At 69.3% G+C, this 224,408-nt stretch carries 213 protein-coding genes and 14 pseudogenes (1 of these 227 running past the window's edge); 119 read left to right on the forward strand and 108 right to left on the reverse strand.

What is annotated here, in order from left to right:
- Positions 1-100: 100 nt before the first annotated feature.
- The 5 genes and pseudogenes from KSF81_RS32555 to KSF81_RS26795 all read left to right on the forward strand — a co-directional run.
- Positions 101-211: pseudogene (locus KSF81_RS32555) on the forward strand (ATP-binding protein); the annotation flags it as partial.
- Between the two features lie 44 nt (positions 212-255).
- Positions 256-1,029 (forward strand): hypothetical protein, encoded by a 774-nt coding sequence (locus KSF81_RS26780; RefSeq protein WP_217381941.1) that lies wholly within the window; start codon positions 256-258, stop codon positions 1,027-1,029.
- A gap of 422 nt (positions 1,030-1,451) precedes the next feature.
- On the forward strand, positions 1,452-1,922 hold the full coding sequence (gene sdhC / locus KSF81_RS26785) for a succinate dehydrogenase, cytochrome b556 subunit (RefSeq protein ID WP_309139767.1): 471 nt from the start codon (positions 1,452-1,454) through the stop codon (positions 1,920-1,922).
- Positions 1,922-2,338, forward strand: a complete 417-nt coding sequence (gene sdhD / locus KSF81_RS26790) for a succinate dehydrogenase, hydrophobic membrane anchor protein (protein WP_217382120.1) — start codon at positions 1,922-1,924, stop codon at positions 2,336-2,338. Before sdhC ends, sdhD begins: the two co-directional genes overlap by 1 nt.
- A 75-nt stretch (positions 2,339-2,413) precedes the next feature.
- Positions 2,414-3,196, forward strand: a complete 783-nt coding sequence (locus KSF81_RS26795; RefSeq protein ID WP_217381942.1) for a succinate dehydrogenase iron-sulfur subunit — start codon at positions 2,414-2,416, stop codon at positions 3,194-3,196.
- Here the strand turns inward: KSF81_RS26795 and KSF81_RS26800 are convergent.
- From KSF81_RS26800 to KSF81_RS26820, 5 genes are read right to left on the reverse strand one after another with little or no spacing between them, the layout of a single operon-like run.
- The gene (locus KSF81_RS26800; RefSeq protein WP_217381943.1) at positions 3,187-3,564 is read right to left on the reverse strand and encodes a hypothetical protein; all 378 of its coding nucleotides are present in this window, start codon (positions 3,562-3,564) and stop codon (positions 3,187-3,189) included. The genes KSF81_RS26795 and KSF81_RS26800 overlap by 10 nt on opposite strands.
- Positions 3,565-3,614: 50 nt before the next feature.
- Complete coding sequence (locus KSF81_RS26805) at positions 3,615-3,890, reverse strand: DUF1971 domain-containing protein (RefSeq protein ID WP_217381944.1); 276 nt, start codon at positions 3,888-3,890, stop codon at positions 3,615-3,617.
- Between the two features lie 12 nt (positions 3,891-3,902).
- On the reverse strand, positions 3,903-4,409 hold the full coding sequence (locus KSF81_RS26810) for a CBS domain-containing protein (RefSeq protein WP_217381945.1): 507 nt from the start codon (positions 4,407-4,409) through the stop codon (positions 3,903-3,905).
- The gene (locus KSF81_RS26815) at positions 4,406-4,621 is read right to left on the reverse strand and encodes a DUF2945 domain-containing protein (protein WP_217381946.1); all 216 of its coding nucleotides are present in this window, start codon (positions 4,619-4,621) and stop codon (positions 4,406-4,408) included. Before KSF81_RS26815 ends, KSF81_RS26810 begins: the two co-directional genes overlap by 4 nt.
- 25 nt (positions 4,622-4,646) lie before the next feature.
- Positions 4,647-6,383: a molybdopterin-dependent oxidoreductase gene (locus tag KSF81_RS26820; protein ID WP_217381947.1), complete on the reverse strand. Its 1,737-nt coding sequence runs from the start codon at positions 6,381-6,383 to the stop codon at positions 4,647-4,649.
- Positions 6,384-6,661: 278 nt separating this feature from the next.
- On the opposite strand from KSF81_RS26820, the pseudogene KSF81_RS26825 reads away from it, so the two are divergent.
- Both KSF81_RS26825 and KSF81_RS26830 read left to right on the forward strand, forming a co-directional pair.
- Positions 6,662-7,124: pseudogene (locus tag KSF81_RS26825) on the forward strand (recombinase family protein).
- Positions 7,125-7,155: 31 nt separating this feature from the next.
- Positions 7,156-10,150 (forward strand): annotated as a pseudogene (locus tag KSF81_RS26830) (Tn3 family transposase).
- Positions 10,151-10,280: 130 nt separating this feature from the next.
- On the opposite strand, the gene KSF81_RS26835 reads toward KSF81_RS26830, so the two are convergent.
- Complete coding sequence (locus KSF81_RS26835) at positions 10,281-12,122, reverse strand: response regulator (RefSeq protein WP_217381948.1); 1,842 nt, start codon at positions 12,120-12,122, stop codon at positions 10,281-10,283.
- 506 nt (positions 12,123-12,628) lie between these two features.
- A complete protein-coding gene (locus tag KSF81_RS31700) occupies positions 12,629-12,778 on the reverse strand; it encodes a GMC oxidoreductase (protein WP_254454300.1) in 150 nt (49 codons plus the stop codon).
- A 199-nt stretch (positions 12,779-12,977) separates the two neighbouring features.
- Here KSF81_RS31700 and KSF81_RS26845 point away from each other — a divergent pair, with 199 nt between their 5' ends.
- The 6 genes from KSF81_RS26845 to KSF81_RS26870 all read left to right on the forward strand — a co-directional run bounded on the left by KSF81_RS26845 (position 12,978) and on the right by KSF81_RS26870 (position 16,374).
- Positions 12,978-13,277 carry a hypothetical protein gene (locus KSF81_RS26845; RefSeq protein WP_217381950.1) on the forward strand — a complete coding sequence of 100 codons (300 nt, stop codon included), beginning with the start codon at positions 12,978-12,980 and terminating at the stop codon, positions 13,275-13,277.
- The gene (locus tag KSF81_RS26850) at positions 13,274-13,531 is read left to right on the forward strand and encodes a DUF4258 domain-containing protein (RefSeq protein ID WP_217381951.1); all 258 of its coding nucleotides are present in this window, start codon (positions 13,274-13,276) and stop codon (positions 13,529-13,531) included. Before KSF81_RS26845 ends, KSF81_RS26850 begins: the two co-directional genes overlap by 4 nt.
- A complete protein-coding gene (locus tag KSF81_RS26855) occupies positions 13,528-13,749 on the forward strand; it encodes a DUF2283 domain-containing protein (protein ID WP_217381952.1) in 222 nt (73 codons plus the stop codon). Before KSF81_RS26850 ends, KSF81_RS26855 begins: the two co-directional genes overlap by 4 nt.
- Before the next feature lie 172 nt (positions 13,750-13,921).
- Positions 13,922-14,362 (forward strand): hypothetical protein, encoded by a 441-nt coding sequence (locus KSF81_RS26860; protein ID WP_217381953.1) that lies wholly within the window; start codon positions 13,922-13,924, stop codon positions 14,360-14,362.
- A 195-nt stretch (positions 14,363-14,557) separates the two neighbouring features.
- Positions 14,558-15,331: a DDE-type integrase/transposase/recombinase gene (locus KSF81_RS31705; protein WP_309139779.1), complete on the forward strand. Its 774-nt coding sequence runs from the start codon at positions 14,558-14,560 to the stop codon at positions 15,329-15,331.
- Positions 15,328-16,374 (forward strand): IS110 family transposase, encoded by a 1,047-nt coding sequence (locus tag KSF81_RS26870; protein ID WP_217382121.1) that lies wholly within the window; start codon positions 15,328-15,330, stop codon positions 16,372-16,374. The genes KSF81_RS31705 and KSF81_RS26870 overlap by 4 nt, the downstream gene beginning before the upstream one ends.
- A 314-nt stretch (positions 16,375-16,688) precedes the next feature.
- On the opposite strand, the gene KSF81_RS26875 is transcribed toward KSF81_RS26870, so the two are convergent.
- On the reverse strand, positions 16,689-17,123 hold the full coding sequence (locus KSF81_RS26875) for a DUF2147 domain-containing protein (RefSeq protein WP_217381955.1): 435 nt from the start codon (positions 17,121-17,123) through the stop codon (positions 16,689-16,691).
- 184 nt (positions 17,124-17,307) lie between these two features.
- Here KSF81_RS26875 and KSF81_RS26880 point away from each other — a divergent pair, with 184 nt between their 5' ends.
- The 12 genes and pseudogenes from KSF81_RS26880 to tnpC (KSF81_RS26935) all read left to right on the forward strand — a co-directional run.
- Positions 17,308-17,625 carry a hypothetical protein gene (locus tag KSF81_RS26880; protein WP_217381956.1) on the forward strand — a complete coding sequence of 106 codons (318 nt, stop codon included), beginning with the start codon at positions 17,308-17,310 and terminating at the stop codon, positions 17,623-17,625.
- Positions 17,626-17,927: 302 nt separating this feature from the next.
- Positions 17,928-18,452 (forward strand): hypothetical protein, encoded by a 525-nt coding sequence (locus KSF81_RS26885; protein WP_217381957.1) that lies wholly within the window; start codon positions 17,928-17,930, stop codon positions 18,450-18,452.
- 53 nt (positions 18,453-18,505) lie between these two features.
- On the forward strand, positions 18,506-19,507 hold the full coding sequence (locus KSF81_RS26890) for a fatty acid desaturase (RefSeq protein WP_217381958.1): 1,002 nt from the start codon (positions 18,506-18,508) through the stop codon (positions 19,505-19,507).
- Positions 19,508-20,073: 566 nt separating this feature from the next.
- Positions 20,074-20,577 carry a phasin family protein gene (locus KSF81_RS26895; protein WP_217381959.1) on the forward strand — a complete coding sequence of 168 codons (504 nt, stop codon included), beginning with the start codon at positions 20,074-20,076 and terminating at the stop codon, positions 20,575-20,577.
- 385 nt (positions 20,578-20,962) lie between these two features.
- Positions 20,963-22,192 carry a DUF2382 domain-containing protein gene (locus tag KSF81_RS26900; protein ID WP_217381960.1) on the forward strand — a complete coding sequence of 410 codons (1,230 nt, stop codon included), beginning with the start codon at positions 20,963-20,965 and terminating at the stop codon, positions 22,190-22,192.
- Positions 22,193-22,433: 241 nt separating this feature from the next.
- The gene (locus tag KSF81_RS26905) at positions 22,434-22,646 is read left to right on the forward strand and encodes a hypothetical protein (RefSeq protein ID WP_217381961.1); all 213 of its coding nucleotides are present in this window, start codon (positions 22,434-22,436) and stop codon (positions 22,644-22,646) included.
- A 117-nt stretch (positions 22,647-22,763) separates the two neighbouring features.
- A complete protein-coding gene (locus KSF81_RS26910) occupies positions 22,764-22,955 on the forward strand; it encodes a hypothetical protein (protein WP_217381962.1) in 192 nt (63 codons plus the stop codon).
- Between the two features lie 239 nt (positions 22,956-23,194).
- Positions 23,195-23,671 carry a CsbD family protein gene (locus KSF81_RS31710; RefSeq protein ID WP_217381963.1) on the forward strand — a complete coding sequence of 159 codons (477 nt, stop codon included), beginning with the start codon at positions 23,195-23,197 and terminating at the stop codon, positions 23,669-23,671.
- 11 nt (positions 23,672-23,682) lie between these two features.
- Positions 23,683-24,459, forward strand: a complete 777-nt coding sequence (locus tag KSF81_RS26920; protein ID WP_309139780.1) for a hypothetical protein — start codon at positions 23,683-23,685, stop codon at positions 24,457-24,459.
- Positions 24,460-24,770: 311 nt separating this feature from the next.
- Entirely contained in the window at positions 24,771-25,187 is a 417-nt protein-coding gene (gene tnpA / locus KSF81_RS26925; RefSeq protein WP_217381964.1) for an IS66-like element accessory protein TnpA, read from the forward strand.
- Positions 25,184-25,540, forward strand: a complete 357-nt coding sequence (gene tnpB, locus KSF81_RS26930) for an IS66 family insertion sequence element accessory protein TnpB (protein WP_217381965.1) — start codon at positions 25,184-25,186, stop codon at positions 25,538-25,540. Before tnpA (KSF81_RS26925) ends, tnpB (KSF81_RS26930) begins: the two co-directional genes overlap by 4 nt.
- A gap of 13 nt (positions 25,541-25,553) precedes the next feature.
- Positions 25,554-26,876, forward strand: a pseudogene (gene tnpC, locus KSF81_RS26935) (IS66 family transposase); the annotation flags it as partial.
- Positions 26,877-27,036: 160 nt separating this feature from the next.
- On the opposite strand, the gene KSF81_RS32560 reads toward tnpC (KSF81_RS26935), so the two are convergent.
- The 4 genes from KSF81_RS32560 to istA (KSF81_RS26950) all read right to left on the reverse strand — a co-directional run bounded on the left by KSF81_RS32560 (position 27,037) and on the right by istA (KSF81_RS26950) (position 30,942).
- Positions 27,037-27,216 carry a hypothetical protein gene (locus KSF81_RS32560; protein ID WP_375293385.1) on the reverse strand — a complete coding sequence of 60 codons (180 nt, stop codon included), beginning with the start codon at positions 27,214-27,216 and terminating at the stop codon, positions 27,037-27,039.
- A 27-nt stretch (positions 27,217-27,243) separates the two neighbouring features.
- Positions 27,244-28,317, reverse strand: a complete 1,074-nt coding sequence (gene ltrA / locus KSF81_RS26940; RefSeq protein WP_217382123.1) for a group II intron reverse transcriptase/maturase — start codon at positions 28,315-28,317, stop codon at positions 27,244-27,246.
- A 259-nt stretch (positions 28,318-28,576) separates the two neighbouring features.
- The gene (gene istB / locus KSF81_RS26945; protein WP_217381966.1) at positions 28,577-29,437 is read right to left on the reverse strand and encodes an IS21-like element helper ATPase IstB; all 861 of its coding nucleotides are present in this window, start codon (positions 29,435-29,437) and stop codon (positions 28,577-28,579) included.
- Positions 29,434-30,942, reverse strand: coding sequence for an IS21 family transposase (gene istA / locus KSF81_RS26950; RefSeq protein ID WP_217381967.1), 1,509 nt, complete (start codon positions 30,940-30,942; stop codon positions 29,434-29,436). Before istA (KSF81_RS26950) ends, istB (KSF81_RS26945) begins: the two co-directional genes overlap by 4 nt.
- Before the next feature lie 587 nt (positions 30,943-31,529).
- Between istA (KSF81_RS26950) and KSF81_RS26955 the strand changes: the two are divergent.
- Positions 31,530-31,802 (forward strand): annotated as a pseudogene (locus KSF81_RS26955) (transposase domain-containing protein); the annotation flags it as partial.
- Between the two features lie 97 nt (positions 31,803-31,899).
- Here KSF81_RS26955 and KSF81_RS26960 read toward each other — a convergent pair.
- Complete coding sequence (locus tag KSF81_RS26960) at positions 31,900-32,454, reverse strand: ferritin-like domain-containing protein (protein ID WP_217381968.1); 555 nt, start codon at positions 32,452-32,454, stop codon at positions 31,900-31,902.
- Positions 32,455-32,576: 122 nt separating this feature from the next.
- Here KSF81_RS26960 and tnpA (KSF81_RS26965) point away from each other — a divergent pair, with 122 nt between their 5' ends.
- The 3 genes and pseudogenes from tnpA (KSF81_RS26965) to tnpC (KSF81_RS26975) all read left to right on the forward strand — a co-directional run.
- Positions 32,577-32,963, forward strand: coding sequence for an IS66-like element accessory protein TnpA (gene tnpA, locus KSF81_RS26965; protein WP_217381969.1), 387 nt, complete (start codon positions 32,577-32,579; stop codon positions 32,961-32,963).
- A complete protein-coding gene (gene tnpB / locus KSF81_RS26970; protein ID WP_217381970.1) occupies positions 32,960-33,307 on the forward strand; it encodes an IS66 family insertion sequence element accessory protein TnpB in 348 nt (115 codons plus the stop codon). The genes tnpA (KSF81_RS26965) and tnpB (KSF81_RS26970) overlap by 4 nt, the downstream gene beginning before the upstream one ends.
- A gap of 63 nt (positions 33,308-33,370) precedes the next feature.
- Positions 33,371-34,408: pseudogene (gene tnpC / locus KSF81_RS26975) on the forward strand (IS66 family transposase); the annotation flags it as partial.
- 719 nt (positions 34,409-35,127) lie between these two features.
- Here tnpC (KSF81_RS26975) and KSF81_RS26980 read toward each other — a convergent pair.
- The 5 genes from KSF81_RS26980 to KSF81_RS27000 form a co-directional block, all read right to left on the reverse strand.
- Positions 35,128-35,727, reverse strand: coding sequence for a plasmid pRiA4b ORF-3 family protein (locus tag KSF81_RS26980; protein ID WP_217381971.1), 600 nt, complete (start codon positions 35,725-35,727; stop codon positions 35,128-35,130).
- Positions 35,724-37,313, reverse strand: a complete 1,590-nt coding sequence (tnpC, locus tag KSF81_RS26985) for an IS66 family transposase (protein WP_217381972.1) — start codon at positions 37,311-37,313, stop codon at positions 35,724-35,726. Before tnpC (KSF81_RS26985) ends, KSF81_RS26980 begins: the two co-directional genes overlap by 4 nt.
- 60 nt (positions 37,314-37,373) lie before the next feature.
- Entirely contained in the window at positions 37,374-37,721 is a 348-nt protein-coding gene (gene tnpB, locus KSF81_RS26990) for an IS66 family insertion sequence element accessory protein TnpB (RefSeq protein ID WP_217381973.1), read from the reverse strand.
- A complete protein-coding gene (gene tnpA / locus KSF81_RS26995) occupies positions 37,718-38,116 on the reverse strand; it encodes an IS66-like element accessory protein TnpA (protein WP_217381974.1) in 399 nt (132 codons plus the stop codon). Before tnpA (KSF81_RS26995) ends, tnpB (KSF81_RS26990) begins: the two co-directional genes overlap by 4 nt.
- Positions 38,117-38,204: 88 nt before the next feature.
- Positions 38,205-39,221, reverse strand: a complete 1,017-nt coding sequence (locus tag KSF81_RS27000) for a recombinase family protein (RefSeq protein ID WP_217381975.1) — start codon at positions 39,219-39,221, stop codon at positions 38,205-38,207.
- 352 nt (positions 39,222-39,573) lie between these two features.
- Here KSF81_RS27000 and tnpC (KSF81_RS27005) point away from each other — a divergent pair.
- Together tnpC (KSF81_RS27005) and KSF81_RS27010 are read left to right on the forward strand one after the other, a co-directional pair.
- A pseudogene (gene tnpC / locus KSF81_RS27005) lies at positions 39,574-40,134 on the forward strand (IS66 family transposase); the annotation flags it as partial.
- Positions 40,131-40,730 carry a plasmid pRiA4b ORF-3 family protein gene (locus KSF81_RS27010; protein ID WP_217381976.1) on the forward strand — a complete coding sequence of 200 codons (600 nt, stop codon included), beginning with the start codon at positions 40,131-40,133 and terminating at the stop codon, positions 40,728-40,730. The pseudogene tnpC (KSF81_RS27005) and the gene KSF81_RS27010, both read left to right, overlap by 4 nt.
- Positions 40,731-40,982: 252 nt before the next feature.
- On the opposite strand, the gene KSF81_RS27015 is transcribed toward KSF81_RS27010, so the two are convergent.
- Entirely contained in the window at positions 40,983-42,458 is a 1,476-nt protein-coding gene (locus KSF81_RS27015; RefSeq protein WP_217381977.1) for a cation:proton antiporter, read from the reverse strand.
- Between the two features lie 166 nt (positions 42,459-42,624).
- Between KSF81_RS27015 and KSF81_RS27020 the strand changes: the two genes are divergently transcribed.
- The 4 genes from KSF81_RS27020 to KSF81_RS27035 all read left to right on the forward strand — a co-directional run bounded on the left by KSF81_RS27020 (position 42,625) and on the right by KSF81_RS27035 (position 47,121).
- Positions 42,625-42,861 carry a hypothetical protein gene (locus tag KSF81_RS27020; RefSeq protein ID WP_217381978.1) on the forward strand — a complete coding sequence of 79 codons (237 nt, stop codon included), beginning with the start codon at positions 42,625-42,627 and terminating at the stop codon, positions 42,859-42,861.
- A 403-nt stretch (positions 42,862-43,264) separates the two neighbouring features.
- On the forward strand, positions 43,265-45,148 hold the full coding sequence (locus KSF81_RS27025) for a CheR family methyltransferase (protein WP_309139781.1): 1,884 nt from the start codon (positions 43,265-43,267) through the stop codon (positions 45,146-45,148).
- On the forward strand, positions 45,093-46,760 hold the full coding sequence (locus KSF81_RS27030; RefSeq protein ID WP_217381980.1) for a sensor histidine kinase: 1,668 nt from the start codon (positions 45,093-45,095) through the stop codon (positions 46,758-46,760). The genes KSF81_RS27025 and KSF81_RS27030 overlap by 56 nt, the downstream gene beginning before the upstream one ends.
- Complete coding sequence (locus KSF81_RS27035; protein ID WP_217381981.1) at positions 46,747-47,121, forward strand: hypothetical protein; 375 nt, start codon at positions 46,747-46,749, stop codon at positions 47,119-47,121. Before KSF81_RS27030 ends, KSF81_RS27035 begins: the two co-directional genes overlap by 14 nt.
- An 11-nt stretch (positions 47,122-47,132) precedes the next feature.
- On the opposite strand, the gene KSF81_RS27040 is transcribed toward KSF81_RS27035, so the two are convergent.
- The gene (locus tag KSF81_RS27040) at positions 47,133-47,873 is read right to left on the reverse strand and encodes a chemotaxis protein CheB (RefSeq protein WP_217381982.1); all 741 of its coding nucleotides are present in this window, start codon (positions 47,871-47,873) and stop codon (positions 47,133-47,135) included.
- Positions 47,874-48,020: 147 nt separating this feature from the next.
- Here KSF81_RS27040 and istA (KSF81_RS27045) point away from each other — a divergent pair, with 147 nt between their 5' ends.
- Entirely contained in the window at positions 48,021-49,565 is a 1,545-nt protein-coding gene (gene istA, locus KSF81_RS27045; RefSeq protein WP_217378051.1) for an IS21 family transposase, read from the forward strand.
- 20 nt (positions 49,566-49,585) lie between these two features.
- Positions 49,586-50,359, forward strand: a complete 774-nt coding sequence (gene istB / locus KSF81_RS27050; RefSeq protein WP_217378050.1) for an IS21-like element helper ATPase IstB — start codon at positions 49,586-49,588, stop codon at positions 50,357-50,359.
- A 5-nt stretch (positions 50,360-50,364) separates the two neighbouring features.
- Here the strand turns inward: istB (KSF81_RS27050) and KSF81_RS27055 are convergent, their stop codons facing one another.
- The 3 genes from KSF81_RS27055 to KSF81_RS27065 form a co-directional block, all read right to left on the reverse strand.
- Positions 50,365-50,757, reverse strand: coding sequence for a chemotaxis protein CheB (locus KSF81_RS27055; protein WP_217381983.1), 393 nt, complete (start codon positions 50,755-50,757; stop codon positions 50,365-50,367).
- Between the two features lie 239 nt (positions 50,758-50,996).
- The gene (locus tag KSF81_RS27060) at positions 50,997-52,301 is read right to left on the reverse strand and encodes a PHB depolymerase family esterase (RefSeq protein WP_217381984.1); all 1,305 of its coding nucleotides are present in this window, start codon (positions 52,299-52,301) and stop codon (positions 50,997-50,999) included.
- A gap of 157 nt (positions 52,302-52,458) precedes the next feature.
- Positions 52,459-52,878, reverse strand: coding sequence for a CopG family transcriptional regulator (locus KSF81_RS27065; protein ID WP_217381985.1), 420 nt, complete (start codon positions 52,876-52,878; stop codon positions 52,459-52,461).
- Positions 52,879-53,339: 461 nt separating this feature from the next.
- On the opposite strand from KSF81_RS27065, the gene KSF81_RS27070 reads away from it, so the two are divergent.
- Positions 53,340-54,032 (forward strand): recombinase family protein, encoded by a 693-nt coding sequence (locus KSF81_RS27070; RefSeq protein ID WP_375293382.1) that lies wholly within the window; start codon positions 53,340-53,342, stop codon positions 54,030-54,032.
- Between the two features lie 314 nt (positions 54,033-54,346).
- Here the strand turns inward: KSF81_RS27070 and KSF81_RS27075 are convergent, their stop codons facing one another.
- The 3 genes from KSF81_RS27075 to KSF81_RS27085 are packed head-to-tail and all read right to left on the reverse strand — an operon-like array spanning position 54,347 to position 56,795.
- A complete protein-coding gene (locus KSF81_RS27075; protein WP_217382125.1) occupies positions 54,347-55,393 on the reverse strand; it encodes an IS110 family transposase in 1,047 nt (348 codons plus the stop codon).
- The gene (locus tag KSF81_RS27080) at positions 55,390-56,358 is read right to left on the reverse strand and encodes an IS3 family transposase (protein WP_217381986.1); all 969 of its coding nucleotides are present in this window, start codon (positions 56,356-56,358) and stop codon (positions 55,390-55,392) included. The genes KSF81_RS27075 and KSF81_RS27080 overlap by 4 nt, the downstream gene beginning before the upstream one ends.
- Positions 56,358-56,795 carry a hypothetical protein gene (locus KSF81_RS27085; protein ID WP_217381987.1) on the reverse strand — a complete coding sequence of 146 codons (438 nt, stop codon included), beginning with the start codon at positions 56,793-56,795 and terminating at the stop codon, positions 56,358-56,360. The genes KSF81_RS27080 and KSF81_RS27085 overlap by 1 nt, the downstream gene beginning before the upstream one ends.
- A gap of 105 nt (positions 56,796-56,900) precedes the next feature.
- Between KSF81_RS27085 and KSF81_RS27090 the strand changes: the two genes are divergently transcribed.
- Together KSF81_RS27090 and KSF81_RS27095 are read left to right on the forward strand one after the other, a co-directional pair.
- Positions 56,901-57,413, forward strand: coding sequence for a hypothetical protein (locus tag KSF81_RS27090; RefSeq protein ID WP_217381988.1), 513 nt, complete (start codon positions 56,901-56,903; stop codon positions 57,411-57,413).
- Positions 57,414-57,696: 283 nt separating this feature from the next.
- On the forward strand, positions 57,697-58,098 hold the full coding sequence (locus tag KSF81_RS27095) for a response regulator (RefSeq protein WP_217381989.1): 402 nt from the start codon (positions 57,697-57,699) through the stop codon (positions 58,096-58,098).
- Here the strand turns inward: KSF81_RS27095 and KSF81_RS27100 are convergent.
- Positions 58,076-58,639: a LysR family transcriptional regulator gene (locus KSF81_RS27100; RefSeq protein ID WP_217381990.1), complete on the reverse strand. Its 564-nt coding sequence runs from the start codon at positions 58,637-58,639 to the stop codon at positions 58,076-58,078. The genes KSF81_RS27095 and KSF81_RS27100 overlap by 23 nt on opposite strands.
- Positions 58,640-58,972: 333 nt before the next feature.
- Between KSF81_RS27100 and KSF81_RS27105 the strand changes: the two genes are divergently transcribed.
- Together KSF81_RS27105 and KSF81_RS27110 are read left to right on the forward strand one after the other, a co-directional pair.
- Complete coding sequence (locus KSF81_RS27105; RefSeq protein WP_217381991.1) at positions 58,973-59,797, forward strand: tripartite tricarboxylate transporter substrate binding protein; 825 nt, start codon at positions 58,973-58,975, stop codon at positions 59,795-59,797.
- A gap of 286 nt (positions 59,798-60,083) precedes the next feature.
- A complete protein-coding gene (locus KSF81_RS27110; RefSeq protein ID WP_217381992.1) occupies positions 60,084-61,697 on the forward strand; it encodes a hypothetical protein in 1,614 nt (537 codons plus the stop codon).
- 499 nt (positions 61,698-62,196) lie between these two features.
- Here the strand turns inward: KSF81_RS27110 and KSF81_RS27115 are convergent, their stop codons facing one another.
- On the reverse strand, positions 62,197-63,183 hold the full coding sequence (locus tag KSF81_RS27115) for an MFS transporter (RefSeq protein WP_309139768.1): 987 nt from the start codon (positions 63,181-63,183) through the stop codon (positions 62,197-62,199).
- Between the two features lie 384 nt (positions 63,184-63,567).
- Here KSF81_RS27115 and KSF81_RS27120 point away from each other — a divergent pair, with 384 nt between their 5' ends.
- Positions 63,568-64,293 carry a recombinase family protein gene (locus tag KSF81_RS27120; RefSeq protein ID WP_309139769.1) on the forward strand — a complete coding sequence of 242 codons (726 nt, stop codon included), beginning with the start codon at positions 63,568-63,570 and terminating at the stop codon, positions 64,291-64,293.
- Positions 64,294-64,472: 179 nt separating this feature from the next.
- On the opposite strand, the gene KSF81_RS27125 is transcribed toward KSF81_RS27120, so the two are convergent.
- Both KSF81_RS27125 and KSF81_RS27130 read right to left on the reverse strand, forming a co-directional pair.
- Positions 64,473-64,727 carry a hypothetical protein gene (locus KSF81_RS27125; RefSeq protein ID WP_217381994.1) on the reverse strand — a complete coding sequence of 85 codons (255 nt, stop codon included), beginning with the start codon at positions 64,725-64,727 and terminating at the stop codon, positions 64,473-64,475.
- The gene (locus KSF81_RS27130) at positions 64,712-65,839 is read right to left on the reverse strand and encodes an MFS transporter (protein WP_217381995.1); all 1,128 of its coding nucleotides are present in this window, start codon (positions 65,837-65,839) and stop codon (positions 64,712-64,714) included. The genes KSF81_RS27125 and KSF81_RS27130 overlap by 16 nt, the downstream gene beginning before the upstream one ends.
- 633 nt (positions 65,840-66,472) lie before the next feature.
- Here KSF81_RS27130 and KSF81_RS27135 point away from each other — a divergent pair.
- The 5 genes from KSF81_RS27135 (at position 66,473) to KSF81_RS27155 (ending at position 69,956) form a co-directional block, all read left to right on the forward strand.
- Positions 66,473-67,027, forward strand: a complete 555-nt coding sequence (locus KSF81_RS27135; RefSeq protein WP_217381996.1) for a hypothetical protein — start codon at positions 66,473-66,475, stop codon at positions 67,025-67,027.
- Positions 67,028-67,137: 110 nt separating this feature from the next.
- A complete protein-coding gene (locus tag KSF81_RS27140) occupies positions 67,138-67,533 on the forward strand; it encodes a hypothetical protein (RefSeq protein WP_217381997.1) in 396 nt (131 codons plus the stop codon).
- Between the two features lie 377 nt (positions 67,534-67,910).
- A complete protein-coding gene (locus KSF81_RS27145; protein ID WP_217381998.1) occupies positions 67,911-68,714 on the forward strand; it encodes a TerC family protein in 804 nt (267 codons plus the stop codon).
- A gap of 20 nt (positions 68,715-68,734) precedes the next feature.
- Positions 68,735-68,941, forward strand: a complete 207-nt coding sequence (locus tag KSF81_RS27150; RefSeq protein WP_217381999.1) for a hypothetical protein — start codon at positions 68,735-68,737, stop codon at positions 68,939-68,941.
- 217 nt (positions 68,942-69,158) lie between these two features.
- Positions 69,159-69,956, forward strand: a complete 798-nt coding sequence (locus KSF81_RS27155) for a metallophosphoesterase (protein WP_217382000.1) — start codon at positions 69,159-69,161, stop codon at positions 69,954-69,956.
- 137 nt (positions 69,957-70,093) lie between these two features.
- Here KSF81_RS27155 and KSF81_RS27160 read toward each other — a convergent pair whose 3' ends face one another.
- On the reverse strand, positions 70,094-70,300 hold the full coding sequence (locus KSF81_RS27160; RefSeq protein ID WP_217382001.1) for a hypothetical protein: 207 nt from the start codon (positions 70,298-70,300) through the stop codon (positions 70,094-70,096).
- A gap of 403 nt (positions 70,301-70,703) precedes the next feature.
- On the opposite strand from KSF81_RS27160, the gene istA (KSF81_RS27165) reads away from it, so the two are divergent.
- From istA (KSF81_RS27165) to KSF81_RS27175, 3 genes are all read left to right on the forward strand, one after another.
- Positions 70,704-72,248 (forward strand): IS21 family transposase, encoded by a 1,545-nt coding sequence (gene istA, locus KSF81_RS27165; RefSeq protein WP_217378051.1) that lies wholly within the window; start codon positions 70,704-70,706, stop codon positions 72,246-72,248.
- A gap of 20 nt (positions 72,249-72,268) precedes the next feature.
- Positions 72,269-73,042: an IS21-like element helper ATPase IstB gene (gene istB / locus KSF81_RS27170; protein ID WP_217378050.1), complete on the forward strand. Its 774-nt coding sequence runs from the start codon at positions 72,269-72,271 to the stop codon at positions 73,040-73,042.
- Between the two features lie 309 nt (positions 73,043-73,351).
- Positions 73,352-73,936: a LysE family translocator gene (locus tag KSF81_RS27175; RefSeq protein ID WP_217382002.1), complete on the forward strand. Its 585-nt coding sequence runs from the start codon at positions 73,352-73,354 to the stop codon at positions 73,934-73,936.
- 281 nt (positions 73,937-74,217) lie between these two features.
- Here the strand turns inward: KSF81_RS27175 and KSF81_RS27180 are convergent, their stop codons facing one another.
- Positions 74,218-74,583, reverse strand: a complete 366-nt coding sequence (locus KSF81_RS27180) for a hypothetical protein (RefSeq protein ID WP_217382003.1) — start codon at positions 74,581-74,583, stop codon at positions 74,218-74,220.
- Between the two features lie 781 nt (positions 74,584-75,364).
- On the opposite strand from KSF81_RS27180, the gene KSF81_RS27185 reads away from it, so the two are divergent.
- Positions 75,365-76,432, forward strand: a complete 1,068-nt coding sequence (locus tag KSF81_RS27185; protein ID WP_217382004.1) for a spore photoproduct lyase family protein — start codon at positions 75,365-75,367, stop codon at positions 76,430-76,432.
- 9 nt (positions 76,433-76,441) lie between these two features.
- Here KSF81_RS27185 and KSF81_RS27190 read toward each other — a convergent pair whose 3' ends face one another.
- Together KSF81_RS27190 and KSF81_RS27195 are read right to left on the reverse strand one after the other, a co-directional pair.
- Positions 76,442-77,530, reverse strand: a complete 1,089-nt coding sequence (locus tag KSF81_RS27190; RefSeq protein WP_217382005.1) for an SDR family oxidoreductase — start codon at positions 77,528-77,530, stop codon at positions 76,442-76,444.
- The gene (locus KSF81_RS27195; protein ID WP_309139770.1) at positions 77,496-78,842 is read right to left on the reverse strand and encodes an ISKra4 family transposase; all 1,347 of its coding nucleotides are present in this window, start codon (positions 78,840-78,842) and stop codon (positions 77,496-77,498) included. The genes KSF81_RS27190 and KSF81_RS27195 overlap by 35 nt, the downstream gene beginning before the upstream one ends.
- Before the next feature lie 271 nt (positions 78,843-79,113).
- On the opposite strand from KSF81_RS27195, the gene KSF81_RS27200 reads away from it, so the two are divergent.
- From KSF81_RS27200 to KSF81_RS27210, 3 genes are all read left to right on the forward strand, one after another.
- The gene (locus KSF81_RS27200; RefSeq protein WP_217382006.1) at positions 79,114-79,641 is read left to right on the forward strand and encodes a hypothetical protein; all 528 of its coding nucleotides are present in this window, start codon (positions 79,114-79,116) and stop codon (positions 79,639-79,641) included.
- 124 nt (positions 79,642-79,765) lie between these two features.
- Positions 79,766-80,011 (forward strand): hypothetical protein, encoded by a 246-nt coding sequence (locus tag KSF81_RS27205; RefSeq protein ID WP_217382007.1) that lies wholly within the window; start codon positions 79,766-79,768, stop codon positions 80,009-80,011.
- A gap of 3 nt (positions 80,012-80,014) precedes the next feature.
- Complete coding sequence (locus KSF81_RS27210) at positions 80,015-83,302, forward strand: error-prone DNA polymerase (RefSeq protein WP_217382008.1); 3,288 nt, start codon at positions 80,015-80,017, stop codon at positions 83,300-83,302.
- A gap of 57 nt (positions 83,303-83,359) precedes the next feature.
- On the opposite strand, the gene KSF81_RS27215 is transcribed toward KSF81_RS27210, so the two are convergent.
- The 4 genes from KSF81_RS27215 to KSF81_RS27230 all read right to left on the reverse strand — a co-directional run bounded on the left by KSF81_RS27215 (position 83,360) and on the right by KSF81_RS27230 (position 87,571).
- Positions 83,360-84,919 carry a DNA polymerase Y family protein gene (locus tag KSF81_RS27215; RefSeq protein WP_217382009.1) on the reverse strand — a complete coding sequence of 520 codons (1,560 nt, stop codon included), beginning with the start codon at positions 84,917-84,919 and terminating at the stop codon, positions 83,360-83,362.
- Positions 84,916-85,689, reverse strand: a complete 774-nt coding sequence (locus KSF81_RS27220; protein ID WP_217382010.1) for an ImuA family protein — start codon at positions 85,687-85,689, stop codon at positions 84,916-84,918. Before KSF81_RS27220 ends, KSF81_RS27215 begins: the two co-directional genes overlap by 4 nt.
- A gap of 577 nt (positions 85,690-86,266) precedes the next feature.
- On the reverse strand, positions 86,267-86,842 hold the full coding sequence (locus tag KSF81_RS31075; RefSeq protein WP_309139771.1) for a septal ring lytic transglycosylase RlpA family protein: 576 nt from the start codon (positions 86,840-86,842) through the stop codon (positions 86,267-86,269).
- Between the two features lie 144 nt (positions 86,843-86,986).
- Positions 86,987-87,571, reverse strand: a complete 585-nt coding sequence (locus KSF81_RS27230; RefSeq protein WP_217382129.1) for a sigma-70 family RNA polymerase sigma factor — start codon at positions 87,569-87,571, stop codon at positions 86,987-86,989.
- 436 nt (positions 87,572-88,007) lie between these two features.
- On the opposite strand from KSF81_RS27230, the gene KSF81_RS27235 reads away from it, so the two are divergent.
- Positions 88,008-88,475: a helix-turn-helix domain-containing protein gene (locus KSF81_RS27235; RefSeq protein ID WP_309139772.1), complete on the forward strand. Its 468-nt coding sequence runs from the start codon at positions 88,008-88,010 to the stop codon at positions 88,473-88,475.
- Between the two features lie 92 nt (positions 88,476-88,567).
- Here the strand turns inward: KSF81_RS27235 and KSF81_RS30715 are convergent, their stop codons facing one another.
- Both KSF81_RS30715 and KSF81_RS27245 read right to left on the reverse strand, forming a co-directional pair.
- Positions 88,568-89,368 carry a hypothetical protein gene (locus KSF81_RS30715; protein WP_254454306.1) on the reverse strand — a complete coding sequence of 267 codons (801 nt, stop codon included), beginning with the start codon at positions 89,366-89,368 and terminating at the stop codon, positions 88,568-88,570.
- An 81-nt stretch (positions 89,369-89,449) separates the two neighbouring features.
- The gene (locus KSF81_RS27245) at positions 89,450-90,088 is read right to left on the reverse strand and encodes a hypothetical protein (protein ID WP_217382011.1); all 639 of its coding nucleotides are present in this window, start codon (positions 90,086-90,088) and stop codon (positions 89,450-89,452) included.
- A 426-nt stretch (positions 90,089-90,514) separates the two neighbouring features.
- Here KSF81_RS27245 and KSF81_RS27250 point away from each other — a divergent pair, with 426 nt between their 5' ends.
- Positions 90,515-90,964: a response regulator gene (locus KSF81_RS27250; RefSeq protein ID WP_217382012.1), complete on the forward strand. Its 450-nt coding sequence runs from the start codon at positions 90,515-90,517 to the stop codon at positions 90,962-90,964.
- A gap of 33 nt (positions 90,965-90,997) precedes the next feature.
- Here KSF81_RS27250 and KSF81_RS27255 read toward each other — a convergent pair whose 3' ends face one another.
- Both KSF81_RS27255 and KSF81_RS27260 read right to left on the reverse strand, forming a co-directional pair.
- Positions 90,998-91,204, reverse strand: a complete 207-nt coding sequence (locus KSF81_RS27255) for a hypothetical protein (protein WP_217382013.1) — start codon at positions 91,202-91,204, stop codon at positions 90,998-91,000.
- A gap of 279 nt (positions 91,205-91,483) precedes the next feature.
- On the reverse strand, positions 91,484-92,203 hold the full coding sequence (locus KSF81_RS27260; RefSeq protein ID WP_217382014.1) for a response regulator transcription factor: 720 nt from the start codon (positions 92,201-92,203) through the stop codon (positions 91,484-91,486).
- 381 nt (positions 92,204-92,584) lie between these two features.
- Here KSF81_RS27260 and KSF81_RS27265 point away from each other — a divergent pair, with 381 nt between their 5' ends.
- Together KSF81_RS27265 and KSF81_RS27270 are read left to right on the forward strand one after the other, a co-directional pair.
- Complete coding sequence (locus KSF81_RS27265; RefSeq protein WP_309139773.1) at positions 92,585-92,824, forward strand: hypothetical protein; 240 nt, start codon at positions 92,585-92,587, stop codon at positions 92,822-92,824.
- 307 nt (positions 92,825-93,131) lie between these two features.
- A complete protein-coding gene (locus KSF81_RS27270; protein WP_217382015.1) occupies positions 93,132-93,407 on the forward strand; it encodes a hypothetical protein in 276 nt (91 codons plus the stop codon).
- 123 nt (positions 93,408-93,530) lie between these two features.
- On the opposite strand, the gene KSF81_RS27275 is transcribed toward KSF81_RS27270, so the two are convergent.
- A complete protein-coding gene (locus tag KSF81_RS27275; protein WP_217382016.1) occupies positions 93,531-94,739 on the reverse strand; it encodes an MFS transporter in 1,209 nt (402 codons plus the stop codon).
- 31 nt (positions 94,740-94,770) lie between these two features.
- Positions 94,771-95,172, reverse strand: a complete 402-nt coding sequence (locus KSF81_RS27280; protein WP_305801277.1) for an HU family DNA-binding protein — start codon at positions 95,170-95,172, stop codon at positions 94,771-94,773.
- 275 nt (positions 95,173-95,447) lie between these two features.
- Between KSF81_RS27280 and KSF81_RS27285 the strand changes: the two genes are divergently transcribed.
- Positions 95,448-95,759 (forward strand): hypothetical protein, encoded by a 312-nt coding sequence (locus tag KSF81_RS27285; RefSeq protein WP_217382017.1) that lies wholly within the window; start codon positions 95,448-95,450, stop codon positions 95,757-95,759.
- 21 nt (positions 95,760-95,780) lie between these two features.
- Here the strand turns inward: KSF81_RS27285 and KSF81_RS32565 are convergent, their stop codons facing one another.
- Positions 95,781-96,665, reverse strand: a complete 885-nt coding sequence (locus KSF81_RS32565) for a trypsin-like peptidase domain-containing protein (protein ID WP_375293383.1) — start codon at positions 96,663-96,665, stop codon at positions 95,781-95,783.
- Between the two features lie 8 nt (positions 96,666-96,673).
- Here KSF81_RS32565 and KSF81_RS27300 point away from each other — a divergent pair, with 8 nt between their 5' ends.
- The 10 genes and pseudogenes from KSF81_RS27300 to KSF81_RS27350 all read left to right on the forward strand — a co-directional run bounded on the left by KSF81_RS27300 (position 96,674) and on the right by KSF81_RS27350 (position 108,375).
- Positions 96,674-99,427, forward strand: a complete 2,754-nt coding sequence (locus KSF81_RS27300; RefSeq protein ID WP_217382020.1) for a DEAD/DEAH box helicase — start codon at positions 96,674-96,676, stop codon at positions 99,425-99,427.
- 5 nt (positions 99,428-99,432) lie between these two features.
- A complete protein-coding gene (locus KSF81_RS27305; RefSeq protein WP_217382021.1) occupies positions 99,433-100,503 on the forward strand; it encodes an SWIM zinc finger family protein in 1,071 nt (356 codons plus the stop codon).
- Positions 100,504-100,609: 106 nt separating this feature from the next.
- A complete protein-coding gene (locus KSF81_RS27310; protein ID WP_217382022.1) occupies positions 100,610-101,485 on the forward strand; it encodes an IS5 family transposase in 876 nt (291 codons plus the stop codon).
- Between the two features lie 57 nt (positions 101,486-101,542).
- A pseudogene (locus KSF81_RS30730) lies at positions 101,543-102,623 on the forward strand (ISKra4 family transposase); the annotation flags it as partial.
- 180 nt (positions 102,624-102,803) lie between these two features.
- Positions 102,804-103,823, forward strand: a complete 1,020-nt coding sequence (locus KSF81_RS27325; RefSeq protein WP_217382025.1) for an IS4 family transposase — start codon at positions 102,804-102,806, stop codon at positions 103,821-103,823.
- A 150-nt stretch (positions 103,824-103,973) separates the two neighbouring features.
- Positions 103,974-105,018: pseudogene (locus KSF81_RS27330) on the forward strand (IS110 family transposase).
- A 445-nt stretch (positions 105,019-105,463) separates the two neighbouring features.
- Complete coding sequence (tnpA, locus tag KSF81_RS31080) at positions 105,464-105,862, forward strand: IS66-like element accessory protein TnpA (protein WP_217382026.1); 399 nt, start codon at positions 105,464-105,466, stop codon at positions 105,860-105,862.
- Positions 105,859-106,203, forward strand: coding sequence for an IS66 family insertion sequence element accessory protein TnpB (tnpB, locus tag KSF81_RS27340; RefSeq protein WP_217382027.1), 345 nt, complete (start codon positions 105,859-105,861; stop codon positions 106,201-106,203). Before tnpA (KSF81_RS31080) ends, tnpB (KSF81_RS27340) begins: the two co-directional genes overlap by 4 nt.
- 58 nt (positions 106,204-106,261) lie before the next feature.
- Entirely contained in the window at positions 106,262-107,806 is a 1,545-nt protein-coding gene (gene tnpC / locus KSF81_RS27345) for an IS66 family transposase (RefSeq protein WP_217382028.1), read from the forward strand.
- A complete protein-coding gene (locus KSF81_RS27350; RefSeq protein ID WP_217382029.1) occupies positions 107,803-108,375 on the forward strand; it encodes a YecA family protein in 573 nt (190 codons plus the stop codon). The genes tnpC (KSF81_RS27345) and KSF81_RS27350 overlap by 4 nt, the downstream gene beginning before the upstream one ends.
- A 279-nt stretch (positions 108,376-108,654) precedes the next feature.
- Here KSF81_RS27350 and KSF81_RS27355 read toward each other — a convergent pair whose 3' ends face one another.
- From KSF81_RS27355 to KSF81_RS27370, 4 genes are all read right to left on the reverse strand, one after another.
- A complete protein-coding gene (locus KSF81_RS27355; protein WP_217382030.1) occupies positions 108,655-109,557 on the reverse strand; it encodes a DMT family transporter in 903 nt (300 codons plus the stop codon).
- On the reverse strand, positions 109,554-109,985 hold the full coding sequence (locus tag KSF81_RS27360; protein WP_217382031.1) for a secondary thiamine-phosphate synthase enzyme YjbQ: 432 nt from the start codon (positions 109,983-109,985) through the stop codon (positions 109,554-109,556). Before KSF81_RS27360 ends, KSF81_RS27355 begins: the two co-directional genes overlap by 4 nt.
- 90 nt (positions 109,986-110,075) lie before the next feature.
- Positions 110,076-110,558 (reverse strand): RES family NAD+ phosphorylase, encoded by a 483-nt coding sequence (locus KSF81_RS27365; RefSeq protein WP_217382032.1) that lies wholly within the window; start codon positions 110,556-110,558, stop codon positions 110,076-110,078.
- A gap of 15 nt (positions 110,559-110,573) precedes the next feature.
- Positions 110,574-110,924 (reverse strand): antitoxin Xre/MbcA/ParS toxin-binding domain-containing protein, encoded by a 351-nt coding sequence (locus KSF81_RS27370; protein WP_309139782.1) that lies wholly within the window; start codon positions 110,922-110,924, stop codon positions 110,574-110,576.
- Between KSF81_RS27370 and KSF81_RS31715 the strand changes: the two genes are divergently transcribed.
- Positions 110,865-111,032, forward strand: coding sequence for a hypothetical protein (locus KSF81_RS31715; RefSeq protein ID WP_309139783.1), 168 nt, complete (start codon positions 110,865-110,867; stop codon positions 111,030-111,032). The genes KSF81_RS27370 and KSF81_RS31715 overlap by 60 nt on opposite strands.
- Positions 111,033-111,353: 321 nt before the next feature.
- Here KSF81_RS31715 and KSF81_RS32570 read toward each other — a convergent pair whose 3' ends face one another.
- On the reverse strand, positions 111,354-111,734 hold the full coding sequence (locus KSF81_RS32570) for a hypothetical protein (protein WP_217382137.1): 381 nt from the start codon (positions 111,732-111,734) through the stop codon (positions 111,354-111,356).
- A gap of 43 nt (positions 111,735-111,777) precedes the next feature.
- Positions 111,778-112,749: an IS5 family transposase gene (locus KSF81_RS27380; protein WP_217382033.1), complete on the reverse strand. Its 972-nt coding sequence runs from the start codon at positions 112,747-112,749 to the stop codon at positions 111,778-111,780.
- Positions 112,750-112,818: 69 nt separating this feature from the next.
- Between KSF81_RS27380 and KSF81_RS27385 the strand changes: the two genes are divergently transcribed.
- A complete protein-coding gene (locus KSF81_RS27385; RefSeq protein WP_217382034.1) occupies positions 112,819-113,145 on the forward strand; it encodes a hypothetical protein in 327 nt (108 codons plus the stop codon).
- A gap of 2 nt (positions 113,146-113,147) precedes the next feature.
- Here the strand turns inward: KSF81_RS27385 and KSF81_RS27390 are convergent, their stop codons facing one another.
- A complete protein-coding gene (locus KSF81_RS27390) occupies positions 113,148-113,348 on the reverse strand; it encodes a hypothetical protein (protein ID WP_217382035.1) in 201 nt (66 codons plus the stop codon).
- A gap of 89 nt (positions 113,349-113,437) precedes the next feature.
- On the opposite strand from KSF81_RS27390, the gene KSF81_RS27395 reads away from it, so the two are divergent.
- Positions 113,438-113,731 carry a hypothetical protein gene (locus tag KSF81_RS27395; RefSeq protein WP_217382036.1) on the forward strand — a complete coding sequence of 98 codons (294 nt, stop codon included), beginning with the start codon at positions 113,438-113,440 and terminating at the stop codon, positions 113,729-113,731.
- Positions 113,732-113,901: 170 nt separating this feature from the next.
- Positions 113,902-114,576, forward strand: coding sequence for a hypothetical protein (locus KSF81_RS27400; protein ID WP_217382037.1), 675 nt, complete (start codon positions 113,902-113,904; stop codon positions 114,574-114,576).
- Between the two features lie 95 nt (positions 114,577-114,671).
- Here KSF81_RS27400 and KSF81_RS27405 read toward each other — a convergent pair whose 3' ends face one another.
- Genes KSF81_RS27405 through KSF81_RS27415 form a run of 3 tightly spaced genes read right to left on the reverse strand, consistent with a single transcriptional unit; the run spans position 114,672 to position 117,872 of the window.
- Positions 114,672-116,474, reverse strand: coding sequence for a hypothetical protein (locus tag KSF81_RS27405; RefSeq protein ID WP_217382038.1), 1,803 nt, complete (start codon positions 116,472-116,474; stop codon positions 114,672-114,674).
- 25 nt (positions 116,475-116,499) lie between these two features.
- Positions 116,500-117,291, reverse strand: coding sequence for a hypothetical protein (locus KSF81_RS27410; protein WP_217382039.1), 792 nt, complete (start codon positions 117,289-117,291; stop codon positions 116,500-116,502).
- A 2-nt stretch (positions 117,292-117,293) separates the two neighbouring features.
- A complete protein-coding gene (locus KSF81_RS27415; protein WP_217382040.1) occupies positions 117,294-117,872 on the reverse strand; it encodes a hypothetical protein in 579 nt (192 codons plus the stop codon).
- 468 nt (positions 117,873-118,340) lie between these two features.
- On the opposite strand from KSF81_RS27415, the gene KSF81_RS27420 reads away from it, so the two are divergent.
- The 4 genes from KSF81_RS27420 to KSF81_RS27435 all read left to right on the forward strand — a co-directional run bounded on the left by KSF81_RS27420 (position 118,341) and on the right by KSF81_RS27435 (position 124,533).
- Positions 118,341-118,859, forward strand: coding sequence for a hypothetical protein (locus KSF81_RS27420; protein WP_217382041.1), 519 nt, complete (start codon positions 118,341-118,343; stop codon positions 118,857-118,859).
- 14 nt (positions 118,860-118,873) lie between these two features.
- Positions 118,874-123,331, forward strand: a complete 4,458-nt coding sequence (gene mobF / locus KSF81_RS27425; RefSeq protein ID WP_217382042.1) for a MobF family relaxase — start codon at positions 118,874-118,876, stop codon at positions 123,329-123,331.
- 76 nt (positions 123,332-123,407) lie between these two features.
- Entirely contained in the window at positions 123,408-123,701 is a 294-nt protein-coding gene (locus KSF81_RS27430; RefSeq protein WP_217382043.1) for a hypothetical protein, read from the forward strand.
- 256 nt (positions 123,702-123,957) lie between these two features.
- Entirely contained in the window at positions 123,958-124,533 is a 576-nt protein-coding gene (locus tag KSF81_RS27435) for a hypothetical protein (RefSeq protein WP_217382044.1), read from the forward strand.
- A gap of 286 nt (positions 124,534-124,819) precedes the next feature.
- Here KSF81_RS27435 and KSF81_RS27440 read toward each other — a convergent pair whose 3' ends face one another.
- From KSF81_RS27440 to KSF81_RS27460, 5 genes and pseudogenes are all read right to left on the reverse strand, one after another.
- Entirely contained in the window at positions 124,820-126,955 is a 2,136-nt protein-coding gene (locus tag KSF81_RS27440; RefSeq protein WP_217382045.1) for a DEAD/DEAH box helicase, read from the reverse strand.
- A complete protein-coding gene (gene brxD, locus KSF81_RS27445) occupies positions 126,952-128,268 on the reverse strand; it encodes a BREX system ATP-binding protein BrxD (protein ID WP_217382046.1) in 1,317 nt (438 codons plus the stop codon). The genes KSF81_RS27440 and brxD overlap by 4 nt, the downstream gene beginning before the upstream one ends.
- The gene (locus KSF81_RS27450; RefSeq protein WP_217382047.1) at positions 128,265-128,831 is read right to left on the reverse strand and encodes a hypothetical protein; all 567 of its coding nucleotides are present in this window, start codon (positions 128,829-128,831) and stop codon (positions 128,265-128,267) included. The genes brxD and KSF81_RS27450 overlap by 4 nt, the downstream gene beginning before the upstream one ends.
- A gap of 50 nt (positions 128,832-128,881) precedes the next feature.
- Positions 128,882-130,891, reverse strand: a pseudogene (gene pglZ, locus KSF81_RS32575) (BREX-2 system phosphatase PglZ); the annotation flags it as partial.
- Positions 130,892-130,977: 86 nt separating this feature from the next.
- Positions 130,978-132,903 (reverse strand): hypothetical protein, encoded by a 1,926-nt coding sequence (locus tag KSF81_RS27460; protein ID WP_217382048.1) that lies wholly within the window; start codon positions 132,901-132,903, stop codon positions 130,978-130,980.
- A 784-nt stretch (positions 132,904-133,687) separates the two neighbouring features.
- On the opposite strand from KSF81_RS27460, the gene KSF81_RS27465 reads away from it, so the two are divergent.
- Entirely contained in the window at positions 133,688-134,596 is a 909-nt protein-coding gene (locus KSF81_RS27465) for a hypothetical protein (RefSeq protein WP_217382049.1), read from the forward strand.
- Positions 134,597-134,673: 77 nt separating this feature from the next.
- Here KSF81_RS27465 and KSF81_RS27470 read toward each other — a convergent pair whose 3' ends face one another.
- The 9 genes from KSF81_RS27470 to KSF81_RS27510 form a co-directional block, all read right to left on the reverse strand.
- A complete protein-coding gene (locus tag KSF81_RS27470; RefSeq protein ID WP_217382050.1) occupies positions 134,674-136,152 on the reverse strand; it encodes a DUF7008 domain-containing protein in 1,479 nt (492 codons plus the stop codon).
- A complete protein-coding gene (pglX, locus tag KSF81_RS27475) occupies positions 136,109-138,418 on the reverse strand; it encodes a BREX-2 system adenine-specific DNA-methyltransferase PglX (protein ID WP_217382051.1) in 2,310 nt (769 codons plus the stop codon). The genes KSF81_RS27470 and pglX overlap by 44 nt, the downstream gene beginning before the upstream one ends.
- A 123-nt stretch (positions 138,419-138,541) precedes the next feature.
- The gene (locus KSF81_RS27480) at positions 138,542-138,934 is read right to left on the reverse strand and encodes a HigA family addiction module antitoxin (RefSeq protein ID WP_309139774.1); all 393 of its coding nucleotides are present in this window, start codon (positions 138,932-138,934) and stop codon (positions 138,542-138,544) included.
- An 11-nt stretch (positions 138,935-138,945) separates the two neighbouring features.
- Positions 138,946-139,227, reverse strand: a complete 282-nt coding sequence (locus KSF81_RS27485) for a type II toxin-antitoxin system RelE/ParE family toxin (protein WP_217382052.1) — start codon at positions 139,225-139,227, stop codon at positions 138,946-138,948.
- A gap of 44 nt (positions 139,228-139,271) precedes the next feature.
- Positions 139,272-143,165 (reverse strand): BREX system serine/threonine kinase PglW, encoded by a 3,894-nt coding sequence (gene pglW / locus KSF81_RS27490; RefSeq protein ID WP_375293386.1) that lies wholly within the window; start codon positions 143,163-143,165, stop codon positions 139,272-139,274.
- Positions 143,053-143,439 carry an NERD domain-containing protein gene (locus KSF81_RS32580; protein WP_217382053.1) on the reverse strand — a complete coding sequence of 129 codons (387 nt, stop codon included), beginning with the start codon at positions 143,437-143,439 and terminating at the stop codon, positions 143,053-143,055. Before KSF81_RS32580 ends, pglW begins: the two co-directional genes overlap by 113 nt.
- A gap of 171 nt (positions 143,440-143,610) precedes the next feature.
- Positions 143,611-145,371, reverse strand: coding sequence for an ATP-binding protein (locus KSF81_RS27500; protein WP_217382054.1), 1,761 nt, complete (start codon positions 145,369-145,371; stop codon positions 143,611-143,613).
- 8 nt (positions 145,372-145,379) lie between these two features.
- Positions 145,380-146,456, reverse strand: coding sequence for an SIR2 family protein (locus KSF81_RS27505; protein WP_217382055.1), 1,077 nt, complete (start codon positions 146,454-146,456; stop codon positions 145,380-145,382).
- 199 nt (positions 146,457-146,655) lie between these two features.
- Positions 146,656-146,952: a hypothetical protein gene (locus KSF81_RS27510; protein WP_217382056.1), complete on the reverse strand. Its 297-nt coding sequence runs from the start codon at positions 146,950-146,952 to the stop codon at positions 146,656-146,658.
- An 86-nt stretch (positions 146,953-147,038) separates the two neighbouring features.
- On the opposite strand from KSF81_RS27510, the pseudogene KSF81_RS27515 reads away from it, so the two are divergent.
- From KSF81_RS27515 to KSF81_RS27545, 7 genes and pseudogenes are all read left to right on the forward strand, one after another.
- Positions 147,039-147,957 (forward strand): annotated as a pseudogene (locus tag KSF81_RS27515) (IS5 family transposase); the annotation flags it as partial.
- A 687-nt stretch (positions 147,958-148,644) separates the two neighbouring features.
- A complete protein-coding gene (locus KSF81_RS27520) occupies positions 148,645-151,512 on the forward strand; it encodes a DEAD/DEAH box helicase (RefSeq protein WP_217382057.1) in 2,868 nt (955 codons plus the stop codon).
- Positions 151,509-152,945: a hypothetical protein gene (locus tag KSF81_RS27525; RefSeq protein WP_217382058.1), complete on the forward strand. Its 1,437-nt coding sequence runs from the start codon at positions 151,509-151,511 to the stop codon at positions 152,943-152,945. The genes KSF81_RS27520 and KSF81_RS27525 overlap by 4 nt, the downstream gene beginning before the upstream one ends.
- Before the next feature lie 2 nt (positions 152,946-152,947).
- Positions 152,948-155,170, forward strand: coding sequence for an AAA family ATPase (locus tag KSF81_RS27530; RefSeq protein ID WP_217382059.1), 2,223 nt, complete (start codon positions 152,948-152,950; stop codon positions 155,168-155,170).
- Positions 155,171-155,289: 119 nt separating this feature from the next.
- Complete coding sequence (locus KSF81_RS27535; RefSeq protein ID WP_217382060.1) at positions 155,290-155,829, forward strand: hypothetical protein; 540 nt, start codon at positions 155,290-155,292, stop codon at positions 155,827-155,829.
- Complete coding sequence (locus KSF81_RS27540; RefSeq protein ID WP_217382061.1) at positions 155,789-156,730, forward strand: hypothetical protein; 942 nt, start codon at positions 155,789-155,791, stop codon at positions 156,728-156,730. The genes KSF81_RS27535 and KSF81_RS27540 overlap by 41 nt, the downstream gene beginning before the upstream one ends.
- Positions 156,731-157,264: 534 nt before the next feature.
- A complete protein-coding gene (locus tag KSF81_RS27545) occupies positions 157,265-159,112 on the forward strand; it encodes a hypothetical protein (RefSeq protein ID WP_217382062.1) in 1,848 nt (615 codons plus the stop codon).
- 115 nt (positions 159,113-159,227) lie between these two features.
- Here KSF81_RS27545 and KSF81_RS27550 read toward each other — a convergent pair whose 3' ends face one another.
- From KSF81_RS27550 to KSF81_RS27560, 3 genes are read right to left on the reverse strand one after another with little or no spacing between them, the layout of a single operon-like run.
- Entirely contained in the window at positions 159,228-159,368 is a 141-nt protein-coding gene (locus tag KSF81_RS27550) for a hypothetical protein (protein WP_217382063.1), read from the reverse strand.
- Positions 159,369-159,410: 42 nt separating this feature from the next.
- A complete protein-coding gene (locus KSF81_RS27555; RefSeq protein WP_217382064.1) occupies positions 159,411-160,139 on the reverse strand; it encodes a hypothetical protein in 729 nt (242 codons plus the stop codon).
- Positions 160,136-160,924: a hypothetical protein gene (locus KSF81_RS27560; protein WP_217382065.1), complete on the reverse strand. Its 789-nt coding sequence runs from the start codon at positions 160,922-160,924 to the stop codon at positions 160,136-160,138. The genes KSF81_RS27555 and KSF81_RS27560 overlap by 4 nt, the downstream gene beginning before the upstream one ends.
- Positions 160,925-161,477: 553 nt before the next feature.
- Here KSF81_RS27560 and KSF81_RS27565 point away from each other — a divergent pair.
- Positions 161,478-161,882: a helix-turn-helix domain-containing protein gene (locus KSF81_RS27565; RefSeq protein ID WP_217382066.1), complete on the forward strand. Its 405-nt coding sequence runs from the start codon at positions 161,478-161,480 to the stop codon at positions 161,880-161,882.
- Positions 161,836-163,983: a VIT domain-containing protein gene (locus tag KSF81_RS27570; RefSeq protein WP_217382067.1), complete on the forward strand. Its 2,148-nt coding sequence runs from the start codon at positions 161,836-161,838 to the stop codon at positions 163,981-163,983. The genes KSF81_RS27565 and KSF81_RS27570 overlap by 47 nt, the downstream gene beginning before the upstream one ends.
- Before the next feature lie 511 nt (positions 163,984-164,494).
- On the opposite strand, the gene KSF81_RS27575 is transcribed toward KSF81_RS27570, so the two are convergent.
- The 4 genes from KSF81_RS27575 to KSF81_RS27590 all read right to left on the reverse strand — a co-directional run bounded on the left by KSF81_RS27575 (position 164,495) and on the right by KSF81_RS27590 (position 168,791).
- Positions 164,495-165,466, reverse strand: coding sequence for a glycosyltransferase (locus tag KSF81_RS27575; RefSeq protein WP_217382068.1), 972 nt, complete (start codon positions 165,464-165,466; stop codon positions 164,495-164,497).
- A gap of 115 nt (positions 165,467-165,581) precedes the next feature.
- Complete coding sequence (locus KSF81_RS27580; RefSeq protein WP_217382069.1) at positions 165,582-166,538, reverse strand: glycosyltransferase; 957 nt, start codon at positions 166,536-166,538, stop codon at positions 165,582-165,584.
- 252 nt (positions 166,539-166,790) lie between these two features.
- Entirely contained in the window at positions 166,791-168,032 is a 1,242-nt protein-coding gene (locus tag KSF81_RS27585; protein ID WP_217382070.1) for a hypothetical protein, read from the reverse strand.
- Between the two features lie 105 nt (positions 168,033-168,137).
- Positions 168,138-168,791, reverse strand: coding sequence for a hypothetical protein (locus KSF81_RS27590; protein ID WP_217382071.1), 654 nt, complete (start codon positions 168,789-168,791; stop codon positions 168,138-168,140).
- A gap of 562 nt (positions 168,792-169,353) precedes the next feature.
- Here KSF81_RS27590 and KSF81_RS27595 point away from each other — a divergent pair.
- The 5 genes from KSF81_RS27595 to KSF81_RS27615 all read left to right on the forward strand — a co-directional run bounded on the left by KSF81_RS27595 (position 169,354) and on the right by KSF81_RS27615 (position 173,440).
- The gene (locus KSF81_RS27595) at positions 169,354-169,596 is read left to right on the forward strand and encodes a hypothetical protein (RefSeq protein ID WP_217382072.1); all 243 of its coding nucleotides are present in this window, start codon (positions 169,354-169,356) and stop codon (positions 169,594-169,596) included.
- Entirely contained in the window at positions 169,593-170,123 is a 531-nt protein-coding gene (locus tag KSF81_RS27600) for an aldolase/citrate lyase family protein (RefSeq protein ID WP_309139775.1), read from the forward strand. Before KSF81_RS27595 ends, KSF81_RS27600 begins: the two co-directional genes overlap by 4 nt.
- A gap of 215 nt (positions 170,124-170,338) precedes the next feature.
- Positions 170,339-172,327 carry a PAS domain-containing protein gene (locus KSF81_RS27605; RefSeq protein WP_256444386.1) on the forward strand — a complete coding sequence of 663 codons (1,989 nt, stop codon included), beginning with the start codon at positions 170,339-170,341 and terminating at the stop codon, positions 172,325-172,327.
- Between the two features lie 232 nt (positions 172,328-172,559).
- Entirely contained in the window at positions 172,560-172,901 is a 342-nt protein-coding gene (locus tag KSF81_RS27610) for a hypothetical protein (RefSeq protein WP_217382075.1), read from the forward strand.
- Positions 172,902-173,074: 173 nt separating this feature from the next.
- A complete protein-coding gene (locus tag KSF81_RS27615; protein WP_217382076.1) occupies positions 173,075-173,440 on the forward strand; it encodes a hypothetical protein in 366 nt (121 codons plus the stop codon).
- Positions 173,441-173,460: 20 nt separating this feature from the next.
- Here KSF81_RS27615 and KSF81_RS27620 read toward each other — a convergent pair whose 3' ends face one another.
- A complete protein-coding gene (locus tag KSF81_RS27620) occupies positions 173,461-173,778 on the reverse strand; it encodes a hypothetical protein (protein ID WP_217382077.1) in 318 nt (105 codons plus the stop codon).
- Between the two features lie 644 nt (positions 173,779-174,422).
- On the opposite strand from KSF81_RS27620, the gene KSF81_RS27625 reads away from it, so the two are divergent.
- A complete protein-coding gene (locus KSF81_RS27625; RefSeq protein ID WP_217382078.1) occupies positions 174,423-176,057 on the forward strand; it encodes an AsmA family protein in 1,635 nt (544 codons plus the stop codon).
- Positions 176,058-176,141: 84 nt separating this feature from the next.
- On the opposite strand, the gene KSF81_RS31085 is transcribed toward KSF81_RS27625, so the two are convergent.
- Positions 176,142-176,702, reverse strand: coding sequence for a DDE-type integrase/transposase/recombinase (locus KSF81_RS31085; protein ID WP_217382079.1), 561 nt, complete (start codon positions 176,700-176,702; stop codon positions 176,142-176,144).
- Positions 176,703-176,921: 219 nt separating this feature from the next.
- Between KSF81_RS31085 and KSF81_RS27635 the strand changes: the two genes are divergently transcribed.
- A complete protein-coding gene (locus tag KSF81_RS27635) occupies positions 176,922-178,064 on the forward strand; it encodes an IS4 family transposase (RefSeq protein WP_375293387.1) in 1,143 nt (380 codons plus the stop codon).
- Positions 178,065-178,213: 149 nt separating this feature from the next.
- On the opposite strand, the gene istB (KSF81_RS27640) is transcribed toward KSF81_RS27635, so the two are convergent.
- Together istB (KSF81_RS27640) and istA (KSF81_RS27645) are read right to left on the reverse strand one after the other, a co-directional pair.
- Complete coding sequence (gene istB / locus KSF81_RS27640; RefSeq protein WP_217382081.1) at positions 178,214-178,996, reverse strand: IS21-like element helper ATPase IstB; 783 nt, start codon at positions 178,994-178,996, stop codon at positions 178,214-178,216.
- On the reverse strand, positions 178,993-180,492 hold the full coding sequence (gene istA / locus KSF81_RS27645; RefSeq protein ID WP_217382082.1) for an IS21 family transposase: 1,500 nt from the start codon (positions 180,490-180,492) through the stop codon (positions 178,993-178,995). The genes istB (KSF81_RS27640) and istA (KSF81_RS27645) overlap by 4 nt, the downstream gene beginning before the upstream one ends.
- On the opposite strand from istA (KSF81_RS27645), the gene KSF81_RS32585 reads away from it, so the two are divergent.
- A complete protein-coding gene (locus KSF81_RS32585) occupies positions 180,448-180,981 on the forward strand; it encodes a DDE-type integrase/transposase/recombinase (protein WP_375293384.1) in 534 nt (177 codons plus the stop codon). The genes istA (KSF81_RS27645) and KSF81_RS32585 overlap by 45 nt on opposite strands.
- A 19-nt stretch (positions 180,982-181,000) precedes the next feature.
- Here the strand turns inward: KSF81_RS32585 and KSF81_RS31720 are convergent, their stop codons facing one another.
- The 4 genes from KSF81_RS31720 to KSF81_RS27670 form a co-directional block, all read right to left on the reverse strand.
- Positions 181,001-181,540: a recombinase family protein gene (locus tag KSF81_RS31720; RefSeq protein WP_217382084.1), complete on the reverse strand. Its 540-nt coding sequence runs from the start codon at positions 181,538-181,540 to the stop codon at positions 181,001-181,003.
- Positions 181,541-181,704: 164 nt separating this feature from the next.
- A complete protein-coding gene (locus KSF81_RS27660) occupies positions 181,705-182,112 on the reverse strand; it encodes a transposase (protein ID WP_217382085.1) in 408 nt (135 codons plus the stop codon).
- Complete coding sequence (locus KSF81_RS27665) at positions 182,063-182,743, reverse strand: IS630 family transposase (RefSeq protein ID WP_217382086.1); 681 nt, start codon at positions 182,741-182,743, stop codon at positions 182,063-182,065. The genes KSF81_RS27660 and KSF81_RS27665 overlap by 50 nt, the downstream gene beginning before the upstream one ends.
- Positions 182,744-183,007: 264 nt before the next feature.
- Complete coding sequence (locus tag KSF81_RS27670; protein ID WP_217382087.1) at positions 183,008-184,708, reverse strand: sensor histidine kinase; 1,701 nt, start codon at positions 184,706-184,708, stop codon at positions 183,008-183,010.
- Between the two features lie 80 nt (positions 184,709-184,788).
- Here KSF81_RS27670 and KSF81_RS27675 point away from each other — a divergent pair, with 80 nt between their 5' ends.
- Positions 184,789-185,154 carry a hypothetical protein gene (locus tag KSF81_RS27675; protein ID WP_217382088.1) on the forward strand — a complete coding sequence of 122 codons (366 nt, stop codon included), beginning with the start codon at positions 184,789-184,791 and terminating at the stop codon, positions 185,152-185,154.
- A gap of 283 nt (positions 185,155-185,437) precedes the next feature.
- On the opposite strand, the gene KSF81_RS27680 is transcribed toward KSF81_RS27675, so the two are convergent.
- The 4 genes from KSF81_RS27680 to KSF81_RS27695 all read right to left on the reverse strand — a co-directional run bounded on the left by KSF81_RS27680 (position 185,438) and on the right by KSF81_RS27695 (position 192,014).
- Positions 185,438-186,265 (reverse strand): IS6 family transposase, encoded by an 828-nt coding sequence (locus KSF81_RS27680; protein WP_217382089.1) that lies wholly within the window; start codon positions 186,263-186,265, stop codon positions 185,438-185,440.
- A gap of 937 nt (positions 186,266-187,202) precedes the next feature.
- Entirely contained in the window at positions 187,203-188,411 is a 1,209-nt protein-coding gene (locus KSF81_RS27685) for a DUF2382 domain-containing protein (RefSeq protein WP_217382090.1), read from the reverse strand.
- A 293-nt stretch (positions 188,412-188,704) separates the two neighbouring features.
- Entirely contained in the window at positions 188,705-189,880 is a 1,176-nt protein-coding gene (locus KSF81_RS27690; RefSeq protein WP_217381891.1) for a patatin-like phospholipase family protein, read from the reverse strand.
- A gap of 373 nt (positions 189,881-190,253) precedes the next feature.
- On the reverse strand, positions 190,254-192,014 hold the full coding sequence (locus KSF81_RS27695; RefSeq protein WP_254454356.1) for a transposase: 1,761 nt from the start codon (positions 192,012-192,014) through the stop codon (positions 190,254-190,256).
- Positions 192,015-192,094: 80 nt separating this feature from the next.
- On the opposite strand from KSF81_RS27695, the gene KSF81_RS27700 reads away from it, so the two are divergent.
- Positions 192,095-192,460 carry a hypothetical protein gene (locus tag KSF81_RS27700; protein WP_217382092.1) on the forward strand — a complete coding sequence of 122 codons (366 nt, stop codon included), beginning with the start codon at positions 192,095-192,097 and terminating at the stop codon, positions 192,458-192,460.
- Between the two features lie 82 nt (positions 192,461-192,542).
- Here the strand turns inward: KSF81_RS27700 and KSF81_RS27705 are convergent, their stop codons facing one another.
- From KSF81_RS27705 to KSF81_RS27725, 5 genes are read right to left on the reverse strand one after another with little or no spacing between them, the layout of a single operon-like run.
- The gene (locus KSF81_RS27705; protein ID WP_217382093.1) at positions 192,543-192,920 is read right to left on the reverse strand and encodes a response regulator; all 378 of its coding nucleotides are present in this window, start codon (positions 192,918-192,920) and stop codon (positions 192,543-192,545) included.
- A gap of 5 nt (positions 192,921-192,925) precedes the next feature.
- Positions 192,926-194,470 carry an ATPase domain-containing protein gene (locus KSF81_RS27710; RefSeq protein WP_217382094.1) on the reverse strand — a complete coding sequence of 515 codons (1,545 nt, stop codon included), beginning with the start codon at positions 194,468-194,470 and terminating at the stop codon, positions 192,926-192,928.
- Positions 194,457-194,747: a HAMP domain-containing sensor histidine kinase gene (locus KSF81_RS27715; RefSeq protein ID WP_217382095.1), complete on the reverse strand. Its 291-nt coding sequence runs from the start codon at positions 194,745-194,747 to the stop codon at positions 194,457-194,459. The genes KSF81_RS27710 and KSF81_RS27715 overlap by 14 nt, the downstream gene beginning before the upstream one ends.
- Positions 194,744-195,283, reverse strand: a complete 540-nt coding sequence (locus KSF81_RS31090) for a sensor histidine kinase KdpD (RefSeq protein WP_217382096.1) — start codon at positions 195,281-195,283, stop codon at positions 194,744-194,746. The genes KSF81_RS27715 and KSF81_RS31090 overlap by 4 nt, the downstream gene beginning before the upstream one ends.
- 56 nt (positions 195,284-195,339) lie before the next feature.
- Positions 195,340-195,570 (reverse strand): type II toxin-antitoxin system ParD family antitoxin, encoded by a 231-nt coding sequence (locus KSF81_RS27725; protein WP_217381898.1) that lies wholly within the window; start codon positions 195,568-195,570, stop codon positions 195,340-195,342.
- 1,428 nt (positions 195,571-196,998) lie between these two features.
- Here KSF81_RS27725 and KSF81_RS27730 point away from each other — a divergent pair.
- Positions 196,999-198,003 carry a DUF4118 domain-containing protein gene (locus KSF81_RS27730; RefSeq protein WP_217381900.1) on the forward strand — a complete coding sequence of 335 codons (1,005 nt, stop codon included), beginning with the start codon at positions 196,999-197,001 and terminating at the stop codon, positions 198,001-198,003.
- Between the two features lie 8 nt (positions 198,004-198,011).
- On the opposite strand, the gene KSF81_RS31095 is transcribed toward KSF81_RS27730, so the two are convergent.
- Positions 198,012-198,134: a hypothetical protein gene (locus KSF81_RS31095; protein WP_256444382.1), complete on the reverse strand. Its 123-nt coding sequence runs from the start codon at positions 198,132-198,134 to the stop codon at positions 198,012-198,014.
- 100 nt (positions 198,135-198,234) lie between these two features.
- On the opposite strand from KSF81_RS31095, the gene KSF81_RS27735 reads away from it, so the two are divergent.
- The 3 genes from KSF81_RS27735 (at position 198,235) to KSF81_RS27745 (ending at position 201,630) form a co-directional block, all read left to right on the forward strand.
- Complete coding sequence (locus KSF81_RS27735) at positions 198,235-199,611, forward strand: IS1182 family transposase (protein WP_217381901.1); 1,377 nt, start codon at positions 198,235-198,237, stop codon at positions 199,609-199,611.
- A 249-nt stretch (positions 199,612-199,860) separates the two neighbouring features.
- Entirely contained in the window at positions 199,861-200,850 is a 990-nt protein-coding gene (locus KSF81_RS27740) for a tripartite tricarboxylate transporter substrate binding protein (RefSeq protein ID WP_217381903.1), read from the forward strand.
- A gap of 282 nt (positions 200,851-201,132) precedes the next feature.
- On the forward strand, positions 201,133-201,630 hold the full coding sequence (locus tag KSF81_RS27745) for a DUF488 domain-containing protein (RefSeq protein WP_309139763.1): 498 nt from the start codon (positions 201,133-201,135) through the stop codon (positions 201,628-201,630).
- Between the two features lie 168 nt (positions 201,631-201,798).
- On the opposite strand, the pseudogene KSF81_RS27750 reads toward KSF81_RS27745, so the two are convergent.
- Positions 201,799-202,094 (reverse strand): annotated as a pseudogene (locus KSF81_RS27750) (ATP-binding domain-containing protein); the annotation flags it as partial.
- Between the two features lie 194 nt (positions 202,095-202,288).
- Positions 202,289-202,807: a calcium-binding protein gene (locus KSF81_RS31100; RefSeq protein WP_217382097.1), complete on the reverse strand. Its 519-nt coding sequence runs from the start codon at positions 202,805-202,807 to the stop codon at positions 202,289-202,291.
- Between the two features lie 179 nt (positions 202,808-202,986).
- On the opposite strand from KSF81_RS31100, the gene KSF81_RS27760 reads away from it, so the two are divergent.
- From KSF81_RS27760 to KSF81_RS27770, 3 genes are all read left to right on the forward strand, one after another.
- Positions 202,987-203,814, forward strand: a complete 828-nt coding sequence (locus tag KSF81_RS27760; RefSeq protein ID WP_217381907.1) for an alpha/beta fold hydrolase — start codon at positions 202,987-202,989, stop codon at positions 203,812-203,814.
- A 106-nt stretch (positions 203,815-203,920) separates the two neighbouring features.
- Positions 203,921-204,619, forward strand: coding sequence for a hypothetical protein (locus KSF81_RS27765; protein ID WP_217381909.1), 699 nt, complete (start codon positions 203,921-203,923; stop codon positions 204,617-204,619).
- Between the two features lie 283 nt (positions 204,620-204,902).
- Positions 204,903-205,325 (forward strand): hypothetical protein, encoded by a 423-nt coding sequence (locus tag KSF81_RS27770; protein ID WP_217382098.1) that lies wholly within the window; start codon positions 204,903-204,905, stop codon positions 205,323-205,325.
- Positions 205,326-205,596: 271 nt separating this feature from the next.
- Here the strand turns inward: KSF81_RS27770 and KSF81_RS27775 are convergent, their stop codons facing one another.
- Together KSF81_RS27775 and KSF81_RS30755 are read right to left on the reverse strand one after the other, a co-directional pair.
- Positions 205,597-206,235 carry a hypothetical protein gene (locus KSF81_RS27775; protein WP_217381910.1) on the reverse strand — a complete coding sequence of 213 codons (639 nt, stop codon included), beginning with the start codon at positions 206,233-206,235 and terminating at the stop codon, positions 205,597-205,599.
- A 5-nt stretch (positions 206,236-206,240) separates the two neighbouring features.
- Complete coding sequence (locus KSF81_RS30755) at positions 206,241-206,585, reverse strand: hypothetical protein (RefSeq protein WP_254454313.1); 345 nt, start codon at positions 206,583-206,585, stop codon at positions 206,241-206,243.
- Between the two features lie 19 nt (positions 206,586-206,604).
- Between KSF81_RS30755 and KSF81_RS30760 the strand changes: the two genes are divergently transcribed.
- On the forward strand, positions 206,605-206,982 hold the full coding sequence (locus KSF81_RS30760) for a hypothetical protein (RefSeq protein WP_254454314.1): 378 nt from the start codon (positions 206,605-206,607) through the stop codon (positions 206,980-206,982).
- Between the two features lie 302 nt (positions 206,983-207,284).
- On the opposite strand, the gene KSF81_RS27785 is transcribed toward KSF81_RS30760, so the two are convergent.
- From KSF81_RS27785 to KSF81_RS27800, 4 genes are all read right to left on the reverse strand, one after another.
- Positions 207,285-207,677, reverse strand: a complete 393-nt coding sequence (locus KSF81_RS27785) for a type II toxin-antitoxin system VapC family toxin (RefSeq protein ID WP_217381912.1) — start codon at positions 207,675-207,677, stop codon at positions 207,285-207,287.
- Positions 207,674-207,916 carry a type II toxin-antitoxin system Phd/YefM family antitoxin gene (locus KSF81_RS27790; RefSeq protein WP_217381913.1) on the reverse strand — a complete coding sequence of 81 codons (243 nt, stop codon included), beginning with the start codon at positions 207,914-207,916 and terminating at the stop codon, positions 207,674-207,676. Before KSF81_RS27790 ends, KSF81_RS27785 begins: the two co-directional genes overlap by 4 nt.
- Before the next feature lie 1,014 nt (positions 207,917-208,930).
- Positions 208,931-209,464 carry a TniQ family protein gene (locus KSF81_RS27795; protein WP_309139778.1) on the reverse strand — a complete coding sequence of 178 codons (534 nt, stop codon included), beginning with the start codon at positions 209,462-209,464 and terminating at the stop codon, positions 208,931-208,933.
- Between the two features lie 23 nt (positions 209,465-209,487).
- Positions 209,488-210,351: a TniB family NTP-binding protein gene (locus KSF81_RS27800; RefSeq protein ID WP_256444383.1), complete on the reverse strand. Its 864-nt coding sequence runs from the start codon at positions 210,349-210,351 to the stop codon at positions 209,488-209,490.
- A 102-nt stretch (positions 210,352-210,453) separates the two neighbouring features.
- Between KSF81_RS27800 and istA (KSF81_RS27805) the strand changes: the two genes are divergently transcribed.
- A complete protein-coding gene (istA, locus tag KSF81_RS27805; RefSeq protein WP_375293381.1) occupies positions 210,454-211,995 on the forward strand; it encodes an IS21 family transposase in 1,542 nt (513 codons plus the stop codon).
- Positions 211,996-212,004: 9 nt separating this feature from the next.
- Complete coding sequence (gene istB / locus KSF81_RS27810; RefSeq protein ID WP_217382099.1) at positions 212,005-212,769, forward strand: IS21-like element helper ATPase IstB; 765 nt, start codon at positions 212,005-212,007, stop codon at positions 212,767-212,769.
- A 69-nt stretch (positions 212,770-212,838) separates the two neighbouring features.
- On the opposite strand, the gene KSF81_RS27815 is transcribed toward istB (KSF81_RS27810), so the two are convergent.
- Positions 212,839-213,060 carry a TniB family NTP-binding protein gene (locus KSF81_RS27815; protein WP_217382100.1) on the reverse strand — a complete coding sequence of 74 codons (222 nt, stop codon included), beginning with the start codon at positions 213,058-213,060 and terminating at the stop codon, positions 212,839-212,841.
- A gap of 163 nt (positions 213,061-213,223) precedes the next feature.
- A complete protein-coding gene (locus tag KSF81_RS27820; RefSeq protein ID WP_217381918.1) occupies positions 213,224-214,735 on the reverse strand; it encodes a Mu transposase C-terminal domain-containing protein in 1,512 nt (503 codons plus the stop codon).
- Positions 214,736-215,316: 581 nt separating this feature from the next.
- On the opposite strand from KSF81_RS27820, the gene KSF81_RS27825 reads away from it, so the two are divergent.
- From KSF81_RS27825 to KSF81_RS27850, 6 genes are all read left to right on the forward strand, one after another.
- A complete protein-coding gene (locus KSF81_RS27825) occupies positions 215,317-215,649 on the forward strand; it encodes an MbcA/ParS/Xre antitoxin family protein (RefSeq protein WP_309139765.1) in 333 nt (110 codons plus the stop codon).
- A complete protein-coding gene (locus tag KSF81_RS27830; RefSeq protein ID WP_217381920.1) occupies positions 215,621-216,370 on the forward strand; it encodes an RES family NAD+ phosphorylase in 750 nt (249 codons plus the stop codon). Before KSF81_RS27825 ends, KSF81_RS27830 begins: the two co-directional genes overlap by 29 nt.
- Positions 216,371-216,434: 64 nt before the next feature.
- Positions 216,435-216,737 (forward strand): hypothetical protein, encoded by a 303-nt coding sequence (locus KSF81_RS27835; RefSeq protein WP_217381921.1) that lies wholly within the window; start codon positions 216,435-216,437, stop codon positions 216,735-216,737.
- Entirely contained in the window at positions 216,737-217,351 is a 615-nt protein-coding gene (locus tag KSF81_RS27840) for an ATP-binding protein (protein ID WP_217382101.1), read from the forward strand. The genes KSF81_RS27835 and KSF81_RS27840 overlap by 1 nt, the downstream gene beginning before the upstream one ends.
- Positions 217,299-218,030 (forward strand): ParA family protein, encoded by a 732-nt coding sequence (locus KSF81_RS27845; protein WP_217381923.1) that lies wholly within the window; start codon positions 217,299-217,301, stop codon positions 218,028-218,030. Before KSF81_RS27840 ends, KSF81_RS27845 begins: the two co-directional genes overlap by 53 nt.
- On the forward strand, positions 218,027-218,665 hold the full coding sequence (locus KSF81_RS27850; protein ID WP_217382103.1) for a DUF3102 domain-containing protein: 639 nt from the start codon (positions 218,027-218,029) through the stop codon (positions 218,663-218,665). The genes KSF81_RS27845 and KSF81_RS27850 overlap by 4 nt, the downstream gene beginning before the upstream one ends.
- 271 nt (positions 218,666-218,936) lie before the next feature.
- Here the strand turns inward: KSF81_RS27850 and KSF81_RS27855 are convergent, their stop codons facing one another.
- Entirely contained in the window at positions 218,937-219,254 is a 318-nt protein-coding gene (locus KSF81_RS27855) for a hypothetical protein (protein WP_217382136.1), read from the reverse strand.
- A gap of 168 nt (positions 219,255-219,422) precedes the next feature.
- Here KSF81_RS27855 and KSF81_RS31110 point away from each other — a divergent pair, with 168 nt between their 5' ends.
- Positions 219,423-219,551: a hypothetical protein gene (locus tag KSF81_RS31110; RefSeq protein ID WP_256444384.1), complete on the forward strand. Its 129-nt coding sequence runs from the start codon at positions 219,423-219,425 to the stop codon at positions 219,549-219,551.
- A gap of 144 nt (positions 219,552-219,695) precedes the next feature.
- On the opposite strand, the gene KSF81_RS27860 is transcribed toward KSF81_RS31110, so the two are convergent.
- Complete coding sequence (locus tag KSF81_RS27860) at positions 219,696-220,586, reverse strand: replication protein RepA (RefSeq protein ID WP_254454315.1); 891 nt, start codon at positions 220,584-220,586, stop codon at positions 219,696-219,698.
- A gap of 378 nt (positions 220,587-220,964) precedes the next feature.
- Here KSF81_RS27860 and KSF81_RS27865 point away from each other — a divergent pair, with 378 nt between their 5' ends.
- Both KSF81_RS27865 and KSF81_RS27870 read left to right on the forward strand, forming a co-directional pair.
- Positions 220,965-221,303, forward strand: a complete 339-nt coding sequence (locus KSF81_RS27865; protein WP_217381926.1) for a helix-turn-helix domain-containing protein — start codon at positions 220,965-220,967, stop codon at positions 221,301-221,303.
- Positions 221,304-222,061: 758 nt separating this feature from the next.
- Positions 222,062-222,901, forward strand: a complete 840-nt coding sequence (locus tag KSF81_RS27870; protein ID WP_217381927.1) for an IS6 family transposase — start codon at positions 222,062-222,064, stop codon at positions 222,899-222,901.
- 23 nt (positions 222,902-222,924) lie between these two features.
- Here the strand turns inward: KSF81_RS27870 and KSF81_RS27875 are convergent.
- Positions 222,925-223,877 (reverse strand): annotated as a pseudogene (locus KSF81_RS27875) (IS110 family transposase); the annotation flags it as partial.
- Between the two features lie 40 nt (positions 223,878-223,917).
- Between KSF81_RS27875 and KSF81_RS27880 the strand changes: the two are divergent.
- Together KSF81_RS27880 and KSF81_RS30765 are read left to right on the forward strand one after the other, a co-directional pair.
- Complete coding sequence (locus KSF81_RS27880) at positions 223,918-224,091, forward strand: hypothetical protein (protein ID WP_217381928.1); 174 nt, start codon at positions 223,918-223,920, stop codon at positions 224,089-224,091.
- A 93-nt stretch (positions 224,092-224,184) separates the two neighbouring features.
- Positions 224,185-224,335: pseudogene (locus KSF81_RS30765) on the forward strand (IS256 family transposase); the annotation flags it as partial.
- A 61-nt stretch (positions 224,336-224,396) separates the two neighbouring features.
- On the opposite strand, the gene KSF81_RS27885 reads toward KSF81_RS30765, so the two are convergent.
- Positions 224,397-224,408, reverse strand: partial view of a transposase gene (locus KSF81_RS27885; protein ID WP_217377317.1) — the final stretch only. It continues 540 nt past the right edge of the window; 12 of the gene's 552 nt are visible here — the last part of the coding sequence; its start codon lies off the right edge, out of view; its stop codon occupies positions 224,397-224,399.

Here is a 224,408-nt window from a genome sequence, read left to right on the forward strand (position 1 = left end):
ACTCCAGGCCCCCCCGGGTCACCCAGGAGACCGTAGGTTGGGGGACGGCAGGTGGGCCAAAATCTAGCAGCACGCCTGGGCCAACATTCAGTAGCAAAGCCACAGCCACGTGCTGACCATTCGTGGCGACAGCTACCGCTTGCGGGAGAAGCGGCGGTCCGGGCTACTCAAATCCAACGTCGCACCGGCTCCGGCCGGGTCATCCGAATGACCGGGGTGGCTGGGTTTTCGATGTCGCCGCTGGCTGGGTTCCTGATGTCGTTTGACAGGATGGTCGCGGGCAACCCCGCGGCCCCGGCTGAGGCACTGGCGGCGCTGGCCAGAGACCCCGACGAGTGGGTGCGCCGGACGGTCGCGCGCAACCCCGCTATCTCGGCTGAGGTGTTGGCGGCGCTGGCCAAAGACCCCGCCAAGGAGGTGCGCGGGTCGGTCGCGGGCAACCCCGCGGCCCCGGCCGAGGCACTAGCAGCGCTGGCCAAAGACCCCGCCAAGGAGGTGCGCCGGACGGTCGCGGGCAACCCCGCCATCTCGGCTGAGGCGCTGGTGGCGCTGGCTGGCGACCCCGCCACGGAGGTGCGCCGGACGGTCACGCGCAACCCCGCCATCTCGGCCGAGGCACTAGCAGCGCTGGCCGGCGACCCCGCCACGGAGGTGCGCCGGACGGTCGCGGGCAACCGCGTCACCCCGGCCGAGGTGCTGGCGGCGCTGGCCAAAGACCCCGCCAAGGAGGTGCGCCGGACGGTCGCAGGCAACCCCGCCATCTCGGCCGAGGTGCTGGCGGCGCTGGCCGGCGACCCCGCCACGGAGGTGCGCCGGACGGTCGCGGGCAACCGCGTCACCCCGGCCGAGGTGCTGGCGGCGCTGACCGGCGACCCCGACGGGGGGTGCGCCGGACGGTCGCGGGCAACCCGAACACGTTGCTTGAAGATCTCGAGGTGGAGAAGGTGGCTCGATAGGGCCATGCCCCGAATCCGGACCAAGCCCGGGCGCCCAAAGCGCCGCGTGACATTGCTTGCCAATGCTCGCTGACGTGCCTTGACACGAAAGGCGGAGGAGGCGTTTCGTTACAATAAAGCACCAAACCACCGAGGCCGCAGCGGGCTTGGCCTGGAGGCCCAGGAAGCGGCCATCCGGGCCTTCCTACAGCCCGGCGACCGCCTGCTGGCGACGGTCTACGTCGAGGTCGAGAGCGGCCGGCGCACTGACCGGGCCGGACCTAACGGAATGCGTGGTTCTGTAGCGTAGCGGAACGAAGCGAGAACGCGGCGGTGGCCTGGTGAAGGAAACCCACCACCCCGCCCTGGTGCCGCGTGTGTCACTTTCCGAAGTCCCCTTCAGTGGTATTCGTTGGAGCTACTGAACTCACGAGCTTTCCAAGCGACAGTTCTTCAAGGAAGCGCAGCGGCTCGGCGCGCCGCGTTCCTTGATTGGACCACGGAGGCGAGACACCCGTGAAGGATATCCGTGACACGCTGATGCTGGCGCGCAGGAGCGACGGCACGCTGGTCGCCCGGCCGTTGTCGCCCCATCTGCAAAACTATCGCTGGCCGGTCAGCATGGCGCTGTCAATCGCCCACCGGGCTACCGGCATCGGGTTGTCGGTGGGCGCGCTTCTCGTGACGTGGTGGCTCGCCGCCGCAGCGGTTTCCGACAGCGCCTTCGCTATGGTGCAAGGCTTCCTCGGGTCGGGCTTCGGCGTCTTCCTGCTGATGGGCTGGGCGGCGGCGCTGCTGCTGCACCTATTCCTGGGCATCCGCCACCTAGCATGGGACGCGGGCTGGGGGTTCGGCACACTGGCCCAACAGGAACCTGTGCGCCCAGGCCACGAGAACCGTATCTATCGCATCACCGGCTGGGGTGTCATCGGCGTGACCGTGATCGCCACGCTGATCGTCTGGATCATCGGCTTCGTGGTGTGGTGATGCCAAGCAACCCTGACCTCCCGGATAGAGCCATTCACGTCGATGTCCTGCGCTCTCAGCTCAAGCGCGTGCGCGGCCTCGGCTCGGCCCACTCCGGGTCCGGAACGTGGTGGGCGGAGCGTCTGACCTCGATCGCGCTGGTGCCGCTGACCCTGTGGTTCATCGTCTCGGTCATCAGCCTCGAAGGCGCGACCCGGGCCGACGTGTTTGCCTGGCTGCACGCGCCGGTGCCGCTGGTCCTCATCCTGTGCATGGTCGTCGCCACTTTCTGGCACATGGAGCAGGGGCTGCGCGTGGTCATTGACGACTACGTGCGCAGCGACGTCCTCCGCATCGCGATGCTGCTGCTCAGCCGCGGCGTCTGCATCGTCGCCGCCTTGCTCTGCGTCGTCTCGGCGCTACGCCTGGGGCTTTGACACCGACCGACGAGGTTTCGGTGTTCCGCTGAGGAGATGGTTCACCGAGGCGCCAACACAGGGGCCAATATGCACATGGTCGCTTTCAGACTGCCCGCGAACAGCCGCATCAAGCCAGGCAAGACCTTCGCCGCGCCCGCCGGCACAAGGCGCGTGCGCGCGTTCCGTATCTACCGCTGGAACCCCGACGACGGGACCAGCCCACGCACCGACACCTACGAGGTCGATCTCGACACCTGCGGGCCAATGGTGCTGGACGCTTTGATCACCATCAAGAACGAGGTCGACTCGACGCTCACCTTCCGCCGCTCCTGCCGCGAGGGCATCTGCGGGTCGTGCGCCATGAGCATCAACGGAGTGAACACGCTCGCCTGCCTCAAGCCGATCGAGGAGGTGAAGGGCCCGGTGCGGATCACGCCCTTGCCGCACATGGCGGTGGTGAAGGACCTCGTTCCCGATCTGACGCAGGCCTTTGCCCAGTACCGCGCCATCGAGCCCTGGCTGAAGACCGACACCCCCGCGCCGCCGGACAGGGAACGCCTGCAATCTAAGGAGGAGCGCGCCCGGATCGACGGCCTGTGGGAATGCATCCTGTGCTTCTGCTGCACGGCGGGCTGCCCCAGCTACTGGTGGAACGGCGACCGGTTTCTCGGCCCCGCCATCCTGCTGCAGGCGTACCGCTGGATCGCCGACAGCCGCGACGAGGCGACCGGGGAACGGCTGGAGGCGCTGGAAGACCCGTTCAAGCTGTACCGCTGCCACACGATCATGAACTGCACCGACACCTGCCCGAAGGGGCTGAACCCCGCCAAGGCAATCGGCGCGATCAAGCGGTTGATCGTGGGGCGTCAGGTCTGAACGGGTGGGCGGAAGCGAGAGGTCCGCTCGACAAGATCGACCATGTGGGCTGCCGCGCGCGTCGTCAGCGGGTGTTGGGTGAAGCCCGGCCTCGCGGATATGTAGCGCGCCATCTCGCAGGCCTGTTCGATCTGCCGGTCCGACGCGGTGGCCAGCAGCGAGATCACGAGGTTCTCCAACGCGATGACGCGGACGTGCAGCGCGCCCAACTCGGCGGCGTTGTTGCCGGGCATCGGAACCCGGTCCTCGGCCGCCGTCGGCGCCATCTGCGGACCATCCGGTCCAGCACCCCCTTCGTTGTCCCACCTGGACAGCGCCTGTTGGCGCAGCAGCGAGGCGTCGGGAGGATCGGAGCCTTGGTCGGACATGCGGTCGTCTCCTTCGGACAGCGTTCGGATCGGCTTCCCGCGCAGGGCGGCTACGGAGCGCGATGGAATTCCAGGTAGAAGCGCACCGGTCCGACCGGCTCCACATGATGCCGGACCTCTGGCTCGATCACGCCGGGTCGGCCCGGCTCCAAGGTGCTCTCTGATGGCGGGGTCTCGATGCGGTAGCGCAGCTTGCCTTCGAGGACATGGATCATGGCCCACGCCCCGCCCTTGGTCTCCTGCGCGCGCAGGAGGGCCGGCGGCACCGTGTCCTGCGTGAACACCGGTGTCCGCCGGCTCGGCACGTAGCCTGCCGGGATCGGCATGTCCGCCCCGAATCACTGATACCCGACGTTCATCACGTAATCGCGCAGGAGGGCTTCGTCGTTCTCCGATTCGCCCAGCAGGCTCTGCAGGGCGTCCCGCGCATAGATGATCCCGACCGGCTTCCCGCCCTGGCCGACGACCGGGACGCGCTGCAGGCCGCGCCTTTTCATCACTGACCAGACATCATGCAGCGTGTCGCCGGGCCGGCAGGAAACGACGTCGCGCGTCATGATCGTGTCCACCCTGGCCATGCAGCCACCGCCGATGCAGTGCCCGATCTGCCTGACGATATCGGTCTTCGTGAGCACGCCGACCATGCCTCCGTCGTGGCCGCAAGCAACCACGAGGTCAGTGTGTGGCTTGGACATGAGATCAGCCGCGTCCTTGACCGGGGCTGCGGCGTTGACCGTGGCCAGGCGCTCGCGCGCCCTGGGCAACATCTGCTCGGCGAACATTCCTGCCCTCTCCTTGCTGGAGTAATTCTGTTGCGCTCGATCCGGCAGGATGGCGCGGTTCATTCGTTCATCCGCTTCAGCGCGGCGCCTTTGTGCATGGCGATGTGGTCGGTCTTGTCGCTCTTGATCTCATACTGCGGATCATCTTCGGTCGCATGGTGGGTATACCCTTTGTAATCGGCATCTCTTGTATGCACCTTGATGATTCTACCTCTGACGTGCCCGGCTTCCGAGTTCCAGGTCACATGATCCCCGACCTTGAATCGTTCTGTCATGTCGAGCTGCTCCCACGGCAGGCGGTCATATCGGCATGCGGTAGCCGTAGAACTCATGGTCCTCGTTGTAGCCACCCTGGCCGGCACCGAGGTCGGCGAAGTCGTGCACGAACTCGATGGCTGTGATCCATTTGACCATCTTGAAGCCCAGTTCGTTCTCGCATCTCAGCCGCAACGGCGCTCCGTGCAGCACGCTGACCGGCGCCCCGTTCATCTCGTAAGCAAGGATGGTCAGCTCGTGGCGCATGTTGTGCATCCTGTGCACGTCGTAGTAGCGGCCCCCGTCGGCGCCGTCGGCCAAGGAGTAGAACACGGCGTAGCGGGCATCGGCGGTCGGGCGCACCAGGTCCAGGACATGGCGCATGGGAACGCCGCCCCACTTGGCGACGCCGGACCACCCCTGGATGCAGAAGTGCGTCGTGATCTGCTCCTGCTTTGGCATCGCCTTGAGGTCGGCAAGAGAGAACTCCCGCGGTTGCTCGACCAGCCCGCCGACTCGCAGCCGGTACCGAGCGAAGCCGTCGGCCACTAGGGCATCGAACTCGGCGGAGTGCGGCATCGTGCCGTTCGGCCAGAAGTGCGGCGAGATGTCCTGCTCGGTCAGCTCGGAGGCCGGATCCCACCACTCGGCCAGGCCCTTGATCCAGCCGATCAGGAACGTGCCGATCTCCTGCACCAGCCGCGCGTGCCGGATCGTGAAGGGTGAGGCGCGCCACCACGCCAGCCCCACGACCACCATGGCCAAGGCGAAAGGTAGGAACCCGGCCCAGGAGGGGCTCTCCACGCCGGCGAACATGTGGTTCGTGTTCTGCCGCAGGCCGGTGACGAACACCATGACTCCGTGGGCCAGGATGAACAGCACGAACCAGAAGAACGAGAGGAAGTGGATGGACCGGGCTACCTGCCGGTTCAGCACCCTCCCGCCCCAGCCCAGCCTGTTGGAGATTGCCGGGCTCTGCAGCAGGCCGGTGGCGATGGAGGTGGGAGCGGCGACGAACACCGTGATGAAGTAGCTGAGCTGCTGCAGGCTGTTGTAGCGGGTCCAGCTCTCGTCCACCGGGAAGTTCAGCGACGCATACTGGATCGCCGTCGAGAGCGCGTTGGGCAACACGTCCCAGGTGAGCGGCACCAGCCGGCGCCACTGGTCGGTCGAGAACAGCAGCGCGTAGAAGGCCATTCCGTTGATCGTCCACAGCAGGTTGACCGAGAGATGCCACCAGCGGGCGAGCCCGATCGTGTGGCGCAGGCCCGGAATGCCCAGCCATGTCGGCAGCGTTACAGAGTCGTCCTTGGCGGTCCAGATGCGGTCCTTCGGCACCGGACGCTGGAAGCGGAACCAATCCGTGCCGGGCGTGCAATCCCGCTTCCAGTACAGCCGCGGATGATCGGCCAGGATCTGGATGCCGGCGCGGATGATGAACATCATGAACAGCATGTTCAGGAAGTGCTGCAGCCGCAGCCACCACGGGAAACCGGAATCGACCGACGGCGCCGCCTGGGCGATGCCGGGGTACCGCGTGATGAAGGCGCGGACCTCCGGGTACTCCCGCAAGCTCTGGGCCACGGCGATGGTGAGAACGAGTGCCGTGAACCCGAGCGGCAGCGCCCACAGCACGCTGACCCAACGTCGTCCCACACGGAGACGAGGCACGATACCCTCGCTTGGAGGCAGCCAGTGGCTCAGCAGGATACGGTCGTCCGCCGGGGCGAGGCTCGCCGCGATGGGATCGTGCGGCGGCGTAACGTTAGACGGGTTCTCCATCGACCTTGCCACTCGTGAACCTGGCACGAACGCCACGTCCTGTTTGAGCTACGTCCTGGCCCCGAGCAAGCGTCACAAGCGCCGGGGCCACGGGGAGGAGCCGTCTTCTGAAAGCGACAGCGTGCGGAACCCCGTGTTGCGGGTGTCAGGAAACGGGTGTTTGCCGGCGGGATCGCTGACCGGGGCGCCGGACGCCTGCCGACGGCCGAAATCCTGCGCGACAAACGCTGTCGGAATGACCTACCGTGCGGAAACCCCAGGAAGCGGGTTTTCCGCGCATGCTGGTTGGCTACATGCGGGTCTCCTCCGATGGCGACCGCCAGGTCCTCGATCTCCAGCGCGACGCGCTGCTGGCCGCCGGCGTCGACGCGCGGCACCTGTTCGAGGACCGCGCCAGCGGCAGCCGCGACGACCGTGCTGGCCTCGCCGCGGCGCTCGCCTTCCTGCGGCCCGGCGACTGCCTCGTCGTCTGGAAGCTCGATCGCCTCGGCCGGTCGCTGCCACACCTGCTGACCGTGGTGAACGACCTCAAGGCGCGCGGCGTCGCGTTCCGGTCGCTGACCGAGGTGATGGACACGACTACGCTGCAGGGGGGAGTTGCTGTTCCACGTCTTCGGCGCGCTCGCGCAGTTCGAGCGCTCCCTGACCCAGGAGCGGATCATGGCAGGCCTCGCCGCCGTTTGCCGGACCTTCGGCGTCAAGCGCAGCACCCTGACCGACACGCTGGCGCGCATTGGCTAGTCCGCCGGCGCCGCGGGAGAGGGAGGACGGGGTGGCGCGCCGACAGCAACTGACCGAGGCCCAGATCGCGGCGCTCTACGACCCGCCGGCCGAACCGCGTGACCTCGCGCGCCACTGCACGCTGTCGCCGGAGGACCTTGCGTCAGTTGCGCGCCGGCGGGGCGACCACAGCCGGCTCGGCCACGCGCTGATGCTCCTCTACCTGCGCCACCCCGGTCGCCCGCTACGCGCCGGGGAGGTGCCGCCGGCCGCGCTCGTGGAGTTCGTCGCCGCGCAGGTCGGCGCGGCGTCCGAGGCGCTCGGCGGATACCTCGCCTCGGAGCAGAACCGGCGCCGCCACGCCGCCGAGCTGCAGGAGCGGCTCCGGCTGCGCCCCTTCGGCCCGCGCGCCGCGACGGACCTCGAGGGCTGGCTGCTGCCGCACGCGATAGAGGACGACCGGCTGGCCCACCTGGCCGGGCTGGCGCTGGAGGAATGCCGCCGGCGGCGGGTCGTGATCCCGCCGCCGCGCACGCTGGAGCGGCTCTGCCTGGAGGTCCGGCACCGGGCACGGCGCGAGGTCCACCGCCGCCTGACCGACAGCCTGTCGGCCGAGCAGCGACGCCGGCTGGACGCACTCACGGCGCGCCGGGGGGACACGAGCCAGAGCTGGCTCGCGTGGCTGCGGGGAATGCCGGAGGCCACCAAGCCGTCCGCCATGCTTAACCTGATCGAGCGCCTCCGGCACGTCCGCGCCGTCGGCCTCGACGCGGGGTACGGGCATCGCGTGCACCAGGCGCGCCTCGCCCGGCTCGCCCGCGAGGCCGGGCGCACCACGGTCCAGCACATCGCGGGCTACGAGAGGGGGGCGGCGGCATGCCACCCTCGTCGCGGCCACGCTCGACATCTCGGCGGACCTGACCGACGCGGCGCTCGACCTGTTCGACCGCCTGGTCGGGGCGATGTTCCGCAAGGCCGAGGGCCGTCACGCTCGCGACTTCCAGGCGGACGGCCGCGCCATCAACGACAAGGTGCGCCTCTACGCCCGCGTCGGCGGCGCCCTGCTGGCGGCGCGCGCTGAGGGCCGGGATGCCTTCGCGGCGCTGGAGGGGGTGATCCCCTGGGATCGGTTCCGCACGAGCGTCGAGGAGGCCGAGGCGCTGGCGCGGCCGGAGGAGTTCGACGCCTACCGGGAGCTGGGCGAGCACCACGCCGGCGTCCGGCGATGGGCGCCGGCCTTCCTCGACGCCTTCGAATTCGACGGCGTGCCGGCCGTCGCGCCGCTGCTGCGCGCGGTCGGCATCCTGCGCGAGGCCAATCACGCGGCAACACCTCGCCTGCCCCGCTCCGTCCCGACCTCCTTTGTGCGGGAGCGCTGGGCGCGCCACGTCCTGCCGGGCGGCGCTGCTGCCGACCCGGACCGGCGCTACTACGAGATCTGCGTTCTGGCGGAGCTGCGTGACCGGCTGCGCGCGGGCGACGTCTGGGTGGCGGGCAGCCGGCGCTACCGTTCCTTCGAGGAGCGCCTCGTCTCGCGCGAGGCGCTGCAGGCCATGGAGGCGGACGGCACCCTGCCGGTCGCGGTCGATCCCGACTTCGACCGCTTCATCGCCGCGCGCCGGGACCTCCTCGCCGTGCGGCTCGCCGCCGTCGACACGAAGGCCCGTGGCGGTCTGCTGCCGGAGGTCACGCTCGAGCGCGGTGTGCTCAAAATCGCGCCGGTCGAGCGGTCGACCCCGCCCGAGGCAGAGGCACTGGCCGCGCGGCTCTACGCGATGCTGCCGCGCATGCGGGTTACCGACCTGCTGGCCGAGGTCGCCCGCTGGACGCTCTTCCCGGACCTCTTCACCCACCTCCGCAGCGGCGAGGCCGCGCCCGACCCGCGCGTGCTCATGGCGGTCCTGCTGGCCGACGGGCTGAACCTCGGGCTGACGCGCATGGCGGAGGCCTGCGACGTCGCCAGCCTCGGCCGGCTCGCCTGGACCGCCGACTGGCACGTCCGCGACGAGACCTACGCCCTGGCGCTCCGCCGCCTCGTCGACCGGCAGGGGCGCGAGCCGCTCGCCGCCCACTTCGGCGCCGGCACGGCCTCGTCGTCGGACGGCCAGTTCTTCCGCGCCGGCGGCCCCGGCCGGGACGCGGCCCGCCTCAACGCCCACTACGGCGACGCGCCGGGCGCCAAGTTCTACACCCACCTCTCCGACCGCTACGCCCCATTCCACACGAAGGTCATCGCCGCGACCGCGAGCGAGGCGGTCCACGTCCTCGACGGCCTGCTCTACCACGGGAGCGAGGTCGCCTCCTCGCGCCACCACACCGACGGCGGCGGCGATTCCGAGCACGTCTTCGCGCTGTGCACGCTGCTCGGCTTCGGCTTCGCACCGCGCATCCCCGACCTGAAGCACCGCCGCCTCTACGTCTTCGGCAAGGCCTCCGACCATCCGGCGCTCGAGCCGCTGATCGCCGGGCGCATCAACGTCGCGCTCATCCGCGCCCACTGGCCGGACATCCTGCGCGTCGCCGCCTCCATTCGCACCGGCACGGTGACCGCCTCGCTCATCATGCGCCAGCTCGCCTCCTACCCGCGGCAGAACGGCGTCGCCGCCGCGCTGCGTGAGCTCGGCCGGCTGGAGCGGACGCTGTTCACCCTCGATTGGGTCGAGGATCCCGAGCTGCGCCGGGGCGCGACGCGCGAACTCAACCGCGGCGAGTCCCGCAACAGCCTGGCCCGCGCGGTCTTCCTCCACCGCCTCGGCGAGATCCGCGACCGCACCTACGAGAACCAGCGCCACCGCGCCTCCGGGCTGAACCTGCTCGTCGCCGCCATCATCCTCTGGAACACGCGCTACCTCGGCCGCGCCGTCGCCGCCCTCCGCGAGGTCGAGGACGTGCCTGACCAACTCCTCGCCCACCTTTCCCCGCTCGGCTGGGAGCACGTGAACCTCACGGGCGACTATGTCTGGGCCGCCTCGGACGAGGTGTCGGATACCCGTGACGGATTCCGCCCGCTCCGGCCCGTGACCGACGCCATGCGCCTAGCCGCCTGAGTTCGCGCTTCGTCCCGCTATGCTACACGGCCGCGCAGTTCGTTAGGTCCGGCCGACCGCCCCGAGCTAGAGCACTTCGCCTCGTCCCTCTCAAACGGGCTGTAAGTCAACGGTATTGTCGCTAGGCCCGTCAGACGGTTCGCTCGAGCCGATCCGCTGGCGCGGTGGCGAGCGATGCCGCGACCTGGTCCGCAAGCTGCTGCGCGGTGACAGGCTTGCGCAACAGGGCGAAGGTGCCGTCGACGGCCGCGCCGACGGCGAGCGCGGCCGCATCGCCAGCGTAGCCGGTGACCAGGATCGCGGGCAGGCTGGGGCGACGGCCCTGCGCCGCCCGGATCAGGGCGACCCCGTCCATCCCCGGCATCGCCAGGTCGGTGACGAGGATGTCGAAAGGCGCGCCCCGGTCCAGCAGGTCGAGCGCGGCCGCGCCGTCCCCGCCTTCCGCCACCTCGTATCCCGCCTCCCCGAGCTGGGCCGCTAGTACCTCGCGCACGACCGGCTCGTCGTCCACCAGGAGCACGCGGGGGCGCCGGCCTTGCCCGGCAGGCGGAGGCATCCAGTCCGCCGACGCGGGACCGGGATGATGCCTAGCCTCCTGGTCGGTGACCGGCAGCCAGAGCGACACCATCGTGCCCTGGCCCGGCTCGCTGACGATGGCCAACGCCCCGCCCGACCCCTTGGCGAAGCTCTGCGCCATGGCCAGCCCGAGCCCGGTGCCCTGCCCCTGGGGCTTGGTCGTGAAGAAGGGTTCGGACGCCCGCGCGAGCGTGTCCGCGCTCATTCCCTGGCCGGTGTCGGCGATGGCGAGGTGCACGTATGGGCCGGCCCCCTTGAGGCAGCAGGGGCCGCCTTCGCTCCCTCCCCGGTGCATGCGGGCAGACAGCGTGAGCGTGCCCCCGTCTGGCATGGCGTCGCGCGCGTTGGTGGCCAGGTTGACCAGCACCGTCTCCAGCTGGCCGCGGTCGGCCAGCACAGGCGGCAGGCCGGGCTCCGCCTCCACCTCCACCCGGATCCGGGGCCCGAGCGTGGCCGACAGCACCTCCCGCAACCCGCCCAGGAGCTCGCCGGCATCCAGGGCGGCCGGGCGCAGCTCCTCGCGGCGCGAGAAGGCCAGCAGGCGCCGGGTAACCGAGGCGCCGCGCCGGGCCGCCTCCTCCACCATGCCGGCCAGGCGCTCGACGGCCGCCCTGTCGCCGGCGCGGCGGCGGATCAGGCCGATGCCGCCGGAAACCGCTTGCAGGACGTTGTTGAAGTCGTGCGCGATGCCGCCGGCGAGCTGCCCCACCGCCTCCATCTTCTGGGCGTGGCGGAGGCTCGCCTCCGTGGCGCGGCGCTCCGCCATCTCCGTCCGCAGCTTGGCGTTGCTGACGTCCAGCTCGCGCGTGCGCTCCGCGAGGTCGAGGCGCAGCCGCAGGGTTTCGCCGAAGTACCGGCTCGAGCGCCTGACGGTCACGATGAGCACGACGAGGAACACGCCGATCATGGCGGCCGCGGCGAACCGGCGTCCCGAGCCCTCCAGGGCGAGCCGAATGGCCAGGAGGCCACTGGCGGGGATGATGAAGGCGAGGGCGCTCGGGAGGTGCGCGTAGTGCAGCGCGGCGGCACCGGCGCACATGCCGGCGATCACGAACGCCCAGAACAGCTGGTGGATCTCGGCCTGGGGGAACAGCAGGACCGAGCCCCCGCCCCAGAGCAGCCCGGCGGCGAGCGCGCCGCAGATGCTGGTCGCGGACCAGCGCCGGTGCTGCGCGATCGCTGGTCCGGCGCGGCGGTATGCCCACCAGGCGGCGAGCCGGGCCGCCGCGACGAGCACGGCCGTGCCCAGCCATGCGTAGGCGCCACCGCCCTGCCCGTCTGCCACGAGGACCGCGACCATGAGCGCCGCGTTCGTCATCGTGGCGAGCGCGGCGACCGGGATCTGCTCGAAGGCGGCCCTGACCCGCTCGGTCTGGAGCTCGGCCTCCTTAGTCATGTGACAGCCGTCGGGAGGCTCGGGGCATCCTCTCGATCCGGGTGGTTCACGGAAGCAGGGTAGTTGAGGATCGGGCGAAAGACCACAACCGCCGGGGCGTTGATGCATGGAGGCAGCATAAAGCGACAAAATTCAGGGACATACCGTTGACCTAGGCACTGCATGGAGCGGCTTAGCGGCGCCGGTGGAAGGTGTGGCGCAAGCGGGCGATCCACTGATTGAGGGTGCGCAGCGCGAGGCTATGGCTTTCGGCATAGGCGGTGCACACAGGCCGCATTCGTGCCATGCACGCCCTCCGTCTCTCGCATCATGTCGGCCAGGGTCTGGGCGCCGCGGCGACTTGCGCCGCGGCCGACCGCGCCGCACACCGCGTCTTGCCGGTGCTGGACGAGCTGTAAGATCCTGGTTTCCAAGGGTGCTCTCCTCGTCGAAAGCACCTGGAATAGCCGGAGGAACCTGGCTCCACTCGGTCTTACCGGCTGCCATATGCCGGTGGAAGCCGGAAATCAGACGTTCACGGCGGCTGGCGGGGTGCGGCCACGGATGAGGTCGGCCGCCTTCTCAGCGACCATGATCACCGCGACGTTGATGTTGCCGCCCACGAGGTCGAGCATAACAGACGTGTCAGCCACGCGCAGCCCCTCGGTGCCGCGCACGCGGAGCTCCCGGCGGAGATTATGTAGGCCTCCTCCGCCACTACGGCGAGGATGTGGATGGTCAGCCGGTTTACGGTCGGCGTGGCGGCGGTGATGATTGGCGCCGGCTTGGCGCACCCCTACCATGGGCGCGGCCGGGACGGTTGGTGTGCGCCGGGCGGTGAGCCGCAAGCCCCCAGCAGCCGTAGGAGGTCGCCGTATGACCACCGGCATGCCGGACAAAGCCGCCGCCACCGACCGGCTACGGCGGGCGCTGCTGGCCTTTCAGCACGCCCAAGGACTACTTCTGGCCGCCCACCGACGACTGAAGGAGCTGCCGCCGGCCGAGGTGGAGCAGTTCTGGGCCACCCAGGGCCGCCGCCTCGAAAAGCACCTGCAGGCGACGGCCATGGAGGCAGACGCGGCCTTCAAGGTGTTCTCGGCGGCCGGCCTGGTTGCGGCCCCGGCTGACCGGCACCGCGTTAACCAGGCGCGCCGGCATCTCGCGGAGGGCGGATGATCCGGTATCTGCAGCATGCCCGGGAGGCGATGGTTAGGCGGGGCATCGACCCCACCTGGGTCGAGGCCGCCCTCGCCGCCCCGGACTGGACCGAGCCAGATCCTGGCCATCCCGGGCGCACCTGCTCCTTCCGGGCCACCTCTGAGATAGGAGGCCGTGTGCTGCGGGTTGTTCATTGGCGGGACGGCCCCGATGTCGTGGTGCTCATGGCCCACCCCGACCGCGACGCCGCCAAGAGGAGGCCCAAGGTATGATCACGACCAGTTATGACCCGGAGGCGGATGCCGCCTTCGTCTCCTTCGGCCCGAAGGGAGCGCAGTCTACCGAGACGGTGGAGGTGGCGCCCGGCATCCTGCTCGACTACGACGCCACCGGCCGGGTCATCGGCGTCGAGGTGCTTGACGTGCGGGCCCGCGCCGCAGCGGCCGAGCCCCGCGCCCAGGAGACGGTTGCAGCAGCGCAGCGGCGCTAGGCAGCCGCGACACAGCCCCCGATGCTGGGGTTCCGGTAGCAATGGAACCGGGATGCCAGCCCTCGCCAGTCATGGCCGCCCTCGCCGGAACAGCAGTGCCCGCCATGCCCGGGCGAGTGGCTGAGCTGCACCCGGTTTCCCTGGACACCCATTTGTCCAGGGAGAGACCGGAATGATGAAGCTGAACATGAACGAGATCGATCGTCCTGATGTGGTTGATGGGCCGGTGGTCAGCGAGGGCGGGCGCAGCCCGTCCACGCTGTCCACGGGCCACGCTGCCCCATCGGTGCCAAGCGAGACAAAGCCCGGCCCGCTGGCGCCCGGTCAGCGCTGGAGCGTGGCGCGCAAGCGCGAGGTGGTGCTGCGGCTGCTGCGCGGCGAGCCGGCCGAGTTGCTCTCCCGCGAGCTCGGCCTGCCGATGTTCAAGCTGGAGCAGTGGCGCCAGAAGGCCGAGGCCGCGCTCGACGGCGCTCTCAAGGAGCATGAAGCCGATCCCGCCGACGGCCAGCTCGGCGCCGCCATGCAGCGCATCGGCGAACTCAGCATGGAGGTCGAGCTGCTGCGCGCCAGGCTTGAGCGCCCCGGCCCTTTGGGCCGCCGGAGGTCGCGCTGATGGCCCAGGCGACTTCTCCCGCCAGCGGCCAGCGCTACGGCGTCCAGCGCGTCTGCCAGGCCTGGGGCGTGCCGCGCTCCAGCTTCTACGCCGCCCGCCAGCCGGCGCCGGCCAGCACCTTGCCGCGCCCGCCGGTGCGTCGCGGGCCAAAGCCCGCGATCTCCGACGAGGCGCTGCTCGCCGCCATCTGGCAAGATCTCGCCTGCTCCCCCCTGGACCGGCGAAGGCCACCGCAAGGTTTGGGCCCGCCTGCGCGTGCGCGACGCCATCCGCGTCTCTGCCAAGCGCGTCCTGCGCCTGATGCGCGAGCATGCCCTGCTGTCGCCGCACCGCGCCCGCCAGCGGAACGAGACAGCGCACGACCGCCACATCATCACTAAGGCGCCGAACCTCATGTGGGCCACCGACGCGACCCAGATCACCACCGTCCAGGACGGCAAGGTCTGGCTGTTCGGCGTCGCCGAGCACTGGAACGCCGAGCTCCTCGGCTGGCACGTGACGAAGTCGGGCACCCGCTTCGAAGCCACACAGGCCCTCGGCATGGCCATCCGCCAGCAGTTTGGCCACCTCTCCGCCGACGCCGCCCGAGGCGTCGCACTGCGCCACGACCACGGCAGCAACTTCATGGCCGACCACTTCCAGAAGCAGATCAGGTTCTGGGGCATGGCACCGAGCTACGCCTTCGTCGCAGAACCGGAGACGAACGGCGTCATCGAGCGCCTGTTCCGCACGCTGAAAGAGCAGATCGTGCACGGCCGCATCTTCCAGACCATCGACGAGGTCCGTGACGCCGTCCGCGCCTTCGCCGTCCGCTACAACGCCGAGTGGCTGATCGAAAAGAACGGCCATCGCAGCCCACTCGACATGCGGGCCGCCTGGCTGGACCAGATGGGGTGGACGGCCCCCAATGGCATCGATGTGCCAAGGTGCGGTCGTCTAAACCCGCAGCGAGGGAGCCGTTCGCGATGAGCACTACCATGATTGGCCTCGACATCGCCAAGTCCGTCTTCCAAGTCCACGCCGCAGACGCGATCGGCGAGGTGCAGCTGAGGCGCAAGCTGCGCCGCGACGAGCTGATCCCGTTCTTTGAAGGGCTGCCGCGCTGCACCGTGATCATGGAGGCGTGCGGAGCGGCGCACCACTGGGCCCGCGTGCTGGGCGGCCTCGGGCACGAGGTGAAGCTGATCGCCCCAGAGACGGTCCGGCCGTTCGTCAAGCGCGGCAGGAAGAACGACGCCGCAGACGCGGCGGCGATCTGCGCTGCCGCGTCCCGGCCCGATGTGAGGTTCGTGCCGGCGAAGAGCGTAGAGCAGCAGGGTGTCCTCGCCCTGCATTCGGCGCGCGCCCTGCTCGTCAAGCAGCAGACGATGCTGGCCAATGCCCTCCGTGGCCTGGCGACCGAGTTCGGCTTGGTCGCGCCGCAGGGTATGGGCAGGCTCGAAGAACTCGTGGCGCTGGTGGCGGCGGATGGGACCTTCCCGGAGCAGGCGCGCGGGGCGTTTGCCGGGCTGCTCGAGCAGTGCCGCGCGACCGCCGAACGGATCGAGGCGCTGGAGGCGAAGATCGTCGCGCATGCGCGGCGGAGTGACACGGCACGGCGCCTGGCCACGGTCCCCGGCATCGGGCCGATCACCGCTTCACTGATCGCGGCCACGATCGGCGGCAACATCGGGGCGTTCCGGAGCGCGCGGCACTTCGCCGCCTGGCTCGGGCTGGTGCCGCGGCAGCACTCGACCGGCGGCAAGACCCGCCTCGGCCGGATCACCAAGGCCGGCGACCGGCAGATCCGGACCCTGCTGGTGCTCGGCGCCACCTCAATGGTCTACCGCGCCGTGGCGTGGAACAGCGCCGCCGGGGCATGGACCCGAGGGCTGCTGGCGCGGCGTCCCGTCCGGCTGGTGACGGTGGCGCTGGCGAACAAGATGGCGCGCATCGCCTGGGCGCTGATGACGCGCGACGAGGTTTACCGGGCGGAGGGACGTAGCGCGGCCGCTTCGACGGCCACGGCGTGACATCCCGACCCGCGCGGTAGGCGGCGGGCACGAGCCCGCACCATCCGGCGGCAAGCGCCGAGAGGCGTGATGGGGAAGGCTGTGGTCCAGACAGCTCAGGCGAAGCCGTTGACGGTGTCGTGCCACGAGCACGCGAACCAGATTGGCGCCTGACACGCACGCGCACACCCATGATGGCCAGCGGCGAACGCCGCGCGACAGGCCGGACATAAGGGCGCAGCTGACCGGACCTTCCACCAACGCGGATCGGGGTTTCAATGCCGGCAATGTGTCACGCGCACTGAGCCTCGCGCAGCCTTTCCGTCGTCGCCGCTCTAGGCCGGGTCAAGCCGATGGTGCATCGGGCCGCAGCGAAATTCGTTGCCGTGCTCCGGCCGTCCACATAAGCGGTCGGGAACGGTGGGGCGCAGCCCCCAGAGGATGGTCAGGCCGCACAGCCGGCGCGGCCGCAGCGCCGGATCGGGGTTGTTCCTGTCGAGGTTCAACCGCCCCTGCGCATCGCGCGGAACTCGCAGCCATAGGATCCGGCCGCACAGCAGGCCGCTGCACTCGAAGATCTGCACGGCCGCCTTCCCGTCGATGAGCCAGACGCCATCCGGAACGCCGGCGGAGGCCGCGGTGCGCGTGAAGGCCAGGACCATGAGGGCGGCGAGCACCAGGGCGGCGCGGCGGAGGCTGTGCGATGAGCCCGACCTGGGACTCCGTGCCCGGTCCGGGCCGAGAGCGGCGGCAACGGCTCGCGGTGACATGGGCGTCTCCTCAACGTTGTCGCTTGCCGTTCCTTCCTTGGCCCGGCAGTCGCGGGGGTCGCCGGAGAGCACGGGATGGTGCTTCCGTGCATCCTGTGAATCCCAGGCGTGGATCACGATCTCAAGCGGACAGGTGCTCGCGCCACCCGGACCGACTGCCGCCGCGGGCCTGCGCCGAGCCGCGATGGGCCCAGCCGAACGATCGTGGAAGTGCATTCCGATGAAGCCGAACCCGACTGATCAGATCGCCGACCGCGAAGCCGAGGAGCGGAGCGAGAACGAGGGGATGCCGGAGCACCGGGCGAAGGCCCATGATCCGGTTCGATGGGCCGCCGATCGCGACCTGAGGATGGGCCATCGCATGCCGGAGCGCTCGCCCAGCCGCGGCGGAATGTTCGGCGTCGCCCTGATGTGTTGCGCCATGCTGGCCGCGGTAGGCTCGGCTCGTGGTGCATTGCGCTGGATGCGGCGCGGGGGCGGCATGGCAAGACTTCCCCGCTGAGCAGCGAGCGTGCCGCCGGCCCCGGGCTGCCGACCGGAGCAAGCATTGCCGGACGCATCAACCACGGATGGGATCCATGGCCAAGGCTCAGAAGCGCAGCAACCGGGAAGCGAAGAAGCCCGGGTGGCCGAAGGCGAAGCCTGTCACGGCTGCCTCCCCCTTTGCGGCGCGGGCGCAGGCTGCGTCGCCGCCTGCCAAGAAGGGCTAGCGGCACGCCGTGCACCGCTTTGGCCTGACGATGCTGGCCTGCGCGTTGGTGTTGCCGCCGAGCTGGCCATCGTCCGCGGAGGAGGGTAGACCCGATGGGTGCCGAGCGTTCGAGCGATGCCGATGGTGCTCGGGGCGGTGGACGTCCGACCCGGCCCGCGGCCGGGGGCTCCCAGCCCCTCTTCTCCCTCTCCCTCGATGAGCTGTACGCGGCCCGGGACGAGCGGGAGCGGCGCAGCGAGGCCGCCGCGGTGGATGCCGCGCGGCAAGAGCGCGAGCGCCGGACCGGCGACCGCGGCCGCTTCGATGCCCGCGGCCTGACCGACGCCGACCGCCGGGGCATGCTCTCGAAGGTCGAAGCCGCCTTTGCGGGCGGCCAGCGGGAGGTGATGCTGGTGTCCTTCCCCTCCGACTTCTGCACCGACGGCGGACGCCGGATCAACAACCGCCTCCCGGGCTGGCAGGACACGCTGCCAGCCGGTGCGCAGCTGTTCCTCGTCTTCTGGCGTGACGCCTTGCAGCCGGGCGGCTTCGGCCTTGGCGCCCGGGTCCTCGACTTTCCTGGTGGCGTACTCGGCGATGTCGGCCTCTTCGTCACCTGGCCCGAGAGCAGAGGGTGATGCCCGGGGCCGCGGCGCCGCCGCCGACAGCCCCTCTTGCGGAGCACGCCAGGTTGGAGAGGCACGAACTCAGGGCGGTCGCGCTCCGCTTCCAGGAGGCGATCCCGCGCACCGCCCTATCGCAGATCGCCACCACCTTCCCGCCGCTGCTGGGCCTGCTCGCGGCGATGCACGCCGGCCTCGTCCTGGGCTGGTGGCCGGTCCTGGCGCTCGCGCTACCGGCCGCGGGCCTCGTGGTGCGGGTCTTCGCACTGCAGCACGACTGTGGGCACGGTTCGCTGTTCCGGTCGCGGCGCGCGAACGACGCGGTGGGCCGGCTCTGCTCGCTGTTCACCCTGACGCCCTATGGGCACTGGCGGCGGCAGCACGCGGGGCACCACGCAGCCTGGAACGACCTCGACTGCCGCGACCGCGGCGCCGACATCTACTCCACCTGCGCCACGGTGGCCGAGTACCGGGCCATGGGCCGCTGGCGCCAGCGGGGCTTCCGCGCGGCGCGGCATCCGCTCGTGGCCCAGCTGCTCCTGCCGCCGCTGATCTTCCTGGTGCTCTACCGCGTCCCCTTCGACGCGCCGGCGGCCTGGCACCGGGAACGGCGCGGCGTACACCTGACGAACCTCGCGCTGGCTGCCTGCTATGGTGGCCTATGCGTGCTGCTCGGCTTCGGGCCGGTGGCGTCGGTGCTGCTCGCCGTAATGGTCCCGGCGAGCGTCGCCGGGGTCGGGCTGTTCTCGGTGCAGCACCGCTTCGAAGGCGCGCGCTGGACCTGGCACGCGGAATGGGACGCGGTGGCGGCGTCGCTAGAGGGCAGCTCCTTCCTGCGATTGCCGCCGATCCTGCGGTGGTTCACCGCCCGGCTCGGCTTCCACCACGTGCACCACCTCGCGCCGCGCATCCCCAACTACAGGCTGGAGGACTGCCACGACGCGCACCCGGCCTTCGCTGGCGCCCAGGTCATCACCCTGCGGGACGCTCTCGCCGCGTCGCGCCACGTGCTGTGGGATGAGGCCGCAGGCCGCATGGTGACCTTCGCGGAAGCCGACCAGGTGTCCTGACCCGCCGAACTGGTCCGGGCGGAGCGCAGGTTTTTCGGGCACCCTGACCCTTGGAGGAGAGTGCCATGAAGCGGAAGCGGTGCGCGAACGAGCAGATCGCCTTCGCGCTGCGGTCACGCCGGGCAGTCCGATGTTCAGGAGGCGGAGACACTCTGCAATCTCGTCGCGGATCCGCCACCAGAAGTGCGGGTTCCTCGCAATCTATCCCAACATCCGGCCTGTCGGCTGGCACGGGCAGATGCCGAAGTCAGGATAGCGAACCGTCTGAGGTGGGGAGCTGGGCGGGGGCAGGACCGCCAGCCCAGCTGACCGGTTGGGTCAGCGGCTTAGCACTCGGCGACTTCTGCCCGCCGGCCTCCACGCGGCTACGTCAACGAACGGGCGTTCTGGCGGGCTGCACCGCGAGCGCCTGGCACAAGCCGGAGCGACTAAGCGGGACAATTGCTGCGCCGCACAAATTCCCTTGCTTTTGCTTGTTGGAGGGCCTAGGTCTACCAAATGCTGCAGCGCAGCAATCCGGCGCCAATGAGGTCGTCGAACCAGCCTCTTGGCGAAGGATCACGACTATGGCGGTTCAGAACACGATGGATCGGACGGCGACGGCCTCCAGGATGGCAGCGGATGGCATCGCCGCAGTCCAGCAGGTTGCTGCCGAGAGCACGGCTCAGGTCCGCGGCCTGATGGAGAACGGCTGGAAGCCAGCGGCTGAGGCGTTCTCCAAGGCCACCAACGGCGCGGCCGGGTTCGGCCGCGGCAACCTCGAGGCGGTGACGCAGTCCACGCAGGCCTACCTGACGGGCATGCAGGATTTCAGCCGCCAGTACCTCGCGGCGGTGCAGGGCCTGACGCAGCATGCCGTTGCGGGTGCCAAGGCGTTTGCCGGTGCGAAGAGCCTGCAGGACGCCATGGCGGTCCAGGCGAACCTCGCCCGCGCCTCAGTCGAGTTGGCTCTCGGCGAGGGCACGAAGCTGCAGCAGGCGGCTCTGAAAGTGACCGAGCAGGTCTATGCTCCGCTGACACAGCGCACGACGGTGGCGCTCGCGCAGACGAAGTTCGCGCGGGCAGCCTGACTGGAGACGGCGAGGGGTGGTGTCACCCTTCGCCTTCGACGAACGGATGGGATGCAACACCTCCGTGCGGTGCACCGCACGAAAGGCGCCCGTGCTTGTAGCGCGGGCGTAGCGAGGCCGCGCCAGGGACCTCCCGGAGCGGCAAGACCGCCGCAGCCATAAGCCTCTTATGGCGCGGTCGTTGGTTATCTCCGCAGTTCAGCGGAGCGGTCATTCCATTTGCTGCAGTGCAACTTCCCACTTGCTCATGCGCTTGCATGTTGCAGCACGGCAAAACGCCTTTCCCAAAACCGGATTTCCCAAGCTCCACGTGAGCTGCCGGGTGTTGGCGCCAGCTCCCCATTTTCATGCCGAAATCACTTCAAATCGCCACGGAGCTTGCTTCGTGGCAGCCAAGGAATTCACGATGAACCTCCGAACCCTGATGCAAACTGGTCCCGCCAAAGCCATCGAGCTGTTTGCCAAGCTGTCCGAAACTTCGGATGGCGCGGTGAAAACCCGGGAGAAGCTGTTTGCCGAGTTGAAGGCCGAGCTCGAGCTCCACGCCAGTCTCGAAGAGCAGCACCTCTTCCCGGTGCTCCGGCGGAATGCCGAGACCAAGGAGCTCGTTGCCGACGCGATCCGGGATAACAAGGAGCTGCGGGCGAAGCTCGCCGAGCTTGAGGCCCTGCCGAAGAACGACGAGAGCTTCCCCGAGCGGCTGAAGGATCTGCAGAAGACCTTTCGGCAGCATGCACGCGACGACAAGCGGGAGCTTCTGCCGGCGGTGCAGCGGGCGCTGAGCGAGGAGCAGGTGCAGAACGTCGCCGAGAAGATGGAGGCGGGCCTTGCTGAAGCCGAGCAGGCCAAGCAGGACGAGGCGGAGGAGCGGCGGGCCAAAGCCCGGCAGGAGCGTGAAGAGGCCGAGTTCCTGGCCCGTCAGGCCGAGCTGCGGGTCGAGCAGAGCCAGGCCGCTGAACGCCGCACCCGTGAGGCAGCGCGGCAGGTCGCCGACGCGGCGCTGGCGCCGATGCAGGCCGCCACCGAGACGGCGCGGCAGGCCACTCGCCTGGCGGCAGGGGCTGCCGAAGCGACCAGCAATACTGGCCGGCGTGCTCCGGCACGGGCCCCGGCATCGGCATCAGCACTGACGGACATGTTCCTGTGGCCCTGGGTGGGCGCGCTGCAGAGCATGCAGCAGGCTGGCAGCTCTGTCGCCGCCAGGGGACCTTCCGGCATGGAGGAGGTGATCCCGCTCGGCGAGGAGGTGCTTGAGGTCAGCAAGCGCACGGAGAACCGCGGCACGGCACGGATCCGCCGCTATGTCGTGGAGACCCAGGCCGAAGAGCAGGTCACCCTGCAGAGCGAGAAGGTTGTGGTGGAGCGCCGCCGGCCGGCAAATGACAAGGTGACCGGCGAGATTCTGACCGAGATGACGGTCGAGGTGATCGAGACGGCCGAGGTTCCGGTGGTCGAGAAGCGCCTGCGGCTGCGGGAGGAGATCGTGGTGCGGACTGAGCGCACCCAGCAGGTCGAGACGGTGCAGGCGACCCTTCGCCGCGATGAGGTGGAGATCCAGCAGCCCAGCCGGAAGCGCGGTGGGCAGCAGCTTCGCTCTGTTGCTGCAGAAGCCTAGGACCGAAGGCAGTCAGGATGGGACGGGCCCCTGCGGTCGAGCAGAGGCCCGTCTCACCTGCCTCCTGCGCCATGCGCGTCCGACCCCGGGTCGTACAAGCACCGGCAGCGTTGACTGAAATCCCAAACTGGCGGCGTGCAGACCGACGCTGCCGCCGTGGGATCCTGAGCGAAACGGCGCGCGGGCCGCCCGATCGCCCTGCATTGGCGCCATCGCCGAACCCGCCCCGCGAGGAACGGCCATGCCGCTTCACAGCTTCACAGTCGGGCAAAGCATCGAGTTCGTACCCGCCAGGTTCGACGGCACCGCCCAGCGTGGGACCTACACGGTCGTTCGCCAGCTCCCGAACGACTCGAGTGACCGCGAGTACCGGGTGAGGAACGTCGGCGACGGCCACGAGCGTGTGGTGCGGGAGAGCCAGATCCGCCGCGGGCCGACTGCACCGCTCGGCTAAGGGCAGTCTTGGGTGAGCGAGCCGCACGCACGGTTAGCGTCGGTGTCGAGGCGGTAGATTGGGGAGGGTCTTCGCACCCGGCCTCACTTTGCGTGGCGCCTAATAACGGAGGGATCCGTGGCACAGAGCAAGGCAGAGGCCGAGAGCGCCGATCCGACCACCGCCATCAAGGCCGAGGAGGAGGCCGCCTATCTCGCAAAGCGGCATCGTGTGTCGCCCGCCATCGTGCGGGAGATCATGCGCCAGATCGGATCGAGCGAGCGCAGCGCAATCGAGCGTGAAATCCAGAGAGGCAAGGCGAGGCGGTGATCGCCCTGCGTCCACGCCTGATCCGAAGAGCACGCGTTTGGTTCGGCACGTTGATCTGATCTTCTGGCATTAGCGACAGGGAGGCAGGCGCACTGTTCTTTGCAATGAGCGCCAAACCCGGACACCTCTGTGGAACCCTTTGCAACCTGGCGGGTTTGCGCGGCGCCTATCCACGACCGGCGCCTGATCAATAGCCGCTGCCGGTTTGTGGAACGCGGCAGGGCAGCAGAAGGAGTGTCGTGGGCAAGGATCGAATCGCGGGCACCGCGAAACAGGTGAAGGGCTCGATCAAGGAGACCATCGGCAAGGTCACCGGCGACACCAAGACCCAGGCCGAAGGCACAGCCGAGAAGGCCGCGGGCAAGGTGCAGAACACCGTCGGCGGGGCCAAAGGCACCCTGCGTAACGCCACCGAAAGTAGCGCCGGACGCCAAGCAGGATTGCGTCTCAACCCGGTCGAAGCGCATTCCGCGTGCGACGGCCCGGTTCAGGTCTTGTCCTTTCCTTGCCGCAGTCTGCCATCAACGTCGCGCGGCGAGCCGCGCCCCATTCCCGAAGGATACCCGCCATGCAGGCTCGTCCCCCCATCGACCCTTACGCTGCAGGTGCAGCGACGATCCCAGGCGCAGCGGCGGTGGCCGCGCCCGAAGGCGCCCCCGCGCTACCGCCGCGCGTGTCCTGGGGTGCCATCATCGCCGGCGCCCTCGTCGCGGTAGCGGTCGGCGCCATGCTCAATATCCTCGGCCTTGCCGTCGGGGCAACGGCAGTCGAGGCGGTGAGCCGCGACACACCCTCGGCCAGCAGCTTCGGCATTGGTGCCGGCATTTGGCTGCTGGTGTCCAATCTCGTTGGCCTTGCCGCGGGCGGCTACGCGGCCGCCCGGCTCTCCGGGACCTCCGACGGCACTGACGCAACCCTGCACGGCCTAGGCGTCTGGGCCACCGCGTTTCTGATTTCGGCGGCGCTGCTCGGCAATGTTGTCGCCGGTACCGCCTCCACGGCCTTCGGCGCGGTTTCGAACGTCGTGGGCGGCGCGGCACGCGGCGCCGGTTCGGCGGTGTCGGCGGTTGCCGACCAGGCCAACCCGCAGGCGCTGATAGACCGGGCTCGGCTTGCTCTTACCGGTCCATCGGATCCAGCCCGCATGAGCACGGAACAGCGGGCGGCGGAGATCACCGGCCTGATCGGCCGCCGGGTGACTAATGGCTCCCTCTCCGACGCTGAGCGGCAACGGCTGAACGCGCTCGTCGCGGCGGAGGCAGGCATCCCAGAGCAGGAGGCGGCGCAGCGCGTCCGGTCCTACGAGGCTGAGGCGCAGCGGTTGGCCCAAGAAGCTGAAGAGCGTGCCAGGCGGGCCGCCGATGCGGCAGCCAGTGGCACTGCGGCGGCAGCCTTCTGGGTGTTCGCCGCCCTGCTGCTCGGCGCCATAGCGGCGATCATCGGTGCCCGCTCCGGCATGCGCAACCTGCTCGTCGTCGGCGCCGCCCGGCGGCGGGTAGCGTAGATCCCGGTTGGATCTGGATCGCGGCGTAGCACCAGGAGGCCCGGCGCAGGGAGCGCGTTCCAGGTTCCAGAATAGAAAAGGGCCGCCGGCGCGAACCGGCGGCCTGTAAGCTCGAGTGGTGAACAAGCCCTGCTCGGCGCATCTGTGCCTTAGGCCGCGTGGGTCATCAGCACCTTTCCAGAAGGCTCCGCTGGGGTGCTGATTCAGCGCGGCAGCAGATCAGGCGTAAACGCGGCGAAGAGGCCCATCTTCCGGCGCGGCCCTTGGATGTGGTGGGGTCGGCTTGGAGCGAGGGGCTTTGAGCTGACGTTATGGATAGCGCTAACGACGACGCGAAGGGCGTGGGGTATCGCCGGATCGAGGTTCTGACGGGGCCTGGGCGGCGACGGAAATGGTCGGACGACGACAAGGCGCGGATTGTTGCGGAAAGCGCCGAGCCTGGCGCGGTGGTGACCGAGGTGGCGCGTCGCTGGCAGGTTTCGCCACAGCAGGTGTTTGACTGGCGCCGCCAAGCCCGTAAGGCGCTGGCGGCGACTGCCGCGCCGACGGAACTGGCCTTCGTGCCGATCGTGCCGGAGCCGCCGGAGACTGCGGCTGCCGCGATCCTGGCGCGTCCCGCGGCACCGATCGAGGTCAAGTTGGCCGGTGCGGTGCTGCGTGTCGCGCCAGGGACCGACGTGGACCTGCTGACGGCGGTGTTGCGGGCGATACGGGCGTCGGCGGCATGATTGCGCTGCCTGCCGGTGCCCGGATCCTGCTGGCGAGCAAGCCGGTGGATTTCCGCAAGGGGGCCCATGGCTTGGCAGCGCTCGCGGCCGAGGTGCTGGGCGAGAACCCGTTCTCGGGTGTGGTGGTGGTGTTCCGTTCCAAGCGAGCGGACCGGATCAAGGTCCTGATCTGGGATGGCAGTGGCCTGGTCCTGATCTGGAAGCGATTGGAGGGCAACAGCTTCCGCTGGCCTCCGGTGGTGGATGGTGTGCTGCGGCTGAAGCCGGTGGAGTTCGCGGCGCTGTTCGACGGGATCGACTGGCGGCGGGTGCAGGCGACATCGGAGATTCCCACGCCGAGCGTTCCTGCATAGACTCGGCGGCACGATGCGCGCCACGGGTGACGACACGCCGACACTGCCGGAGGATGCTGCGGCCCTGCGCGCGCTGTTGCTCGAGACCTTGGTGAAATGCGACACGCTGGCTGCCGAGCGGGATGCCCTGGCCTCCCGCAACGAGCAGTTGCAGCACCTACTGCTGAAGCTGAAGCGCCGGCAGTTCGGGCGGAAGTCGGAGCAACTACCCGCGGAGCAGTTGCTGTTCGCCTTCGAGGAGATCGAGGCGACGCTGGCCGAGAACGCCGCCGAGGGGGCCAGGCAATCCCCGGCGCTGCGGGGCCAGCAGGCAAGGCGCCGCCGGACCGGTCGCGGCCGCCTGCCGGCGCACCTGCCCCGGGTCGAGGTCGTTCTGGCGCCGGAGGTGGCGGCCTGCCCCTGCTGCCAGGGCCCGCTGGTCGAGATCGGGGTCGATGCCGCCGAGCGGCTCGACGTGATCCCAGCCCAGTTCCGGGTCATCGTGACCAAGCGCCCGAAGCTGGCCTGCCGAGCCTGCCCCGGTGTGGTCCTGCAGGCCCCCGCGCCGGCCCGCCTGATCGAGGGCGGGATGCCGACCGAGGCGACGGTCGCGCATGTCCTGGTGTCGCGCTATGCCGACCACCTGCCGCTCTATCGCCAGGCGCAGATCCTGGCCCGGCAGGGGATCGAGATCGGCCGCGAGATCCTCGCCGACTGGACCGGCACCGCGGCTATGGAGGTGGTGCCGGTGGTGCGCCGCCTGCACGAGATCCTGCTGGCCTCGCCGCGGCTGTTCGCGGATGAGACCACGATGCCGGTGCTCGACCCCGGCCGCGGCCAGACCAAGAAGGGCTTCGCCTGGGCGATCGCGCGCGACGACCGCCCCTGGGGTGGGGCGGACCCGCCGGCGGTGGTGTTCCACTATGCACCGGGCCGGGGTGCCAGGCATCCGAAGGCGCTGCTGGCCGGCTATACGGGCATCCTGCAGTGCGACGGCTACGCCGCCTACAAGGCCCTGGCCGCGGCCAACGGCGCCATCGCCCTGGCGTTCTGCTGGAGCCATGCGAGGCGGGAGTTCATCGAGTTGGCGAAGGGCAAGATGCCGATCGCCACCGAGGCCCTGCAGCGCATCGCCGCGCTTTATGCCATCGAGGCGGAGGTCCGCGGCCAGCCAGCGGAGATCCGCCGTGCCGTCCGCCAGGCGAAGAGCCGGCCGCTGGTCGGGGACCTGTTCACCTGGTTCACGGCGCAGCTCGCCCGTCTGCCGGGCGGCAGCCCGACCGCGAAGGCAATCCGCTACGCGCTGAACCACCGCGACGGCCTTGAGCGGTTCCTCGGCGACGGGCGGATCGAACTCGGTAGAGTCGAGGACAGGCGCGGTGGCTGTAGTCTCCCGGTGGGTTTGATGGTGTCACTTTCGCCCACCCCCGCAGTCCGGGCTGACGTGGCTCCGTCTCCTGTCCCCGCTCGTCAAACCGGACGTGCGGATTTCCCGCATCCGGCTTTCTCCCGATCCATCAGACCTTCGCTCTCGGCAGGTCGGCGCGGCGCTGCGGGACGCGGTAGAGGCCGAGTGTCCCGTAGAGGTACTCGTCCGGGATCTGGCGGAACCCGGTGCCTCGTCGTCCCGTGCGGCGCATCAACCAGCGCCGGACCCTGCGGTCAGTGTAGGTCCGGATGCGGTCATAGATGTCCATAACCGGTCCCTGATCGAAGTAGCCGCATCAGCCGCGAAGCATGCTGCTGATGCGTGCCACCGTGCTCTCCGGGGTATCCGGGTACCACTGCCGCGAGGTCCGCTCGTGGATACGCTCGAGCAGGCTCCGCACTGCCTTCTGCGAGGGTCGGGTGCCGATGTAGGGGCGCCCGTCCTTGCCGTAGTAGCGGCCGACCGTATAACCGAGGAAGTCGAATCCTTCCTCGGGCAACCGGGCGACCCGGGTCTTGGCCGTGTTCACCTCCAGGCCGAGCCGCGCCATCAGCGCCTGCGTCCTCGTCAGTGCCGCCTCGGCGTTACCCGGCCGGCAGCAGATGACGAAGTCGTCGGCGTAGTTGACGACGTGGGCATCGAGTTGATCCCGATGGCCGTGGCCATGCCAGGCCAGCAGGAAGCGCCGGAAGTACAGGTTGGCCGCTAGGGGCGAGATCACCCCGCCCTGCGGCGTCCCCCGTTTGGTCCGGCGCGCCTCGGTGGTCTGCACCGCGCGCCCGTCGACGATCTCCACCACGGGAGCTGTGAGCCAGCCCTTGATGGTGTGGAGGAGGCGTCCGTCGGCGATGCGGCGGGACAGACAGCGCATCAGGGGCGAGTGCGGGATCGAGGTGAAGTAGTCGCGCAAGTCCGCGTCCACCACCTCCCGCCGCCCATGCTGCGTCACGTGCCAGTAGACCCGGCGGAGAGCCATCTTGGCGTCCAGCCCGGGGCGGAACCCGTACTGCTGTGGCAGCAGGTCCGCCTCGAAGATGGGCCCGATGACCAGCATCACCGCCATCTGCGCCACACGGTCGCGGATGGTGGGAATGCCGAGAGGCCGCCGGCCTCCGTTGCTCTTGGGTATCCACACCCGCAGGAGGGGCTTGGGCGCGTACTGGCCCGAGGTGAACTCCTCCCGCAGCCCTTCCAGCCACCGCTCCACGCCCTTGGCTTCGATCCGGTCAAAGCTCTCGCGGTCCACCCCCGGCGCCCCCGCATTGGCGCGGCAGCGTCGGTAGGCTTCCTGCAGGACATCCTTGCGACAGACCTTGTCCCAGAGGCTGTAGAAGCGGCAGGCCGGTTCAGCCTTAGCTTTCGCCTGCAGCGCGGTCTGGAGCGTCTCAACCGTACCAGCGGTGAGCTATGGCCGAAATTGGGTGACGGCGGTCTAAGAAAGGCGGCGTATCGAGGCGGGTGACGAGCCTGGTTCGGGTCAGGGCTCCTTCCCTCCGCCGGCGTTACCCGGCCTCGACGGTACTACGAACCCATCCGCCATCTGCGGTCGCCGGCGCTTGTAGCGCGTCAACCATGTTGTCCGAGACCGACAACCAAGATGGCCGGTGCTGGCTGGTACGGTTAGCGGTTTAGGTGGTGATGTCCTCCTTGCTGTCGGTGAGGTTGTCGGCGTCAGCCTCGTGCTGGTGGGCATCGAGGATGTCGGCGGAGGTTGTCGCCGGGGTTTCGGACTTGTTCCGGCGGCTGGCTGCGGTGCGGCGTCGATAGCTGTCGACGTTCATCTCGAGGATGGTGGCGTGGTGGACGAGGCGGTCGATGGCGGCGACGGCCATGGCCTTGTCCGGGAAGAGGCGATCCCAGGCGCTGAATGGGACGTTGGCGGCGATGGCGAGGCTGCGGTTTTCGTAGCGGCGGGCGATGAGCTCGAAGATGACGCTGGTTTCCGACTGGTCCTTCTGGGCGTAGGCGATGTCGTCGAGGATGATCAGGTCGAAGCGGTCAAGCCTGGCGAGGGCCTGCTCGAGGACGAGATCGCGCCGGGCGGCTTGCAGCCTCTGCACGAGATCGGTGGTGCGGGCGTAGAGGACGCGCCGTCCAGCTTCGACCAGGGCATGGGCGATGGCGCTGAGGAGGTGGGTCTTGCCGGCGCCCGAGTTGCCGATGGCAATCAGATTGGCGCCGGTCTCCAGCCAATCGCCGGCGGCAAGGGCCTCGATGCGGGCGCGCGGGACGCTGGGGATGACCTTGGCGTCGAAGGTGGCCAGGGTCTTGCCGGCGGGCAGGTTGGCTTCGAGGAGATGGCGCCGGATGCGCCTTGTGTCGCGCTCGGCGAGTTCGATCTCGGCCAGGGCGGCAAGGAACCGAGCAGCCGGCCAACCCTCCTTGTCGGCGCGCTCGGCGAGGGCCTGCCAGTGGCGGTGGAAGCTCGGCAGGCGCAGTGCCGTCAGCATGGTGGGCAAGGCGTGGACGTCGATGGCGCGGGCGCTCATGCCTGCGCCTCCAGCAGGGCGTCGAAGGTCGCCAGGGCGGTGAGCGCGACGGGCACGTCCGCGGGCAGGTCGCGCTGCCGCGGCGCCAGGCGGCCCTTGAGGGTGGCCGCATCCGGCAGGTGCCCGGCGGCGAGTTCGGCGGTGATCAGGCCGGCGAGCGCGGCCTCGCACACCTCGTCATGGGCGAGCCAGAGGAGGTCGACCATGCGCCAGCAGGCCTCGCGTTGGGGCAGCGCCTCGGACAAGGCGATCCAGGCGGCGGCGTATTCGCTGCGGGGGAAGAGGCCGTCGCGGTAGACCGAGGCGGCGAGCGCCTGCGGCTTGCGGCGCAGGGCATGGATGACGTGGCGGTAGTCGATGCAATGGGCCCGGCGCCCGTCCTGGCGGGCCCGCAGGCGGGGATGGCTGAGCACCTGGGTGCTGCCGAGCCAGGCCTCGATACGGTCGTCATAGACATGCACCCGCAGGCGCTGGCCGATCAGGCGCGAGGGGGCGCTGTAGAAGATGCCGTGCACCAGGAAGCCGCCGGTGCGGGTGACGCGGGCGACCAGCTCGGTGAAGTCTGTGGTGCGGCGGGATGGCAGGGACTTGAGAGCCGCCATTTCGACCCGGAGCACGGTCTCGCGGCGGCGGTTGCGCCGGGCGACGAGCTGGTCGATGAAGCGGCGCCAGTCGGGGAGGCTGGCGAAGTCGCGCGAGCCGCGCAGGATCAGGGCCTGGTCGAGGGCGGCCTTGAGGTGGCGGTTGTGGGCCTCGACCGCGCCGTTCTCGTGCGCCTCGCCGGGGTTGTTGCGGCTGGCCGCCATGCCGTAGTGGGTGCAGAAGGCCTCGTAGCGGCGGGTGACGTCCTCGGCGGCCACGCGGTCGAGGTTTCGGTAGGCGGCCGAGAGGCTGTCGGTGCGATGCTCGCGCGGGACGCCGCCCAGGGCCCAGAGGGCGTTCTGCAGGTTCTCGGCCAGGGCGGTGAAGCTCTCGCCGCCAAGCACGACGGCGACATGCTCCCAGCTGCTGTAGGCCAGGACGAAATGGTAGAGCCGGTGGGCCAAGGGCTGGCCGGCGATGGTGACGGCGAGTTCCCCGGCGTCGGTGAAGTCCGACAGCGCCATCCGGCCGGGCTCGGGCACCTGGCGGAAGATGATGTCCCGCTCCGGGCCATGCAGGGCGCGCCAGTCGCGCACCCGCCGCTCCAGGGTCCGCCGGATCCGGTCGTCCGGAAAGCCATCCGGGTCGGTCACCTGCAGGTGTCGCAGCAGGGTGACGGCCTGCACCGCCGGGTCGTTCTCAAGGATCGGCAGCAGCACCGGCTCCCACACCGCGGCAAGTGGATCGGGCACGGTTCGGCCGCGCTCGGCCTGGCGCTGAGACGGCAACTGGGGATCGGCCTCGATCCGCCGGGCGGTACGCTCACTGAAGCCCGCGCGGGCGGCGGCGGCACGCTGGCTATGACGCAGTCGGTCTTGCATATAGGTTCTCACTTGCTGGTCGATGACGGGTTTGCCCGGCACGAGGCGATCTCCGTTTGGCAACAGAGACCCTCCTCGCGCCGGCCCGCAGCGGCCAGCACCCCACACCCCATCCCGGATCGAGACGGTCATGCCGGTGGCTCCAGCCTCCGGGCGGGCTACGCCCGCCCTACGCCTGGGGCCACCGGCCAACTTGCCTGACGGTGCCGGTCACGATGGTTGTCGCTGAACAGGCGCTGGCCCTCACGGGTTCGCCGTTGGAGTGGAAATGCCGCTCCACTCCACGTCCGCAGACTTCCCTTGTTGCGCACTGCTCATGTCCCGTGCGTGCTGCCACCACTACCCCGGTGGGATCGCCGGCTGCATATCTCGCTCGCTTCGCCGACGACGGCGGCCTTCCCCGTTTGTGTGGCGGGTCGGCTCCCACATTGACTCTTTCGAGGCCTGCTCGGTGTTTACTCGCGTTGCGGCCCGCACGGTCCGCTGTCCCCCTTCGGGGTCTTTTCTCGGAGTGCTTCAGACCATTCGTCGCCTCCTGATCCGCCCCGAGTGCTTCCGGCTGGAGCGAGAGTTTGCCGGCCTGGATTTCCACCAGGGAGAGCAGTGCACCTTCACAAGGCACACACACCAACACCGTGGAACGCACCATCAGGCCCCTCTGCCTCAGCCGGAAGAACGCACTCTTTGCCTCCGGCGATGATGGCGGGGCGCGCTGGGCCGCGGTGGCCTCGCTGGTGGAGACCTGCAAGCTGAACCGCGTTGATCCGCAGCGCTACTTCACCGACCTGCTCACCCGCTTGGTCAACGGCTGGCCCAACAGCCGCATCGATGAACTGATGCCATGGTGCTGGGCCAAATCAGAAAATCCGCCGCCGTCAACCGCGGACGACAAGGGTCCGTAAGCGCCGCTTACGATCAGGCTGACCGCGATGCCGAACAACCGCCTGTTGATATGCCGGGAGAGGCACGCGGCCTCCCCCGGTAGCCTATCTTGAAGACCTAAGAGGCACGACGCTTTGCACTGGCGCCGCGCGACTTGGCTTCAGGCTCGGCACTCGCTTCGCCGCCGCCCATGGCTTCAGCCATGATGTGCTGCTCGGTCACTTCGGTCAGCTTGAGGTCGGTCTGCTTCTCCTCCTCGAGCGTTTGGGTCAGCAGCTGCACGACCTCCTGCTCGCCCAGCGCCCTGGCCAGCGCGATGTCGGTGCCGTAAGCGGCGATCTCGTAGTGCTCGATCCGCTGCATGCCGGCGACGATCACCAGGTCCAGGATCGGGCCCTTGTCGTGGTCTTCGATCTCGTGCTGCGCTTCTTCGACAAGACCGCGCATCGCCTCGCAGACCTTGCGGCCCGGGCGGGCCTCCAGCCTTTCGAGGGCCTGCTCGACACGCTCGATCTGCACCTGGGTCTGCTCGATGTGCATCTGGATGCCATCGCGCAGGGCAGGGGCAGTGGCTTTCTTTAGCGTTCGTTGCATGCAGCGCAGCGCCTGCTTTTCGGCGCTGTAGGCATCCTTGAGTTGCTCGACCAACAGTTCCCGAACTTCGTTTTCCATGCGGTACCTCGATTGTTTGTACCCATCCGCCGAGGGCCGCCTACTGGGATTGGGGTGAACCTGCTTTCTGATCTTACAGGCGTTCTTTGGAGCGCCGTTAAGGGCAGCGGGTGGGGTGCGGGATGGAGGTCATCACCGGCGTCGAGCGGCGCCGCCGTTGGCGGGACGAGGAGAAGCTGCGGATCCTGGCCGAGCTCGACGGGCCCGGTGCCAGGTTCAACGACGTGGCCCGCCGGCACGATGTGAGCCGTGGCCTGTTGTGGCAGTGGCGGGACGCGCAACGGCGCGGCAAGCTGGTGGCGGAGGCGCCCGGCTTCGTGCCGCTGCGCATCGTGCCGGAACTGCCTGCACCTGAGGCGCAGGGGTCGACGGCCCCGACGTCCACCGCCCATGAGAGTGATGCGGACAGCCGCATCGAGATCGTGCTGCCCGACGGCACGGCGGTTCCGGTCGCCGAGGGGATCAGCGCTGCCGTCCTGCGCCGTGTGCTGGCGGCGCTGCGCGGATGATCCCGACACCATCTGGCGTCCGGGTCTGGTTGGCGGTCGGGCATACGGATATGCGGCGTGGCATGAACAGCCTGGCGCTGCAGGTGCAGCAGGCGTTGGGCCGTGACCCGCACTGCGGCGATCTCTACGTCTTTCGTGGACGCCGCGCGGACCTGGTGAAAATCATCTGGCACGACGGGCTTGGCATGTCCCTTTATGCGAAGAAATTGGAAAGGGGACGCTTCATTTGGCCATCTCCAGCTGACGGTTGCCTACAGATCTCCGGCTCGCAGCTGGCCTACATGCTCGACGGAATCGACTGGCGGAACCCGCAACGAACATTCAGGCCGGAGCTGGCGGGATAGTGTAGGGCGCAGTTTCTTCGGCGCTACCCAGCGCGCCGCAGCTGTGATTCGATCAGCAGCGTGATGCCTGCACCGGACACATCGCCCGATGACATCGCTGCCCTACGCGCCGCGCTCGCGGCCGAGCAACTGGCGCGACGCCAGGCCGAGGCACGTGCCTCCGGCGCCGAGGCGGTGGTGGCGCACCTCAAGTTGCTGATCGCCCGGCTCAAGCGCGACAAGTACGGCGCCTCCTCCGAGCGTGGCCGCAAGCTGATCGACCAGTTGGAGCTCGAACTCGGCGAGCTGGTCGCCGCCGCCAGCGAGGACGCCACCAAGGCGGAGGATGCTGCCAAGGACGGACGCGGCCGGCGCCCCGACCAACCGGCCCGCGGCCAGCCGGTGCGCGCACCCTTGCCGGCCCACCTGCCGCGCGAGCGGGTTGTCCTGCCGGCGCCGACCGCCTGCCCCTGCTGCGGCGGCCGGCTCTCCAAGCTGGGCGAGGACATCACGGAGACGCTGGAGGTCGAGCCCATCAAGTGGAAGGTCATCCAGACGGTCCGCGAGCGGCTCTCGTGCCGTGCTTGCGAGACCATCACCCAGCCGCCGGCGCCCTTCCACCCCATCGCCCGCGGCCGGGCGGGGCCGAACCTGCTGGCCATGATCCTCGAGGCCAAGTTCGGCCAGCACCAGCCGCTGAACCGCCAGAGCGAGACCTACGCCCTGCAAGGCGTCGAGCTCAGCGTCTCGACCATCGCCGGCTGGGTTGGCACCTGCACCGCCAACCTGGCCCCGCTCAATGCCTTGATCGACGCCCATGTCCTCGCCGCCGCGCGGCTGCATGGCGACGACACCACCGTCCCCGTGCTGGCCCGGGGCAAGACGATCACCGGCCGGGTCTGGACCTATGTCCGCGACGACAGGCCCTGGGGCGGGACCGACCCACCGGCGGCGATGTTCCGCTACTCCCGGGACCGGACGGCCGAGCATCCGAACCGGCACCTGGCCGGCTACGCCGGTATCCTGCAGGCGGACGCCTATGCCGGCTACAACGCCTTGTACGAGGCGGATCGACAACCCGGGCCCATCACCGAGGCGGCGTGTTGGGCCCACACCATCCGAACACAATCCAACGGGACCGGAGGGCTCCGGCCCGTTCCCAGGCGTATGGCCCCGCAGCGGGATGACATGCTGGATCTCCAAGGTGCCGTCGTGGACGATGATCCGCTCGATGACCAGCTTCAAGATGGCTTGGCGCTCGGCAAAGTCGGCGGTTTGCAGTCGAGAGCTGATGCGCTCGCTGAACGCGGTAAGGTCCGCAAGCGCCACCTGTGCCTTGAGCCGCAGCTGGCTGCGTTGACGGTGGTGCTCGTACTGCTTCTCCGCCAAGCGATGCTGCTCGGCGAGGGCATTTCGCTGACCGGCCAGCTCCTCAAGGCTGATCACCTCGGCTTGGTAGGCCTCGAGCAGACGGCGGTCAGCGCGATCCAGCCGCTCGATGCGGGCGCGCAATTGGCCAGCAGCGGCGGCTTCGCTCCCGATGGCAGCCTCGCCTGAGAAGCGCTCGAACTGCGCCAGGACCTGAGCGGGATCCCGGAGCAGGCCGACGACGTGGCGCCAGACCGCCTGCTCAAGGCTGTCCGCCGGAATGTACGCCCGCGGGCATTTTGCCTCACGGCCCGTGGTGAGCGGGTCCGCACCGGCGCATCGGTAGTAGCGCTTTCCGGATCGGCGTATCCATACGGCCAAGGCCGCGGTGGCCGAGGACAGGGGGTGGGCGGCGCCCACGGCTTTTAGTCGAGGCTGAGTGCCTTGAGGGCTCCCATCCGGAGAACTGCGGATCAGGTTGCTGTTTTGCGCTTGGTAGCAGGCTTGCGTGACCACGCCCTAGCGAGGGCTTCGACGGCCTTTGCATGCTCATCGAAATCGATGGTGTTGGGATTGAAAGGCGCCCCGGCCCATTGGACCATCTCGGTATGGTTCTCGTGCTTCGGGTCGGCGATCGCCTCGAGGAACTCGGCGTAGCCCCAAGGTCCACCGACGTCCTCGGGCGGGCAGCGCCCGGTGGCATCGATCAGGAGCGGGTAGGTGAGGCCGGGCATGGAATCCGTGATGCGCTCGACCTTGATCGTGTGTTCCCAGCCATCGCCGAAGTCGTAGAGGTATTTCAGCGTCTTCGCGCCGGTGTCCTCGAGGACGTCGAGGAGACGCGTCTTGCGGGCATCGAGCGGGCCTTCTCCCCAGTCCGGGTCGGGCACGCCCCAGCCCACGTCGCGGGCCCGGATCTTGTAGAGATGGCTGTTGGTCCAGCCCATGGCGGCCTGGAGCACCAGGTGCAGGCGATCAAGCCGGATGGTCAGTGGCACCTCGACGCGGCGCAGCACTGCGGGCTTGACGTCATCGAGGGTGATCTTGAGCCGGGCGATGCTGTTACTGGTCATGCCGCTGCCTTTCTCTCCCTCGCCTGGTTCCAGTTCCAGGGGAGTAGCTCATCCAGCCTCGAGGCGGGATGATCGGCTATCCTGGCCAGCACGTCGGCGAGCCAGGCGCGCGGGTCGACCCCGTTCAGCTTGGCGGTGTAGATGAGCGAGATCATGGCCGCGGCCCGGTCGCCGCCTCGATCACTGCCGGCGAACAGCCAAGATTTTCTTCCGAGGGCGATACCACGCAGCGCCCGCTCGGCAGCGTTGTTGCTGAGGCAGATCCGGCCGTCATGCAGGAACCCGGTGAAGGCCTCCCAGCGCGTCAGCATGTAGTCCATGGCCTTGGCAACTGGGCTGTGGCGGGACAGCTTGCCGCGGCTCTCGCGCATCCAGGTTTCGAGTTCGGTGACCAGCGGCGCGATGTGTTGCTGGCGGACAGCGAGCCGCGCCTCGGCGGGCAGGCCGTTGATGGCGCGCTCGGCGTCAAAGATGGCGTCGATCCGCCGCACCGCCTCGATGGCCAGCGGCGCGCGCGACAACTCGGCCAGCTCGAATAGCTTGCGCCTACCGTGTGCCCAACACGCTGCCTCGGTGATCGGCTCGGGTTTTCGATCGGCCTCGTACAAGGCGTTGTATCCGGCATAGGCGTCCGCCTGCAGGATGCCGGCATAGCCGGCCAGGTGTCGGTTCGGGTGCTCGGCCGTCCGATCCCGGGAGTAGCGGAACATTGCCGCCGGGGGCGCCCGACCGCCAAAGGGCCGGTCGTCCCGGACATAGGTCCAGACCCGCCCCGTGATGGTCTTGCCCTTGGCCAGCACCGGGACGGTGGTGTCGTCGCCGTGCAGCCGCTCGGCGGCCAGCACATGGGTGTCGATCAGGGCCGTCAGCGGCGCCAGGTTGGCGGTGCAGGTGCCAACCCAGCCGGCAATGGTGGAGACGCTGAGCTCGATGCCCTGCAGGGCGAAGGTCTCGCTCTGGCGGTTCAGTGGCAGGTGCTGGCCGAACTTCGCCTCCAGGATCATCGCCAGCAGGTTCGGCCCCGCCCGGCCGCGAGCGATGGGATGGAACGGCGCCGGGGGCTGGGTGATGGTCTCGCAAGCACGGCAGGAGAACCGCTCGCGGACCGTCTGGATCACCTTCCACTTGATGGGCTCGACCTCGAGCGTCTCCGTAATGTCCTCGCCCAGCTTGGAGAGCCGGCCGCCGCAGCAGGGGCAGGCGGTCGGGCCGGGGATGACGACCCGCTCGCGCGGCAGATGGGCCGGCAGCGGTGCCCGTACCGGCTGGCCGCGTGACGGCATGCCGGGGCGCTCCGAGCGGGCATTCTTGCCCGCCGCCTTCTCCGCCTTGGCGGCGTCCTCGCTGGCGGCAGTGACCAACTCGCCGAGCTCGAGCTCCAGCTGGTCGATCAGCTTGCGGCCGCGCTCGGAGGAGGCGCCGTACTTGTCGCGCTTCAGCCGGGCAATCAGCAGCTTGAGGTGGACCACCATCGCCTCGGCGCCGGAGGCGCGCGCCTCGGCCTCGCGCCGCGCCAGCTGCTCGGCCGCGAGGGCGGCGCGCAGCGCGGCGATGTCGTTGGGCAGGTTGTCCGGCGCGGCTGTCACGCCGGCGATGGAATCACAGCTGCTGCATGGCAGGTAGCGCTGATGCAACCGCGCCGTACACTATCCCGCCAGCTCTGGCCTATAGGTCCGTAGTGGATTTCTCCAATCGATTCCGTCGAGCATATAAGCCAGCTGCGCGCCCGAGATCTGCAGACAGCCGTCGGCTGGGGAGGGCCAAACAAAGCGTCCCTTCTCCAATCTCTTCGCGTAAAGCGACATGCCAATCCCGTCGTGCCAGACGATCTTGATCAGGTCCGCTTTGCGGCCACGAAAGACGTACAGATCGCCGCAGTGTGGGTCACGACCCAGCGCCTGCTGCACCTGCAGCGCCAGTGAGTGCATGCCCTTCCTCATATCGGAGTGGCCGACCGCAAGCCACACCCGGACGCCAGAGGGTGTCGGGATCATGCGCGCAGCGCCGTCAGCACGCGGCGCAGGTTTGCGGCACTGATCGTCGCGGCAACCCGCACCGCAGTCCCGTCCGGCAGGACGATCTCGATGCGCTCGTCTGGCTCGTCCTCCACCGCGGGACGGTCAGCGCAGGGCGGCGGGCCCGATCCTCCGGGTGGAGCCGGCGCGGCCAGCTCCGGTAGGACCTGAACGGGCAGGAAGCCCGGCGTCTCAGCCACTAGCCTGCCGCGCCGCTGCGCATCCCGCCACTGCCACAGCAGGCCGCGGCTGACGTCGTGCCGCCGGGCAACCTCGCTGAACCTAACCCCGGGCTGGTTCAGCTCAGCCAGAATCCGCAGCTTCTCCTCATCCCGCCACTGCCGGCGACGCTCCACCCCGGTGATGATCTCCATCGGCCACCCCACTGCCTGTCCTTACCGGCGCTCGAAAGAACGCCCGTAAGATCCAAGGCAGATCCCGCGCAAACTCGGTAGGCGGCCCTCAGCAGAGGGATACGGATCGGCCACCCTGCGCGGGGAAGTAACAGCCGTGAAGTCCAAGGCCGCACCTGCCGCACTTGAGCAGGCAGCGCAGCAGGTAGTCGTGCTTCTTGTTCCGCCGGAAGGCCGTCGCCGCGTTTCGCGCGAGCATGGCGCTTACGCGCTCCTTGGTCTGATGGTCGACCAGCGGAGGCACGGCAATGGCGATCCACTGCTCCGGCGGTCGGGGACGCCGCGAACTGCGTTCCGCGCTTCGGCGCGACCTGCGCCGAGGCGACTTGGGCACAACGTAGTCGAAGCGGTTGGCGTAGGCGGTGCCGGCGTAGACCGGGTCCGTCAGAATGTGGTGCACGACGGAGGGGGCCCACTGCTTGCGGCCCGACCGCGTCACCCAAGGACTGGCGTTCAGCCGTTTCGTGCACTGGCGGATGGTGAGCCCGTCCTCGAGCACCCAGGCGTAGAGCTGGCGGACCATGGCGGCCTCCGCCTCGTCCACCACGAGGCGGGCGGGCATGGCGCTGTGGCGAGCCTCATAGCGGTAGCCGTACGGCACCTTGGAGCTGATAATATGGCCGTCGCGCGCCTTCTGCAGCTTGCCGCGCCGGAATCGCTCCGCCAGCACGGCGCGCTCGTACTCGGCGATGGCGCCCTGGATTTGCAGCAGCAGTTGGTCGTTCGGGTCGTCCGAGATGGGGTGGTGCAGGAACATGACCTCGCAGTTGGCACGCCGGAACTCCTCCAGCAGCAGGACCTGGTAGGCATACTTGCGGGCGAGCCGATCCGGGCTGAACACCGCCACCACATCCACGGCGGCATCGCGCACAGCGTCCCTGAGCGCGTCCAGGGCGGGGCGGTCCAGGCGCGAGCCGCTGTAACCCTCGTCGCGGAACACGTGGGCCTCCGCCAGGACATGACCCTGGGCCGCTGCCCAGTCCCGCAGGGCGGAGACCTGACTGCCGATGGTCTGTTGCCGTTCCTGGCGCTCGGTCGAGACACGCGTATAGATCGCGGCGCGCATGTGTCATCTCCACGGCTCGGAGGCACGGTCTGCATCCGCCAACTCGGGCCGGAGGCCCGGTGCCGGACGCGGTTGCTCACGCTCGATGTCGTCGATGAGGCGGCGGTAAGCTTGGTCGAGCCGCCCCGGGCCGTCTCGGGTACGGACCACGACCGAGCGGATAGCCCAGATTGAGGCCGCGATGGGGCGCTGGTCTGCGGGCATAGAGCGGATCCTTCCGTGGAGCCGCCCGAAGAAACTGCTGTCCCCGATCTCAGCCTGCCGACGGTGGCCGCCGTTGCCGCGACGCGGCCAACCCGGAAGCGAACGATACGCAGGAGACGAAGCGCAGGCCTGCGATTGCGTTCGGATGGTCCATGGCAGGCGCAAGCTGTTCGAGTTGGCTGAACTGCAGCGCGCGCCGCTGGCCATCGAGGCGGTGCGACGGATCGACGCCATCTTTGACGCCGAGCGGGCCATCAACGGGTCGCCCGCCGAGGCGCGCCTGGCCGTCCGCCGCCAGCACGTCGCGCCGCTCGTTGCCGGGCTCGAGACCTGGATGCGCGAGAGCCGCGGCAAGCTGTCCCGGCATAACCCGGTCGCCAAGGCCATGGACTACATGCTGACCCGATGGGAGGCGTTCACCCGGTTCATCGAAGACGGCCGGATCTGCCTCAGCAACAACGCCGCCGAGCGGGCGCTACGTGGTATCGCTCTCGGGAGAAAATCATGGCTGTTCGCCGGCAGTGATCGAGGCGGCGACCGGGCCGCGGCCATGATCTCGCTCATCTACACCGCCAAGCTGAACGGGGTCGACCCGCGCGCCTGGCTCGCCGACGTGCTGGCCAGGATAGCCGACCACCCCGCCTCGAGGCTGGATGAGCTACTCCCCTGGAACTGGACCCAGGCGAGGGAGAGAAAGGCAGCGGCATGACCAGTAACAGCATCGCCCGGCTCAAGATCTTCCTCGATGACGTCAAGCCCGCAGTGCTGCGCCGCGTCGAGGTGCCACTGACCATCCGGCTTGATCGCCTGCACCTGGTGCTCCAGGCCGCCATGGGCTGGACCAACAGCCATCTCTACAAGATCCGGGCCCGCGACGTGGGCTGGGGCGTGCCCGACCCGGACTGGGGAGAAGGCCCGCTCGATGCCCGCAAGACGCGTCTCCTCGACGTCCTCGAGGACACCGGCGCGAAGACGCTGAAATACCTCTACGACTTCGGCGATGGCTGGGAACACACGATCAAGGTCGAGCGCATCACGGATTCCATGCCCGGCCTCACCTACCCGCTCCTGATCGATGCCACCGGGCGCTGCCCGCCCGAGGACGTCGGTGGACCTTGGGGCTACGCCGAGTTCCTCAAGGCGATCGCCGATCCGAAGCACGAGAGCCACGCCGAGATGATCCAATGGGTCGGCGCGCCTTTTGATCCCAACACCATCGATTTCGATGAGCATGCAAAGGCCATCGAAGCCCTCGCCAAGGCGTGGTCACGCAAGCCACCCATCAAGCGCAAACCAGCAACCTGATCCGCAGCCCTCGCCGGATGGGAACCCTCAAGGAACTCAGCCTCGACCGGAAGCGGTGAGCGCCGCCCATCCCCTGTCCTCGGCCACCCGCGGCCTTGGCCGTATGGATACGATTGTTTCGCCATGGCCTTTGGAGCGTGGCACGCTCCGGCACCTCCCGAACGGCGCCGCGCCATGGCGAGTTGCCGACTACAGCGTGTTTCGGGGAAGGAGAGCCGTCGGGGCTCTATCAGGCGCCGGCTTGAGCTTCGACTACACGCGCTTTCCCGAGGCTTGTTCCGCGTGGGCGCGTAGCGCAACCGCGTGGTCGGCTTCGCGCAGTGCAGCATCGCCGATCGCGTCGGCCTGGCGCAGCTGGGTCAGGGCCCGGCGGCCCTCGGCCGCGGCTACCTCCGGCTCCGCATGGGAGGCGTGGTCCTGCGCCGCCATGGCCTGGGCATGGGCCACCTTCCCCTCGTGCTCCTTCTCCTCGGCACCACCAAGCTTCGCCCAGGCGAGGGTCTGCGCCAGCATGGCACCTTGCAGCAGGCCAGAGCCGACCACGAGCAAGCCGGTGAGGGCGAGGACCAGATCACGGTCCGGATAAGGTCGGCCATCAGGCGTCGCACCTGGAACGGCGAGCACGAGTGCGAGGGCGATGACCGATCGGTGGCCAGACCAGGAGGCTGCAGCCGCGGTACGCAAGCGGCCTGCCGGCCGGCCATCGGCTCCGGGCACCGGCGGCGTGCCCGGGAGGACCTGAACCAAGAGCGCCATCAAGAACTGGATGGCGAGCACCGGGGCGAGGAGGAGCATGGCGGCCAGGACCAGGCGCTGCCAGCCGAAGCGGCCGAGGCCCGTCAGCGCCTCTGGCAGTGCCCGGCCCATCAGGAAGAACAGACCGCCCGAAAGCAGCACCCCGACCTCCAGCCAGAAGTGCCGCGATACCAGGCGGGCCTCAGGCGAGGAGATCGCCTCGCCCGTCTGTCTGTCCACGGCGCGCCAGGAGACGGTGAGCGCCGCGGCCACGATCACCACAGCCACAGACACCCCGGCCGCCTCAGCCAGGGCGGCAGCGAGAAACGGGGTGGTCACGGAGACCGCAACCTCGACCGTTGCAGGCCCGATGCGCCGGCGGAACTCGGCGGCCGCGAGGCCGACTGCGAACCCGATCGCGCCGCCGCCTGCCAAGTCGGTGCCGAGGCGAAGCAATGTCTCCGCCGGACCTGGTGGTGGCCCGCCGATAGAATTGCGCGCCAGCAGGTAGAGCGTCACCACGATCAGCCGCGCGCTCACCCCCTGGCCCGCGAAGGCGTCGGTCAGGACACGGGGCAGCTGCTGGTCCTGGCCTGTCTCCTGGGCCAATCGCGTGTCGCCGATCGAGACAGCGATTCGGACCAGCAGGCAGGCTGCCGGGTCGATGCCCGGCAGCAGCAGGCGGGTGGCCTCCGCGACGAGGAGGGTGATGCCGATCACCAAGGCCGCCCCGCCGAGCACGCCCCGCCCGAACGCATGGCGTAGCAGATCGACCGAGAGCGCGGCGGTACCGGCATAGAGCAGCGGCGGGAGCAGGAGCCCGAGCACCACCTCCGGGTCAACATGCACAGCGGGTAGCAGCCCAGGCAGTAAGGTGGAGGCGAGCCCGCCCACGAACAGCACCGCGGACTGCGGCAACTTGAGCAGGCGTGCCAGGGCCAGCAGCAGACCCACCGCGATGAGAACGCCGGAGACAAACCGAACTTCAGGCACCGACCCTCACCGTGGCTCGTGGGCACGAGGCGCCGTGTGCCCTGTGCCGGCCGGCAACGCCCTAGGATGTCCGCCGTTGCCATGGCTCCAGCGCAGCCAAGGGTAGGATGTTGCGGCCCCGAGGATGACGGCGCGGCCACCAAGGCGGATCGGTGCACCGGACGCCTTGGAACACGCTCGATTCGACTTTGAACCCGATGCCGAGCCGCCCGTCGCCCCAGCTGACCTGGAGGAGATCGCCGAGGCTCTGGCCTATGTGCTGCGCCATGACGAGCGTGGCCGGCCCCGGCGCGGTGCCATTGCCGGCTGGGACTTCGCCGCGGGCTTCGCCGCCGAGCATCTGGCGCGCGCCGGCTTCGTGGTGATGAAGCGCCGCCCCGGTCGCCCGAATCGCGCCGGGTAGGCATGACCGGCTACGCCGAGGTCGCGGCCCGATCGAACTTCAACCTGCTCGATCGCGCCTCGCATCCGGCCGAGCTAGGGGCTACGGCCAAGGCTTTGGGCCAGGCGGGGCTGGGGCTCTGCGACACCACCTCCCTGGTCGGGGTAATCAACTCCATCCTAAGGTTCGTTCTTCCGGTGGCAAGCAGGAGGAAACTGCTTGTTTTTCCGGTCGTTGGTTGCATTCGGGACCTGCATGCATGGCGGGGCGGAAGGATTCGATCCCATGGCACACAGTGGCAGCTAGGCCCAGCCAGCCGGGTAAGCCCAGTAGCTCAGGCGATAGTGCCGCGGCGTCCAATCCTGAGGTTGGGGACGATGTTGCCGTCCCGTCTGCCAGCGCTCCGGAACGAACCTGTTTGGTCGTGGGCCTCGGCGCCTCGGCGGGTGGTCTCGACGCGTACAAGGCCTTCTTTTCCAAGATGCCGGCTGACAGCGGCATGAGCTTCGTGCTGGTCCAGCACCTCGATCCTCACTATGAGAGCTCTTTAGTTGCGATCGTTGCTGGCTACACCACGATGCCGGTGCACCTCGCCGAGGACGGGGTGGAGATCAGTCCGAACCAGGTCTATGTTATCCCGCCAGATGCGATCCTGACGATCGAGGACGGTGCCCTCCACCTCACCCGTCCGGCACCGTCTGCCGCGCGTCGTACGTCGATCAATACGTTCCTGACCTCGCTGGCCGAAGACCAGCGCGAGAACGCAGTCGGCATCATTCTCTCCGGGTTCGGCAGCGATGGGGCGCTTGGCATCGCGGCGATCAAAGAACAGGGCGGGCTGACCCTGAGCCAAGCCGAGTTCGACCATCACGCCAAGAGCGGCATGCCGCAGAGTGCGGCCTCCGGCGGCTTCGTCGATCATGTGCTCGCGGTCGAGGACATGCCGGCTGCCCTCATGGACTACCGGCACCATCGCATTATCGGCGACGCCACGAAGGGTCCGGATGGCATCCGCCAGGACCTCCCGAACTACCTAGTGACGATCTGCGCCGTGCTGCACAGCCGGCTTGGCCGCGACTTCAGCCAGTATAAGACTGGCACCCTCATGCGCCGCATCCAGCGCCGGATGCATGTGCTGCAGACGGACGAGGTTCCTGCCTACATCGAGCAGCTGCGGGCCTTGCCGCACGAGGCGGAGCTACTGTTCCGCGAGCTCCTGATCAGCGTTACCCGCTTCTTCCGTAATCCGGAGGCATTCGAGGCGCTCGAGACGAAAGTCATACCGGAGCTGCTGGCAGACCTACGCAGCACTGACCCGATCCGGGTGTGGGTGGCAGGCTGCGCCACGGGCGAGGAAGCCTATTCGATTGCTATCCTGCTCAAGGAGGGCCTGGACCGAACCGGCTGCCACCGCCCGATCCAGATCTTTGCGACCGACATCGATGATCGAGCAATCGAGGCCGCACGGGCCGGACTGTATCTCGGGGCGATCGCCTCCGACCTCTCCGCCGAGCGTCTGGAGCGGAACTTTGTCAAAGAGGACGGCAACTACCGCGTTGCGAAGGGCCTCCGGGAGATGTGCCTGTTCTCGACGCATGACCTCGTCAAGGACCCACCCTTCTCCCGGCTTGATCTGATCTCCTGCCGCAACCTGCTGATCTACTTCGAGCCACAGCTGCAGCACCGCGTCCTCACCACCTTCCATTATGCGTTGCGGTCGGGCCGGCACCTGTTCCTCGGGCCGTCGGAGGGCACCACCGCGCAAGTCCACCTCTTTGCGCCCCTCGATAAGCAACATCGGCTTTATATCAGACGGGACACGACGGCGCGGCTGCCTGCCTTCCCGCTCTCGCGCTCGTCGGAACGCCTGCCGCTAGCCAAGCAGGCCGCGCCATCGGCCCGTGATGAGATCGACCAGCGCGTGGCTCGCGCGATCGCGCGGTATGCCCCGGCATTCCTGGTCGTAGACCGACAACATGACATCCTGCGGTTTTCTGGCCATACCGCGAAGTACCTGGAGCCGGCACCGGGGGCCGCCAGCCTCAACCTCTTCAATCTCCTGCACACCGATCTGCGGGCAGCGGCGCGCGCCGCACTCAAGGAGGCTGCGGCGACGGGGGAGCGGGTTCTGCACGGCACTGTCAGCATCGAGGTGGGGGAGCAATACGAAGCCGTCAATCTGATCGTCGAGCCGCTCGGTGATCCGGGAGAGGGGGGGCCTGTTCGTTATCGCGTTCCAAGAGGTCGGAAACGTGAGACCAGTTCCAAAGGACACGGCAGCGCCGGGCCTGCACAACGAGGATGGTGATGCGGCCCTTCAAGCCCTCAACGCCGAGTTGCTGAGTACGAGAGAGCGCCTCCGCAACATTACCGAGGAACTGGAGGCCGCCAACGAGGAGCTGCAGACCTCCAACGAGGAATACCTGTCGGTCAATGAGGAGCTGCAATCAGCCAACGAGGAGCTGGAGACCTCGAAGGAGGAGCTGCAGTCCCTCAATGAAGAGCTGCAAACAATCAATGCGGAGTTGAATCACAGGAACGACAGCCTGGTGCGCTCCAACAGCGACCTTGCGAACCTCTTCGACAGCACCTCCATTGCAACCCTGTTCCTGGACAACGACCTGCGCATTCGGCGCTTCACGCCGCGCCTGCTGGAGATCTTCAAGGTCCGCGAGGGAGACGAGGGGCGGCCGATCAGTGACATTGTCACCCGCCTGAACCGTGACGGACTGGCGCAAGACATGCGTCAGGTGCTGCGTACCTTGGCTCCCATTGAACGGGAAGTTGCAGTGGCCGAGGGTGGCGCGAGCTACCTCATGCAGATCCGCCCTTATCGTGACCTGAACAACGTCATCGACGGTGCCGTCATCACCTTCATCGATATTTCCGAGCGCAAGAGACATGAGCAGGCACGCTCGCTGCTCGCAGCGATCGTCGCGTCGTCCCAGGATGCAATCATCAGCCACGATCTGCACGGCGTTGTCACGAGTTGGAACGCCGGTGCCGAGCAGCTCTACGGCTGCCCAACCTCCGAGGCGATCGGACAATCCTTATCCGTGCTGCTGGACGGGCTTCTGCCCGACGATTGGCCGCACCTGCTGGAGAAGCTGCAGCAGGGTGAGCGGGTCGCGCATTTCGACAGCGCCAAGATCGACAAAGACGGTCGCCCGATCGAGGTCTCGGTCACGGTCTCGCCGGTCAAGGAAGGTGATGGACAGATCGTCGGTGCTTCCCTAGTCGCGCGAGATGTCAGCGAACGCAAGATCGCCGAGCAGAAGGCTGCATTGCTGCTCAGCGAACTTGACCACCGCGTGAAGAACATCCTGGCGGTCGTGTCTGCCGTGATCTCGCAGACGTTGCGGACCAGCCGCACGCCCGAGGCCTTCGCCGTCGAGCTTGAGGGCCGTATCAAGGCAATCGCCAGGGCACACAGCCTGCTGACCCAGACCGGGCAAGGCGAGATGTCTCTCTCTGCTGTTGTTGCAATGGAACTGGCTCCCTACGATCGCGGAGAGGGCAATCTTGTGGTCACGGGCGGCGATGTCACGCTGACCCCGAGGGCAGGATTGGCCATGGCGATGGCCCTGCACGAGCTTGCCAGCAACGCGGCCAAGTACGGCGCGCTCTCGACAGCCTCAGGGCGCTTGGCGGTCGCGTGGCATGTCACGGGCGGCGTGGGTAACCACGCGTTGACCCTCATCTGGACGGAGGCCGGCGGCCCGGAAGTGCAGCTGCCCTCACGGCGCGGCTTTGGAACCACGTTGATCGAACGGACCCTCACTCACGAGCTCGATGCCAAGGTAGACCGGGAGTTCCTGGCAACCGGCCTTCGCTGCACCATGACGATACCCCTGACGGAGGAGGTCGGCCGCCTACGGGCTACCGGCGAAGCTGGAGGCAAGCGCGATGACCACCGATAGCCTGACAGGACGCCGCATCCTGGTGGCCGAGGATGAGATGCTTATCGCTTTGGAGATCGAGGAGACCCTGCAGGCTCTCGGCTGCGTCGTCGTGGGCCCGGCCAGCAAGGTAGACGCCGCGCTGCAGCTGGCAAGCGATGAGGCACTGGATGCAGCGATCCTGGACGTGACCATCCGCGGTGGGTACGTCTATCCAGTGGCTGAACAGCTCCTCATGCGTGGTATCCCCTTCGTCCTCGCCAGCGGCTACGGGGATTGGGCTCTCCCTGAAGCCCTTCGGGACCAACCTCGCCTGATCAAACCATTCACACGTCAAGACCTCGAGCGGCAGGTTAGGCTGCTCTGTAGCACAGACGGCTGAGCAGAGCGGGACTAACCCTCTGAGGCTTCCAGTGCTTCCCTGTCGGTCGGGTGGGTCCATTCCTTCTCGAGGAGTTGCCGCAGCACAACGGTCCGCTCCTTGGCTTCGCGCATCGCCGCGTCCCACTGCATTGCGGTAGACGCGTTCCCGGCAGCTTGAGCTTTGTCGGCCATCTGCCGGCATAGCTCGCCTCTCTCGCTGAGAGAGCGCATCGCCGCTTCAAGCGATTCCTCCAGCGCGGCGAACTGCGCCGCCACCAGCACCTCGGCTGTGTAGACATGGCCGATGTGGCACCTGAACTGGGTCAGGGTGCCGAGTTCGGTCCGGCGTAACGCGCCACCGCAGTCCGGGCAGGTCACCGCGACAGGCTGGTCGAGCTTGTACTCTGCCGTCATCTCCTGTCCCCGTCTCCTGGCGGGTGCCGGACGCGGTTGAGCGAGGAGGGCACCGGCATCCCTCTTGGCGACCAGGCCTGCAAGAAGCGTCGGAATTTGTGCCAGCGGCAAGCAGTGATCAACTGCGACATGATGCAGCGCACTGCGCGGCATACTCGGACTCACCGCATCGTCAGGGTCTTGGACCACAGTGGTTCCGCCGCGCTGCTCGATCTCGTAGAGGCCGGCCGTGCCGTCGTTCAGCCCGCCGGTCAGGATGACGCCGATCACCTCGGACCCGTAAGCCCGAGCGGCGCTGCGAAACAAGGGATCGATGGCAGGGCGCGCCCAGTGCGTATTCCAGGTGATCGCGGGCACTGATTCCACGGGATCGTGGGCAGGGTTTCCACGGCAAGGCGGGCAGCGATTCCACGGGATCGCGGGCACCTGAGAGGGGGTGCCGGGGCTGGTCTGGCGACAGTCTGAGCGGGCTAAGGCGGCCTCGTCCCTGACGAGGTCTGCTGGATGCCAACCGAGAGATTGTCGATGCGCCGGATCCGCGATGTGTTGCGACTGAAGTACGAGGCCCGGTTGAGCGAGCGCGCCATGACCGCGGCGCTGGGCGTCAGCAAGGGAGCGATCGGGTCGTACCTGAGCCGAGCCCGAGCGGCCGGGCTGTCCTGGCCGTTGCCGGAGGGGCTGACCGACACGGAACTCGAGCGACGGCTGTTCCCTGGCCCGCCGGCGGCCGAGACGGTCGCCAGCCGGCCGGTGCCGGACTGGGCTGAGGTGGAGCGGGAGCTGCGGCGGCGCGGCGTGACGCGGGCACTGCTGTGGCAAGAGTACCGGGCGCGGCATCCGGACGGCTTCGGCTACTCCTGGTTCTGCGAGGCCTATGAGGCCTGGAAATCCCGCCTGTCGCCGCGCATGCGCCAGAGCCATGTCGGCGGCGAGAAGGTCTTCGTCGACTTCGCCGGCGACACCATCGGTGTCACCGACCCCGACAGCGGCGTGGTGTGGCAGGCCCGGCTGTTCGTGGCGACCATGGGCGCCTCCAACCTGGTCTTCGCGGAGGCCCGCGCCAGCGAGGGGCTGGCGGACTGGATCGGCGCGCATGTCAGCCTGTTCGCGGCCCTCGGCGGCGTGCCGAAGTTCGTGGTCTGCGACAACCTGAAGTCGGCGGTGATCAGGGCCGATAGGTACGAGCCCGGGCTGAACCGCTCCTACCTGGAACTCGCCGAGCACTACGGCACCACCATCCTGCCGGCGCGGCCGGGCAAGCCGCGTGACAAGGCGAAGGTCGAGCAATCGGTGCTGCTGGCCGAGCGCTGGATCCTGGCCCGGCTGCGGAACGCCCGCTTCTTCTCGTTGACCGAACTGAACGGCGCGATCACCACGCTGACCGCCGACCTGAACGCCCGGATTATGCGCGGCTTCGGCGCCAGCCGGGCGGAGCTGTTCGCCGCGCTCGACGCGCCGGTGCTGCGCGGCCTGCCGGAGCGCGCCTACGCCTTCGCCCAGTGGAAACGCTGCCGGGTCGGGCCGGACTACCACGTCGAGGTCGAGGGCCACTGGTACTCGGTGCCGTTCCGGCTGATCCGGCAGGTGCTGGACGTGCGGGTGGCCGAGGGCACGGTGGAGGCCTTCCACCGCGGCGAGCGGGTGGCCAGCCATCCGCGGGCCCGCCAGCGGCGCGGGCATAGCACTGTGCCCGAGCACATGCCGAGCGCGCACCGCCGGCACGCCCAGTGGACGCCGGCCCGGCTGCTGGAGGAGGCGGCCCGGATCGGCCCCGCGACGGTAGTGCTATGCGAGACGGTCATGGCGGCGCGCCCGCATCCCGAGCAGGGCTTCCGCACCTGCCTCGGCATCCTGGCCCTGGCCAGGACCTATGGAGCCGCCCGGCTCGACGCCGCCTGCGGGCGCGGCGTCAGCATCCGGGCGCGCTCGGTGGCCTCGATCCGCTCCATTCTGCAGAACGGCCTCGAGCGGGCCTTTCTGGACGAGGAGCCGGAGCGGCGGCCTCCCCCGCTGCACGGCAACATCCGTGGCGGGGGCTACTTCCACTGACCCGCGGCAGAGAGGACCCCATGCTCGCCCACCCCACACAGGAGCAACTGATCGCGCTCGGCCTGACCGGCATGGCCAAGGCGCTGGACGACCAGCGACGATCGCCCGACATCGCCGCGCTCGGCTTCGAGGAGCGGCTCGGCCTGCTGGTCGACCGCGAGGCCGCCGAGCGCGAGAGCCGGCGCCTGGCAACGCGGCTGAAGTTCGCCGCGCTGCGGCACGACGCCAGCATTGAGGACGTCGACCTGCGCGCCCCTCGCGGCCTCGACCGGGCGCTGTTCCAGCGGCTGGCCGCCGGCGACTGGCTCGACCGCCACGAGGGTGTCCTGATCACCGGCCCGACCGGTGTCGGGAAAAGCTGGCTGGCCTGCGCCCTCGGCCACAAGGCCTGCCGTGACGGCCGGCGTGTGCTCTACCATCGCATCCCGCGGCTGTTCGAGGCTATGGCCCTGGCTCGTGGCGATGGCCGCCATGCCCGCATGCTCAAGGCGCTGGCCCGCGTCGACCTTCTGATCCTGGACGACTGGGGCCTGTCCGTCCTCTCCCAGGCCGAGCGGGAGGACGTGCTCGAGATCCTGGAGGACCGCCATGGCCGCGGCTCCACCATCGTCACCAGCCAGGTGCCGATCGAAGCGTGGCACGAGGTGATCGGCAGCCCAACCCTCGCGGATGCCATCCTGGACCGCCTGGTCCACAACGCACACCGGATCGAGCTGAAGGGGGAGAGCATGCGGAAACTGCGCGCCAAGCGGGCGCCGGCCAGCGAAACGCTTGACGCCGGGCAGCGGGCCTGACTCCATTACCACGTCGGCAGATCAGCCTGCCCGCGATGCCGTGGAACTCGCGCCCACGATCGCGTGGAACGGCTGCCCACGATGCGTGGAATACGCACCCAGTTCTCGCGCGGCCCTTTCGTCAGTCGCACGAGGCCGGGCTCGATCACCAAGTGATGATCAGGAGGGGCCACATAGATCTGCCCGGGGTGAATGAGGGCGCCATCTTTCGGATGGCTCGCCCGGAGCGGTCCCAGCTGGTTCAGCAGCGACGGCAGCTCGCTCTTGTGGGCCCCGATATGCAGAACGATGAACAAGGCGGCCGCGATGTCGGCCGGCAGCCCGGCGGCCAGGGTGCGTGTCGCCTCAACACCCCCTGCGGAGGCGCCGATCACGATGATCGCCGGTGCTTTCTCCATAATCGAACAACGGGATTACGGCGAATAGTTGCATTAGGGCAAACAGGTGACCCTCGGCCAATCGCAGCCTCTCTGAAATCGCGGTTCGTCCGTGCGCTGAAGGCTTGCATGGAAGCTTCGTGGCGGGCTGAGCCGACGAGAGGGGTTGCTAGCCTGCCTCTTGAAGCGGACCTTGCCTGCCCGGCCTTTGTGCCGCACTGAAGCCGACGCCCCTGGCTGAGCGTCGGCTCCGCAGCCCGCTATGCGGTGGCGGGATGCGGGTGGTCGAGGAAGAAGCGGAGTATCTCGCGCGAGGCGTCGGGCCCACGGGGATCGGTGTAGGAACCAGCTGAGCTGCCGCCGGACCAGGCATGGCCACCGCCATGGATCACCCATTGTTCCAGCATCGGCTGGCCGCTGGGATCGGTGTGCAGGGTGCGGCTGTAGGCATGCCCGCCGGGCACCTGACCACGCTCCGTCCTGGCCTGCAGGCCAACGGCTGCCGCTGCCTTTGCCTGGGCAATGACCTGGTCGCCGTTGCGGAGATTCACCGTGCCATCCTGATCGGCATGGAACACGATGGTCGGGACGATCCTCCGGAGCCCTTCAGTGTTTGACCCGCCGCCCGGCCGGTGCGGCGCGGCGGCGCTGCCCTGCCGCATGGCGGCGAAGGCGGAGGGGATGTCGCGGGCAGCCCCGCAGGCCAGCCCGGAATGCACCCCGACGGCGGCGTAGAGATCGGGATAAGCCACCCCCATGATGGCGGCGGCCGCCCCGCCGGCGGAGAGCCCAGCGACATAGACGCGCCGTGGATCAACCGCGTGGTCGCGCATGACCTGGCGGGTGATGCCCGCGAGCAGCGAAGGCTCGCCTTGGCCGCGCTGCTGGTCGCCCGGGCTGAACCAGTTCCAGCACTTCTGGGCATTCGCCGAGCTCGGCTGCCCCGGATAGACCACCAGGCAGGCGTGCTCCTCAGCCAGCGCGTTCATGCGGGTGCCGGCGGCGAAGTCGTCCGGTGACTGGGTGCAGCCGTGCAGCATGACCAGCAGCGGCACTGGTTCGCCACGATAAGTGCTGGGGATGTAGAGCTTGTAGCCGCGGCTGCCGGCGTCGCTGGTGAAGGACCCGGTGACGAACTGGGCGCCGTCAGGCAGCGGATCGGGTGCCTGCGCCGGAGCACGCATGCCCAGCCCACCCAAGCCCGACGGCAGACCGCCGCCGCTGTTGAGCTGCTCAAGGAAGCCGCGCAGCGCCTCCGGCAGCTGCGGCAGGGGGTTTCCCGACAACCCGCCTGCGGGTCGCACGCCGGCGGCGAAGCCGCGCGCCGCCCTGGCCGGTGAGGCGGGATCGGGGTCGGTCACCTTTCCCGTCTTGGGGTCCACATCGATGACGCGTGGCTGGCCTGCGAGAGACGGCGCCGCGGTGTCGTGCAGCGTGCTGGACGGCATATCCGGCGCGCTGCCGTTGTGGAACAGGCGCTGCAGGAGAGCAGAGGCCTCAGTGAGCCGGCCTTCGCGGGTGAGGCGGGTCGCTTCGAGTAGGTTGGGGGGCAGCATAGCGTTCATGTCAGGAGCTTTCTGTGCGCGGGCGCAGCCCAGGCCTCCTCGCAAGGAGGACCGATCCGCATCCCGGTGGGGTGTCGGTGATGGAAGCAGGTGATGGTGGCGGCCCTACCGAAGGGGTGCTTCGGTTAAGCGGAACAGCGGCACGGCCTAGGGGTGGTCAGCGGGTTCTGTCGGCCAGTGCGTCCTTGATCGCGGCGCTGGCCTGCAGCGCCCCGAGCACGGAGATCGAGGCGATCGTGGCGCGGGCGAGTTCGGGCGAGACGTCCTTGGCGATGCTGGCGAGGCCCAGCACCCGGATATCGAGCATCTGGCCAGCAGCCCGGGCGGCCTCGAGGTCCGCGCGGCTGTAGTGTCGGAGGCCAAGGTCAAGGCTTCGCCGGGCCACCGACTGCTTGGCCGCCTCGGCATGCCGCTCGATCTGGTTGCGGATGGCGGTGCGAATGAAGTCGGTACGGTTCGAGTAGAAGCCGTCCTGGACCAGCAGGTCGATATGGCCGAGATCGACGTAGCCGAGGTTGATGGTGATCTTCTCGGTGTCGCCGACCTTAGGCCGGAGCTCATGTACGTTTGCGGCCATCCTCTTGACATCCATATACCATCTGTGTGGATGGTAAGTGGTGCCCGTCCCGAGGCTTTCAAGGGGGCACGACTCAGCAGCGGGCGTAGCGCGCCCCCCCCTTGCCCCTCATGTGCCGATTGCGCAGAGGGCGAGAAACTCCGATAATACTGCCACCCTGGCGTGCGGGCTGATCGAGCCCCGCCAACCACCCCCTCGCGTGCGTTCCCTGTGTCCGTGACCGCCCGTGTGGCGCGGGCCGCGGTCAGCTCACGCGTCCACCGCACCTGGACCACCCATGGATCACCTCTGTTGGCTTGGGTACGCACACGGGACGCGGCAGCGCATCTCGGGCTTGGATCGGGCCAGCCCGGCGCCGTCCCTGAAGGCTCTGATGGTCGTGCTGCCCGCCGCGGCGGAGGACGTGGGGCGGGGGAGGGCGCCCGGCCTGTCCCGACAATGCATCAATTGGTGGATTGGGATTGTCGGGCGCGCCTGAGCGCACCCTGCCCTCGATCATGGCCAAGAAACCCTCCCACAGAGGCACTGCCAGCCTCCTCGGCATCCCTGGGTTTGTCGCCTACTACCGGGTCAGCACGGCCAAGCAGGGCCAGAGCGGCCTCGGCCTGGAGGCGCAGCGAGAGGCGGTCGAGCGCCACGTCCGCTCGGTCGGGGGCACCGTCCTCGCCGAGTTCATCGAGATCGAAAGCGGCAAGAAGAACAACCGGCCGGAGGTGGCCCGGGCGATCGCCGCCTGCGGGGCCCGCCGCGCCACCCTGGTGATCGCCAAGCTCGACCGCCTGGCCCGGAACGTCGCCTTCGTCTCCAACCTGATGGAAGCCGGGGTCGAGTTCGTCGCCTGCGACAATCCCTTCGCCACCCGCCTGACCGTCCACATCCTGGCCGCGGTGGCCGAGCACGAGCGGGAGATGATCTCGGCCCGCACCACCGCCGCCCTGGCCGCCGCCCGGGCGAGGGGGACCCGGCTCGGCAACCCAGCTCTCCGGGCTGGCGATGCCGAAGCCGCCCGCCGGGCCAATGCGGCCTGTACCGCACCCGGCTCCCTGGGCACTGGGTTGCACTATGCGGCGCGCCTGACGGTCTTATGTGGACGGCCGGAGCACGGCAACGAATTTCGCTGCGGCCCGATGCACCATCGGCTTGACCCGGCCTAGAGCGGCGACGACGGAAAGGCTGCGCGAGGCTCAGTGCGCGTGACACATTGCCGGCATTGAAACCCCGATCCGCGTTGGTGGAAGGTCCGGTCAGCTGCGCCCTTATGTCCGGCCTGTCGCGCGGCGTTCGCCGCTGGCCATCATGGGTGTGCGCGTGCGTGTCAGGCGCCAATCTGGTTCGCGTGCTCGTGGCACGACACCGTCAACGGCTTCGCCTGAGCTGTCTGGACCACAGCCTTCCCCATCACGCCTCTCGGCGCTTGCCGCCGGATGGTGCGGGCTCGTGCCCGCCGCCTACCGCGCGGGTCGGGATGTCACGCCGTGGCCGTCGAAGCGGCCGCGCTACGTCCCTCCGCCCGGTAAACCTCGTCGCGCGTCATCAGCGCCCAGGCGATGCGCGCCATCTTGTTCGCCAGCGCCACCGTCACCAGCCGGACGGGACGCCGCGCCAGCAGCCCTCGGGTCCATGCCCCGGCGGCGCTGTTCCACGCCACGGCGCGGTAGACCATTGAGGTGGCGCCGAGCACCAGCAGGGTCCGGATCTGCCGGTCGCCGGCCTTGGTGATCCGGCCGAGGCGGGTCTTGCCGCCGGTCGAGTGCTGCCGCGGCACCAGCCCGAGCCAGGCGGCGAAGTGCCGCGCGCTCCGGAACGCCCCGATGTTGCCGCCGATCGTGGCCGCGATCAGTGAAGCGGTGATCGGCCCGATGCCGGGGACCGTGGCCAGGCGCCGTGCCGTGTCACTCCGCCGCGCATGCGCGACGATCTTCGCCTCCAGCGCCTCGATCCGTTCGGCGATCGCGCGGCACTGCTCGAGCAGCCCGGCAAACGCCCCGCGCGCCTGCTCCGGGAAGGTCCCATCCGCCGCCACCAGCGCCACGAGTTCTTCGAGCCTGCCCATACCCTGCGGCGCGACCAAGCCGAACTCGGTCGCCAGGCCACGGAGGGCATTGGCCAGCATCGTCTGCTGCTTGACGAGCAGGGCGCGCGCCGAATGCAGGGCGAGGACACCCTGCTGCTCTACGCTCTTCGCCGGCACGAACCTCACATCGGGCCGGGACGCGGCAGCGCAGATCGCCGCCGCGTCTGCGGCGTCGTTCTTCCTGCCGCGCTTGACGAACGGCCGGACCGTCTCTGGGGCGATCAGCTTCACCTCGTGCCCGAGGCCGCCCAGCACGCGGGCCCAGTGGTGCGCCGCTCCGCACGCCTCCATGATCACGGTGCAGCGCGGCAGCCCTTCAAAGAACGGGATCAGCTCGTCGCGGCGCAGCTTGCGCCTCAGCTGCACCTCGCCGATCGCGTCTGCGGCGTGGACTTGGAAGACGGACTTGGCGATGTCGAGGCCAATCATGGTAGTGCTCATCGCGAACGGCTCCCTCGCTGCGGGTTTAGACGACCGCACCTTGGCACATCGATGCCATTGGGGGCCGTCCACCCCATCTGGTCCAGCCAGGCGGCCCGCATGTCGAGTGGGCTGCGATGGCCGTTCTTTTCGATCAGCCACTCGGCGTTGTAGCGGACGGCGAAGGCGCGGACGGCGTCACGGACCTCGTCGATGGTCTGGAAGATGCGGCCGTGCACGATCTGCTCTTTCAGCGTGCGGAACAGGCGCTCGATGACGCCGTTCGTCTCCGGTTCTGCGACGAAGGCGTAGCTCGGTGCCATGCCCCAGAACCTGATCTGCTTCTGGAAGTGGTCGGCCATGAAGTTGCTGCCGTGGTCGTGGCGCAGTGCGACGCCTCGGGCGGCGTCGGCGGAGAGGTGGCCAAACTGCTGGCGGATGGCCATGCCGAGGGCCTGTGTGGCTTCGAAGCGGGTGCCCGACTTCGTCACGTGCCAGCCGAGGAGCTCGGCGTTCCAGTGCTCGGCGACGCCGAACAGCCAGACCTTGCCGTCCTGGACGGTGGTGATCTGGGTCGCGTCGGTGGCCCACATGAGGTTCGGCGCCTTAGTGATGATGTGGCGGTCGTGCGCTGTCTCGTTCCGCTGGCGGGCGCGGTGCGGCGACAGCAGGGCATGCTCGCGCATCAGGCGCAGGACGCGCTTGGCAGAGACGCGGATGGCGTCGCGCACGCGCAGGCGGGCCCAAACCTTGCGGTGGCCTTCGCCGGTCCAGGGGGAGCAGGCGAGATCTTGCCAGATGGCGGCGAGCAGCGCCTCGTCGGAGATCGCGGGCTTTGGCCCGCGACGCACCGGCGGGCGCGGCAAGGTGCTGGCCGGCGCCGGCTGGCGGGCGGCGTAGAAGCTGGAGCGCGGCACGCCCCAGGCCTGGCAGACGCGCTGGACGCCGTAGCGCTGGCCGCTGGCGGGAGAAGTCGCCTGGGCCATCAGCGCGACCTCCGGCGGCCCAAAGGGCCGGGGCGCTCAAGCCTGGCGCGCAGCAGCTCGACCTCCATGCTGAGTTCGCCGATGCGCTGCATGGCGGCGCCGAGCTGGCCGTCGGCGGGATCGGCTTCACGCTCCTTGAGAGCGCCGTCGAGCGCGGCCTCGGCCTTCTGGCGCCACTGCTCCAGCTTGAACATCGGCAGGCCGAGCTCGCGGGAGAGCAACTCGGCCGGCTCGCCGCGCAGCAGCCGCAGCACCACCTCGCGCTTGCGCGCCACGCTCCAGCGCTGACCGGGCGCCAGCGGGCCGGGCTTTGTCTCGCTTGGCACCGATGGGGCAGCGTGGCCCGTGGACAGCGTGGACGGGCTGCGCCCGCCCTCGCTGACCACCGGCCCATCAACCACATCAGGACGATCGATCTCGTTCATGTTCAGCTTCATCATTCCGGTCTCTCCCTGGACAAATGGGTGTCCAGGGAAACCGGGTGCAGCTCAGCCACCGCTGCCGCGGCCAGGGCAAGGCGCACAACGAAGGGCTGCCTTCCCATGCAGATAAAGATGACGGCCAGCGCCAGCGCGCAGCCAGTAATGGCGAACACCAGCCACCCGTTGTCGGGCGCCATAACACTTGGTGCTTTGATGCGCAGCGCAACCATGTATGCGTCACCAACTCAATGGACCTACCGGCATCAGCCGTATGTGGAGACGATCATGGCCACCAACGAACAAGATGCCGCTGCGCTCATCCGGGATCACGTCGTACCGCTCGTGCGGGCTAAGGGGCAGGCTCAGGCAGTAGGTCCCACTTCTCAGATGATGTGGGAGGCGGGGTCATTCCGGTTTGCGCTGCGAACAGCATCGAGTCCAAACCCATCACTTGCTGACGCACCAACCTACTCCAAAGCCCTGGCAGAAAAGGAAGCCAGTCGGATGCTCCCAAACGGATTGGACATCTGGCACAATGAAAAGGTGCTTAGCCTCGAATGGGACACCATCGAGCTGACGGTGAACAGCTTTCAACGCGGCCCATGGGAGGACGAGGTGCTAGCGCTTCGCTGAGATGTCGACTGGAGCAGACATATTGCTGGAGGCGATTGGGTGAATTGTCTCAGTAATACTTTACGCGCATTTTATAGAATGGCTATTATCGAACTTCAGAACTGATATCATTTTGCATTAGCATGGATTCACATCGACAAGTTAGGACCCTGCCGTATTTCTTAACTCTATGTTGTATTTGTGTGGTATGGCTTGTCCATCGTTAGCCCTATTGGCTGCTGACGCCTGAGAGAATGACCTACCCGGTCCTGTGCTCCCGCCGCCTCGGCTAGGGAGAAAACCTATGACGGGATCGCCTGCGTTATTTTTGATTGAAGATGATGAACTGCTCCAGAACTTGCTGGAAATGGCACTCGACGACGCAGGGTTTGAGGTTGTTCTGGCCAGTAATGGCAATCAGGGGCTAGCGGAACTGGACGCCAACGCTGTCCGGTTCAATGCCATTATTACCGACATCAAGCTGGGGAAAGGGCCGGACGGCTGGGACATCGGGCGCCGGGCGCGTGAACTCGTGCACGATATGCCTGTTGTCTACATAAGCGGCGACAGTGGCTCCGACTGGTCGTCCAAGGGCGTGCCGAACAGCGTGATGCTGGCCAAACCCTTTGCCATCGCCCAGCTCATCACAGCGGTTTCCACGCTGCTGAACGAGGTCACCATCATCAGCGCGAAGAACTCCGACTGACGCCAACTGCCAGCGGATCCTCAAACAGGACTTCCACCCGCAGATCCGGCTCCGCCCGCGCCTCCGCCATCCGCGTCACGGCCAAGTCGAGGGTGCGGCCGCGCAGCCCCTCCAGCAGCTCCTTGGTCGGTGCGACGTCCACGCGGAAGCGCATCCTCGGGTGGCAGCCCGAGAGCCGGTCGATGACGGCCGAGACCACCGCAGTCATTGGCTCGGTGGCCCCGACCCGGACCTCGCCACCCGTGGGGTCCGCCAGGAAACGGATCTCCTCGATCCCCTGCCGCAGTTCGTCGAGCATCGTCGTGCCGCGCGCCAGCAGGACCCGCCCGTAGTTGGTCGCCGCGACACCCCGCGCCGAGCGGTCGAGGAGGGGCACCCCAAGCGCGCGTTCCATTTCCGCCACCGCCTTCGAGATGGCCGGCTGCGACAACGCCAAGCTCTCGGCGGCCCGCGCCATGCTGCCGAGATCGGCCACCACCCGTAGCGTGTGCAGGTCGCGCAGCCGGATCCGCCGCGCGACCCTGTCGTCCCGGTCTGCCATCGGGCGCCCATGCCAAATGGTTATTACCGCATGACAAGATACTACTTCCGCTCATCGGCACGCCAGTGTCTGCTTTCCAGCGTCGCCGGCCGTGGGGACACGGCCCGACCAGACAGCGGAGGACGACATGTCCCACGGCCAGACCACCGCGGCCCTCAGCCGCCGCGGCCTCCTCGCCGCGCTGCCCTGCCTCAGCGCCGCGTCCGTTCTCACCCCCTCGCGCCGCGCGACGGCCCAGGCGCAGGCACCGGTCGCGGCCTGGCCGGAACGCCGGGTACGGCTGATCACGCAGGCCCCCCCCCCGGCTCCTCCCTCGACCTGATCAGCCGTGTAATGGCCGAGCGCCTGGCTGCGCGCTGGGGCAAGCCTGTGGTGGTCGAGGGCAGACCCGGCGCCGACGGCATCCCGGCGCTGGAGGCCATGCTCGCCGCCCCGCCCGGCGAGGCGTTGTTCTCGACCAACCACGGCGTCGTCACCGTGACCCCGATCCTGCACCCGCGGCTCGGCTTCGACCCAATGGTCGAGCTCGCCCCCGTGGTGGACCTCACCGCCGACCAGTTCGGCGTCGCCGTCCCGGCGGCGACGGCGCCGCGCGATCTGGCGGACCTTATCGCCCGCGCACGCGAGCGGCCCGGCGCACTGAACTGGACGGCGGCGGCGGGCCCGCCCTACCTGGCCATGCGCGCCTTCCTGCGCGACGCCGGTCTCGACATGGCCTTCGTGGGCTACCGCGGTGTCGGCGCCGCCGTCGTGACCGAGCTGATTGCCGGGCGGCTCGACGCGATGATGGTGCCGCTGGCGTCGGTAGTGGGCGCCGCCCGGGAGGGCCGCCTGCGCGTAGTCGCCGTTACCGGGCCAGAGCGTGCCCCCGCGCTGCCGGAGGTGCCGACCAGCGCCGAGCAGGGCTTCCCCGGGTTCCGGCAGGAGGGCATCCACGGCCTGTTCGGCTGGCGGGGCATGCCAGAGGCGCTGCGGGCGCGGATCGCCGCGGAGGCCGCTGCCGCAGTGGCAGAGCCCGCCCTGGCGGAGCGCTTGCGCGCGGCGGGCCTGCTGGTGCGGGCGGGTGGCACGCCGGAGCGCTTCGCCGCCACGCTCGCCGAGCAGCGGGAGCACTGGGCCGCCCTGGCACGGGAGTTCGGGGCGAACCCGCCCTTCTGATCGGGAGCGAGTGCCGGGACACAGTCCAGGCGGTCCCCGCAGCGCGCGCTACGTGATCCATGCCGGCCTCTACGAACGGGGAACGGCGGGTGGTGACGCGCGGGTTGCTGAACGACGGGCCAAGCGTGGTGGTGACCACCACGGCCCAGGGCTGGGCACCGGCTGCTCTACTCCAGGAGTGTTCTTTCCTTTCCGCTTCCATTGTCACTGAGGCAGGTCCAAGGTGATCCGGTCGGCGCCGAGCACGCGCTTGCGGACGACCATGGCGCCGGGAGGACACAGAGCCATGCCCCGCGCCTTCGTTGCGCGCCTCGCCGCTCTCGGCGGGATCGCGCTCGCACCCTCCCTCGGCCTCTCCCAAACGCAGCACGACGGGCATGCCCATGCCGGCACCCCTCCCGCGGCTGCGGCGCTCGGCAAGGTGCACTTCCCCGTCGCCTGCTCGGCGGCGGCGCAGGCCGCCTTCGACGATGGGATGCGGATGCAGCATTCCTTCTGGTTTGAGGCCGCCGGCGAGGCGTTCCGCACTGCGCGCCAGGCCGATTCCGGCTGCACCATGACCCATTGGGGCGAGGCGCTGAGCCTGCTGACCAACCCGTTCAGCCAGCCTACCGCGGCCAACCTCGCCAAGGGGCGTGCGCTGCTCGACGAGGCGAAGCGCCTCGGCGCCCGCAACGAGCGCGAGGCCGCCTACATCGAGGCGCTCTCGCTGGTCTTCGCCGACGCCGACCTGTCCCGGCACCGCGCGCGCCTCGGCGCCTACCGCGACGCGATGGCGCGGCTGCACCAGAACTACCCCGACGACACCGAGGCCGCGATCCAGTATTCCCTGGTCCTTGCCGTCGCCGCCTCGCCGGCTGACAAGACCTATGCGGACCAGCTCCGCGGGAGCGAGATCCTGGAGCGCGAATGGCAGCGCCAGCCGGACCATCCCGGGATCGTGCACTACCTGATCCACCTCTACGACTACCCACCACTGGCCGAGCGGGGCATCCGCGCAGCCGAGCGCTACGCCGACCTGGCGGCGGAAGCGCCGCACGCGCTGCACATGCCCTCCCACATCTTCACCCGCGTCGGGCGCTGGGAGTCCTCCATCGCCACCAACCAGCGCGCCGCCGAGCGGGCGGTCGTGGCGGGCGACCCGGAGCAGGAGTTCCATGCCTCCGACTACATGGTCTATGCCTATCTCCAGACCGGACAGGACCAGGCGGCGCGGCAGGTCATGGACGGCGCAGGGTGCGCGACCGGGCCGGTGCGCAACGCGCACGCCTTCGCCGCCGCGGCGATGCCGGCGCGCTACGCGCTGGAACGCGGCGCCTGGGCGGAGGCGGCGGCGCTGGCGCCGCGCCAGACCGCCTACCCCTATACCGAGGCAATGACCCATTTCGCCCGGGCCATAGGCTTGGCGCGGTCCGGGCGACCGCAGGAGGGCGCGGCCGATATCGAGGCGCTGGCGCGCATCGCGCCCGGATTGCGGGGCCGCGACGCCTACTGGGCCGAGCAGGTCGACATCCAGCGCCAGGCGGCCGAGGGCTGGTCTGCCTTCGCTGCCGGGCGACGCGAGGAGGGGCTGGCGGTGCTGCGGGAGGCGGCGGAGCGGGAGGGGCGGACGGAGAAGGCGCCGGTCACGCCGGGTCCGCTCGCACCGGCCCGCGAACTCTACGCCGAGGCGCTGCTGGACGCAGGCCAGTATGCGGAAGCGCAGCGTGAATTCGAGGCGGTGCTGCGCAACGAGCCCCGGCGCTTCCGCGCGGTGTACGGGGCCGGCCGCGCGGCGGAGCTCGCCGGCGAGCGAGAGGCGGCGCGGCGCGCCTACAGCCAGTTGCTGGAGATCACGGCGCGGGCCGACACACAGCGGCCGGAATTGGAGCAGGCGCGGGCCTTCGTCGGGGTTCAGTGAGCCGGACTACATGCCGGTCTAGAGTGGGGCGCCCCGCCGGGCTGAGTTCCAAGGACGCGCCGGATGGGTAAATCGGGCGCCCACGGCAGGTCCCGAGAGCTTGCGATATCCGGTAGGCACGGTCTCTCCATGGACGTCGAGATCGCGCTCGCGGTGAGGAGCTGGTGGGACTGGTTGGGGAGATGTGGACGCGGCGCGGCCTGATTTGCTGCGTGTTGGCCTCAGCGCCCGGATGAAGGTCTGTGCCGCCCACCAGGGGCCGAGTTCCGCCAGAATACTGCGTCACGCGGCCCCGTTGTGGTGCCTCCAGACGATCGCCTCGACCGCGCGGCGCCGGTTGCGGTGCTCGGTCCTGGCGTGCGGCCGACATCTGTCGAGCCGTAGCGCAAGGTCCACCCACTCGCGTCCGCAAGCGCCCTCCTGCCATCTCCTCCCGGGCTTCGCCCGCCGTCCAACGCGCCGCATTGCGTCGCCGCCCACGGCCGGAGCGCAATCCTGGCTACGGGCGCCGCCCACCCGCCCGCGGCCACAGCGCCAGGGCCATGGCCGCGAGTTGCGCCGCGACGACCAGCATTGGCGCCGTCCATCCTCCGGTGGCCGAGACGGCCGCGGCGCAGAGCATCGGGCCCGCCGAGTAGCCGATGAAGCAGACCAGGACCGTGCCCGAGGTAGCGTCCGTCACGCGCTCAAGCGGCGTCAGCCGGGCCACCTCGGCGAGCAGCAACCCGCCCCAGCTGGTTGCCGCGAAGCCCGCCGCGCCGGCCGCGAGGAGGAACAGGCCCACCGGAGCCCCTGGTGGCAGGAGCACGAAAATGGACGTGAGGCCCGAGGCGAAGAGGGCTTGGAGGAACAGGTTGCGGGCGGGCGTGCCGGTGCGGTCCGCCAGCCAGCCGAGTGCGAGCCGCCCCACGACCCCGGTGCCCTGCATGACCGCGTAGGCCGCGCCGGCCTCCACCAGCGTCAGGCCACGCGCCTCGACGAGGAAGGCGACCGTCAGGGCGAAGAGGCAACCCTGCACCGCATTGAAGGAGCAGGCCAGCACGGAGAGGGGCACGAGCAGCGGATGCAGCCGCAGCGCCGCGAAGGGCGCCGCCAGGTTGGCTGGGGCGAACAGGGCCGCCGGACCGATCGGCCGGTGCGGCTCGCGCTCGTCGTCCAGCACGGGTCGCAGCGGTTGGATGGTCAGTGCCGCGGCCAAGGCCAGGCCGGCCGCCAGCCAGAGCGCGGCCGCCCAGCCCGCCAAGGCGGCGACGGGTGGCAGCGCCAACCCGGCCAGGGCGCCGCCGAGCGGGGCGCCGGCCAGCTTGACCGAGAAGATCAGCGTGCGGTGCTCCGGGGGGAGCCGTGCGTGCCAGGATGCGGCTGCCCGCCGGGTGGGTGGGTCCGTTCCCCAAGCCGAGCAGCAGGGCAGCTGCGAAAAGGGCCCAGGGCACCCCCGCCGCGACAGTGGCGACGGCGACCGCAAGGCCTGCCGCCGTGGCGGCACCGCCGAGTTGCAGCGAGCGGACCGGCCCCAGCCTCGCCATGAGTGGGCTGCCGCAGGCGAGGAAGGCCATCGTCGCCGCCGCGGTCAGGCCGGAGAGGTATCCGATGCCCTCGGCCGGGAGGCCGGCGGCCCGGGTAACCAGGGGGGGCAATGGCCGGCATTGCCTGGCAAGCGAGGAAGACGACGGTCTGCATGAGCAGCGTCGTGCCCAAGGCGGCCATCCAGGGCGCCACCCTCGGGCGGGTGCCTGCCCGGGCGTCGGACGGCGGAGCCATCGCCAGCTCTCGTGCCTGAATGGAACCAGCCTAGGGCCGATCGGGGCGGCCGTTCAACGACGTCCTGCGGCTGACTTCCATCGGAGCATAGGCCTTACGGGCCCTGGTCGTGGTCTCGCTCGACCGCCTGGCCCGCTCGCTCTCCCACCTGCTTGAGGTGATCGAGGGCCTGCAGGGGAGGGGGGCCTTCTTCCGCAGCCTCAAGGACCCGGTGGATACCGCCAATCCGCAGGGGCTCTTCACCCTGCAGGTGCTTGGCGCCGCAGCCCAACTCGAGCGGGCCCTGATCCGCGAGCGGACCCGGAGCGGCATGCGGGCGGCGGCGGCCCGCGGCCAGCGCGCCGGCAACCCCGGCCTGCGGGCGCGCGACCCGGCGGCGATCCAGAAGCTCTCGGAGGCCCGGCGGGCGGCCTACCTGCGGCAGCTGATCGCCGCGGCCGACCGCTGGCTGCCCTCGGTGCGCCGGTTGCGGGCGGATGGCCATGCCTGGGAGGAGGTGGTGCGCTACCTGAATGCCCGCCGCGGCGCGGGCGAGCCGGCCTGGAGCGAGGAACGCCTGCTGCAGGCGGTGCGGCGCTTCGTGGCCGAGGGGCTGGCCGAGGCGACCCTGCTGGCCCCGGCGCCCCGGGCGCGGGCGCCGGACCGGCTCCTGGCGGGGGTGGCGGGCATCCTGCGCTCGGACCCGGCCGCGACGCTGCGGCAGATCGGTGCCCGGCTGGAGGCGATCCGCGAGCCGACCCCGCGCGGCGGCAGCCGCTGGCGGCCCGGCTCGGTGGCCCACATCGTCGCCCGCGCCCGCAAGGCCGGACTGTTGCTAGAGGTACCAGGAGTCTAAGGGGGGGCCATCCGGTCCGACCGCTGTGCGCTCTTCTCGGTCATCTCCTGGATGCGCCCGACTTCCTGAAAGCGGACAAAGCGCACCCTGCCTTGGCTGATCGAGATGGGCGGAACCCCGACGCCGAGATCTCGACCTGTGAACGTCCGGCTCCCCCGAGCGGCACGACTCTCCGCGCCTCAGCGGGCCGTGCCGGGACGCGGGGGACACTGCCCGCCGCCGGCCGCGCCGGTGAGCACGAGCCGCGCGGCCACGAGCGGCACCACGGTGGCCAGCACCAGCGCTGGCAAATAGCTCCCCGTCAGGTCGCGCAGCGCCCCGAAGATCCCGGGCGCGCAGGCCATCACCGCCTGGTTCATCGCAACCGCCATCGCTGCCACGCGCGGTGCGTCCGCACGCCCGAACTCGGCCTGCACGATCAGCAGCGGCAGCACGCCGAGGTTGCCCCCCCCGCGAGGCCAAGCAAGGCGCAGCCTGCCAGTGCCATCGCGGTGGATGCCGTGCCGGGCGGCATGACGACCGCGCCGAGCAGCAGCGCCCCGCCCCCGCACGCCTGTGCGCCGAACGTCGCCGCGGCCGCAGCGCGCCGGCTGCCTCCGCGGCCGAGCACCCAGCCTACGCCTGTACGTCCGGCGACCATGCACCCGGCCGCCAGCGAGAGGGCGCCCGCCGCGGCGGCGTCCCCGAGCCTCGGCGCGAGCAGCGCCAGCATGTGCGCATAGAGCCCGACCAGGGCGGACATGCACAGCGCGAAGGCCACCGACATGGTGGCGAAGCGGCGCTCGCGCAGCAGCGCCAGACGCCCGCGCGGCGCGGGAACCAGATGTGGGCATTGCAGCCCTGCGGCGGCACCGGTTACCGGGCCGGCAGCGCCCATCTCCGCCTCCCCGTCAGGGGCCAGGCCGAGCGAGGCAGGCGTCGGGCGGAGGTAGCGTCCCGCCAGCGGCCAGAGCACCAGCAGGGCCGCGGCGCCGACCACCACCGCGGCGCCGGGGAAGCCCAGCCCGGCGATCAGCGCCACCCACAGCAGCGGGAAGAGCACGCCGCCCACGGCGCCGCCGTTGAAGGCCATGGCCAGCGCGGCCGGGCGGCGCCGCTCGAACCAGGGCGCCACCATCGCATTCAGGGCGGCGCCGTTGGTCGCCGCCCAGCCGGCGCCCGAGAGCGCCGCGGCGAGGAACGCCTGCCATGGCTCGTGCGTCAGTGCCCAGCCGAGAGCACCGGCCGCAAGCAGGACGACGCCGGCGCGGGTAGTTCCGGCAACGCCGAAGCGCCGATGCGCTTCGGGTAAGAAGGAGACCAGCGCGGCGGCGACAAGAAAGTGCGCCGTCACCGCGGCGGAAACCGCGGAGACCGCCCATCCATGCTCCGCGAGCAGCGTCCGCAGGTAGATGGCGGGTCCGAAGAAGCCGATGCCCCAGGAGAAGAGCGCCGTGGCGAAGGCCGTGGCGACCACGCGCCAGCCGAAGAACACCTCCTGTGGCCGGCCCGAGGCGGATTGGCGCGGCGCGATGGGCCGGCGAAGGAAGGGGACTTGGCCTACCACGCCACCTCGCTCTCCCCGGGCAAGGCTGCGAGGCCGCGGCCGGCGACCATCACCTTCGGGACACCGATGCGCGAGATGATCCGCCCGGCGACGAAGGACAGGCATACATGGCAAGGACGCTCCACTGAATCCCGAGGTTGGCGCCGGCTTGTGACAGCCCGCGGGCCGGGCCGCATCCGCCTCCGGCCTCCCCTGTCGCGCGCCCGTTACGGAACAATATCTTTGCGATTGTGTTCACATCCAGCCGCGAGGTCCCGCGCGGCGGGGCCGGGCGCTCCTCTTTCCTCCGCTCTGGGAGCGCCCGACCTCCCTGCCAGCGATCCTGGAATCACCCTGATGGCCCGCTTCGTGTTTATCGTTCTCGCTTTTCTTTTCGGGGCTGGGCTCTTCGGAATCGGAGCCGCACTCGACACCTCCCAGCCGCATCTCCAAGCGTCAACCTCCGCGCGGTAGGCTGGCGCGGGATCGGCGCGAGGCCGGAGGGTGCCCCGGGGGCCTTCGCGGCCCCCCCCACCCCCCTCCAAAAGCCCGCCCCCCTGGTCGCCCCCACGATATCCAGCGCGGGCCTACTTCCGAGAACGGAATGTATGCGCAGAGGGCGTCTACACGAATGTCGATGGGATCGAGCTGCCGATGCGGCCGGGCAGCGTCCTGCTGACCCCCGGCGACGGGTGGCACAGCCACCTCAACGAAGGCACGGCCGATGCCTACTGGATCGACGTGCTGGACGTGCCACTGGTCCAGGCGCTCGAGCCGATGTTCTTCGAGCCGCATCCGGACGAGTTCCAGCCGACGCTGCGGCGCGCGGACCGGCACGACTTCCTCTTCGACAGGGACGCCATCGAGGTGCGGCTGGCGGCGGACGAGGGTGGCGGCGACCAGCCCTTGATCCTTAACCTGTCCTCCCCCGCCATGCCGACCGTCGGCATCCACATGCTGGGATTCGGCCGAGCCGGCGGTGCCTTCCGGATGCGGGAGACGTCGAACAACATCCTCGCCGTGGCGGCCGGCAACGGCGAGGTCACGGCAGGCCCGCTGGCCTCGGCCTTCGCTGCCGGCGATGTCATCAGCGTGCCGATGTGGGCCGACACTGTGATCACCGGCCAGCCTGGCACGAGGGTGCTGCGGGTGACGGACGCGCCGGTGATGGCCATGCTCGGGCTGTTCCGGAGTGCGACCGGCTCCTGACGGAAGGGTAACAAGACCCTGCCGGCCGCACCTCGCCTCTGAACGTTCGATCCGCCGCACGTCCTGGCGCCCGGCTGCCCATGTCTGGGGCACAGACAGGGACAGCCGCCTTGGATTTCAGACTTCTGCACCTTATCGCCATGGTAATCGACGCCTGTGATCGGCCGCCAGACCGCGGCCCTAGCCACCCGCCGACCGAGACCATCCGGGTCGTGGCCACACTGCGCCGCTTCCTGCGCGAGGGCACGCCCTGGCGCAGCCTGACCGCCACTGAGGACCAGGCCAGCGGCTCGACCCTGCGCCGCTGCCTGGCGCATTGGGCTGGGACGGGCCTGCTGGCGAAGGTGCACGCCCTGCTGGTCGGCATGCTGCGCGGCCATCCCGACCTGACCCTCGCCCCGCCAAGGCCCGCGCCAGGAGCCGCCAGGACGCGCCGGGAGGTCCGGGGCGAGGCGGCGGCCCTGTCTGGCCCGCTGGCCCTTGGCCCCGCCTGCGGCCTTCCATAGCCCGCCAGGACGGCGCGGAAGGCGCGACCAGGGCAGGATCGCAGCCGGGAGAGATCGGCCAGGAGCCCCGCCAGGAGGCCGAGGCCGCCCGCTGGCGCGCCCGGCGCGACCAGGGCGCAACATTATTGGAGCGGGAGGCGGCACGCCGCCGAAGGGCCGTCGCTCGTGGCTGCGGCCTAGGCCACAGGGCTTCAAGCCCGTTGCGCGTAACGCTGAGGACGTGAAGCGCGGTTCAGCGACGCCGGGGCTTGAACCTCCGCGCCATCGTTTCTAGATCGGCCGCCAGGGTCCGGGTCCCTCTGGCGGCTGGCCGCAGCCGCGATGTCGGGCAGTGTTATGCCCCTGCGCCGACGGGCGCGATCGTGTGTGGATCCAGGATGACCGAATACCTGCTCGCGCTCCTTGCGGACCCGGCCGCTTGGGCGGCGCTCGCCGCGCTGATCGCCATGGAAGTGGTGCTTGGCATCGACAACCTCATCTTCATCTCGATCCTCACCAACAAGCTGCCCGAGCACCAGCGCGAGCGGGCGCGGCGCATCGGCATCGGCCTGGCGCTCGGCTTGCGCGTCGCGCTGCTCGGCACGGTGGCGATCATCGTGCAGCTGACGCAGCCAATTTTCACCGCCTTCGGCCATGGCTTCTCCTGGCGCGACCTCATCCTCATCGCGGGCGGGCTGTTCCTCGTTTGGAAGGCGACCAAGGAGATCCACCACAACGTGGACCCCGACCACGGCCCTGACATTTTCGAGCCCGGGGCGACGACCATGGCCTTCGGGGCCGCGATCGGCCAGATCCTCGTCCTGGACCTTGTCTTCTCCATCGACAGCATCATCACCGCCGTCGGCATGACCGACGACGTCCCGATCATGGTGGTCGCCGTGCTGGTGGCGGTGGCGACCATGCTCCTCGCCGCCAATCCGCTCGCCAACTTCATCCGCGACAACCCGACGGTGGTCATGTTGGCGCTCGGCTTCCTGATCATGATCGGCATGGCGCTAATCGCGGAAGGCTTCGGGGCCAAGATCCCCAAGGGCTACATTTATGCCGCCATGGCCTTCTCGGCGGCGATCGAAGCACTGAACATGCTGTCGAGCCGCGCCCGCCGGAGACGGGTAGCCGCGCTGCCGGCGAGGGCGAGCCACGACGTCGGACAGCCGCAGCGGCGCGCCGATCTACCCTGACGGCAGGGGGGGATGCACCGATGCCGGGCGAGCCGAGCGAACAGGATGCCAGGGCCAAGCGCATCATGGCCTGCGTTGGCGTGGCGGGCTTTGCGACGCTTCTAATCGTTATCCTGGTCCGCGCCGCCCAAGACGGAATCGGCGCGCTGACCTTCAACGACTGCGCAACGATAGTGGCCTCACTGGTGGGCGGAATCGCGCTGGCGCGGACGGCGCGGCTGCTATGACTTGCCAGGGCGCGGCGGTGGAGGCGGCCCGCCCGCCAGGGCACTGCCCCGGCGGCGGCTGACCCGTCCTGGCCCTCGCCCCGCCAGGAGCCGCCAGGACGCGCCAGGAGTGCTGCGAACTCGGGCCAGCCTGGCCCGTTTCACCGGGCTCAATGCGCATAATCCTCGCCGGCACTGCCTCTCGTATTCCCGGCCGCGGGACCGCCAAGGCCGCCTGATGCGCACCATTGCGCACATCTCCGACCTGCACTTCTGCCGCATCGACCCTGCGGTGGTGGAGGCGCTCGCGGCCGAGCTGAACGCCGACCCGCCCGACCTCATCGCGGTCAGCGGCGACCTCACCATGCGCGCCCGGTCACAGGAATATCGCGCCGCCCGGGCCTTCCTCGACTGCCTCCGCGCCCCGGTCCTGGCCGTGCCGGGCAACCACGACATCACTTCCTACTGGCTGCACGAGCGCTTCCTCGACCCCCTCGGCCGCTGGCGCCGCTTCATCGCCGAGGAGGCCGAGCCGGTCTGGACCGATGCCGAGATCGCGGTGGTGGGCGTCAACACCGCTTCCCGTGCGGGCGCCTTCCTCGACTGGTCGCAGGGGCGGGTCGGTCAGGGCAGGCTTCGGCGTGCCGTGGAGCGGCTGCAGGCGCTGCCGGACCACCTGTTCCGCATCATTGTCGCCCACCACCCCTTCCTGCCGCCGGAGACTGCACCGGAGACCCGCCTGGTCGGCCGGGCGGAGGCCGCGCTCGCCGCTTTTGCGGGGCAGGGCGTGCGCATGGTGCTCTCGGGCCACCTGCACCTCGGCTACATGCGCGCCCGCGGTGCCGCCGCAGGGGCCGAGACCGCCGGCGGTGCTGCGGGATCGGGTGAAGGCGAGCTACTGGTGGTGCAGGCCGCGACCGCGACCTCCACCCGGCTGCGGGGCGAGCCGAACGCCTACAACCGGATCCGTGTGGAGGACGGCCGCGCCACCGTCGAGGTCCGTGCCTGGGACGGTAGCCGCTGGGCCTCAACTTGATCCGGCCATCTGCCGCCTATTCCGAGCAAGCCGACGTGCCGGCTGATACCGACGCGTTCGCCGCCGACGTATAGGCTCGCCTTCCAACTCACGCCGTTCAGGCTTGACGCAAGTGCTGAGAGAACCCGAGCGCTGACCTACCGCTCGGGTGCCGTCACGGCCCACGTGTGGCCGTGGACCAGGCCTTCATCATACCCGGCATCGATCGTCGCCGCGCCCGGTGCCGGCGTGGCGCTCAAGGCGTCGTCCGACGGCTTCATCGCGCCGGGCCGCGGCATGGCCGGTTCGGTGGCCCAGCGGTGGCTATGGACCAAGCCCTCATCGTAGTTGTCGTGGTCTATCATCGCGCTCTCCTAACTCTGGGGCACCGGCGGATGGGGGAGGGCCGGCGCGGGTCATGGAGGGATAAGGCGACGACCGCTGGAAGCGTTCGAGGTGGGTGGCCCCGGTGGCGTGTAAACCTGTGAGTGCTTTCACCTCCGAGGCTTGTAAAACCGTCAATGCGCCGCCCTCCACCAGGGGCCGAGTTCTGCGGGGATGCCACGCCAAGTGGCGCCATTCCGGTGCCACCAGATGCGTATTCCAGGTGATCGCGGGCACTGATTCCACGGGATCGTGGGCAGGGTTTCCACGGCAAGGCGGGCAGCGATTCCACGGGATCGCGGGCACCTGAGAGGGGGTGCCGGGGCTGGTCTGGCGACAGTCTGAGCGGGCTAAGGCGGCCTCGTCCCTGACGAGGTCTGCTGGATGCCAACCGAGAGATTGTCGATGCGCCGGATCCGCGATGTGTTGCGACTGAAGTACGAGGCCCGGTTGAGCGAGCGCGCCATGACCGCGGCGCTGGGCGTCAGCAAGGGAGCGATCGGGTCGTACCTGAGCCGAGCCCGAGCGGCCGGGCTGTCCTGGCCGTTGCCGGAGGGGCTGACCGACACGGAACTCGAGCGACGGCTGTTCCCTGGCCCGCCGGCGGCCGAGACGGTCGCCAGCCGGCCGGTGCCGGACTGGGCTGAGGTGGAGCGGGAGCTGCGGCGGCGCGGCGTGACGCGGGCACTGCTGTGGCAAGAGTACCGGGCGCGGCATCCGGACGGCTTCGGCTACTCCTGGTTCTGCGAGGCCTATGAGGCCTGGAAATCCCGCCTGTCGCCGCGCATGCGCCAGAGCCATGTCGGCGGCGAGAAGGTCTTCGTCGACTTCGCCGGCGACACCATCGGTGTCACCGACCCCGACAGCGGCGTGGTGTGGCAGGCCCGGCTGTTCGTGGCGACCATGGGCGCCTCCAACCTGGTCTTCGCGGAGGCCCGCGCCAGCGAGGGGCTGGCGGACTGGATCGGCGCGCATGTCAGCCTGTTCGCGGCCCTCGGCGGCGTGCCGAAGTTCGTGGTCTGCGACAACCTGAAGTCGGCGGTGATCAGGGCCGATAGGTACGAGCCCGGGCTGAACCGCTCCTACCTGGAACTCGCCGAGCACTACGGCACCACCATCCTGCCGGCGCGGCCGGGCAAGCCGCGTGACAAGGCGAAGGTCGAGCAATCGGTGCTGCTGGCCGAGCGCTGGATCCTGGCCCGGCTGCGGAACGCCCGCTTCTTCTCGTTGACCGAACTGAACGGCGCGATCACCACGCTGACCGCCGACCTGAACGCCCGGATTATGCGCGGCTTCGGCGCCAGCCGGGCGGAGCTGTTCGCCGCGCTCGACGCGCCGGTGCTGCGCGGCCTGCCGGAGCGCGCCTACGCCTTCGCCCAGTGGAAACGCTGCCGGGTCGGGCCGGACTACCACGTCGAGGTCGAGGGCCACTGGTACTCGGTGCCGTTCCGGCTGATCCGGCAGGTGCTGGACGTGCGGGTGGCCGAGGGCACGGTGGAGGCCTTCCACCGCGGCGAGCGGGTGGCCAGCCATCCGCGGGCCCGCCAGCGGCGCGGGCATAGCACTGTGCCCGAGCACATGCCGAGCGCGCACCGCCGGCACGCCCAGTGGACGCCGGCCCGGCTGCTGGAGGAGGCGGCCCGGATCGGCCCCGCGACGGTAGTGCTATGCGAGACGGTCATGGCGGCGCGCCCGCATCCCGAGCAGGGCTTCCGCACCTGCCTCGGCATCCTGGCCCTGGCCAGGACCTATGGAGCCGCCCGGCTCGACGCCGCCTGCGGGCGCGGCGTCAGCATCCGGGCGCGCTCGGTGGCCTCGATCCGCTCCATTCTGCAGAACGGCCTCGAGCGGGCCTTTCTGGACGAGGAGCCGGAGCGGCGGCCTCCCCCGCTGCACGGCAACATCCGTGGCGGGGGCTACTTCCACTGACCCGCGGCAGAGAGGACCCCATGCTCGCCCACCCCACACAGGAGCAACTGATCGCGCTCGGCCTGACCGGCATGGCCAAGGCGCTGGACGACCAGCGACGATCGCCCGACATCGCCGCGCTCGGCTTCGAGGAGCGGCTCGGCCTGCTGGTCGACCGCGAGGCCGCCGAGCGCGAGAGCCGGCGCCTGGCAACGCGGCTGAAGTTCGCCGCGCTGCGGCACGACGCCAGCATTGAGGACGTCGACCTGCGCGCCCCTCGCGGCCTCGACCGGGCGCTGTTCCAGCGGCTGGCCGCCGGCGACTGGCTCGACCGCCACGAGGGTGTCCTGATCACCGGCCCGACCGGTGTCGGGAAAAGCTGGCTGGCCTGCGCCCTCGGCCACAAGGCCTGCCGTGACGGCCGGCGTGTGCTCTACCATCGCATCCCGCGGCTGTTCGAGGCTATGGCCCTGGCTCGTGGCGATGGCCGCCATGCCCGCATGCTCAAGGCGCTGGCCCGCGTCGACCTTCTGATCCTGGACGACTGGGGCCTGTCCGTCCTCTCCCAGGCCGAGCGGGAGGACGTGCTCGAGATCCTGGAGGACCGCCATGGCCGCGGCTCCACCATCGTCACCAGCCAGGTGCCGATCGAAGCGTGGCACGAGGTGATCGGCAGCCCAACCCTCGCGGATGCCATCCTGGACCGCCTGGTCCACAACGCACACCGGATCGAGCTGAAGGGGGAGAGCATGCGGAAACTGCGCGCCAAGCGGGCGCCGGCCAGCGAAACGCTTGACGCCGGGCAGCGGGCCTGACTCCATTACCACGTCGGCAGATCAGCCTGCCCGCGATGCCGTGGAACTCGCGCCCACGATCGCGTGGAACGGCTGCCCACGATGCGTGGAATACGCACCACCAGACGATCGCAGCGATCGTTCGCCGGAGGTCGCCATGTGGCGTGCTCGCGCGGGGCCGGACCAGCTCGATCAAGGGCCCGAGCCTCGCCCATTGCTCGTCGGTCAACAGCTGTTACCCATGCCAGTCGATTGCCCCCAAATAGGCGCGAGCATCCGGGTCATTCATGGCTCGATCGCCTCCATGCGACGAAAGGTGCCTCAGACGGCATGGAAGACCCCGTCCTCTTCGTGCTCGCGGTGCTGGCCGTGCTCGGCACGCCGGGTCCGACCAACACGCTGCTGGCCACCGCTGGGGCCACGGCCGGGCTGCGGCGCTCCCTCCCTCTGATCGTGGCCGAGGCGGCCGGCTACACCGTCTCCGTCATCACGCTCGGGCTGGTGCTCGGGCCGGTGGTGGCGGGAGCACCTTTGCTGGCCGGGGCGCTGCGTGCGGCGGTGGGCGTCTACCTACTGTCCCTCGCTCTCCGCCTGTGGCGCCGCGGCGGGGCGGCCCTGGCGACGGGGGCGGTGGTGACGCCATGCCAGGTCTTCGTCACCACGCTGCTGAACCCGAAGGCGATCGTCTTCGCGCTCGGGGTCGTGCCCTTCGGGGCGGGGCGGGGCGTCTGGCCGCCCTACATGCTCGGCTTCCTGCTGCTGCTGGTCTCGGTCGGCGCGGCCTGGATCGCAGCGGGCGCGATGCTCGGGGGTGCCGCAGGCCGGCGGGGCTGGGGCGGGGCGGTGCCGCGGGTCGGGGCTGCGGCGGTCGGGAGCTTCGCCGTCCTGCTGCTCGTGGCACCTTTTCTCCGCTAGGGTCAGAGGGCGTTGCCTGGACGGCCGTAGCCGGCGGACCAGGGCAAAGAGGTTCTAACCGACCTTGACGAACGAGGCGGGTTCGGCCCCGCCAGCTTGCTACCCGGATTGGATGGCAAGGCAGCTCTGGGCAGGACGGGACAAGCTGACGTCCACGAAGTGCAGGTCGAAATCCCACTTCGCCTTGCATATCGGCCCGTGGGCCGCCGCACCAGCTGCGGCAAAGCCTGGGCCCGGTCGAGCGTGATCTCGCTGAAGTAGTCGTACCAGCCGTCGGCTTGTCACGCGACGGCTGCTTCCTGCGGGGTCTCCAGACCGAGTTCCTGCCGCAGGTGGGCGAAGCGGGCCGGGTCCATGGCCCGGCGATCCAGCGCCAGCTGCCGTAGCGCTGCCAGCCCTGCTTCCGTGAACATGGCCCGAGGTCCCATCCGCCCCGGCCGGAGCTCGACCAGGCTGCGCTCCAGCATGCTCTGCACGGCCGGCGGCACCTTCGGCTCGCCCTTCTGGGGTCCGCCGCGCCAGGTGCGCAGGAACAGACCCTCGGCCAAGCTCGGGTATTGACCGAAATGCTTGCCCATCTCCCGCCGGATCAGGTCGCGCTCCGACGCGGTGAACGGGGAGGGCAGGTGAGTCGCTCGACTGCTCATCGGGCGATGCTACCACGCGGAGGCGATTCGCGTGCGGGCCGCCTACGGTGGCGTGACCAGTCACCACGAGTGTGGCCAGCCGGCTCGCCCGGGCCGAGCGAGCTATGGGAGCAGGAAGATGTCGTCCTCGACTCCTGTGGCCTCGGTCATCAGACGGATGAGCTGCTCGCGCTTGTGGGACATCGTGCCCTGCAGCAACGGGCACCAGCGGGTTCCTGCGATACCCGATTGGTCCGGTGCCTCAAGGCGCCGTTCGTGGCCTGGACCCGAAGCCGGCCCGGGGCAGGGGCACGGAGGATGCGAGGACGCGCCGCTGGCCGTCTGCCTCCCACCAGTCCGCACCCCGCAGGTAGCAGGCCAGCAGCGCGTCCCGATTAGGGGAATTCGGCATAGCTCCTCACCTCCTTACCCTGACCGCGAAGCGCCTTATCGAGGGGTGTCCAATCCGCCAGGATGAGCTTGCCGCTCTCGAGCTCGAAGTAGATTGCGATCTGCTGGCCCTCGTACCCAACCGACCAGCCCGGTCTGGGCGCACTTGCCGCCAGGGGGGATGGCGGTGCGGGTGAGGGTGATGACGGCCATACGGAGCACTCCCAGGAGCAGCCGTTCAGGCGCACGTCCACGATGATGTCCTCGCTCTCGCCCTGTCGTCCAATGTTCTGAAATCATTACTGCCCGTTCGGCGCTCATTCCCAGCGCGGTTAACGCCGTGTCGGTTCCTTGGGTGCCAGGCTTCGGGGCCCGCTGCTGTTTCGCCCTTGCCACCCCATATCCGGCGGAGATGATTGGTCTCTCTGCCACGCCCTTCCTCGATATCCACCGCATCTATTTCGAACCCGCCGCGGAGGCCTATACCCGGGGGCGGGAGATCCTGGCGCGCTTCCCGGCGGCCGAGCGCGTGCCCGTCGCCTCGCACTGGCGGATCCCGGAGCTTCAAGGGGGTGACCCTGGTGACTTCCTGCGCCCAAAGCGGGAGGTGCTGGTACTCGGCCTGAAGAAGGGCTTGGCCTGCCGGCCAAACGGCCGCAGCGCCGACTTCATCGCCCCCTCGACCTCCAACGGCTGCGCCATGGCCTGCGCCTATTGCTACGTCGCGCGCCGCAAGGGGCACGCCAACCCGATCACCGTCTTTGCCAATATCGAGGAGATCTCGGCCGCCATCGCCCGCCATGCCGCGCGGCTTGGCCCCAAGCCGGAACCGAACCAAGTGGACCCACGGGACTGGGTCTACGACCTCGGCGAGAATGGTGATCTCTCGGTGGACGCCCTTATCTCCGATAATGTCCGGGATCTGGTGGCAGCCTTCCGCAGCCTGCCGAATGCCAAGGGCAGCTTCGCCACCAAATGGGTGAACCGCGATCTGCTCGGCTATGACCCGCAGGGCTGCATGCGCGTCCGCATGTCGCTGATGCCAGCGAGCGCGGCGAAGCTGCTCGATGTGCGGACCTCCCCGGTGGCGGAGCGCATCGCTTTCATTCCCGAACTGCACCGCGCCGGCTATGAGGTGCACCTGAACTTCTCCCCCGTGGTGCTGCACGAGGGCTGGGAAGCGGAATGGTCCGAACTCTCCGCCGAAGTCGATGACGTGCTGCCGGCGTCGGTGAAGGATCAGCTTGCCGCCGAGGTCATCATGCTGACCCACAATGCCGAGCTGCACGAGGTGAACCTCGCCTGGCACCCCAAGGCCGAGGCGCTGCTCTGGCGTCCCGACATCCAGGAAGAGAAGCGCTCCGAGGGCGGGCAGATCAACCTGCGCTACCGCGCCGGCTGGAAGGGCCGCTGGCTCCAGCGCTTCCTCGACCTGCTGGCCGCGCGCATGCCCTACTGCCGGGTGCGGTATGCCTTTTAGCGCGGCCGCTCAGAACAGGCGCCGCGCTCTGGCATACCAGGGCGCTGCTCTCGACCCGCCGGCCCGTGCACGGGGCGCCAGGGCCCAGACCAGCGCGGCAAGGCCGGTCGCCAGGGCGGCGGCGCTGGCGATCGGCCTCATCTGTGCCTCGAGCAACAGGCTGGTCTGGCGGGGTGGCAGACCCTTGAGGCTGCTGCGCTCTGAGAGGTCCTCCCGCGGTTCGTAGAGGTTGTCCCGTCGTTCTGGCCGTCCAGGGTCGTCGGTCGACTGCAACGGCTTGGCCGTCACCTCCATGACGTAGTCGGTCAGGCGCGGCGCCAGGGCGCCGGCCACCGTGGTCAGCCAGCCGCCGGCGCCAACATAAAGGTCGCGCACCGGCGTCTCGCAGGCGTGCAGGATGGCCCGCGCCGCGACCCGTGGGTGGTAGGACGGCGGCGGGTTCCGGGTGCCCCGGGTTCCCATGGCATTCCGCGCATGCTCCATGAACGGGGTGTCGATCGGCCCCGGCTTGATGAGCGTGACGGAGATCGGCAAGCCTGCCGCTTCAAACTCCATGCGGAATGCATCCGTGGCGCCCTTCACCGCGTGCTTTGCCGCGCAGTAGGGCCCCTGCAACGCGATGGCCCGGTCGCCCAGCACGCTGCCGAGGTTGACGATGGCACCACCCCGCTCCCGGAGGTGGCGCGCCGCGGCCAGGGTGCCATGCACAACGCCCCAGTAGACCACGTCGAACAGGCGCCGCTGGTCCTCGAGCGACACGTGGTCCATGCGGCCATAGATGAAGGCGCCGGCGTCGTTGACCCAGGAATCGAAGCCGCCGAACTCCGCAATGGCCTTGGCTGCGATCGCTTCGACCTGCGCCGGGTCGGCGACATCGGCCACCTGGTACGCGGCCCGGCCGCCCTGTCCACGGATCTCCTCGGCCAGACGGCGTAGCGCCTCCTCGTCGCGGGCGGCGAGCACAACGGCGGCGCCGCGCTCGGCCGCCATCCGGGCAGTGGCAAGCCCGATGCCCGAGGAGGCGCCGGTGATGACGATGACGGGACTGCCGCGAAACTGGGGGTCATGCGGCGGCGGCCACTCGCGGGAGCAGATCATTTGCGGCGCAGAAACGCTGCCCGAAGCCGGTGCCGAGCGTGCCGTTGTAGACGGCGCAGCGGACCTGCAGCAGCCGATCGGCGCCGTGCCGGGACCAGCGCATCTGCTGTGACTTGGCCATCCGGCGGTTCACCAGGAAATTGGCCGTGCCCTCGGTCAGCGCCGTGCCGACCCGCAGCCCGGTCCGGTGCCGCGCGCCGTAGTCGACCAGCCGGTCGCTCTGCCCGACGAGGTAGTTGTTCAGCGCCCGCAGCGCGGTCCACAGCTTGCGCGAGGGCGCGGCGGCCCTGCGGCCACCGAGCTCGCCCCGGAAGTGGCGCATGACCGCGCGGATCCGCTCGATGCTGATCCCGGCATCCTTGGCCTTGCCGTGCCACAGCCGCCAGCGCAGCCGCTCGACCTCTTCGACGATCACCGCCTTCGCGGCCGCGCGCTCCGGGCCGTCGCACGACAGGCCTCCGGCGACCTGCGTCAGGTGCTGCAGCCGCATGCCGAGGTGGAACCAGTCCAGGATCGGCAGCCCATCGACGCCGGCCCTGAGGAGGATGCGCCGCAGCCCGGGACAGCCGTCGGTGAAGGCCGTCGGTGCAGTGCCCTCGGCACATCCCACGGCGCCGAGGCTGCGGCGGATCAGCGCCGCCGGGTCCGTGTCCGTCTTGGCGACGGCGCCGAAGACCTGCCGCCGCCCGCTCGCCGTCTCGACGTTGCCGACCCGGACCTCCAGGTGCCGCTCGCCGGCCTCGCAGCTGCGGACGAAGGTCGAGTCCAGGGTCACCACGATCGCCTCGGCAGGGCTGGCCGGCTTGGCTGGCGTCGGCACCGGCAGGCGCTCGGCGACCCTGAAGGTATGCCGGCGCAGGGTCTCGGGATCGGCGCCGGCGTCCACCGGGAGCAGCTGCGCCAGCACCGCGGCGGCCGTGCGGTAGGTCATCAGGGCGGAGAGTTGCGCCCGCAGCCGATCCAGCTCCGGGGTCGAGCGGGCGTGCGACAGCCATCCCACGCCCGCCTCGGTCGTGGCGCACGCCGCACAGCGGAAGCGGGGCAGCCGGACCGCGACCTGGCCGAACGGCGTGGCGACCGCATGCTGACGGTAGTCCTTGACCCGGCAGGCCGCGCCGCAGCCGCGGCACGCCGGCCGGCGCACGGCATGCAGCCGCGCCTGCGCGGCGACGACCTCCCGCTGGACACCGGCCAGGAGCCGCTTGCCCTCGGCCAGGGTCAGGCCCAGGCCGGCCAGATCGGTGAGGTCGCCGGGCCTGGCGATCCGCATGACGTCGGTGCCGTGTTCTTCGCCCTCAGCGTCGATGCTCACCAGCCTCACGATCCAAGCCACGTCGCCTCTGCCTCACCGGGATAACCGGTCCGAGACTATCCGTTTCGGCCTCATACCCCCAACCTCGCGGCAGTCCCGCAGATTGCCTCGGAGAGGCTTCAATCCACACCAGAAATCAGTGAACATCAGCATGGTGCGGGCGCACCGCTGGCGCGTTCGGGCATGTGCCAATCAGCAGAGGTCAGACTGTGACCAATCTCGCATTCACCGTCGCCCGCGACACTTTTCAGAGCTCGGGTTTGAATGCCCCATGAGGACAACCCGGCGCGTCCTGTTCGCAGTCTCCATCGCGGTCGTGCTCTCCGCTGCCGCGGCGGCACAGAACGCGCCAGGGTTGCCCGTGGGCACCGCGGCCAGCGTGTTCATAGAAGTCATACCCACCGAGGGCCGTGCACCGGTGCGGCTTGCCGCAGCGCAGGTGGTGCGCGTGGCGCGGGTCGAGAATCATACGATCATCGACACCACCGCCTGGGTGCAGCAGCGGACCATCAAGCCGGTCGAGGCCGTTGCGCGCCGCCTGACGGCCGCGGGGCAGCGGCTGGTGGCCCTGACCGATCTCAGCAATACGCGCATCTATCTGGCTGCCGACCGGGTCGTCCTTGTGCGCGAGTCGCAGGAGCGGCATGCGGCAGGCGCACGCGCTGCCATCGTGATGGTCGGGCTCCGCTTCAACACCGATGTGGCGGTGCGGGAGACGGTCGAGGAGGTCATGGCTGCCCTCAGGCGCGAGGCGCAGGACGGCCCGCTGGAGAAGCCTGCCGCGGGTACCGCGCGATAGGGGCTCGTCCCGGTCACCGCGAAGGCGGCTCGACGCGTCTAGTCCTTACAGAATTCGGTTCGACTCTGAACCTGGCGCCATTTAGAACATTATACGAACATAGCCGCCGCCGAGGCCGCCCACCATGTCGCAGTCCGATGCCGAGCCACCCCCTGCTCCGGCCGACCTCACCCCGGCTGCCCTGGAGGAGGTCACCGAGGCCCTGGCCTATGCGCTCCGCCATGATGAGCGGGGCCGGCCGCGCCGCGGCGCCGTCGCCGGCTGGGACTTCGCCGCCGGTATCGCCGCCGAGCACCTGGCCGGGCACCTGGCGCGCGCCGGCTTCGTGGTAATGAAGCGCCGCCCCGGTCGCCCGCACCGCGCCGGCTGAGGCATGGCCGGCTACGCTGAGGTCGCGGCCCGATCGAACTTCAGCCTGCTCGATGGCGCCTCGCATCCGGCCGAGCTGGTGGTCACCGCCAAGGCCCTGGGCCAGGCGGGGCTGGGGCTCTGCGACACCAACTCCCTGGCCGGGGTAGTGCGCGGCTATGTCGCGGCGCAGCAACTTGGCCTGCGCTTCGTGCTGGGCGCCCGGCTCCTCCTGCTGGACGGCAGCGAGTACCTGGCCTGGCCGACCGACCGCGCCTCCTACGGCCGGCTGGTCCGGCTGCTGTCACAAGGGCGCATGGCGGCGCCCAAGGGCGAGTGCCGCATCCGGCGGGAGGATCTGCACGCCCACGCGGCGGGCTGGGTGCTGGCAGCCGTGCCGCCGGCGGGCATGCCCGATACGGGGTTCCGGGACCGGCTCCGCGCCGAGGCGGCGGCGCTGCGGGGCCGGCTTGCGATGCCCCTCCTGGTGGCCGCCTCCTGTCTGCTCCGGGGCGATGACCGGAGGCGGCTGGAGGCGCTGGCGCACGCCGCCCGGAGCGCCGGCGCTGGCCTGCTCGCCAGCAATGCGGTCCGCTATCACGAGCCGGACCGGCGCCGTCTTGCCGACGTGCTCACCGCCATCCGGCTGGGCACCACCGTCGACCGGCTGGGCTATGCGGCGGAGCCGAATGCCGAGCGTCACCTGAAGCCGCCGGCCGCGATGGCGCGCCTCTTCGCTGGCTATCCGGAGGCGCTGGTCAATACCCTCCGGGTGCTTGAGGCCGCCTCGGGCTTCTCCCTCGACCAGCTCCGCCATGAATACCCCGACGAGATCCTGGAGCCCGGCCGCACCGCCCAGCAGACGCTCACCTCGCGGGTGGCGGCGGCGGTGCGGGAGCGCTGGCCGGAGGGGGCGCCGGCCGCGCTCCGCGCCCGGCTGCGGCACGAGCTGCGGCTGATCAAGCAACTGGATTACGCGCCCTACTTCCTGACCGTCGATGAGATCGTCCGCTTTGCCCGGGGGCAGGGCATCCTCTGCCAGGGCCGTGGCTCGGCCGCGAACAGCGCCCTCTGTTACGTGCTCGGCATCACCGCCGTGGACCCGGAGAAGCACGACCTGCTGTTCGAGCGCTTCGTCTCGGCCAGCCGGGGCGAGCCGCCCGACATCGACCTCGACTTCGAGCACGAGCGCCGCGAGGAGGTGATCCAGCACGTCTACCAGCGCTATGGCCGCCACCGGGCTGCCCTGGTCGGCACGGTGATCCGCTTCCGGGCCAAGTCCGCCCTGCGGGAAGTGGGGAAGGTGCTGGGCCTCTCCGAGGATCTCACGGGCAAGCTGGCGGCCGCCACCTGGGGCGCCGGCCGGGAGCGGAGCCTGGCGGCGCTGATCGAAGCGGCAGGGCTGGACCCGGGCGATCATCGCCTGGCCCTGACCATCGCGCTGGCCGAGCAGATCCAGGACTTCCCGCGCCACCTCGCCACCCATGTCGGCGGCTTCGTCATCACCCGTGGCCCGCTGGTCGAGACCGCGGTGGTCAGCAATGCGGCCATGCCGGGGCGCACCGTGCTGGAATGGGACAAGGACGACATCGACGCGCTCGGGCTGATGAAGGTCGATCTGCTGGCGCTCGGGATGCTGTCCTGCCTCCGCCGCGGCTTCGACCTGCTGCGGCGCCACCGGCGCATCGACCTCGACCTCGCCGCCGTGCCGCGCGACTGCCCGGCCACCTATGCCATGCTGCGGCGAGCCGATTCCGTGGGCGTCTTCCAGGTCGAGAGCCGGGCGCAGATGGCCATGCTGCCCCGGCTGCGGCCCGAGACCTTCTACGACCTGGTGGTGCAGGTGGCGATCATCCGCCCCGGGCCGATCCAGGGCGACATGGTGCATCCCTACCTCCGGCGGCGCAGCGGCGAGGAGAGGGTCACCTATCCCAGGCCAGGCCCCGAGCATGGGCCGCCGGATGAGCTGGAGAAGGTGCTCGGCAGGACCCTCGGCGTGCCGCTCTTTCAGGAGCAGGCGATGCGGGTCGCCATGGTGGCGGCCCGCTTCAGCGCCGAGGAGGCCGACCAGCTCCGCAAGGCAATGGCGACCTTCCGGTCCACCCAGGGGGTGGCGCAGCACCGGGAGAAGCTGGTCGGCGGCATGGTGCGGCGCGGCTATGACCCCGAGTTGGCGGAGCGGGTGTTCCGGCAGCTCGAGGGCTTCGGCTCCTATGGCTTTCCCGAGAGCCACGCGGCCAGCTTCGCCCACCTTGCCTATGTCTCAGCCTGGCTGAAGTGTCACCACCCCGCGGTCTTCGCGGCGGCGCTGCTCAACAGCCAGCCGATGGGCTTCTACGCGCCCGCCCAGATCGTCCGCGATGCCCGCGAGCACCGGGTGGTGGTGCGGCCGATCGAGGTCAATGCCAGCGAGTGGGACTGCGCCCTGGAGCCCGACCGGACGAGTGCCGAAGGCCTGGCGCTACGGCTGGGGCTGCGGCTGGTGGCCGGCCTGGCTGCGGAGGACGGCAAGGCCGTAGCCAAGGCCCGGCGGGCCGGCAATGGCGCGCCCTTTGCCTCGGTCGAGGAGGTCGCCCGGCGGGCCGGGGTCGGGCGGCCCGCGCTGCAGGCCCTGGCGGCCGCGGATGCCTTCACCGGTCTCGGTGTCGGGCGCCGCACCGCCTTGTGGGCCGCTGCCGCAGTGGAGCGATGGAGCCAGGACAGCCTGCCGTTGTTCCGTGCCGCTGAGGCCGACCCGCCGCTGATCCTGGAGCCGGACCCCAGGCTGCCAGTCGAGCGGGAAGGGGAGGCGGTGGTGGAGGACTATGGCGCCACCGGCCTGACGCTGCGCGCGCATCCGCTGGCCCTGCTGCGGCCGGCGCTGGAGCGGCTCGGCCTCGCCGACACAAGACGGCTCGCCACCCTGCGCCAGGGTGGCTGGATCCGCCTGCCTGGCCTGGTGCTGATGCGCCAGCGCCCGGGCACTGCCAAGGGCATCGTCTTTGTCACCCTCGAGGATGAGCACGGCCAGGCCAACATCGTGGTCTATGCCCAGGTCGGCGAGCGCGACCGGGCGGCGCTGATCGGGGCGCGGCTGCTGGTTGTGGAGGGGCGGGTCGAGCGGCAGACCGAAGGCGCCGAGGTGCCGATCCTCCACCTCATCGCCCGCCGGCTGATCGACCGCTCGGACCTGCTGGACGGGTTGCGGCGGAGCGATGCCGGCGATGCCGCCTGGGCGGAGCGGGGGCTGGGGCGCGCCGATGCAGTGCGACGGCCCGATCCAGGCTCGGCCACACCACGGCCGAGCCTGGGCAAAAGCCGGGATTTCCGGTGAGGGCGGCAGAGCGACAATCCCTAACCGGAGGCGGCCGCGCCGCGCAGTGCGATGTAGTCACGGCAGGTGGCCATGCAGCAGCCAGCGTGTCGCCTCCGGCGGGCCGGTGCGGCAGATCCAGAGCCGCGCACCCGAGGCGAGCTCCACCCGGTAGTAGTCCCGCCGCAGCAAGCCGGGGCGATCCCGCCACCACTCGGGTTCCAGCCGCTGCGGTCCCTCGGCCCAATGGACGCGATGGGTGCCGCCGTGCCAGCGCAGCAGCGAGGGGGGACCGTCCGGCAGCAGGGCCACCATGGCCTCCAGCGGTGCTGGCCGGCGGAGCAGCAGGACCGGCAGCGCCGCCGCTGCCCAACCCACGGGCATGACCGGCGGAGTGGCATGCGGGCCCAGCGCGGCGACCGAGCGCTCCGGCCAGTGGCTGGCGATGGAGGCGATACGCTGGACCCGTAGCCGCTGGGCCAAGCGATCGAGCAGCTGCGCGAGGGCCTCGGCCGTCGCCGCATCGCGCCGGCCATCGATCCCGAGGCCGACCTGGGTGCCCGCTGCCATCGGCTCCGTGGCCCGGGCCTCCAGCGCCATCCGCTCGAAGCCGAGGCCAGGCTCCAGCCGTTCCAGCCGCTCGGCGAAGAGCCGCCGGAGATGCGCTGCCTCGCGCACCGGCCGCCCGGTGCCGATCGCCACCTCCTGCACCATGCCATCCACCCGCCAGGCCAGGAGCACGACGCGACGGGCGCCGAGCCCCGCCTGCCGCAGCCGGGCGCAGAGCGCATCCAGCAGCCGGTCGAGCACGGCGTCGATGCCCGTGCGGGTGATGATCGGCTCCAGGAGATCCTGAACGACGGCGACATCCGGTGGCGGAAGCACGGGGCGGATGGCGGTCCGCCGCTGCCCGGTCACCGCGTCGAGCCGGTCCAGCAGCTCCTGCCCGAAGCGCCGGGCCAGGGGCCCGCGCGGCTGGTCGAGCAGGTCGCACACCCGGCGCAGGCCCAGTCGGGCGAGGTCCGCCAGCATCGTCGGCGGCAAGCGGAGCGCAGGCCCGAGCGGCAGCGGCGCGGCCACCGCCGCCTCGATGCCAGAGACGGCGATCGGGTTGTCGCCCCTGGCTCGTGCCAGGGCGGCGCTCGTGGCGGCAGCGCCCGCCACCGCACCCCGCGCCGTGATGCCCGCCCGCTGCAGCTGGGCCAGCGCATCGCGCAGCAGCGCCGCCTCGCCGCCCAGCAGGTGGTCACAGCCGGTGATGTCGAGCAGCAGCCCATCCGGCGGGTCCACCGCGGTAAGCGGGGTGTAGCACCGGGCCCAGAGTGCCAGGGCGTGCAGCGCTCGCGCATCACCCTCTGGATCGGCGGGGCGGAGCAGGAGATGGGGCGCGATTGTCTGGGCATCGGCCAGTGCCTGCCCGGGCCGCAGGCCCGCTGTCGCGGCGACCTGGTCCACGGCGACCAGCACCTGGCGGTTGCCCGATGGTGCCCAGGTGGCGAGCGGTCGGTCGGCTGGCAGGTCCGGTTCCATCCGGCGGAGCCGGTCGGTGGCAAGGCAGGGCAGGTAGAGCGCCAGGAAGCGGCGCACTATGGCGCTGTCCGTGGGCAGCCGCAGCGCGGGATGGGGAGGGCCCGTCATGCGGAGGCGTCGCGGCCTGTTCTGGCGACGGAAGCTGTCTCCTCTGCATCGAGATCCAGCCGCCCAGCCGCGGCGCGCCAGGTCACCGCCCAGGGGCCGCCCGGCCGACCGCCTCGTGCCCGCAGCAGCTCCAGTTGCCAGCGTGGGTCGTCCAGGCCGTGCCCCGCCCCAGCGGCATGCCGAGGTCCGACCCGCCAGCGCGTGGCGGCCGCGGTGTGCTCCAGGCGAGCGGCGTCAGGCCGCAACAGCAGGCCGAGCGCTCCGCCCGTCTCGGCCGCCAGCTGCAGCCGGCGCGTCGCGGTCAGGTCCAGTGTGCCGTCACCAGCCTGCCGATGCGGCTCCCAGGCCAGGGCCAGCAGCGCGCCGGTCACAGCGGGGCAGCGCAGCGCCTCCTCCATGGCCCAGAGCGCGTCCGGCCATCGCTCGGCCCGAATGAGGACCAGGTTGGTCGGGACTAGGCCGCAGCGCGCGAGGCCTGGTGGCCAGGCCAGCAGCCCGTCCCTGCCGCTGGCGATCCAGAGGACGGTGCCGCCGGTGCGGGCCAGCAGCACGGCGCAGAAGGCGGCGCCACAGCCCGGTTCCGTAGCCAGCACCTCATGGACCGCGGCGCGCGCCAGCCCGCCGCCGGGCAGTGGCAGGCCCTCGCAGACCGGGATGGCGCCAGCCTCATGCTGCGCCCGGCCGACCCCCTCCAGCCGTGCCACGCGGGCACGCAACGCAGCGAGGACGGCGGCTTGGTCGAGCGGGGCGTCGGGAGCGGCTGGGGGCATCGGTCTCGCATCCGCTTGGCCGTTGCGCGCATCCCGGCATGGCCGGGCTGGGATGTCTCCTCGTGGTGAGGAGAGAGTCACCTATCCGCTGCCATGCAGTGGCCGCGGCGCCTTACGCATGACCACGAAATTCGCCCGCTCCAGCTGCGCCGCGAGCTGCTCCACAAGCAGTACGGCAGTCATCTCCTACCTGCCTCCCCGGCACGGGCGGCCCCACGCGTTGAACCGCCGGGGCCGGGGTCACCTCTGTGGGAGTCGCCGTAATCGAGGAAGCCACCAAAGGCTCAGGACGCTCAGGCGAGGTTCCTGGCGGTTCGGGATTGGGAGAATCGGAGGGCTGCATAACGGGCGACGATGACGAGGCGATGCGAACGAATCAAGAACAAAGGCGCGGCATCGCCGCGGCCCAGGTGTCCATGGCGCCCTGAGCTGCTTCAAAGGATCGGACGGAAGCACGTGAACGCGACATTCCGCAGCGCCAGCGACACCGACCTGGCAGTCCTGGTGCAGAGCCGACCTGGCCCACTGGAGCCATGTGCATCGGGCCGTGGTGGGAGCAACGGGAATGGCTACCGTGTCAGCGTGGGCCGCGCCGTGGCCCGGGTCCACCGCCGCCTGTAGCTTCGGCCGGCCCTGCTGCACCGCCGGCTTGGGGCACTTCGACCGGCACGACCTCGACGGGCGCGGTACCCCGCTCCTTCATCCCAAGATCCTCGGCAGTCCGGGGACTAACGTCGAGGACCCGGCCGGGCACATGCGGGCCACGATCCTCGATCGTGACTGTCTGCCTCCGCCCATTCTCGAGATTGGTCACCCGCGCCCTGGTGCCGAGCGGCAACGTCCGGTTGGCCGCGGAGCTGGAACGAGGGTCGAAGCGCCGGCCATTGGCCATCCGGCGGCCGTTGAACTCGCGCCCGTAATACGACGCCTTGCCCCTCTGCACAGGGGCCGACTGCCCACTGGCTCGGCGATGCTGCCGCTGCCTGGCGGTGGCAGGTTCCTGGTGCGGTCGCGCCACGCGAGCCCTCTGATTTGGCCGCTGAGCCTCCGCTCGGGTTCTCGGTGCCTCACGGGCTTCGGCCACCGGCACCCCACCCAGCGTGCTGCTCAAGCCCAAGGCCATGCAGACCACCAATATCCTCAGCTTACGCATCGTCAGCCCCCCCTCTGCCGATCTTCTGCTCGGGGCAGGACGCGGTTAAGCGACCGCGGTTCACCGAGGCGGCCACCTGCCGCTAAGCTGGCGCCACCCTTCTGCGCGCCGTATGCCGAAGCAAACGGCCAGCCAAGCACCGCCTCAAGCGACCGGCGGTGTCGTAGCCGCTGCCGCCGCGGTCCGACCGTCCTCGGCATCGGCGCTTCCGGGCACGCGGCGGGTCGCGGCACCGCGGGCATGCGCTTCGCCCATCAGCCACGCCTGCAACTGACGGCGGGCGCGGAAGACTCGGCTCTTCGCCGTGCCCATGGCACAGCTCGTAGCCATGGCCACCTCCTCGTAGCGCATGCCCTGCAGCGCCACCATGAGCAGTGCCGCGCGTTGTTCAGCCGGCAGGCGCGCAACTGCGGCACGCAGTTCCTGCATCAGGAGGTGATGCTCCTGCGCGGCGCCGACCGCGAGGGCCGACCCTGGAAGGTCGTCGAGGCACCCTGTCTCGCGTGCCCTGCGGACGACGCTGATGAAGCGGTTGTAGAGGATCCGGTGCATCCAGCCGCGGAAGTCGGTGCCCAGGGTAAAGCTGTCGCGGGCCGCCAAGGCATTGGCCACGGCGTCGTGGACCAGGTCCTCCGCCGCGGCGCGGTTCCGCGTCAGAGCCATGGCCTGGGCCCGCAGCTGGGGAAGAATGCTGACGAGCAGGTTGTGGAAGCCGTCTTGCTGTGGCATGGGCGCGCCCTCCTTACAGCCCCAGGTTGTGCTGAAGGTGTCGGGCACAACAAGGAATGTTCCGGCTTATATCGGCTTCGTGAACCCAAGCCCGATGCCGCGCCGGACCCGCGCATAACGGTCGCTGTGCGCAAGCCGGGTACTTCCTGGAAGGCAATGCCGAGGAAGCCGCTTATGTCCGGTGTTGATCCTCCTCAGAACGTGGCGTGCTGGGGTTCCGCCGGTGCAGCAGGGCCGCCACGAGGTCGGTCAGCTTGGCCGTAGAGGCTGGCTTGTGCAGCAGGGCGAAGGTCGCGTCCGGCGCCGCCCCGCCGGCACTGATGCCCGCCGCCCAGTAAGGTCACAAGCCTGCGCAGCGGCCGGGTATGCCGGGGATGTTTCATTGCGATCCGCAATGACTTGGTAGGCTGCCGCCATCAGGGGTGGGAGCAAAGCCGTGGCCGGTGCACGCCAAAGCCGAGAGGAGGAGAAAGGGGAGCCGCAGACGCAGCGTGCCACCGAGGCGGACCGGCATGTCGGCCATCGGATCCGCGAGCGGCGCATCATGCTGGGGCTGTCGCAGCACCAGCTGGCCCAGCTGATCGGCGTGACCTACCAGCAGGCGCACAAGTATGAGCGCGGCCTGAACCGCATCTCCTCCGGCCGGCTGTTCGGGATCGCGCAGGCCCTGGGCGTCCCGATCGCCTGGTTCTTCGAGGGCCTGGGCGAGGGAGGTGGGCTGCAGGAGGCATCGCCGCGCCAGCGGCTCTGCTTGGAGATGGTGCGTAACTTTGCGCTGATCGAGGACGAGGAGCACCGGGAGGCGCTGAGCCAGATGGTACGCGCCCTGGCCCTGCAAGCGCAGAGCACGGCAGCCGAGGCCGTGGAGGGCGACAGCAGAGCCGGTACGGGCAGGGCGGGCTGACAGCGTCCGCTGGCCTGCCCTACCCAACATCGCAGTTCGGGTGGCACTCCCTGATAGGGGTGCCACCCCGAACGCGGCGGACTCCGAGCAGGTTAGCGCCCGTACGTGGGACCGGGATTGGCCCCGCTGGTGTTCGTTCCTGTCGTGCGGTCCAGTGCCCGCTCCGCGGCCGTACCTGGCGGGTTCGCTGGCGTGCCGTCGGACTGCGACGGATAGGCACCACTCACATTGGTCCCAGCGGCCCGGTCGAGCGCACGGCTGGCCATCGTGCCTGGCGGGTTGCCCGGCGTGCCGTCCGGCGTCGTGGGGATGATGCTGCCGTCGTCGGTGTATCCGGACCAGCCACTGGCGCGGTAGTCGGCGCCGCGCTGCGCTGCGTCCACCGGCCCATGCCGCGCCAGGATCGCTTCGGCCTGCGCAGCACGGCTCTCATTGGCCCGGACGGTCACGAGATTGCCGCCGCGCCGTAGCCCCTCGGCATAGACATGCGCATCGGCCTCGTTAACCCCCGCCGTGGTCAGAGCCCCGAGCAGGCCGCCCGCTGCGGCACCCGCGCCCGCTCCGGTCAGCGCCGCCACCAGCCAGCCGGCGGCCACGATCGGACCGAGCCCCGGGATCGCCAGTGCACCGATACCCGCCAGCAGGCCGGCGCCACCACCAAGCACTGCCCCGATCCCGGCGCCCGTGCCGGCGCCGCTCTCGGTCCGGTCATCAACGCCGTCCCGGTCGGTATCGCGGGCCGGCACGGTGGAGGTGGTGCCGTATTGGCCTTGGGCGTTGTTGGCGACGAGGCTGACATCGTTCTGCGAGAAGCCTTCCGCTTCGAGGTCGCGCATGGCTGCCGCTGCGGTCGCATAACTGTCGAACAGGCGGACAATGGTACGTGTTGCCATGGTGCTGAGTTCTCCTGGAATGAGTGGACATGAAGCCGCCCCGACCGGGCCGGGCGCCCGCGGCGGCAGCGGCCCAGCCGTTCAGCGTGTCGGTGTCCCGCCGGAGGTGGTGCCCTGCCCCTGCGGATTGGCGCCCGTGCTGTTGGTGCCGAGTGTCCGGTCCACCGCGCGGCCAGCGGCCGTGCCGGGCGGGTTGCCATCCGGACGCGGCGTCTGGCCCTGCATCCGATCCACCGCGCGGCCTGTGGCCGTGCTGGGCGGGTTTCCAGGCGCGCCGTCGCGCGAGGAGGGGGCGGCCGTAGTACCGCCCGCCGTCGCGCTGCTCCCGGTGGCGGGGCCACGCGCTGCTGCGCCGGACACCACATGGCCCTGGTAGTCGAGGGCCACGTCGGCCGCGGTTCCATTGCGGGAAGCCCGGCCGCGCCAGACGCCCTGGTCGTCTTTACGAAGTTCGCCGACGTTGGAGTAGCCAGCACCCTCGATGCGGCTGCGCGCCTGGCCTTCAGTGAAGCTGTTGGCGCCGGCCACTGGCGCGTCAGGGGTGCGGGTATCGGTCCGGTCGTCGCGGCGTGCGGCGGGAGCGGCCGGCTGGCTGGGCCTTGGGGTGTCAGTGGCTCGGGCGGCTGGTGCGGGCGCGCTGCCTGTCTGGGCGAAGCTGGCGGACGGCGCGGCGACAAGTGTGGCGCCGAGCAGCGCCAAGGCTGCAGTGGTTGGCCTCATGGGCTGACGTTCCTTATGTTTCCTACGGCAGGGCCGCAGGGCGCCGAACGCAGCAGCAGTCTCTCCGTTCTCTCATCGTCATTGTTTGAGCTGGCGCGCGGTCTACACAGCCAGCGGCTCAGGAACGGCGAGTCAAGTCGGGTTGCCACCTCCCGTGAGGTCACCTCTGGCCTGCTGGGCAAGCGGCAACGGTAGTTGCAGGGATTTCAGGCGAGAGTGGCGCCGCCCCGGACCATATCGCTCCCGTCCGGCTTGCATGGGCCGACACCCAAAGGCCGCATCATGCGCCATTAAAGCCCCTAGTTGTGCCGTTGGCAGTAACACAGCTTATGCGTGTAAAGTCTGCGTGCATCATCAGGCCGTGAAGTCACGGCTCTTCACACTGGGATCATCCTGAAACGGAACCACTCCGCGACAGGACAACCGATGACTGTACTGCTGGTTGAGGATGACACGATCGTGCGTCTGACCATGTGCGAGTTTCTCGAGGAGGCGGGGCTCCAGATTGTCGAGGCGGGCGATGCAGAGGAGGCGCTTGCCCTGCTGGAGGAGCCGGCTCATAGCATCACGGTCCTCGTCACCGACCTGGATCTTGGCCTCGGTGATAACGGGCTCATGTTGGCAGCCAAGGCTCGGCAGTGGTTGCCGGACCTGCAGGTTGTCTACGCGACAGGCAGCCCCGAAAAGCTTGCCGGTCATCAAGTCGCCGCTTGGGAGCGGGTGTTCCTCAAGCCGTTTGACCTCACCATGCTGACGGCCGCAGTTCGCGTCCTGGAGCAAAGCCCTCGGAGCGCGACACAGGCGACGGATCGCGCCGTTGCGGCAAGACGGCACAGGATAGCGCGAAGCCAGCAGGCGGATGCCTCGCCCCTCTGACTTCGCTGAAGCGGATCCCGGCAGCGGCACTCCCTACTCGGTTGCGGCCGTCATCAGCAGGCCTTCGCCGCGCAGCGCGAAGCCGATGTCGTCAGCGACGGCCCGGAGGTCGTGCAGCATGGACCGCAGCAGCGCCACCTCGGCCGCGCAAAGCCCGGAATCCTCCTCGCCCTCCGGTGCCAGGCGCGCCACCAGCACCTCGGCCTTGCGGGCAAGCTCGGCGAGCGTGCGGGCCGGCACCGCCGCTAGCCGAGCCACCAGCCCAAGGCCGACGCCGCCAGGTTCATCATTCTCCGCCCATCCATCGTTGCCGGGGTCGCCCGCCGGTGTGCCGGGTGCTTGGCTTGGCGCGCCGGAGGGGCAGGCAGGATCCTGACGGATTCCGCTCGGCGGGGTTCTGGCGGCGAAGGGCAGGATCTCGGCCATGGGGGAAGCCCAGAATGGAGGGTGCCCAGGCTCTGCCCTGGGCGGCATGGCGGCGGCTCCAGGCGGGCGCGGTCACCCGCCCGGAGGCGCTGGTCAGGCTGCCACCGCCTGCTTCTCGGCTGGGTTGAGGCGGTACCCACCGCCCTCGGTCAGCAGCAGCCGGGCATTGGTCGGGTCCGGCTCGATCTTCTGCCGGAGCCGGTAGATGTGGGTCTCCAGCGTGTGGGTCGACACCGCGCTGCTGTAGCCCCAGACCTCGTTCAGCAGCACCTGCCGCGCCACCGGCTTGCTGCCGGCGCGATACAGGTACTTCAGGATGAGGCATTCCTTCTCGGTCAGGCGGATCTTGCGGTTGCGGGCCGGTTCCAGCAGTAGCTTGGCGGCGGGGCGGAACAGGTAGGGCCCGATGGTGAAGACCGCGTCCTCGCTGTTGTCGAGGACCCGGAGCTGGGCCCGGACGCGGGCCAGCAGCTCGCCGGCGCGGAAGGGCTTGGCGATGTAGTCGTTGGCGCCGGCATCGAGGCCGCGCACCACGTCGGCTTCGGCATCGGCGCCGGTCAGCATGATCACCGGCATGCGCAGGCCGTCGCGCCGCAGCTTGGCGCAGAGATCGCGGCCGTCACCGTCGGGCAGGCCAACATCGAGCAGGATGGCGTCGAACCGGGCGCCATCGATGGCCAGCTTGGCCTCGGCCTCGGCGGCGCTCTCCGCCTGGTCGGCGGCGAAGCTGCCGTCCAGGGCGAGTTGCTCGGCCAGGGTGGTGCGGAGCGCCGCGTCATCTTCGATGATCAGGATGGGACGGGAGGTGGACATGGGCTCTCCGGGGGAAAGATGCGCTGCCGTTGCTAGACATGCTCAATTGTGAGACAATCTTGCATTCTTGAACGGTTGATAGTCAATCCTAAAAACTTCATCAAATTAGATTACGCATCTCCCGCAACACAACATTGCGATCCCGCGCTGACCAGAGGCCCATCAGCGGTCCAGCCTTGCGGCAGTTTGGAGGAGACCGGCCGCTAACCTGCCCTGACGGTGCTCCGCGATGCCCACGCGGCCAAGCTGCCCCTCATCGCCAGCGCCAGGCTTCACTGCCCATGCCTGCCCGATGGGGCAGGGCGAAGCGCAGTTCCGCCCTGTGCGTTGTCCGCAGGATGACCGGCAGGACACGTGACCATGCCGAGCAAAGCAAGGAATGTGACGGGCATAGCAGCCGACGACTTGGCGGCGGGAGGCAGAGAGCTGAGCCAGGCAGCCGCCATTGCTACTGGGCAGGAGGACGACCCCTTCGACCTCTGGCTCCGGCGCTGCCTGCGCGAGGCCTTCGACGCTGTCGTGGCGGAGCCAATCCCGGAGGATGTGCTGCGGCTGATCGAGGAGGACCGTGCCGAGCGAGAACGAATCCGGCGGGCCCGGGCGGCCAAGTCGCGCGGATAAGCCGCCGGTCCAACCCCGCGGCGTCCCATCCAGCTATTCTTCGAGTGGCCGGTATCCATGGTGCGGCCGCTCGCCGCCAGCATGCTCCGCTTGGCCGGCTCGGCCGCGCCAAGCAGCGTGCCCCAACCCCAACTCGGCGAGCGTAGCGAAATGCCGACAGGAAGCCGCCAGAACGGTCAAATCATCGCGCGCCGGTGTGGCGCCGTAAAATGAGTGCGATTGTTTAATATTCCAGCCGCGCTGGGTCCGGATTCGTTTAAGCTGCCGCTGCGACGGGCGGCAGACGCGACGCCCCTGGGAGGCCCCGATGGCAGCGCTCCAGGATGTCTGGCGGCTTGAGCCGGATGGGGTTCTGGCAGCCGAGATTGGCGGTTTCCGGCTGGTTGTCAAAAAGCCAGAGACAGCCGGCGCGCTGGTACGGTTTCTCGTCCTCCGCGGTGCCGCCGACGGAGCCAGCATCATCGGCTCCGGCACCGAGGCGGATGTGCGCTCGGCGATGCAGACAGCCTCTCGGATGGCCGCAAGGCTCACAGTCTGGGAAAGAACTCGGTTCGCGGCCACGGCGAACCACCCATCCCGGTAGGGCGAGGCGCACCAAGGAGTTGCTTCCGGCGACTACCATGCCGGCCCGGTACGCCGAGCGGCTGCTGGCCGAACGCGGAACTGATTACGGCCGCGCTCGCCGCCATCGGCCCCTGCTGACGTGCTACGCCGGCTTCAGGCGCTCAGGCCGCATCCGAGGCAGTGGCGGGAAGGTGAAGGCGATCGCGACCGCCCCGAGCCCGATCACCAGGGAGCCGAGGTACATCCCTGCGTAGCTGCCGAAGCGATCGAAGATCCAGCCGCCGACCGCCGGCCCCGCCGCCATACCGAGGCAGGAGACCATGGTCGCGGCGCCGAACACCGTGCCCATGATACGTGGGCCGAAGTAGTCGCGTGCCAGCACCGCGTAGAGCGGCATCACCCCGCCATAAGCGAGGCCGAAGACTGCGGCGACGGCGTAGAACTCCCCAAGGCTGCGGGCCGGGAGGAAGGCGCCGATCGCCAGCGCCTGCAGCAGCAACCCTCCGATGAGCACAGGCTTGGCGCCGTGGCGGTCGGCGAGCACGCCCAGCAACAGGCGCCCGCCGAGCCCCGCCAGGCCCTGTAGGCTGTAGATGCTGACGGCGGCCATGGCGGACGCGCCGCAGACCGTGGCGTAGCTCACCACATGGAAGATCGGCCCGGCATGCGCGAGGCAGCAGGCGAAGAAGGTCGCCGCGAGCACCACGAACTGCTGACTGCCCAGGGCTTGGCGCGCGGTGAAGCCCTCGCTCGCCGGCACGGCAGTCGCGGAGGCGGCCAGGGCCATCGCCGGCGGGCGGCGCAGCAGCAGCGCGGCCGGCAGCAGGACCGCCCAGGCGACCAGCCCGATCACGAGCTGCGCAGTGCGCCAGTCATGGCCGGAGAGCAGCCATTGCGCGAAGGGCGCGACGGTCACCGGCGCCATGCCGAGCCCGGCGGAGACGAGGGAGATGGCGAGCGCGCGTTGGCGATCGAACCAGGCGCTGGCTGTCGCCATCATGGGCGCGAAGAAGGCGCCGACCGCCGCCCCGAGGAACAGGCCGTAGGCCAGCTGGAAGGCCAGCAGGCTCGTCGCCCGGCTGGCCAGCACCAGCCCGGTGCCCAGCAGCAGCCCGCCGGCGATGCCGACGATCCGCGGACCGTGGCGGTCGCTGACCCAGCCCCAGCCGAAGGCGCCGGCCCCCATCGCCAGGAAGGCGACCGTCATCGAGGCGGAGATGCCGGCGCGCGACCAGCCCGTCCCGATGGCAATGGGATCGAGGAAGACGGCGAGGGAGAACATCGATCCCATGCCGATGCAGCCCATCAGCGCCCCGACGGCGACGATGACCCAGCCATAGTGTCGTTCCATTCGCGTCTTCCTACGGCGGTGGCGATGCCGGTCAGACTGCCTCCTTCAGCTCCTTGGCTGGCCGGAAGGCGATCTTCTTGCTCGCCTTGATCTTGATCGGCTCGCCGGTGGCTGGGTTGCGCTCCATCCGCGCCGGCCGGGCGCGGACCTGGAAGATCCCGAGGCCATTCAGCCGGATCTTGCTGCCCTTCTTGAGGTGCCTGCTGAAGGTCTGGACGAACTCACCCAGCAGGGCCTCGACCTGCCGCTTCGGCAGTTCATGGCTCTCTGCCAGGCCAGCCGCCATCTGCTTCAGGCTGATCGTGGCTGTCGCGGCGGCCGTGGCCATTGTCGGAGCGGCCTTGCGCGAGGCCGGTACCTCGGAGACGGCCGGCTGCTTCGCTGGGCCGGCCTTTGCTGGCTTCATCGTTGCGGTCTTCGCCGTCTTCGCCATGGGCATAGTCTCCCCCCTTGTCCCAATGGCAGCACGCCATCACGGATCAGCGGCAGGAACAATGCTCTTTTGCTGCCGGTCAGGACGTCCCAGGCAAGGCGGACCAGCGGGTACGAGCACGGACAGAAGCGGCCAGACTCTGCAATGCCAGTCTGGCGGTGGGGCGCGTGAGGCGCAGCGCCACGCAGGAGGTGTCCTCGCCAGGTGGTACCCTGCTGGGTGGCTCCCGACCGAGTGCCGCACACCGGCTCCACCCTGCACCTGCCGAGGTCAGCATGGCGAAACCCCTCCTCTGGCTGGCGGCATCCCTGCCGATGCTCTTGGCCGCCTGTGTCGACCAGCGGCCCGGCGCGGCCTCCGGGAATACCCCGCTCTTCGCCATCGCCTGCACCCCGGCCACGCCCGCGGAAGGCACCGCCCAGAACCCCTCTGCCTCAGACGTGATCGCGGTGCGCGCGCGGGAGATCATCGTGACACCGCGGCCGCCGGGAGCCGAGCTCAGCTGGGTTGGGCCAGACCAGACCTCCGAGCCGGTGAGGACCTACATACCGCCCGGTCAGCGGTGCAGCATCTACCGGACGTTCTGAAGCTCGGTCTCGGCTGCGAGCCTATGGGCTATGCCGGCATCCGGCTCGCCATGCGGAGCCCGAGGGATGCGGGGCCTCCAGCAGGCACCGAGCCTCGGCCAGCACGGCATCGGCGTCGAGGACGAAGACGCGCCGCTCGGTGCCGAAGGCGAGGCCGCCAAGGTCCACCCCGGTGAGCAGGGCCGCGAGCTCGGCGGCCAGGGTTTCCTGCATGGCCGCGGTCACGATCCCCACGAGGCTGCCGTCCCGGTCGACCACCGGGCCACCGGAATAGCTCATCAGCGCTGGCAGGCGGGCGACGAAGCCCGGGCCGGAGCCGGGCAGGAGGCGGGAGGGCGACACCACCGATCCCACGGCAACGGCGCGTCCAAGCCGGTGCGGGCCCACCGCCCAGACCGGGTCTCCGGCGCGCGGTGGCATGGCGGCGGCCTGCGGCGGGGCCGTGAGGAAGCCCTCCGGCATGACGAGGATGGCGAGGCCGAGCCCGCGGCCGCGGCCGCGGCGCTGCCGGCGGCCGACCTTACCGAGCTGCTGCGGGCCTGCCTCAAACTGCTGGAGCTGCCGCTGCACGAGCGGGTCTATCGGCCGCAGCCCCCCGCCCTCTGGCGGGTGCCGGATGCGCTGGCGCGGCTCTGCCGGCTGCTGCCCGGCCTGCCGCACGGCGCGCCGCTCGCGCGCTTCCTGCCGCCGCCAGGGGAGGGGGGGCGCGACCGCCTGCAGCGCCGGGCGGCGCTGGCCAGCACGCTCCTGGCCGGCCTGGAGCTGGCCCGCGACGGCGCCGCTGCGCTCGATCAGGACGCGGCCTTCGGGCCCATCCAGCTCCGGGCAAGGCCCCCAGAGGTCGGTATCACCGTGAACCTCGCGCCCGAACAGGCCGCCTGACGGTTCCGGCACCGCTGCGGCCACCGGCTTGCATGGCCGCGGCCTTTCTGGTGACCGTTGCCGCCGACATGTCCCATCTCGGCCTGCGCCTCACCCCCCAGGGCCGCCTGGTCTGCGAGCCTGTCGCCGACGCGCCCGAACTGGACGAGGCCGTGGCCATGCGGCTGGGCGAGGCCTTCGCCCGCGGCAGCGGCGACGGGCTGCTGCGGCTTGGGGCTGGCGAGGCCGGCCAAGTGCTGCCGCCCGCCTTCGTTTGGTGGCGTGACTTCGCCGCGCGCTACGTGGCGACGCTCTGCACGCACACCGCCGGTGCCGAGGGTGGGTCGGCCGACGCGGTCGTGCCGACCGAGGTGCCGGCGCCTGACCGGGCGGAGCTCGATGCCCTGGTGCTGACCGCGCCGATGATGCCGGGGGCCGAGTACCTGACCGCCGAGGTGCTGCGTGAGCTCTGGGCCGCGCTGGCGAGGGCGCTCGCGGACGCCCTGGCCGCCTCCGGGGCCGGGCTGCAGGAACTGCTCAGGCAGCTGAACCCGGCCTGGAACCTGGTCGGTCGAGTGCACTTCAACCTCGCCGAGAACCGCCGCGATCCCGAGGCGCCCTTCGCCTTCCTGGCGACCTATGCCTCGCGGCTCTCCGCTCAGGCCAGGGTGCAGCACCTGCCGCTGGGCCAGGCGTTGCGCGAGTACGGCGGGGCCGCGAACCGCCCCAGGCTGCTCTCGCTCCTGCTGCCGGTGCAGCGCGCCGCCGAGAGCTGCGCCTGGCTGCGGCCGATGGTCGAGAGCGGCGAGATCTTCCACCCCCTGCGCTGGAGCCCGCAGGAGGCCGCGCGCCTGCTGGCCAGCGCGCCCGAGCTGGAGCGCGCCGGCGTGGTGCTGCGCATGCCGGCGGGGTGGCAGGCCGGCCGCCCGGCGCGGCCGCAGGTCACCGCCACGGTTGGCGACCGCGCGCCGTCGAAGCTGGGGCTGGACGGGCTGCTCGACTTCTCCCTGGCGGTGATGCTGGATGGCGAGGCGCTCAGCGAAGCCGAGATCGAGCGGCTACTCGCCGGCACCGACACGCTGGTGCTGCTGCGCGGCCGCTGGGTCGAGGTCGACCGCGAGCGGCTCGGCCGCGCCCTGGCGCAATCCCGAGCGGCGGAGGAGCTCGCGCGGAAGGAGGGGCTGCGCTTCGCAGAGGCGATGCGCTTGCTGGCCGGCGCCGGCCTCACCCGGGAGGTGGCCGACGCCGCCTCGGCGGCCGAATGGTCGCGGGTGACCGCCGGGCCCTGGCTGGCCGAGACGCTGCGCGCCTTGCGGGCGCCGAAGGCGGGCAGCATCGACCCCGGCGCGGCGCTGCGCGGCACGCTGCGGCCCTACCAGCAGGCCGGCCTGCAATGGCTGCATCTGCTGTCCGGCCTCGGCCTCGGGGCCTGCCTCGCCGACGACATGGGGCTCGGCAAGACGATCCAGGTGCTGGCGCTGCTGCTGGTGCAGCGGCAGCGCGCCCAAGGCACGAGGCTGGCGCCCTGCCTGCTGGTGGCCCCAGCCTCGCTACTGGCCAACTGGGCGGCGGAGATCGCGCGCTTCGCCCCTGATCTGCAGGCTCGGGTCGTGCACCCGTCGGTGATGCCGCCCGAGGAGATCAGGCGCTTCACGGCGGCCGAGGCGGCGGAGCTGGACCTGGTCATCACCAGCTACGGCACGCTGCTGCGCCTGCCCGCGCTCGCCGGGATCGGCTGGCGCCTGGCCATCCTTGACGAGGCGCAGGCGATCAAGAACCCGGCCGCCAAGCAGACCCGGGCAGCGAAGGCGCTGAAGGCCCAGGCACGGATCGCGCTGACCGGAACGCCGGTCGAGAACAGCCTCGGCGACCTGTGGTCGATCTTCGACTTCATCAACCCGGGCCTGCTCGGGACGGCGCGGCAGTTCGGCAGCTACACCAAGGGCTTGGCAGAGCGGGCGCACAATCCCTATGGCCCGCTGCGCGAGCTGACACGTCCCTACATCCTGCGGCGCATGAAGACCGACCGCTCGATCATCGCCGATCTGCCCGACAAGTCCGAGGTGACGGCGCACTGCCACCTGAGCCGGCGCCAGGCGGCCCTGTATGCGCGTGTGGTCGAGGATCTGGCGCGCGACCTGGCAGAGGGCGCCGACGGGATCCGGCGGCGGGGCGTCGTGCTGGCGACGCTGCTGCGCCTCAAGCAGATCTGCAACCACCCATCGCAGTGGCTGGACGACGACGGCTGGGCCGAGGCGGACAGCGGCAAGCTCGCCCGGCTGCGCGAGATCGCCGAGGTGGCGGCGGCGCGGCAGGAGAAGATGCTGGTCTTCACGCAGTTCCGCGAGGCGACGGCGCCGCTGGCGGCGTTCCTCGAGGGCATCTTCGGCCGGGCTGGTCTGGTACTGCACGGCGGAACCGCGGTGGGGCGGCGGCAGGCGCTGGTGCGGCGCTTCCAGGAGTCCGAGGCCTCGCCGTTCTTCGTGCTGTCGCTCAAGGCCGGCGGCTCCGGGCTGACGCTGACGGCGGCGTCGCATGTCGTGCACTTCGACCGCTGGTGGAACCCGGCGGTCGAGAATCAGGCCACCGACCGGGCCTACCGGATCGGCCAGCGGAAGAACGTCCTCGTGCACAAGTTCGTCTGCCGCGGCACCGTCGAGGAGCGGATTGCGGACCTGCTCGCATCGAAGCGGGAGCTGTCCGATATCGTACTGGCCGGCGGTGACGAGATCGATCTCACCGGAATGACCGACGCGGCGCTGCTGCGGCTGGTTGCCCTCGACCTGAACGCCGCAATGCGGGATTGACGCCGATGTCGCGCGACTACGAAGGAGAATGGCCCCCGTACGTCCCGGTCGCGGAACGCCGGCGCAAGGCCGCGCGGATCGCGGAACGGCTGCACCGGAAGGGGCAGGTGCTGGCGCCGGTGGCGATCTCCGGGCGCGCGATCGCCACCACCGCCTGGGGCAAGGCATGGTGTGACAACATGGAGTCCTACCGGGACTACGAGAGCCGCCTGCCACGCGGCCGCACCTACCTGCGCAATGGCTCGGTGCTCGACCTGCAGATCGCGCCGGGCGAAGTGACGGCCCTGGTCAACGGGTCCGAGCTGTACCGGATCACGGTGCGCATCGGGCGGCTCCCAGTGACGGCCTGGCGGCGGATCTGCGCCGACTGTGCAGGGCGCATCGACTCCCTTGTCGAGCTCCTGCAGGCACGGTTCTCCAAGGCGGTCATGGAGCGCCTCTGCCGCCAACAGGGCGGGCTGTTCCCGCGGCCGTCCGAGATTCGCTTCACCTGCAGCTGCCCGGACAACGCGTCGCTCTGCAAGCACGTGGCGGCGGTGCTGTACGGCGTCGGGGCGCGGCTGGACCACAAGCCGGAGCTGCTGTTCCGGCTGCGTGCCGTCGACGAGGCGGAGCTGGTGGCCGGCATCGGGACGGACCTGCCGATGGCGAAGGCGGTGCCTGCCGCCGGCAGGGTGCTGGAGGAAGACCAGGTCGCGGCGCTGTTCGGCCTGGACATCGACACGGCGGGCGCGCCCGGGGCCGTGCGGCAGCCCGGGAAGCCCGCGGCATCCCGCGTGCGCAGCCCGCCGGCCGTGCCGAAGGCCACACCGCGCGCCGCCAAGCCCGGCGAGGCAGGTGCCAAAAAGGTGGCCGGGAAGCAGACGCCGACGGCGCCACGGAAGGGCGCGACAAAGATCGGACCTGCCGCTGCTCCATCGACGGTCAAGCCAAGCGCCGCAAGATCGCCAAAGGCGGGAAGGCCGCGCGCCGTCGTGCACGGAGGCGGAACGCCCGTGGCAGCTTCGGACCAGCCCGCCGGCTCCCGGCGGCGTTCGATAGCGCCGCGTCCGGTATCGAAGTCGAAGCGGCCATGATCGATGAAAGAGGCCTGCCGGCAGCTTGGTGCACGGGTCGCTCAATCGGGCGCCTTTGAATAGGCTGGCATGGGGGCGAGCCCTCGAACAGTGAGGAAGGCCCGCCATGCCGTTCAAGACCAACGCCGATCGCCGGCACCATATCCCGCGACAGCGCCAGAAGGTGACCAACTGGGCTGAATACGAGGCCGGCCTGCGTGCCCGCGGCAGCCTCATCGTGTGGTTCTCGGAGGAGGCGATCCAGGGCTGGCGAGCCGAGGTGCGCACCGGCCGAGGCGGCCAGCCGAAGTACTCGAACCTGGCGATCGCCACCGCCCTGACGCTGCGCGCCACCATGAGCCGCCGGGCGGAGACGCTGGAGGTGCCGCGGCCGCGTTGCGGGCGCACCCCCGTGCACCTGCTGGTCGACAGCACGGGGCTACGGCTGTGCGGCCCTGGCGATTGGTTGGAGGAGAAGCACGGCACCCAGCGGCGCCGGTCGTGGAGGAAGCTCCACCTGGCCACGGATGCCGACACTGGTTACATTGTCGCGTCGGCGCTGACCGACAAGGATGCCGACGACGGCTCGCTGGTCGGCCCCCTGCTCGACCAGATTGATGGCCCGGTGGTGTCCTTCACCGCCGACGGCGCCTTCGACCGGGACGACGTCCACACCGAGGTCACGGCGCGGCATCCCGACGCAGTTGTCGTCATCCCGCCGCGCTCGAGCGCTGTGCCGAGCGCCACCGCCGAGATCGCGCCGACGCAGCGGGACGCGCATCTACAATGCATTGCCGAGCGCGGCCGGATGGGCTGGCAGAAGGCCTCCGGCTACAACTTCCGTGCTCTGGTGGAGTCCGACATCTCGAGATGGAAGCGCGTCATTGGTGACGGACTGCGCTCGCGCACTGACGGACGGCAGGAGACGGAAGTGGCCATAGCTACGAACGCGCTGAACCGTATGCTTGAGCTCGGGCGCCCGAAGTACATCCGGGTCGCATGATCCCGAATGCCGGTAGGGCCCACTGCGTTCATGCTGCCCACCGGTGCAACAAGGTGGGCGCAGGTGGACGAACACTGCCGCAGCCGGCGCCGCTGCGACCGGTGCGGGGCGCAGCGCCCGCTCAAAGACCGGCGGCCACGGCGATTGATCTCGCTGTTCGGGGTGGTGGAGGTGCGTGCCCCCCCGCTTCGGCCCGTGCCGGTGCGGTGTCGCCTGCCGGCGGGCGATCACGCCGGTGGCGGAGATCATGCCCGACCGTTGCACGCCGGAGTATGAGCGCGTCGTTGCCGCCATGGGTGCCGCGCTGCCCTACCGCCGAGCCCTGAAGCTGCTGGGCGAGTTTTTCCCGCTGGAGCATGCCCCCGCGGTCGAGACCACGCGGCAGCGAACCCTGCGGGTTGGTGCCCGGCTCGAGCGCGCGACACCCACGCTTCCTCAACCGCCCGCTGCGGTACCTGAGGCGAGTTCGATTGCGCTCGCCATTGACGGCGGCCACCTGCGGTCGGTGCGCCGCTACCAAGTGCGCTCCTTCGAGGTTTTTGTTGCCCAGATCAGCGGCGACGAGGGCAAGTCTGTCGTGTTCAGCAGCGTGCCGGCCGAGGCGGACCGGCAGCAACAACAGTTGCGGGGTGTGCTGCTCCGCCTCGGCGCGACGTCGCGAACGCCGGTGACCATCCTGAGTGATGGCGCCGATGGGTCGCGCTCGCTCGGTGAGGCGGCCTGCATCGGTCCGATCAACCATGTGCTCGACTGATTTCATCTTGCCATGCGCATCCAGCATGTGGCGCAGGCGGCCAAGGGCTGGTCGGCCGACACGCCGGAAGAGCGTGAGGACGGCGCACGGCTGGCCGACGCGGTCGAGCGCATCCGATGGCGTCTCTGGCACGGCCAGGTGCGGCGCGCTCTCGATCTCATCGGCGAGACACTGGCGTGGCTCGAGGGCATGCCCGACGCGGAACTGGCCGCCGCGGCGAAGGTGGCGGCATTGCTGCGCGGGCTCGAGACCTACGTCGCCGGGCAGGCCGGCCTGATCATCGACTACGCGACGGCACGGCGCAGCGACGAGCCGATCTCGACGGCGACCACGGAGAGCACGGTGCAGTGGCTGCTGCACCGTCGGATGGGCGCCAACCCTCAGGGTTCCCCTCATTCCGGTCTGACATTGGGCGACATGAACGAACCAGGCGGTTGGTGTCTGGTTGCTGGAAAGAATCGGGCGGAGCCGATGCTGGTTCTGTTCTGACGTCATCAGGCAGCGCGTTGCCTTCCGAGCTATGCTCTGATTCGACAGCGCCCCACTCTGCGGGATGGGGGCGCGATGCGGAGCAAGCAGATCTCCGTGGCGACGGTGGAGCAGTTCCTCGGAGGCGTGTTCGGCCAGGACCTGCATGCCAAGCGCGTGCAGTCCCTGGCGGGCGCCACGCTGGGGGTAATGCGGAGCTGCTCGCTGGCGGTGTCGCTGATCGGCCAGGGCTTGGCATTGGCGCGCGGCCTGAAGACCAAGCATGCCGTCAAGCAAGTCGACCGCCTGCTGTCCAACCCGGGCATCGACGTCGACGCCCTGCTGCCGCACTGGGTCCGCCATGTGATCGGCCAGCGTCCGGCGATCACCGTGGCGATGGACTGGACCGAGTTCGCCGCCGACGGCCAGGCCACGCTGATGCTCTCGCTGCTCTGCCGCCATGGTCGGGCCACACCGCTGTTCTGGTTGAGCGTCGAGACGGCGACCTTGAAGGACCGCCGCAACGGTTACGAGTACCAGGCGCTGGTCCGCCTGGCCGAGGCGCTGCCCGTCGGAATCAAGGTCTGCCTCGTTGCCGACCGCGGCTTTGGCGACCGCAAGCTCTACCGGCTGCTGACCGAAGAGCTGAAGTTCGACTTCGCCATCCGCTTCCGCGGCAACATCACGGTCACCGCCGCCGACGGCGAGGCCCGGCACGCTGCTGACTGGCTCGGCAAGGGCGGCCGCGCACGCATCCTGCGCGGTGCCACCGTCACCGCCGACGCCTACCCCGTCCCCGCCGTCCTCTGCGTGCAGGCCAAGGACATGAAGGAGCCCTGGTGCCTGGCCAGCAGCACCGACCTGCCACCCGCCGACCTCATCAAGCTCTACGCCCGGCGCTGGGGCATCGAGTGCGGGTTCAGAGATGCCAAGGATCCGCGCTTCGGCATGGGCATGGGCGAGATCCACCTCAGCTCCCCGGCCCGCCGCGACCGCCTCTGGCTGATCGCCGCCTTCAGCATCGCCCTGCTGACCCTGCTCGGCACCGCAGGCGAGGAACTCGGCTATGACGTACGCGCCGTGGCCGCCCCACCTAGCGAAACGCCTCGGCGATAGGGCCGTGTTGTCGGTCTCTGGCTGACGGAGGCGGACATGGAGGCGGAGACTGAGGCCACGAGTACTCATACGAGATGGGGTGGACGGCCCCCCACGGCATCGATGTGCCAGGATGCGGGTCGTGTGAACCTGCAGGAGGAGCCGCCCACTATGACGGTTACCATGATCGGCCTCGATACCGCCAAATCTGTCTTCCAAATCCATGGCGTGGACAAGGGGGGGCAAGGTGGAGCTCAAGCGTAAGCTGCAGCGGCGCGAGCTCGTCGCCTTTTTCGAGCAGCAGCCGCGCTGTACGGTAGTCATGGAGGCATGCGGCTCGGCCCATCACTGGGCTCGGGTTTTGGGCCAGCTCGGCTACGAGGTGAAGCTGATCGCCCCAGAAGCAGTCAGGCCCTTCGTCAAGCGGGGAAAGAAGAACGACGCTGCTGACGCTGCGGCGATCTGCACAGCCGCGATGCGGCCTGACGTCAAGTTCGTTGCCGTGAAAAGCGCGGAGCAGCAGGCTGTGCTCACCCTGCACTCGGCACGCACCCTGCTTGTCAAGCAGCAGACTATGCTGGCCAACGCCATGCGGGGTCTCGCTGCCGAGTTCGGACTTGTCCAGCCGAAGGGTAAGTGGAAGCTCGAGGAACTCGTGGCGTTGGTAGAGAACGATGAGGCCGTGCCGGGGTCAGCGCGGCGGGTGTTCGCCGGGCTGCTCGCGCAGTTTCGCGCGACGGCGGAGCGCATTGTGGAGCTGGAAGCGGAGATCGTCGCGGACGCACGAGAGAACGAAGTGGCTCGCCGCCTGGCCACGATCCCCGGGGTCGGACCGATCACCGCCTCGCTGATCACTGGGACGGTTGGCGAGGGTATCCAGAACTTCAGGGACGCACGACACTTCGCAGCCTGGCTCGGATTGGTGCCCCGCCAGTTCTCCACTGGTGGCAAGACCCGGCTCGGCCGGATCACGAAAGCGGGCAACCGGGAGATTCGGAGGCTGCTGGTGCTCGGCGCTACCTCGATGACGCACCGGGCAGGGGCGTGGAATAGCGCCGCAGGTGCCTGGGTGCGAGGACTGCTGGAGCGTCGTCCCGTGCGACTTGTGACGGTGGCTCTCGCCAACAAGATGGCGCGCATCGCCTGGGCGCTGATGGCGCGCAAAGAAGTCTACCGCCCGAGCGGGCGTTCTGCCCCGGCCTGTGCCGTAGGGTGAACTGTCCGACTGGGCGGGAGACATCCGGGCGGCTGGCCCGGTTATCCGGCAGGATTTGCTGAACAGCGTGATGGGAAGGGCTGTCGGTCGTACGACGGTTCAGGCAATACCGGTTACGCGAATGCGCCTTGAGCGCGCTTACGAGATTGGTGCCTGACACGCACGCGCACACCCATGATGGCCAGCGGCGCAGGCCGCACGACAGGCCGGACATAAGGGCGCTCCTGACCGGATCCCTCGCTATCACGCACGGCATCGACTGCCGACACCAGACTGCGGGAAGCGCGCAAAGCCGTGCGGGCGAAACTTGTGCCTGGCACATCGCCGCGCGATCGGCAACGCTGTCGTACGCGCAAGGGAATCGAACCGGAACAGGGCTGCACAACACCATTGCGGGCCCCGGGCCGTCCACATAAGTGCGCGTAAGAGTACTCGCAGCGAGGTGGTGGAGGTTGTGACCCGCGGCGAGCGGCGCCGGATATGGTCGGATGCGCAGAAACACCTCGTTGTGCTGGAGGCGATGCAGCCCGGGGCACTGGTCACTGAGGTGGCCCGACGCTGGGGCATCGGCACGGGGCTGATCTACACCTGGCGCAGGCAGATGCGGCAGGGCGAGCTCGGCGCCATGCCGGTGCCTGCCTTCGCGGAGCTGACGGTGACGCCACCACCGGCGATGGCTGAGCCGGAGCCGGTTGCGGCACCGCCAGAGGTGCCGGCCAAGGCGGGCGCCCACGACCCTGGGCGGATCGAAGTCGCCCTGCCCTGCGGCGCGACGGTGCGGGCCGGGCGGGACGTGAACGAGGCCGCGCTGCGGCGCGTGCTGGCGGCAGTGAGGGCGCGATGATCGGGCCACCTCCTGGCACGCGCGTCTACCTGGCCTGCGGCGTGACCGACATGAGGGCGGGAATGGATCGCCTATCCGCGCTCGTGCAGCAGTCGCTCGGTGCCAATCCGTTCGACGGCGCGGTCTATCTTTTCAGAGGCCGCCGAGCTCGGCTGCTCAAGGCGCTCTGGCATGACGGGGTCGCGCTCAGTCTGCTGGTGCGCCGGCTCGAGCACGGCGCGTTTGCCTGGCCGATGACACCGACCGGGTCTGTCACGCTCTCCCCGGCGCAGGCTTCTTTGCTGCTCGAAGGCCTGGAGTGGCGGACGGCGCAGCGGGAGTGGCGACCAACAGCAGCGTGATCGCGCGCGGCGCTGCTTTCGCTTGGCTCGGCGCGGGCACATCGGCGACGATTCCGGCGTGCCCGATGATCATGCCAGCAGCACCGGCGATGCAGCGGAGAAGGTCGCGCAGCTGCGCGCCGCGCTCGCCGCGGCCGAGGCGCGCATCGCAGCACTGGAGCAGATCATCCAAGACCTGCGCCGGACCCGCTTCGGTCAGAGCGCAGAGCGCGTCGACCCCGGCCAGCTGGCCCTGGCGCTCAGCGGGGCGCCGGCGCCACCGCCGGCGAGCAACGACAACCCAGCCCCGCGCGGCCGCAAGCCGCATGCCGAGCGGCGCCGCAACCGCGGCCGCCTGCCGGCGCACCTCGAGCGGATCGAGCAGGTGCTGGAGCTTGCCGACCGCCGCTGCCCGTGCTGCCGCGAGGAGATGCGGCGGATCGGCGCCGACACGGCCGAGCGGCTCGACGTCGTGCCCGCCCAGCTCCGGGTGCTGGTGACCGTCCGGCCCCGCTATGCCTGCCGGCGGTGTGAGGAGGCCGGCGTGCACCAGCAGCCGGCGCCGGCGCGCATCGTCACCGGCGGCCTGCCCACCGAGGCACTGCTGGTCCAGGTGCTGATGGCCAAGTACGGCGACGGCATCCCGCTCCACCGGCAGTGCCAGATCCTCGCCCGGCAGGGCATCCAGCTCGACCGCGCCACCCTGTGCGACTGGGTCGGCCAGGCCTGCTGGTGGCTGCGGCCGCTGCGGGACCTCATCCTCGCCCATGTAGTCGGGCATGCCAGGGTGTTCGCCGACGACACGCCGCTGCCCACCCTGGAGCGCGGCCTCGGCCGGACGCGGGTGGGCCGGCTCTGGTGCTACGCGGCCGACGACCGTGCCTCGTGCGGGCAAGGACCGCCGGCGGTGGCCTATGTCTACGCCCGCGACCGCAAGGCGGCCCGGCCGGCCGCCCACCTGGCCCGGTTCCGCGGCACCCTGCAGGTGGACGGCTACCGCGGCTTCCGCACGCTCACCGCCGGGCGCCGCGACGATGCGGTCACGCTCGCCTTCTGCTGGAGCCATTTCCGTCGACGCTTCCACAAGATCCACGCCCACAATGGCTCGCCGCTCGCCGCCGAGGCCCTGCTGCGCATTGGCGCGCTGTACGGCATCGAGCGCGAGATCCGGGGCCAGCCGCCCGAGGTGCGGCGAGCGGAGCGCCAGGCCCGCAGCGCGCCGCTGGTCCAGGCGCTCCGCCCCTGGCTGGAGGCGCAGCTGGACCTGGTCAGCCAAGGCTCGGCCCTGGCCGGCGCGATCCGCTACGGGCTGCGGCACTGGGACGGGCTGTGCCGCTACCTCGAGGATGGCACCCTGGAGATGGACACGAACAGTATCGAGCGGGAGATCCGGCCGGTGGCCAAGACGCGCCGCGCGGCACTCTTCGCCGGCAGCGAGGGAGGGGGTGACAACTGGGCCATCGCCACCACCCTGGTCCGCACCGCCATCCTGAACGGCGTCAACCCGCAGGCCTGGCTCACCGACGTACTGGAGCGCATGGTCCGTGGCGAGGTCAGCAGCAAGGCATTGCACACCCTGCTGCCCTGGACCTGGCGCGAGGCCCAGCACGCCGCCGCGGCATGAGCCGGCGCCGCGGCCGCGTCCCGGCCCTCTCGCTCGATGACCTCGACACCTGGCTCGCGGGCCAGCCCGACATCGCCCAGCGCAACTGGACCGTGACCTCCATCGACGGCTTCTGCGCCGCGCTCCTGGCCGGCCCGGAGCACATCGAGACCGCGGCCTGGCTGCGGGTGATCTTCGGCCCCAGCCTGCCCACCACCCCGACGGGCCTCGGCGCCGTCCAGGCCGTGCTCGAGCACCACGACGCGGTACGCCGCATGCTCGCACTCGATGGCGGCCGGCGCTGGCAGCCGCTCTACCTCCGCACCACCAACGGCACCGTCATCGCCCAACCCTGGGCCGCCGGCTTCATGTTCGCGGTCAAGCGCTGGCCGGACGCCTGGCGGCCCATGCTCGAGCGCGACGACCATGTCGGGCTCATGCTGCCCATCATCACCTGCGACGCCACCGAGCAGGTCGAGCAAATGCTCCGCGGCCAACCAGACAAGCTGGCGCACGCCGCCCAGGCCTACCACCACATCCCAGAGGCCGTCCGCGCCATCCGCGCCTACTGGCGCCAGCACACCTCGTAGCCGCCCGCCGCACCCGGATCCGCCCCACCCGCGTCAAGCATTGAATGCCGTGGGGTCGTCATGACGCGTACGGAACTTCAAGGCAGAACGTCAACCCGCCGCAATGGGCTGACGCTGACGCAGATACAGCTCATTCCGATGCCAGGTGTCGCCCGGCCTTGACCGCCGCCGGCGCAGCTTACGGGCTTGACGTTTGATACCCGTTGAAGCCCTGAGTCGCTGGCCAGATCCGCGATCCTGACGGGACTCTTCCGCCTGGCGAGTACCACTGGCACCGTCTCAGCCGGTCTGCCGGCGCGTTTCCTCTGCCGCTGGCGGCTCCGCCGGCCGCTGGACCACAAGAGCGATTGCGCCCAGCACACAGATCAGGGCCGCCACGTCGAAGGAGCCGATCTGGCGCTGTACGAGCAACGCGCTGCTGGCAACACCAAGGCAGGGCACCACCAGCAGGGAGAGGCTGGCGACGCTGGCCTTCAGCCGCCCCAGCACGGGGAACCACGCGGCGTAGGCGAGGGCATTGGCGAAGACAACCATGTAGAACAGGCCGAACAGTCCGCGCCCCGCGTCCGGGTGCAGGTAGGTATAGTCGTACAGCAGCAGCCACACCGCAAAGGCCGGCGGCGTTCCCAGCAGCAGTTGCCAAGCCGTGATCAGCAGCACGGGGCTGCGGAAGCGCAACTTCTTACTGAGCACCGTGCCGGCGCCGAAGGTGGCGCCCGCAGCCAGGCCCAGCGTCACGCCGAGGCCGCTCGGGCCCTCGGCCCCCGCGGTACCGGCCAGCACCAGCAGCACGGCAGCGAGCCCAAGGCCGAGTGCCATCAGGGTGCGGCGGTCCAGCCGCTCGCCCAGCACCGGCACCGCGAGCAGCGAAGCCCAGAGCGGCATGGTGTAGTTCAGGATGGCCGTCTGCCCCGGCCCGACCAGCATGACGCCGGCGATCAGCGCGAAGGGGAAGACTACCATGATCAGCAGGCTGAGCGCGAGCACGCCACACCACTCTTCGCGGTGGGGCAGGATGTGCCGGCCCGGGGCCCGCAGGCAGAGCAGCAGCAGGAGCGCTCCGGCACCGACATTGGCCAGCAAGCGGGCAGTGATCAGGTCCACCGCTTCCAGCGTCCAGGCCATAAAAGGGTAGCTGAGGCCCCAGCAGAGCCAGACGATGAGCAGCAGCAGCCAGGTCACGCAGCACCTTCGCCCAGCAGATGCAGCACGAGTTCGTGCCGGTGCGGGCTAGTTCGGTGCTCATAGAGGTAGATGCCCTGCCAGGTCCCGAGCACCGGTCTGCCTTCGGCGAGCGGGATTGAGAGCTGGGTCTGGGTCAGCGCGGCGCGGATATGGGCCGGCATATCGTCCGGCCCCTCGTCCTCGTGCCGGTATCGGCCGTTGCCGCCATCGGGCACGAGGTGCCGGAGAAAGGCTTCCAAGTCAGCCTGGACGTCTGGGGAGGCGCTCTCCTGAACCAGCAGGGAGGCCGAGGTGTGCCGACACCAGATGGTCAGCAGGCCAGTGGCGATCCCCTGGGCGCTTGACCAGTCGCAAACCTGATCGGTGATTGCCACAAGGCCTCGCCCGCGTGTCATGACCTCGATTCGGTGCAATCGCTGTTCCAAGCCCCATCCTCCCTGGCCAGCCGATTCACCCTAGACGAAACTTACCGTCCAACTCGAGACGTCACGTTTGGCGTGAGCTCTGACAAAACCTCAGCGACCGCCAAACAGGCGTGCGTCCCAGATCATCGGGCGGGGCTGGGATGTGCGCAACTCGCTGAAGGCCGGGTGCATCTGATTGATGAGCACATTGCGGTCGTAGCCCATTGCCGGCAGGGACGGGACGATAAGCACGGCGGTCCGGCCAGAGTCGTACCACGGATCGCCGTAGGCTTGGCTGGCGCCGTATCCGGGCGCGTCCCAGCCGGGTACATCCTCGGGCCCGACTTGCTCTATCGGGACGTGTCCGGGGATGAGGATCTCGGCGAACTGCTGGCCTGAGGGGACGCTGCCGATGCGGGTGCGGACGAGCTTCTCCAGCAGCGCCACCGAGAAGCCCAGACCAGCGTAGATCACCCGCCGGCCGCGACTGTTCCAGCGCCCTCCTGTCCGGAAGGCGCCTGTGCCATCGAGAAGCGGAAAGCGGTCGTCCGCGATGCGGAAGGCGAGCAGAGGGCCTGAGGGACGAGACGGCATGCGCGGCAGCGATGCCTATGCCGGGAGTCCGTAGAGGATGCCGTCGAGGATGGCCTCCACTTGGCGGGCGCCGAATTCGTCCACTGAAACCTCGATCGGCGTGCGGTCGCCCAGCTCGGGGTGCGGCGTGGTCAGGAATGCGCGGGCCTTGGTCGGGTCGCGCCACACATGCTCGGCATGAGCGATAATGTGTGCGAGGCGGGCAGTGCGCTCGCTTTCCGAAGGCGACAGGCGACCAACCTTGGCTCGGCGCTTCAAGGAGCCCTCCGGCACCACGCGGAGCATTAGGGACCGGCGATCGGCTGGGTGGTCGTGGACGTGGGCTGCTACCTCCTCAAGGGCCTCCACCGGCAGACCGGCCTCGATGTCGTGGCGAAGATCGGCAAGGCTTCCCGGCGGGTGTCCCAGGACAGCCCCGCCACCCAGGACCCGCGCAATTTCTTGAACTTCCATGGCAGCCTCCATCTCAATTGATCCAACATATAGGGATCATTTGATCCAGAGCAAGGCGAGCGTATTGCCGAGGCGGAATGCTACTGGGTCAGCCCGAAGCCCAGCCCGTGTGGGACCGCGGTAGGAGCGTGGGGAGCAGGCACCCGGAGCGCGGGATCCTGGCAGCGGATGCGCTGCCCCTCCGTGCCAATGACGATGAGACAAAGATCTCCCGGGATCTTAGACTTGAGGGCGCGGAAGGATCACCTCGCTGGTGCCCATGCTCCCCACCCTGGATGATGTCGCGGCGGGTGCCGTAACCGACCAAGGCCGCAGGCCGACGGGACTGCCGCAAAGTTGAGGTCAGGCTGCGACGGTCACTCGCGGGAGCATGTCGTTGGCGGCGTGGAAGCGATGTCCGAGGCCGGTGCCGAGCGTGCCATTGTAGACGGCGCAGCGGACCTGGAGCAGCAGGTCGGCGCCGCGCCGCGACCAACGCATCTGCTGCGACTTGGCCATCCGGCGGTTAACCAGGAAGTTGGCCGTGCCCTCGGTCAGCGCCTCGACGATCACCGCCTTCGCGGCCGCGCGCTCCGGGCCGTCGGGTGGCAGACCTCCGGCAATCTGGGTCAGGTGCTGCAGCCGCATGCCGAGGTGAAACCAATCGAGAATCGGCAGCCCATCGACGCCAGCCCTGAGGAGGATGCGCCGCAGCCCGGGGCAGCCGTCGGGGCGCTGGTGCATGGATGCGTGTGAACAGACGGTACTGGCCCCGTCCCCCGCGGGATTACACGGCGCGAATGGAAACGGGCTTCGCAACCCGGATCATGCGGTTGAGCACCTCGGCGGCAACGGCGACTTCACCTTGCTGGGCCGGCAAGATGCGGGCGCGCAGCTTCGGTCCGATGATCGCCTTGTATCTGCCGACCGCGGTCTCCGCGAGGCTGCGCCGGCCGTAGCCGGTCGCTTTCTGCCAAGCCATGCGGCCCTTCTCGGCGATGAGCCGGATGTGGCGATCGCGTTGGCTCTGCGCCTCGGGGTCCTCCGTGCCCGGCACGGCCGACGCACGTGGCGGGATGACGACCTCGGGCATCGGATCGGGCTGGTGGTTCGCAATTGCCTGGTACACCGGCTCGCCGTCGTACGCGCCGTCCGCCGTCACCGATGCGATTTCGCTCTCGGTCCCCTCGAGCAGCGCCGGCACCTGACTGGCATCATCGGCGGCGTTGTCGGTCAGCAGGCAGGCGACGATCTCGCCGGTGCCGGCGTCCAGGGCAAGATGCAGCTTGCGCCAGGACCGGCGCGTCCGGCCGTGCTTCTCCTCATCCCACTCGCCCTGGCCGAACAACTTCAGGCCGGTGCTGTCGATCACCAGGTGCAGCGGGCCGTCCGGGACGACCTTCGGCTGCCGCCCGGCGAAGCTGCGGCTACGCCGGCTCAAGGTCGTGTGGTCCGGGACGCGCAGCGCCTGCCCAAGCAGCCGCAGCACGCTCATGGTGAAGCCCTCAGCCTGGCGCAGGGCAAGGTGGAAGACGAGCCGCAGCATGAGCACCAACTCGATCGCCGCGTCCGAGTACCAGGCCTGGCCGCCCGGCGTGGTCCGCCGTGGCGCTTGCCACCCGGTCATGGCATCCTCATCGAGCCAGAGCGTCAGGTCACCACGCCGCCGTAGCCCGGCCTCGTAGGCTGGCCAGTTCTGGACCCGGTAGCGGCCCCTTGGGATGCGGTAGCGGCGGGCGGCGTTGTGCTTGAAGGGCATACCCGAGAGCGTAACCGCTCGGCTGCCGCTGGACCACCCGACCCGGCTCCCTGCACCAACGCCGAGCTGGTGGGCACCCGGCGGCGGCGCTCGAGCACCGCGGCCGAGCGGGCCTACACCGTGGTTGATAATGCCAACATCCACAGCGGCATGGACATGCTGCTGTTTACTCCGACCCACCCGCACTGGGAGTTCGTGTTCCAGCCGGATTACGCGGCCGACCTCAACCTCATCAAGCCGTGGAGGAAGGTGCTGCGCTCGCTGGCCCTCAAGGGGCGGTGGTTCGAGGCCTGGGCCGAGATCGAGCAGGCCGTCGAGCGCGCCACCGCACGCCGCGCCGTCTCGGCGTCGTGGCTCCACCAAATGTCGTGCTCATTTAGCGGATGCGCCATTTAGATTTACGACGAGGCTGGCCGCGGCGCAGTGCCGTCATCCCTCGACTCCGGCAGGTAGCCACGCGCACGAAGATGCTGGTCGAGAAGGTGCTCGATCAGCGAAGTCAAGGATCTGCGGTCATCGGCGGCTGCGCGCTCGGCGGCGGCCTTCAGACTTGGCTGGAGCCTGAGATTGACCTGGGCCGTCTTGCCCTCACGGGTCACGTAAAGAATTCCTCTATACAAACGCTACGCATTTCGCCATCATAGGACATCGACGGGTGATTCCGATGGTACTGGAGGCGGAGCCGACCATGCGCGAATTCCTTCTGGCGCCAGTTTGGGGCGCGCTCGGCTTTTTGGCGTTCTTCCTGTGCGCCGTCATCGGCCTTGCCTATGCCGCGCTCGCGCTCGCCGCCGGGCTCTGCATGGGCCTTGCCCTGCTTTGCTTCGGATTCTGGCTTTTGACCCAGCATCCGGCCAGCCTGGACGCAACGTTTGGCTTCCTGCTGTGGGGCGTCGTGCCGGCGGCACTGATGGCACTGATCGGCCACGCCGCAGGCCGTGCCGCGGGGCTAAGGGAGCCCCGGCGTCATCGCGCAGGCTGACGTTCCCGCCACAATCGTTGGAAGGCCCCCCGGCGTGCCGATGGGGACAGGTGATGATGCGGTGAGGAGTGTGCGGCCGGCGCTCAGCGCCCTCCGCCCGCCGTGTGGGGAGGCACCTGGTGCCCTCCCCGCACGGCGCGGCGGAGGACGCATGAGGAGGTTCCCAACCAATGTCTAAGTCCGAAGCCGCCCGTCCTTCTGGTCCTGGCACCGACCGGAATGGCGAGAACCAGAGACGCCCGGCCGAGCCGGGTGCAGTCGACGAGATGCTGGCCGTCCTAATAGCCAGCGGGCTCGTTGTGCCCGACGGAGGTCCGGTCGACCGACCACCAACGACCGTTGCGGCCGCAGAGAATTACCAAGAGGCCCTTCGCCGCGAGGCCCGGCTCCGCGAGGATCTTGCCGCTGCCCGCCGAGACATAGCCGGCATGCTGCCGGCCTATTCCCCGGCCGTTGCATCGGTGGTCGATGCCGTCGCGGAGAGACTGCCGGCGCTGGCCGCAATGGCCGCTGGGTGGCAGCTGAGTACGCTTGTGATGGCGCGCCTGAAGCGTGGAGAGCCCGTCGCGCAGGTTGATGTCGACGCCATCATAAACATGATCAGGCGGGACGTCGCAGCGGACCCCGGACCGATTTTGCGGGACCGAGGCAGCCGTTGGGTAGACGAAGTGGCAAGGGTAGCGGACGCGAGGCGGCGTCGTTCACGCGGACGACTTCTGACGTTTGCCCTCGCCACGCTCCTTGTATGTCTTGGGGCTGCTGCGTTCTGGCTCGGCCAGATGGCGGCGGGCCAGGGTCACACGCCCGTGCTCGGCTTCCTGGAGGGACACATAGAGCCACGCTGAAGCGCCGCAGGCAAAACTGGAGGGATGCGGTCGGGAGAAGGCCTGAAGGCATGCTCCCGGCCGCCGACGGTAGGCGTCCAGTGGGCGTAGTCGAGCTATCCCCCTAACCAGCCGCGAACCTGCCGATCGGTTACGCGGAGGGTCACGCCAGGAGGGTGCGGACGGTTCAGCAGGTGGAGGTTGGCCTCGTGGTTCCACGGATTCCAGCGGGTGTACCGAAGCAGGACGACACAGGCCCGGCGGCAGTCGCGGAAATGCAAAGAACCGAACGGCTGTGGCTCGGATGATGCGGGAAGGTTGGCGTAGGCGTCAGCAACCAGGCCAAGCGGGGCAACGTAGATCGCGGGCCGGATGAACAGCAGGAGCGCCACGAGGCAGGCACAGACGTTGTCGCTTGCGGCCTCCATGGCGGTTTCAAGAGCCTGGTCGCCCCTTGCCCGCCAGCTCCGGATGAGGCCGACGGTTGCACCGATGGTGGTGAGGAGGAGGGCAGCGGGCGCCTCCCAGGCGGTCGACAGGACTGGCCACCACAGCGCCGGCCGGTACCACCAGTGGATCGCGTCGTGGGGGCCGTCCGGACCGAACAGGCCCAGCAGAACGGCCACAAGCCCGAGCGTTGGCGTGAGGACGAGGGCGGGACAAAACCAAGCGAGGAAACGCTCCCGAGCCTGGCGCGCGGCCGCGGCGGCCTGACGCTGAGCTTCATCGATCAGGTCCTGCATGTGCCTACATTTCTTCTCGCGGGCCTGCTCCTCTTCCGCGGCTTGCTGCTTGGCCCTCTCGACCTCGACACGCCTTCGCTCGGCCTCAGCTGCCGCGGCGCGCTGCCGCGCGAGCTCCGCGACGGCCTCACGCCTAACCCTTCCGAGCGCCTCGGCACGGGCGAGCAACTGCCAGGGTTGGTCGGGGTCCGCGTCGATGCAGTCGCCGTCAGTAAGCAGGCCCTGGTTGAGCAGGCGCTGCAGGCCATCACGGGTGGCAGCCATTTGTCTCAACGTGGCTGCGGCAAGGATGTAGTCGCCTTCGGCGTCGGTCCTTGCCGACGTACCGGCTGGGAACGCCCGTACACCGTCGCGCGCGCACTTCCAAACCACATCCTGGTTTTCGATCGGCGAGAGTGTGCGGGACTGCAGGAGTGCTGCCGTGCCCGTCGCCCAAGCTGCGGTCTCGGCCGCAAGGTAGGCGCATGCCGAGCCGATCGTGACGGGTACGGGTGGAGGCGTTGACGGCGGCAGGGGGGAGCCGGCATTGGTGCGCAGACGCCCTCGCAACTCGCGCCTCGACACAAGGATACGGAACGACATAACGGCGTCGAGCGCGTCCGTGTCGGAGCCACCGGCCGTCTCCACCATATCGGCAGGCGTGATTCGGCCTGACCGGAGCAGGTTCCGCAGCGTCAGAGAAGCCCCGGCCACACGCCGCCACTTGGCCAGGGCGATGCGCACATCCCGGGCGATTTTGTGCTCCGGCTCGGCTGCCAGGGCAGCGAGCCGGCGACGCGGTTCCTCCACCCCGGCAGCGCGAAGCAGATCAGCACCAGCCTCCACCAGCTCCTCTGCACGATCGTCCAGCCATCCCAGCAGATCACTCGCCAGGACTACGCCACGGCGCAGCTCGCTGGCCGGGACGTTCACGCCGTCCGGGCGCTTAATGGGTGGGAGGAGAGAGGAGGACGAGGAGAGGGAAGGCGCGGCGAACGACGCTTCTACTCTTGCCGCGTCCGCGGGCTCCAATGCATCCCCCGTCTCCGCCAGCTTCGCCCCTAGATTTTTGTAGGCGGCAGAGCGAGCGGTGGGGTCGGCCATCGCCAGCAGGTCGTCTGCCAACGTGGCGCTCTCTACCACCCACGCCGCGTCCGCCTCGGCCCTCACGCGGCGCAGATCGGCCAGGGTGATCATGGCCACAGCCTCCACGCTGCGCCGACTAGGCTGGAGCGCCGGGCGGGGCGAACACCGCCATGGCCTCCTCCGCCCAGGCCGTCAGACGGCGGACGGCGCGCACCGCTTCCAGGCGCGGCATCCCGCGCGAGGCCCACCATTCAATCGGGTGCCCCATTGCCACGTCCAGGCGCATCCGTTCGTCCACGATGGCCGCCAAAGCCGGCGACATGCAGCGCGGCAGCACCGCTATCTCTGCGCCATGGGGTTTCGAGGTCGCCCGCACCGCCGTGCTAGCCGGGTCCAGCGGGAACAGGTGTTCGTCGCGCTGGTTGACCAGCAGGAGGCGACGAGACGCCGGCAGGGCCTGGGCGACGTAGGCCAGGGCATTGTTGGCGCTCGCCAGGGCATTCGCCTCGCCCGTTGTCAGGGCATAGAAGTCCGTCCGCTCACCTGAGCCCAGAGGGCCGTCCTCGCCGTACTCATGGAGCCAGGCGGTGAGCGCCCTCGTCAGATTGGCGCCGAGGTCCACCACGATCTCCTCGCCCGCATGGGCCAGGATCAGCTCACCGATCGCCTCCCACATGGCATAGAGCAGCCGGGGGTTGCGCTCGATTTCCTCCAGGGAATTCGCGGAAAGGCGGAACAGCGTCACCGCGTCGCCGTAGATCAGAGCCAGGCGCGGCTCGGCCTCAACCTCGATGATCAGAGGCAGCGCGCCCGTCTCCATGACGACCCGCGAGACTGCCGCCTGAGCCGCCAGCGATTTTCCGACGCCCCCTTTGTCCGATCCGAAGATTCGAACTCGCGTCGTGTGGGCTTTGCCAGTCGTAGCCATGGTCAGTTGCCTTCCTTTGGCCGACGGTCAGCGGCCGTGATGTTGATGGGGTCGGGTTCCCGCAGAGGTGCCCGCTTGTTCCGCTGCAGAGCAGCACGGGCGCGAGTGGCAATCTCCGCATCGCCACCCTTGCCGGCTTCCGGGCGGCCGGCAGCCGGGGCCGGCGCCACGGGAGCGGCCGGCGGTGGTGAGTTGGGAGTCGGAGAGAAAGTGATGTCGCAGATCGCCTCGCCCGGTCCCATACAATCCGGGCTTCGACGATATTGGCGAGAGCCTTTGGTAGTTCGACGCTTGAGGCGCACCGGGTCGCGTTCATCCGCGACCTGGGACGCCATCGCGGACACCAATTTGCCGTTCAGGGGCCCGCCGTCCTCTCGGGTAAGGCCTCGCTCCGTCAGCAACATGGCCGTCTGTTCCCAACTCAGGCGCTGCTGGCCCTTCGCGGCCAATACTGCGGCGAGATGTTCACGGAGATAGGACCGCAGAGCACCCGGACTGTTCGACCGGGATGCCGGCTCTAGATGGCTGGCAGCCGCCGCCAGCCACTCGGCCTCCCGGTTCATGTCGGATTTATCGGTCATCGCCGACCCCGCTTTCCCGTCTGCCAAGATCTCATCACACCCTCCCCGACCCGCCTGCCGATTAGTTCAGAGCCTAGTATTTAAAACACTGATTCCAAATCTCCAATACTTTCAATATGAAAGCAATATCGCCAATTGATCCAATGCCCCGTACAATGCTAGAATAATCCCTTGAAATTTGCTCACACGGGGAGTGCATCTGTGCTGCTCATTATTGCACAGCAGCCGGGCTATACCCTATATACATGCCAGAGGAACGATGTGGCCGTTCCCAGGCAGGGCCGTAGGCCAGGGCGGTATGACGCCCGGCGACGGCCCGGCTAGCTGGGTCCAATCCCTGGCAGAGTATGCGGCGCCCAAGGGTCGGCGCGCCCGCCCGGGGATGCCTCGCTGGCGTCACCGGGGTCACAGGAGGCCTGCCCGCCAGGGTGCGCCGGGACCGCGCGCCTCGCTCCAGAGGAGGCCGCCATGGCCGTCAAAACCACGACTAGACACGAGGCCGAGGGCCAGGACGGCGCCAAGAGCCGCGCTTGGGCCTTCCTCACCCGCCAGGACGCCGAAGCGCTGGAAGCCCGCGCCGTCGCCGAAGGAGTGAGGGCGAGCGAGATCACGCTCCGAGCGATCCGGGCCTATCTCGCTACCCCGCTGCTCCCTACTACCTCCGTGGCCGAGTTGGCCGGCATGGTGCCGGGTGACCGCCGGGCTGTACTGGCCATGACGGCCAGTCTCCCCATGGCGGCTTCTGCCGTGGTGGCCAGCGCCCACATCGAGAAGCTGGCCCAGGCCGTCGAGGCGCTGGACCGAGTGGCGACGGCGCTGATCGTGACCGTGCCGAGCATCACCGCGCAGACCGAGGCCCAGGCCGAAATACGCGAGTCCCTGGCCGCCTTGGCGGACGGAATCGGCACCGTCGCCGCCGATGTTGCGAGCCGCTACGGCTTGGTGGCCGCGGGCGAAGACGGCGTGGCCGTCTTGCCTGGCCGCTGAAGGGGGCTGCCGCCATGGCCGCATCCCTCAAGAAGATCGGCGGGGCGGGCGGCCTCACCGGGCAGGCCGCCGCCGGCTACTATGACACCACTCTGGCCGACATGGAGCGGGAACGCCGCGAGACGGTCCGCCAGGTAGCGATGAACTCCACAGCCCTGAACGGCGCGCGGGCGGTGGACGAGTACCAGATGGCAGACCCGTCCGCCCCTCTCGCCCGCTGGCACAGCAGCAACAGCGACCTGGTGCCCGACCGAGCACCGGTCCGGCCGGGTCAGCTTCGGCGCCTGTTGGACGGCCAGGCGCCGGACGGCCGGCAGCTTGTCCAACAGCAGGCCGGGAAGGCCCGCGTCCACGGCTGGGACGTAACATTTTCGGCGCCCAAGAGCGTGTCCGCCCTGTGGGCGGCCTCCTCCCGCGAGGGGCGGCAAGCCATCATGGAGGGCATGGCGGAGGCCGCCAAAGCCGCCCTCGCCGCCCTGCAGGACCGCGGCGTGTTCACGACCCGCACGGGGAGTGGCGGTGCCGGCCGGGAGCTGGCGCGGGACATCGCCGTGGCCCTGTTCCCGCAGACCACCAGCCGGGCCGGCGATCCACAGCTCCATTGCCATTCGGTCATCGCCAACGTCTGTACCAGGGCGGACGGCAGCACCGGGACGTTGGAGAGCCGCAACCTCTATGCGTGGAAAACCTACGCGGGCGCGGTGTTCCGCGCGGAGTTGGCAAAGCGCATCCAGGAGAGGACCGGGGCCGCCATCGAGGCTGACGGCCGCAGCTTCAAGGTTGCCGGCGTGCCGGACGGGCTGGTGGCAATATGGAGCAAGAGGCGCAAGATCATCCTTAGCGCCTACGACGAGGTGAAGGCGAAGTTGGAGGCGGCGGCAAAGGCGGCGGACGAGCAGGCCCGCGCCAGCGGCACAGAAGCCGGAGCCCTGTCCAGCGACGCCACCGAGGACACGGCCGGTGCCCTCTCCGCCAAGGGGAAGCGCCACCTCAAAGCCCAAATCACCCGGCAGAGCCGACGCACCAAGGCGTCTGTCGAGGGCATGCCGGATCTCGAGAAGCGATGGCTCGAGGAAATGGCGGCCCCGCCGCTCAACCTGACCCGCGAGGACGTGTGGCGCCTGGTGGCCGAGGCCGCGGCGAAGGCCGCGGCGCCGGAGAGGTCCGCCGCCGACGCCGCGATCGACGAGGCGCTTGCCCGCTCCTCCGTCATCACCGAGCGCATGTTGCGCCGCCTGGTGGCCGAGGAGGCCCAGGTGCGCGGGATCGGTGCGGCCGGCGCCCACGCCGAGTTTGACCGGGCGGTGGCCTCGGGCAAGCTGATCCTGTTGCCGGGCAAGACCAAGATTGGTGAGGCAGTGTGGACCACGCGCGAGGCGTTGGACCGGGAAAGGGGCTTGCTGCTGGACGCGCTCGAAAGGCGCGGCGAGCGGGATCGGAACCGAGGGCTAGGTGGCTACATCAAGGCCGAGGCCGCCGAGGCCGTGATCGCGGAGATCGCCGCGCAGGCCGCGGCCGAGACCGATCCGAGGAAGCGCCGAAACCTCACGGAGCAGCAGGCCGCTGCCGTGCGGCACGCGGCATGCGGTGACGGTGTAGTTGTCATTGAAGGTGTTGCGGGCGCCGGCAAGAGCTTCACATTGGGCGCCATCAAGAAGGCCGCCGAGGCCAGCGGTCTTGCGTGTGTCGGCATTGCGCCATCGTGGAAGGCGGCCGATGTTGTCCGAAAGGATACTCAGCTTGAGCAGGCCCGCGCCCTACAGGGCTTTGTCCTCGGCCTCCAAGGCGGCCGCATCCGGTTCGGCGCCCCACCCGCCAGCGGCCCGGAGAAGGGTGTGCGCTACCTTGGGGAGCGGGTGGTGCTGCTGCTGGACGAGGCCGGCATGGCCGGCTCCAGGGATCTCGCCACCCTCCAGCGGTTCGCGCGTCAGCACCGAGCAACCATCATCCTCTCCGGCGACCGGAGGCAGCTCAAGAGCGTGGAGCCCGGCGCAGCATTTGCGGCCGTGGCCGACCTTCTCGGCGTGGCCCGCATGGATCAGGTCCGCCGGCAGCAGATCAAGTGGCAGCGCCAGGCCAGCGAGGCTTTCGCAGCTGGCGATTCCGTGGACGGCTTGGCCCGCTACGACGCGCAGGGCCGTATCGCATGGGCGGCCGACGAGGCCGACGCGCGGCGGCGCCTGGTGGACGACGTCATGGCGAACCGGGCCGAGCATCCCGCCGCCACCCGGATCGTTATCGCCGCCCGGAATGCGGATGTTCACACCCTCAATACGGCGCTCCGCGACAGGCTGATGGCGGCCGGGGCGCTCGGTGCCGAGGCCATGACTCTACGGACCCGCCATGCCGGCGGCCGCGACGGCAACGGCGAGGTGCGGGACATGGAAATCCGTGCCGGCGACCGCGTGGTGATCGGCCTCACGGTCGGGCCGGAGGAGAGCAGGAAGGCGCTCAACGGCGACGTGGCGACCGTCCTTGGCTTCGAGGCCGGCGGCGATCCACGCCTCCGCCTCCGGTTGGACCGCACCGGGCAAGAGGTGTGGTTCCAACTGTCCGAACTGGTGCCACCGACCCGTAAGCAGGAGGATGGGCGAAAGGGGAAGAAGACGACGAGGGAGGTTGCCCAGGCCCCGGCCCTGCAACACGGCTATTCCCTGACCGTCCACAAGAGTCAGGGCCAGACGGTTGACTATGGCTTTGTGTACGCGGGCGAAGGCATGGCGGGCGACCTGGCCTATGTGGCGATGACCCGCCACACCCGGGACGTTCGGGCCTACGTGGACAGTGGCGGCATTGCGGAGCGGCTGGCCGAGGCTGGGGTGCGGCCGACCCAGGGCGAAGTCCGCAAGCGGTTCCTCGCGGCCGCCAAGATCAGCTCGGATGGTCTCAACGCTTCCGACTACATTGAGGACCAGGCCGCTTGGCTCCGCTCCGGCGATCCGTTCGCCACGGGTGAAGCAGCGGGGCCGCGCGTCCCCACCATCGCCGAAGTCCGCATGAGGATGGCGGCGGAGCGGGCCCAGGACGGCATCCTGGCCGCCGCCGGCCGAACGTTCGCGGACCAACCCAAGGCCGGCACGGAGGCGCGGGAAATCCGCATCAGCAACCGGAACGTGATGGACCACCTCCGTAAGCGGTTTGGCCAGTCGGTGAGGGCCCCGGACGGGACCAAGGAGTGGCGGCTTCACGACCGCCAGGTTGCCGCGCTGGACCAGGCGGCGAGGATGCAGGCGAAGCGAGTCGGCATCGTTGGGACGATGCTCGGCGCGTCCTACGACCACATTCCAACCCAGGCGGAGGCTGCACTTCGGCAGCGCCGAATGGTGACGGTGCGGACCGCCCTGCAGGCCCTTCTGGACCGCGTGGCGCCGGCCAAGGACAAAGCGCCGGGCGCTATCTTGCTGCGCGCCTACGAGCGCGACATGCAGCGGCGCCTCGCCGGCCATGCGGTAAGGCTGGCCGCCCATGACCGGCGCATCGAGGAGACGGTGGACCGCCTCCGCCGCCCCAGCATCGTCACCCGCGCCGAGTGGTGGATGCGGACGGCAATGCTCCGGTCCAAGCACCGGGGCCAGCGCAAGGCTATCGCGCGGTCCTGCGGCTGGCCTGCCCGTGAGGCTCGCCTGGCGGTGTTCAACGCGGTGGCAGCCGAGGAATGGCTGCGGTTCGCCCAGCGCCGCCGGGAGGCATTCGACCGGGCCACGGCGCCAGATCGCGCGGCAATCCCTGACACCATCACGCGCCTGCGCGCCGAAGCTCCAACATTCGTGCTCCCGACCGGACGCAGGTGGATCGAGGAGCAGGCAAAAGACCCTAGGTGGCTGGCACGTATGGGCGTGACAGACGCCCGTGAGGCGCTTGCCATGCTCGACGCCACGAGGACGGAAACGTCACTTCAGGAGGCCGTCGACGCCCCTGCGACGGCTTCTGGGCCCGTGGCGATGTCGGCTCTGCCACTACCGGCGGCATGGGGCAGGACAATGCGCGTGGACAGCTACCTCGCCCAACTCGACGCCGAGGTGGCGGCCGCCGACGCTGAGGCGATGCGGGTGCTAGCCCGTCAGGGCCGCCGGCCGGAGGATTGGCTCATAATCCGCGAGAACGAGCGCACCGGAGATGGCCCGGTGGCTGATCTGGCGTGCCGGTCCCGCTCGGCCGAGGACGCCGCCATGGCGGTTCGCGGCGCGACCGACACCGGCAAACTGAGGCACGGCGACGAAATCCGGGCGGAGCATCCTGGCAATCGCGCGGCCGTGCAGCTAGCGCTTCAGCGGGCCCAGGATGAACGGGTGCCATTCGGCTTATCCGAAGCCAGGGCGGACCACCTGGCAGGGCGCAACCGACTGGACGGCAAGGCAGACAGGGCGTCGGCCGAGCACACGGCCCGAGCCGAGATCGCAACGACGGCCCGCGAGGCGAAGCGGGCGCCGCTTCTTGCCCGGCAGCGCGCACGAGGCGAGCACAGCAGGTAGAGGCGTTAGGCCAGAGCTGGCTCGTGCCGCCTCGCTACGATGCGGCGGGCCGGGCGAGCTGCGTCAGGCGGGCCCGGTGGAGGAGATCGCCGCGCGCCGGCGCGATGCCGACCGCGCGCGCATGCTCAAGCCGCTCGATCAGCCCCAACATGGCGGATGGCTTGGCAGCCCCCGGTATCTGCCGCAGCCAGGCCAGTCATCTCAGGTTGTTCTCCTCCCGGCGTACGGTCAGGGCATTGAGGCGCCTGCATTGTTCGGCGGAGAGGCCGTCGGTCAGCCGCCGATTGGCTTCCTGGCGCGCGCGGTGGCGGAGTTCAGCGCATTCCTCGCGGATGTGCTGGAGGGTGCGGGGTCGGCGGGCTCGTCATAGAAAGGGCAGAATAGCACGCGTGGCGGTACGCACCGGGAGCACGGTCATGCTGCTGTAGTGCGCAGTAGGCTGAAGCTGTCCGACTCGAGGCCACCCGTCTGCGCCCCAGAGGTGGTCTCCAGTTAGATTGACGTGCTGCCAACCGCGCGGGGGCGATGCCCGGCGCATCTCCGTAGTTGCCCAATTTAACGCGCCTCCCAAACTAGTATTAATCTGCTACAGTATTATTATATTGCGCTGCGCATGGGAGATCAATATGGCCTACGTAAACAACGACGAACAGAAGGCAGACGAGTTCATCAGCTCCCTTATTAGGGAGAAGGCTGCTGGGCAGAAGTTTGGCGACGCACCGCATGAATTTCGTCGAATGATCGACGGGGTAGTCTACAACAGCAAAACTGCGGTGTGCGTAGCATATTACGGAAACGAGAAGTACGCCCCGGACTATGACATCGTTTTCGAGCAACTATACCAGACCCCGAAAGGTCATTTCCTACTCCTCGGAGTGGGCGAGTGCTGCAGCGTCTGGTCGCTTTACAGCCAGAACGCGGCGGGAAAGCTTTCCGCCCACGCCTTCGTTCCGCTGACCGCCGACGAGGCCCGCCGGTGGCTTGAGCTCCGGGACCTACAGGACGAGCTATTCGAAACATTCGGCGACCCCGACGAGGTGGAATCGGCGACCTCCGAGGTCCTCCTGCAGATCCCGCCCACGCTGGGCAAGCGCCTCGCGGCGTCGGCGGCTGGCGCCGGCATGACCGTGAGTGCATGGATTCTCGCCCAACTCGGGGATGCGGTGGAGTCCGGTATGCGGCCCGTCCCGGGCGGCAAGTGACCGGCTGGCTTGACCAGGGCTTGTCATTGATTTGTTCGCGGGAGGGGGGGACGTTGCTGGTCGGCTGTGTTACCCAGGGGCGGCGGCCCCGCACCGCCCCGCAGGAATGCCTGCGTAGCCAGAACGGGGCTATGAAGCCCCTCGAAGCGGACATGCGTGCGGTGCCCGCGCCAGAGCGGCTGGCCGGGCTCGTCGGCGTGGGCGATGCCGACCGGCGCGAAGTGGCCGCAGCTGGCCGCGATGGCCGCCCGTAGCGGTGGCCGGTCGGGGTAGCGGAAGGAGCGGACTACGACCCATTCGGGTCCCGCCTCGCCGACGAACCAGGGGTAGCTTCGGGATACCCAAGGTGAATCAGCCTGCGCAACCGTCCGCGTATCGCTGCGACCGCTGCTGGGTCGGAAGTCCGGCCTTCCAGGACAGCACGTGCAATTACCTCCGGAAGACACAAGCCGAACTTGAGGGCCTCCTCGATGTTCTCGGGGAGCCGCGGGTGCACGGCGTCCGCATCGATGGCGTCGATGGCCGACACCAGCCCGCTCGGGTCCCGGATCTTCACGGTGACGGTGAAGTCGTCGAAAGCGGACACCGTCAAGCCGAGGCCGCCCAGGCCAGCCGCGATGGATGCCATCGCGGCGCCGCCCGCGAATCCCCATAGGACGACGCGACCTTCGCCGTCCGCCACGAGCGGAAGCGCGTCGGCGTCCACGAACTCAAGGCGCGCGCGGATTTCCTCCAGCGCCGCCTCGGCACGCCGCGATAGACGACACCCCGGTATGGTCCCAGCCACCACGCGTTCGACAGCGTTCGCCACCACGCTCGACATCGGGCGTCCACTGCCAAGCCAGCGTGAACGACCACCCCTCTCGGTCGGCAGGACGGAGATGATCCGTCGCCGCCAGTCGACGTCCGTGACCTTCCAACTCCTGCCGCCGAGCGAAATCACGGCAGGTCCACCGCCGTGGCCTGGCGCGATGCTGGCCGGGTGAACCGAGCCAAGCTCCAGCGGCCCGTGCCTGACGGCGAGCAGAAGGGGCTGGCTGAAGGCGGCGACGAGGTCGCCAAAATGCCGACGGCCGAACTCGCGCTCGCCGACGGATCCCAGGCCGAGGATCCCTATGTCCTCGGCGAGGATGCCGTTCGCCAGCATGTGTGCGAGAACCTCCTGCCGATCCGCCTCCGGGACGGCGTCCGCCGCTGCACCGAGCCAGCGACCTATGTCCGCGCGCGCGACGCCTTTCTCCTGGAGGACGAGCGCCATGACCTGCTGGGCGAAGATGTGCGATGGCCGCGGCGGCGCTGCGATCGCTTCCACCACCCCCTCGCGCCATAGTGTTGCAAGCGCTAGGCAGGCCAGCAGCTCTTCGTTATCGATGGCCAGGAACAAGCAATTCCTCGTGGTCCCGCTCCGCCGTCCCGTGCGGCCCATGCGCTGAAGGAAAGAGGCAACGCTCGGCGGCGCACCGATCTGGATGACCCGGTCCAGGTCGCCGACGTCCAAACCGAGTTCGAGGGTGGAGGTCGCCACAATGACGCAGTCCGGCTCGGCGACGAAGGCTGCTTCGGCTTGGCGCCGCTCGTCGAGCGAGAGCGACGCATGCGACACGAAGGTCCTCACACCCGCCGCCCTGAGCCCGGCCGCGATCTCCTCGACGCGGGTCCGGCTGTCCACGAAGACGAGCCGCCGCTCGCCGCGGTGCAGGCGCGCGATGACCGTGACCGCGTTCCGGACCGACCCCACGTGATCGGCCGTGACCTCGCCGTCTGCCACCGGGCACGTGGGCCCGAGCACCCGCCCGCCCCGACCCAGCGTCAGCCAATCGAGCAGTTCGGACGGGTTGCCCACCGTCGCGGTCAGGCCGATGCGCTGGATCTGGCGCCCGGTGAGACGCTCAAGGCGCGAGAGCAGGAATAGCAGATGCCAGCCCCGGTCGTCTCCGGCGAAGGCGTGGAGCTCGTCTACAACAACCGAACGGATGCCACCGAGAAGGTCGACGTGATCGAGGCGCGCCGAGATCAGCATTGCCTCCAGGGATTCGGGCGTGGTCAGCAGGATCTCAGGCGGGTCCCGCAGCATCCGCCTCCTGGCGGGCTCGCCGACGTCTCCATGCCACAGCCCGACACGTAGGCCGACGAAACTGGCGTAACGCTCAAGACGTGGGGCCAGGTTGTTCAGCAATGCCTTGAGCGGACAGACGTAGACCGCCGACAGGCCCCGCCCGCCCTCAGTCGCGATGCGGGAAATCAGCGGAAACGCGGCGGCCTCGGTCTTCCCGCCCGCTGTCGGGGCGAGCAGCAGCACGTCCTCGCCGGCCATCACCGGCCCGACGGCGTCGGCCTGGGTGGGCCGTAGGTCGGGCCAGCCGAGGGTGCTGACGATGTGGTAGCGCAGCGCGGGGTGAAGCGCGTCGAACGCCGCGCTCACGGGTCGAGCTCGATGTCGTCCACATCGATTGCACCGGCAGCGGCCCGCTCGGCCTTGGTCATCTCCCGCTCGTCGACGGTCGGTGCGTAGTGCCGGCGCGGGTTGAAATCGGCGAACTGATCCACGCGGTCTAGCACCTCGGCGACCAGCTTCCGGAGGTAGAGGCGTGGCGCGACGCCGGCCCGCCCGCCGAGGCGTCCCGCGACGCCGCGCGCGAGGTCAGCGACGTAGCCGTCATCTACCACCGTGCGGATACGTGCCTCCTGGGCGCTGTGCTCGGCGAAGAGGTCGCGGACCCGCCGCCCCACGGTGACCAGGGCGTCGAGGTCGAAACCCTGCAGCCGCACCTGGACGGCGCGCGGATTGTCGAACCGGGCGTCGGTGGCGAAGTCCGTGTGAAGCCTTTGCGCGAGCGGCGGGAGACGTTGGACGCCCTGCGGCCCGTCGAAGAAAGCTGTCGTGCCGGTAACGACGAGGTAGAGGCCGGGGTACCGCCCGGCATCGAGCTCGTCGAGGACCTGCCGGAGCGCGTTGAGGCCCTTCTCGCGCGTGTCGGCGCGCATGCGCTGGAGCGTCTCGGCCTCGTCGAGGACCAGGACGAGGCCCGATCGGCCGCTGTCGCGCAGGATCGTCAGGAGGCCGCCGAGGAAGTGCATGGCCCCGAAGGCGTCGAGGTCCCCCTTGATCCCCGCCGCACGCTTCACCGCGGCCGCGACATTCGGCTGGCCGCCGAGCCAGGCGATCAGGCCCTCGGCGAGGCCAGCGTCGTCCGCGAGAAGGGCGCGGCGGTACGCACGGAGGACGGCGGAGAAGGCGGGCGCAGTCCTGGCGATAGCCGCGAGCCGGCGCTCCATGACGGCCTCGGTGGCCGCCGCCAGCGCCTCCGCGTCGTCGCCGGCGATCCGCCCCTCGGCCAGCACGTCCTCCTCCAGGGTGTAGAACCACGCGTCCACGGAGGGCCGCAGGGCCCCCTCGGGGGTATCGGAGGTCGCAAGGCGCTCCACGAGGCGACGGTAAACGGTCTCCCAGCGGTGCAGGGGCGTCTCGGTCTCGCTCACCTGCACCTCGGCGGTCGCGAAGCCCCCGGCGCGGGCACGCTCCTGCAGCCAGCGCGCCATAAAGGTCTTGCCCGAGCCGTACTCGCCGCGGACCGCCTTGAAGGCCCCTCGCCCGGCCGAAACGGCCGCGAGGTCGGCGTCCACCGCGGCCTCGAAGCGGTCCATGCCCACGGCGAAGGCGGCCAGGCCCTCGCGGGGCACGGTGCCGCGGCGGAGCGCGTCGAGGATCGCGGCCCTGCGCTGGACGCCGATCATCGGCGACCGCCGAGCTCGAACTGCACGCGGAGCAAGGCCTCGTCGAGGACAACGTCCTCGCCGTCCACGGCGAGGATCTGCGCCTGGTCGAGATTGAGCACCCGCCGCGCCGCGCTGACGAAGCCCGCGAGGCGGAGCACCGGTGTCCCGAGGGCTTGAGCCAGGCCCGCCCGCGTGATCCGGCCGCCCCGTGCCGCCAGCGCTGCCAGAAGCGCACGGATCTGGTCGTCCGGGGGCGCCCCGCGCCCGGCCAGGGTCCGCTGGGCGGCATAGCTCTCCGAGCGCAGCAGCGCTTCGATCCAGGGCGGGGCGGCCCCCGTCGGCACCCGGACCTGCGATGGTGCCGCGGGACCAGACGCATCGCCGCGACCATCCGGCCCGCCGACGAAGAGATCGACCTGACGCGGTTCCGACTTCCGGCGGCCGGCCGGTGGTGAGGCGACCTCGGGCTTGCGCGGAGGACTGGGTTCGCCGTCGGCACCGCGCCACCACGCCGGCTCGGCAGGCGGCGCCTCGGTCCAGCCGGATGGAGGGTCGTCGGACGACAGCACGGCAACGGGCACAAGGACCTCCTGGGGAGCTGCCCCCCGTGGTAGCCGCCCCGCCGCGCGGCGAAGCGGAGGCGCTCGCTCCATGCCGCGACGATCGTTGTCGTTCCCCCTGGCGCCAAGACGCGGCCGCCCGCGAGCGCGACCTCGCCGTCGCCCGGCGGCGTGCCGGCGCTTCGCCAGCGGTCGCCCGCTCCGCCGGGCCTCTGGACGGTCCCCTCGTCGAGCGCATGGCCGTGGTCGCCGGTGACGACGACGATCCGGCCGGCCTGCCGAGCGGTGTGCAGGATGGCGGAGACCTGGCGGAAATCATCGGCAGACCAGGTGATCTCGAGCTGGTCGCTTCCGGACAACTGGGCGTCCACCGCGTTGTGGACGATCCCGACGATCCTCTGCTGGTGGTCGGCGACGGCGGCCTGGACGTCGACGCCGAGTTCCGGCCCGGAGGCGAGGTCGGCCTTGTGGAACAGGCAGGGGGGCTTACCAGCCCGGGACACCGCGACAAGGCTTGGAAGCCCTGCGAAGCCCGCACGCTCCGCCGCCTGGTCGCCTCGCGTCAGCCTCCCGCAGAGCAGGCTGGCCCGGGAGATCTCGGTGACCGAAGGCAGCGCCGCGGCCCCGATGAACGCACCGCGCCCGTCCGACGGGGCGAGTTCCGACCAGCCCAGCCGCCCGACGGTCTCGGCGAGGTGACGCCAGACCGCGAAGCTGAGGCCGTCGAAGACGAGGAGGAGGACCGGCTTCTCGCGCGCCAGCGGGGCGACCACCGCCTCCAGGACGCGCTCGACCGGGAGCGGCACGTCGCCGTGCCCGCCGCCCTGGTTCCATCCCTTCAGAAGCGTCGCAAAGGACTGGTTCTCCGCATCGCGCTGCGCTGCGGCCGCCTTGGCGACACGGGAGTAGGCGGCTGCGACGTCGGGAAGCTGATCGCCGCCACAGAGGGCCTGCCTTGCGCGGTCCACGAAGCCCCCTTCCAAGGCGTAGCCTGCGGCAGCTTCTGCAAACGTGCGGATCGCCCGCTGCCGCCCCTTGGCGAGCCAGCCCACAATCCTGGCGGCCATGGTCAGCCGCCCGATCCGCGCGGCGTTGTCGCCGGCGCGGTCGTGGCTTGCAACCTCGCGGACACGGTTCCAGGCGGCGCCCGCATCGTCGGCCTGACCCGTCTCCGCGGCGCGGCCCAGCGCGTCGGCCGCCTCGCGCAGCCTGGCGTCGAAGCCGAGCTGCAAGGCTGGACTCAGGCCCGCGGCCCGCTCGGCTCGGATATCGGCCAAAATCGCGGCGGTCCGCGCCTCCGCGGCTCGGCACGCTGCGGGATCGTCGCGGGCAAGCCGATCGAGCACCCGACGTCCCGCCTCGGCGAGGCTCCGGCCCACGTCGGGATCGATCGGGACGCCGCCGACGAGCGGCTCGAGCCGAACGGCAGCGTCCCGGAGCTCGACGCGCGGCGCCGCTTCGCCGAACACCACGCCGCAGGCCAACGCGATGGCCAGGGCGTCGCCGCCCCGGCCTGCCGCGGCCGCACCCAGAACCAGGGCCGCGGCCGGCCCTCCCTCCATGCCAAGGCGGCTGGCCAAGGCCTGGCGGACGTCGGGCGGAAGCTGCGCGAGCCGGTCCAGGCCGACCGGGTTGAGCGTCCAGCTCAGCAGGGCCGCCGCGTCGCCGCGCCCCTCGGGCAGGCCAAGCACCTCTTCAAGCGCGGCTCGCCATGCAGTGTCGAGGTCTAGGACGCCGCCCGATGCCGGGCGGTATCCGTCTCCGGGTACCTGGGCCAGAAGCAGGTCGGCGAGCCAACGCTGCGCAGCCAGCCGCGGGTCAACCGCGTGAGCCTTGAACAGGCTTCGCAATGCGGACCACCGATCGGTTTGTTCGAGCCGGGCGCGCGGGAAGCGCGCGACGATGTCGCCGGCGAGCGCAGTGGCCTCGAGCGGGGTCAGCAGGATCATCCCGTCGGCGTCGGCTTCCGCTTCGTTGAGACGCTCCCGCATTTCGAGCTCGGAGGGGCACCAGGCAACGCGGAACCGCCGTCCTCGCCGCTCGATGATTTCGGGCCAGGTGCGCTTGACCGGGGAGCGCATGGCGAGGACGCGTGCGCCGGCATCGCGCCGCAGGAGGTCCTCCAGCGCCCGTTCGATCTCGGCCCGGTCAGGTGCCAGCAGAGGGCTCAAGCAGCCCCTCCGGACTTCGGCCGGGTCAGCCGCCACGAGATCGTCAGCCGGGCGCCGGGAGAGGCGACCAGGCGCCCTCTCAACTCGTCGATCGCCGCCGTCGCGGCGGAGGCCTCCAGCACCACCTGCTGGCGCTCGTCCACCACCTCCTCGCCGGGTGGCGGGAGCGGTGGATCGCGTTCTGGCGGCTGCCCACCAGTCGGCTTGGTTTCGGCGAGCAGCCGCGAGGCTCGGGTCTGGACGTCGCGGAGGACGGGCCTGAGTTGCACCGCATGCTCGTCCGCGTCGAGCATCTCAACGAGCTTCTCTCGCAGTCCCTCGGAGGCACCCTTGCGGTGGTCGCCCAGGCCAGTCCCGGCCTCGATGATGTTCCAGTCGGCCGAGGCGACGGCCTCCCGGACCTCGGACAGTGCGGCAAGGAGGCGGCCCACCGCCGCCTCGCTGGTTTCCAGGTCCGCATCCGCCAGCGCCTCGACGCGGGCGAGCGGCGTGGCCGCCCCGGCGAGGTCGCCGAGAAGCGCCTGGGCGGACCGCATCGTGGCAAAGCGCGGAGCCGTCGCCGCCACGCCGAACCTGTCCGCCCACGGCCTGAGGTCCTTCAGCAGCTCGGCAAGGAGCGTCCGCTTGGCGGCGCCCTTCTCCTGGAGCTCTGCCGCTAGCGCCGACAGCGTCGCGCCCTTCCGGACCTCGCCCGGCTTCAGGCCGAACAGGGCTGCGGCGCGTTCGCGCGCCTTGGCCCAGGTCGTCTCGTCGGGGAGAGCTTCCTCGCGCATTTCGATGGTGTCGTCGATGCGGTCCAGCGAGATCGTCGCGGGTGCGCCGTTGCGGACGGGCGCGCGGTCGGCCTGCGCCGCGAAGGCAAGGATGACGAGGTCCTGCACGCGCTGCGGCAGGCCCATCGGCTTTGGCTCGTCGATCCAGGCGCGGAGCTTCGCCACCGTCAGCGGCCCGCCCCCGGTCCGCGCATGCATCGTGGCGAAGTGGTTCGCCCAGTCGTTGGTGAGTTGGAGTTGCGTCTGACTCATCACCGCGAGCTTCAGCGGGACGGCGATCGCGCCGAGATGCTTCCGGTCCGCCGTATCCTCGATGTACTTCCGCTGGTCCGGCTCCTGCGCCGCCTCATGGACGCGGTCCAGGACGCGGCGGAGCACGGCGTCCCGCACCTCGGTGTCGAACATCGGGTGGGCGGGATAGCGATGCTCGAACCAGCGATCCAGCAGCTGCGTCACCGCGGCCTTCATGTCGGCGCCGACCGGCATCTGCGGCACGAAGGTGCCCTGGAGCGACACCAGCCGATCCTCCGGCGGCACGGGCGTGCCGATGCATCCGTCGTTGTCGTTGCGGATGCCGTAGGCGGTCTCGATGCAGGCGCGGATGCGCTGGTGCAGGGCGCTCTGCTGGCTCCGCAGCACAGCCCGCGCCTGCTCGCGGTCGGAAGCGGACAACATCCGTGCCGCCTCGTTCAACCGCTCGCCGGTCCCGGCCAGCAGGAAGTCGATGCGGACCAGCGTGCCGAGGTCCTTCATCGCGCGGTCGCTCAGATAGGCGGGCTGCCACACCATGCCGCCCGACGCGCCGTCGTCGTTGAAGTTCTTGGCGTGGGCCAGGTGCGTCGACGGCGGCCGTCCCTTCGGATCGAAGGGCAGGCCGAGCACCAGCACCGGCACGCCGCGCCCCTTCAGGCGGTCGGGGCTCACCTCGGCAACCGCCTCGAAGTAGAGGTCGATCTCCCGCTTTGTGCCGCGCCAGGCGTGCTCGTAGTTTACGAAGGGCTGGGCGCCGATGAGGGTGCCGTCCTCCCGGATGCCGAGCGCGTCGAACAGGATCCGCTGGAGCTTGCTGCGCCGCTGGCCGTCGTTGTCGGCCTGGGCCGCGTTGGCGAGGACCGGCTCCACGTCGACGCCGCTGATCTGCAGCGACACAATTGGGGTCTGGTCGTCGGTGATACGGATCTCGCCGACCCGCGTCGCCCATTTCCGGACCTTCTGGAGGACGATACCCCCCCTCCCCGCCCGGCACCGGCGACACGACGGTGCCGTGGTTCAGGGCGGCCAGCCGAGGTGCGGTGAGTGCACGCAGTGCCGGTACCTCCGGCACCAGCGCCGCGAGCAGCAGGGTCTTCAGCAGGCGCGCGTCGTTGGCGAAGCGTCGGGCCACCTGCGGGTCCGCCCGCCCGTCCTGCAGGTCCTGCCAGGACACTGCGTGCTCCTGCTCCAGCAGCGGGAGCAGCTTCAGGGTCCAGAGCTTCTTCGCGTTCTCGAACTCGATTAGCATCCCGTCCGAAAAGGGCTGGTCGCCCGTCGCAATCTCATCCCACAGGTCGCCCACCGGGATCAGAGCACCCAGGCGCAGCTCGCCCCGCCGCTTCACCAGCAGGGTGAGCATCAGCTTCAGCGCCGTCCGCTCCCGCTGCAGGACTGAGGACGCAGCGATCAGCGCCTGCACCAGGGCGGGGCTGAACGGGTAGGTCATACGGAACAGGGCCCGCTCGCCGTCCGAGCCGAGCAGCGTATCCAGCACCGTCTGCCGGGCGCGCATCACCCGCTCGAACTCCGCGTCGATCTCCTGCCTCGCCATCTCCGACTTCGGCGCGAGGAGGCGCTTCTCGGCGATCACGGGCAGGTTGCGGTCCTCCAGCAGGACCTTGTCGAATCGCGCCTCCCAGTACTTCAGCGTGTCGAAGAAGCGTACCTGGAGCGCGCCGGCGTGCTGCTGGCCGATGAGGTCGCGCAGATCGCGCTGTCGGGCCACGAAGGACACGATCGGGATCGGCCGGTTGGTGTCTTGCGCCTCTACCAGCTTCGACAGCTTCGAACCCTCGTCGTTGACGAAGTCCACGTCGCCGGCGCGGCTGGCCAGCCACAGGATCAGCTCGTCGAGGAACAGCACGACCGCGTCGTAGCCGAGCCGCTTGGCGTGCTGGCTCATGATGGCGAGTCCGGCGTCGAGGTCCACGAAGGCCTCGCCGCGCGTCGCCGCCACCCCGGCGTAGTTGCTGAAGTAGGCCTCGATCAGCCGGCCAACCAGGCGCTGCCGCTCCTCGCCCTCCGGCGGTTCGAGCGTCGCCGCCTCAAAGGACCCGGCGTCCCACTGGTTGCCGAAGTCGCCCCAGCCATCGTCGCTGGCGGCCGCGCCCTCGTTCAGGTGCTGGAAGAAGGCATCGTCGCCCATCTTGGCGCGGAGGCCGCGGGCATCCTCGAACAGCTTCTCGCCGAGGTAGAAGCCCGGCGTCGGCGCCGTTGGCTCGACCTTGCGGACATGGGCTGCGTAGCCGCCCAGGATGGCGCTGGTAACGTCCTTCGCCCCGATCATGTGGTAGGGCACCATCAGGAAGCGTTTCCCGCCGAGCCAGCGGTCGTGCTTCGTCACCACGCCCGCGAGCTCCGGCACGCCGCGGGCCTTGGCGTGGCCGGCCAGCAGCAGGTTCAGCACCGCCATAAAGTGCGACTTACCGGCGCCGAAAGATCCGTGGAGGTAGCAGGCGGCGCTCTTGCCGCCCTCGACCGCGCCCTGGATGAAGCCGAGCGCCTTATCGAAGGCCTTGGCGAGCTCCGTCGTGACGACGTAGCTCTTGATGGTCTCGGCCGCGCCGGCCTCGGTGACGCCGTCCGATAGCTTCAGGACGAAGTCGTTGGTCTGCACCCGCTCCGGGATGGTGATGAGGTCGCGGAGCAGCGGACGGGTGGTGTCGCTCATGCCGCGGACCTCCGGGCACGCCTGCGCCGGGCTTGCGCGGGCGGCGTCCAGTTGCGGAGGTCGTCGATGGTCAGGCCGCGCTCGCGCGCTTCCTCCTCGATGAAGCCGGCGAAGTAGTCGCCCATGCGCAGCCCGGTCTCCGCGTCGATGTCGTTGTGCCATTGCCGAAGCCAGGGGACGAGTTCCAGCAGGCCGGCGAGCATCGGCAGCAGCCGCGCGGAGGACCAGCCATCCGTATCCCGCCGCTCGACGTAGAGGGAGGCGAGCGCTCGGGCACGGGCGAGGTGGTCGTGGCCGGCCCAGAGGGTGGGCAGGCTGGGGTCGGCGTCGCGGGCGCAGTGGGGGAAAGAGACGAAGCGTTCCTTCGGCACGTCGAGGCCGCCGCGGAGCCCCCAGAAGCCCGCGGACTGGAAGTCGGCCGACTTGTATTTTGGTGGCACGGGGATGTCGCCGACCTCCGCCGCCTTGCGGCGCTTGGCCTCCGCCGCAATGGCAGCGTCGGCAGCCTTCTGCACGGGCTTGGCGCCGAGGCCGGCGGCCATGCGGGCGGCGTAGGCTTCGGCGGCCTCGCCCTCGCCGCGCGCGTTCTGGCGCGACCAGGCGGCGCGGAGGAATTCGTTGCGGAGGGCGGCGAGCTCCGCGTCAATAGCGTCCTCGGCGCGCTGCTTCTCCCAGGTTGCTTCCCAATCCGCGTGCTTGCGCAGGCCCGTCTCGCTGTAGCGGAGGGCGGCGAGGAAGGGCACGGATTCAGCCGCGACTAGCTCTGCCACCAGGGCTTCGAGGTCGAAGCCGGCGCGGCCGACATAGAGCTCCGCGACAGACTGGAATTCGGCATCGGCGCGCGTCGCATCGGCGAGACTACGTGTGGCGACGATGCGCGGGTCGGCGACGTCCCAGAAGCGCGGGTCTTCCAGCCGGTCGAGCAGCCAGGTGCGGAGCGCGTCCTGCTCCATCTTCTCCCAAGGCTCGGACTGCCAGCGACGCTTGTACTCGGGCCGCTCGATCAGGCCGATGGTGGGGTCGGATTCGATTAGGGCGATGCGGCGTTCGACCACAGCGCGGTAGTCGGTCGGCCAGTGGGCGGGCAGGTCGGTGATGGGGGTGGAGCGATGACGCTCAAACCACGCCGTGTCCATTTCCCCAGCCGCGATGCGGCGGGCCATAACGATTTCAAAGGCGCGCTCGCCAAGGCGAAGCGGTGGCGGGTCCGGGTGCTCCGGCGGCGCGTCGTTCAGGCTGTAGAGTCGGTAGCAGCGCCAGTCGAGTTCCTCCTGGAGCGCGATCATTCTCGCCCAGGATGCCTCGGCCTCAGCGCGGGCAGCGGCGAGGGCTTCGCGGGTTGGTACCGCGCTGGCGCAGAGGGCGGTGGGCTGCTTGGCCGAGAAGCGCTGCGCTTCGGTGTCGAGGGCGCGGGCGAGGTCGATGGGCCGGTCAGCTAGGGGGAAATTTTGAAATGCCTGTACCAGTGAATTCATATGTGTTGACCCACTCGTCGGTACCTGTCGTTCGCGCGCCGCGTGAGTCTGTTGTATCGCCGCGGTTCTGAAAATTCTGCTTCATCCAAAAACAAGCAGCAGATGAGTTTAGGAGACCGAGAAAGCCAAGATGGTCGTCCTCCGTCGCACTCGTCGGGAGCTTGATGACTGGCGCTGTACGGTTGAACACCTTGCCGCCGCGGTCGAGGACGAAGTGGTTATGTGTCGCAACGAATGCGAAGGTGATCGCTATGGGATTTCGATATCGCTCTGGGACCCAGCGGTACCAACCCCACCATGGTTCACCAAGATCCGTTTTTGTCTTTCCTCCAAACGAGACAATCCCTCCAAGGGGCACGCGGAACGCCCATAGAAAATTCTGAGCACCGGCCAGTTCACCGAGCGGCAAGAGCGAATGCTCTGAAGAGTATGGGGCGAGCGCTTCATCGCCCGCCAACACACGGTAATCACGAACTTGATCCCCGCCGATGAGCGGCCGAACAATGACGGTCGGCACACCGTGCCGAGCATAGGTCCCACTTGCAGCAGTTAGCACATCATCAGCACCGGTAAAGCTCGCGAACCCGATCTCCGGATCCAGAGTTGCAAGGATTGGCCGGCCCTCCTCAATCGCCTCCTGCACCTCCGCCGCGCCGCCACCGCCCATGTTCCAGGGATGCGTGTTCAGTGTTGCGCGCGGCGTGTCCTCGGTGCTGATGAAGGGGCTCTCGGACCTGTCCTGGTCCGTCTGCGCCACGATGGCCGACCAGACCAGCCCACGCGCTGGGTCCTCGGGCGCCGAAGGCTCGCCCCGCACCCCGCGCACCGTCCGCACCACCGATGCCAGGGGCGCGCGGTTCCGCCCGAACAGGATCACCGTCGGCGTGCCATGGCCCGGGATGTAGGCGCCGGAGCAGTCCACCACATGCGTCAGGTCCAGCTGCGGCAGCACGCCCTCGATCAGCTTCTTACCGAACTCCCGCTTCATGAAGCTGTTGGCGACGATCAGCCCAACAAAGCCTGCCCCTTGGGCGCGCGAGCCCGCTTGCGCCAGATCGAAGAAGCGCTCGATGAAGGGCGCGCCGAGGCCGTACTTCATGTGGCAGCTCTCGTAGATCTCGCGGTAGGCGTCCCGCATCGCCGCGTCCTTCGGCGTGATGTAGGGCGGGTTGCCGACCACGGCGTGATACTGGCGGTCGAGGATGGCCTCCACCGCCTCCGTCTGCTCCGCGGCGTAGTGGTGGCGCAGGACGCGCCGGAAGCCCTCCTCCGTCCCGCCCAACTCGTGCCGGGCGAAGTGCCGCCCATGCAGCAGGCTGTCGCCGGTGGCGAGCTGAAACCGAAAATCCGGCGCGGCGGCCAGGCGCTGCGCGCCCGCCGCACGCAGCGCCGCCACCAGCAGCCGGAAGCGCGCGATCTCCACGGCAAAGGGATTCAGGTCCACCCCCGCCACTGCATCCAGCGCCTTCTGCGCCTGTGCAGCCGGCGGCATCTCCGGCGCATGGCGCCGCCATTCCTCCAGCAGCCAGGTGAAGCCACCCAGCAGGAAGTGGCCCGAACCGCAGGTCGGGTCGATCATCCGCACCTGCTCATGCCCGAACTCCCGGATCGCCGGGTCGAGGGTGCGGGAGAGGATCCACGCCTCCACGAAGTCCGGCGTCTGGAGCAGGGCGAAGCGCTTCCGTGCCTCCTCCGACAGGTCCTGGTAGAGATCGCCGAGGAAGCGGGTGTTCCAGTCCGGGTCGCCAAAGTCGTGCACCGGCGCCCCGGTCTCGGCCCCGCGCTGGCGGAAGAAGTCGAACAGCTCTTTCGCCCCGTCGCCGGAGACGGGCAGCCGGAACAGAGGATTGTGGGCGGGGTCGTAGAGGCCGCGGAGACCAGGAAGCCGCGCTACCTCCCCGAACATTGCCAGCAGGTATTCGGCGTCGCTGTCCGTCGGGTGAGCGCGGAAATGCTCGCGTTGCCGCATCTGTGCGAGCTCCAGGCGCTCCCCGACGCCCGAGATCAGCGGGCGGTCCAGCAGGCTGTTGTCCTCAAGGAAGCGGAGGAAGACGAGGGCGAGGATCCAGTGCACCGCGGTCTGGTCCACCGCAGCGCCGAAGAAGGTTTCGAAGGTGTCGGCGGTGCGCCGTGTGTCCCGCGCCTCCTGCCACTCGGCCTCGACCGCGGCCCGGCCGGCGGAGGACGCATGATGGCCACGAAGATCGGCCTCCAGCTTCTTCCTCAGCTTCTTCAGATCATCGAGCAGCCGCTCCGTATTCACCATCTGCCAGCCCGGTCCCCTGGTATTCGTTGTTGGTGTCGAAATCGTCAGGCAGCGCCCGTCCGGCGATCCTGCTGAACCTGACGGCGCCGCTCCGGCAGGACGGAGGCGGCAGCCCGACAGATGCTAGGCCGCAGCCCTCGGCGTGACCTCGGCGCGGATCCGCGCTCCGGCCTCCTGCTCAGCGACTTCCAGCTCATGGGCCTTCTGCAGGTTGAGCCAGAAGGCCGGCGTGGTGCCGAAGTGGCGGGCCAGGCGCAGCGCCGTCTCCGCCGTGATGGCGCGCCGCCCGCCCAGGATGGCCGTGATGCGGTTGGCCGGCACGCGCAGCGCGAGGGCCAGCGCATGCGCCGACAGGCCCAGCGGCTCCAGGAACTCGTGCCGCAGCACCTCGCCAGGGTGGACAGGACCAAGGCGGCCGCCGCTGTCCACCTCGGCCAGGTCCACGCGACCGGCATCAAGGTCGCTGCGGGAGATCGGCCCCATGGTCTTCCCTCGGGGCTTCACGCGTGTCGTCATGGCGAGCCTCCTCAATGGTAGTCCACGATCTCGACTTCATACGGGCCGTCGTCGCGCCAGACGAAGACCAGGCGCCACTGCCCGTTGATCCGGATGGAATGCTGGCCCGCGCGGTCGCCGCGCAGGGCCTCCAGCCGGTTGCCGGGCGGCACGCGCAGGTCGTCCAGCCGCTCCGCTGCGTCCAGCATCGCCAGCTTGCGGCGCGCGACCTGGGCCAGGTCCCGTGCCATGCCGCGAGGCAGGCCGCCCTGGAACACAAGCGCGGTCGCCTTGTCGCCGAAGCTCCGGATCACGCTAATACGTATCGCGTCATACGCAAGACATCAAGCGTAATGTGTCAGGCGGCGGAGCGGCCGCCAGCGCGATGGGCATTGGCCAGCCAAGGGTCCGTCAGCCGGGTCCAGTTGGCGGCGGAGATGACGGGCAGGATGGCGCCGTCGATCTCGGGACGGCCGGGCGCGGCCTGCGGGATGAGGAGCCAGAGGCTGGGTGGGCCGCCGGAGGCTCCGGAGGCCTGCGAGAACTCGTCCAGCATCGTCATCAGGTCGTAGCGGGCGATCAGGCCGGGACGGGTCAGCAGGGCCGGCTGCCGAAGGGCGAGGACCTCCCTCGCCACGCGCGGCGCCGCCTCGGCCGCGAGGCGGAGGAGGTTGCGGAAGTCGGCGCTGTCCCGCGTGGCGGCGTCCGCCATGAGCGCCTTCGGCCAGGCGATGCGGCGTTCCTCGGCCCGGGCGCGCATGGCGTGGAGCGTAAGGCGTTCAAGGCTGACGACCTCCCGCGGGAAGCGGCGGAGAAGTTCGGCCTCGGCATCGCGGGCCCGGCGGGGCTCGACGGTCAGCGCCAGGAAGACACCCTTGTCGGCGGCAAAGACGATCTTGTCCTCGATCGCCCGGGCGGCGAGGACATCGGGGGTTGCCTCCTGCGCCGGGGCGAAGGTGGCGTGGCGGATCAGCGTCGCGGTGCCGCTGCCGCTGTCGGCGATGGAGCGGCTGTAATACCCGGTGTCGGTTGGGCCGGCGTCGCGCCAGTCGACCTCGGCGCCCGCTTCCTCCAGCAGGGCATCGAGGTCGGGGCGGAGCGGCAGGTCCTCGGCCTCGGGGAAGCGGCCGCGGACCCGGGCGCGCAGCTCGGCTTCGCTGAGAGCGCGGATGTTGGCGAGCGTGCCGAGGGCGAGCTTCAGTGCCCCCAGCGCCTTCATGCCGCGCGGGTACAGCTCGCCACGCGCGGAGAGGGCGGCGCCGGCCGAGACGGCAATGGCGAGGCGCAGCCGGCGCTCCGCCGTCAGCGCGCTGGCGCCTTCCGGGACGGGGACGACGCCGAGCTCGTCATCCACCCTGCCGGGGCTCGGCAGCGGTGTCTCCGCGGCGAGCTTGTCCGCGGCGCGGCCGAGGCGCCGGGCGTACTCGGCATTCTCCGGCGAGGCGGAGACGAGGACGGCCGAGGCTTCGGGCCTCGCCTCGGCGTAGGAGACGAAGCGGGTCGGGGTGACGGAGGCCTCGAGTTCGACGGCGGCGCGGATCGTCGCGCGCGCGCGCCGCATGCGTTCCTTATCGTCCTCCCTGACCGAGCCGCGGGAGCCGAGGAGCTGTACCGCGAGTTCGTCGACCGCGGCGACGCCCCCTGCCCTTTCGATCAGGGTGCTGAGCTCGCCCCGTACGGCGTTCAGGTCGGCGCTCTTGTGCCAGCGGGTCCTGGCCGCTTCAAGGGCTTCGGCCACGGCACCGCGGGACGTGCCGACGGCGGCGGCTACCTGCCCGGCGCTGGCCCAGGATGCTGCGTCATCGTCGATGCCGAGGAAGTAGGCGAGGATGCGGTCCTCGGGACGGTCATCGCCGGCCGGGCGACGCGGCAGCAGCTGCTCCGCCAGACGGTCCAGGGTGGCCCGGCCACCGTCGTCCTCGGTGATGCCGCCGGGGACGAGGTCGCGGCGCAGCTCAGCGAGGCGCTTGGCGCGTTCGCGGATCTCCTTCCGGATGCGGTCGCCAACGCCCGTGAGGTAGCGGAACTGGAGGCGGGGCACGCCCAAGAGCTGGTGGACCGTGTGGATGCCCATCTGGTCCAGCACCGCACGCGCCTCGACCCCGTAGCCGACCTCGGCAATGCTGCTGGTCCGATCCAAGCGAGGGGCGATCACCTCGATGCTGTCGGCCACGGCGGCCGCACGATCCAGCGGCGAGAAGGCCGCCCGCCACGCCCGCAGCATCTCCTCCGCGTTCCCGAACCGCTCGGCGGGGTCGCGGCGCAGGGCACGCCGGAAGAAGGCCTCCAGGCCGTCGCGCAAGGCCGGGTCGAAGCGGTCGACGGCGATCGTCGCCTCGTCCTCGATGAAGCGTGCCTCGGTCAGGCCGTCTCCGAAGGTGGGCGGCGTGCCGACCAGCATCTCGTAGAGCGTGATCGCCGCGGCGTACCGCTCAGCGTGCAGATCCCAGCGCGGTGGGCGGCGGTCGACGAGGAACGGGTCGAGGTAGGGCCTGGTGCCGGCCGTGACGCTTTCCAGCGGCGCCCGCGACAGGGAGAAGTCGAAGAGGACGAGCCGGTACGCCCCGGTTGCAGCCGCCTTCGCTATGCCGATGTTGTCGGGCTTGACGTCGCGGTGGGCGACGCCGTCCCCCTCTAGGTACTCGACGGCCGAGAGGAGGTGCTCGCCAAAGCGCCGCATGAGGTCGAGCGAGAGCGGCGAATCTCCACCGCGGATCCACTGGGCGAGTGTGCGTTCGCCGGCGCGCTCCATGAGGATGGCCGGCCGCCCAGCGATCGTGGTGTCGGCGACGAACCTGACAATGTTCGGGTGACGGAGGGGGCGCAGGACGTCGGCTTCGGCCCGGATGCGATCGGCGTGCGCATCATCGAGCGCGACCTTCAGGACGAATTCCTCGCCAGTGGCCTCCTGCTCGACCAGGAAGGCGTAGGCGCTGCCGCCCTGCCCAAGACGCCGCTTGATCACGAGATCGCCTTCCAGGCGGTCGCCGGGCGCTGCCGTGGCAGGATCCGTGACGAAGGCCGGCGCGGGTTCCTGAGGTGCGGCCTCCCGCTCCGCTTCGGCCAGATACTCCAGGAACTCGCGTGCATCGCGCGGCCTGTCGCGCACCACCGGGGTGGTAGCGGCCCGCACCATCTCCTCAAGCCAACGCCCGACGCCGTTCATGGCGCCGGACAGGAGCAGGCCGTTCCCCTCCCGGAGCTTGGCCGGGAGCTCAAGCGGGCTCCCGGCCGGCGGTCGGCCGGAGAGGAGGTGGTACGCAATCGCGCCGAGCGAGAAGACGTCGGCCTGAGCGGCGCCGACGTCTGCGGCCGTCGCGGCCTCGGGCGCGAGATAGATCTTGGAGGGGTCGGTTATGTGGTCTTCGACGTGCAGGGTCCCGGCCGTCATGATGGCGCTCGCGGTGCTTCCCTCGGCCCGGCTGGCAACCTGCCAGTTGGTGATCTGAAGACGAGGGGAGGCACCGTCGACATCCCGGACGAGGACGCTCTGCGGCGCCAGGCCGCGGTGGTAGAGCCGCTTCCCGTGCGCGTAAGCCATCGCCTCGCCCAGCTGCCGGACGAGGTCTAGGCGCTCGGTGAGGGCCAGCTTCTCGAGACGCCGAGACATGAAGCGGTCCAGGCGGAGCGCGTCCGGGTCGTACTCGAACACGAGCGCTGGTCCGAGCTCGGCCTCGCGGTAGTCGAGGACGCGCTGGATGCCCTGGTGCTCCAGACCCTCTAGGACGCGGGACTCGCGTTGGGCGGTGCGAGCGAGGCGGTCCCGTGCCTCCGGCGTGGTGGCACGGGCGTAGGGGTAGACCCGGATGCGGCGCTTGACGCCCGTGGCTGCGTGCCGCGCGACGAAGTCCTGCCAGTTGTCGCCCTCGCCGAGGAGCTGTTCGAGTTCGTAGTCGCCGACCCGGCGGCCACGTCCCGGCGGACGGACACCTGCCTGCTCGAGAGCCCTCGTGATCTGCCTGGCCGCAGCCGGGTCAACTGCTCCCCGTCGACCAAAGCCGAGTTCGTCTGCGCAGAGCAACGTGCCTATGACGCCGGGATCCTCGGGCTTACCGGGCTCCCCGCGCAGGACAACGCGCTTCGAGGTGCCAGGGTCCAGAGTGGGACGTTGAACCACCTTAGAGAGGAAGATCAACGGCTCAACCCAGGGCGTGATGCGGGCGCCATGGCGGCCGCTGAGAGCCTCCTGTCGATGGAGGACAGAAGCCAGGCGCTTGGCCTTCCTTGTTCGCGAGGGGAAGCGGATTGTCAGTCGAGACCTCCCGCCCCTCGGTTCGCCATGTCCAGCTATAAGCATCTCCTCGAACGGTGCCCGGCCGGGACTTCACCTCTACCAAGATGAGGCACGCCGGGGTCAAGATGAGAGCGTCAACCTCGTTCACTCGCCCGTCGTCATCGATGAACTCGAAGTTCGACCAAGCGCGCCATGGTTCGTGGTCAGGCAGGTGGTCGCGCAGGAAGTCGAGGGCTTCCCGCTCCCACTCGAAAGCAGACTGACTGACGGCGGTCCAGCGAGGCGCCTTCATCGCTCTGTGGAAGCTCCAGGTTGGCTGGTTTGGGATTGTAGACGAAAGCAATAAGTCCGGCAGGTCGGGCGAGCAATCTGCCACCCTACGCCGCCGCTGGACGGCTGGAGACCTGTTCCTGAGCCACTACGCATAATTTTTGTGAGCGCGACGTGGTATGCGGCGACACGATTATGATGTCCTGAACGTCTGACGTTGCCAACTTGACACTGCAGGCGCGAGGCTCTCCGGCACCTCGGTGCTCGCCCAGCGATCCCAGAAGTCGACCGTTCCGCTGTTAGGTTTGTGCGTCGGCTTCTCCAGCCGTATGCGGCTTGGAAGCAGGCTCGCGTCGCCGACCACAAGCGCCTCGCCGGTGTCCAGCACGGGCAGAAGGTCGCCGTAGCCCCCAAGGCTGTCCGGCAGGAGACGCCGGATGACACTTTGGTCCTCGCCGTTCGTGAGCCGCATCGCCAAAAGGTTGTTGCACTGGCTAAGAACCGTCCTGTTAACCTCGGACGGCCTTTGGCTGATCACCACCAAGCCGACGCCGTACTTCCGGCCCTCCTTCGCGATCCGTTCGAAGATGCCCACCGAGACCTCGTCCGCGGCGCTGCCACCGGACCGGTCTGGTAGATAGAGGTGCGCCTCGTCGCAGAACAGCGCCACGGGGTGGCGCACGGCAGGCAGTGCCCACTGCTGTACCGAGAGCGCCAGCTTGGCGACGAGACTGACCATAACAGGAAGCACGTCCGACGGGACTTCCGAGAAGTCGATCACCTTAATGCCGCCACCGTTATCGGCTTGGCCGCGTGCGCTTGCGAGAAGCGCCGCGACCAGCCGTTCCAGCCAGCCCATCTCAAAGGAGGTGTCCCCTGCCCCAAAGAGGAACGCCAGTCGCCTGTCCGAACGCCTGCTCTCCAGGCGCTGGATCATCCGGCTCAGCTTGCCATGGAAGTCGCCCTGCTTCGTCGCACCAGCGCGCGCGCCCTCCACAACCTCGGTGTTCAGGCTGGTCAGTGTCCGGATGACGTCCTCGATGCTGAATGGGACGGGACTGTCGATGGTAAAGTTAGCCAAAAGCGCGTGCTGCCCCATCGAGATCAGGTATGCCTTCTTTGCATCCATGATTGCGCGAGCCATAACCATCGCCTGGTTCGGCGCGTTCTGGTCGGTTCGGTCGACAAACATCGAGACGAGCGCCTCGTATCCGAGGAGCCAGTAGGGAAGGAACAAGACTCCATCATCGTTCGCTCGCGGCTGGTCCAGGTCCGCGGGGCCCGCAACGCGATAGTGCCGGAACCCCGCGCCGGCGAGGGGACCGTACTCCCCGTGTATGTCGAACACCACGGCGTTCGCATTGGGCAGCGCGGCGACCTGTTCGAGGATGCGGGCCGTCGCCCAGGATTTCCCGGAGCCCGTACTACCCACGATGATCGCGTGCCGCTGGAAGAATTTGTTGCCGTTGAGATAGGCCTCGGCTCGGTCATCGAGTGTGTAGTGCCCCAAGAGGAGCTTATGGCCGTCGCCGGAGATGCTGGAGATCACGCGCATGAAGCGCGTCAGCCGCTCGCCCTCGATTGCGAAGCAGCGCGCCTCTATCTCCGGGACTGTCTCGAGCGTCCGCCGGAAAACGTCGCGCTCCTGTCCGACACGATCGATCAGGGTCCCAATGAGCGCGATGCGGGCGAGGCTCACCTCGGGTAGGGACTCCTCGTCCTCCTCGCCTACATCGGCGCGGGTGTGCGCCTTAGGCTCGGCGGCGCTGCGCGTAATTTTCTGGATCACGCCAATCAGGTGCTGGCCCGGCCGGCTGCTCCGCAGCATGGCCAGTCGATTGACCTGGAGTTGCCGAAGCCGCTCCACGTCGTCGACGCGCACCACAACCGTCGCTGTGTCCACCGATAGGACTGACCCCAGCGCCTCGCCATCGTCGAAATCGAAGATGCTCACGACTTCACCTACATCACCAGCGAGAGAAACCCGTGAAGAGTCCAGAGGTCCGGCGTCGGCAGTTCGGCGCCGGCTGGGTAGTCGGGGCAGTAGGCCCGTGTCCCTGCCGTACTCTGCTCCAGCACCAGGTATCGCCGGCACTGGCCTCCCAGCACGAACTCTCGTGCGGCCGGCGTCATGGTGCGTGTCAGCAGCACAAGCGGCACCGGCTCGACGGCACACCGCTCGATGAGCTTAGGCTGGATGTGCCTGTCGTTGAAACCGTAACCTATGCACACGTAGCCTCGCGCCCGCTGCAACGCACGGTCGGCGTTCGCCAGGATCGTCCGGAACGGCTCATCGTGGGTCTTTTGGAACTTCTCGATGCCGGGCGTGATGATCAAGGGCGAGTACCCAGACAGCCGCGCCGGCATGAGGGGCAGACCTACGGGCGCGCTGTCGGTCGGTCCCTGAAACCAGTCCAGCGAGCCGTGTACCTTCCAGATGTTCACGGTACGGGCAGGCTTCTTGTTCTGCGTGAACCTCAGCGGATGTTCCTTGTGGCGGAACCGTAGGTGACCGTGGCCGAATCCGGTGGAGTGGCACAGCTCGCCGGCGTCCGCCGCGTACTCCGCGAGCCGGTCGTAGTTGGTCGTGACGAGGTCCAGGTCGGTGTGCGTGCTCGCCAGCAGATGCCGAAAAAGACGCGTTAGCGCCAAGTGTCGATGATCGCGCACAACCGCCTCGAAGACGCGCAGGTCAGCTGCCGCGATCTGATCCCAGGTCGCCTCCACGATATGGCGCGTGAGCGCCTCAGGCAGGCGAACCGTCGTCAGGACCGTCTCCAGGTCTGCGCTCGCCGCCTTGGACACGAACGTGTTCCAGGCATCCGAATGCTCACGGTCTGGAAGCGCCGGTCCGCTCGCGACCAGGTGGCTCGCCAGCGCGCCCATGCCCGGTAGGCCGTGCGGCATGGAGGCGCCGCTGCCCAGGACGACGACCGGCGCAGCGGCCACGCAAGCCTGCGCCAACTCGGCCACAAGTTCCTCGATAGGTGCGGGCGCAACAGGCTTGGGTGATGCTCCCAGAGGCTTGAGCGCGCCCATCACTGCCATACGAGTTGAAGGCGGGATCGGCGCTGGCGGATGTCCTGCTGCTCTTTCTCTCGCGCTTCGCCCAGAAGATCCATGCGGCCGCTCGCCCTATCTAGGCCAGTGAGTGAGCAGGCCCGATCAGATCACCGATCCGGGCGCCGCACTTCAACCAGAACATGGTATGACGCCTCACCCGCTACACGCAACAAATTCAGAAGCTCGGCATGCATCCCCTTTGGAAGCGCCGCACTGCCCGCAACAGGCGCTCCTCGCTCCAGGCCGGCTCGCCCGCGCCGCGCCGGACATTCAGGTAGCGCACCACCTCCTCCCAGGCATGGCCATCCGCCCGCAGCCGGTGCACGCTGGGCAGCCAGCGATCCGCCTCACTGATCAGCCGCCGCAGAGAGGCCGCCCGCCGGGCCTCCGAGAGCTTCTGGATCGCTGCCGGGTCGCGTGCCCGCAGGCCGGGGTTGCCGGCGCGCTGGCCACGGGCCGCAGCGGCCCGCATGCCGCTCCGGGTAGCGTTGGTGCAGGGAGGCGGCGGGACCCGGACCTGTTAGCCCGTCCGGCGGCTGAGCCGTTACGGTCTCGGGCATGCCATTCAAGCGCCATGCCACCCGCCGCCATCGCATTCCGAAGGCCCGCTACCGGGTCCGGAACTGGCCGGCCTACGAGGCCGGGCTACGGCGGCGCGGTGACCTGATGCTCTGCCTCGATGAGGCCAGCACTGCGGGGTGGCAGGCGCCGCGGCGAAGCACTCCCGGGGGCCAGGCCTGGTGCTCGGATGCGGCGATCGAGCTGGTGCTGATGCTGCGGCTCGTCTTCCACCTTGCACTGCGCCAAGTCGAGGGCTTCGCCGCAAGAATGCTGCGACTGCTCGGGCAGGAGCTACCATACGACGTTGTCCCGCCGCAGCTGCGCCTTCGTCGGACGCCAGCCCAGGGCCATCCCGCATGGTCCGAGGCACTTGGTGATTGACAGCACCGGCCTGAAGCTGTTCGGCCAGGGCGAGTGGGACGCGGAGAAGCATGGCTGGACACGCCGGTCCTGGCGCAAGTTGCACCTCGCCGTGGACGCCGATACCGGCGAGATCGTCGCCTGCCTGCTGACCGACAACGGCGCCGATGACGCCGCTCAGGTGCCGGCGCTGCTCGAGGAGATCGAGGGCGAAATCGCGTCCGTGGCGGCGGACGGGGCCTATGATGGCCAGCCGGTGTACCGGGCCATTGCTGACCACCAGCCCGATCCGCTGCCCGAGGTCGGCATCCCGCCACGTACGTCGGCCGTGCCGGGCACGGAGGGCCCCGAGGCGCAGAGCCAGCGCGATCGCCACATCCGGCTCATCGCCGAGAAGGGCCGCATGGCTTGGCAGAGTGCGATCGAGTACGGCCGTCGCAGCCTCGCGGAGACCACGGTCGGGCGCCACAAGGCGATCATCGGACCGAAGCTGCGCGTCCGCAGCTTGCCGGCCCAGCAGGGTGAAGCCGGCATCGCCGCCGAGATGCTCAACCGCAATCCGATAGCCCTGAGCGGTGCAGCCAATCCGTTCCGAGATGGCAGCCGAGCCACAGCCGATGCACTCCATTTCCAGGACCCCGGCCGTCTGTCAGCACGTCAGGAGCCTACCCGCTGCCGCCCGCACGGCCAAGCCGAGGGCCTCTGGCGCGAGACCTGACAGAACCCCTCTATCAGAATCGGCTTCATGGCTCTGATGTTGCTGCGGAAATCGGGCTTAGGGTGGGATCCCGATTGGGTGCTGAAACACGATCACGGCAGCACTCGCCAGCCTCATACCGGCAGCAGAGGCGTGTCAGCCGCTGCCGCGCGTGGTTGGGGCCACGGGTCCGGCCTTGGAGACGCTGGGCCAGGGCCGGCCTGCCGTGGACGCGGCCGCAAATGCGCCAAATCTGCCACAGCGTGGCGAAATGGGGCCTTACGCCTTATGATTGAATTCAATATTTGCTATTAACCTATTTGGGCGCGTAGGTACACAGTATGCAGACGGTATCCAGGGGCTTCATTGGCGCGTACGTGAAGGTCGAAGTCGTATCCTGGTCGCCGAAGCTTCCGGGCTGGGCCGTCTTCGCCGAGGATTTCGACGTTCGAACAAACCAGCACAATGGTCTGAGATCGCCGCCCTGCGTGGCTCCCTGGCACCGCGTCAGAGGGCCATACCGTTATTCCGTCCAATGATCGTTTCATGAGCTACGCCGAGACGCTCGCCCGCCTGCTCGAGTTGGCGCCTGCAGGCATGACCAATGACCAGTTGCTATGGCGCCTGCGCCGGACCGGGCTGCGCCTCACTTCGCAGGAAATCGTTGAGGCGCTCGGCAGGCTTGCCGAGAGCGGCATCGCTCAGGTCCGGGCAGGCGGCAGGTGGCAACTCACGCAGTTCCGGGCGTCTGGTGCATCTACGCCACCCGGGGCACGCTCGCGGGATGACCAGCCGCCGCAAACGGCGCTGGCAGCCATCATCGGGCATCTCTATCCGGCCGCGGCTGCGGCAGGTGACGCCGGAGAGGACCAAGAGGCGAACGCCCTGTCGGCAGAATCCGACTGGCGGAAGTTGCTCGCCTACTATGCCTCGACCCAACGGCTCGACCCTCGCGGCGCCGTCGAGGAGCGCGAGGACCGGCACGGCGAAGCATGGCAAGTATTCGCCGCCGACGGCCGTTGGTGGCACCGCAGCGTACTGCGATTCGATGCGGAGCGCCTTCCGCCAATGTTTCGGCAAGCCCTGAGCCGGCGCGATGGGCAGGCCTGTGCCGTCGGCTATCCGGTTAGCGTGTTCGAGGACGGCGGCATCGCTGGCGTCGTCCCTGCCTTGCTGCTGCCCGCCGTCTACCGCTTCGACAGGCAGGACCTGGTCGTCGAGGTCCTCGCCACCGAACCAGTGCTCAATCCGCGGTGGCTCTCGGCTATCCGGACGCGCATCCGTGCCCTGACGGTGGAGCAGATCAAGGAGCAGCTTTTCCCCGAAGGCGAAGAGGTTGCCTTCGACGAGGTGGTGCTGCGCCTGGGTCATGCGGTGGCAACCCTCGCCCGCGCGCCGCTGCGCCCCGCCCGGCTCGCCCCCTCTCTCGCCTTGCAGGGTGACGGGCTGCACAACGCGGCGGCACTGTTCCTCCCTTCCGAGGCACGCTTTACCCAGGGCGCCGAACGCGACCTGGAGAACCTGCGCAGCTGGGCCGAAGCGCAGCTTGGCGCAACGGCCCTCGGCACGGTGCTGCACAACACGGTCCCTGCGCCGGCAGACGGGATCATCCCTGCCGGCCCCCGCCCGCTTACCAATCGGCAATACGAGGCGGCGCGCGCTGCGCTCGCCGGCCCGCTGACCGTAATCCAGGGGCCGCCCGGAACCGGCAAGAGCGAGGTGATCCTCGGCCTGCTCGCCTCCATCGTCCAGGCCGGCGGAACAGCCTTGGTCGTATCCAGGAACCATCGCGCGCTGGATGAGATCGAGGAACGCGTTGAGAAGATTGCCGGTGACTGCCCCCTGCTGACCCGCGCGAGAGACAGCGAGGGGGACCGCGACACCGACATGCTCGAGCAATGGCGGAAGCTTGCAGAGAGCGAGCTGAGGCGGCCTGCCCCGGAAGCGGACGCACAGCTGACCGAGGCGCAGGACAAGGCGCACGGCCTGCTGGTCGAGAGGCTCCGGCTTGCTCACCGGAACGCGCTGCATGTTGAACTTTCAGCCCTTGCCGAACAGGTCGAGCGGCTCGGTTACGCCATGCCAGACATGGCGGTACCCGGGGCTAGGCGCTGGAAGAGCAGACTCGCCGGCATGCTGCGGCGCCTGATGGCACGCTTCGGCAGGCCCGAGGTAACCAGCCAACCAATCGATCCGCGCGAACGCTTCGCCGCCCTCCGCCAGGAACTGGAAGGCCTTTCCGCGCCACAAACGCCTACCGCCTACCACGAGATGGCCGAAGCGGCCGCGAGGGCCGCCGCTATCGCCCTGGCTGCCTACGGACGCATGACCCGCCCCGCCAGCGAAGAGCGCAGCGCGCTGGAAGACGGCCTGCAAGCCTTCCGTTTCAGCGACCGTTCCAAGGCGGCGCAGCTTACCGAGGCGGAGGCAAGGATGGTGCTGCGCCACCGGCCGGTCTGGGCGGTCAGCGCCCTGTCCGCCGCCTCACGCATACCTCTCCTGCCCGCGCTCTTCGACTACGTGATCTTCGACGAAGCGAGTCAGTGCGATATCGCCTCATCCCTTCCGCTTCTCGGCCGGGCCAGCCGCGCTGTCGTGGTGGGCGACCCAGCGCAGCTTGGCTTCATCCCGCAGCTTTCCCTGCGCCAGGAACACGCGTTGATGGACGTGGCTGGCCTAGGCGGGAAAAACCGCCACCGGGTGGCCCAGAGCACCAACTCGCTGTTCCAGTTCGCCGCTTCAAGACCCGGCTCGCGCCTGCATTTCCTGGCCGATCAGTTCCGCTCCCACCGCGCCATCGTCGACTACCTGAATAACGAGTTCTACGACGGACGCCTGGTGGCGGCGCATGACGAGCGCAGGGCCCGCTGGCCGGACGGGTTCAAGCCTGGGCTTGACTGGCTGGACATCCAGGGCAAGCCGACCCGCGAGGATGGCGGTAACGTCAACCACGCCGAGGCCGAGGCCATCACGCGCGAGGTCGTGGACATGATCAGGCATCGGGGCTTCCAGGGCAGCATCGGCGTCCTTTCACCATTCAATGCACAGGTCGCCCTGCTGATGCGCCGGCTGAACGCGGCGCTCGGCGCGACCGAGCGGGCTTCTGTCAAGGTGGCGACCATCGACCGCTTCCAGGGCGGGGAAGCCGATGTGGTGCTGTTCTCGCTCGTGGTCGGTCCTGGCCTCGGGACCCGGGGCCTGGGCTTCTATCAGAGGGAACATCGGCGGCTGAATGTCGCCATCAGCCGCGCTCGTGCCCTTTGCCTTGTCGTCGGCGACCGGAGCTTCATCCGCGGGTGCCGGATCGCGCCGCTGGTGCGCCTGGAGGAGGCCGCAGGGCGGGCGCCGCGGCGCAAGGACGGCTTCGATAGCGACTGGGAGAGACGCGTCGATGCTGCCCTGCGCCGGCATTGACCTCGTCGAACGTGACCTTGGGTGTGGCTGACGCCAAGCCGCCAGTCTGGCGCCGGGCGGCAACCCTGGCCGCCGTCACCGCCGCGGGCGCCATCCTGCTCCTGGTCTCCAACCTGTGGCTCGTGCTCCGTCAACAGGGTTGGCTCGACAGCACGCGGGAGGAAATCGCGCGCGAGCGGACGGCTGTCGGCGCCGAGCGCGGGCGGGTCGAGGCGCAACTGGCGCAATTCGAGCAGGTGCAGGCGCAGATTGCGGCGTTGAACGGCCAGGCGCAAGGCCTCTCGATTCGCATCGAAGGACTTCGCAGCGAGACGCGCGACCTCGACCCGCTGAAGCTTCAGCGCGACCAGGCCGTGACCGAAAGGGAGCAGTCACTTGAGGCGCAGCGTCGTGCGGAAGCTGCGCGGGGCGATGCCGTGGCGACCCTGCGACGAACGACGGCCGAGCTCGACCGCATGCGATCGGCGACCCAGACCGCCCAGGGGGAATTGGAGAAGATCAGGCGTGACGCCGCGACGGCCCAGGAAGACCTGCGCCGCCTGCAGACAGAGCGCAACACCGCGGATGCGGCGGCCCGTGCAGCAGCTTCCGCCCGCCAGGAAGCAGAGGGCCAGGCTGAAGCGGCATCCCGGGCTCTCGACAAGGCGCGGCAGGACGCTGCGGCCGCGCAGCGCGAACTGGAAACGCAGCGCGCCGCTCTTGCTGCTCAGCGCCTGGAGGTTACCTCGACGGAGGCGCGGCACGTCGAGGCGGAGCGCGCTCTCCAGGCATTGCAGGATCGGTCTAAGCAGGCCCAGGCCGCGGTGGACGAGATTGAAACCCAGCGGCGTCGTCTGGCCGACGAGGTCAAGCGACTGCGCGACGAGCAGGCGACCATCCAGGCTTCCAGCGAGGCCGCCCAGCGGAAAGAATCCGACCTGCAGCGCCGGATCGCCCCACTGCAGGCCGCATACGAAGAGGCCGAACGGAGTCGCCAGGCGGCCTTGCAGGAACGGATCGCCCTGGTCGGGCAGATCGATGCCGCAAAGGCCGAACGCTCGCGGCTGCAGGATCTTGCTGCCGAACGGCAGACGATCACGCGCGCCATTACCGAGGTTCAGGCACAATTGACCTCCCTACGGGCGGAACTTGCCGCCTTGCGGAGCAGCAAGGAACAAGCGCAGGCCGACCTGGTTCGGACACAGCAGGTGGCGGAGGGCGCTCGCGTCGCGCGCAGCGAACAGGAGCGCTTGCGCGGAGAACTGGCGGACCAGCTCGTGCGGTTGAAGGCGCAGCGTGATGCGCTGGACCAAGAACGCACGGCGGTGCTCGCCGGCCTTACACAGGCCGAAATGCGCCTGGCCGAGCTTCGTCGCCATTCCGCTGAAACCAATGCCAGCATCCCGCCCACTGCCGGGAACGCGATGCCGACCAGCGGCGGGGGAGATCGCTAGTCATGAGCATGACCGAGCATTACCCGCTCTTGACCATTGTGGGCACGCTGCTGCTCGCGCTGTTGATCATGGCCATGGCCGGTGTCACTTGGTGGTTTGACGTGCGGCTTGCGCGGCTGCCCCAGGCCACGCGGCTGGAGGACCTGACGCAACGCAACAGCGCCCTGATCGGCCAGATCACCGAGAATCAGGCTGAGCTGGCAGAGATCCAGCGCCGGATCCTCGACCGGGACCGCATTGCGGCGGAGGTTGCTGCACTGACACATCAGCTCGAGGCGGTGAGAGCCGAGATGGCCGCGATGGCCGATACCGAGTTGCAGATTGAGGAATTGAAGCGGCGAGCTGCCGATACCGCGCTGCAGGACGCCGAGATCCGGCAGCAGCTAGAAGCCAGGAAGGCCGAGAAAGAGGCCGTCGAGTCCGCACTGAAGGCCGCAGAGGATCAGCTTGCGGGCCTGCCGAACAACATCGGCGCGCTGCGCCGGGATGTCGAACAGTTGCGCGGTGCGCGGCAGCAGCTTGAGGGAGAGCTGGCGGAACTGCGCAACGACCGGGCGACACTGACTGCGGCGCGCGAGGAGACGGTATTGCTCACGGCGCGCAAGGCGGCGTTAGAGGAAGAACTGACGCGCATCACGGCGCAGCACGAGAAGCAACGCGCCGCGCGTGCAGGGCTGGAGGCGGGACTCGCGACAATGCTGGAACAGAAGAGAGCGCTGCAGGCCGACATTGCCGTGCTTCAGCCGTTGAGGGCGGAAGCGCAGGCCTTGGCCGCCGACCGCGCTCAGCTGATGCGCGAGAACGAACGGTTCCGGGATGAAAGACAGGGCCTGGCTGGCACGCTGGGAGAGGCCAAAGCCGCGGTGGCGGATGCGCAGCAGGAACTGACCGAACTGCAGGCCAATATAGGCGATCTGCAAAAGATACGCCAGGAAGTAGAAGCCCTGGCGGCATGCAAGGCTGCGCTTGAGCTCGAGATCAAGAAGGCGCAAGGCCAACTTGGCGGACCGGGTCCGGCAGCGGATGATGACGGCGACGACGACCTGCGCCGGCTTCCGGCCTGCCTTGCCATCCATGGCACGACTCCACGACCGGTTCAGGAAGAGTCTGCCGCGATCGAGGAGGTGCGGAAGAACCTCAGCCAGCATGGGCTGCAATACCACCCACGTACCGTCGACGCCTTCCACACCTCGCTTAAGATCAACGAGGTGGCCCAGCTGACGGTGCTCGCCGGCGTCTCCGGCACAGGAAAGAGCCTGCTGCCCCGTCGCTACGCCGAAGCCATGGGCATGAGCTTCCTGCCCATGGCCGTGGAGCCCCGCTGGGACAGCCCGCAGGATCTGCTCGGCTTCTACAACTACGTCGAGAAGCGCTACCGCGCCACCGACCTGGCCCGCGCCCTGGTCCACATGGACCCGCACAACACCTCGGGGCTCTGCGGAGAGCCGCTGGGCGACAGGATGCTACTGGTTCTGCTCGACGAAATGAACCTCGCCAGGGTGGAGTATTACTTCTCGGAATTCCTCAGCCGGCTGGAGATCCGCCCACGCTGGAGCGCCGACATCGGTTTAGAGGCGCGCCACCAGGCCGCGATGCCGCTCGATACGCGAGGACGAAAGGGAGGCAGCGTGCCGCTCTTCCCGTCGCACAACGTGCTGTTCGTCGGCACGATGAACGATGATGAAAGCACCCTTTCGCTGTCGGACAAGGTGCTTGACCGGAGCAACGTCTTGCAGTTTCCGGCCCCTGCCACCTTCGATCCCGTCGGAAACGAGCGCATCGTGCAGACCCGTTCTGCGGACGGGCAAATCGACTTCCGGAACTGGCGGAAGTGGATCCGCGGCTCGGACCGCATTGATCACACCGAGGCGCAGAAGGTCCAGCAGGTCATCAACCGCCTGGCGGATATCATGCGCCGATGCGGCCGTCCCTTCGGCCACCGACTGAACGAGGCAGTGATGGCCTATGTGGTAAACCACCCAAAAAGTACCGCGGGCAAGCTGCGCATCGAGGAGGCGCTTGCAGACCAGGTCGAGTTCCGCATCCTGCCTAAGCTCCGGGGCGTGATGATCGATGAGGGCGACAACGGAAGGGCGCTCGAAGACATCGTCGCGCTGCTGCGGGGCGACTTGCACGACAGCGGCTTCGCCAACCACCTACGTGATATGCTTTCCTGCAGCATAAGCCAGTTCAACTGGCGGGGCCTGGACCGCAACCGGTCCTAGGCATGCGCATCCAGCACTGGAATCGCCCCTGGGCCGGGCTGGACACGACCGCGTCGCGCTACGTGGAGGCGGAGGGCCTTGACATAGCGCTGTCTCCGCAAGTGGCTGGATGGCTGTGCGTGGACGATCTGAAGGCGGTTCGTGTTGATGCACGCGACCACCACGGCAAGAGCGAGGCCGATTTCAGGATCCCCGATGGCAGGCAGGTGACCGCGCTGCCGCTTCCGCTGCGGCATAGCGGGCCCCAGGCGTTTTCTGCCGACGGCAACGGCTTCCTGCTCGACTGGCGCTGCCTGCCGGAACGCCCATCCGACAGCCTTGTGCCGGACGACGACGCGCAGCGGCGCGCCACGGCACTGCTTGACCGCGTCAAGGCGGTCTGGGCCCGCATCCGGGAGGTCGAGGAGGCGCTGGCGACACCCGCCGCGATGTGGCAGTGCCTCCAGGATATCTGGCTGCACGGGACCCAGGCCGAACCTGAGATGGATCTCATCGTGCGGCAGGCGCGCGAGTTACCCCCCTGTCCTGGAGCATCTTTGCAAGGCGCCGAGGCGAGTGCTGCGGCGCACCTCACGCATGCTGCCGCTGGCCCGAGTGCAGGAGATGGACCGGAAGACGATGCTCTGGCTGGCCCGGCAGCCTGGGGAGACCATCGCTGAGCGCGCCGGCGACCGTCAGCGCTTACAGGCCGTCGTGCGGGAAGAGAATTTTAACACGCTCGAAAACCGGGTTCTGCTCAGCTATGCGCGGCTCGCAGCGGAAATTGCGCATGACTATGTGCAGCGGCACCAGCGTTCCGATTCGGCCCGCGTCCACCAGGTTCGGACCTATGACGAGCGATGTGGGCGGTTGGCACGCGATCTCCGGGCGCTCGGCGTCCAGGTGGCCAGTCCTGACGTGACACCGAACTTCGTCCTGCAGAGCAATTGGCACTACCAGCAGGTCTGGGCGGCATGGCACGAGTTACTGCGGCGCCACCGTGCGTTGGATGAGTTGTGGCGCTGGCAAGCTCGCTCTTGGGAGGAACTGAGCGCGCTGGCCACCATCGTGGCCGTTCAGTCCATCCCGGGCGCGCAGCCCGTTGCTCTGTCCGCCATTGTCTTCCGTGATGAGCAGGAGAGAGGCTGCTGGATTGATCATGTCAATCCGATAGCCGTCTTCTTCCTGCAACGGCAGCAGGCAGTGCTCGAGATTGCCTACCGGCAGTTTTCCCGCGCTACCAGGCTTGCGGCCTTCGGTGCGGCGATCTGGCTGCGGGTGGGCCGACCGGACCGGCAGGACGACCTTGGCCGCTGGGCAATCTGGCCCTTGTGGAGCGCCGATGGCGGGCTTGAGCCGGGCGAGACACACGAGGTGAGCGCATTGCTGGCGCAAGGCAGAGGGGAAAACCTGCTGGGTGGGATCACCTTGCGCCCGACGGGGCGTGGGCTGCCGGCACAGCGCATCACGAACGGAAAGGTGTCCTGCCTGACGCTGGGGACCGCCGGCCAACTCTTGGCTGACGGCATTTCCAACCTGCGCGAGGTCATTCTCCGGCAGGTACTCGGGGAGCATGCGTAATGCGACGCATGGCGGGTCTCGAACTGGATGGTTGGCGTGACCACGCCTGCCGGGGCTGGCGGGTAGACGGCGAGGCCACGCCTGAAGGCCACGCCGACCTGGTAGAAGGTGGCCACGCAACGGTCGTCGTAACGCATAAGGCTGTGGCCGTCGGTGGTCCACAGGCCATGCACTCCCCCATCGGGCGCGGCGGCGGTTGGGGCGATATTGGCCATCCCAGGCTGCGGAGGCCGCTGGCCTCCCTCTGGTCGGCGTTTCTCGGCGGAGCGCCGGTTCCTTCATGGGCCTCCGACCTGCGCGCTGCCACCGACGCCCTGACCAGGCATGCGCAAGACCTCGTCTTCTGCATGCCTGACCGGCCAGAGATGGACGAGGAGCGTCAGCAGGAGCTGCTCGGGGCACTGACGCGCGCGAAGGGACCGAGGGTCACCTTGCTTTGGCGACCAGTTGCCATGCTGCTTGGTTGGATGGGGACACCCGAGGGGCATGGGGCCCGCGACAAGATGCGGGTAGCCTGCCTGCAGCATGTTTCAGATGGGTTCGGAATTGCAGTACCTCACGCTGCGCCGCCTGCCGGCCGAAGACCACGTGCTGGTGCCGGAGCGTGCAGGCTTTGGCCAAGTTGTCGCACCTCACCTCGGGCTCCAGGGGCTGCATGACGATGCCGAACAGGCCATCGCGCAAGCCAATGGCCTGACATTGACCGACTTGTCAGGGCGCCCCCGTCTGCAGGACGACCAGTTGTTCGCCCCCTGCCCTGTTCTGAAGACGGAGGTCTTCCGCCTCGAGAATGCTGATTGGCGGCTCCTGCGAGCGCCAGCAACCGGGGTGCTGCCGCAACGGGCCGGATCAGTAGATGCACTCGGAGACCTGGCGGCCGACATTGTCCTGCTATCGACGCCTCTTGCCGCTCGCCACCACGGATGGTTGCGAACGGTCTTGGGGAAGTTGACCGTTCCGGTACAAATCCTTGCCTCCGGCACCTCGGCCAGGGGTTGCTTGGAGGCAGCGCGACGGATCGCGCGCGGCGCGCCGCATTACCTTGACCGGCTCGATCCGGTGGCGCTTGTCGTGCTGCGGCTAGGTGAGCCGGTGTTCGAGGACCTGATACCGGCTGGCGCCATTGTCCCGGGCAACAGGGAGTATGTCTCGCCGCCCATCAGGAACATGGTATGGGGCCGCGGCATGGCAACAGCCCAGTTCTTCCTCCGCAAGGGCCAGCATGAGATCCGACGCTGGGTAACCCCTGAAGTGCCCGCACCGGATGGCGAAGAACACCTCCTCATCCAGCTGAAGCAACGTCCGGCGCAGGGTTGGGCAGCGCTGACAATTAGCTCGGCCAGCTGGGACTACCTAGCCCGGAACCCGGTACGACTGGACTGGATGACGCTGGAGCGCGAGAGTCGGTCGGGCGATGAAATTCTGGCATCGCTACGCCAGCCGCGGCCTGTTGTGCCTCAACGCGTTCACCAGCCGGCGGGCATGTTGGCTTGGGAAGGCATGCCTGGCCGGGAGGGTCTGGGCGACCTGTTGGCGCGGTTCGATGTTGGCCGGCCGGGTGATATCAGCGAGCTCGCCGACACCATACGGTGGAGTCCCCGGGCACAGGACGGTTCTCGCCTACGCGCCATTGGCAGCGACGGAGACTTGCCGCCGGCGTTGGATCACGTCGCCCTAGTCAACCTTCAGCGGGCCGCAGAGGCGCTATCCAAATACCTCATGGAGAAGGTTGCGCGGCAGCGAGGCCTAGCCAACAACGGTCCGCTGCTGGCGCTTACCTGGATGTACGAACGCTGCCCGGCGGAAGTGGTGCGGGAGATTGTCGGCGCCGTAAGGTGCGTTCTCGAGAACCGCAGGCACGTGTTCCTCGAACCTGTCGCAAGCACGACTGTCGTCATGCATGGTGCCGGGCGGGTGGTACGCGAGCCAGGCGATCTGATCGAACTAATACCCAGGGTGCTCGACTGGCTTGCCGATGCAAGTTCGCTCAATAATGGGCTGGGTTTGCTCGCTGGCATAATGTCGCGCCCGGCGGCAACGTCGCGCATCCTTTCGCAACTCGACATGGACCACTTGGCCGCTGGGCTGATGGGAATCCTGCGGCGCCTGACCAGGCAGCGTATTTCGGGCAGCCGGCTGAAGTATGCACTCATCGCCATGGTAGGCCTGCTTAGGGTCAGGGAACATGACCCTTGGGCATTGGTCGCAGATCGGTCGCGCTGGGCCACCTCGTTCGTGGAGATCCTGCGCCAGGAAACCGGGTATCTTCGGGGTGCCCAGGCCAGCAGGACCATTGAAAGCATCGCCGAAGTCATCATGATGCTTGAGGGAGTAGGCGGCCGCCCCGACATCTTCTCCGTTTTGGAAACCATCGAAGAATGAACTGGGCGTTGGATTGCGCTGTAATACAGTCCAGCCGAGCGCCATTGTGGCTTCAGTGTGGCCGTGTTGCACGGGTCATCGGCGTGGACGCACTGGGCCTTACCTGCGTTGCGCGTTACGCGATGCGGACGTACTCCGGCCGTCCGAGTTCGAGCATGCGATTCAGCACGTCGGCGGCAATCGCCACCTCGGTCGCTTGGCGCCCGTCCGTCTGCGAGCGTAGCCCATTGCCGATGACGCGTTTCCACCGCGACACGGCAGCCTCGACCAAGAGCAACCGTCCTATGGCGTGACCCCCTCAGGCGGGAGGAAGGGACGGTGGGCTGGGCACATAGCCGTCCGAGGGCACTGACACGCCGCCCTCCCAGCGGAACCGCAGCACCTCGTCGGCACCCGAGAAGGCCTCCTCTGCCCGGCTACCGCCAAGCAGCTTGAGCACTGGATCCACCACCAGAGACTTCAGTTTCGCCGGGCCTGAGACCTCTATAATGGGCACAAGATAGAACCACGAAGCGTCCCGCGCGGGCCGCGCCCGCCTCTCCTCAGCATCGGCCTCATCTTCGCCGTTCGAGGGGTCCTTGAGCCACCAGAACAGCCGCTCCGCGCGCAGTTCTTCCTGCTGGTCGGAGCGTGGCCAAAAGCGCGTAATCTCGTCGAGGTCCTCCTCCCAGCCGCCCAGCTTCGACCAGGCGACGATCAGGCATGGGAAGCCGAGCGCCGCCGTGGGCGATCCGAGCCGTCCGAGGTCGGCCACGACGGAGAGGGCTCCGAGATTCCGCCGCCCACCCCGCCCGTGGCGCCTCTCCTTGGCAGGGAAGGTCCAGCGCCATCCCCGGAGAACCCAGACGTTCGCGTCGTAGTAGGCGTCGTCGTCAGGCGCATTGTCCTCTTCGCCAAAGGACACACTGGCGTCATCGCCGAGGCCCAGCAGGGTTTTCTGCAGTTCGTCCTTAAACGCCTCGATCTCTGAGCCGAACGCCTCCATCACCCGCGCGGCGTTTAGCAGGTTTTCCCCCCGGTCCGTCATCCCGACGCCTCCTCGCTTCGTGCCATCCAGAACACCGGCTCCCACGCCGGCTCGACGCGCACCCCGAGCCAGTCGGATCGCCTGCCCGGCGCGCGCCGGTAGAACACCTGGGGTATCACGGGGGTGCGGACAGGACCGGCGGACGCGGTGCGGTGGAAGCCCTCAAAAGGGTGTCTGCCGAGCGCTCGGAAGACGGACAGAACATCCTCCACCCAGCGTTGCAGCTGTTCGCTGCCGACGCCAAGTGGCCGCCGCTGGAGCCGGCGTGCGACGTCATGCCAGAGGATGACGTCCCGCCGCTCCCGCCAGGATCGGACCTCGGCTTCTCGGCCCGTGTGGCGGAGTTCGTCTTCGTCGCCGGCGAGCCTGGCCTCGGCAACCTCTCTCCGGTCGACAACAATCGCGTGCAGCGCCTCACCGATCTCGGTCGCGGGCCGCACGAAGTGCTCCCACTGGTCCAGAGCCTGCCGCTCGTCCAACGTGTAGCCACCCCACTTGGCCTCGACGACGATTACCAGCGGGACGCCGTTGGCGGTCCGGCACCGAATCAGGGCGTCTGGTTCGCGGCCGCCGCGCTTCGGTGGCCACAACTCGGCGTCGAGGACCTCGGCGCCGTGCAAGGCATCCTGCTCGAAGCCGGGGGCAGGAAACAGCCATTCCAGGACCAAGCCGGCCTCCCTGGGCACGAGATAACGCAGTCCGCCGAACACCGCGTCGGTGACGATGTCCTCGGGCAGGCGCTCCAAGAAGCGGTTAATCTTTTTCTTCGCGATTGCCTGGAGCATCCACGATCCTTTCCCCCGGCGTGCCTGCCCGCCAGTACCGGATCCGGTACTGATCTCAACGATCTCGAGCCGGCAATGGTCCCTCTCCTACTCCGACTTGGCGATGATCCGCCGCCACTAGGGCAAGGCCAGGAATGCCCGCTGGGCTTCCTGTGTGGTCTCCGCACGCCGAGTAGCCTCCGCTATCTTAGCTTCCTGTCAACGGCACAGGGGCTGGCCCTCGGCGAGGAAATCAAGGCTCATGATGTCTACCTCGGGCGTAGCCCACGAGCACCGTGCTGGCTCCCTACCCAGCCCATTGTACATACATGTCACATTCGAAACGGCATTTTGGATAAGTTGTTCAAGGCGCTCAGGGCGGTCTGGTAGCGCCGGGCTCCGGGCGGCGGCGCCATACCGTAGCCCGTACCGGGGGCGGTCGGTCCGCTGCGACCTGCCTCCTCCGCGATAGCCGCCCGCTATCGGCTGTCGTCCGCTTTCGAGAATTTCACCTTCGAAATGTCTTGCGCGAGGGCACGCTTTTCGACAAAAATCTTGTCGAAAGGTCTGCCCAGTGAATATCCACGAACTCACAGCCCTTACCGGCGAAACCCCGCGGCAAGTGCGCTACCTCGTCGCCGAGGGACTGATGCCCCCGCCCGAGGGCGGACGCGCCAACGCCTCCTATGGTGCGGCCCACCTTGCCGCCATCCGCGCCTACCAGCGCCTGCGCGCCCTTGGCTTCAAGCCCGCCGCCATCCGCCTGATCCGTGAGGGTCGGGGCGGCCCAATCACCTTGCCGATCGTGCCCGGTCTGGCGCTCAGCATCGACCCTGCCCTGCTCGCCGGCGTCGGACCCCGGACCGATTCGCGCGCGCTCGCCGAGCGCGTCGCGGAACTCCTCGCCGACATCCTCACGGAGACGTCCCAACATGGCCCCGACGCCGTTCCAGACCATGGCCCCGCCGATGAACGCTGAGCGCGACCCGCTGGGGCGCTTCCGGGATGGCGCCGTCCATACCGGCAGCGGCAGGCCTATCCCGCTTGCGGCCACACGCATCCAGATTCTGGTGGCGGGTGGCCTCGCGGTCGTGCGGACCGAGCGGGTCTTCCGCAATGCCGAGGACGTCTCCATCGAGGCCACCCTCACCTTCCCCGTACCCGTGCACGCGACCCTGTTCGGGCTCTCCGCCTGTGTGGGCGGCCGCGCCCTGCGCGCCACCGCGCGCCGGCGTGAGCAAGCCCGGGAGGCCTATGAGGACGCCATCGACCGCGGCAAGACCACTGTGCTCCACGAGGAGGCGCTGCGTGGGGTGCACATGCTCTCCGTTGCCCACGTGCCGCCAGGCGCGGAGGTCACGGTGGCCTCGGATTGGGCGATGCCTCTCAGTGCAACTGCCGACGGGCACGGGGCGGCCATACTGCGCATCCCAACCACGGTGGGTGACCTCTACGGGCGGCCGCCGCTGGCGGACAGCGACGACCTGGCCACCGATGCGGCGGTGGTGCACGAGGCCGAGCTGGAGGTCCGCTGCGCCGAGGGCGAGGCGTCGCTGGCGGGCGGCCCGGCCCTGGCGGATGGCCGGGTGCGGCTGCGCCTCGATCGGCCGATCGACCTATGCGTCTCCGGCTGGGCGCCGCGCGAGCTGCACGGGCTGACCGCGGACGGCCATGGCGTCGCGCTCCGCATTGCGCCGGCCCCGGTAGGCGAGACCGCGATCGATGCGGTGGTGCTGGTGGACCGCAGCGCCTCAATGGGCTCCCCCGCCGGGCAGGGCGCGCAGGGCGCCCTGACGAAGCACGCGGCGGTGGTGGCGGGGCTGCGAACTGCCGCCGCGGCACTGCGCCCGACGGACCGCGTGCATCTCTGGGAGTTCGACGATGCGGTGAACCCGGTCCGACCACGTCGAGGGGGCGACTTCCCGGCAGCTGTCGCGGCGCTCGGTGCCCCGCGCGGCGGCACCGAGACAGGGGCGGCAATCGCAGCCGTGCTTGCGGCCGAGGTCACCCAGGATGTGGTGCTCATCACCGATGGCCAGACCTGGGCGCTCGACGTGCAGGCGGTGGCGCGGAGCGGGCGGCGGTTCACCGTGGTGCTGATCGGCGAGGATAGCCTTGAGGCCAATGTCGGCCATCTCGCGGCGCTCACGGGTGGGCAGATCTTCGTCGCCGGAGGGGGCGACGTGGCCGCGGCGGTGCGCCTCGCCCTCGCGGCACTGCGCTGTCCACACCGTCCTGCCCCGGTAGCTGACGAGCGGCCCACCAAGGCGGAGGCGCTGATCGGGGGCATGCACGTCGCGGCCAGGCTTGGTGCGCCTCAGACTGAGCCCGTCGCGGCGACGGGCGCGGATGACCTGCTGCCGCGGGCGGTGGGCGCGGTCGCCGCCGCGCTGGTCCTACCGCGCCTCCCCGAGGCCACGGCAGCAGCGCTGGCCGAGGCCGAGGGCCTGTGCTGCCACCTCACCAGCCTGGTGCTGGTGGATGAGGAAGGGGCAGCCCGGGCTGGCGTCCCGGCGCAGCGTAAGGTTCCACTTATGGCGCCTTCCGTCATGGCGGCCTGCGCAACCGCGCCCACCACTCCCATCTCAGGGGCATCCCGTGGTTTGTTCCGGGCAAGGACCCACGACTCGGTTTTGCCCCGGCTGGTACCGCCGAAGTACCAGCTCCGGGTCCTGGAACCTATGTCGCCATCGGACGAATGCTCCCTGGACATCCCGACCTTCCTCCGCCGGCAGAAGCCGCCGACCACGAACGGACCCACGCCTGGAGCCGGGACCGCGGCAGGCCTCGCCTCTGCGCGGGGTAGGATCGACTGGGCACAGAATCCTGAGTCCCTGCGCCTTGGCATACTGGACGACTTGGCGCCGGGCCTCGCTGACGCGCTCCGACAGGCGGCAGGCATCGCGGAAGTCGTGGAGCTGGCGCGTACCCTCGGCGTGCCGCCGCTGGTTGTTGCGGTGGCACTCCTCGCCCAGGCAGAGGCCACGACCGATCGCTCGGCGGCGCGCGTCGCGCGGGCAGTTCTCAGACGTGCTGACCCGAGCGAGGTGGCCGGAGCTCTACTGGCCTTGGGCTTGTGACGCCTCGGCCAGTCTGGTGGCAGGACAAACTCCCACCGCCTGGGAACGCCTGCCCGGGGTTTAAGGGTGCCCAGGATGCATGGGCTGCTGGCCCCGCCAGCCGGCAAGGCAAGGCTGGCGGGGCCAGCGCCGGTCGCATTGGCAATGGGTAGACGACCGATGAGGTCCCCTGGACTTGCCTGCGACTGCGCGCTGCGAATTCTACCTTTCCTATCATTCCTCCGGCCGCGGCCACGTAGCCGGGAAGAGTGGTAGGAATGTCCGGATGCCGGCCTGCCCAAGGTGTCCAACGATTCCGGCACGAGCGGCGGTGTCGCCGCCCGGCCGAGTGGATGCGGCGATTACGGCTGCGGAGGCACGCCGTTGGAGCCCCTCTCGCCCCTGCTCCCGATCCGGGGCGACGGGCCAGCAGCGCAGTTCTGCTGCAACACCAACCAGTTCGAGACACTGCGCTGGCCGATGCACCATACGCCGCCCGCGAGGGGCAGGGCGGAAGTGCCATGTCCATCCCTCAATGGATCTCATCATAGATCGAGGCCATTTTCCGCATCCTCGCCTGGAACCCGCATTCCTGTTCCACTCGCTTGCGCGCGGACGTGGCCAGGCTGTGACGCAGGGCGGGGGTCTGCAGCAGGCTCCGCAGTCCTTCCGCGAGAGCCTCGCCATCCTCCACCGGCACCGTCAGTATATCGTCCCGCCCGGCGGTGAAGGCCTCGACACCACCAGCGCGCGTGGCGATGGCCGGCACCTCCATCGCCATGGCTTCCAGCAGGACATTGGGTAGCCCTTCCCGCCGGCTCGACAGACAGAATATGTCAAAGGCTTCAAACAGGCTTTTCAGGTCGCTCTGGAATCCGAGCAACCGGATGCGCTCGGCCTGGCCGGTGCGCTCAGCGAGTTCCGCCAGACGGTCCCGTTCGCTCCCCTCGCCCGCAATCCAGAGTTCGAAGTCGATCCCCTCCGATAGGAGGGCGCCAGCGGCCTCGACCAGCAAATCGAACCCCTTTTCCTGCGACAGACGGCCGACCGCGCCGACCACGAGCCGCCCCGGTGGCATGCCGGCACGTCGCGACGAGGCAGCGGCGGGACCACGACGGCGGAAATCCTCCGTGTCGATAGCATTCTCGACCAGATGCAGCACGCGCTCCGGGATCTTCGCGGCCCGGCACAGGTCGAGCAGGTCCTGGGAAACCGCGATCACCCGCTCGTGCCGCCGCAGCGCCCAGCGGTCGACGCCGTAATAGAGCGGCAACCGTCCTTCCTGTGAGACCCAGCCATGCACGGTGCTGACGAGGCGGAAGCCGAGAAAGGGTTGCAGCAGCACCCCGAACAGATTCGTCTTGTAGTCGTGCCCGTGCCAGATCCGCACATCGTGCCGCCGGCAAAGTTCGGCCAGGCGCATCAGGCTGCGTGGATCGAGCGCGAAGGATTCGGCGACATCCAGGATCGGGCAATCCTTGGCCGCCGCCCTCTGCCGCAGCACCTCGAAACCCGGATCTCCAGGGGGTGCAGGAAGCAGGCGATCTCGCGGTAGCGCGTACCGGCGAGGAAGGCGGGCGAGGCGATGATGGTCTTTTCAGGCCCGCCGCCTGTTCCCGTCACGATACGGGTATGGAGGACCGTGACAGCCATGGAACCCTCGGGGTGGGGGCGCGCAGCCCCAGCATGGACTCGAATACCTGAGCCTTCTCGTCCCACCCTTCGGCCACCAGCCGCTTGCGGGCCAGCGCCTGGCTCGGGAGCAGCTTCTGGCCGGCGCGGCGCACACAGAGACTGGCAAAGGTGGCAGGATCATCCGCAAGGTCGAGCGCGTCCGCCCAGGGCCCGGTGCTTGGCAATCGGGTGGAAATCACCGGAAGCGGTGTGGCGAGATACTCCTTTAGCTTGAGCGGCTGCATCGCCTCGGTCACCGGCAGCCTTGCATAGGGCATGACCAGCACATCCGCGGCTGCGGCAACCCTGGGCAGCGCCCCATAGGGCACTGGGTTCCGCCATAGGATGCCCGGGTGACCGAACAGGCGCGCATCCACGCCCCTGCGTGGCCCGACCATATGCAGGTCGCATCGCTCCGCCACGGCCAGGCAGATCTCGACATCGAGCCGCGCATCGGCATGGCCCCAGTAGAGCGCTACAGGCCGCCGTCCAGGGCCGCAGAGCGGGCCGCGGGCAATGTCAGCCCAAAGGCCGAGATCGACGCCGTGCGTCAGCAACTGGGCTGTGCGGCCTTCCGCCTGAATACGGCGCTGCAGCACCTCGGACGCGGCGACCACCGTCCGCATCACCGGCAGCATCCTGGCCTCCATCCGGCGCAACGTCTCGCCATCGAGCCCAGGCCAGACCGACAGGTCGTCGACGATGTAATAGGCCCAGTTCAGGCTGGGATACCTGCTGACAAGATCGGCGACCAGCGGATGCGTCGTGATCACCACAGCGGGTTCGGCAGTCAGCAGCGGCCTCAGCGCAACGTCCAGCAGATTGGCATTGGCGAGGCGTTCGAGCCGGCTCCCGAAACCGGGCCAGTGGATCGGCGAGTGGACGCATAGGCCGGCGTCCATCCCCCCCGCCCGTGGCGCATGGGCCACCGTCGCGCAGTGCTGGCCATATCCAATGCCGAAGCTTCTCGATGCCGCGGCGGAAATCGGCCAGCAGCGGGCCGGGCCTGCGGGTTCCGGTGATGTTGACCCAGTCGATCCGGTAGCGCCGCCGCAAGCTGCGCGCGAGGTGCTGGGCGCTCGAGGGATGTCGGCCCCAGTCATCGGCAAACACAACTAACTTCGGCTTGCTTGTCGCCACGGTCAGATGCCGAATCATGCCCCATGCATGACGGCCGCGAGCCGCTGGACCCGTGGTCGGAATGCATTGACGAAGGCATTGCCCACGGCCGCCAGCCAACTGATGTGGCGGGTGTCGTCCTCGGCAGTCCATGGGCTTGGCTCGCGCAAGCGCATAGCAACCCACTTTGTGGTATCGTCCTCACCCCACTCTAATTCGCCCTCCGGCGAGGCTGCCCGCAGCTCTGCGTCGAGTTCCAGACGCTCCGATTCCAGCGCGGCGAAAAGGCGAGCGCCGGCCTCACCCCGGAACACAATGTAGGTGCCGATGAGACCGGCCGAACGTGCCCGATACGCTACGATCCGGGCTTCCGGTGCGCCAAGGTCGTAGCGGATATGTCCGACGCCCCTGCGCCGCGGTGGCGGCTGGGAGGGATCGTCAAGTTTTAGGACCTGCCCGAAGCGGTCCCAAAAGCGGCGATCGGCCTCTATCAATGCCGGATCCCTTCGGCGCAGCGCCGGTGGCGTATCATCGGTATCGCCGTCCGTCTCTACGCTCTCGGGTGCCAGGCCGTCACCGGCCGAGAGATTACCCGCCGGTTCCGTGAACCTCAGCACGGTGCGTTCCAAGGCAATGGTGCGGGCGAGAACCCGCGGCTGCACGAGCAGTTGCCCGTCCGGCATCTCGTAGCCGGCCATCTCCACCAGCCCAAAGGTGAAGCGCATGCCGGAGTGCTCCTGCATGAACTGCACGATGGCTTCGGTGCCCTCGCGGATACCATCACCTGCAACCAGCAGCAGGAAGCGGCCGGAGCGAAGGTTACGGCCTACCGCGTCGACGAAGGTGGCTTCGTCCGTACCAGGGTGGCGATCTGCAACAAGACGGAAGAGGGTATTGCCGGGCTGACGGAGCGACCGTGATACCTCACGCTGAAGATCCTCATACCGCCACCGCGCCAGCTCCTTGGCGTAATCAAGAATCTGGCCCACCACTTCGCGCCGCGCTTGCGGGTTACGCCAGAGCTTGCACTCGACGACGGTCAGCGCCCCATGTCTGTTGACGAATACGGCGTCGATTGGCCCGGCAGGCGTTGCCATCTCGCGGCAGAGCGGGATCGGGTCGGCAAAAGCGAGGTCGATCTCCGCCGCGGGCAGAACCTCGGGATGGCGCAGTAGGAAATCGCGCAGCCAAGCCTCATTGCGACCAGCCGAGGCGAGGGGAACGCGCGGGAGCGACTTGGCACCAGCGTCTGAGGTCAGTACCAGCTTCGGGAACATGGCGCCCTATAGTTGAAATGGCAGCTTTATAACAACTTATAGGATATTGCAGCCAAAGGCCATGTTGCATCGACTTCTATGAGGCGGTCGCAGCGCCAGCGCCGTTCAGTCGCTGTCCTTCCTGGCCGCCCGGAACACCCGCTCGGTGACATTGTTGCGCCATAGGTCGGTGGGGCGCAGGCAGCCCAGCGCCACGTCGGTCGAGCGGTGCCGGGTCTGCCGCATCAGGTCGGCGAGCCCCGCCCCGGCCTCGCCGGCGGCGGTGGTTAGCCCGGCCCGCCGCCGGAAGCCCAGCCAGGCCTCGAGCGCCGTCTGCACACAGAAATCCGGCTCGACCGGGTTGGCCCAGACCGCCACCTCCTGCCCGGCGGCGCGCGGATCAGTTTTGGAGCGCCGCACCAGCACGGTCAGCCCGCTGCCCTGCTTGAAGCTGATGTCGCCGAGGCACAGCGCGGCCAGTTCGGCCCCGCGCAGCGCTGGGCCAAAGCCCACCAGCAGCATGGCGCGGTCGCGGGCACCGAGTGTCGTGTCAGCCCCGGGCCGGGCCGCCAGCATTCGCCGCAGCGCGTCGGGCGCGGCGGCAGCGGCGCGCTTGCCCGGCCGGGTGCCGTTGGTCCGGGCGACGCCCTCCAGCACCATGGCCAGGCGGGGGTCCTTCAGGTCGAGGGCAAGGCCGGCCAGGCGGTGCGCCGCCTGGATGGCGGCGAGATGCACCCGTAGGCTGGCCAGGCTGAGCCCGGCATCGGCGCGCTTGACCACGTACATCGCCAGGGTGTCGGGATCGCCGGCCAGCGGCTCGCGGCCGAGGCTGTGGCACCAGGCCGCATAACCGCGCCAATCCGAGCGGTAGGCCCGCAGCGTGCCCTCGCCGCGCGCCTTGCTGGCATAGACCGCAGCGCGGACCGCGAGCGCCTGCAGCTCTTCGGCCCGGCTGGCGCCACTGGGGACCAGCAGCTTGCCGAAGAGCTGGGTGTGCAGGGTGAGCGGCGCGGCCGCCTCCCTCCCCCGTTGGGGTGGCTGGGCGGCTCTGGCGTGGCATCGGGCATGCCCGGCAGGCTGGCACGGGCCGATTCCGTCCGCAAAGCCGGATTAGCGGACGGCTTTGAGCGGCCCAATGCATAAGATAGCCGGCCCATGTTCCGAGCGCCCGCCGTCGTACCTGGGTGGTACTTGGCGCAGCTATCCGAAGGCGCTGAGGTCCCAGCTGGCCGCGGAATAGCTATAATGTCTTTTGTGTAGCCCAGCAGGGCTTTAGGCTTGGCTCCGTCCGGCGCGCCACCAGCACCAGCCCGGCTGCCGCCCGGCACGGGAGTGCGTGCCCATGACCATTCCTGGCATGAAGCAGCGGCTACGGACCGGCGAAACCCTCGCTGGCTACGTCGCCACCATTCCCTCGGCGGTCTCCGTGCAGGCCATGGCCGCGGCCGGCGCCGACTTCGTCGTCATCGACCAGGAGCACGGCGCGGTCGGGCCGGAGAGCCTGCACGCCATGATCGCCGCGACTGCCGGGACGCGATGTGCCCCCCCCTGGTGCGCGTACCCCGACGCGACGAGGCCTGGGTGAAGCCCGCGCTTGACCTCGGCGCGGAGGGCATCGTCTTCCCACAAATTCGCACGGCGGAAGACGCGGCCGAGTGCGTCTCCCTGCTGCGCTACCCGCCGGACGGCCGCCGCGGCTGGGGGCCCTTCGTGGCACATGCCCGCTGGGGCGTCGGCCTGTTGGAGTACCTGCCGCAACGTGGTGACGAGTCTGTTTGCGTTCTGCTGATCGAGACCCGTGCCGCGGTGGAGAACATCGAGGCGATCTGCCGGGTGGAGGGCGTGGACGGCATGATCATTGCCCAGTTCGATCTCACCACCGAACTCGGCGTCTCCGGGCGCTTCGATGCACCCGAGTTCCGCGACGCTTTCGCGCATCTGGAGCGGGCGATCCTGGACGCCGGCATCCCGATCGGCGCCGCCGCGCTGACGCGCGAGCAGACCCGCATGCTGCTGGACCGCGGCCATCGCCTGCTGGTGCATGGCTTCGACGTACTGATGCTCGGTGGCCTGGTGCGCCAGACCGCGGAGTGGCGATTGGACAAAACCTGAAACCCCATCAAAGCTGAATGTTGTGCCATGGCCCGGCGCGGGCCGGCTACGGCAGGTGGGCAGCGCGCGAGGTGTCGCGCGAGTGGCCGGCGTGTTGCGGCATGGCCGCTCGGTCGAGGACCGCGCCTCCGACGTTCGCCGCCGGGAGATCAGGGTAGTGCCGGAGTAGTGCCGGAGCGGCCAGAGGCTATCCAGACATTGCGGAGGGACGGGCCATGCCTGCGACCCGAAACCGTAGAACCGATCAGCCGGGAGGGCCGGTATCCGCCGCCGACCCGGTGCTGCCGTTCCGCGACTCCGAGGTCCTCCGTAGCATCCTGGACGCGGCACCCATGCGCGTCACCTATCTCGACAGCGGGCGCCGATACCGCTTCGCCAACCGCGAGTTCTACAGCTTCACCGGCCTGTGCCCCGAGGAGGTCATCGGGCGCACCGTGACGCAGGTGCTGGGTCGCCAGACCGCGCTGCGAACCAGGCCCTACATCGCCGAGGTCCGGCAGGGGCGCATGGCACGGTTCCAGGGCTGGCGCACTTATCCGACCGCCGGGCGCCGCTACGTGGACAGCGTCTTCGCCCCGGTGTTCCGCGCTGACGGCCGGATGGATGGCTATTTCGTGCTGCTGCGCGACCTCACTGAGCAGCGCCGGCGCGAGGAGGAACTGGGCCAGCGCAACCGCCAGCTCGAGGAGATGCTGGACGCGGTCCCGGCGCGCGTTTGCCTGACCGACCTCGACCGTCGCTACCGCTACGTCAACCGCGAGTTCTGCGACTTCGCCCGCAGGCGGCCGGAGGAGATCCTCGGCCTGACCAGCGAGGAACTGGTGGGCCCCGAGGTGAGCGGGGCGCTCACGCCCTTCGTGCTTGCCGCGCAAGCCGGCCGGACGGTGACGCGCGAAGGCTGGATGGACTACCGGCTGAACGGGCGGAAGTACATCAACTGGGTCTTCACGCCGAAGCGCGCCGCCGATGGGGTGGTGGAGGGCGTGCTGCTATTCATGCGGGACGCGACCGAGCTGCGCCAGCGCGAGGAGGAGCTGGCCCAGCGCACGGCGCAACTGGAGACAATCCTCACCAGCATCGCCGAGGGGGTGAGTATCCTCGACGGCGCCGGCCGCCTGGTGCTGTGCAATCGCGGCTTCCTCGACCTCTACGAATTACCGGAGGAGCTCGGCTGCCCAGGCACGCCGCTGCAGGCTCTGGTGCGCGAACGGTTCACTCGCGCACTGCGCCACACCTCCGAGGCACCCAACCGGCCTGTCGAGACGCTCGTGGCCGAACGCGTCGCGCGCATTCTCGACGGCGGCGATTGGGTCGAGGAGGAACTGGGCCCGGATGGGCGATGGCTGGAGATCCGCCGCCGGCGCCTGCACGATGGCACCGTCATCCTGACCTACACCGACGTCACGGCCCGCCACGAGGCCGAGAACGCAAGGCGGGCGCAGCGCGACGCACTGCGGCGGGCGGAGCAGTTCGAGGCAACCGCCTCGCTGCTGGCCGGCGTGGCGCACGAGATCAACAACCCGCTGGCCGTGGTGGCGGCACAGGCGCTGCTGCTGGCGGAGGAGGCCGGGGGCACGGCGCTGGCCGCCCGGGCGGAGAAGGTGCGCGAGGCGGCGCAGCGCTGCGGCCGCATCGTCGCCAGCCTGGTGGCCAGCGCCCGGCGCCGCGCCCACCGCCGCGAGGAGGTGGACTTGGCGCAGGCGGTGGAGACCGGGCTCGACCTGGCCGGCTACGGACTGCGGGCGGCAGGCATCGTGCTGGAGCAGCGGGTGCCGCAGGACCTGCCGCGGCTGCGCGGCGACCCGGACCAAGTCGCACACCTGGTGGCGAACCTGGTCGGCAACGCGCAGGCCGCGCTGGCGGACGCGCCCCCGCCGCGGCGGCTCGCGCTGACCGCGGTGCATCTGGCGGGCGCGCTGGAGCTGCGCGTGGCGGACAACGGCCCGGGCATCCCGGAGGATCTGCGCGAGCGCGTCTTCGCCCCGTTCTTCACCACCAAGGCGGAAGGCGTGGGCACCGGGGTGGGACTGGCGCTGTGCCGTGCGGTGGCGGCCGCACATGGCGGGTCGATCCGGGCGGAGACGACGCCGGGTGGTGGGGCGACCCTGGTGGTACGGCTGCCGCTGTCGGAGGAGGCGGGAGTTGACGCCGCTACGACGGCCATCGGAGGCGGAGGGCGGAGTAGCGCTCCCACAGCCCCGTAAGGTTGCGCAGCGGTTCTCCCGCAGTGCCCGGAGCTGGGGCTCGAGATCCTGGTCGGCCGCGGACACCCGGGCATAGCCGAGCAATGCCGTCACTGGCCGCCTTTTCACCGGACCGGCAGGCCGCGAAACGCCTTTGCGGATGCGCCGAAATCCAGGTGGCACACGCGGCGCGTAGAAGGTCTGCAGCGGCCGACCAGACACGGTCTCGGTCCGACCTTTCAGGAGATGGGACATGACACGCATCGCGCTTGCAGCCCTGTTGGCGACTGGCTTGGCGGCTGGCGCCGCCCAGGCCCAGGCCCCGTCCAGCGGCGGCGGCAATATCGTGGGCGGCGGCCTCGGCGCCACGATCACCGGCGGCGGCGACAACATGACCATCCAGTACAGCCAGCCCGGCGCCGGTGGCGGCGGGGCGGGCCTGGGGCAGGCCGGGCGGCTCGCCCGCTTCGGCAGCAACCAGGGCGACGGGTCGCAGGTGGAGTACCTGACACCCGCACCCGCCGGGGCCGGCCGCGAGGCCTGGATGACCGGCGGCGGCGAGGACGCCCAGGTGGTCTACGTGCGGCCCCGCTGACCGAACGGATGCCGGGAGCGTGGTGGGCAGGGTGAGCGGGTCACTCCAGTCCCCTGCTCTAGGTGTGCCCAGCCGCTCGGCCCGGGCAAGCAGGCTGGCCACAGTCGAGGTCACTGGTCATGCCGCCTTGGACGGTCCGTACGCGAATCTCCTCCGCGTGGTAGCATCGCCCGATGAGCAGCCGAGCGGACCATCCTCCCTGCCCTTTCACCGCGCCGGAGCGCGACCTGATCCGGCGGGAGATGGGCATACACTTCGGCCAGTACCCCAGCCTGGCCGAGGGTCTGTTCCTGCGCACCTGGCGCGGCGGGCCGCAGAAGGGCAAGCCGAAGGTGCCGCCGGCTGTGCAGAGCATGCTGGAGCGTGGCCTGGTCGAGTTCCGGCCGGGGCGAATGGGACCCCGGGCCATGTTCACGGAGGCGGGACTGGCAGCGCTGCGGCAGCTGATGCTGGATCGCCGGGCCATGGACCCGGCCCGCTTCGCCCACCTGCGGCGGGATCTCGGCCTGGACACGCCGGAGGAAGCAGCCGTCGAGTGACAGGCCGGCGGCTGGTGTGGCTACTTCAACGAGATCACGTTCGAGCTGGCCGGTGGCTTTGCCGCGGCCGATGCGGCTGCCCTGGACAGAAGAGCCGGCGCGACGTTCCAATGGTGGCCATCGTCGGTGATCACCGTGACCGACTTCCTGTTGTAGCGCGTCAGCATGCCCTCGACCTTGCCGCGTCCGTCCACCTGGAACGCGACCCGGTCACCGATCCTAAACTCGAGCATCTGCTTGTGGGCACGCATCTGCTGCAGGAGCCGAAGCCTCTCGACGATCCTGTGGTTGAGGTCGATGAGGTCTGGCTCGCTCAGCCTGTCGATGTCGATCGTCACCTCTCCCTCCCAAGGCAGAGCCCAGCGGGCATTCTATAGCGTCCCGGACGCGCGGTTCTACCTCCTGGGTTGGGTGCTGGTGCGCCAGTCAGAGGTCGATCTCCTTCGTTGAGCCAACATGGGTATAGGTTCGCCTCGCCAAGCGCAGACGGGCGAAGGCAGCGGAGGAGCAGGCCAAGCGGTCACCGAAAACAGCCGAAAACACCCCCAACGCTGCGGCCGAACCCGAACATGCCCGGTGCGCTTCCTTCCCGAACGGCCCCCGGCACCCCGCCGCGGCTGGCCCGGTAGGGCTGACGGCATGGCTCGATGGCGCATCTTGCGGTGGCTGCTCTGGGCTGGCCTTGCCATGGCCGGCTTCCTTGCCGCTGCCGTACTCTCCTCCCCGCTCTGGCTCGGGCCGCTCGCCGCGCGACAAGTGTCAAAGGCCCTCGGGCGCCCGGTGGAGGTCGGGCGACTACAGCTGCGCCCGGGCAGCCCCCTGGTGATCACCGCGGAGGACGTCGTGATCGGCAACCCCGGGGACTTCCTGTCCGGGGAAGCGCCCTTCCTGCGCATCCCCCCGGCTCACGCTGCAGCTGGAGGCCGGGGCCTACCTGCGTCGGCGAGAGATCGTCATTCCCTCAATCGAGCTGGAGCGGCCTGTGGCCAGCGTCATCTCGGTGGCGAGCGGACAGAACAACTACGGGTTCGGTGCCGACCTGGCCGGCGACGCGGCCGGCCCGAAGATCGGCGTCATCCGCATCCCGGATGGGCGCGCGCGGGTTTCGCTTGCGGGGCTTCGCGCTGACTTCGAACTTGCCCTCTCGACCAGAGACGGGGCCGGATCGGGACAGGAGGCGCTCAGGGCCGAGGCGAGCGGCAGCTATGCCGACCAACCCGTGGCCGCCACCTTCCTGGCTGGCGGTTTTCCGAGCCTGCGTGATCCGTCCAGCGTCTGGCCTGTCGAGATGCACCTGACCAACGGTTCGACGCGGGCCTCGGTCAAGGGTTCGATCCAGAACCCGCTGAACCCGCGGGCCGCTGCCCTTGGCCTCCTGCTCGCCGGCCCGGACATGGCGCTGCTCGAGCCGCTGATCGGTATTCCGCTTCCGACCACACCGCCCTATGAGCTCGGCGGAAAGCTGGATTACACGGAAGGACGTTTCCACTTCACTGACGTGGCCGGGCGTGTGGGGCAGAGCGATGTCGAGGGCACGTTCACCGTCATTCAAGGTCCCGAGCGGCCGGAGCTAACGGCTGAGCTGCACTCACGCAGCGTCGACCTCCGCGACATCGCGGGCCTCCTTGGCGGTGAGCCGGGCCCGCCCGGGACGCCGGGCCAGACCCCGCAGCAGCAGGAACGCGCGGCGCAGGTGCGCGATGAGGCAAGGGCCAGCCCCCACCTGTTGCCCGACACGCCGCTCAACCTGCCGAAGCTCAGACAGGTCGACGCGCACCTCCTCTACCGCGCCGAGCGGATCCAGGGTCGGTCCATGCCGCTCGACGACCTTGCCCTGCGCATGGATGTGGTGGACGGCACGGTCGCACTGCGGCCGCTGAGCTTCGGGGTCGGCCGAGGGCGGATCCTGGGTGATGTCCTGCTGGCCCCTGGGGAGGGCGACGCGGTGCAGGCGCAGGCGGAGATCCGGTTCGAGCGGCTGGACCTTGCCCGCCTGATGCAGGCAACCGGCAGCTATCGCGGCGCAGGGGCGCTGAGCGGGACCGCGCGGGTCGAAGGCGTGGGCAAGTCGATCGCGGATATCCTGGGACATGGGGATGGCGGCCTGACGCTCTCCATGGCGGGTGGCGACCTCAGCAAGCTCCTGGTGGACCTGGCGGGCCTGCGGCTCGGCAGCGCCTTGCTGACCTCGCTTGGCGGCGGGTCGCGCGCGCGCGTCGAGTGCTTCATCGCCGACATGGCGATGCGCCGCGGCGCCCTGTCCACCCGCGCTTTGCTGCTCGAGACCGAGGACATGGTGACCGAGGGGCAGGGCGTCGTGGATCTGCGGCGCGAGCGCGTGGAGATCCGACTGTGGACGGAGTCGAAACGGCTGACCCTCGGCGTGCTACCGGTGCCACTGCTGATCAGCGGTACCCTGAAGGCGCCGAGCGCAGCGCCCGCCACAGCGGAGGGCACAAGCGGCGGTCTGGCCGGTGTGCTCGCGGCGCTGCCCAGCATCCACACCGGCATTGGGGACGACCCGCGCTGCGAGCGCCTGCTCCGCCGGGCGCGGCGCGGACAGGCCACGGGTGGCAATGCCGGTCAGGCCGGCGGAAGCGGCGGTGGTCGGCGTTGATAGGCTTCAATGCTACCCAAGGTTGGAGGATCGCTTTGGGCCGGATGCGCCTGTCTGGAGCCATCTGCCAGTGCCACCGCAGTCTCACAAAACGCGAGTGACGGAGGTGCAAACACCTGCATGATGGCATTCGATCTGGTCGTCATTGGAAGGGTGGCCGCATGTCGATTGCCGACATCCACCTATTCCGCCTCTTTTGACGACTCCGCAACTCGGCCAGCTTGGCAGCCGAGGAGTTCCCAAGCCTACTGGCCCACCATGATGGCTGGTCCGGTGCTTGACCTCCGGCAGGACCTCACGCTGCGCCACGCTATAGCTGCGCAGATCGTCAGTGATGATGCGGCTGGGCTTGAACTTGAGACCGGCGAGCAGGCGCTTGAAGATGTGTTTCGCGGTGGTCGCATTCCGGCGATCTTGTACGAGGATGTCGAACACGACGCCGTGCCGGTCCACCGCGCGCCAGAGGTAATGCAACTGTCCGTTCATGCGCAGATATACCTCATCGAGATACCAGGTGTCGCCCGGCCTCGGCCGCCGCCGGCGTAACTTGCAGGCGAAGTCCGCTCCGAACCGGAGGCACCACTGCCGGATGCTCTCGTGCGTGACGCCGATGCCGCGCTCGGCAAGGATCAGCTCGACACCCACAGGCTGAGGCTGAAGACAAAATAGAGCTATAGAGCAGCGTGGCTGATGATCTCGGCCGGGAAGCGGCATCCGGGATAGGTGGCAGGCTCAGACGTCATCCAGCCCTCACGAATCCCCTCATTTTTATCGGCTTAGTTATGGCCGCGATTCGCCTGCGTTTCGTAGACCGTCCGCGTCACGGACGGATGGGTGTAGACTGTGGTCGAGGCGGCGCGTGCGATCGGGCGTTTGGGCGAGGTTCGGGATTTCATCGGCGGGCTGTATGGGCCTGACCTGCATGCCAAGCGGGTCGATGCGCTGGCGGGCGCTACGCTTGGGGTGATGGCGGCAGCATCGCTCGCGGTGGCGATGATCGGCCAGGCGCTGGCGCAAGCGCGCGGGCTGGTGACCAAGCACGCGGTCAAGCAGGTGGACCGGCTGCTCAGCAACAGCGGCATCGATGTGTGGGACAGCTTTGCGCGGTGGGTGCCGCACCAGATGAACGGGCGAAGCGACGCCCTGGTGGCGATGGATTGGACGGATTTCGACCATGACGGCCAATCGACGCTGGTGCTGAGCCTGGTGACCGGCCACGGCCGCGCGGCGCCGCTGCTCTGGCTGACCGTCTGGAAGGAGGAGATCGCAACCCGGCGCAACGATTACGAGGACGCTTGTCTGCGTCGCCTTGCCGAACTCGTCCCGCCAGGGTGCCGGGTGACGATCCTGGCTGACCGCGGCTTCGGCGACCAGAAGCTGTTCGCCTTCCTGGGCGAGTTGGGCTTCGGCTACGTCATCCGCTTCCGCGGCAACATCCACGTCACCGCCGAGGATGGCGAGACGAAACCCGCGGCCGCATGGGTCGGAAAGGGCGGCCGCGCCCGCAAGCTGCGCCACGCCCGGGTGACGGCGCAGGGCCGGCAAGTGGGCGCCGTGGTGTGCGTCCATGCCAAGGGCATGAAGCAGCCATGGTGCCTGGCGGCGAGCGACCCGGAGGCGACCGCTGCGGTGCTGGTCAACCACTATGCCAGGCGCTGGACGATTGAGCCTGCGTTCCGCGACACCAAGGACCTGCGCTTCGGCATGGGGCTGTCCGCCACCCGCATCAGCGAGCCCATGCGGCGCGACCGACTGCTGCTGGTCAGCGCCTTCGCCACCGCGCTGCTCACTCTGCTCGGCGCCGTCGGCGAAAGCCTCGGCATGGACCGGCTGCTGAAGTCCAACACGAGCAAAACCCGCACCCACTCGCTGTTCCGGCAAGGCTGCATGCTCTACGACCTTATCCCCAACATGCCAGAGCATAGGCTCGCGCCGCTGATGCAAAACTTCGCCGTGGCCGTGTCAAAGGCCGGCGTGCTCATCCCAAAACTTGCCGGCCCGGAATGAGGGGATGAGTGAGCATCCAGCCAGCTTCGCCTAGCTGGCTCGTTCCGGCCAGAGACCATCAAACTGTAAAGGGCGGAGACAACCTGTACCGGTGCGCCGGAGAGAAAGTGTACCGGGTGGTCGGCGTCTGATGCGGAATATCTGGCAGGTCAGGTGGGGCCGGCAGCGGGATTGGGTTGGCGGTGCCGCTGGCGGCGACTGGCCTTGAGGCGATAACTCTCGCCATTCATTTCCAGGATATGGACGTGGTGAGTGAGGCGGTCCAGAAGGGCTCCGGTCAGCCGCTCGCTGCCCATGACCTCGGTCCATTCGTCGAACGGCAAATTGCTGGTCACCAGCGTGGCGCCGCGCTCGTAGCGTTGACTGAAAATTTCAAACAGCAACTCCGCACCACTCTTCGAGAGAGGCACGAACCCGAGTTCGTCGATGATCAGCAGCTTGTAGCCGGCCAGCTGCTTTTGCAGACGCAGCAGGCGCTTCTCGTCGCGTGCCTCCAGGAGCTCATGGACCAAGGCGGCGGCCGTGGTGAACCCAACCGACACGCCCCGCTGGCAGGCCGCCAGGCCGAGCCCGAGCGCGACATGCGTCTTGCCGGTGCCGCTGTTGCCAAGCGCGATCACGTTCTCCCGCCGCTCGATGTACTCGCCCCGCGCCAGCTCGAGGACCAGCGCCTTGTTGAGCGAGGGGATGGCCGGAAAGTCGAAGCTGTCGAGGCTCTTGACCGTCGGGAAGTGGGCCGCGCGGATGCGGCGCTCCACCATCCGCTGCTCGCGCTCGATCAGTTCCAGCTCGGCCAGGCGCAGCAGAAAGCGGAGATGGTCCACCCCTTCGGCCGCGCACTGCCGGGCCAGCTTCTCGTGCTCGCGCAGGAAGGTCGGCAGCTTCAGCGCCTTGAGGTGATGCGCCAGCAGCACCTGCGGCACGTCGCTCATGAGCTGCTCTCCCCAAGCAGAGCCATGTAGGCCTTCGCTGAGGTGGTCGTGACCGCGACATGAGGCAGGTAGGGGTACGCCTGCAAATCCAGCCGCGGCGGCCGGCGTTCGATCCGGCACAGCACCAGGTGCTTGACAGCGTCAAAGCCGATTGCCCCGAGCCGCAACGCCTCCCGGGCGGCCGCGTGGACCTCCTCTCGCGGGAATGCCTCCAGCAGGCGCAGCACCTGCACATACTCCCGCTTACCAGCTACGCCCATGCGCGCCTCCAACAGGCGCCGCAGCGTCGCGAAAGCCTCCGGCAGGTCCCAGCCCTGCAGTGGCGCCGCCTGGTCCAGTGCGCCGACCTTGCGCTCCAGCAATGCCAGGTAGTGCAGCGGCTCGAAGATGAAGTCCTCCCGCGCGTAGGAGCGCGGATGCCGCGCGATGACCTCGGCGCCGCAGGCGATCAGCACCTCCTCGACGTAGCCGCGCACCAGCACCGCACGGTGGCCGTAGGCGGTCGGCACCGAATAGTCGTTGCGATCGTAACGTACCAGCGACAGGGCCGAGACCCGTCCGGCCTTGCGATCACAGGCCTCATAGGGCGCGCCTGGCCGCCGCTGCAGGGCGGCGAGGTCACGCTCCAACCGTTCGCCGATGCCCTCGGCATGACCACGCACCCGGTGGTCAAGCCGATCGAGGCAGCGCCGCTCGAGATGCGCATTGAGGGCAGCAAAGCTCTCGACCCGCGGCACCGGCACCAGGAAGTTGCGCCGGGCGTAGCCAACCAGACCCTCCACCTTTCCCTTGTCGTTGCCTTTGCCTGGTCGCCCGAAGCGGTCGAGGAACAGGTAGTGCGACTGCAGCTCGGCGAAGCCGCGGGTGCGCTCGCGCGTGCCGTCGTCGCGGATGCGCGCCACCGCCAGCTTGGTGTTGTCGTAGAGGATGGATTGCGGCACGCCACCGAAGAAGGCGAAGGCGGCATTGTGCCCGTCACAGAAGGCCTCGAGCCGCTCCGCCGGGTAGGCCTTGACGAAGCAGGCGTCCGAGTGCGGCAGGTCGAGGCAGAAGAAGTGAATCTTCCGCTCCACCCCGCCGATCACCGCCACCGCCTCCCCGAAGTCGGCTTGCGCATGGCCGGGCGGGTGCACCAGCGGCACGAACACCTCCCGGACCTCGGCCCGCCGCTGGCGAACGTAGTCCTTCACGGTGGTGTAGCTGCCGGCAAAGCCATGCTCGGCGCGGAGCCGATCGTGGATCCGCTTGGCCGTGTGCCGCTGCTTCGCGGGCGCCGAACGGTCCTCTTCCAGAATCCGGTCGATGAGCGCGGTGAACGGCCCCAGCCGGGGGCGTGCCGGTGGACCCCGCCGCCGGTAGCCCGGAGGCACCGAAAAGGCCAGCATCTTGCGGACCGTGTTGCGGTGAAGGCCGAAGCGCCGGGCCGCTTCCCGGATGCTCAGCCCCTCGACATGGCAGGCGTGGCGGACACGACCGTAGAGCTCCACCGAGAACATCCCTTCGCCTTCCCCAGCTCGTCATCCACGAGCCCAAGGAAGGCACTATCGCGGTACACTCTGGCACCGCCGCGGCCGGACCAACCGGCCGCCTCAGTGGGACACTTTCTCACTGCCGCTCTCACCCAGGCCTTCTTCCGCTCGGCCAGGGCCGCCACGGGCGTCACGCCCGACCAGATCACCACCGACGGGCACGGCTCCTACCCGCGGGCAATCCGCTCGACGCTCGGCCGGCGGGTTCTGCACCGTACCAGTGCCTACAAAAACAATCGACTGGAGCAGGACCACCGCGGTGTCAAAGGCCGCATACGATGTATGCGGGGGTTCAAGAGCCTCGCTTCGGCGGGCCGGTTCTGTCGAAGCCACGACGAGCTCCGCAACCTCCTCCGCCCCCGCACCCGCCACAATCAGCATGTCCCAGCAAGCCGCCGTCGCCGGCTCCACCTCCGGCGCGCCGCCATCGCGCTCGCCATCCTCGAGACCGCGTAGGCTGAACTCGCCCACCAGCTCACGCCGGCAGGTTTGGCGCGAGTGCTGACAAAACCGGGCCGGAGGTGTCGATTGGGTCACCGAGCGAGCGGAAGTGCGCCCCCGCCTCCCGGACCCGCTCGATCACCTGCAGCAGGTGAGCCAGCGAGCGGGCCAGGCGGTCGATGCGGACGACGACCAGGGTGTCGCCGCGGCCGAGCCGGTCGAGGGCCCGCGCCAGTTCCGGCCGGGCTCGGCTGGTGCCGGAGGCCTTCTCTTCGAAGATCTCGGTGCAGCCCGCGACGCGCAGCGCCCGGAACTGCGGCTCCAGGTCCTGCCCGGCCGTGGAGACATGACGTAATCGCGCGGGCGTGGCTCCAGGGCTCCCTGTTCGCCGACGCCTGGTGCGATGTTGGCCACGCCGTTCGGCATGGAGGAGGTTCTCATGGCCGCCTATGCTGCGCTCGATGTCTCGATGAAGACCACCAGTGTCCACGTCGTGGACGAGGCGGGTCGCCTCCTGTGGCGGGGCAAAGTCGCAACCGATCCGAAGGCCATTGCCGAGGCCCTCGCCGCCCATGCGCCCGAGCTCGCCCGCGTTGGCCTGGAGACCGGCTGTTGGTCAACCTGGCTTTTCCACGCGCTGGCCGAGCGGGGTCTGCCAGTGGTCTGCATGGACGCGAGGCAGGCGAAAGCGGCCCTTTCGCTTACTAAGCCGGCCATCAAATACGTACCTCTAGCGGCTTACGCGGCGTAGCGGACGGTGGTGGCCTGGAAGAAGGCCCGGACTTTGGCGGGTCGGCGTTGCAGGCCGCGCATGTAGGAGGTGAGATCGGCCTTGAGCGAAGCCTTGTCCCGGGGGACCGGCTGCCTCGCCATGGCCTGCTTGACGTCATTGTTGAGGAACTCGTCCGGATTGTGCTCCGGCGCGTAGGGCGGGAGGTAGAGCAACTCGATCCGCTCGGAGTTGGCCTTGACCCAGACCGTGACCTGCCGGGCGCGGTGGACCCGCAGGTTGTCGACAATGACGAACAGCTTGCGCCTGGCGCCCTGCACCAGACGGCGCAGGAACACCAGGAAGGTCGCCGCCGTGAGCGCGCCGTCATAGATCATGAACCGCAGCGTGCCCCGGTTGGTCAGGCTGGAGATCATCGACTGCGAAAACCGCGCCGCGGGGCGTGGCAGGACGGGGGGTTTTGCCCTTTGGGGCGAAGCTCCGGCCGTAGTTGGCCTGGTTGGACAGGCCGGTCTCGTCGGCCCAGTGGATCTCGCCACCCTCGGCCTTGGCCCGGGCGGCGATCGCCGGGTACTCGTGCTGCAGCCAGCCGTGGACCTCGGGCTCGCGCCGCTCGGTGGCCCGGTGCGCCGGGCGCTGAGCGGTGAAGCCCCAGGCTCGCAAGGCGCGCCCGAGGGCCGAGGTCGACAGCCGCAGCCCGGTCTCGCGCTCGATCAGCGTACCGACCGCCTCGCGGGTCCACAGCGCAAATGGCAGCTTCAGCTGATCCGGGCAGCGGTCCATGATCAGTCGCCGGATCCGGCGCTCCTGCTGCGGCGAGAGCGGCTTCTGCTCGCCTGGACGGCGGCCGCGCCGCCCACCCTCCAGCGCCGCGTCGCCAGACCGTCGTGCCGCCTCGACCCATTCACCGACAAAGCGACGGTTCACGCCGACAGCGGCCGCAGCCTCGACCCGCGTTTTGCCTCCGTTGACCATGCCGACCGCCACCCGGCGGAGCTCTGCCTGGGTGGTCGGATCGAGCTTGCGGAAGTCACGACGCAGCGCCATGCCCGAACCGTCACACGGCGCGCAGCAGAATGCTACCTATTTGATGGCCGGCTTAGTAGACAACCCGGGCATAGCCGATCAGCGCCATGCAGCGGCGGGCCTGGCTGGGGCGATGGGCGGGCTGGGTGGCACGGCGGGTCTCCGGTCCGGCACGGCGTCGCTATCCGCCTTTGTCAAATCCGGCAAGATGCGACGAAAGGACTGGATGGAGCCGGGGGACGGAGCGTCCTTCGGGTAATGGCGAGGTCCGAGCCTCAACGGCCGCTATGCGCCGTCGGGGCGCTGGTCAGCCGCATGCCTCTCGACAGTCTCCGGCAGCACCGCACCTGGCGTGAAGCGGATCACCGCGTGCAGCCCCGCGGGCTCAAAGCGCAGCACCACTGTTGCGCCAGGGCCGAGATCGTAGGCCAGAGCCCGCTCCAGCAGCCGGGTGCCGAAGCCACGTCGCTGCGGCGGGCCCGCGACCGCCGGGCCGCCTGTCTCGGTCCAATGGATCACCACCACCCCATCCGGCTCCCGTGACCAGCCGAGCGCCACCCGTCCACCGGCGCGCGACAGTGCCCCGTACTTGACCGCATTCGTCGCCAACTCGTGCAATGCCAGCATGATCGCCTGCGCCTGCCGCGGCGCCACCGGAATGCCCCCGGGCCCCTCGGGTGCAATCTGCGGCCCGCTCCCGCCGTCACCAAGCCACGGGCCAAGTGCCGCCTGCACGATGGCGGCCAGGTCGGTTGCGCCCCAGGAATGCGCCGTCAGCAGGTTGTGCGCGGCCGCCAGGGCCTGGAGCCGCTGGCCGAAGTCGTGGGTGAACCGCGCCGTGTCGCCCTCGGCACTCCGCAGCGTCTGCACGGCCACGGACTGGACGGTGGCCAGCGTGTTCTTCACCCGGTGGTTCAACTCGGCGATCAGCAGCGCCTGCCGTCGGGCCCCATCGGCGAGCACCCGTGCGATGTCGTCCACCTCCCGAAGGCCTGCCTTGGGCACCGCCCCGGCAGGCCCACCCTGCCCCAGCATCTCGAGCACGCGCAGCGAGGCAACCACGCGGCGGCCCAGCAACAGCGCGAGCAGCAGGCCAGCCGCCGCGATCAGGGCTCCGGTGCCGAGGGTGCGCAGCAGCGCGGCGCGGAGGGGTGCGGCAAACGCCTCCTCCGGCACGCCGACCACGATGGCGTAGCCGGTGGCTGGCGCACGGGCGAAGGCGGCGATCCATGGCACCCCCTCCAGCGTCTGGAGGCCGCCGTGGATGATGCCGCTCTCCGCCTCAGCCAAGGCCGCCCGCACCCTGGGCTGGGCCGGCTGGCCGGCCGTTTCCGCGTCACGCTGGGTGCGGGCGACGTAGTTGCCGCGGCGGTCCAGCACGCCCCCGCTCCAGCCCTGCCGCAGGCTCTGCTCGGAGAGCATCCGGGCGAGGTGGTCGCGCCGCAGCGAAATGCCGAGCGCGTAGGTGGGGAGCGGTGGCCCCTGGCGCGCGGTGAACACCGGCACGGCGGTGATGATCACCGGCCGCCCCGTGGTCGAGCTCTGGTGGAGGTTGGACACCTCGGTGTTGCCACTGGTGAAGACGCGCCGCGTCGTCAGGGACCCCTGGATGTTGGACCGGCGCTCCCCCGGAGCCCAAAGGGTATTCAGAACCTGCCGACCGTCGGGCGTCGTGAGGGCGATGGGCTCGCCGCCGAGCCGGGCGGAGGCGGCCCGCATCTCGGCCTCGAAGGTCTCCAGGTCGCCGCGCGCCAAAGCAGCCGACGTGGCGAGGATCGACATCGCAGCCTCGGCGCGATCGAACTCACGGTCCACGGCCAGCGCCAGGGCCGTGGCCTGATCCCTCAGCTGCTCCTCGGCATGCTCGCGCTCGGCCTTATAGTCCTGCCACACCGCGAGGATGGCGAAGGCAAGTAGCGCGAGGGTGACAAAGCCGACCAGCAGGAGCAGCCGGCCGCGCAGCGTCGGAGACCGTGAGGGGCGCATCTGCACCTGATTCTACCACAGGAAAGTTCTGCTTGTGTGATCCTTCCCGAGCCAGCCAACCCGCGTGATAGAATCGCCGGATGAGCAGCCGAGCGGACCATCCTCCCTCCCCCTTCACCGCGCCGGAGCGCGACCTGATCCGGCGGGAGATGGGCATGCATTTCGGCCAGTACCCCAGCCTGGCCGAGGGTCTGTTCCTGCGCACCTGGCGCGGCGGACCGCAGAAGGGCGAACCGAAGGTGCCGCCGGCCGTGCAGAGCATGCTCGAGCGTGGCCTGGTCGAGCTCCGGCCGGGGCGAATGGGACCCCGGGCCATGTTCACGGAAGCAGGGCTGGCGGCGCTGCGGCAGTTGGCGCTGGACCGCCGGGCCATGGACCCGGTCCGCTTCGCCCACCTGCGCCGGGAACTTGGCCTGGATGCTCCGGAGGAAGCGACCGGCAGGTGACGGGGTTGGACGGCCGATGGGACTGGTTTCCGATCACCTCGATGCAGCGACCACCATCACGGCTTGGCCGACCCCTGCCGCATCGCCGGCCTTCCGGCCGGCCGCATTGGCAGCATTCCGGTGCCTCCGACCTGGTCTCGGCCCAAAGGGCTGCCAGTGCTCAACTGGACGACCCTGCCCGGCATGCCGGTGTCTCAGCGCGCCGGTTCATCCGAAAGTGCAGGACCGGTTTTGTCAGCACTCGCGCCAAACCTGCCGGCGTGAGCTGGTGGGCGAGTTCAGCCTACGCGGTCTCGAGGATGGCGAGCGCGATGGCGGCGCGCCGGAGGTGGAGCCGGCGACGGCGGCTTGCTGGGACATGCTGATTGTGGCGGGTGCGGGGGCGGAGGAGGTTGCGGAGCTCGTCGTGGCTTCGACAGAACCGGCCCGCCGAAGCGAGGCTCTTGAACCCCCGCATACATCGTATGCGGCCTTTGACACCGCGGTGGTCCTGCTCCAGTCGATTGTTTTTGTAGGCACTGGTACGGTGCAGAACCCGCCGGCCGAGCGTCGAGCGGATTGCCCGCGGGTAGGAGCCGTGCCCGTCGGTGGTGATCTGGTCGGGCGTGACGCCCGTGGCGGCCTTGGCCGAGCGGAAGAAGGCCTGGGCCGCCGCCATGTCGCGGTGCTCGCTCAGCATGGTGTCCACGAGATGGCCGTCGCGGTCGATCGCGCGATAGAGGTAACACCAGCGGCCCCGCACCTTCAAATACGTCTCGTCCACGTGCCAGCGGCGGCGGCCCGCGCCGCCCTTGGCGTGCCGTCGGCGGCGGAGCTCGTGGGCCAACTCCGGTGCGAGCTTCGCCTCCCATGCACGGACGGCCTCGTGGCTGAAGACGATGCCGCGCTGGAGGAACATCTCGGCCAGGTCGCGCAGGGTCAGGCGGTAGCGCAGACGCCAGAGCACCACGAGCGCGATGACGTCGGACGGGTACTGGGCGTGGTTGAGCAGGGTGCCGGAGCGCTCGTTGTACTGCTTGCCGCAGTCTCGGCAGCGGAGCCGGCGATAGCCCCGGGCGGTGCGGTCCGGCCGCTCCGCCACCGCGGCCGAGCCGCAGGCCACACAGTCCATACCCGAGTCCCGTCCCGCTGCTCCTGGAGCCTACCCGCGCCGCCCCGACCAGCCAAACGGGTCGCCTGGCGCGAGTTCTGACAGAACCCATCCGCGACGGCACCCCAATCACGGCGTTTTCCGGGGTGATCACCAGCGGGCTGCCCGGGCGCAGATGCAGCCGCCCAACCTCTACCGGACGCAGCAAGGTCGAGGGCAAGCGCCCCTGCCGCAACAGCACCGCCGCTGCCAGGCGCCGCTCTTCCATCTGCTCAACCGTCAAGCGCGTCGGCCGCCAAGCATCATTACTCACGGGCACCTCCTCGCGGACGGGCTGACCCGCAGAGGCTTACTCTCTTTTCGTGAAGGTCAGTAAGCGCCGGTCAATGGTCTTTCTGAGTCCCTTCGCTATCAAGCCTCGCTCAAAATGAGGCCGGATGCGGGCACACAGTCCACCAACACCGACGCTAACCGTGCGTGCGGCTCGCCCACCCTAAACTACCCTCAACCCAACGGTGTAGTCGGCCCACGGCGGATCTGGCTCTCCCGCACCACACGCTCGTGGCCGTCGCTGATGTTCCTCACCCGGTACTCGCGGTCACTCGAGTCGTTGGGGAGCTGGCGAACGACCGTGTAGGTTCCACGCTGGGCGGTACCGTCGAACCTGGCGGGCACGAACTCGATGCTTTGCCCGACTGTGAAGCTATGAAGCGGCATGGCCGTTCCTCGCGGGGCGGGTTCGGCGATGGCGCCAATGCAGGGCGATCGGGCGGCCCGCGCGCCGTATCGCTCAGGATCCCACGGCGGCAGCGTCGATCTACACGTTGCCAGTTTGGGATTTCAATTAACGCTATCGATGCTGGTGCGCTCCGGGGCTGGACGCGCATGGCGCAGGAGCCAGGCGAGGCAGGCCTCTGCTCGACCGCAGGTGCCCGCCTTGCCCTGACTGCGTTTGGTCCTAACCTTCGGCGGCGACTGAGCGAAGCTGCTGCCCGCCCCGCTTCCGGCCGGGCTGCTGGATCTCCACCTCATCGCGGCGAACCGTCGCCTGCACCGTCTCGACCTGCTGGGTGCGCTCGGTCCGGACGACGATCTCCTCCCGCAGCCGCAGGCGCTTCTCGACGACCGGGACCTCGGCCGTCTCGATCACCTCCACCGTCATCTCGGTCAGGATCTCGCCCGTCACCTTGTCGCTCACCGGCCGGCGGCGCTCTACCACCACCTTCTCGCTCTGCAAGGTGACCTGCTCCTCGGCCTGGGTCTCGACGGCGAAGCGGCGGATCCTTGCCGTGCCGCGGTTCTCCGTGCGCTTGCTGACCTCAAGCACCTCCTCGCCGAGCGGGATCACCTCCTCCATGCCGGAGGGACCCCTGGCGGCGACAGCACTGCCGGCCTGTTGCATGCTCTGCAGCGCGCCCATCCAGGGCCACAGGAACATGTCCGTCAGTGCCGATGCCGAGGCTGAAGCCCGTGCCGGAGCACGCCGGGCGATATTGTTGGTCGCTTCGGCAGCCCCTGCCGCCAGGCGAGTGGCCTGCCGCGCCGTCTCGGTGGCGGCCTGCACCGGCGCCAGCGCCGCGCCGGCAACCTGTCGGGCTGCCTCACGGGTGCGGCGTTCAGCGGCCTGGCTCTGCTCGACCCGCAGCTCGGCCTGACGGGCCAGGAACTCGGCCTCTTCACGCTCCTGCCGGGCTTTGGCCCGCCGCTCCTCCGCCTCGTCCTGCTTGGCCTGCTCGGCCTCGGCGAGGCCGGCTTCCATCTTCTCGGCGACGTTCTGGACCTGCTCCTCGCTCAACGCCCGCTGCACCGCCGGCAGAAGCTCGCGCTTGTCGTCGCGCGCATGCTGCCGGAAGGTCTTCTGCAGATCCTTCAGCCGCTCGGGGAAGCTCTCGTCGTTCTTCGGCAGGGCCTCGAGCTCGGCGAGCTTGGCCCGCAGCTCCTTGTTGTCGCGGATCGCGTCGGCGACGAGCTCCTTGGTCTCGGCATTCCGCCGGAGCACCGGGAAGAGGTGCTGCTCCTCAAGGCTGGCGTGGAGCTCGAGCTCGGCCTTCAACTCGGTAAACAGCTTCTCCCGGGTCTTCACCGCACCGTCCGAGGTCTCGGACAGCTTGGCGAACAGCTCAATGGCTTTGGCCGGACCGGTCTGCATCAGGGTTCGAAGGTTCATCGTAAATTCCTTGGTTTGCCGCGGAGCCGGCTCCGCGGCCATATCGACATGAAATGGGGAGCTGGCGCCCGCACCCGGCACTCACCCGGCAGCTCACGTGGAGCTTGAGAGTTCCGGTTCTGGAAAAGGCGTTTTGCCGTGCTGCAACATGCAGACGCATGGGCGAGCGCGAAGTTGCACTGCAGCAAACGGAACGACCATGCCGCTGAACTGCGGAGATTCCAACGACCGCGCCACAAGAGGCTTATGACCGCAGCCGCCTTGCTGCTCCGGGAGTCCCTGACACGTCCCCATTACGCCCGCGCTATAGGCATGGGCGCCTTTCGTGTGGTGCGCCGCACGGAGGTTGCACCTGCCTGGGCCGTGCCCATTCCCTGCATACTGATGTGCGGCTCGAGAACAGGTCCAGCGAAACCGGACAGGTCCACCGTCGAGCGGATCCCGACCGAGGTGAGATCCGCCGCGAGCCACTGATTGGCGGCACCGTGGCCAAGCGCGCGCATCTCCTGCAGGAAGGCCCAGCTGGGGTCCTGGTGGCTGCCGATCTTGAGCGCGCGGAACTCCTCCTCGGCCCCAATCACGTGCAATCTGGCATCCCGCAGCCGGGCCAGGACACCTGGCGCCGAGGGCAGATCGGCCAGCAGGCGCTGTGCCAGCGCAAGGGACCGCAGTTCCTGCCGCAAGGCTGCGCCGAAGGTCATCTCCTCAGTTCGCTCGAGCACGGCGGCAGCGCTGGTGGGCAGGTCAGGGCGCTGGACCGGCGTCGTGCGGACCAGCACGATGTCGGCAGGCGCCCCGGCCTCGATCAACGCCCGCAGCGGCGGGTTGCTGGCGAAGCCACCATCCCAGTAGGGCTCGCCCTCGATCTCCACGGCCGGGAACAGCTGCGGCAGGCAGGACGATGCCAGCAGCACCTCCGCCGTCACCTCGCCGTCCCGGAAGAGCCGTGCCTCGCCGGTGCTGACCCGAGTCGCTGAGACGACCAGCGAGGGCGCACCCTCCCGGCCCAAGGCTGACGGGTCGAAGAGGCCGTCGAGCACGCCGCGGAGCGGGTTGAGGCCCAGCGGGTTGACCTGCCGTTGTGCCAGTCCCTTGGTGGTCTGCCGCAGCGCTTCGGCCATCGGCGCCATGATCCCGCTGAACGGGAAGAGCCAGCCTGCCCCGCCGATGTCGGGTGATCCTGATGCAACAGCGACGCGGCGCCAGAACGTCTCAAGGAGACGCTTGGCCTCGGCTGGGCCGCCGGTGGCGAGCCCTTGGACCAGCAGGGCGGCGTTCATGGCGCCGGCGCTGGCGCCGCTGACCACCTCGAAGCGGAGGCTGGGCACGTCCAGCAGACGGTCCAGCACGCCCCAGGCGAAAGCGCCGAGGGAGCCGCCGCCCTGCAGGGCGAGGGTTATAGGGTGAGCGTGCCCGGAGGCGAGCGGACCGTTAGATCCGCTGCCGGCGAGTTGGGTATCGACTGTCATGAGTATTGGATCCGGAGAGGGTCGGGCCGCAGGACGCGTTCAATGCTCACGGGGCATTGGCGGCAGGTCGTCGAAGTGCCCCTTCAGGACCACGATGCGCGCGGTGAGGCTGGCGACGACAAGAGCAGCGACGGCCAGCAGGAATGTAAGTTCGGGCATGGGAGAAACCTCCAAAGTTCCTCCCCGAACCTGCATCTAACGTATTTGCTGCGGCGCGAAATACAACTCACGTATTGTGTGAGGCTGCAATAAAAATAATCCGCAACACAGCTCTATTCGAGAAACCGTTCTGGAACCATCCAAATACCAGCTACGGGCTCGGAAGTCCCAACACACGCGGATCCGATACTCCTGCGGCCGGCGAGTAATGCTCTCAGGATCGCAGCGGCTCGCGGCTTCGCAGCCCAAGGTGTCGCGGCGGTGGGCGCGGCCCTAGCACCGCGTCGATCATCTGCCTGGCCCGGCCGATCAGTTCCGCAAGCGTTGCTGACCCACCGCCGCCCGGAACCTCATGGGGTTCGCCCCTGCCCGCTGGCGGGTGGATGACGACGGCACATTCCCGCCCGCCGCCGTCCCGGAGTTCGAGGCGGTGGCTCTCTTCGTAGGTGGATTCCATCGACCAGCGCCGGCTGAAGAGGTCCAGGACCTCGCGCAGGCTTGCCGTCGTGTCGGTGCACAGGAAAGCCTCGGGCTCGCGTCTACCATCCGGGTAGCGGACCAGCACCCACAGGATCGGCACGATCGGCTTGCCGGAGTGGTGCCAGAGCGCCGTGCCGGCGGTGTATTCGATCCAGCCGGCACTGCGCCACCCCGCACGGCTGGCCTGCACGATGCGGCGCCAGCGCGTCGCGGGATCGGTGGTTCGTGCGGTCAGCGTGGGTTGCCGATCCCCCTTCAGCGCCGGACGGCCGCGCCGGTCCCACTCGCCGGGCGGATCGAACAGGCGCGCGTCGCGCCGTAGCCGGGTGATCACCACCATGCGGGACCGCAGGGCATGCAGCAGCTCGAGGGCAGCGAACTCGCCGTCCATCACGGCGACGATCGTCCGGTCGGGCAGCCAACGCCGCGGTGTCAGCAGCAACCGGCGAGCCCAGTCGGTCACCGGACGGTGCCGCTGCCCGTGCTGCTCGGACCAGGTCTTGCTAGGGGTCAGGGCGGTCAGGACCGGCAGTGCCCAGACATGGCCGGCGAACGGCACCTCGACCAGCACCATCGCGCTCAGCCAGCGCAGGCCCCGGCTGGTGGCCTGCCACGCCGGTGAGGAGCGGCCCGCGTCGTAGAAGTGACCGGCGGGCCCGATGTGCCGGCCGCGGCGGCGCTCCAGCGTGTGGTCGACACCGATCACGATCGGCCCGGCCGGGACGAAGGCGGCCACCACTTGGCGCAGCAGGATGCGGGCGAGTGCGAGGCCGGACCAGGCATTCCGGTTGAGCACGCGGTGGAAGGCGGCGAAGCCTGGGTGCTCGGCCAGGCCGATCACACGCAGGCAGGCGGCGACCGTGCGTGGGCCGACGGCGAGCAGCGCACGCCCCCGCTCCAGCCCTGCCGCAGGCTCTGCTCGGAGAGCATCCGGGCGAGGTGGTCGCGCCGCAGCGAGATGCCGAGCGCGTAGGTGGGTAGCGGCGGCTCCTGGCGCGCGGTGACTACCGGCACGGCGGCGATGATGATCGGTCGCCCTGTAGTCGAGCTCTGGTGGAGGCTGGACACCTCGGTGCGGCCACTGGTGAAGACGCGCCGCGTCGTCAGGGACCCCTGGATGTTGGACCGGCGCTCCCCCCGGAGCCCAAAGGGTATTCAGAACCTGCCGACCGTCGGGCGTCGTGAGGGCGATGGGCTCGCCGCCGAGCCGGGCGGAGGCGGCCCGCATCTCGGCCTCGAAGGTCTCCAGGTCGCCGCGCGCCAAAGCAGCCGACGTGGCGAGGATCGACATCGCAGCCTCGGCGCGATCGAACTCACGGTCCACGGCCAGCGCCAGGGCCGTGGCCTGATCCCTCAGCTGCTCCTCGGCATGCTCGCGCTCGGCCTTATAGTCCTGCCACACCGCGAGGATGGCGAAGGCAAGTAGCGCGAGGGTGACAAAGCCGACCAGCAGGAGCAGCCGGCCGCGCAGCGTCGGAGACCGTGAGGGGCGCATCTGCACCTGATTCTACCACAGGAAAGTTCTGCTTGTGTGATCCTTCCCGAGCCAGCCAACCCGCGTGATAGAATCGCCGGATGAGCAGCCGAGCGGACCATCCTCCCTCCCCCTTCACCGCGCCGGAGCGCGACCTGATCCGGCGGGAGATGGGCATGCATTTCGGCCAGTACCCCAGCCTGGCCGAGGGTCTGTTCCTGCGCACCTGGCGCGGCGGACCGCAGAAGGGCGAACCGAAGGTGCCGCCGGCCGTGCAGAGCATGCTCGAGCGTGGCCTGGTCGAGCTCCGGCCGGGGCGAATGGGACCCCGGGCCATGTTCACGGAAGCAGGGCTGGCGGCGCTGCGGCAGTTGGCGCTGGACCGCCGGGCCATGGACCCGGTCCGCTTCGCCCACCTGCGGCAGGAACTCGGCCTGGATGCCCCGGAGGAAGCAGCCGCCCAGTGACAAGCCGACGGCTGGCACGGCGACTTCAGCGAGAGGCAGCCGAAGACGCGGCCACGACGGGCGGGGGCGCCCGGGTCGTGCCTCAGGGCTTCGGCCGGGGTGTCTCGAGGATGGTCGCGACCAGCTGGACCATGGCGTCGAGATCGAACGGCTTGCGGACGAAAGCTTCGTAGCCGTCGATGCGCTCACGCACGCTCGCCTCGGGCATGGAGCTCATGACGATGCAGGGGATGTCGTGCTGGGCTTCGCTCTCCCGCATCGCCCGCAGCAGCCCGACGCCATCGAGGACCGGCATCATGTAGTCGGAGATGACCAGGTCCGGGCGCGGGCCCTCCGCCAGGCGCTCCAGCCCCTGGCGCCCGTTGGCAGCGGTCAGCACGTGGTAGCCCTCGTCGGTGAGGACCATCTCCAGCAGGTCCGCGATGGCGAATTCGTCCTCGACGACCAGCACCGTTGCCATGCCGCTCACCCGGACTGCCCAGTGTCGTCGGCCGACGGGGCCCGGGCCCCGTCGGAGGATGCCGCCACGGTAGCGGCCCTCGAGAGCGCCGCCCGGGCCATCCCGCTCAGGACGGCCTCGACCCTCTCGAAGGGCTCGCCGACGGTGATGCCCGCGGCGGTGATCTCGAACTCGCGGATCGTGGGATCGAACGCGCCCTCGCGTACCTTGAACAGGGAGATGAGGCGGTACAGCCGCGACTGCAGCTCGACGTAGCGCAGCATGACCATGACCTCGGCGAGCGAGGAGATCCCGCTCACCGGCACACGGAGGTCGGCGCCGATGAGCTCCGGCATCTCCAGGGTGTGCAGGGTGGTGACGCCCAGCGCCCGCAGCTCGTTCGACAGGGCGGACCAGAAGCGCACGAGCCGTTCCGGCTCGAGCGCCGCCTGCTGGAAGCCGGACAGGCCGTCGATCAGCAGGCGCTTGACGCCGCGGCGCCGAACCGCCTCGAGCAGCCTGTGGGCGAGTTCGTCCAGGATGTGCTCGCCCACGGGATGCCAGAGGATCTCGAGGTCCCCCCGCCGCTCCGCCGCGGCGAGGTCGAGGCCCATCGTCTCGGCCTTCAGGTGCAGCCGCTCGGGCGGCTCGTAGCAGCCGAACAGCAGGCCGGGCTCGGCGGCGCTCGAGGCGGACAGGAACTGCAGGCCGAGCGTGGTCTTGCCCGAGCCCGACGGGCCGACCACCGCCGTCATCGTGGCTTCGGGGATCCCGCCCCGGAACACCGCGTCGAGCGAGACGATCCCGGACGACACGCGTGTCCGTGGCGGCGGGCCGCGGAGCGTGGGCGTCGCGAGCAGGGCCTCGGTCCGCGGGAAGACGGCGACGCCCTCGCGGGTGATGCGGAACGCGTGCTCGCCCTCGAGGAAGGCGCTGCCGCGGAGCTTGTGGACCAGGAGCCGGCGCTCGCTTCGGACGCCGAAGGATCGCTGCCGCAGCTCGATCATCCCGTCCACCATCGTGTGCTCCGGCGCCGACCTCGCGCCGGCCGTGGTGGTCAGGAGCAGCATGGTGCAATTGGTCGCCGAGGCCAGCGTCTGCAGCCCGTGGGTGAACCGCTTCATCTCGAACACGGCCCCGGCGCCGGCCTTGGCTTCGACCGCACTCATGCCGTCGAGCACGAGCAGCGTCGCCTTGTGGGCCAGGACCTCCCGGCGGATGAACGCAGCGACCCCCTCGAGCCCCTCGTCCTCCAGCGCCTGGTAGGCGCTGAGGTAGGTCACCCGGTCGGGGATGAAGGAGGGGTCGAAGAACCGCATCGGGCGCAGGTGCGCCAGCATGCGGCCGTGGTTCTCACCGAGGACAGTGACGAAGAGGGCACGGCCTCCCTCCGCCGCCCGGCGGTAGAGGATCTGGCTGGCCAGGACGGTCTTGCCCATCCCCGGCGCTCCCTGGACCAGGTAGAGGCCACCGCGCAGGAAGCCGCCGCACAGCACCTGATCGAGGCCCGGTACCAGACTCGGGACCCGTCCAATCTCCTCCTCGCCAGGAGTGGCCTCATCCTGTGGCATGCGTCGTCCGATCCGGTTCCAGGGGTGCGAGAGGGAGCGTGACGGTGAAGGTCGAGCCCTCGCCCGGGCGGCTCGACACGGCGATCCGGCCGTCCATGGCCGCGACCAGCCGGCTCGCCACCCACAGCCCGATGCCGAAGCCGCTGCCCCGGTGCTGGCCCACCACCTGCTCGAACCGCCCGAAGATGCGCGTCTGCTGCTCGGGCGGCATGCCGACCCCGCGGTCCTGCACCTCCAGCACCGCCGAGCGCCCGTCCGACCGGAGCCGGAGGGTCACGGGCCGGCCCATGCCGACTTGAGGGCGTTGGAGAGCAGGTTCTCGACGATCTCCTCGGCCGCGAGCCGGTCCCACATCCCGGAAACGCCGTCCTCGGCCTCGAGCCCGAGCGCGCTGCGTCCATGGGCGGCCGCGGCGGCGTAGCGCTGGGCAACCATGCGCACGAGTTCGGAGAGGTCGGTCTCGGATGGTTCCAGCCGCAGATTGCCGGACTCGATGCGGCCGACATCCAGCAGCCTGGTCGCTCGCCTGATGAAGTCCTGGGCGGCCCGCTGCAGGTGCTCCAGCAGGGTCGTGACGCGCGGGGAGGCGCCTTCGGCGTTGCGCGCGGCGGTGAGCGCGGCCTTCGCCAGGCCGAGGATCGGCGTCATGGGATTGCGGAGCTCGTGGGCGGCGATGGCGATGAAGTCGTCCCGGGCACGGACCGCCCGCACCAGCTCCTCGACCCGCCGGCGCAGGTCGGCCACCTCCGAGGCAGCGTCGGCGTCGAGCTTGGCGCGCGCGAGCGCCGCGCGAAGGCGGGCATTCTCCGCCACCAACGCTGCCTCTCGGCTCGTGGGAGCGCAGCCAGGGTCAGCGGCGTGTTCTTGGGTCATTTCAGGTGATGCTGCCCACGGCGCCGATCACCATGATCCGTACCGTCCGACACGGCGGGCGACGGTGCTGGTTGTCTGGAACCGGCAGGCTCGTCGCGCTGCAGCAGGCGCAGGCTAGCCCTGACCACCTCGGACGCGCTCCGATAGCGGCCGGACGCAACCCGTTCGCCAATGTAGGCTGTGAGCTCCGGGGTGAGTGAGACGTTGAGCGAAGCGCGGGGCGGCATGCGATGCGGCTCCGGATCGGGAGCAGGGTGTCAATGTTGGGCACATTGGCAAGCCTAACCAAATAGGCTCAGAAATAGAAAGCCAGCCCTCCATCCATCGCGATCCCGTGCCTCTGGCGCAGTAAGACCCCCTTCTCTGCGGCTGGCTGGGGTGCCCAGCCCACCGCGGGTTTGAGCCGTTTGGCCGTGAGATGCGCGGCCGATCAGCGGCGGGGGCGACGGCCGGCGTGGTGTCGGGTGTCCTTCTTCGGGGTCCCCTGGCGGCGCCATGCCGGTGCTGTTATCGCCACTCACGGTTCTGTTTCGAGACAGGATGCTTCCGAGTGCGGTCTAAATCTCGTGCCGCGCCTCACCCAGCGGCGGGGCCGGGCGCCTCTCTCCACACCTTCGCCTCCACGGGCGCCCGGCCTCCTTCCCCTGCTACAGCTGCGACAGAATGAAGGTCGCCAGCGCGGTCAGCGCTAGCATGCCGACGATGGTCGCCGCCACAACGGTCGCGATCAGCTTGGCAAACTCGCGCCGGTCGATCCTGTCGCGGGCGGCGGCAGGGTCATGTCGAGCTGGCGCCTGACCTCGGCATCAGTGAGCGGCCGGCCCTCGGCCACCGCCTACCGTAGGATTGCGGCCAGCGCGCCGTAGCGGAATGACTCCAGCCCCCCCTGATGATTGGGGTGTCGCCAAACACCTGCCGATACTCGGCCAGCGCCAGGGCGAAGGGGTCAGTGACGGGCGGCATGGCCTCCAGCCGCGTCAGGCACGTCATGACGGCGGCCTCCAGGGCAGCGACATCTTCACGGGTGGCATCGTCTCGCGCAGCGTCGCCATCGCCTCGGCCAGCTCGCAAGCCCAGCCGGGCGCGGGGTCGTCCGGGCGCGTCATTCGATGATCCCTGGCGGCGGCAGCGTCATGCCCAGCCGGCAGTAGAGATCCGCGGCGGTCACCTTCTCCCCGCGCGCCACGGCGGCACCCCGCGGCCCGGGCCTGCTCGGGCGTGCCGGGCGATCATGCGGTCGCACGCGATGCTGGCGAGGGGAGAGGACGAAGAGGCCGACAAATAGAAACCGCCCGACGCGGGTGAGCGCCGGGCGGCTCTGCGCCTGGACGTGTCGGCCCGGCATTCGGCCGGGCGAGGGATACGCCCCCGCCACGCGACCGGGATACGGTTCCGGCGCCGCCACGGGGAGATAGAGGCGCCCCGCAGATCGCTTCGACAGAGCCAACGCCGCTGCTGCTTCGGGTTTCCCCGGCGCTACTTTCACAGCACGGGTAGCCCGATGAAGGCGGCCGCGTGGCGGGCCTTTGGCAATCCAGTGGCAGGCGCAACTAGAAGTATCAGAGATGGTTGGGCGCCCTATGCCCATTCGACGTTACTTCCGACCGGCCCCGGTCCGTTCCCTTTCGACCCCGCTGCGGTGGACCGGCGCCACCGTGCTGGTCCTCGTCGCCTTCGCCATCCGCTACTGGCTGCTCGCGGACCTGCTGGCCCTGCCGTTTCTGCTGTTCTTCCCGGCCATCATCCTCTCGGCCGTCGTGTTCAACCGCGGCTCCGGCGTCGTCGCCACGCTGCTGAGCGCTGCGCTGGCGGTCTACTTCTTCGTCCCGCCCTTCCATTCCTTCGCCATCCCCGACACCGAGACGGCGATCAGCGTTGGCCTGTTCGTCCTCATCGGCCTGCTCATTGCCGTTATCATCGAGGCGCTCCACGGTGCCTACGTCGAGGCCGAGCAGGCCCACGCCGAGACCGAGGAGGCCCGGAGGATGGCCGAGCAGGTCGCCCGCGAGCGCGACCTGCTGCTGCTGGAGTTCGGCCACCGGGTGAAGAACGACCTCGCCAGGATCGGCGCCACCTTGAGCATGCAGGAGGCCGGAACCTCGCCCGAGACGGCCGCCGCGCTGCGGGCCGTGTCCGAGCGCGTGCGGGTCCTGGCCCGCGTGCACGATCGGCTGGCCCGGCGCGACGGGCACGTGATGGTAGACATGCAGGAATTCCTGCATGACCTGGTCGCGGACCTGCGGGCCAATCTGACAGACGTTACCCCGGTTGGCCTGTTCATCGAGGCCGAGCGGCACAGCCTGCCCGTGTCGCGCGCCGGTGCGGTGGGGCTGATCGTCAACGAGCTGGTCACGAACGCCCTCAAGCACGCCTTCCCGGAGGACCGCGCAGGAGGGGTGCGGATCGGCTTCTGGCGCGAGGGGCAGGACCTGCTGCTGACCGTGGCCGACGACGGGGTCGGGTTCCCGAACATGCCGGCCGAGGAGGTGCCGCGGGAGTTCGGGCGACGGGGTGGCATGGGTCGCCGGCTGATCCGTGCCCTCGCCGCCCAGCTCGGCGGCCGCATCGAAACCACGAAGGCCAGTGAGGCTGGGGGCGTCCTCCACATCCTGCGCTTCCCGGCCGAGCCGCCCGGCAATGCGCCAGGGCAGCGGGCGTAGTCGCCCCGTCACCCCGGCCTCAACCTCGCCCGCAGGTCGGCTTCACGGATCGCCTCGCAGACGCGCAGGTGGATTTCCTTCGCCCAGGCTTTCAATTCGCGGCCGTCGCACTGCTTGGCATGGAGCGTCATCGTCTCAGAGGCCGTCAATCTTTCGTCTGGGTCTGACCGGCTGCTTCCGTCTGGTGCCGTGCCTGAGTAGGCTCGGGCTGATGGTGACGCGGTGAGTGGGATGAGGGCGGATTCTGGAACTGGCCTTTTCGGGATCCTGCTGGAGCAGATATCGGCAGCACGGCCCAAGGGGGCTCCGCGGCTGCGTCAAGCCGAGCGGCGGCAGGTGAGCTTGCGGCCGCTCAGCCTGGAGGACCTGCTGCCACCCGATCACCGGGCGCGCTTCGTGTGGGCCTTCGCCGAGCGGCTCGACCTCTCCGCGCTGTATGGCGCGATCAAGGCGGTGGAGGGCCATCCCGGCCACCCGCCGGCCGACCCTCGCATCCTGCTGGCGCTCTGGCTCTACGCGACGGTGGAGGGCGTGGGCAGCGCCCGCGAGTTGGACCGGCTCTGCCGCGAGCACGTCTGCTTCGAGTGGCTGTGCGGTGGGGTCGGCATGAACCACACCACGCTCGCCGAGTTCCGCGTGGCCCACGGCGCCGTGCTGGAACGCCTGCTGACCGACAGCTTCGCAGCGATGCTGAAGACGGGCCACGCCTCGCTCGTGCGGGTGGCGCAGGACGGCATGCGGGTGCGGGCCGCGGCCGGCGCTGCCTCCTTCCGTCGCCGGGCCTCGCTGGCGCGCTGCCGCGCCGAAGCGGCGGCCGAGGTCGCCCGGCTGCGGGCCGAGCTCGAGGCCGATCCCGGGGCGCTGAGCCGCCGGCAGGCCGCCGCCCGCCAGCGCGCGGCGGCGGACCGCGAGCGCCGCGTCGAGGCAGCGCTGGCGGTGGCCGAGCAACTCGCGGCGAAGCGGCAAGGCGATCCGTGCCCGCAGAGCGAGGACCCGCCGGGGCCCGGAGACGCGCCCGCCGGCGAGGCCACCGGCAAACCGCCATCCGAGCCGCGGGTCTCGACCACGGACGCCGAGGCGCGGGTGATGAAGATGCCCGATGGCGGGTTCCGCCCGGCCTTCAACCTCGGCTTCGCCAGCGATCCCCGCAGCACCATGATCGCCGCCGTCACACTCGACAACACCGGCTCCGACAAGGGCCAGCTGCGGCCGATGAGCGAGTGGCTGGCCGCAACCTACGGGCAGCGGCCGGGCGAGCACCTGGTGGACGGCGGCTTCGCCAAGCTCGCCGACATCGAAGCCCTGGCCGCGGCTGGTGTCGCGGTCTTCGCGCCAGTGCCGAAGCCGCGCGATGCGGCGCGCGACCCGCACGCGCCGCGCGACGGCGATGGCCCCGGCGTGGCGGCCTGGCGCCGGCGGATGGGCAGCGAGGCGGCGAAGGCGGTCTACAAGGAGCGGGCCGCCACCGCCGAATGCGTCAACGCCCAGTGCCGCAACCGTGGCCTGCTGCGCTTCCTCGTGCGCGGCCTCGAGAAGGCCAAGGCGGTCGGGCTCTGGCATGCCCTGGCGCACAACATGATCTGCACCGGCCGTCTACTCGCGACCTGACCCGGCGCCCGCGGCGCGCAACCCACCCGAACCACTCTGCGCGGCACCGAAGCACCGAGGTGCCGCTGCGCAACCGCACGCATGCCCCGCCGCACGGCCTCGCCAGATGGCGACACACCGGTCCGCAGCACTGAGCCCGGCCAACTCGCATCAGGCTTGGCGGCGCGGATTCACTGCCAAACTCTCAGGTGAAGGGCGAGGCCCCGCCAGCAGCATAGCCGTTCACCACCACTGCGGAGAACCGATTGCATGGCGGAGCCCGTCGCGCGGAGGACGGCTCCGGTGCTGGCAAGACGTTCGGTGCTGGCTGGCGGCCTGGTGCTCTTCGCGGCGCCGAGCTGGGCGCAGACCTGGCCGTCGCGCCCAGTGCGTATCATTGTGCCGGTGGCGCCGGGCGGCAGCGTGGATGCGCTGGCGCGGGTCCTGGGGCGGCACCTGTCGGAGGCGCTTGGTCAGCCCTTTGTCATCGAGAGCCACGCCGGCGGAGGTGGCAATATCGCCTTCGAGATGGTCGCGGCGGCCAAGCCGGACGGCCACACCATCCTGGCCGGGTGGGATTCGGTGGCAATCAACCCTTCGCTCTACCGCAGCGTGCCCTACGACCCGCTGCGCAGCTTCGCACCGGTGATCCAGACAGTGCGCACGGCGCAGATCCTCGTGGTTCGGAACGGGCTGCCCGTGCGGACCCTGCCGGAGTTCCTCGACCTCGCTCGGCAGAGGACAATCACCCTGGGCACACCCGGCAATGGTAGCATCGGGCACCTGGCAGCCGAGTTGATCAAGTCCCGCACTGGCGTTGGCTGGACACATGTGCTCTACCGCGGCGGCGGCTCGGCCTCGATGGACCTGCTGGCCGGGCACATCGATGCCTTGTCGCTGACCTTGGCGGCTGTCGTGCAGCATGTGCGTGGTGGCCGGATGCGGGCCATTGCCGTCTCTACCGCATCTCGTGCCCCGGCGCTGCCGGAGGTCCCGACCGTCGCGGAATCAGGCCTGCCTGGCTACGATGTGGTCTCCTGGCAGGGACTGCTCGCCCCGGCTGGCACCAATCCCCAGATCGTCGCGCGGCTCAACGCCGAAGTGAACAGGACGCTGGCGCTGCAGGAGGTTGCCCGGCAGTTGAACGATCAGGGTTTAGAGCCCGTGGGCGGTAGCCCGGAGGTCCTGGCGGCACTGCTGCGGGCGGATGTCGCACGTTGGCCCGCCATCGTGCAGGCTGCCGGCGCGCGCCTCGATTGAGGCCGTTCCCGTGATATCAAAGACGCGACCGACTGAACGACCGGCGATGAGCCGATGACCGGAGCGCAGCAGGTCTAGGACATCGCTCCCTCATAGCGCAGCCGCTCCTTGGAAATTGAGTGACAGCAGCTGTGGCTATGTACGCGCAAGCCCGGCTCCAGGCGATCCGATCTACTGCTCGCATCTGCCCACGCCCACCTCGCGTTGACCTCCCCATCGGAAGCGAGATGGAGCATGCACCCGGGTTCCCCTTTCTACACAATCGGCCATTCAACCCGGTCGGTGGCGGAACTGACCGATCTGCTCCGCGAGGCGGGGGCGGATCTCGTCGTGGATGTCCGGACGATCCCCCGTTCGCGCACCAACCCACAGTTCAATGCTGACGCGCTCCCAGCAGCCTTGGCCCCATACCAGATCGGCTATCGGCACTGCCGGCGGCTGGGTGGCTTGCGCGGCAGGCAAAAGGACCAGGGGCCTTCGCGGAACACCTTCTGGGAAAACGCGAGCTTTCGGAACTACGCCGACTACGCGGCCACGCCTGATTTCCGTGAAGGCATGACGGCACTGCTTGAACTCGGCGGCTCCCAGGTTTGCGCCATCATGTGTGCCGAGGCAGTCTGGTGGCGCTGTCACCGGCGCATCATCACCGACTACTTGCTCGCAGGCGGCCGGGAGGTGTTCCACATTATGGGGCCGGGGAAGATCGAACGGGCCAGCATGAACTCGGCGGCCGTCCTGGAGTCCGACGGGACGCTGGTCTACATGGGCAGCCATCCCTGACGGGAGCGGGCCGCTGCGATCGTCGTTAGCAATGCGCCAGAGCGGCGCACGCGCTGCTGCCACAATTCTGGGAGGGCATCACCACCTCGCCTGCATGCTGGCCGGCTTGGCTCAATCCGGACGGGGTCTCTCCACACCTCGCCTCGAGGCCGGTATCACGCTACCCAATCACTCTCGCAGCTTTGACCAGCGGCGTCGGGACCGGCGTTGTGGACGGTGATCACCAGAGCGCACTGCTGTCCGAACAGCACCACCAGCCGCCTGCCGCGGGTCACGCCGGTGTAGGGCAGGTTACGGGCCAGTATGGGGTAATGCTGCATGCTGAGCGGGATCACCACGGCCGGGTATCCCGAGCCCTGGCTCTTGTGGATGGTGGTGGCATAGGCCAGCACCAGCTCGTCCAGCTCACCGAAGCCATAGGCGACCTCGCGGCCCTCGAAGCGGACCAGCAGCTCGCCCGCCTCCCGCTCGTCAAAGTAAGAAATTGGCGGCCGTCAGTACAAACTCACCAATCAGCTCGATTTCGGCGTCCACGACCCCATCAGGCGGGAATGCTCCAGAGCCGGCGGCCCGTATTCCGTCCATCTGTATGATAGTCCGGCCTTCGAGCACCTCGTAGCGCAGATGCGGCTCGCCGCCACCCCCGTCGGTGAATGCATTAGTGCCGATGAATTCGAACGTAAGGTCGCTCGGGGGGGGTAGCAGGTCCGACAATGGGACCGCCCCCACTGGAGAAGTTGACCAGACTGAGGTCGATCACGTCCGCTCCCTGCTGGAAGTCGCCAATTACGTCGCGTGCTCCCTCACCGACACCAGTGCCGATCCTGTAGGAGGACCCACCTCTGGATCCAACTACGGTGCCGAAGGAGAAGATGTCTTCTCCCCTGCCCCCCACCAGGGCATCGACGCCAAAGCCGCCGTGCAAAAGGTCATTGCCGCGACCGCCGTCGAGTTTGTCGTCGCCCTTGCCGCCGTCGAGTTCATCGTTGCCGTTACTGCCAGCAAGTTCGTCGTCGCCGTCCACGCCCTGGAGATGATCGTCGCCATTGCCGCCTTGGACCTGGTCGTCACCGCTCAGGGCAATGACCTGATCCCCGCCGTTACCAGTGCTGATCTGGTCGGCGCCATGTGTCGCGGTAATGATGTCGGCCTGGTTTGTGCCAGTGATGATTGCCATTCCGCTCCCCCCACGCGCCAACGACCACCCCGGTATTCCGGCTGGCCCATTGCTTTCTATTCCTGGGAATGTAGGCGTCGCACGCTCAATTGTATACGATTCCACGCACCCGAACCGAACTGGCCCAACAATGAGGGCGCAGCCGAATGCACGCCCTCCGGCAGGAAGGAGGATGTCGCATGCGGGACACCATCGGCCGACGGCACACCCTCACGCTCGGCCTCTTCACGGCTGCCGCTTCCTCGCGCCTCGGTCTGGCGCCAGCTGCAGCGCAAGATACTGGCAGCGCGGAGGGCAAAACCTATGTGCTGGTGCATGGCGCCTGGGGCGGTGGCTGGTTCTGGACGCCAGTCGCCGAGCGCCTCCGCGCCCAAGGCCACCGAGTCGTCACACCGACCCTGACCGGCATGGGAGAGCGGAAGCACCTGCTCTCGCGCGGCGTCACGCTCGACACCTGGGTCGAGGACCTGGTCAATGCCATCGAGGCTGACGAACTGCGCGACGCCATCCTCGTCGGCTACAGCTTCGGCGGTATCCCGGCCATAGGCGTGGTGGATCGGATACCGGAGCGGATCCGACGCCTTGTCCTTCTCGACAGCCTGGTTGTGGAGGGTGGCCAGCGCGCCCTCGATGTAGTGCCGGCCGATCGAGCGGAAGGGATCCGCCGCGCGGCTGTGGACCAGGGCAGCGGCCCCGTCCTGCCGCCACCCCGAACGGCCGCCGCCCTCGGCATGCCCGACGGGCCGATCACGCAGTGGCTGCTGCGGCGCTTTACGCCGCAGCCGCTCGCCACCTACGAGAGCCCACTACGGCTGGACCATCCGGTCGGCAACGGCCGGCCGCGGACCTATGTGGCACTTACCCGCCCGCCCTACTCATTCATTGAGCCAAGCCGGCGCTGGGTGCGGAGCCAGGCGGGTTGGGATTGGGTGGAACTGGCGGCCAGTCATCTTGCCCCAGTCACGGCGCCCGAGGAGGTGGCGCGCCTGCTCGCGGCTTTCGGGTAAAGGCGACCGTGTCACCGAAATCTGGAACCCAGTCGGGAGTGCATTCGAGGAAGGCCGGTCGGCGATCCCGGGCGCGGACCGCGCCCTGTCGTGTTATGCTTCCGATATGGAGCCTCCCTCCCCTACCCCGCCCTGTCTCCCCTGGGACTTCCACCCGGCGCTGAGCGAGGATCGCCTGCGGCTCTGCGCCAGGCTGCTGGCCAATGCCCGCCGCGACGCCCTGGCCATGGCCAGCTATGAGCTCGGCGACGATCCCTGGTCGGTCGGCTGCCGCGCCTTCGCCTTCGGCCGCCACCGGCTGAAGCGGGCCGCCGAATCAGGCGACTATCCCTGGCTCGAGGTGCTGGACGACAGCGCCCACTTCGTCTTCGTCATCGGCTCGAACGGCCAGGGCGTGCCGGTCCGCTTCTACCGCGGCGCTGCCGACGAGCCGACCGAGCGCACGCTGCGCCGGCAGGAGGGCGAGGCGCAGCAGCTCTCGCTGGCGCTCGGCACCGAGGCGGCCGAGGGGCTGGTCTTCCGCTTTGCGGTCGAGACCGGCGAGGGTGGCCAGGTGGAGCGAGTGGTCTTCCTGGCGCTGCGCGGCGAGGATCGGGTCGAGTGCTTCTGGCCGGTGCCGCTGACCCTGCCGCCGGCCGAGCTGGCCGGAGCCCATGGTGGTGCGGTGCAGCTGCGCCTGATCGCCGATGACGGCTATGAGGGTCCGGGACAGGGCGCATCCCGCCCCCCTGCCCTGCGCCCGGCGCTGCCGCGTCGCAAGGCCGCCGGCAACTCATCCCAGCAAACGGAGACAAGCCTGCTCTGATCCGGGTACGGGATCCGAGGCCGCCAGGAGCTTCCACCCCGGACTTTCCATCGCCGCACTTTCTTAACCAGCCAATGCTGCCGTGATCGTCCTGGCGGCACCCGGGTGCTGGGTGGGATCCCGTCCTGGCGCTGGTCCACGGTCTGGCTACGCGGCGGCCGCCTTCGACTCGGCCGCGCCGGTGCCCGTCACATCGGCAGGGCTCACGCGGATCTCGCCAAAGGCCCTGTCCTGCTCGAGCGCAGCGGCGCCGTCGCGGGCGAGTTCCAGGCCGGCCAGGAGCGTGCTGGCCAGCGCCGCCCGGCGCTGCAGGCGGTCGCGGCCCCCCCTCCCCGGCTGGCGGCAGGAAGCGCGCGAGCGGCGCGCCGTGCGGCAGGCCGGGCAGCAGCTGGCGGATCCGCGCCAGCGCGTCCGGGACCCGCCAGAGGGAGGGCGGCTGCGGCCGATAGACCCGCTCGTGCAGCGGCAGCTCCAGCAATTTGAGGCAGGCCCGCAGCAACTCCGTAAGGTCGGCCGCCGGCAGCGCCGCGACCGCGGGCTCGGCCTCGCCGCGGCCAAAGACCTCCCGCCCGAGCTGCGGCCGCCGCTCCAGCCAATCCGCCAGGCGCCGCGCCGCCTCCCGGCTGGCCAGCCGCTGGCGCAGGTCCGCGGCCTCGCGGTGCGCCTCGAGGGCCTCCTCCTCGGCGACCGGCAACAGCAGCCGTGAGCGCAACAGGGTGAGCCAGGCCGCCATGATCAGCCACTCGGCCAGCCGCGACAGCGGCACCCGCCGCGCCGCGATCGCCGCGTCCACCACCGCGCTGAACTGCTCGGCCAGGGTCACGATGGAGAGCTGGGCCAGGTCGACGCGCTGTGCCCGGGCGAGGTCGAGCAACAGGTCGAGCGGGCCCTCCCACACCTCGAAGCGCAGCACCGGCGCGCCGGCGTTGCCAACCTCGGCGCGCGGGCCCTCGAGCAGGGGCTCGGCGCTGTCCGCCTCAGGGGTCATCGTAGAAGGGGCGGAGCTCGATCCGCAGGCCCGGCCAGCGGGCGCGCAGCTGCAGGAGGGCGCGCCAGGGGGTCCAGTCGGCCGCCCAGAAGCCGACCCAGACCAGGCCAGGGTCGCGGCGCCGCGGTTCGCCGCGCCCGGGCACCGGCAATTCCACGACATGCCGCAGGGCCTCGGTGGTGCCCCAGCACTCCCAGAGCCAGCGCCGCGTCTCCGGATGGTCGGGGCCGAGCCGGAGCAGCCGGTCCGGCACGGGCAGCAGCCGGTGCAGGTCGAAGGGGCAGGACCGGCTCGCCGCGGCCCGCTCGGCCACCAGGCGCTGCCGCGCTGCGGCGGCATCCCGGAGCTGCCCGGCCAGGATGCGCGCGCCCTCCAGGCTCAGGCGGCGCCGCTGCGGCGCCGGCGGCGCCACCAGCAGGTGGAACCAGTCCTCCGCCGCCGGGCCGAGGTCGTGCCGCCAGGGCAGGACGCCGGCGCCCGCCGCCGCGGCCCGGAAGGCCCCGATCGCAGCGGGATCCCCGCGCACCCGGAGGTGGTGGTAGAGCCAGTCCGGGTGCGGCAGCGCCAGCGCGTCCGGAGACCCGCCGCCCGCGGTCCCTTCCCCTGCCCGCTCCACCCTGGCCGGCATCCGGGTCACAGGTCGAGCAGCTTGACGGCGCTGTCGGTGACCAGCTTGGCGCGGCGGACGTAGCCGCGCATGGTCTTCAGGTCGCGGTGGCGGGTGTGGTCCATCACCTGCTCGTCGCGCGCCCCGGCCAGATAGGCCTCGGTCACGAAGCCGGCCCGGAGCCCATGCGGCGATAGCCGCTCGGAGCCATGCACCGTGAGCTTCGCCTGCGCAGCGCGGCGCAGCAGGATGTCGCGCACCGCATCGGCGCCGAGGCGGCGGTGCTCGACGGTGCCCCAGCGGTCGACCTTGCGGAACACCGGGCCATAGCGGCAGGCCGAGGCCTCGAGCCATTCCTCGAGCGCCCGCACCGGGCAGGTCTCGCGCCGCTTGCCGCGGCTGATGCCGAGCTCGGCCCCCCTTGCCTTCCTGGTCGGTCTTGGACGAGGGCAGCAGCAGACGGAGGCCGTCGGCGGTGACGCGCAGGTGCTCGCGGTCGATGCCGACGAGTTCCGAGCGGCGCAGCGCCCCGGCAAAGCCGAGCAGGAGCAGCGCCCGATCGCGCAGCCCGGCCAGGTCACCCGGGCAGGCGGCGACCAGCTTGCGCAGCTCGGTCGAGGTCAGGGCCGCGGCCTGGCGTTTGCGGCTGCCGTGCCGGCGGTGGATGCCGCGCAGGGTGCTGCGGATCGCCGGATGCCCGGCGGACCACTCGAGGTCGCGCAGGCGATGCGCATGGCCGATCGCCGCCAGGCGGCGCTCCAGCGCTGAGCGCGAGTACAGGCCGGCCAGCGATGCGAGGTAGGCGGCGACGGCGGCAGGCTCGGCCGGCAGCGGCGGGCAACCAGCCGCATGGCACCAGGCGGTAAAGTGCGCCCAGTCGGCGGCGTAGGCGCGCTTCGTCTCCGGCGCCAGGGCGTCACGGGCATAGGTCTTCGCCGCAGCCAGCGCCGCCGTGGCGACCACGGAGAGCCCAGGCGCACCGCCGGCCGGATCCGGCGGCGACGCTGGCACGCGGCCATCGCTTGGGCCAGGCGCCAGCCCATCGTCCGACGCGGGGGCGTCTGACCCGCTCACCGCAGCCGCTCCTGCCCGAACAGCGGCACCCCGTAGGCGGCGAAGGCCGCATCCTCGCTGACCAGGGTGAGGTTTTCCGCCCTGGCCTGGGCGATGAGCATGCGGTCGAAGGGATCGGCATGGTGGCGCGGCAGCCCGCCGGCGGCGATCGCGTGCGAGACGCTGATCGGGAGGGGCTCGAAGCCGGCCCGCGCGAGAATGGGGACGAACTCCTCGAGCGGGAAGGCGATGCGCCCGAGCGCCCGCTTGCTCGCGATCTCCCAGACCGAGGCCGCACTGACGAAGATCGTGTTCTCGGGCACCGCGAGGGTCAGGCGGAGGTCCTCCGCCAGCCGCCCGGGATCGGCGGTGACCCAGAGGAAGATATGCGTGTCGAGCAGCAGCCTCATGCGTCCCCGGCACCGAAGGCCGCGGCGAGTTCGTCCGGCAGCGGCGCGTCGAAGTCGGGGCTGACCCGGACCTGCCCGGCCAGGAAGCCGAATTCGCGCGGCGCGGTGCGTGTGGCGAGCGGCACCAGGCGCGCCAGCGGCCGGCCGCCCTTGGCGATGACGATCTCCTCGCCGGCTGCGGCGCGGTCGACCAGGCGGGAGAGCTGGGTCTTGGCGTCGTAGAGGTTGACCTGGGTCACGCGCGGCCTCCGGACCAGGGTTGGTCTGGCAGGCCTCGTAGCTAATTTGGTCAAGTTTGGTCAAGACAGGCAGGCCCCTCCCCTTCCGGCAATTCTGGCGGGAAACCGCGATTCGGGCAAGCCCGGACTAAGGCGCGGTAAGCGGGGCTTATCGCGGGGGAGACACACATAGCCATTGTGCCGGGCTACGGCCGCCCTGGGCGCTTGTCGCGGAACCCAGATCATAAGAAATCCCAGCCAACTGCCGGTTTGTGGCGCGGTGGTGTGCCCTGGATCGCGCCAAAGCGCCCCTGATTGGCGATAAAAATGCCCAGGATCGCGCCACGGGTCGGCCAGACCCGAGGGTGGCCGCCCGACCCCCGAACACGGGAGGCCCCCTCCCCTCCTCGCAGGCATCACGGCCATCGCGCCCTCTGCCGATCGCCGGACCTGCCGCGGCGTCCCGCCAACGGCGACGCGCCGCCCTCGCTGCCCGCCGGCGCCTGACCTCCGCGGCGCACCGCGCCGCCGCGTACCGGGCCCAGGCCGCCTCGTCGCGTGCCAAGCCGGCCGCGATGGCACCCTGCCGTCGCCGTTCCTCCTCCCCGTCAACCGCCTCAAGCACGGCGCGTCCAAGGACTGGCCCCCAGCCGCGCGCCTTCGGCCGCAGCGCCTCCAGGTCCTGCCACGAGACGTATGCGAGGGGCGCGGCGAGGTCGTCCGGCGGGGGGGGCGTTTTCCCGGTGGCGTCCCGATCGCGCCGGCGGCGGAGGCCGCCACGGCACCGAAGACGGGTGCGACGATGCCGAGGAGCGCATGCACCGCCCGCACCGGCAGTGTCGCCAGCGCGCGGGCATCGCCGTCACCTCCGGCCGCCCCCCGGCCGCGGTGCCCGGTCTCGTACGACGATGGCCGGACCAGAGGGGATCACCAGATCCCGCACCATGGCCGGGAAGACCGCGGCAGGCAGGCCGAAGCCCCGGGGCCCCGCCGAGGCCACACCGCCGAGCGCGGCGAGCAGGTCGGTCTGAAGCGCTAGGACCGAGCTTTCGGGCCGGGCTTCGGCCCCCGGTAGGCCCCGGACGGCTGGTCCAGCGGCGCTCCGCAAGCGTCGCAGATCAGCCGCTGCCGGCCCGCCATGGGCCGGAACCCGCATCGTCCGTGCGGGCAGCGCGGGCAGGCCTCGGCAAGCAGCACGTCGTGGATCGGGCACGCCACCCAGCCGCCGAGGCGCCATGCCACGCGCCCGTAACACTCTCCTTGCCGCCCGACGTCATCGCGCACGCAGCCGGCGCACCAGGCCGGGCGGGCGCGGCGCCAGAGGGCGATTTCAGCGACCGCCGCGACGGGGCGCAGCGCCCGGACCGCACCGACCTCGAGGCGCGCCGCTCCGGCGAGGAGGTGGTCCAGCTCGGCATCGGCCCGCCAGTCCAGAGCAGCGATGCGCGAGGCGTGCACCCCGTGGCCGCGGCGCAGCCATGCGATCAGTGCCGAGGCCTCAAGGCTGTAGCGCGCGCCGATCCGGCCGACCCAGGACAGCACCGCCTCGCCCGGGAGCGGCCGCGGCACAAGCGGCAAGGGCCCGGCCGCTCTCATGCCGCTGGCCGCCCGCGTGCGGCGCCCCGGCCCCCGGCCGGCGTGCCACGGCCGGTCGTCGCCACGCCCCGCCAGACCTCCGGGTCCTCGAAGCTCGCGAACTCGATCCGCTCGCGCCCGCTACGGATGGCGGCGACGGCGGCACGCTCCACCGCCTTGCAGATGCCGAGCGTGATTCCCCGCGACCGCTCGACCAGCAACGCCCGCAGCCGCGGCGAGTCCACCGGCGGTGGCTCGCGCAAGGGCAGGCTCCAGATCAGCCGGGTGAGGAAATCCCGCAATTCCTCGCCCGGCGTCCACGGCGACAGCTCGATATCGCTGAAGCGGCCACGCAGCTGCGGGTCCGACAGCAACGCATGTCGCGCCTCGGGAACGCCCGCGCAGACGAGCGCGATCTCGAGGTTGTTCGAGAGGAAGCGTAACAGCTGCAGGAGCAGGCGCTGCTGGCGCGGCGTGCCGGCCAGCACCGAGTTGATCTCGTCGAGGACCAGCACCCGCACCCCGAGGTCGCGCAGGAGCCCGATCGCCGAGGCGCGCAGGCGCATGCCCTGCACCCAGAGCCCGGCCGAGGGCGCACCAACCGCCTCCAGCACGCATTCGAAGAACTCGGCCTCGGTCGGGTTCGGTGGCATCAGGACCACGAGCACGGGCCGACGTTGCGCGCCCGCGGCCTGGTCGAAGGCCACCGCGTTCGCCCGCTCGAACTTCTCGAGCAGCATGCTCTTGCCCATGCCGCTCTCACCGAGCAGCAGGACGTTCTCCAAGCGCCTGCGCGCTGGCTGATTGCGGAATCCGACGCAAACCAGCCGGTGATTCCGACGCAAGCCTGCCACTGAATCCAGTCCAAGCCAGCCACCCATTCCGACGCAAGCCCGCCACCCCAGCTCGGGGCTGAGGGGGCGGTCTGCGGGCAGTCCTCCACCGAGGGCAAGCTCGGTCCGGCAACGCCGCCGGGGAGAGCCATGCCTGCCCAGAGACTGCCCATGCGCCAGGTTCGAGAAGTTCTTCGCCTCAAACACGCCTGCGGCCAGAGCGAGCGGCAGATCGCCGCCGCGGTCGGGATCAGCCGGTACACGGTGGCCGAATACCTGCGCCGGGCAACGGTGATCGGCATCACCTGGCCGGTGCCGGCCGGGCTCGACGACGCGGCGCTGGAGGCGAGGCTGTTCAGCCCGCCCTTCACGCCCCGGGAGGCGCTGCGGCCGCAGCCTGACTGGCCGCGGATCCATGCTGAGCTCCGGCGGCCCGGCGTGACCTTGATGCTGCTCTGGCAGGAATACCGAGCCGAGCAGCCGGAGGGCTACGGCTACAGCCGCTTCTGCGACCTCTATGCCGAGTGGCGCGGCGGCGTGTCGCTAACCATGCGCCAGACCCATGTCGCCGGCGACAAGCTGTTCGTCGACTTCGCCGGGCAGACCCTGGCGGTCATCGACCCGGCCACCGGCCAGGTGCGGCCGGCGCAGGTCTTCGTCGCCGTGCTCGGCGCCTCAAGCCTGACCTATGCCGAGGTCCGCTGGAGCCAGGGACTGGCGGACTGGGTGGGCTGCCACGTCAATGCCTTCGCCTTCTTCGGCGGCGTCGCGCGGCAGATCGTGTGCGACAACCTCAAGGCTGGGGTGACCGCCGCCTGCCGCTATGAGCCCGGGATCAACCGCACCTACCAGGAGATGGCGGCGCACTACGGCACCGCCGTGGTGCCGACGCGGGTGCGCAAGCCGCGCGACAAAGCCAAGGTCGAGGTCGGGGTGCAGGTGGTCGAGCGCTGGATCCTGGCCCGCCTACGCAACCGCCGCCTGTTCGGCCTGGAGGAGGCCAACAGCGCCGTCCGCGAACTGCTGGAGGCGCTGAACAGCCGCCCCATGCGCCGCCTCGGGACCAGCCGGCGGGCCCTGTTCGAGAGCCTCGAGCGCGGCGCCCTGCTGCAGCTGCCACTCGAGCCCTACGCTTATGCCGACTGGCGCCGCTGCCGGGTCGGGCTCGACTACCACGTCGAGGTGCTGGGGCACTGGTACAGCGTGCCCCATCGTCTCGCCCGAGCCGTGGTCGACGCCCGCATCACCGAGCGCGGGGTCGAGCTGTTCCACAACGGCAGCCGCGTCGCCGCGCATCTCCGCAGCCCGCTGCGGCACCGGCACACCACCATCCCCGAGCACATGCCGAGCGCGCACCGGCGGCATGCCGACTGGACGCCGGCCCGGCTACGGCGCGAGGCAGCCGCCATCGGCCCCGCCGCGGTCGGCATGGTCGAGGCGATCCTGCGCGCAAAGCCGCATCCGGAGCAGGGTTTCCGCGCCTGCCTCGGCATCCTCGGCCTGGTGCGCGGCTACGGCGCCGCCCGGGTCGAGGCTGCCTGCCAGCGCGGCCTCGACATCGGCGCCCGCAGCTACGGCTCGATCGCATCCATCCTGCGCAACGGCCTCGACCGCGCCTTTGCCCCCGAGCCCGTGCCGGACACGCCGCCCATCCGGCACCCGAACATCCGCGGCGGCGGCTACTACCATTGAGGAGATGCCATGCTGACCCACCCCACTAGCGAGCACCTGCGCAGTCTTGGCCTTGTCGCCATGGCGCAGGCCCTTGAGGAGCAGAGACGCCAGCCGGACCTGGAGAGCCTCGGTTTCGAGGAGCGCCTGGCCCTGCTGGTCGAGCGCGAGGCGACCGGCCGCGAGGACCGGCGGCTGCGGGCCCGGCTGAAGTTCGCCAGCCTGCGCCAGTCGGCCTGCATCGAGGACATCGACTGGCGCGCCGCCCGCGGCCTCGACCGCACCCTGTTCCAGCGCCTCGCCGCCGGCGAGTGGATCGACCGACACCAGGGGGTTCATCTCACCGGGCCGACCGGCGTCGGCAAGACCTGGCTGGCCTGTGCCCTCGGCCACAAGGCCTGCCGCGACGGCCGCAGCGTGCTCTACCACCGCCTGCCAAGGCTGCTCGAGGCGCTCGGCCTGGCCCGCGGTGACGGCCGCTACGCCCGCATGCTCAAAAGCCTGGGCCGGGTCCAGCTACTGATCCTGGACGACTGGGGGCTGACCCCGCTGACGCCCGAGCAGCGGCGCGACCTGCTGGAGATCGTCGATGACCGGCATGGCCGGGTCGCCACCATCGTCACCAGCCAACTTCCGGTGCCCGCCTGGCACGAATGGATTGCCGACCCCACCCTGGGCGACGCCATCCTCGACCGCCTCGTCCACAACGCCCACCGCATTGAGCTCAAGGGCGAATCCATGCGTCGGAAAGCCGCCCGGCGCGCCATCGCAGTTGACACCGGCCAGGAGAACTAGGCCACACTCACACCGCCCGTAGACAGCCACCCACCCCCGGCCGGTTTCGCTCGGAACGCCCGGCTGGCTTCAGTTGGAACAGGCGGCTGGCTTCGATCGGAAGCCCCGGCTGGTATCGTCGGAATCCGCAGGCTGATCGAAGGCCTCCTGCAGGTAGCCCAGCACGCGCTCCGCCGCAGCGTGGCCGATCCACCGCTCGGAGCGGATGTGCGCGATCCGGTCCTCGTTGCCGAGGGTGGCGATCGGGCGCAGATCGATGGGGAGGTGTGGGGATTCGCCCGTTGCCGGCATCACCAGAACTCCACCCCGCCGCTAGCCCCCTCCTCCGGCATCGGCACCCGTGCCTCGGGGTCGTCGCGGGTCGCCGTCCGCGGCTCTGCAGCCGGCCCTTCACCTCCATCGGGTCTCGCCAGGGCACGCCCCGTCCGTACCACTGCCCGGTGCTCCGCCCGGGTCAGGCGGTGCGCCTTGGCAAGGATCCGGCGCTGCTCGGCGATCGCCGCGAAGATCGCGTGCTCATCCACGGTGCGCCGCCCTTCCGCCCGCAGCCGCCGGCAGGCCTCGGGTGCTCCCAGAGCGTCACGGGCGGCCGGCCCAGGTCGGCATAGGGCACGCGGACGTGGTCGCCCGTCGGCAGCTCGACGAAGACCGCGCTGAGGTCGCGCGGGTCGTACTTGACCCGGACCCGTGCCCCACCGCGGTCCACCAGGTGGGCGAGCGCCCCATCCTGATAGAGGACATTGAACAGGCGCACGCCGTCACGCCGGACCAGGCGTTCCTCGAAGGGCAGAAAGTCGAGCAGCAGGGCGCCGGCGTCCGCCGGCGGGCGCAGATCCAGCCCATGCGTGCCCTCGAGCCAGGCGGACATCGGCGTACGGCCGAGCGCCGAGTGGACCTCGTTGTGGTAGGGGCCGAGGACCTCGAGGGCGAGGATGTGCTCGAATTCACGCAACGTCAGCACCGCCCGCGCCTCCGAGGCGTAGTCGCCGCACTCGACGGGATCGGAGAAGGTGGCGCCAGGCAGCGCGTGGATGCGCCGCATCAGGGTGCCCATCAGCGGCTCGATATGGCCGCCGAAGCGCGGGGCCGCGGGCGGGCGGTAGTCGATCTCGATGCCGTGCTGCCGGCACCCGCGCTCGAAGGCGCGTGAGTGGAACTCACGGCCGTTATCCACCAGGATCACCTCAGGCCTGCCCTCCGCCGGCCAGGTCAGGGCAACGCCATGGTCGTCCAGCCAGGACGGCTTTGGCAGCACCGCCTGCGCGACGGTGAGCCCGACGCCGGCGGCGCTCGGAGGATCGAGCGCGATGTACAGGCCCAGCACCAGGCGGGTATGCACGTCCAACGCCAGCGTCAGCCAGGGCCGGCCGATGCAGGCGCGCATGGCATCGTCGACCAGTTGGATGTCGACCAGCGTGTGGTCGATCTGCACGACCTGCAGCGGCCGCTCGGTGCGTGGGCCGGCCTTGACCTGGCGGAAACGACCGCCAGCGGCGGCCGCGCCCTCGCGCGCCGCCATGCGTTCGCGCAGGCTACGGGCGGTGATGCGCGCCCGAAGCGCTTTCATGGAGGGCGGAGCGAGTCTCTCGGCTCGGCAGGCATACGCCACTTGGCCGAGCAGTCGGGCCAGGGTAGGCCTCTCCGCTCGAAGATATACTGCGTCGATCGCCGCCTCGATCCGTGCATCCATGGCCGGAGCGAGGCGGCGCGAGCCTCGTGCCGGGCCTAGCTTGGACAGCGCCAGCACTGCCGTGACCGGATGGCGGCGGAAGGCGCGGACCAGGCCGTAGATGCGGGTAGGGCTCAGGCCGAGGGACCGCGCCGCGCGTTCCACCGCGGCCCGGCCAAGCCACCGCTCAGCAGCGAGAGGACGCACCACCGCCTCGCGGCGGGCGGCTTCGGCCCAGGCCGCGTCGGGGATCGCATGCGCCGGAGCAGGGCGCTTGGGCAGGCGCACCTTCGACATCGGGCCTCGCGACGATCACTGGTTGCGATCCCGGGCAGCCTTCGCACGATTCGGGGCATCTTATCGCCGGTGGTCGGTCGGCCAGGTGATCGAAAGCCCAAGGTTCCAGGTGTCGTGATCCAGAACGCGCCGCACCGCTCAAGCCCAGGCCGGCCGCCTCGACCCACCGCGTCGGCGGTGACCCGCTTTATGGCAAAGGATTGGGTCAGCACCCCTGTCACAGCCGACGTCGCTGTCATCGCCAAGCACGATCTCGCACATGATTCGCGCGATCCAAGGCATTTTGGCATCAACTCGGGAACAAGCAAGTCGCTGGAATTACACGAAATCACTTCGCATCATCAAGGGCACTCGACAAGCCGTTTCCACAGGAGAGGCTGCCACTCGAGGCCCTCTGCCTACGCTTTCAGCCCCGCCCTCACGGGTCCGCGTTGCGCCGTAGGGCGGCGTAGGTCTCTTGCCAGAACCGCGCCCACGTATTATCTTTCCCTAGAAAGAAATGGCCCTTAAACTCTCTGGTGATAAAAATGGGAGTCTTAGCACAAACAAGCGTTGCCTCCCCTACTAAGCGGTCAACGGTAGTGGGTAAGGCGGTCACGCGGGCGGCCGACCTGCTCGGCCTGACCAACGCCGTCATGGCGCGCACGATCGGGGTGTCGGAGGCGACCGCCTCCCGCCTCCGAGCCGGCACCTATGCGCTTGAGCCCGGTACCAAGCCCTACGAGCTCGCCCTTCTGCTGGTCCGCCTCTTCCGCGGCCTTGATGCCGTGGTGGGCGGCGACGAGGCCTCCCTGCGCTCCTGGATGGCCGCCGCGAACCGCGCCCTCGGGGGCACGCCGCGCGACTTGGTGCAGACCGTGACCGGCTTGGTCGCCGCCGTGGACTATGTGGACGCCGCCCGCGCTCGCGTCTGAGGCACGGTCCTGGTCCGGCGATCTCTGGCGGGTGGTGGAGAGCCAGTCCCTGGTGGCCACCCTCAAGCTGGTCGACACGCTCGACGAGCAGGCCATCCTTGAGGCCGAGCTGGAGGGCAGCAAGCCTGCAATCCCCGCCACGTGCATGGGGCTCGACTACCTCCTGGCCAGCCCGTTCCGCTACGCTCCCTACCGCCATGGCAGCCGGTTCCGCCGCGCCCGCCAGCCGGCAGGTTGCTTCTACGCCGCCGAGCGGGTTGAAACGGCGGTGGCCGAGGAAGCCTTTTATCGGCTTCTGTTCTTCCTCGACGCCCCGGCCGCGAGGCGCCCGGCGAACCCGCAGGAGCGGACCGCCTTCCGGGTCCCGGCGGGCACCGACGTCGCCATCGACCTGACCGCGCCTCCGCTCGACCGTGACGCGGCGCTCTGGGGTCACCCGACCGACTACGGCCCCTGCCAAGCGGTGGCCGATGCCGCGCGGGAGGCTGGGATCGAGGCGATCCGCTACCGCTCGGTGCGCGATCCCGGCGAGGGCGCCAACCTCGCCCTACTCTCGCCGGCGGCCTTCCGGGCCGCGCAGCCCGAGGCCGCCCAGACCTGGCACGTCTTCCTGCGCGAGGCTTCGGTGCAGGCCGTCCGCGAGATGCCCCGCCTCACGCTCGAGATCCCCTTCTCCGCCTGGGCCACGGATCCCCGCGTGCCGGACCGGCTACCTCGCTGACTACGCGGCTGGACACGGGCGAGATACGTAAAGCCAAGCCGGGCGCTGGCCTGCCTCCCATGACGTGCTCTGGGATCGGCTGCGGGTCCGGCACGGCAAGCAGAACGGCACCCGCGCCATGGTGGCGGTGCTGATGCTGGGTAGGGAGTTCGGCGAGGAGCGGCTGCGGGCGGCGATCGCCTCCGCCGTGTCGCTCGGCGCATGCGACGTCGCGGCGGTGCGCTATCTGCTGGGCGAGGCGGCGTTGCACAAGGCCCGGCCCGCGCCGGTCGATATCGGCGAACTGACCCACTACGACCGGCCGATGCCCAGCGTTGCCGACTACGACACGCTGCTCCTCTCCGGCCCCTGCGCCGGGAGGGCGTGATGAGCGACCTGCAGGACCAGGCCATCCGGCAGCACTGCAAGGCGCTGCGCATGCCGACCATCGGTGGGCAGTTCAGCCGCCTGGCGGAGACCGCCATCCGGGAGAAGCAGTCCTACCTTGGCTATCTTGAAGCCCTGCTGGCGGCCGAGATGGAGGAGCGCGAGAGCCGGGCGATCACGCGTCTGCTGCACGACGCTCGGCTGCCGCGGATGAAGACGCTTGAGGCGTTCGAGTTCGACCGCTCCGGTGTCTTGGCCGCCCAAGTGCGCGGGCTGCGCCACGCCACACGCAACAGTTTGCAGAGCCCATTTCCTTGCGGCCTCAGCCCCGCGCCTTGCTTCGCCGACGAGCTGGGCACATCCTCAAAGTTGGTCGCCTTTTATCTGTCTGTATATCCCTTCTGCCATGAGAGGTCGGCTGCGGCGAGGGGCAGTGAGTGTGGCTTCTATGCCAAAGGTGTAGCGCGCCACACATTTCCTTCGGCCTGCGCCGCTCATTTCTGCTGCTTTGTTGCCGAGACCTGCGATACAGATTGCAAGTGTCCAGGTCGCGGGGGGGCGAATGGCAAAAGCAGGGGTGTTGACCCGATCGAGGTCGACAAAGAGCATTGCTGAGGACGAGCCGCCAACGGAGCCTCATAGGACCGCCAAGTGGCTACTCGTCGCAAGCGGGAAGGGGGGTTCCGGCAAGACCTCCACCTCACTGAATTTGGCCGTCTATGCCGTCCATGCAGGACTGAAGGTGGTCGTCGTAGACCTGGACCGGCAGGGCAGCTTGACGCGCTGGTATGAGCGCCGGCCGCCTGCGGCACCGCCCCTCATCCTGTGGGAAGGGACGATGAGCGACGCCAAGAGGGCAATCGCCGAGATCGGCGCCCTAGAAGATGTGGACCTAGTCATCGTGGATACGCCGCCTGGGCTGGATGACCACCCAGACTCTACCCGTCTGCTCGTGGAGAAATCCGACTTTGTGCTGGTGCCGACCACGCAGGGCACCACGGACATCGACAGCGTCGTGGAGTGGATGGGCTTCCTGCGTCGCGAGCGGGCCAACAGCGCCTTCCTGCTAAACAAGGTCCAGCGGACCCACACGCGCTACTCCAAGGCCAAGGCCCGGCTGAATGGGGCGGGTCTGCTGTGCCCAGTGGATGTGCGGCAGTTAGACGACATCGAAAGCACCCACGACCACGGGGTAGGCGTTTGCGAGCTGCGCAAGAGCCGCGCAGCTGAAGACCTCGGTTGCGTATGGGATTTCGTGAAACAGCAACTTGCTCTTGAAGGGGCAGCGCGATGACTGGATTTCGGCTGCCTGAGAGCGCGCGTCGTCGGAAGGAACCCGGCGGCATTCTGCCCGAACATCAAGAGGCCAAACGTCAGCGCCTCCTAAGCAACCACGTCAAGGAATGCCACGGCACCGCGGATTTCGTGTCCGAGATCGGGAAGCTGTGGGAGGAAGCCCAGGCCAAATTCCTGACGATCGGGCGCTACCTGGTGCAGGCCAAGGAAGGTCTTCCCCACGGCGAGTTCGAGTCAATGGTTGCCAACCAACTGCCGTTCGGCCGCAGCGTGGCCTACCAGTTGCGGATGGTCGCCCAGGCGGTCGAACAGCGGCGGATTGCGGAGGACGATCTACCCCGCAGCTACACCAACGCCTATAAGCTGGTACTGCTGGACGATGGCGCTCTCCGGCGGGCACATGAAGCAAAGGTGGTTCGGCCCGACGTATCCAGGCGGGAGCTGACCGAGTTCCTTAATAAGATCAAGGCCGGATCCCAGCAGGGCACGCCCGAGCAGGAGCGGCGGGCCCAGCGCATTGCGTGGCTTCTGTCCAGGGCGAAGGCTCTGTCGCATGAGATGGCGCAGATCCAGGCGGAGCTACATGCCCTCAGCGGGGGGATCCGAGACCGAAAGAGAGCCCACCATCATTGAGGGCCACGCTCAGGAGGCCGCATAGAGCGGTCTGAGCGCCAGGGAGGGTGGCCCGGCGCCGGCAGCTCTGCCCGCAGCAGATCTTCACATGGCGGCCGGAGATGCTAGGCGCCTCATTGAACCTATTTTCAGGTGCGATGGTGGTGTTCTGCTCGAAGCGAGCGGATCGGATCGGGATCCTGGTCTGGGTGTAGAAGTAGCGACTTGATCTGACAGTTGGTCGATCTGGCGTGGTGGGTGTCCGCCGGATCGAAACTGTTGGCTGGCTCGGCTACGCGGCCTTTGCCGGGTTCTGTTTTTCGCGCGCGAGATTAGCGCTGTCGAGGAAAGTCTGCATCGGCGTCTTGCCGAAGCACCAGCGGCCCTGATGGGTATGCGGCGTCGTCCAGGCATTCTCATGCGCCTCCATCCGGGGCTCCAGGTTGGGGGTTGCTGGCCTCGCAACCACAGCTTTCCAGCCCAGCCCCGGAGGGACAACCTCCATAGCAACGACAACTAGCGCGGCGATGCTGTCCATCCCCACCACGGGCAACTCGGGGACAGGGCCGTCCGCGAGGTAGATGCCGTTGCCGTCGATCCAGTCGGCCAAAACGAAGGCGAGGGCGTCCGCCTCGGTGCGGAGGATTGGGCGGGGTGGGGGTGTCGGCGGCTGTCTCGGTGGCTGGCTCATACGGGGACCGGCTACCTGGGCGGTGACTCCTCAAGGTTTCATGGACCCGGCGTGGGCGCTCGGGGCTCCGGGCCGCCGGAGGCCGAGATGCACGATCTGATCTTGCCCGCCCTGCCGTTCGCTGGGTTCCTCATCGCCTGGGCGGTGGTTCGCGGGAAGGCCGGGGACGACGCGGTGATGACGTCCGTGATGCTCGCGGTCCACCGCCCGAGGTGACCCCCGAAGAATGGGTGTTTTGGTGAGCTTGGCCCCCGGCAAGTCCTTGGCGTCAGTGCTTAATGGGTGGGTGATTTGGTGAGCACCGGACAGAGCGCGACTCGTGCCGATGCCGCGAGTCGCCGGGTGATTTGGTGAGCCCGCTTATCCTTGGCGAATGGTAAGCAGGCGCGGCGCCACAGGCGGACGGCTCGGCTTCAGCAGCACCCCGATCTCGCCGACCTCGACCTTGGCGTCGGGATACACGGCCAGCGCCAGGTCCAGTGCCTTCGGCCACTTCGACTTGAAGTGGTAGAGTTCCTTGTAGTTGGTGCCGAACTGCGCCTTCAGCGCCTTCCACGTCACCAGCGTGTCGCCCTTCAACGAGTGCAGGCGGTAAGCGAGCCAGATGTAAGCGTCCATCGCTGCCGAGTTGTTAGCCAACGACTTGATGGCGGCCTCCTCGAGCGGGACGGGGTGCTTCTTCAGCTGCTCGAAGTAGCCCTCGGAGAGCTTGGCGATTTCCAGGCTGAGGCGGCCCTGGCGGTAGTCGTCAGACTCCTCGATGAAGAGCGCCTTGTCCACGACGCTCTGGTTCACCAGGGCGCTGGTACGTCCGGCGCCCGAGATGTGGAAGGACAGCCGGCAGCGGGAAATCCGCTCGGCCTGCTCTTTCACGGAGCGGAAGGCGCTCCCGCCTGGCTGGATGCCCAGGCGGGCCATCCACTGCCGCAAGGAGCCGCCCAGCTCAACCTCGCGGCTGCCGGTCCTGAGGGCTTCCGTTTGCAGGAACAGGAGAATGAGTCGGGCATGCGCCCCGAACGGGACGCCGACGCTCTCAAGCTGCCCGTCGTCGCCGATCGGGCGTAGGCCCGGCTGAACAACCAGGCGGACCCTCTCCGAGGCCACAGTCCACGGCTCGTCGTCTTTGAGCCTGCGATGGGGAAGGGCGCATTGGGTCCAGCCGGAGTAGACGAAGCCGAGGCCGCTTTCCTCGTCCTGCATGTAGCGGGCGGCGGTCTCGATGATGTCGCGCTCGACGGTCCCGGCCTGCAATTGCCCCGGCCTTGCCTTTCTCCGTCAGCAGCTTGTGGACCGTCCCCATCTTCGTGGCCTGCTCAACGCACTTTCATGGCGCCGAACATGCCTGTTTCCGTGGGCTTCGTCGCCGGGTGATTTGGTGAGGCAGTTACTAGGGAAGGGATATTTGAAGTAACTATTAGTTTGCACGCCAAATCACTCGGTATAACCAAAGCAAGTTATTGATTCGCCGTGGCCGTCCTCACCAAAAGGCGCACGGCTCATCACCGCTTCACTCGGGATAACCGGCGGGACCTGTGGGCCGCCGTTCCCCGCGGCTCACCAAATCACCCGGCCGCCCGGCGCGACTCGGACGGTCCTCTCGCTTGCGTCCCGCGGCCTCAGCCTCCCGGCATGAGGAACGCCAGACCCTACCGCCGCCACCGCCGCACCGCACCTCCCTGCGCCGAATTCATCGTCGGCCGGAAGGCGGGCGACAGCTTCGCCGAGATCGCTCGATCCTACGGTTGCCAGGAGCGGACGGTCCGCCTCGCGCTGGACCGATACGTCGACCGCGGCGAGGTGCCGCTGGTCGCGGTGCACGTCCTGCACCCACACGATGGCGTGGCGCGGGCCCGGTTGTTCGACCGCAGCCGGGCAGCGCACCAGCGGGGTGTCCCCGTGAAAGGCTGGGAAACCGTCGAGGAGGCTCGGCGGAGGTTCGGGGACGGCTCGATGGGGTACATGCCGTGAGGCGCCGGGGAGTCATGCGGCGGGGCAACCGCGACCGCAGCGAGTTCGCGCCGCTCTACGTGGTCTTGCGCGAGAGGCTGGCCACCCGTCTCTGGCGGGGTGCCTGGATGGGCACCGGGCGAGGGGGGAAGTGGCTCGCCTACCAGGGGGCCTTCACCGTGGCGGAGCGGATGGCTCGCCACGAGGCGGTAGGGGCTCCCCCGTGCATACTCCCGGCCCACCATGCCCCGTGGATTGCCGTGAGGGCCGGGGCCATGTTCGGGTTGCAGCTGGGGCAGGGCGCCGCGCTGGCGCTGACCATCCTCGGAGGAACGCTCGGGGTCGGGTGGCGGGTCGCCCTCGTGCTGGGCCTTGGGGGTCTCCCGGCGGGGCGAGGAGGAGGCGGAGTGAAGCCACAGAGGCGGCTCCGAGGAGCGGTAGCCCCTCCCTGCGACGGCCGTGCAACGCTCCCGGACGGCTGACCCGTCACGAGCAGATTGGTCTTGAGTGCAGTCACGACCCTCACTAAATCACTCACATCCGCGTCGCTGGTTCACCAGCGGCACCCCTGGGGGCTACGGCCTCCGGGGTTCTACTTTTTGGGGCACCCCATTGCGGGGATATCGTCCTGGATGAGTTCGGACGATTCGGCATCTGCCCCTGAGGAGGCCTAGCCTTCACCCGAGGAACCGGTTCTGTAGGGACTCGCGCTGGGCGACCCGTTTGGCCGGCCAGGGTAGGGCTGGTAGGCTCCGGTCTCGGCGTAGCGGGACTCGGCGATGGACCGTGTGGCTTGCGGCTCCGCCGCCGTGATGGAGCGGCCGGAGCGCACGGCCCGGGGCTACCGCCGGTTCCGCTGCCGCGAGTGCGGGAAGGAGTTCAACGAGCGCAGCGGCGGGTTGCTGAACCACACCCACCACCCTTCGGACGTCATCGCGCTGGTGGTGCTATGGCGGCTGCGCTACCGCCTCACCCTGCGCGACCTCAGCGAGATGTTCCTCGTCCGCGGGATCGCATTCAGCCACGAGGTCGTCCGCGAGTGGGAGGCGAAGCTCGCGCCCGCTCTGGCCGACAAGTTCCGCCGGCGGCGCCATAGCCGGGGCGGTGCCCGCGGACGCCAATGGCACGTCGACGAGACATATCTGAAAGTCGGCGGACAATGGGCCTATCTGTATCGAGCCATCGACCACGACGGCAACCTCGTCGACACCATGGTGAGCGAGCACCGCGACATGGCGGCGGCCCAGGCCTTCTTCCGCTCGGCGAAATCGGCCACCGGCCGAGTCCCCGACCAAGTGACCACGGACGGGCACGGCTCCTACCCCCGGGCAATCCGATCGACACTCGGCCAGCGGGTTGTCCATCGCACCGGCGCCTACAAGAACCTATGGCGCGCCCCGTCTGCAAGCGCTTCCGCGACCCGGTTCGACGAGTCTACGCCAACCTATCCGGTCTCAGGGCCCAGCCCCGGCCAAGATGGAGATCCGCACGTCCCGGTCCTCATAACAACGACGGCGTCGAGCGCCAGTTTTTGTAACAGGATTTCGGAACGCCGGTCGATCGTCAGGCCATCTCGCTTCCACCGCCCGCAGACCTCGTCAGCCGCCCGCGCCGGGTGAGCGCGAACGGCCGATTCCGTGCGCTACGACACCGCCGTGGCCCTCGTCTCGAACCCCCGCCCGCAGCGGAGCACCGCGCGGACGATCCGCGCCAGCTTGGCCGCGAGCGCCACCACCACAGTGTTCACGTGCGCCCGCGCAAGCAGGCCTCGCAGCCAGCCGCCGAGCGGCGTCTCGCGCCTGGACAGCGCCGGCAGGGCCGCTCGCGCGCCGTGGATCAGCATCTTGCGCAGATACACGTTGCCCCGCTTGCTGATCCCGAGCAGCCTCGGCTTGCCGCCCGTCGTCATCTGCTTCGGCACAAGCCCCAGCCATGCGGCCAGGTCCCTTCCACGGCCGAAGGTCTCGGCCCTGCCGATCGCGGCGACCAGCGCCGTCGCGTTCAGCGGCCCTATGCCGGGGATCGTGGTCAGCAGCCGGGCGGCCTCGTCCGTGCGGGCCTGCAGCGCGAACTCCTCGTCGAACGCCAGGATGCGGCGGTCCAGCTCGCGCCACTCCGCCCGCATGTCCTCGACCAGCAGCCGAGTCCGCGGGCTGAGCGAGACTTCCTCCGCGCTCAGCAGGATCTCAAGGGACAGCTCCAGCTTGCGCCGTCCCTGGGGCACTATGACGCCGCGCTCCAGCAGGAAGGCGCGCAGCCGGTTGATCAGCGCCGTCCTCTCGCTCACCAGCCGGTCGCGGGCGCGGTGCAGGCTCTGCATGCCGAGCTGGGCTTCGCTCTTGAGCTCCACGAAGCGCATCGTCGGCTGGGTCGCGGCCTCGGCGATCGCCTCGGCGTCCCGGTCGTCGTTTTTCTGCGCCTTCACGTAGGATCGCACGTATTCGGGCGACATCAGCCGGAACTGGTGGCCGAGGTCCCGCAACCTTCGGTCGAGGAAATGTGCCCCCCCCCGCAGGCCTCCATCGCCACCACGCAGCCCGGCACCCCCGCCGCCAGCTTGACCACCCCGTCCCGGTGCATGCGCCGCCGCAGGATGGAACAAGATCATCGCGGCGTGAAAGGCCGCATACGATGTATGCGCGGTTTCAAGAGCTTCGCCTCCGCCGAGCGTTTCTGCCGAAGCCATGACGAACTCCGCAACTTTCTCCGCCTGCAGATCCGCCACAACCAGCACGTCCCCGCCAACCGCCGCCGCCGGCTTCACGTCCGTCGTGCCACCGCTGTGCTCGCCGTCCTCGATGCGGCGTAGACGGAACCTGTCATCCAACTCGTGACGGCAGGTTTGGCCCGAGAGCTGACAAAACCCTTCCGCCGATCCCTGCAACACTGCCCCTCCGAGGCGTCGGTCCTGCGGTTGATCGGCGCCGTGCTGCTCGAGGCCAACGACGAATGGCAGCTGCAGCACCGCCACGTGGGCGTCGAGGCTATGGGCAGGATGCTCACCCCCGCCATCGACCAGCGATACCCTGCAGCTTCCACCCAGGGCCGTCTGATCCATAGCGTCTTAGCCCATCCGCCTTTTCCACCATGTCGACGGACGTGATCCTCTTTCTGCTAAGTAGGTGG

The sequence above is a fragment of the Siccirubricoccus sp. G192 genome (genome assembly GCF_019084075.1).
In the GTDB taxonomy this organism is placed as follows: domain Bacteria; phylum Pseudomonadota; class Alphaproteobacteria; order Acetobacterales; family Acetobacteraceae; genus G192.

Excerpts from the sequence above, each read along its gene's own strand:
- KSF81_RS26780 (WP_217381941.1), top strand. The coding sequence starts at position 256 with ATGTCGTTTGACAGGATGGTCGCGGGCAACCCCGCGGCCCCGGCTGAG.
- sdhD (WP_217382120.1), top strand. The coding sequence starts at position 1,922 with ATGCCAAGCAACCCTGACCTCCCGGATAGAGCCATTCACGTCGATGTC.
- KSF81_RS26795 (WP_217381942.1), top strand. The coding sequence starts at position 2,414 with ATGGTCGCTTTCAGACTGCCCGCGAACAGCCGCATCAAGCCAGGCAAG.
- KSF81_RS26800 (WP_217381943.1), bottom strand. The coding sequence starts at position 3,564 with ATGTCCGACCAAGGCTCCGATCCTCCCGACGCCTCGCTGCTGCGCCAA.
- KSF81_RS26805 (WP_217381944.1), bottom strand. The coding sequence starts at position 3,890 with ATGCCGATCCCGGCAGGCTACGTGCCGAGCCGGCGGACACCGGTGTTC.
- KSF81_RS26810 (WP_217381945.1), bottom strand. The coding sequence starts at position 4,409 with ATGAACCGCGCCATCCTGCCGGATCGAGCGCAACAGAATTACTCCAGC.
- KSF81_RS26815 (WP_217381946.1), bottom strand. The coding sequence starts at position 4,621 with ATGACAGAACGATTCAAGGTCGGGGATCATGTGACCTGGAACTCGGAA.
- KSF81_RS26820 (WP_217381947.1), bottom strand. The coding sequence starts at position 6,383 with ATGGAGAACCCGTCTAACGTTACGCCGCCGCACGATCCCATCGCGGCG.
- KSF81_RS26835 (WP_217381948.1), bottom strand. The coding sequence starts at position 12,122 with ATGACTAAGGAGGCCGAGCTCCAGACCGAGCGGGTCAGGGCCGCCTTC.
- KSF81_RS26845 (WP_217381950.1), top strand. The coding sequence starts at position 12,978 with ATGACCACCGGCATGCCGGACAAAGCCGCCGCCACCGACCGGCTACGG.
- KSF81_RS26850 (WP_217381951.1), top strand. The coding sequence starts at position 13,274 with ATGATCCGGTATCTGCAGCATGCCCGGGAGGCGATGGTTAGGCGGGGC.
- KSF81_RS26855 (WP_217381952.1), top strand. The coding sequence starts at position 13,528 with ATGATCACGACCAGTTATGACCCGGAGGCGGATGCCGCCTTCGTCTCC.
- KSF81_RS26860 (WP_217381953.1), top strand. The coding sequence starts at position 13,922 with ATGATGAAGCTGAACATGAACGAGATCGATCGTCCTGATGTGGTTGAT.
- KSF81_RS26870 (WP_217382121.1), top strand. The coding sequence starts at position 15,328 with ATGAGCACTACCATGATTGGCCTCGACATCGCCAAGTCCGTCTTCCAA.
- KSF81_RS26875 (WP_217381955.1), bottom strand. The coding sequence starts at position 17,123 with ATGTCACCGCGAGCCGTTGCCGCCGCTCTCGGCCCGGACCGGGCACGG.
- KSF81_RS26880 (WP_217381956.1), top strand. The coding sequence starts at position 17,308 with ATGGGCCCAGCCGAACGATCGTGGAAGTGCATTCCGATGAAGCCGAAC.
- KSF81_RS26885 (WP_217381957.1), top strand. The coding sequence starts at position 17,928 with ATGGGTGCCGAGCGTTCGAGCGATGCCGATGGTGCTCGGGGCGGTGGA.
- KSF81_RS26895 (WP_217381959.1), top strand. The coding sequence starts at position 20,074 with ATGGCGGTTCAGAACACGATGGATCGGACGGCGACGGCCTCCAGGATG.
- KSF81_RS26905 (WP_217381961.1), top strand. The coding sequence starts at position 22,434 with ATGCCGCTTCACAGCTTCACAGTCGGGCAAAGCATCGAGTTCGTACCC.
- KSF81_RS26920 (WP_309139780.1), top strand. The coding sequence starts at position 23,683 with ATGCTCAATATCCTCGGCCTTGCCGTCGGGGCAACGGCAGTCGAGGCG.
- tnpA (WP_217381964.1), top strand. The coding sequence starts at position 24,771 with ATGGATAGCGCTAACGACGACGCGAAGGGCGTGGGGTATCGCCGGATC.
- tnpB (WP_217381965.1), top strand. The coding sequence starts at position 25,184 with ATGATTGCGCTGCCTGCCGGTGCCCGGATCCTGCTGGCGAGCAAGCCG.
- KSF81_RS32560 (WP_375293385.1), bottom strand. The coding sequence starts at position 27,216 with ATGGACATCTATGACCGCATCCGGACCTACACTGACCGCAGGGTCCGG.
- istB (WP_217381966.1), bottom strand. The coding sequence starts at position 29,437 with ATGAGCGCCCGCGCCATCGACGTCCACGCCTTGCCCACCATGCTGACG.
- KSF81_RS26960 (WP_217381968.1), bottom strand. The coding sequence starts at position 32,454 with ATGGAAAACGAAGTTCGGGAACTGTTGGTCGAGCAACTCAAGGATGCC.
- tnpA (WP_217381969.1), top strand. The coding sequence starts at position 32,577 with ATGGAGGTCATCACCGGCGTCGAGCGGCGCCGCCGTTGGCGGGACGAG.
- tnpB (WP_217381970.1), top strand. The coding sequence starts at position 32,960 with ATGATCCCGACACCATCTGGCGTCCGGGTCTGGTTGGCGGTCGGGCAT.
- KSF81_RS26980 (WP_217381971.1), bottom strand. The coding sequence starts at position 35,727 with ATGACCAGTAACAGCATCGCCCGGCTCAAGATCACCCTCGATGACGTC.
- tnpB (WP_217381973.1), bottom strand. The coding sequence starts at position 37,721 with ATGATCCCGACACCCTCTGGCGTCCGGGTGTGGCTTGCGGTCGGCCAC.
- tnpA (WP_217381974.1), bottom strand. The coding sequence starts at position 38,116 with ATGGAGATCATCACCGGGGTGGAGCGTCGCCGGCAGTGGCGGGATGAG.
- KSF81_RS27000 (WP_217381975.1), bottom strand. The coding sequence starts at position 39,221 with ATGCGCGCCGCGATCTATACGCGTGTCTCGACCGAGCGCCAGGAACGG.
- KSF81_RS27010 (WP_217381976.1), top strand. The coding sequence starts at position 40,131 with ATGACCAGTAACAGCATCGCCCGGCTCAAGATCTTCCTCGATGACGTC.
- KSF81_RS27035 (WP_217381981.1), top strand. The coding sequence starts at position 46,747 with ATGACCACCGATAGCCTGACAGGACGCCGCATCCTGGTGGCCGAGGAT.
- istA (WP_217378051.1), top strand. The coding sequence starts at position 48,021 with ATGCCAACCGAGAGATTGTCGATGCGCCGGATCCGCGATGTGTTGCGA.
- istB (WP_217378050.1), top strand. The coding sequence starts at position 49,586 with ATGCTCGCCCACCCCACACAGGAGCAACTGATCGCGCTCGGCCTGACC.
- KSF81_RS27055 (WP_217381983.1), bottom strand. The coding sequence starts at position 50,757 with ATGGAGAAAGCACCGGCGATCATCGTGATCGGCGCCTCCGCAGGGGGT.
- KSF81_RS27060 (WP_217381984.1), bottom strand. The coding sequence starts at position 52,301 with ATGAACGCTATGCTGCCCCCCAACCTACTCGAAGCGACCCGCCTCACC.
- KSF81_RS27065 (WP_217381985.1), bottom strand. The coding sequence starts at position 52,878 with ATGGCCGCAAACGTACATGAGCTCCGGCCTAAGGTCGGCGACACCGAG.
- KSF81_RS27075 (WP_217382125.1), bottom strand. The coding sequence starts at position 55,393 with ATGAGCACTACCATGATTGGCCTCGACATCGCCAAGTCCGTCTTCCAA.
- KSF81_RS27080 (WP_217381986.1), bottom strand. The coding sequence starts at position 56,358 with ATGGCCCAGGCGACTTCTCCCGCCAGCGGCCAGCGCTACGGCGTCCAG.
- KSF81_RS27085 (WP_217381987.1), bottom strand. The coding sequence starts at position 56,795 with ATGAAGCTGAACATGAACGAGATCGATCGTCCTGATGTGGTTGATGGG.
- KSF81_RS27090 (WP_217381988.1), top strand. The coding sequence starts at position 56,901 with ATGCAGATAAAGATGACGGCCAGCGCCAGCGCGCAGCCAGTAATGGCG.
- KSF81_RS27095 (WP_217381989.1), top strand. The coding sequence starts at position 57,697 with ATGACGGGATCGCCTGCGTTATTTTTGATTGAAGATGATGAACTGCTC.
- KSF81_RS27100 (WP_217381990.1), bottom strand. The coding sequence starts at position 58,639 with ATGGCAGACCGGGACGACAGGGTCGCGCGGCGGATCCGGCTGCGCGAC.
- KSF81_RS27105 (WP_217381991.1), top strand. The coding sequence starts at position 58,973 with ATGGCCGAGCGCCTGGCTGCGCGCTGGGGCAAGCCTGTGGTGGTCGAG.
- KSF81_RS27110 (WP_217381992.1), top strand. The coding sequence starts at position 60,084 with ATGCCCCGCGCCTTCGTTGCGCGCCTCGCCGCTCTCGGCGGGATCGCG.
- KSF81_RS27135 (WP_217381996.1), top strand. The coding sequence starts at position 66,473 with ATGCGGCCGGGCAGCGTCCTGCTGACCCCCGGCGACGGGTGGCACAGC.
- KSF81_RS27145 (WP_217381998.1), top strand. The coding sequence starts at position 67,911 with ATGACCGAATACCTGCTCGCGCTCCTTGCGGACCCGGCCGCTTGGGCG.
- KSF81_RS27150 (WP_217381999.1), top strand. The coding sequence starts at position 68,735 with ATGCCGGGCGAGCCGAGCGAACAGGATGCCAGGGCCAAGCGCATCATG.
- KSF81_RS27155 (WP_217382000.1), top strand. The coding sequence starts at position 69,159 with ATGCGCACCATTGCGCACATCTCCGACCTGCACTTCTGCCGCATCGAC.
- KSF81_RS27160 (WP_217382001.1), bottom strand. The coding sequence starts at position 70,300 with ATGATAGACCACGACAACTACGATGAGGGCTTGGTCCATAGCCACCGC.
- istA (WP_217378051.1), top strand. The coding sequence starts at position 70,704 with ATGCCAACCGAGAGATTGTCGATGCGCCGGATCCGCGATGTGTTGCGA.
- istB (WP_217378050.1), top strand. The coding sequence starts at position 72,269 with ATGCTCGCCCACCCCACACAGGAGCAACTGATCGCGCTCGGCCTGACC.
- KSF81_RS27175 (WP_217382002.1), top strand. The coding sequence starts at position 73,352 with ATGGAAGACCCCGTCCTCTTCGTGCTCGCGGTGCTGGCCGTGCTCGGC.
- KSF81_RS27180 (WP_217382003.1), bottom strand. The coding sequence starts at position 74,583 with ATGAGCAGTCGAGCGACTCACCTGCCCTCCCCGTTCACCGCGTCGGAG.
- KSF81_RS27185 (WP_217382004.1), top strand. The coding sequence starts at position 75,365 with ATGATTGGTCTCTCTGCCACGCCCTTCCTCGATATCCACCGCATCTAT.
- KSF81_RS27190 (WP_217382005.1), bottom strand. The coding sequence starts at position 77,530 with ATGATCTGCTCCCGCGAGTGGCCGCCGCCGCATGACCCCCAGTTTCGC.
- KSF81_RS27200 (WP_217382006.1), top strand. The coding sequence starts at position 79,114 with ATGAGGACAACCCGGCGCGTCCTGTTCGCAGTCTCCATCGCGGTCGTG.
- KSF81_RS27205 (WP_217382007.1), top strand. The coding sequence starts at position 79,766 with ATGTCGCAGTCCGATGCCGAGCCACCCCCTGCTCCGGCCGACCTCACC.
- KSF81_RS27210 (WP_217382008.1), top strand. The coding sequence starts at position 80,015 with ATGGCCGGCTACGCTGAGGTCGCGGCCCGATCGAACTTCAGCCTGCTC.
- KSF81_RS27215 (WP_217382009.1), bottom strand. The coding sequence starts at position 84,919 with ATGACGGGCCCTCCCCATCCCGCGCTGCGGCTGCCCACGGACAGCGCC.
- KSF81_RS27220 (WP_217382010.1), bottom strand. The coding sequence starts at position 85,689 with ATGCCCCCAGCCGCTCCCGACGCCCCGCTCGACCAAGCCGCCGTCCTC.
- KSF81_RS31075 (WP_309139771.1), bottom strand. The coding sequence starts at position 86,842 with ATGCGTAAGCTGAGGATATTGGTGGTCTGCATGGCCTTGGGCTTGAGC.
- KSF81_RS27230 (WP_217382129.1), bottom strand. The coding sequence starts at position 87,571 with ATGCCACAGCAAGACGGCTTCCACAACCTGCTCGTCAGCATTCTTCCC.
- KSF81_RS30715 (WP_254454306.1), bottom strand. The coding sequence starts at position 89,368 with ATGGCAACACGTACCATTGTCCGCCTGTTCGACAGTTATGCGACCGCA.
- KSF81_RS27245 (WP_217382011.1), bottom strand. The coding sequence starts at position 90,088 with ATGAGGCCAACCACTGCAGCCTTGGCGCTGCTCGGCGCCACACTTGTC.
- KSF81_RS27250 (WP_217382012.1), top strand. The coding sequence starts at position 90,515 with ATGACTGTACTGCTGGTTGAGGATGACACGATCGTGCGTCTGACCATG.
- KSF81_RS27260 (WP_217382014.1), bottom strand. The coding sequence starts at position 92,203 with ATGTCCACCTCCCGTCCCATCCTGATCATCGAAGATGACGCGGCGCTC.
- KSF81_RS27270 (WP_217382015.1), top strand. The coding sequence starts at position 93,132 with ATGGCAGCGCTCCAGGATGTCTGGCGGCTTGAGCCGGATGGGGTTCTG.
- KSF81_RS27275 (WP_217382016.1), bottom strand. The coding sequence starts at position 94,739 with ATGGAACGACACTATGGCTGGGTCATCGTCGCCGTCGGGGCGCTGATG.
- KSF81_RS27280 (WP_305801277.1), bottom strand. The coding sequence starts at position 95,172 with ATGGCGAAGACGGCGAAGACCGCAACGATGAAGCCAGCAAAGGCCGGC.
- KSF81_RS27285 (WP_217382017.1), top strand. The coding sequence starts at position 95,448 with ATGGCGAAACCCCTCCTCTGGCTGGCGGCATCCCTGCCGATGCTCTTG.
- KSF81_RS27300 (WP_217382020.1), top strand. The coding sequence starts at position 96,674 with ATGGCCGCGGCCTTTCTGGTGACCGTTGCCGCCGACATGTCCCATCTC.
- KSF81_RS27305 (WP_217382021.1), top strand. The coding sequence starts at position 99,433 with ATGTCGCGCGACTACGAAGGAGAATGGCCCCCGTACGTCCCGGTCGCG.
- KSF81_RS27310 (WP_217382022.1), top strand. The coding sequence starts at position 100,610 with ATGCCGTTCAAGACCAACGCCGATCGCCGGCACCATATCCCGCGACAG.
- KSF81_RS27325 (WP_217382025.1), top strand. The coding sequence starts at position 102,804 with ATGCGGAGCAAGCAGATCTCCGTGGCGACGGTGGAGCAGTTCCTCGGA.
- tnpB (WP_217382027.1), top strand. The coding sequence starts at position 105,859 with ATGATCGGGCCACCTCCTGGCACGCGCGTCTACCTGGCCTGCGGCGTG.
- KSF81_RS27350 (WP_217382029.1), top strand. The coding sequence starts at position 107,803 with ATGAGCCGGCGCCGCGGCCGCGTCCCGGCCCTCTCGCTCGATGACCTC.
- KSF81_RS27365 (WP_217382032.1), bottom strand. The coding sequence starts at position 110,558 with ATGCCGTCTCGTCCCTCAGGCCCTCTGCTCGCCTTCCGCATCGCGGAC.
- KSF81_RS32570 (WP_217382137.1), bottom strand. The coding sequence starts at position 111,734 with ATGCACCAGCGCCCCGACGGCTGCCCCGGGCTGCGGCGCATCCTCCTC.
- KSF81_RS27380 (WP_217382033.1), bottom strand. The coding sequence starts at position 112,749 with ATGCCCTTCAAGCACAACGCCGCCCGCCGCTACCGCATCCCAAGGGGC.
- KSF81_RS27395 (WP_217382036.1), top strand. The coding sequence starts at position 113,438 with ATGCGCGAATTCCTTCTGGCGCCAGTTTGGGGCGCGCTCGGCTTTTTG.
- KSF81_RS27400 (WP_217382037.1), top strand. The coding sequence starts at position 113,902 with ATGTCTAAGTCCGAAGCCGCCCGTCCTTCTGGTCCTGGCACCGACCGG.
- KSF81_RS27405 (WP_217382038.1), bottom strand. The coding sequence starts at position 116,474 with ATGATCACCCTGGCCGATCTGCGCCGCGTGAGGGCCGAGGCGGACGCG.
- KSF81_RS27410 (WP_217382039.1), bottom strand. The coding sequence starts at position 117,291 with ATGGCTACGACTGGCAAAGCCCACACGACGCGAGTTCGAATCTTCGGA.
- KSF81_RS27415 (WP_217382040.1), bottom strand. The coding sequence starts at position 117,872 with ATGACCGATAAATCCGACATGAACCGGGAGGCCGAGTGGCTGGCGGCG.
- KSF81_RS27420 (WP_217382041.1), top strand. The coding sequence starts at position 118,341 with ATGGCCGTCAAAACCACGACTAGACACGAGGCCGAGGGCCAGGACGGC.
- mobF (WP_217382042.1), top strand. The coding sequence starts at position 118,874 with ATGGCCGCATCCCTCAAGAAGATCGGCGGGGCGGGCGGCCTCACCGGG.
- KSF81_RS27435 (WP_217382044.1), top strand. The coding sequence starts at position 123,958 with ATGGCCTACGTAAACAACGACGAACAGAAGGCAGACGAGTTCATCAGC.
- brxD (WP_217382046.1), bottom strand. The coding sequence starts at position 128,268 with ATGATCGGCGTCCAGCGCAGGGCCGCGATCCTCGACGCGCTCCGCCGC.
- KSF81_RS27470 (WP_217382050.1), bottom strand. The coding sequence starts at position 136,152 with ATGAATTCACTGGTACAGGCATTTCAAAATTTCCCCCTAGCTGACCGG.
- pglX (WP_217382051.1), bottom strand. The coding sequence starts at position 138,418 with ATGGTGAATACGGAGCGGCTGCTCGATGATCTGAAGAAGCTGAGGAAG.
- KSF81_RS27480 (WP_309139774.1), bottom strand. The coding sequence starts at position 138,934 with ATGACGACACGCGTGAAGCCCCGAGGGAAGACCATGGGGCCGATCTCC.
- KSF81_RS32580 (WP_217382053.1), bottom strand. The coding sequence starts at position 143,439 with ATGAAGGCGCCTCGCTGGACCGCCGTCAGTCAGTCTGCTTTCGAGTGG.
- KSF81_RS27505 (WP_217382055.1), bottom strand. The coding sequence starts at position 146,456 with ATGGGCGCGCTCAAGCCTCTGGGAGCATCACCCAAGCCTGTTGCGCCC.
- KSF81_RS27510 (WP_217382056.1), bottom strand. The coding sequence starts at position 146,952 with ATGCGGGCCGCTGCGGCCCGTGGCCAGCGCGCCGGCAACCCCGGCCTG.
- KSF81_RS27520 (WP_217382057.1), top strand. The coding sequence starts at position 148,645 with ATGAGCTACGCCGAGACGCTCGCCCGCCTGCTCGAGTTGGCGCCTGCA.
- KSF81_RS27530 (WP_217382059.1), top strand. The coding sequence starts at position 152,948 with ATGAGCATGACCGAGCATTACCCGCTCTTGACCATTGTGGGCACGCTG.
- KSF81_RS27540 (WP_217382061.1), top strand. The coding sequence starts at position 155,789 with ATGCTCTGGCTGGCCCGGCAGCCTGGGGAGACCATCGCTGAGCGCGCC.
- KSF81_RS27545 (WP_217382062.1), top strand. The coding sequence starts at position 157,265 with ATGGGTTCGGAATTGCAGTACCTCACGCTGCGCCGCCTGCCGGCCGAA.
- KSF81_RS27555 (WP_217382064.1), bottom strand. The coding sequence starts at position 160,139 with ATGACGGACCGGGGGGAAAACCTGCTAAACGCCGCGCGGGTGATGGAG.
- KSF81_RS27560 (WP_217382065.1), bottom strand. The coding sequence starts at position 160,924 with ATGCTCCAGGCAATCGCGAAGAAAAAGATTAACCGCTTCTTGGAGCGC.
- KSF81_RS27570 (WP_217382067.1), top strand. The coding sequence starts at position 161,836 with ATGGCCCCGACGCCGTTCCAGACCATGGCCCCGCCGATGAACGCTGAG.
- KSF81_RS27580 (WP_217382069.1), bottom strand. The coding sequence starts at position 166,538 with ATGGACGCCGGCCTATGCGTCCACTCGCCGATCCACTGGCCCGGTTTC.
- KSF81_RS27585 (WP_217382070.1), bottom strand. The coding sequence starts at position 168,032 with ATGTTCCCGAAGCTGGTACTGACCTCAGACGCTGGTGCCAAGTCGCTC.
- KSF81_RS27595 (WP_217382072.1), top strand. The coding sequence starts at position 169,354 with ATGACCATTCCTGGCATGAAGCAGCGGCTACGGACCGGCGAAACCCTC.
- KSF81_RS27605 (WP_256444386.1), top strand. The coding sequence starts at position 170,339 with ATGCCTGCGACCCGAAACCGTAGAACCGATCAGCCGGGAGGGCCGGTA.
- KSF81_RS27610 (WP_217382075.1), top strand. The coding sequence starts at position 172,560 with ATGACACGCATCGCGCTTGCAGCCCTGTTGGCGACTGGCTTGGCGGCT.
- KSF81_RS27615 (WP_217382076.1), top strand. The coding sequence starts at position 173,075 with ATGAGCAGCCGAGCGGACCATCCTCCCTGCCCTTTCACCGCGCCGGAG.
- istB (WP_217382081.1), bottom strand. The coding sequence starts at position 178,996 with ATGAGCGACGTGCCGCAGGTGCTGCTGGCGCATCACCTCAAGGCGCTG.
- KSF81_RS32585 (WP_375293384.1), top strand. The coding sequence starts at position 180,448 with ATGGCAGGCGTGGCGGACACGACCGTAGAGCTCCACCGAGAACATCCC.
- istA (WP_217382082.1), bottom strand. The coding sequence starts at position 180,492 with ATGTTCTCGGTGGAGCTCTACGGTCGTGTCCGCCACGCCTGCCATGTC.
- KSF81_RS31720 (WP_217382084.1), bottom strand. The coding sequence starts at position 181,540 with ATGGGCGGCGAGGGCCTCGGCAATGGCCTTCGGATCGGTTGCGACTTT.
- KSF81_RS27660 (WP_217382085.1), bottom strand. The coding sequence starts at position 182,112 with ATGATCTCCAGCCTGACCAACCGGGGCACGCTGCGGTTCATGATCTAT.
- KSF81_RS27665 (WP_217382086.1), bottom strand. The coding sequence starts at position 182,743 with ATGGCGCTGCGTCGTGACTTCCGCAAGCTCGATCCGACCACCCAGGCA.
- KSF81_RS27670 (WP_217382087.1), bottom strand. The coding sequence starts at position 184,708 with ATGCGCCCCTCACGGTCTCCGACGCTGCGCGGCCGGCTGCTCCTGCTG.
- KSF81_RS27675 (WP_217382088.1), top strand. The coding sequence starts at position 184,789 with ATGAGCAGCCGAGCGGACCATCCTCCCTCCCCCTTCACCGCGCCGGAG.
- KSF81_RS27680 (WP_217382089.1), bottom strand. The coding sequence starts at position 186,265 with ATGGACTGTGTGGCCTGCGGCTCGGCCGCGGTGGCGGAGCGGCCGGAC.
- KSF81_RS27685 (WP_217382090.1), bottom strand. The coding sequence starts at position 188,411 with ATGAACCTTCGAACCCTGATGCAGACCGGTCCGGCCAAAGCCATTGAG.
- KSF81_RS27690 (WP_217381891.1), bottom strand. The coding sequence starts at position 189,880 with ATGACAGTCGATACCCAACTCGCCGGCAGCGGATCTAACGGTCCGCTC.
- KSF81_RS27695 (WP_254454356.1), bottom strand. The coding sequence starts at position 192,014 with ATGCGCCCCTCACGGTCTCCGACGCTGCGCGGCCGGCTGCTCCTGCTG.
- KSF81_RS27700 (WP_217382092.1), top strand. The coding sequence starts at position 192,095 with ATGAGCAGCCGAGCGGACCATCCTCCCTCCCCCTTCACCGCGCCGGAG.
- KSF81_RS27705 (WP_217382093.1), bottom strand. The coding sequence starts at position 192,920 with ATGGCAACGGTGCTGGTCGTCGAGGACGAATTCGCCATCGCGGACCTG.
- KSF81_RS27710 (WP_217382094.1), bottom strand. The coding sequence starts at position 194,470 with ATGCCACAGGATGAGGCCACTCCTGGCGAGGAGGAGATTGGACGGGTC.
- KSF81_RS27725 (WP_217381898.1), bottom strand. The coding sequence starts at position 195,570 with ATGCCGCCCCGCGCTTCGCTCAACGTCTCACTCACCCCGGAGCTCACA.
- KSF81_RS31095 (WP_256444382.1), bottom strand. The coding sequence starts at position 198,134 with ATGACGCTCCATGCCAAGCAGTGCGACGGCCGCGAATTGAAAGCCTGG.
- KSF81_RS27735 (WP_217381901.1), top strand. The coding sequence starts at position 198,235 with ATGAGGGCGGATTCTGGAACTGGCCTTTTCGGGATCCTGCTGGAGCAG.
- KSF81_RS27740 (WP_217381903.1), top strand. The coding sequence starts at position 199,861 with ATGGCGGAGCCCGTCGCGCGGAGGACGGCTCCGGTGCTGGCAAGACGT.
- KSF81_RS31100 (WP_217382097.1), bottom strand. The coding sequence starts at position 202,807 with ATGGCAATCATCACTGGCACAAACCAGGCCGACATCATTACCGCGACA.
- KSF81_RS27760 (WP_217381907.1), top strand. The coding sequence starts at position 202,987 with ATGCGGGACACCATCGGCCGACGGCACACCCTCACGCTCGGCCTCTTC.
- KSF81_RS27765 (WP_217381909.1), top strand. The coding sequence starts at position 203,921 with ATGGAGCCTCCCTCCCCTACCCCGCCCTGTCTCCCCTGGGACTTCCAC.
- KSF81_RS27775 (WP_217381910.1), bottom strand. The coding sequence starts at position 206,235 with ATGCCGGCCAGGGTGGAGCGGGCAGGGGAAGGGACCGCGGGCGGCGGG.
- KSF81_RS27785 (WP_217381912.1), bottom strand. The coding sequence starts at position 207,677 with ATGAGGCTGCTGCTCGACACGCATATCTTCCTCTGGGTCACCGCCGAT.
- KSF81_RS27800 (WP_256444383.1), bottom strand. The coding sequence starts at position 210,351 with ATGGGTGGCTGGCTTGGACTGGATTCAGTGGCAGGCTTGCGTCGGAAT.
- istA (WP_375293381.1), top strand. The coding sequence starts at position 210,454 with ATGCCTGCCCAGAGACTGCCCATGCGCCAGGTTCGAGAAGTTCTTCGC.
- istB (WP_217382099.1), top strand. The coding sequence starts at position 212,005 with ATGCTGACCCACCCCACTAGCGAGCACCTGCGCAGTCTTGGCCTTGTC.
- KSF81_RS27815 (WP_217382100.1), bottom strand. The coding sequence starts at position 213,060 with ATGCCGGCAACGGGCGAATCCCCACACCTCCCCATCGATCTGCGCCCG.
- KSF81_RS27820 (WP_217381918.1), bottom strand. The coding sequence starts at position 214,735 with ATGTCGAAGGTGCGCCTGCCCAAGCGCCCTGCTCCGGCGCATGCGATC.
- KSF81_RS27830 (WP_217381920.1), top strand. The coding sequence starts at position 215,621 with ATGTGGACGCCGCCCGCGCTCGCGTCTGAGGCACGGTCCTGGTCCGGC.
- KSF81_RS27840 (WP_217382101.1), top strand. The coding sequence starts at position 216,737 with ATGAGCGACCTGCAGGACCAGGCCATCCGGCAGCACTGCAAGGCGCTG.
- KSF81_RS27845 (WP_217381923.1), top strand. The coding sequence starts at position 217,299 with ATGGCAAAAGCAGGGGTGTTGACCCGATCGAGGTCGACAAAGAGCATT.
- KSF81_RS27850 (WP_217382103.1), top strand. The coding sequence starts at position 218,027 with ATGACTGGATTTCGGCTGCCTGAGAGCGCGCGTCGTCGGAAGGAACCC.
- KSF81_RS31110 (WP_256444384.1), top strand. The coding sequence starts at position 219,423 with ATGCACGATCTGATCTTGCCCGCCCTGCCGTTCGCTGGGTTCCTCATC.
- KSF81_RS27865 (WP_217381926.1), top strand. The coding sequence starts at position 220,965 with ATGAGGAACGCCAGACCCTACCGCCGCCACCGCCGCACCGCACCTCCC.
- KSF81_RS27870 (WP_217381927.1), top strand. The coding sequence starts at position 222,062 with ATGGACCGTGTGGCTTGCGGCTCCGCCGCCGTGATGGAGCGGCCGGAG.
- KSF81_RS27880 (WP_217381928.1), top strand. The coding sequence starts at position 223,918 with ATGCGCGGTTTCAAGAGCTTCGCCTCCGCCGAGCGTTTCTGCCGAAGC.